The organism is Microbacterium sp. MYb66, from assembly GCF_002979435.1.
In the GTDB taxonomy this organism is placed as follows: Bacteria; Actinomycetota; Actinomycetes; order Actinomycetales; family Microbacteriaceae; genus Microbacterium.
Genome location: NZ_PCOV01000003.1, coordinates 113407 through 339381, shown reverse-complemented (window position 1 = coordinate 339381; position 225975 = coordinate 113407). Strand labels below are relative to the sequence as shown.

The window sequence follows — 225975 nt, the reverse complement described above, 5'->3', positions numbered from 1 at the left end:
TGGTGGCACCCTCTTTCACGCAGAAAGACTTCGAGAGGAACTGCAGACCCAAGCTTGGATCCCCTCCTGAGTACTGCACGCTGATGCGTGTTGACTTGCTGCCGCAGTTTTTGTACGTCCCACCCCAAAGACTGAAGCCGCATGAAGCTGCCGCCGCTGCGGGCTGCACGGACTCTGCATGCGTCTGCGCCGCCGAGGCTGGCGCAGCCGACAAAACCGCAAGCCCTATCGCGCTGGCGATGGCCATTCCCGCAATCCTCGATTTCAGCCTCATTACTGCTCCTCTCGATCTGCGCACTCTGATGTCAGATGCGCTTGTGTCACGAGATCGCAACGATACGTTACATTTTAGACGCGGTCTGTCCTCTTTTTGGGGGACACCCCCTCACCGCAGCCCGAACGGGCCGAGCACCACGCGGCGGCGACTCCGCACCCACACCACGCCATCGGCGCGCTTCTCGGCGCGGGTGGCGAAGCGGTAGCGGTAGGAAACGGCCCGCACCCACCGCGGCCGCTCCCCGTCGAAGGGATCGACCCGGATCAGCGCGAGCGTCGGAGCATCCGCTTCGAGCAGCCGCACCAGGAACGCCGTGAACCAGTCATCGAACGAGTGCCCGAGCGGCAGGAACCACATCAGCCAGTCGAGGCGCAGGTGGTACGGAGCGAACTGCCGCGGCATCCGTCGCCCGTCTCCGGGTTTGCCCTTGAACTCGTACTCGCGCCACTGCACCCCTTCCTCATCGGCTGACCCCTCGACGACGATCTCGACCCGCTCCTTCGTGACCGTGCCGAAGGCCCCGTAGGCGTTGGCGAGCTGCCACCGGTTGAAGCTCGCGTTCATCAGCTGCCGCCGCACGAACAGGTTCCGCAGCGCCGGCACGCTCACCACGACGTAGAGCAGCCCCACGGCCGAGGTGACCACCACCCAGAAGAGCGGGATGCCGGCGAGGATCCAGGGCGCGTCCGTCGGTGGCGCGATCTCGGACGCCCCCACCCCGGGCAGCCCGATCGCGGAGAACGCGATGACCATCGTCGCCCAATTCAGCCACGCGAAGTTGCCCGTCAGCACGAGCCAGGCCTGCGTCAGGATCACGACGGATGCCGCCACCGCGCCGATGATCTGCGGCACCGGGCCATCCACCCACAGCGACAGCAGCGGAGCGAAGAGGAAGAACGGCGCGACGAGCTGAGCGAAGTGGTTGCCCAGCACCTCGCCCCGATGGAACCAGCGCGGCAGCAGATGCGCCTGCCGGCTCAGCGGACCCGGCATCGGCTGCGTCTCGTGGTGGTAGGTCATCGCCGTCAGGTCGCGCCACTCGCGTCCGCCGCGGATCTTGATCATCCCGGCGCCGAACTCCAACCGGAAGACCAGCCACCAGAAGAGCACGATCACGACCGTCGGCGGCGGCTGATCGTTCGAGCCGAGGAAGGCCGCGAGGAACCCCGCCTCGAGCAGCAGCATCTCCCAGCCGAACGAGTAGAAGGTCTGGCCGATGCTCACGATCGACATGTAGCCGAGCCACAGCGCGAGGAAGCACAGCATCGGCACCCACGGCGGTCCCCACTGGGGGACGCCGACGACGAGGAGCGCCGCGACCACCACGCCGACCACGCACAACGCGACGAGCCGGCGGTCGGAGTAGCGGATGCGGGAGAACAGCGTCGGATGCAGCATCCGCCGCCGCTCCGCCTTCTGCCCGACCCACTCGAGGAGGGCCGGCGCCGGGAGTAGCCCGTGCTCGCCCAGGAGCGGGCGGAACTGGTTCAGGCTGGACACGAAAGCGACGAGATAGAGCGCCGCGATGCCCCGCTGCAGGACCTCGCGGGCGAACCCGAAGTCGACCGCCGCGAACCCGTCCACGGCCACAGGCTACGCCCGGGATCGTGGACGGGTCAGGGGGTTGCGCCCGCCCGCCCCAGTCTCGCTCCGAAGCGGGGGACGGGGCGCGGTCACACCGTGCGCAACGCCGAGGTAGGAGACAGACGCGCCGCGCTCACGGCGGGATACAGACCCGCGATCACCCCGACCGCGAGCGCCACGACCGGACCGCCGACGAGCACCGCCGTCGGTATCGTCACCGCCTGCCCCTGGATCGAGGCGTAGGCGACGACGCCGAGCGCCCCGCAGATCACCCCGGCGATGCCCCCCAGGCCGCCGAGCACGATCGCCTCCGCCACGAACTGCCCCGCGATCTGACCTGATCGCGCACCGAGCGCCCTCCGGAGTCCGATCTCGCCGCGACGCTCCAGCACGGCCACCACCATGGTGTTGGCGATGCCGATGCCTCCGACCAGCAGAGCGATCGCTGCGAGGCCGACGGCGAGGCCGGACAGCGAGTCGTCCGCGGTGTCCCTCGCCCCGGCGAGATCGCCGAGGCCCATGACCTGCACGTACGGAGAGGTCGGATTCGCGGCACGCCCGATCGCGTCGCGGACCTTCTCGCCCGTTCTGCCGTCGGCCATGCGCACGTAGATCGAGGCGATGGTGTCATCCCCCTTCGCCGACACGTGCTCGGCCGCCCAGTGATCGCCGAGGAACGCGCTCGCGTCGATGGATTCGGCGAGACCAGCAGAGTCCAGGATGCCGATCACCGTGTACCACTGCTCCCCGATCCACACCCGCACCCCCGGCTCGGTGATGCCCATCCGCGCGGCCGCGGCAGAGCCGAGCACGGTCACCGGCAGCGAGCGGTCGGTCTCGTCGAACCACGCGCCCTTCGCGACCGAGCCCTCGACCGAGGCCAGGAAGTCGGGGCTCGCGGCGAACGCGGTCAGACCGTTGCCCTGACTCTTCGGCATGAGGTCGTTGCGGTACACACCGGTGCCGTCCGGCACCTTCTCGAGCACGCCGACCCGCTCGACGCCGGAGACCCGCTCGATCATCCCGGCCGCCGTCTCGGGCAACGGGACCGGCTTGTTGTCCGGCCCGTATCCGGGTTGCACGACGATCATGTTCGCCCCGAGCGCGTCGAGCTCGTCCAGCAGCGCGGCCTGGTTCGACGCGGCGATGCCGGTGATGGCCGTGAGCGCCGCGATGCCGACGGCGACCCCGAGCGCCGAGAGCGCCGTGCGCATCTTGCGGCTGCGCGGACCGATGAGCGCGGTGCGGATGCTGTCCGCGACACTGAGCCGCGGCATCCGCTCTCCCGTGCGTCTCATGCCGCGACCTCTTCCTGCTCGATCGACCCCGTGTCGCTCACGATCCGCCCGTCGTGGATGCCGATCTGCCGCTGTGTGCGCTCGGCGATGTGCGGATCGTGGGTGATGATCACGACCGCGGTGCCCGAATCGGCGATCGACGTGAGCAGTTCGAGGATGCGCTCGCCCGTGGTCGAGTCGAGAGCCCCGGTCGGCTCATCGGCGAACAGCACCGACGGGTTCCCGACGATCGCCCTCGCGATGGCCACCCGCTGCTGCTCCCCGCCCGAGAGCTGACCGGGCCGGTGCTTCATGCGGGCGCCGAGGCCGACCCGTTCGAGGGCGGCAGCCGCGCGCACGGAGCGCTCCGCCGCCGGCACTCCCGAATAGAGGAGTCCGAGCGCGACGTTCTCGACCGCGCTCAGGGCCGGCAGCAGGAAGAACTGCTGGAACACGAACCCGATCCGGCGAGCGCGGAGGACCGCACGGGCGCGCTCGGGGAGCGCCGCGGCATCCGTCCCGTCGATCAGCACGGTGCCGCTGGTGGGGTCGTCGAGCGTGCCCATGATCGAGAGCATCGTGCTCTTTCCCGATCCGGACGCGCCGACGACCGAGACCAGCTCGCCGCTCCCGATCGCCAGGCTCATGCCGTGCAGCACCCGCAGCGGCGGGCTGCCGGGATACTCCTTGCTCACGTCGACGAGCTCGACGACGGTGTCGGGACTCATTGCGCCACCACCACCGCGTCGCCTGCGGCCAGGTCGCCGCCGGTCACCTGCACCCTGGTGTCGGCGATCAGTCCGACCTCCACGGACACGCGCTCGACCTTGCCGCCCTTGCGCAGCACGTCGACCGCATAGCCGCCGTCGGTCGTGGCCACGAGAGCGGTGACCGGCACGACCAGCGCATCCTTCACCTCCGAGGTGGCGAACACGACCTTGACGGCACGCAATCCGATGCCTTCGGCGACGGCGGGATCGGCGAACTCGATGTTCGCGGTGGCCGGTGTGGTCTCGCCCTCCTTCTCGGTCGGCTGTCCGCCGGGATCGACGGCGGTCACCGTCGCCGGAACCTCGGTGCCGTCCGGCAGGATCACGGTCACCGGCGTCGCCGGCAGGATCTCCCGCGCCTGCGCATCGGTGAGCTTGGCGACCACCCGCAGCGTGGTGCTCGTGTACGTCAGCGGACTGGCCCCGGCGGGGTCGCCCAGCTGCGCCTTGACCGAGTCGATCCGCACGGATCCCGCGGTGATCGCCACGACGTCGCCCAGTTCGACGACACCGTCCTTGGTCACGCCGAGGGCTTTCTGCCATGCCTTGACGTTGGCCTCGGTGACCGCGGTGAACTCGTCGTCCACCGTCATGTCCTTGCCGAAGCCGAGGTCGGCGAGGGCCTGCTCGAGCTGGCGGACGTCGGGACCGTCTTCCACACCGAGGCCGAGGTCGCGCCAGAACGGCCGGTCGCCGCGCACCGCGACCACGGGCCTGCCGTCCACCTCGTAGATGGCCTGACCGACGCCGATCACGTCACCGGCGGTCGGCAGCCGCGTGATGGTCCCCCCACGCCCGGGGAGGGCGATGGATGCTCCGTAGCTCAGGCTGCCGTTGAGCCTCAGGTCGGAGGTGAGGGTGGTGAGCTCTGCCTCTGCCGTGACCGGCTTCTTGCTGTCGTCGGGCGTCTCGGCCACCGAGCTCCAGGGCTGCATCACCGCCAGAGTCACCGCCGCCGCGACCAGCAGCACCCCGACGGGAACGAGCACCTTGGCCACCCGGCGGCTCATTCGTCGCCCCCGGAGGGGAGGACCGTCGCGACCGAGAAGGCCCCGTCGAAGTACTCGCTCATCAGCGCGAACCAGTCGAAGTCAGCGGATTCCGTGCTCTCGGGCGAGAACATGGGCGGCATGTCCCCCGCGGTCTCCGCGCACGCGTCGAGGAGCGTTCGCGCCTCGTCCTCCGTGATGCCGACGGGGAGCTCGAGCATTCCGTCGGCGTCGGGGTCGGCGAAGTCCGTGAATCCGTTCTCCCTGGCACACGAGGCGAAGGCGAGCCCCGCCTCCATGAACTCTTCCGGCGAGAACATCTGCGTCTGCGCACCTTCTCCCGAGATGTCGGGCTCGGGCTGCGTGAACTCGGGAACCTCCTCCTCGCACTTCTCCCAGGCCGCGCGCTGGCCGCCCTCCTCGGGATAGCCGGACGCGGCGGTCGAGGCGAGCCACGTGCCGTCCTCGTCCGAGAACACCATCGTCATCGCCGTCTCCTCGCCCTCGCCGGCGCCGAGCGCTGTGGTGCTGTCGGTCAGCGTGCCCACCGAGCCCTCGGTCGGCGCATCCGGCATCAGCAGGCCGACCTGGCCCCCCTCGACGATCTTCGCCGTCTGCCCCTCCTCGGTCAGACAGGTCACGAACCGGGCTGCGGCCTTGTCGTTCGCGCCGTCCTTCGCCTTGTCGTCGCCCGTGGGGCCGGCACAGGCGGCGAGCGCGAAGAGTGCCACGACAGCGGGCACCACCGCCAACGAGCGGCGTGTTTTCGAGTCGAACATGACATTCCCTTTCTCGGGGTCGCAGCTCGTCCGCGACGTGCAGTCAGTTCTACGGATGCCCTGGTTTGCTTTGGGTATGACGGCGCCTAACCGGAAACTAACCGCGCAGAGCGCACCCTCGGAGACGGGAGGTGCCATGAGACTGCTGCTGGTGGAAGACGAGGTCGACCTGGCCGACACGCTGGCCGACGGCCTGCGTCGCGAGGGCTACCACGTCGACGTCGCGCGCGACGGTGCAAGCGCTCTGACAGCGGCGGCGTCGACCGATGTGGACGTGATCGTGCTCGACCGCGATCTGCCCGTCCTGAGCGGCGACGCAGTGTGCCGCACTCTTGTCGCGCAGGAGTACCCGGCGCGCATCCTCATGCTCACGGCAGCGGGAACCCTGAACGACCGGGTCGAGGGCCTCGACCTCGGCGCCGACGACTACCTCGCCAAGCCGTTCGCGTACGTCGAGCTGCTCGCTCGACTCCGCGCCCTCGGCCGCCGAGCGCAGTCGACGCGCCCCCACGCGGTCCTGGAGTTCGCGGGCGTCCGCCTCGACATCGTGCGGCGCATCGTGGAACGCGACGGCACCCCGGTTCGGCTCACGCTCAAGGAGTTCGGAGTCCTCGAGACGCTGCTGGCCGCGGAAGGCGGCTACGTCAGCGCCGACGACCTGCTCGACGAGGTGTGGGACGAGCCGCACGAACGCACCCGCGGGGTCGTCAAGATCGTGGTGCACACGCTGCGCCGAAAACTCGGGGCTCCCGCGGTCATCCAGTCCGCGGCCGGCCACGGCTATCGAGTGGGGACGACATGAGACGCATGAGCTTCCGCACCCGGCTGGTGATCGTCATCGCCGGAGTGTTCATCGCCGCCGGTGCGGCCCTGCTCACGGTGCAGTATCTGGTCGTGCAGCAGCTGTTCGCCTCGGCCATCAGCACCACGGCGGCGAGCTGCGTGCCGATGACCTCGGTCTCTCCCCTCACGGACGGGACGAGCGTCACCGACGGCGCCGACCTGAGCGGCGCGGCGCCGTTCACCGACAGCAGCGGCCTGCTGTACAGCACCACGAGCACGGGATGCGGCTACTTCGCCGAGACCGCCGACGTCGTCGACTTCCAGCTGGCCGCTCCGATGCAGACGCTCTCGCTGCAGGCGGTGGAGGGCGCCGTGCTGCAGCAGTCCACGTTCCTCGCGGACGAGGTCGGCGGCGGGCTGCTGCTGTGGTCGGTGGTGGTGCTCGTCGGGTTCACCGGGGTCGCGGCCGCCATCGCGTTCTGGCTCGCGCGTCGATCGCTCGGCCGCATCGGAGAGGTCACCGCGACCGCGCGCGACATCTCCGAGCACGACCTCGGGCGACGGCTGGACCTGCCCGGTCCGGACGACGAGATCAAAGAGCTGGGCGACACGATCGACGACATGCTCGACCGGCTGCAGTCGGCCTTCACCGCGCAGGACAGATTCGTCGCGAACGCCTCGCATGAGCTGCGCACCCCGCTCACCACCACTCGCACGGCGCTCGAGATCCCGCTCGAACAGGGGACGGTACCGGCGGAACTGCAGCCGAACATGCAGCGCGCACTGCGGGCCACCGAGCAGAGCGAACGACTCATCACGGCGCTGCTCGCCCTCGCACGATCGCGCGCCGGCCTCGAGCAGGTCGAGCCGGTCGAGGTCAGCACGCTGATCGAGGCCGAGATCGATGATCTGGACTCCGAGGAGATCGTGGTGCACTCGGACCTCCGTGACCTCACGGTCGAGGGGAACACGGTCCTGTTGGCGAGAGCCGTACGGAACCTCCTCGAGAACGGCATCCGCCACAATGCGCCCGGCGGGGAGCTCTGGGTGCGCTGCCGACGCGAGCGCGGTCGCGCCGTCATCGAGGTCGAGAACACCGGGACCCCCCTCACCCCCGCGACCGTGGCGCTGCTCGCCGAGCCCTTCTACCGCGGAGATGCGAGCCGGACGTCCACCGGACCCGACGGCACCGGACTGGGGCTCGCGATCGTGCAGAGCGTCGCGAAGACCCACGAGGGCGAACTGCGCCTGCGGGCGCGCAAGGGCGGTGGGCTCATCGCCTCGCTCGTGCTGCCGCTCTGATCGCGTCCGGTGACACGGCGGAAATGCGGTCCGATCAGTTCTGCATGCGGATCTGCTGCCCCTCGATGAGGGGGTAGGCGGCGAGCTCGGACCCATCGAGGTTCTCCCGGTGCATGTCGACCCCGGTGATCTGGCTGTTCTCGTAGGTCGTGTAGTAGTAGATCCCCTTGTCGGTGTTGCAGCACGACGAGTAGATGGTGATCTCGTACTTCTCCTCATCGCCCACGCGCACGCATCCGCGCTGCTGGGCGACGGATCCGAGGATCTGGAAGAACTGGCTGATCGACTCCGACTCGGAACTGCCCGAGACCGAGTTCATGCGTGTGAACACTGCCTTGACGAATCGTGACGACGACGACAGATCTCCGGGGAGACCCATCCCGCCCATGCCCCGGCTGTAGGTGTCGAGAGGCACGTCAGGGGCGAAGGTGTTCTGCGGTTGCCGGTTCGAGAGATGCATGTAGTCGTTCAACCGGAAGGCCTGGATGTCGAACGTGGGATTGTTGGTGAGAACACCCCAGGGGTTGTCATACACCTTCAGGCCTTCCCGCACGCTCTCCACCGTGATCGACGCCGATCCGTCCGAGATGATCCAGTGCAGCGGCGACAGGGGGAACTCCGCACTGAAGGAGATGTCGACGAGGTTCACGGTCTCCAGCGCCGCTCTCACCTGCGCCACGGACTCGAACTGACCCAGAACCCAGGGGATGAACTCGAACGGCGTGACGTTGGTCGCGGCGGGGTCCTCCGGCGGGTAGTAGGCGTTGTCGGGAAAGTTGAGCCCGGCCATGCCGAGGCCCCTCTCATTGACCGCGTCGTAGTACAACGGGTAACCGTCCGAGATCGTGGCGATGCCGATGATCGCGTGGTGGGTCGTGAATGCGGGAAGCCGTCGGAACGAGAACGAGAAGTTCCTCGGCGTGATGGTGACCGTCTCGTTGTACGAGAACTCCAGATCGAGATTCCTTCCGAAGTAGTGGTCAGCGGTGGTGAAGCTCAGCCCTGTGCACATCGGTTCCCTCTCCATTCCTGGCCCTGTCGGGTCCGCGAGTGGTCATGGTCGCACTTTCGCCGACGGAGCAAAAGGGGGCAGAGACGAAGAAGGAGGGTCTCCCCCTCGGGGGAGACCCTCCTTCTTGGAGGAAGATCAGGTCAGCTGGTGACGACCCAGTCGAACTGGTCGCCGTACTGCTTCAGCCACTCGTCGACGGCATCCGCTTCCTTGCCCTCGCCGTACTCGTTGACCACGAGGTCTTCGAGCGCACCGTACTGCTCGTCGTCGAGCTTGATCTTCTCGATCAGCTCAGCGGCCTCGGGGAACTCCTCGGCGAAGCCCTTGGTGCCCAGGAAGTGCAGGCCCTCGGCCTTGCCCATTGCGCCCTTGGGGTCTTCGAGGTCCTTGACGGGGAAGGCGTCGTTGGCCCAGAACGGACGCCACAGCGTGACGACGATGTCCTCCTGCTTGTCGGTCGCGGTCTTCAGCTCGGTGAGCATCGCGGCGGTCGACGAGGTGACGAGCTCGTACTCGCTGTCGAGTCCGTACTCGGGGAGCATCTTCTGAGCCTGCGCGGTCAGACCGGCGCCCGGCTCGATGCCGTAGATCTTGCCGTCGAAGTCGGCGCCCTTGCCCGCGAGGTCCTCGATCGAGGTCAGTTCGGAGTACTCCGGCACCGCGAGGGTGAGCTTGGCGTTCTCGTAGTACTTGCCGAGGTCTTCGATGTCGTCGCCGTACGTCTCCATGTACTCGGCGTGCGTGAGCTCGGGCCAGGCCGACGGGTACATGTCGACGTCGCCCTGCGCGAGACCGGTGTACAGCGGGCCGGCCTCGGTGAGCGTCTTCATCTCGACCGTGTAGCCGATCTTCTCGAGCTGGTCCTGCAGCAGGTACGCGGTGCTCAGGCCGTCGGTCCACGAGGGCAGGAAGCCGAGGGTGATCGTGCCCTTGTCCTCGGCGTCGCCACCGCCGCTGCTGGTGCCGCCGGCGCCGTCGCCGCTGCATCCGGCGAGGGTGAGGGATGCGGCGATGCCGACTGCGGTGATTGCCAGGATCTTCTTCTTCATGTGATTCTCTCTCTTGCGTTCCGTATGGGTGTTGTTCCGTAGGGGTGAAGACTTCAGTGCACGAGCTCCGCCTCGTCGGCGGCATCCTGCTTCGCGGAGACCTGCGCGGCGGGGACGGATGCTGTTCCGCCACCGTGCGGCGCACGACGACGCTCGATCATCCCGAGCAGCGACGAGCGGTTCTCGCCGGGGGCGCCCAGTGCGGCGGTCACGCGATCGAGGAAGACCGCGATGAGCACGACGCCCAGGCCGGCCTCGACGCCCTTGGGGATGTTGATCGTCGAGATCGCCTCGACCACCATCTTCCCGAGGCCGTCCGCACCCGCCATTCCGGCGATGACCGCCATCGACAGGGCGAGCATGATGACCTGGTTGACGCCGGCCATGATGGTCGGCATCGCGAGCGGGAGCTGGATGCCGCGCAGGATCTGTCCCGGCTTGGCGCCGAACGCGTGTCCTGCCTCGACGGTCTCGGAGTCGACGCCCCGGATGCCGAGCTCGGTCAGTCGCACGCCCGGAGGCAGCGCGAAGATCACGGTGGCGACGAGGCCGGGGACCACGCCGATGCCGAAGAACACGATCGCCGGGATCAGGTAGACGAACGCCGGCATGGTCTGCATGAAGTCGAGCACGGGCTTGAGCACGGCCCGCACGGTGGCGTTGCGCGCCGACCAGATGCCGAGCGGCACCGCGATCAGCACGGCGATCACAGCGGCCACGAGCACGAGTGCGAGGGTCTGCATGGCGGGCACCCAGAGGTTCATCCCGACGATCAGCCCGAACGACACGATCGTGCCGATGGCGAGCTGCCACGAGCGCACGACCCAGGCGATGAGTGCGGCGATCACGATGATGACCGCGAAGTGAGGGGTCAGCAGGATGCTCGTGAGCCCGTCGACGAGGAAGCTCATGACGAACGAGATCACGTCGAGCAGACCGTCGAGGTTGTCCTTGATCCAGTCGACGCCGGATTCGATCCAGGTCCCCACGGGGATGCGGAAGCCGTCCATCAGCGCACCTCCTCCGTGGTCGAGGCCGTCGGAATCGGATCGGCCGTCCATCCGTCGTCCAGCACGGCGTCGATCTCCGCCTGCGGCATCGGCACGAGAGGCAGCGTCAGCTCACCGGTCGCCCCCGGTCCCGGGCCGAGCGCGGCGAGCAGCGTGACGCGGGGGATCACCCCGGCCAGACGCCCCTCGGCATCCGTGACGGCCAGCGGCAGCGGCGATTCGACCGCCGGGACGAAGAGGTTCATGAGGACCTCGTCCTCGTGGACGCTCTGCGGCACCGGCTTGAGCACCGACTCGAGTGTGGCGATGCCCTTGCGGACGAGCTTCACGGCGTCGCGATCGGTCACGATGCCCCGCAGCTTGCGGTCGCGGCCGGTGACGTAGGTGGCCGACATGTAGGCGTCGCGCATCTGGCGCAGCGCCGTCCGCGGGCCGGCGGTGTCGGGGACGACGGGGCGCGGACGCTCCATCACATTCGCGGCCGTGAGCACACGGGCGCGGTCGACGTCCTGCACGAACTGCTCGACGTAGTCGTTGGCCGGGTCCATCAGGATGTCCTCCGGCGTGCCGATCTGCACGATGCGGCCGTCGCGCATGACGGCGATCCGGTCGCCGAGGAACATGGCCTCGTTGAGGTCGTGCGTGATGAACACGATCGTCTTCTTCAGCTTCTGCTGCAGCTCGAGCAGCTGCTCCTGCATCTCGCGCCGGATGAGCGGGTCGAGTGCACTGAAGGCCTCGTCCATGAGCAGGATGTCGCTGTCGGCGGCGAGGGCACGGGCGATGCCCACGCGCTGCTGCATGCCCCCGGAGAGCTCGGAGGGGAGCTTCTCGCCCTGCCCCTCGAGCCCGACCAGCGACAGGATCTCCTCGGCCTTGGCCAGGCGCTCGGCCTTGGCGACGCCCTTGAGCTCGAGCGGGTACGCCACGTTCGCGGCGACTGTGCGGTGCGGCAGCAGGGCGAAGTGCTGGAAGACCATCGAGATGCGGTCGCGGCGGATCTCGCGCAGTCGTGCGGCGGGGATTCCGGTGATCGGGTCGCCGTTCACGGTGACGGTGCCGTCGGTGATCTCATGCAGTCCGTTGAGCATGCGGATGATGGTGGACTTGCCCGATCCGGACAGCCCCATGATGACGAAGATCTCACCGCGGTTCACGGCGAAGCTGGCGTCGATGACCGCTGCGGTACCGGCATCCGCGACGGCGGCACGGCTCTCACCGGCTTTCAATCGACGGACGGCGGTGTTCGGATTCTTACCGAAAACCTTGTAAAGATGGCGCGCTTCGAGAGCGATTTCGGACACGTTTCCCCCGCGGCTCGCCTTCGGGTGGCTGAGCCTGCTTCGGTTACGCCCGGGTGAGGCTCTCGGGGCCGTTCGACATGATCGCTGTGGCGGCACGGACGGCGGATTTCGGATCCGCCGCGATAGAGCATCGACCGTACGTCCACGCCTCTTCGCAGCACAGCTCATCGAAAGAAGGACGTGGTCGCGGACTGGTCTTCGGGCCGTCAGGCCCACGTTCCAACGTAACGAAATGGCCGATCAGGGGCAAATCCTGGGCTTCGGACGCGCGTGGTTTTCCACGGCTGACCGGGGGATTGCACGGGTATTCAACAATCTCTTCGTCGACGCCCCGGAGGGCGGGAATCGCGCGCTCAGAGCTCCCGGATGCTGCGCGTCACGGTGAACTTCGGGGTGCGCTGCAGCTGCTCCGTGACCCCGATCAGGCGGGTGAGTTCGGGGCGGTATCCGAGCGAGGAGTTGTACACCGTGAAGAGCTCGCCACCCGGGCGCAGCACGCGCGCCGCGGCCTCGAAAAGACGGGTCGCCGCACCCGTGTGGACGCTCGCACCGAGGTGGAACGGCGGGTTCAGCAGCACGATGTCGACGCTCGCGTCGGGGATCTCGGAGGCGGCATCGTCGTGGGTCACGGTGACGCGGTCGGCGACCCCGTTCGCGGCGGCCGTCGCCCGGGCGGATGCCACGGCCGCCGCCGAACGATCGGTCGCGGTCACACGGGATTCGGGGTGCGCGAGCGCGTACGAGACGGCGAGCGCGCCGGTGCCGCAGCCGAGGTCGAGAACGTGGGGCGCCGCGGGGCGGTCCCGACCGAGCACGTCCAGCAGCACCCGGGTGCCGATGTCGAGGCGTGCCCCCGCGAACGCACCGCCATGGGCGACCAGGGTCAGACCATCCTGCTGCGCGATCACCGGGAACGGCGGGTCGATGGGAACGGGCCGCGGCTCGGTGGCCACGATCAACCGCGACTTCCGCTCCGCCCGCTGCGCCTGCACGTGCGTGAGACTGCGCCCCAGCACCTCGTTCTGACGGAGGGTCATGTGCTTCACGCGGCCGCCGGCGACGAGCACCACGTCGGGCGCGGCCCAGCGGGCCACGGCATCCGCGATCTCCTCGAGCTCGGCGAGCGACTTCGGCAGCTGCAGCAGCACCAGCCGTGCGCCGGCGAGCAGCGTCTGGTCGAGCTCGTGCGCGGTGAAGCCCGCGAGCCCGAGCCCCTCGGCGTTGCGCTGCAGGGCTCGGCGGCCGGTCGCGAGGTCCTGATGCACACGGATGCCGTGGCGCCCGGCATCCGTCAGAGCCAGGGTGATCGCGCCGTATTCGTCGCCGACCACGACGGTCTCGGAGCCGGGGACGTCGAGCGCGAGCGCCCGTTCGACGAGCAGCAGATCGGTCACGTCATGCGCCTGGAGGTTGTCCGCCTCGACGTCGGGCCAGCGGCGCAGGCTGCTGTAGGGGAACTCCGGCACCAGCCCACTGTACGCGGGGGTCGTAAGGATTTCGCATGCGTCGTTTTCGTCCGATTCACAACATTGTGAATCGGGCGTACGCTCCCGCGCATGACCACCGTCATCGCCACCCAGGACCTCACCAAGCACTACGGGCACGTGCACGCACTCGACGGCCTCGACCTCATCGTCGAGCAGGGCCAGGTGCACGGCTTCCTCGGCCCGAACGGCGCGGGCAAGTCGACCACGATCCGCATCCTCCTCGGCCTCGCGCGCCACACATCGGGGGATGCGACCGTGTTCGGCGAAGACCCGTGGAGTCGTGCGGTCGACCTGCACCGGCGCATCGCATACGTCCCTGGCGACGTCAGCGTCTGGCCGAACCTGTCCGGCGGCGAGGCCGTCGACCTGCTCGCGCGCCTCCGCGGTGCCCGCACCAAAGACCCGGCGTACCAGCACGAGAAGAAGCGACTCATGGAGGCGTTCCAGTTCGACCCGCGCAAGAAGGGGCGCGCCTACTCGAAGGGAAACCGGCAGAAGGTCGCGCTGATCGCGGCGTTCGCCGTACCGGCCGACCTCTACATCCTCGATGAGCCGACCAGCGGTCTCGATCCGCTGATGGCGGTCATCTTCCAGCGCGAGATCGCCCGCGCCCACGCGAACGGCGCCACCGTACTGCTGTCGAGCCACATCATGAGCGAGGTCGAGCAGCTGTGCGACCGGGTGTCGATCATCCGCGCCGGACGCATCGTCGAGACCGGGAGCCTGACGGAACTGCGGCACCTCACCCGCAGCGACGTGTCGTTCACGCCCTCCGGGGCGACCCTCGACCAGGTCGCGCGCATCCCCGATGTGCACGACCCGGAGCTGCAGGGCGACCGCATCCGTCTCGCCGTCGACAGCGAACGCACGGCCACGGTGCTCCCCGCTCTCGCCGCCCTCGGCATCAGCGACCTGCGCGTCGCTCCCCCTTCGCTCGAGGAGCTGTTCCTGCGCCACTACGGCGACGACCTCGCGACGCTCGAGGTCGCCGAGGACGGTGGGACCGATGCTCCGGCCCCCACCACCCGTCGCGAACGCCGTGCGCTGAAGGGCCGTGCGTGATGACTCCCTTCGGCGTGCTGCTGCGGCAGCGACTGCGGCGCGACCGGCTGCAGCTGACGCTGTGGATCGTCGGCACCGCACTCATGGCGTTCGCGGGCTACGCCGGTGTCAGCGAGTCGTACTCGACCCTCGCCGACCGGCAGAACATCCTCGCCGCCGCCCTCGCGAATCCGGTGATCCTGATGTTCCGCGGACTGCCCTCCGGCACGACGGAGGGAGCCTTCCTCGCCTTCGAGGTGCTTCCGTGGCTGGCCCTGCTCGCCGCGCTCATGAGCACCTTCCTCGCCGTCCGGCACACGCGTGGTGATGAGGAGGCCGGGCGGGCCGAGCTGGTCTGGGCGACCCCGGCCGGACGCCGACTGCCGACCGTCGCCACCCTCGTGCACGGCGTGCTGGCGAACGTCGTGCTGGCCGCGCTCACGGCTCTCGCGCTGATCGCCACCGGACTCCCCGCCCCGGGGTCACTCCTCGCGGGCGCGGCGGCCGGCTCCTGCGGCATCGCCTTCCTCGGCATCGGTCTGATCGCCGCGCAGCTCGTGCGCACCTCCCGCGGAGCGAACTCGCTGACGGTGTGGGTGCTCGTCGCGACGTTCCTCCTCCGCGGCATCGGCAACGCCGCGGGCACCCCGAGCGACGACCTGTCGAGCATGACGAGCGCCTGGCCCGCTTGGCTCTCGCCGTTCGGCTGGGCCGAGCAGACGCGTCCCTACGATGTCGACCTCGTGTGGCCGATGCTCCTCGGCCTGGGCTTCGGGCTCGTTCTCGCCGGGGCCGCCCTCGCGCTGCAGTCCCTGCGCGACATCGATGCGAGCTTCGTGGCGGAGCGCCCCGGACGCGTCTCGGCACGCCCCGCCCTCGCCTCACCGCACGCCCTGGTGTGGCGGCTCACCTCGGGGGCGATCATCGGATGGGCGGTCGGCGGCGCGATCACCGGCATCCTCGCCACGACGCTGAGCGGTCTGGTCGATCAGATCTCCGGCGAGAACCCGGCGGTCGCCGAGATCCTGAAGAAGATCGGCGGCGCGACCGGCGGCCTCGACGAGGTCGTCGTGACGGTGTTCTTCACGCTGCTCGGCATCCTCGCCGCGTGCTGCGCCGTGCAGATCGTGGTGCGCGCACGGCAGGAGGAGACCCGCGGCACCGTCGAGGCCGTGCTCGCCACCCCTGTCGGACGCGTGCGCTGGCTCGCGGACTTCGTCATCGTCGGCGTGGTCGCGGTGCTGATCGTCGTCGCCGCGGCTGTGATCGCCGGATGGATCGGCGTCTGGTCGAACGGCGGCGACGAATCGCTCTATCGCATCGTCGCGGTCGCCGGGCTCGGTCAGGCCGTCGCGGCCGCGATCTTCGCGGTGCTCACCGCGTTGGTGTTCGTGCTCCTCCCGCGGGCGACGACCGCCGTGGCCTGGAGCCTCGTGCTGCTGGCGGCCCTGCTCGGCATGTTCGGCCCGCTGTTCGGGCTGCCCGAGTGGACGGCGAACCTCTCGCCGTTCGCGGTCACGCCCGTGGTCGACGGGAGCGGGGTGGACGTGCGCGGTCTGGGGTGGCTCGTGCTCGTACTGGCCGGGGGTGCCGCTGCCGCCCTGACCATGATGCGGCGGCGCGAGCTCGCCCCCGGCGCGTAGGAGGAGTCGATGCCCGACGACAGCCGGCGGAACGGTCCGGACGTGGATGCCGCGACCTCAGGCGAACCCGTCGCCGAAGCATCCGCCTCCGACTCCCATCGCGGGATGGAACCCGCCGAGCAAGCCGCCGCCATGATGACCGCCGCCGGGATGCCGCGGATGCCGGCGCGGGTGATGATGGCGCTGGTCGCGGCCCCCGAGGGCGGGTACACGGCCGCCCAGCTCGGCGAGCGTCTCGGGGTGTCGGCGGCGGCGGTGTCCGGCGCGGTGCGCTACCTGCAGCAGCTGCACTTCATCCAGCGACGCTCGCGCCCCGGCGACCGGCGCGACCGCTACGAGTTCGTGCACGATCCGTTCTACCGCTCGATCGTCGGGAACCTGCCGGTGTACTCCCGCCTCTCGGAGTACATCGACGACATCGCCGCCGAGCACGACGACGATCAGGAAGCCCACGACCGGGCCGTCGAGCTCGCCGAGTTCTTCCGCTTCCTCTCCGCGCGGATGCTGCAGATCGTCGAGGACTGGCGCGAGCACCGCCGCGAGAGCTGACCTCCCGACCTCCTCCGCCCGCACGGTCTGGGTTTCGCACGGACGGGTTGACACACCCGTTGGTTATATGGTTACTTAGTCGAGTAAGTAACCCACCAACCCAGCGGAGGACTCGTGATCGAAGAAGGCAAGCCGCTCTTCCTCCAGATCGCCGAGCAGATCGAGGACTCGATCGTCGACGGCTCACTCGCCGAGGAGGCGCAAGCCCCTTCCACCAACGAGCTCGCCGCGTTCTATCGGATCAACCCCGCCACCGCAGCGAAGGGAGTCGCCATGCTCACCGACAAGGGAGTGCTCTACAAGCGCCGAGGCATCGGCATGTTCGTCGCCGACGGCGCCAGAGATGTCCTCCTCGGCGAGCGCCGCGCCCTGTTCGCCGACCGCTACATCGACCCGCTCCTCGCCGAAGCCCGCACGCTCGGGCTCGGCGCCGACGACCTCGCGGCCCTGCTCCGACAGCGCGCCGCACTGACCACCGACGCAGAAGGGAAGACCCCCGCATGACCGCCGTCATCGAGGTGCAGAACCTCAGCAAGCGCTACAAGGAGAAGCGAGCGCTCGACAACGTGTCGCTCGCCATCGAAGGAGGCGCGATCTACGGCCTCCTCGGCCGCAACGGCGCCGGCAAGACCACACTCATGTCGATCCTCACGGCGCAGAACTTCGAGTCCTCCGGCACCGTCAAGGTGTTCGGCGAGCACCCGTACGAGAACGCGCACGTGCTGAGCCGGATCTGCTTCGTCCGCGAAAGCCAGAAGTACCCGGACGATGCCTACCCCAAGCACGCCTTCAAGGCCGCGAGCCTGTTCTTCCCGAACTGGGATCAGGCCTTCGCCGACGAGCTCGTCGAAGAGTTCCAGCTGCCGATGAAGCAGACGATCAAGAAGCTCTCCCGCGGTCAGCTCTCCGCGGTCGGCGTGATCATCGGACTCGCCTCGCGCGCCGAGATCACCTTCTTCGACGAGCCGTATCTCGGACTCGACGCGGTCGCCCGGCAGATCTTCTACGACCGCCTCATCGAGGACTACGCCGAGCATCCGCGCACGATCATCCTGTCGTCGCACCTGATCGACGAGGTCTCGAACCTGATCGAGAAGGTCATCGTGATCGACAACGGCCAGATCCTCCTGCACGAGGACACGGATGCGGTCCGCGATCGCGCCGTGACCGTGGTGGGCGACGCCGCGAAGGTCGATGCCTGGGCCCAGGGCCGTGAGGTCCTGCACCGCGAGGCACTCGGAAGAGTGTCGTCCGTCACCGTGCTCGGCACGCTCTCCGCCGAGGAACGCGCGGAGGTCGCGGCATCCGGTCTCGATCTCGCTCCGGTGTCGCTGCAGCAGCTGATCGTCCGGCTCACCCAGAAGACGGACTCCCGCTCCGCCAAAGACGCCGTCGCCAACGAGGAGGCCCACTGATGCGACGCACATTCAACGTCGTCCGCCTGCAGCTGATCAACAAGGGCACCTTCGTCTGGTACCCGCTGATCATCCTGGCCGCCGCCGTCGTGATCTCGGTGCTCATCTACGCGCTGATCCCCGTCGACACCCCGAAGTACGGGGGCGGCGGCCAGGCTCCGCTCTGGTACTTCTTCGCCGTCGGGATGTCGGCGATGACCCTGACGTTCCCCTTCTCCCAGGCGATGAGCATCACGCGTCGCGAGTTCTTCTTCGGCACGATGCTCACGGCGATCCTCGCCAGTGCGCTCATGGGCGTGCTGTTCCTGATCGGCGGCGGCATCGAGATCGCCACGAACGGCTACGGCGTGAACGGTTACATGTTCTACCTGCCGTGGTTGTGGGACGCGGGTCCCGGCGGAGCCTTCATCGCCTTCTTCGCCCTCGCGCTCTTCTTCTTCGTGATCGGCTTCACCGGCGCGACGATCTACAAGAGCTGGGGTCAGCTGGTGCTCCTCATCGTGGGCATCGGGCTCACGCTGATCCTCGTCGCACTCGTCTTCCTGGCGACCCGGCTCGAGCTGTGGCCCCATGTCGGGGCGGCGATCAACGACCTCGGCGCACTCGGGCTGGCGCTCTGGATGCTCCTGATCACCGCGGTCTTCACGGGGGTCTCGTTCCTCGCCTTCCGGCGGACCATCCCCTAGCCGCCCGCCGCACGACAGCACCTGCTTCGACGCCGGTCGCCCTCCTCGGGTGGCCGGCGTCGTCGCGTCCGCGCGCTACCGGTACCCGGCCGAGGAAGCAACCCGCTCGTCAGCCGCGGACCGGGCGCATACGCTCACGGAATCACCCCGGCCGCCGAGAGAGAGGATGCCGTGACGCAGAGCCACCCCCGAATCCGCGTGCGCCGCGCCGGCATCGCGCGCGCCCTCTACGAGGCCGTCCGCCCCGCCCGCCTCCTGCTGGTCGTGAAGACGATGCTCGCGGTGGGACTGGCGTGGATGATCGCCCCGCACATGCCGGGCGTCACCGACGAGTATCCCTATTACGCACCGCTCGGTGCACTGGTGAGCATGTACCCCACGCTGATGGGGTCGGCGAAGTCGAGCTTCCAGACGCTGCTCGGGCTCGCCACCGGCATCGGTCTGGCCACGATCATCGTGATCACGGTCGGGCCGACGTGGTGGACCATCCCCCTGGTCGTGGGGGTCGGCGTGCTGCTTTCGGGCACCGGCTGGTTCGGCGCCGGACGCGAGTACATCCCGATGGCCGCCCTGTTCGTCCTGATCATCGGCGGTCAGAACGCCGACGACTACTCGCTCGGCTACCTGACGCAGACCGCGGTCGGTGTCGTCATCGGCCTCCTGGTCAACTTCGTGATCGCACCCGCACCCCTCACCATGGCGGCGGCAGGGCGCGTGGAGGCATTCCGCGAGCAGCTGGCCCAGCACCTGCACGACATCGGGTCGGCGGTGTCGGAATCATGGCCTCCGGAGCACGAGCAGTGGGCGGAGGATGCGACATCCCTCGCCGACACGTCGGCCGAGCTCCGCGCTGCGCTGGCCGAGGCGGACGAGAGCCGACGCGGCAATCCCCGCGCGAAGGGGCACAGATCCCGGATGCAGCAGAGCCATGCCCAGCTCGCAGCGCTCGATCGCATCGCCCACCTCATCCGCGACATCTCCGACGAGATCGCCGACACCATCTGGGAGCGACCGGCGGGCATCGCACTCGACCCCGCGCTCCCGGAGCCGCTGTCCGCCGCCTGCCATGCCGTCGCCGACGTGATCGCCCAGGGTGACGCGTCGTCCGCAGACGACCACCGTGCGCGAGGCGAGGCGGCGCGCGCGATCCGGCTGCTTCTCGAGACCGTCGACGACCGCACCATCGATGTGCGCCGCTCGATGGGCCCCGGCGTGCTCACCGCGATGCATCTGCGTCGCATCCTGATCCTGAGCGGCGCCCCCTCGTCGACGGAGTAGTCCGTCAGATGGTGTCGTCTGCGGCGATCAGATCCATCTGCCAGTAGCGGCCGGCCGGATCGGCGTCGTCGTGCGCTTCATCCGCGGCGTTCAGGACCTCGTTGACCTTCACCATCACGTCGTCGAACTCGGCCTCGGTCAGCCGGATCGTGCGCTGGGTGAAGGCGGCGTGCACCTCGGTCGTGCGGCCGGCGACGTACTCCGGCGTCCAGGCGACCACACGGCGGATCAGCTCCTGGTGGTCTTCGGCGAGCGCGGCGACCACCGCGACGCCGAGTGCTTCGTCGGCGACCGGGTTCTCGGGGCCGCCGACGTTGAGGGCGCCCTTCCGCCCGGTCCACACGCGGTCGCGCCGGTCCCGCGCCTTGTCGGGCGCCTCCTCGATGAGCCCCGCCTCGGCGAGAGCGCGGAGGTGGAAGCTGGCGCTGTTCGCCGGCACGTCGAGTTCTGCGGCGATGTCCGCCGCGCGGAGGAACTCCCGCCGCGAGATCAGGCGCAGGATCTGGCGCCGCAGGGGGTGGGAGTAGGCCTTGAGCATGGCGGATGTCATCCACACCGGGTCATCGCTCGCGGTCTTCGCCCCGTCCTCCGTCATGTGCCGATCCTACCCGCACCCGAAATTGCGCAACCAGACTTGCGCAATTCTTCTTGCGCATTTACTCTCGACGCATGAGCACCGTGACCGAGCCCCATCGTCTCTGGCGCAACACGCGCTACCTCACCTGGCTGGTGAGCGACACGAGCAAAGGCCTCGCGGCTTCCCTGTTCGGTTTCGCGATCCCCCTGCTCACGCTCATCGTGACGAACGACCCCGCCCAGGCGGGCATCATCGGCGGGGCGGGCATGGTCGCTCGACTCCTCACGACCCTCGCCGGCGGCATCCTGGCCGATCGCCACCGCCGCATCGCCCTGATGCTCCTCGGCTCCCTGATCGGCATCGTGCTCGCGGGCGGGTTCACGCTCCTCGCCCTCGGCGACGCCATGACGTTCGCGTCGCTCCTCGTGATCGACGTCCTGCTCGCCGCCCGCAGCGGGCTCTTCGACGTCGCGGGCGAGAGCGCGATCAAAGAGATCGTGCCCGACGACGCGATGGGTCGGGCACAGGCCGCGAACCAGGGGCGCGACGCCGCGCTGCAGCTGGCGGGCGGACCGCTCGGGGGACTCCTGCTGGGCGTCGGCGGCTGGCTGGTCGGCGTGGCCATGACGCTCTGCCACGCGATCGCCGCCGTGACCGCATGGATGCTGGGGCGTCAGATGCGTCGCGCCGCGGGCGCAAACCCGGACGACCTGCACCCGGCTCGGCATGTCGAGCCCGAACACGCCGTCGGTGGGACGGATGACCTGGGTTTCAGCACCTCCCCGACCCCCGTCGTGAAGCCCGATGCGTGGGCGGAGCTGCGGCAGGGGTTCGGCTGGCTGCTCTCCCGCCCCGACCTCGGGGGCGTGCTGCTGATCACCACGGTCATCAACCTGGGCTTCAACGCCGCGATCACGACCGTCATCTACGCGCTGCAGCAGGCCGGACACTCGGAACTCCTGATCGGCACCCTGAGCGCGGCGATCGGAGCCGTGATGCTCGTCGGAGCCGTGTTCGCGCCGCTGCTGGTCCCGCGCATCAGGGCCGGCGTCCTGGCGATCGCCGGACTGTCGGTCGTGTCGGTGGGTGCGATCGCGCTCTCGATGGTCACCGATCCCTGGGTGATCGCGATCGTCCTCGGCGCCTCGGTGCTCCTGCTCCCCGCACTCAACGCCGGGATGATGGGCTACTTCATGGTCGCCACCCCGACGCACCTGCTCGGACGAGCGAACAGTGCCGCCGGGGTGCTCAGCATGGGCGCGATGCCACTCGCACCCCTCATCGCCGGCTTCGGTCTCGCCTGGATCGGGCGGGAGTGGACCATCCTGATCTGCGCCGCGCTCTGCCTCGTCTCGGTCGTCCTCGCCGTCGGCAACCGGGCGCTCCGAGCGCTGCCCGTCGAGTCAGGCTGGGCCGCCCACGCGAAGCAGTTCGAGACGGTCTGAGGATGACGCCGGCCCGGGCCTAGAGCCGGGCCTAGAGCGCGCCGGTCAGCGCCGCGATGCCGGCGAGCACCGAGGCCAGCGCCAGCACGAGTGCGATCGCGATGAGGACGACGTGCACGGTGAGGAACCGGGTGGCCTTGCCGTTCTCGTCGCGGGCCCGCGGATCCTTCGCGACGCGTTTGTAGAACTGCGGCCAGACGAGGGCATTGAAGGCGGCGTTGAGGAAGAGGAGGACGGCGAGGACGATCACCCCTCCACGCTATCGACATCCACCGAGACGTCCGACCACGGGCGGTGCGCAGGATTCTTGGACGCGGACATGTATCAGGATGCTCTTGCCGTGCTCCTGGTAGATGTGATCACAATGGGCTTCATGATCGACGGTGCACCCGGCGCCGCTCTCGATCCTGCCTCGGACGACGGGCGCGCACGCTGGGAGCGGGCCGCGGATCTGTTCGGCGCATGGCGCGAGGGCGACGGTCGCGCGATGGACGAGCTCGTAGGCCTGATGACGCCCGTGCTCTGGCACGTCGTGCGCGCCTACGGCCTGGAACGGACGCTCGCCGAAGACGTGGTGCAGACCACCTGGCTGCAGCTCGTGCGCGGCCACGGCTCGATCAGCGATCCGCGGGCCGTCTCGGCCTGGCTCACCACCACCGCCCGCCGCGAGGCCTGGAAGGTCGCGAAGGCCCACGGCAAGGTCGACACGACCGACACCGACGACCTCGACACACTGCTTCCCGAGCAGGCGTCGGCCGAGGAGCACGCCACGATCGGCGACGAGAACCGTCGCCTCTGGACGGCCGTGCGCCGCCTCAACGAGCGCTGCCAGAAGCTGCTCCGCGTGATCGCCTTCGAGGACCGCCCCGACTACGCGCGCCTCGCCTCGGATCTCGCGATGCCCATCGGGAGCATCGGACCGACGCGCAACCGGTGCCTCGCCAAGCTGCGAGCACTGCTGGACGCACCACCGACAGCGCCGACAGGGGGACTGGCATGACCGAGCAGGAGGATGCCCGGATGTTCGCCCGGCTCCGCACGCTCTGGAGCGAGGTCGACCCGATGCCCGCGGGCCTGATCGACCGCATGGTCGCCGCTGTCGCCGCCGACGGACTCAACCGCGAGTACGCGCTGCTCACCCTGGTCGAAGGCCAGCTCGGTGCGGTTCGGGGAGAGGCGGATGCTCTCACCCTGCAGTTCAGCGACGGCTCCACCAGCATCCTGCTGCACGTGACGACCACCGCATCCGGTCGGCGTCGCGTCGACGGTTGGGCCGACACCGCCGCCGCCGAGATCGTGCTGACGCAGGGGGAGCGGTCCCGGTCGACCGCGCCGGAGGAGACCGGGCGCTTCGTGTTCGACGAGGTGCCGCCGGGTCTCACCCGAGTGCGCCTCACCACCACGATCGGGGACGAGACCCGCACGCTCTCGACCCCGCAGTTCGAGCTGTGACCGCGGGCGCCGCCCGTCGATGACGACGCGGGGCGATCCCGCACGGAGAGGATGACGCATGGACCAGCCCAAGGGATGGACCTGGCAGGACCGCGCGGAAGGATCGATCCGCCGGGGGACGGCGCTCGATCCGAGCACCGAGCCGGTGGACGGCATCCGCGCCTTTCCGACGGCGTACCTGCCGGAGCGCCTGCTGATCACCCGAGCCCTCGGTGACGAGGAGGCCTACGACCGCGAGGTGCGGACGCTCCGCGACGCCGCGGACACCTTCGGATGGCAGCTCGAGATCGAGGACGGTACGCGATCGGCGGCCGACGGCGAGCTGGTCCCGGGCGTCCCCGGATTCCTGCGCGCTCGCCTGCGGACCCCCGACGAGCCGGTCCGCGGCGAATCGCCCGTCGCACCGGATGCCTGGCGGGTGCTCCAGAGGGCGCGGCGCATGTCGCGCTCGACCATGCCTCGCACGAGCCTCGACCATGTGCTGTCCATCGACCCGGTCGGACTCAACCCGTTCACCCGGACGAACCCCTTCACCCGCACCAACCCGTTCACCCGCACCAACCCCGTGCGCGGGGAAGGAGGGGGCGCCGGCGGCAGCGACGACTACCTCGAGCCGGGACGCGGCGCCCGCCAGCCGGTGACCTGGCTGGGTCCGGCTCCTGCACGCGGTCCGGCGCCGAAACGCGGAAGGCGTCCGGTCGTGGCGGTGCTCGACACGGGGTGCGGCGAGCACTCCTGGCTGCCCGCCGACATCGTCACGCGGCAGATCGACCTCGACGGCGTGCCGGTAGGACTCACCGACGACGCCGACCCGGAGCGCTACCCCGACCTCTACGGGCAGCTCGACGGCGAGATCGACGCGGTGGCCGGGCACGGGACCTTCATCGCAGGACTCGTGCGGCAGGCGGCTCCGGATGCCGACATCCTCTCGATCCGGGTGGCCGGAGCCCTCGGCGTGGTCGACGAGAGCACCCTGCTCGAGACCGTCGCGCAGGTGATCACCCTGTTGAGCCGCCACCGCGAGGACCCGAAGAAGGGGTTCCCGATCGACGTGCTGAACCTGTCGCTCAGCTACTACCACGAGACGCCGACCGACGGACTGTTCAGCCTCACGCTGTACCAGCTGCTCGCGAAGGCACGCGGACTCGGCTGCGTGGTCGTGTGCTCGGCGGGCAACGACGCGATCGACAGGCCGTCGTTCCCCGCCTCGCTCTGGCCGTGGCCCGGTGCCGACAACGGCATCCGCCGCGACCGCGACGCCCCGCTCGTGTCGGTCGGGGCGCTCAACCCCTCGGCGCAGTCGGTCGCCCTGTTCTCGAACATCGGCCCGTGGGTGCAGACCTACGCGCCCGGCGCGGGTGTGGTGAGCACCTCGCCCGCTTTCGTGGGCGGGACTCAGGCGGTGACGAGGGCGGATGTCGACGGCCTCCGCCGCGAGACCATCGACCCCGACGACTATCGGGGCGGTTTCGCGATCTGGAGCGGTACCTCGTTCGCCGCGCCGTACGTGGCGGCCCGCATCGCCGCGCAGCTGGGCGCCGTGCCGGTCGGGGGCGTGAGTCCCGCCGTGGCCGCGAAGGCCGTCGCCGCGGTCCTGAAGACCCTGCCTGCCCCGGTCGATTCCGACTGACCCGGGCTGCCTCGCCCCCGGAACGGGCCGTCCGCACCGATGCGGGCGGTCCGTTCTGGGCGCCCCGCGGGTTCCTCACCCCCGGCGACCGACCTCGCGACCGCACCCGCGCTCTTCCGCTGCGGCCCCGACGCAGGGCATTCTGGACGGATGCCCCTGTCCGCGATCGAGCTGCACCGGCGCGGCGTCGAAGCGGCGAACGCGCGACGGTTCACGCAGGCGCGGCGTGCGCTGGATGCGGCATCCGCCCGCACCGACGATCCCGATCTGCGGGCGCGGATCGACGGAACGATCGCCTACGTCCTCGCCCAGACGGGAGAGCCGGCGGCCGCCGAGCAGCTGTGCCGCGAAGCGCTGGGCCGCACCGGACTGCGCGCCGAGACGATCGCGGTGCTCAGCGGGCAGCTCGGCACGCTCCTCATGCACGCCGGCACCCTGACGGAGGCCGAGGTCATGCTCACCCGCGCGATCGACACGCTCACCGCGATCGGAGACGAGACCACCGAGCTCGCGAACTGCCTGATGAACCGGTCGGTGGTGCGGATGCAGCAGCGTGAGCTCGAGACCTGCATCGAGGATCTGCGGCGCGCGGTCGCCGTGTACGAGGCCAACGACGACGAGGAGCCGCTCGCGGAGGCCCGGCACAACCTCGGCTATGCGGCGCTGCTCGGCGGAGACCTCGTCACCGCGCTGTCGCTGATGACGCGCTCTCGTCCGAAGCTCGCCGCGATCAGCGACCTCGCCGCGGCGATCAGCGACCTCGACCGCGCCGAGGTGCTGCGCGACGCGGGGCTCACGACCGAGGCCGAGGCGCTGCTCGGGCAGGTGGCGACGCAGTTCGGTGCACAGCGGATGCGGCAGGCCAGAGGCGAGGCCGAGTTCCACCTGTCGCGCTCGCTGCTGCGCCACGATCCAGCCGCTGCGGAGCGGGCCGCGCGCACGGCCGCACGGCGCTTCGCGACCCTCGCGAACCACGGGTGGGCGGCGCGCGCCGATGCGGTGCGGCTGGAGGCGCAGCAGCTCGCCCGGCCGGATCGCCCGATCGACGCGGCGGAGTTCGACCGCACCGCGAAGACGCTCGACCGCGGAGGTTTCCGCACCGAGGCGACGGGTCTGCGCCTGAGCGCACGACGCGACGGCACCGGACGCCTGCCGAGACTCGACGACACCGCCCCCACGCCGCTTCGGCTCCGCGCCCAGGAGGTGCGGGCTGCGCGCGCCTCGGCCCGGGGCCGCGACCGCGACGCACTGCGCGCCGCCGCCGACGGTCTCGATCTGCTCACCACCTGGCAGCAGTCCTTCGGCGCCCTCGACCTGCAGGCCTCGGTGGCGATGCACGGCACCGGCCTGATGTTCGCCGGGCTCTCGGCCGCCGCGCGGCTGCGCGACCCCGCCACGCTGTTCGAGTGGTCGGAGCGCGCGCGGCATCTCAGTCACCAGGTCGCCCCGGTGCGCCCTCCGCACGACGAATCCCTGGCCGTGGATCTGGCGGAGCTGCGGATGCTGCGCGCGGAGCTCGCCGGCGCCGACTGGACGACGGATGCCCGGGTGCGCGCCCTCCGCGACCGCGTGCGCGAGCGGCAGTGGGCGTCGACGGGGTCGGGCGGCACCCGCGAGCGCCTGGGGCTCGCGGAGGCGACCGCCCTGCTCGACGCCGACACCGCGGTGCTGTCGTACGTGTTCACGGGGTCCGCCCTGCTCGGCATCGTCGTGACCGCGTCGGGGGCGACCGTCGTCGACCTGTCGTGGGCACGCGCGCAGTCCGCGCTCGACGGGCTCCGCGCGGACCTCGACATGGCCGCTCTGACGCGCGGCGGATTGATGGGCGAGGTGACCGCACGGGCGCTCGGCTCGCGGCTGGCTCTCCTCGACGCGGAGCTCCTTGCGCCGATGCGGCTCGCGGCACCGTCGGCGACGCGGCTGGCGATCACGGTGCCCGGTGCCCTCGGCGGCGTCCCGTGGGCGATGCTCCCGGGCATGGCCGGTGTCCCGTTCACCCTCGCCACATCCGTGTCGCGCCTGCTGGGGGGACCCGTGCGCAGCCGCCGCACGCCCGCCACGATCGGCTTCGCCGCCGGTCCCCGCGTCCCGCGAGCGGATGACGAGGTGGAGCGCGCGGCCGCGACCTGGCGTCGCGCCGGCCGCACCCCGCTGACCCTGCAGGCCGGGGAGGCGACGGTCTCGGCGGTCACCGAGCTCGCCGCGGCGACCGACGTGCTGCACATCGCCGCGCACGGCAGGCACGCGGTGGACAACCCGCTGTTCTCCGGCTTCGAGCTCGCCGACGGCATCCTGTTCGGCTACGACGTCGACCTGATCCCACGGGTCCCGGCGACGGTGATCCTCTCGGCCTGCGAGCTCGGACGCTCCTCCGTGCGCTGGGGCGAGGAGGCGCTGGGGATGACGCGGGTCTGGCTGCATGCCGGTGCGGACTGCGTCATCGCCGCGCCGGTCGCGGTGCCCGACGACGTCGCCGGCGAGCTGCTGAGCGCCGTGCACACCGGTCTGTCCCAGGGCGCGAGCCCCGCCGCCGCCCTCGCGGGGGCAGCCGCCGACACCGGTCTGAGTGCGCCGTTCCAATGCCACGGCGACGGGTTCTGAACTTTTTCTCCATTCGGTGTATCAGAACGGATGCCGTGCGCTCCTGTTCTTCGGAAGGTGCCATGCGAAGGGCCTCGAAGGGAGAGGCGCGAGGGAGGCGCAGTCGGATCTGGGGATCATGCGCGCTGGGGAGCGTGGAACACGACACGGACACCATCTACTCGGGGCGTCGCGGCATCACGCCGCGACACCCTCATGGGGCCTCGACGATCTGGGGACGTCGGGGCCCTCGGGGTGTCCGCCCTCAGGCGACCAGCACCGCGTATCCGGCGGCGCGAAGGGCCGCGAGCACGTCGGCGTCCGCTCCGGCATCCGTAATCACGGTGGGGAACAGCTCGAGGCCGCCCACCACCGAGAACGCCTCGACACCGAGCTTGCTGCCGTCGGTGACCACCACCGCGCGCCGGGCGCGTTCGGCCATCATCCGGTTCACGGCGGCTTCGCGCTCGTCCTGCGTGGTGGCTCCGGCGGCGGCATCCATCCCGTTCACGCCGATGAATGCGATGTCGAGCCGCACGCCGCGCAGCAGCTGCTCCACGAACGGACCCACGAGTTCGTAGCTGCGCGAGTGGATGACGCCGCCGGTGACCACGACCTTGATGTCGGGCCGCGTGGCGAGCTGGGCGGCGATGTTCACGGCGTTGGTGACGACGGTGATGCCGCCGTTCTCCGCGAGGTCGTCCCGTGCGGCGAGGGCGGCCGCGATGGCCGTGGTCGTCGTTCCGCCGGACAGCCCCACGACCATCCCGGGCACGACGAGCCCGGCAGCGGTCTGGGCGATGCTGGCCTTCTCGTGCGTGCGCAGATGGCTCTTGTAGCGGATCGGCAGCTCGTAGGCGACGGTCTGGGCCACCGCGCCCCCGTGGGTGCGGGTGAGCAGCCGCTGCTCGGCGAGCGTATCGAGGTCGCGGCGCGTGGTCGCGGACGAGGCGCCGTACCGCTCCACCAGGTCCTCCACCGTGACCTCGCCGTTCGCGGCGAGCAGGTCGAGGATCGCGTTCAGGCGCGCCGCCCGCTTCATCGCGAGGCCGTTCCCGCAGGCTGCAGCGCGAAGAGGCGGAGCATGCGTGCGGCTTCGTCCGCCAGCGCGTCGCGGGCGGGTGCGAGGTACTTGCGTGAGTCGACCAGCCGGGCGTCGGCGTCGAGCCTCTCGCGCACCGCTCGCGTGAAGAAGCCGTTGAGGTGCGTGGAGACGTTGATCTTCGTCATCCCCGCCCGCACGGCATCCGCGATCACCTCATCCGCGACGCCGGAGGACCCGTGCAGCACCAGCGGCACGGGCAGGGCCGCGTGCAGACGCGCGATCAGGTCGAGGTCGAGCGACGCCGTGCGATCGGTCATCGCGTGCGAGGATCCCACGGCGACCGCGAGCGCATCGACACCGGTCGCCGCGACGAACTCCCGCGCCTCGTCCGGGTCGGTGCGCACACCGGGCGCGTGCGCCCCGTCCTTTCCGCCCACCTCGCCGAGCTCGCCCTCGACGTAGACTCCCGCCGCGTGCGCCCGCGCGGCGACCGCGGCCGTGAGCGTCACGTTGTCGTCGTAGGGCAGCGCTCCGCCGTCGAACATGACCGAGCCGAAGCCCAGCGCGATCGCCTCATCGACCAGCTCGGGCCGCTCGGCGTGGTCCAGGTGCACCGCGACCGGGGTCTCGGCGCGCCGCGCCACCGCGAGCGTGGCCAGCGCGATGGGCTCGAGCCCGCCGTGGTAGTCGGCGCAGTTCTGGGAGATCTGCAGGATGACGGGCAGCTCGGCGAGCGCCGCGGCGCGCACCAGCCCCTCGGCCGTCTCGAGGTGGATGACGTTGAACGCGCCGATGCCGGTGCCGGCGGCGGATGCCGCGGAGACGAGGTCGCGAGCGGAGACGAGGGTCACGAAGGGTCCTTCCGGAACGATGCGGGGTCGGGGTGCGAGATGCGGAGCTGCTGCTCGAGCTCGGTCCAGCGCGGGGAGATGTCGCCGGCGAGAGGCATGAGCACGGCCGCCGCCGACCACGCGGTGGCCCGGCGGAGGATCTGCTCGGGGTCGCGCACCCCGGCGGCGTACAGCACGGCGCACGCGGCGACACCCGCGTCACCGGCGCCGGTGGGGTTGCCCGCGAGAGGCTCGTCGAGCCGCGCGTGCACGAGATCGGATGCCGTGACGGCGAGCATCCCGTCGGCTCCGAGCGAGAGCAGGACGAGCTCCGTCCCGCGGGCGATCAGCGACCGGGCGCCTTCGACCGGATCGGCGATGCCGGTGGCCTCGACGAGTTCGGACGCATTGGGTTTCAGCACGGCGGCTCCGGCATCCGCGGCACGCAGCAGAGCGGGTCCGGAGGTGTCGACGACGACCGGGACTCCGGCATCCCTTCCGACGGCGACGAGCATGGGGATCAGCGAGTCCGGTGCTCCGGGAGGCACGCTGCCGGAGACGACGAGCACGCTCGCGCCCGCCAGCCGCTCGACGACCTCGGCGAGCAACGCGGCCCACTCCGCATCGGCGGGGTTCGCTCCGCGCTCGTTGACGATGGTCGTGTCACCGAGCGTCTCGTCGACCACGGCGATGCTGCGTCGGGTGTCTCCGGCGATCGGCACGAGGGCGTGCGGCACGCCGCTGGCCCGGAGCTCGGCCGCGAACTCCTCCCCCACGCGACCGCCGCTCGTGGTGACGGCGAGCACGTCCGCGCCCTCGGCGTGCGCCACGCGTGCGACGTTGAGACCTTTGCCACCGGCTCGCGCGGCTCCGGCATCCGCGCGATGCGTACCGCCCTCGACGAGCCGGTCGACGCGCCAGGTGAGGTCGAGCGCGGGATTGGGGGTGACGGTGAGGATCACGTGCGCTCCCGTGCTCGGAGGGCGGCGCCGAGGAGTCCCGCATTCCCGGACAGCTCCGCCGGCACCAGTGCCGGGATGCGGTGGAAGCTGAGTCGCGCGGCGAGGCGGGTCCGCAGCTCGTCGAACAGGGCGCCACCGGCACGGGAGAGGCCTCCGCCGATGACCACGGCCTCGGGTGCCACGACGGCCGTCAGCTGTGCGAGCGACATGGTGAGGGCGTCGAGCGCCGAGTTCCAGATCTCCGCCGCGACCTCGTCGCCTGCGGCCGCGCGCGCGATCACGTCTTTCGCACCGTCGGGGGCGATGCCGGTCGCCTCCCGGTAGCGCCGGGCGATGGCACCGGCGGAGGCGACCGCCTCCAGGCAGCCGCGCGCCCCGCATGCGCAGATCGGCCCGTCCGCGATGGGAGAGTGTCCGATCTCACCGGCGTATCCGCCCGCGGTGTACGGGATGCCGCCGACGAGCAGCGCGCCCGCGATCCCCGTGCCGATCACGAGCACGACCGAATCGGCGTAGTCGCGGGCGCCGCCGAGACGGCGCTCCGCCCAGCTCGCGGCGCGCACATCGTGATCGAATGCCACCGGCAGCCCGAGCCGAGCGGTGGCGAGGTCGCGCAGCGGAGCATTGCGCCAGCCGAGGTTGCTCGCGAACACCCCGAGACCGGCCTCCGCATCGACGATCCCGGGAACGACGAGCCCCACCGCCTGCGGCACCACGTCCGGGTGCGCGGCGCGAAGCTCGGCGGCGAGCACGTCGAGACGCTCGAGAAGCACCTGCGTGCGGTCGCCGTCGACGACCGGCGTCGGCGTGCGACGCAGACCCAGCGCGGTGCCGTCGGCGTCGAACAGCGCCGACTTGATGTCGGTGCCGCCGACGTCGAAGGCCAGCACGGGCGCGCCGGCACCCAGCGTCCGCACGGCGGCGAGGGTCTCTCCGGCGGCATCCCGCTCGACGTCGGGGACGGCAGCCGTCCCGTCAGCTCCGGTCATGGTCGGCTCCGGCGGCGTCGTGCGTCATGCATCCAGGATGACGGATCGCGTGAGGTTGCGGGGCTGATCGGGGTCGAGTCCCCGTGCGACGGCGCGGTCGAGAGCGGTGCGGTGCAGGCGGGCCAGATCGGCGAGCGGGTCGATCGCGCGCTGCTCGAAGCGAGCGCCGGTGGCCTCCACCTGCGCCGCGAGCCCCTCGGGCGCCGCGCCGAACTGCCAGGTCACGCGACCCGGCGCCGCGATCGCGATCGGACCGTGGCGGTATTCCATCGACGGGTAGGACTCGGTCCACGACTGCGAGGACTCGCGGAGCTTCAGCGCGGCCTCGTGTGCGAGCCCGATCGTCCAGCCGCTGCCGAGGAACGTGTACTGGTCCGCGTCGCGCAGCTCATCGTCGCCGGGCTCGGCCAGGACCGCGGCCGCGTCGGCGATGGCGGCGGTGAGGTCTTCACCGAGCGAGGCGCGGAAGAGCGCGAGGGCCGTGGTCGCGAAGCGCGTCTGCACGACCGACTTCTCATCGGCGAACGGCAGCAGGACCGCGTCGTCGACGAGCGAGACGAGCGGAGACGTCGGGTCGCCGATGACGCCGATCGTCCGCACACGCCCCTTGACGCGGTCGACGAGCTCGAGCACCTCGGTGGTCGTACCGGATCGGGTGAGCGCGACGACCGCGTCGTACCCGCGGTCGATGAACGCCTCGGAGGCGGCGTACGCGTCGGTCTCGCCCTGCCCGGAGCTCTCGCGGAGGGCGGCGTACGACTGCGCCATGAACCACGACGTGCCGCAGCCGACGACGGCCACGCGGGCACCGGCCGCCGGGAGCAGGCTCTGCTCGGCTTTCAGATCTGCGGCCGTGGCCCAGGTCTGCGGCTGGGAGTGGACCTCTTCGCGCATGTGTGCGCCGGGCAGTGATTCCGTCATCATGGTGCCTTTCAAGCGAGAAGTTGCATAGTTGTGATTGTTTATGGCTCTATTCGATCATAGTATGGCGCAAAAGAACGGCAACCTCAGGTTCTGCTTGATTTGTTTGTTGCCTTGACAAATAATCGGACAAGTTCCATCCTCGACTCCGACCCCGGCCGCCGTCGAGAACCCCGAGCCCCGGCTTGAACGATCGCGGCTGCCATCCGGCGAAACGATCACCACGCACCGTCGCGTGATGTGCTTGCGACTGTGCACCACACCCTCTCCCGAAGCGGCCCCGCCGACGAGGGAGCGGACATCACAGTGAGGAATGCAATACACATGAAGAAGTCACTGCGGTTCGGCGCCGCCGCCATTGCGGCCGTCGCCACGCTCTCGCTCGCTTCGTGCGGGTTCGGCGGGTCGTCCGGAGACGGCGACGCCGAGGGTTCGACCACGCTCGACCTCCTCGTCCCCAGCTACTCCGACGGCACCAAGGCCAACTGGGAGACCGTGATCGACGGGTTCGAGAAGGCCAACCCCGACATCAAGGTCAAGCTCGAGGTGCAGTCCTGGGACAACCTCGAGAAGGTCATCTCCACCAAGATCCAGGCGGGCGAAGCACCCGACATCTACAACGGCGGCCCCTTCGCGGGCTTCGTCGGCGACGAGCTGCTCTACCCGACCAAGGATGTCGTCTCGGAAGAGACCTACGCCGACTTCCAGGACTCGTTCATCAAGAACGCCGAGGTCGACGGCACGGCGTACGCCCTGCCGCTGATCGCATCGGCCCGTGCGCTGTTCGTCAACAACGCCCTGCTCGACCAGGCCGGCGTCGAGGCACCGACCAACTGGGACGAGCTGCTGGACGCCGCGACCAAGGTCTCCGCTCTCGGCGGCGGTGTCGCCGGCTACGGCATGCCGCTCGGTTCCGAAGAGGCGCAGGCCGAGGCGGCCGTGTGGCTGTGGGGCGGCGGCGGCTCGTTCGGCGACGCCTCGGAGATCACGATCGACACCCCCGAGAACCTCGTCGGCGCCGAGCAGATCAAGAAGATGATCGACGCCGGTGCGACGCAGGCCGACCCGGGTTCGACGCAGCGCTCTCCGCTGATGGACATCTTCATCCAGGGCAAGATCGGCATGCAGGTCGGCCTCCCGCCGACGGTCGGACAGATCGAGGAGGGCAACCCGGAGCTGGACTACTCCATCGTCCCGATCCCGACCAAGGACGGCTCGCCCTTCACGCTCGGCGTCATGGATCAGCTGATGGCGTTCCAGAACGATGACGACAAGAAGGAAGCGATCACGAAGTTCTTCGACTACTACTACGCGGCCGACGTGTACGTGCCGTGGGTGCAGGCCGAGGGCTTCCTCCCCGTCACCAAGTCCGGTGCCGAGCAGCTCGCCGGCGAGGAGGCTCTCAAGCCGTTCCTCGACGTGCTGCCCGACGCCCAGTTCTACCCGTCGACGAACCCGCAGTGGTCGGCCGCCGACGGTGCGTTCAAGTCGCTGTTCGGACAGCTGCAGTCGAAGCCGGCGCAGGACGTGCTGACCGAGATCCAGGCGCAGGTCGACGCGGGCTGAGCCCGCTGATCGGAGAGGTTCGGGTACCCCATGAGCCAGACGAAAGAGTCCTCGAACCTCGCGGGGGCGGCCACCGGCCGCCCCCGCACCCCCCGCACTCCGGATGCCACGCGTGGCAAGCCGGGTGGAAAGGACCTCCTCCAGGCGCTGCCCTGGATCGCCCCCGCGCTGCTGCTGATCATCGGCGTGGTGCTGTTCCCCGCCGGGGTGATGTTCTTCAACTCGACGCGGGACATCTCGCTGTCGGGCCTCGACAAGGGGTCGGTCGGCTTCGACAACTTCGTCACCGTCTTCACCTTCACCGAGTTCTGGCCGATCTTCTTCCGGACGATCGTCTGGGTCGTCGCGGTCGTGACCCTCACGGTCCTCATCTCCCTCGGCCTCGCGCAGATCCTCAACAAGGCCTTCCCCGGGCGCCAGCTCGTGCGCATGGCCGTGATCGTGCCGTGGGCGGCGTCCGTCGTCATGACGACGATGGTGTTCTACTACAGCCTCGAGCCGTACTTCGGCATCTTCAACAAGTTCCTCTACGACATCGGGCTCTCGGATGACGCCGTCGGGTACGGGTGGACGAAGAACCCCGCGACCGCGTTCACGTGGTCGATCGTGATCGCGATCTTCGTGTCGCTCCCGTTCACGACCTACACGATCCTCGCCGGACTGCAGTCGGTGCCGGCCGACGCGATCGAGGCGGCGAAGATGGACGGCGCGAGCCCCACCCGCACCTACTGGTCGATCGTGCTGCCGCAGCTGCGCAGCGCCCTGGCGGTGGCGATCCTCATCAACATCATCAACGTGTTCAACTCGCTGCCGATCCTCAAGGTGATGACCGGGTCGATACCCGGCTACGGCGCCGACACGATCATGACCCTGATCTTCAAGTACATCGAGCTGCAGAAGAAGGTGGATGTCGCGAGCGCCCTCTCGGTGGTCGCCTTCCTCATCGTCATCGTGATCGTCGCGGCCTACGTGAAGATCGTCAAGCCCATGAAGGAGGTCTGATCATGACCGTGACCGAGACCGCCCTCGTGACCACCGCCGGCCGCGGCGACCGCATGCCGCCGATCCCCGGGCGCAAGCGCCGCTACACCGCGGACCAGGTGACCCTGCCGCGTGTGATCCTGCGCACCGTCGCCGGGTTCCTGGTGCTCGCGATCTTCGTGCTGCCGTACCTGATCATGTTCTTCGGCTCGGTGAAGACCAAGTCGCAGATCCGCTCGGTCGACCCGACGTACTTCCCGATCGAGTGGCACTGGGAGAACTACATCTCGATGTGGTCCACCCCCGAGACGCCGCTGCCCTACAACCTGATCTCGACGATCATCATCGCCGTGTTCGCGACGCTGCTCGTGCTGCTCGTCTCCCTCCCGGCCGCGTACTACACGGCGCGGTTCAAGTTCCCGGGGCGCATGGTGTTCCTGTTCCTCGTGATCGTCACGCAGATGCTGCAGCCGGCGGTTCTCACATCGGGTCTGTTCCGCCAGTTCACGACGCTGGGTCTCGGCGACACCTGGGCGGCGATGATCTTCATCAACGCCGCCTTCAACCTGTCGTTCGCCGTCTGGATCATGCACTCGTTCTTCGCGGGCATCCCCAAGGAGGTCGACGAGGCCGCGCAGATCGACGGCGCCGGACGCTTCACCGTGCTGTTCAAGATCAACCTGCCGCTCGTCTGGCCGGGCATCGTCACCGCTATCGTCTTCACGTTCGTCGCCTGCTGGAACGAGTTCGCCGCCTCCCTCGTGATCCTGTCCACCGACAAGAACCAGCCGCTGTCGGTCGCGCTGACGAAGTTCGTCGGACAGTACGAGACCAGCTGGCAGTACGTGTTCGGCGTCTCGATCGTCGCGATCCTGCCGGTGGTCATCCTGTTCATGCTCATCGAGAAGCGCCTGGTCGGCGGTCTGACCGCGGGCAGCGTCAAGTAGGCTTCTGCGGCATCCGCCCTCCGCACGGGCGGATGCCGCGACGAAGGAGTCCCATGCCCGCTGCACGCTCTGCGATCCTCACGGCATCCGCTTTCGCCGTCCTCGCGACGGCACTGGCCGGCTGCACCGCGGCCGAACCGACGGCCAGCCCGGCGCCGACCCCGACGGTCGAGACCGTCGTCGAGCTGACCACGAACGGTCCCGCGATCACGGGCACCGGGCCGACCGGCACCCTCCCCGGCATCGACTTCCCCATCCCCGACGGCACCCGATCGGTGACGATCGACTTCGAGTGTCAGGGCGGGACGAACTTCCACATCGAGCTCGGCGACGCGATGGCAGTCGGACAGTCGGCGCTCCGTGGCACGTGCGACGGCACCACGTCGCTGGTGTGGCCGGTCACCGAGGAAACCGTGCCGACGCTCTCGGTCTGGACCGTCGACGGTGTCGAATGGGTCGCGAAGCCGCATTTCTCCACCGCCGAGTTCGTCCGCGACGACGCCATCACCACCGAGTGCGCGGCGTTCTCGACGGTCTACAGCGCGCTGTCGAACGCCGACATCGGGTTTACGGCCTACCAGGCGTTCGATGAGACCGAGTGGAAGAACCGCGTCGACGCGGCATCCGCCGAGCTCGAGAGGCTCGCCGACGCCTCGGAGACGACCCTGTCCGAGGCGTTCAGCGCCCTGCTCGCGTGGGTGCGCGGCGACGGGCACACGCCCGGAGCGCTGCTGAACGACACGAGCCTGATCGACCCGATCAGCGACACCTGCAGCACGAACCACAGCGAGCTGATCCTGACCGGCGAGTTCGGCGGCTGAGCTCCCGGAGCGGATGCTCGACCCCGCCCTTCGCAGAGAGCTCCTGCATGCCGAGCCCTGACGGGTCAGAGGCCAGAGGTGGATGCCGCGGCCGACGAGGATGCCGCGCGCAGCTGCTCCGGATTCCAGCGCACGCCGAGCGCAGCGGTGAGTGCGGCCTGCGCGGCACCGGCGGCGAGCGACACCCGAGGGTCGGCGTAGCGGACGGGCACCTGCGCCGTACCGCGGGCCGGATACTCGGTCTCCCGACGCACGCGGTCGAGGAAGCGGGGCCCGAGTTCCGTCGCCGGTCCGCCGATGACGACCTCGGTCGGATCGAGCAGCGCGCTGATGAGCTTCACCGCTCTCGCGAGCGCGCGGGCGCCTTCGTCGAGATGCTCCTCGTCGGCCTGAGCCGCGAGCGCGCGGATCTCGGGAGCGTCCATCGCGTCGGAGAACTCGTCGCCGATCATCGCGCCCAGTGCCGCAGCCGACTCCAGGCATCCGCGCTGTCCGCATCGACATGCCCGCGCGGCCTCTCCGAAGACGACCTGCACGTGACCGATCTCACCGGCGCGATCGCGCGGACCGGGGGCGAGCTCTCCGTTCAGCGTCACGGCCGCTCCGACACCGCCGCCGAGGTGGAGGAAGAGCCGGTACCCGGAGGGGGACTCCTCCATGCCGGCTTCGGCGATCGCCTCGGCATCGACGTCGTTGATGAGCAGCACCGGTGCGCCGAGGATCCGTTCGAACCGCTCGGCGAGAGGGACGTCGTCCCACTTGAGCTGCACGCTCTCGAGGACGATGCGGCCATCGGTGGTTCCGGGGAGCTGGACGCCGGCGGCGAGCAGCCGGTCGCCGAACTCCGCTGCCACGGACGCGACGGCGTCGTCGAGGGTCCGATCGCGGTTCTCCGTCGTGTAGCTCACCCTCCGGACGTCGACCTCCGTGCCGTCGAGGGCCACGAGGGCGATGTGCGCGTGAAGAGGTTGAATCACCAGCACCAGGATCAGATGATGCCCCGCGTCGACGCTGAGGGTGGTCGCTCTCTTGCCGCCGGTGCTCGCGGCCTGCTCCCCCTCGATGATCAGCCGGCTGTCGATGAGCTCGGCGACGAGGGACGAGGCGGTCGCGGCGGTGAGTCCGGTCGACCTCGCGATTCCCGCCCGCGTCTGCGTGCCCGGGTTCCGGAAGACGAGCTGCAGCGCCCGCCGGAGATTCGCACGCCGCACCGAGGCCTGGGTGTCGAGACCCTCATCCGTGATCAGCATGGCGGTTCCGTTCCGGAGCTCGCTCGCGGCCTTCTCCGGCTCGCGGGCTGTTGACAGATCGTGGCGCGATCCGTAGTCTCTCCCTAAGTTTATTCATTGAACTTAGTTGGTCAATCGACCTCAGATAGCTCCGGACGGGCGAGTGCTGCACACACCGTCGCCCGTCCGGCACCTCTCTCAGCGGCCTTCGGCCGCTTCGGTGTGGTGGCGGATGACCTCCGCCACCACGAAGTTGAACCACTTCTCCGCGAACTCCGGGTCGAGATGCGCCTCCTCGGCGAGAGCGCGCAACCGCGCGACCTGCTGCTCCTCCCGATTCGGGTCGGACGCCGGCATCTCGTGCTCCGCCTTGAGGTGTCCGACCTGCTGGGTGGCGCGGAAGCGCTCGGCCAGCATGAAGATCAGGGCGGCGTCGATGTTGTCGATGGTGGCGCGAAGTCGGAGCAGTTCGGCCTTCGGGTCCTCAGCGGCGGTCATGCCCCTACTCTAGAGCCGCGGAACACCACGGATTCGACTCATCGCACCGCTATCGTGAGCACATGAGCAACGAAGACTCTCCGGCATCCGCGCCCCTCGACGACGCCGCACCCGGTTCCGCGGCCGCGCCGGAGAAGGTCGTCGTCGACGACGGCCCGGCATCCGCCATCGCCGCCGCTGCGACCGCAGGCGGAGCGGGCTCCCGCCACGTCGTGATCGAGCCGATGACGCCGAGCCGTTCGTTCTGGACCCGCATCGACCGCCCCTTCGTGTTCGGCTTCCTCGTGACGCTGGGAGCACTCGGCGCGATCCTGATCGGCCTCGCGCTGTCGAACCTGTCGACCGTGCTCATCTACATCGCACTCGCCCTGTTCGGCGCACTCGGTCTCGACCCCTCCGTCCGCTTCCTGGAGCGTCGCGGGGTCTCCCGGGTGCTGTCGGTCGTCATCACGATCCTCGCGCTCATCGTGGTGTTCGCCCTCGTGCTGTGGATGATCATCCCGGTCGTGATCGATCAGATCGTGAGCTTCGTCGGCTCGGTCCCCGGAATGATCCGGGAGTTCACGCAGAGCGATGTGTACGCGACCCTCGATGCCCAGTTCGGCGACCAGTTCCAGGATCTCGTCGCCGAGGTGCAGGCGTTCCTGACCGACTTCGGCAACCTGGCGACGATCGGCGGCGGCGCTCTCGCCGTGGGCGCCTCGATCGCCACCGGCATCTCAGGCGCCATCATCGTCCTGGTCCTCACCCTGTACTTCCTCGCCTCGCTGCCCGCCATGAAGCAGGGGATGCTGCGACTCGCTCCGGCCCGCGACCGCGCTCGCGCCAGCGACATCACCGACCAGATCACCGACTCGGTCGGCGGCTACGTGATGGGGATGGTGGTTCTGGCGTTCTGCAACGCGACGCTGGCGTTCCTGCTCTACTTCTTCCTCGGGCTCCCGTTCCCGCCGCTCATGGCGGCGATCGCGTTCTGCGTCACGCTGATCCCCCTGGTCGGCTCGGTGCTGTTCTGGATCCTCGGCACGTGCCTCGCCCTCTTCAGCAACCCGATCGCCGCACTGATCTTCGCCGCGATCTACCTCGTCTACATGCAGATCGAGGCCTACGTGATTACCCCGCGCGTGATGAACCGGGCCGTCTCGGTCCCCGGCTCACTCGTCGTGATCGGCGCTCTCGCCGGCGGCACGCTGCTCGGCCTCCTCGGCGCACTGGTGGCCGTGCCGGTCACGGCATCCATCCTCATCATCATCAAGCAGGTCCTGGTGCCGCGGCAGGACGCCCGGCTCTGATCTCGCACGAAAGACAGAAGCGCCCGGACCCCTGAGGGGCCCGGGCGCTTCTGTCGTTCCGGCTCAGACGCGGGCTTCTATGCCCTTCGCTCACCCTCGACGATCTCTGTCTGACGGCGCTTGCGCCGGTCGAGGAGATACCCCCCTCCCGCGAAGACGATCCATGAGAGGACCACCGTTATCGCGGTAGGGAGCGCGGGAGCTTCCACTAATGCATCGAAGAGGTAGGGGCTGACAAACGCGACGACGACCGACAGCACGAAACCGATTGCGAAGAACATGCCGGGGAGACTAGCAGTTCGTCTGCTGATGGAGATCGAATCCACCTCCACTGGTCCGGGGGCGACACGGCCCGGCTCTGATCTCGCACGAACGACGAAGCGCCCGGACCCCTGAGGGGCCCGGGCGCTTCTGTCGTTCCGACTCAGACGAGGTCGTTGTCGGTCAGCCACTTCTTGGCGATGTCGGTCGCCGACTTCTGGTCGACCGTGCTCTGCACATTCAGGGAGACCAGCTCTTCTGCAGTCAGCTTGGCGCTGATCGCGTTGATGACGTCGGAGATCTCGTCGGCCACGTCGCTCGAGGCGATCGGCACGACGTTCGAGGCCAGGATGATGTTCTCCGGGTCTTCGAGCGCGACGATCTCCTCGGTCTGGAACGCCGGGTCGGCCGAGTAGATGTCGGCGACCTGGATCTCTCCTGCCAGGAGCGAGTCCAGCGTGGTCGGGCCGGTGGCCGAGAACCCGAGGTCGACGCCGTAGACCTCCTTGGCCTTGGCAGGACCGTACGGACGCTGCTCGAACTCGGGCGCGGCGCCGATCGTCACCGGGGTGGTCACGTCGGCGAGGTCGCCGATCGAGGTGAGATCGTTCGCCTCCGCGAAGCTCTTCAGCACGGTGTACGTGTCCTGGTCGGAGGCCTCGGCGTAGTCCAGGGCGGTCAGGCCGTCGGGCAGTACGTCCTTGAGCGCGGCGTAGACGTCTTCCGAGCTGGTCGCCGTCGCACCCTTGTCGAGATACTCGAGCAGGTTGCCGGTGTACTCCGGGAACAGATCGATCGCGCCGGACTCGACGTCGGGCATGTACGCGTCGCGCTGTCCGATGCTGAACTGGCGGTCGACCTCGAAGTCGGCGGCCTCCAGCGCCTGGGCGTAGATCTCGGCGATGATCTCGTTCGAGTAGTACGCCTGCGAGCCGATGACGATGGTGTCGCCGCCCGAGCCGGAGCCCGAGTCCTCGGTCGGGGCATCGAGCGGGTTGCTGCTCGCGCAGCCGGCGAGGACGAGCGCTGCGGCGAGCGCGGCACCACCGGCGAGGGCGAGTCGTGACTTACGTGCTGTGAACATGGTTCCTCTTCTCTGGGACAACGGGACGGATGCTGTGGGTCGGTGTCAGGCCGGCGCGGGCGACGGCGCCGCGACGGCGTTCCGCGCGCGGCGCCGCGTGCGCTGCGGACGCACGCCTGCGGGCACGGCGGCGTGCTGCGCGATGGCGAGGAGCAGGTCGACGATCAGAGCGAGCACCGCGACGAGGATCGCCCCGCCGAGCACCTGGTCGAACTTGCGCAGCGGGATGCCCTGGATGATCGGCCAGCCGAGACCGCCGAGATTCACGTACGCGGCGATGGTGACCGTGGCGATCACCTGGAGGAGGGCGGCCCTGATGCCGCCCACGAGGAGCGGCAGACCGAGGGGAACCTCGACCTTCCAGAACAGCTGCCACTCGGTCATGCCCATGGCGCGTGCCGAGTCGAGCACGCGCCGATCGATGGCCTCGAGCCCGGTGTAGGCACCGGCGAGGAGTGACGGGATGGCGAGCAGGACGAAGGTGATGATCGCGGCCTCGGGCACACGCAGCACGCCCAGGAGCAGCACCAGCAGCACCATGAGACCGAACGACGGGATCGCGCGGGCGGCACCGGAGACCGCGACCGCGATCTCGCGACCCTTGCCCGTGTGGCCGATCAGCCAGCCCAGCGGCACGGCGATGACGGCGGCGATCAGCACCGAGATCAGGGTGTAGTACATGTGCTGGCCGAACAGGATCGGCAGCGAGTAGGGCCCCTCCCACCGCTCGGGGGAGAAGAGCCAGGCGAAGGCATCCGTGAAGACGTTCATGCGGCGGCCCTCAGGGTGGCGGTCTGCCGCGCGGCCGACGGCGTCTTCGCCGCCCGCGTCCACGGCATCAGCGCGCGGCCGAGCAGCAGGAGCAGCAGATCGATCACGAGCGCGATCACGACGACCGCGACGACCCCCGCGAAGACCTCGGCGAGGATGCGGCGCTGCAGGCCGTTGGTGAACAGGTAGCCCAGGTTGTTCACCCCGACCAGGATGCCGACGGTCGCGAGGGAGATCGTGCTGACGGCCGCCACACGGAGCCCGGCGAGCACGACCGGCCCGGCGAGCGGGAAGTCGACGGTCCAGAATCGGCGGAAGCCGCCGTAGCCCATGGCGGTGGCCGACTGCCGGATGGCCGGATCGACCGAGTCCAGGCCGTCCGACACCGCGCGTACCAGGATCGCGACCGCGTAGATGGTCAGCCCGATGATGAGATTCGCCGGGCTGCGTGCCGGATACCCGGCGACCGACGGAAGCAGGATCAACAGCGCGAGCGACGGGATCGTGTAGAGCAGCCCGGTCAGGAGGATGACGGGCCCCTTCACCAGCTGATAGCGCCAGGCGACCCAGCCCAGCGGCAGCGAGAGGACGAAGCCGAGCACGATCGCGATCGCGCTCTGCTGCAGGTGGATCGCGGTCAGCTCGAGGATGAGGCCGAGATTGTCGACGACCCAGTTCACGGAGCGCCCTTCGTGATGCTCTCCTCGCTCAGGAGCGCGTCGGTGACAGCATCCGGCACGTCGATGATCGAGCCCTGCGTGCGGCCGTCGGCGTCGACCACGACGGTGCCGCGCGGCGTCTGCTTGAGGTGCAGCGCACGGCGGCCCCGATCGGCGCCGATGAAGGCGGCCACGAAGTCGTCTGCGGGGTTCTCGATGATCTCGCTCGGACTGCCGACCTGCACGATGCGCGCGCCCTTGTCGAGGATGACAACCTGATCGCCGAGCAGGAACGCCTCGTCGATGTCGTGCGTGACGAACACGACGGTCTTGTCGAGCTCGCGCTGCAGCCGCAGGGTCTCCTGCTGCAGGTCGGCCCGCACGATGGGGTCGACGGCGCCGAACGGCTCGTCCATGAGCAGGATGTTGGGGTCGGCGGCGAGCCCGCGGGCCACGCCCACGCGCTGCTGCTGGCCACCGGAGAGCTGGCTCGGGTACCGGTCGGCGAGCGCCTGGTCGAGACCGACCGTGTCGAGCAGTTCCCGCGCCCGCTTGTGCGCCGCCGCCTTCTTCACACCGGTCAGCCGCAGCACCGTGGCCACATTGTCGATGACCGTGAAGTGCGGCATGAGCCCGGAGTTCTGCATGACGTAGCCGATGCGCCGACGCAGGGCCACCGGGTCTCCGTCGAGCACGCTCTCGCCGTCGATCTCGACGTCGCCGGAGGTGGGCTCGACCATCCGGTTGATCATGCGGAGCAGGGTGGTCTTGCCGCAGCCGGACGAGCCGACGAACACGGTGGTCTTACGCGACGGCAGCACCAGGCTGAAGTCGTCGACGGCGAGCGTGCCGTCGGGGAACCGCTTCGAGACGTTGCGGAACTCGATCATGGGCTGGTCTCCAGTCGGTCGATCGATGCGAGGGCGGACGAGTCTACGGGCCGACCTCGACGCGCGGATCGAAGGCGACGTATCCCGAGAAGTCCTTGCCGACACGATCGAAAGCGGACGGGTAGGGATGCGGGTACGACCAGGCGTAGTCGGTGTGGAGCTCGCCCTCGGTCTGCACCGAGAAGTACTGGGCTGCACCCTTCCACGGACAGGTGTACGGAGTGGGGCTCTCGACGAGTGCGCCGGGAGCGACGGATGCGGGCGGGAAGTACCAGTTCCCCTCGATGCGGACGAGTTCGCTCTCGTCGGCTTCGGCGATGACGGTTCCTGCGAGTACAGCCTTCATGGTCCTGCCTCCTCGGATGTGTGTTCGAGCGTATAAGACGGCTGTGACATCGGGGGTGAGGGTTGCGTCACCGTCGTCAATGTGAGAAACATTCCTGGCTCTGTTCGGCGCGCTCCCGGGAACGGATTGCCCGCCACATGCGTGGTTCGGCCTCAGGCGGAATCGCGTCCGTAGCCCTCCAGCAGCCGCAGCCAGATCTCGCTCACCGTCGGGTACGACGGCACCGCGTGCCAGAGACGGGCGATGGGCACCTCGCCCACGATCGCCACGGTGGCGGCGTGCACGAGCTCGGCCACCTCGGGGCCGACGAACGTCGCGCCGAGCACGACGTCGCGGTCGGCGTCGACCACGAGCCGCGCCTGGCCCTCGAACCCGTCCTCGTAGAGGCTCGCGCCGGCGACCCAGCCCAGGTCGTAGTCGACGACCTTCACCGTCTTCCCCGCCTCGCGGGCAGCGGCCTCGGTGAGTCCGACCGAGGCGACCTCGGGGATCGAGAAGGTGACCTGCGGCACGGCGGCCTGGTCGGCGGTCGCGACATGGCGACCCCACGGGGCGTCGTCGATCTTCTCGCCCTTCGCGCGGGCCACGATCACGTCTCCGGCGGCGCGGGCCTGATACTTGCCCTGGTGTGTGAGCAGCACGCGGCCGTTGACGTCGCCGACCGCGTACAGCCAATCGGATCCGGGGACCCGCAGCGTGTCATCCGTCTCGATCCAGCGTCCGGCCTCCAGCCCCACGACGTCGAGTCCGATGTCGGTGCTTCGCGGAGAGCGCCCTGTCGCGGCGAGAACCTCGGTGGCCGTGATCTCCTCACCGCCGTCGAGGGTGATGGTCACGCCGTCGGGCCCGCGGCGCACGGACGTCGTACCGGTGCCGGTGCGCACGTCGACGCCGAGCTCCTTGAGCCCCGCGGCCACGCGCTCGCCCGCGAACGGCTCCATGCCGCCGAGCAGCCCGCTCCGGGCGATCACCGTGACCTTCGAGCCGAGCGCGGCGTAGGCGGTCGCCATCTCCACCGCCACCACGCCTCCGCCGATCACGGCCAGGCTCTCCGGCAGCTCCTCGGCACTGGTCGCCTCGCGGCTCGTCCACGGGGTGGCCTCGCGGAGTCCGTCGATGGGCGGGATGACGGCATCCGATCCGGTGCTGATCGCGACCGCATGCCGGGCGCGGAGCACACGCTCCGAGCCGTCGGCATCCGTCACCGTCACCTCCCGCTCGCCGGTGAGGCGACCATACCCACGGGCCAGGTCGATGCCGGCAGAGTCGAGCCACTTCACCTGCCCGTCGTCGGACCAGTTGCTGGTGAACGAGTCGCGACGGTCGAAGACGGCTCGCACGTCGAGCTTCCCGGTCACCGCTTGAGAGGCGCCGGCCACGTGCTGCGCGGCTCGGAGCGCCTGTGCCGAGCGGAGCAGCGCCTTGGAGGGCATGCACGCCCAGTAGGAGCATTCCCCTCCGACGAGCTCGCTCTCCACGATGATCGCGGTGAGTCCGCCCTGCACGGCGCGGTCGGCGACGTTCTCGCCCACCGGCCCTCCGCCCAGGACGATCAGGTCGTATTCGTCGGTCTTCTCCGCAGCAGTCATGCGTCGCACCTCTCCGTCGGCCGGTTCGTCGCCCAGTCTCGCTCAAGACCAACGCCGAGTCACGGGTCAGTTGTTCCCTGCGAGGCGGCGGAGATCGTGTCAGCCGTCGGACCAGGACCCGGGCGCAGCCGTCGGCGACTGCGCCGGGGGACGCGGTCAGGCCGCCGCGGCCAAGGGCTCACGGCGGTCGGCGAAGGCGCGCGGGTAGGCGCGACGGAGGGCGACGGCGATCAGGGTCGCTGCGGCCACCTTGATCAGGTCTCCGGGGAGGAACGCGAGGCTCGACAGCGCGGTGAGGTCGAGCGGGACGCCGGTCACGAGCGCCTGCACCGGGATGCCGAACGCGTAGACGACGAGCACGCCCCCGACCAGGGCGGCGACCGCCGCACGCCACCAGGTGAAGCGGCCGGTGCGCAGCAGGAGGCCGATCACGATGACGCCGGCGATCCAGCCGATCATGTAGCCCACGGTCGGTCCGACGAAGACGCCGAGGCCACCGCGTCCGCCGGCGAGCACCGGGAGTCCGACCGCGGCGAGGGCCAGCACGACGGCGATCGACCACGGTGCGATCCGCGGACCGAGCACCAGCCCCGCCAGCATGACGCCGAGGGTCTGCCCGGTGATCGGCACTCCGCTCGGCAGCGGGACGACGACGGTCCCGAGCACGATGATGAGGGCGGCGAACACGGCCACCCTGCCGAGGTTCGCACTGCTGTCACGAGTTGAGACGGTCATCGGTCATCCTTCCTGAACGGTGTTCACCTGAACACCGTTCATCAGAGTACGGATGCGCCCCGCTCTGCGCAAATCACCGGGGGGCGGGGATCAGCACGACCTTCCCCTGTTGGCGGCGCTGCTCGATGGCATCGTGCGCGGCCGCAGCATCCTCGAGCGGGTACTCGTCGACGGGCGGAGAGGTGCGCCCCTCAGCCAGCGCGGCGAGCGCTCCCGTCTCGAGCGCACGCAGTTCGGCGACAGGACGACCGAGAGGGACGGTGACGGTGAGTGAAGCACGCACGATGTCGTCGGTGTCGAGACGCAGGACCTCCCCGCTCGACCACCCGATGATCACGACGCGCCCACCTCGTCCGAGACTCTCGAGCGCCGCGCGACCGGTCGCCCCTCCGACACCATCGAGGAGCACCGACGGCTGCTGCCCGTCGAGCAGCCGGGCCATGCGCGCCGGCCACGACTCATCGGTCGCATCGAGCGGCAGAAGCCTGCCACGGGCGCGCTTCCCGCCGCGCGCGAGGTTCTCGACCACGTCGCGCTTCGCCGCGCCTCCGTAGAGCGCGACGACCGTGGCCCCTGCGGACAACGCGAGCTGGACGAGCTGACTGCCGAGACCTCCCGATGCCCCGGGGACGACGACGACGTCCGTCGAGCGGATCTGCGCGGCGTCCCACACGAGCTGGGCGGTCCGGCCGGTGCCGATGGTCGCGACCGCCTGTGAGAACGTCACTCCGTCGACGAGGGGATGCAGCGCCGATGCGACCGCCAGCGCGAACTCCGCGTACCCACCGCTGCGGAAGCCCACATGGGCGACGACGCGCTCTCCCACGAGACCCGCATCCACCCCTGGCCCCACGGCATCGACGATGCCGGCGATCTCTCGTCCCGGTGTCATGGGCAGCACCGGTCGCGGCATCGACGGCGGTGCGGCCTCGCGCCGGATGTCGATGTCGACGGCGTGCACACCCGCCGCAGCCACGCGCACGCGCACCTCCCCCTCCGCGGGAACAGGCAGCGCCACCTCCTCGATCCTCAGCACCTCGGATGCGCCGAACTCACGCTGCACGATCGCTCGCATGGTGCCGCTCCCCCCGTCATCGGTGATCACTGCGTCCACGCTCATGCGACCTCCTCCTCTCGCGTTGCGTCCTTGGCGGCCTCCACACTGATCCTCGGCGCGAGAGCCGCTGCGGCGAGCGCGACGACCGCCGCCAGCACGAACACCCCGAGGAACGGGTCGGCGGCCGCGAGCGCGGTGAACAGCGTGCCCGTGATGGCGAGAGCCATGGCGCTGCCGAACGAGTCGGCGACCGTCATCGCGCCGCTGTTGAATCCCTGGTTCTCCGGCGTCGACATCGCGAGCGTGAGCGCGCTGGTGCGCGGACTCATCAGCCCCATCCCCATGCCGGCGACGGCCCACGCGACCGCGACCATCAGGGCGTCCCAGCCGAAGCCGGCGGTGGCCACGGTCAGCGCGATGCCGACCAGCACCAGGATCGTGCCGACCTGCACCGCCGTCACACTCGACAGCCGGACACCCAGCCGTCCCTGGACCGTCGCGGCGAGAGACCAGGCGAGGGCGCCACCGGTGAGCGAGAGTCCGGCGAGTGTCGGCGAGAGCTCGTAGCGGTCGGTCAGCAGATAGGGCAGGTAGACCTGCGCCCCGAAGAACGCGGCCGCCGCCACACCGCGGACGAGGATGACCGAGGGCAGCCCTCGGCGCGCGCGAAGCGTGCCGGGCGGGACCAGCGGCCGCACCGCGACCAGGGCGACGACGACGGCGAGGAGGGCGAGCACCGGACCGACTCCGGGGATGTCGCCGACCAGGTTCAGCGCCAGCACGGCGACCGCCGCCAGCACCGACCAGCCGAGCCGTCCGAACGCCCAGGGCGTCGTCGCGTCGCCCTCGTTCGAGAGTCCGCGAAGGGCGGGGATCACCATCAGCAGCGCCACGAGCACGAGGATGACCACACCGAGGAAGACCCAGTGCCAGCTCCAGAGCTCGGTCACGGCCCCGGCGACCGTCGGACCGATCAGCGAGGGGATGACCCAGGCGGCGGCGAATCCGGCGAAGATCGCGGGATGGAGATCCTGCGGGTAGACCCGCGCGACCACGACGTAGAGCGCGACCATCAGGCCACCACTGCCGAGACCCTGCGCGAACCGCCCGGCGACCAGGACCTCCATGCTCGGCGCGAGGCCCGCGATCAGCAGGCCGACGATGAACAGCGCGACTGCCGTGTAGAGCGGTGCGACCGGACCTCGACGGTCGGCCCAGTTGCCCGCGATGACCATGCCGATGACCCCGGTGGCGAGGGGGCCGGCGAACGCGAGCGCGTACAGCCGCTCGCCGTCGAGGTCGGCGCTCACGGTCGGCATCACGGTCGTCACCGCCAGGGACTCGAACGCCCCGAGGAACACGAGTGCGCACGCGCCGATCGTGATCCACAGATACTCGCTGCCCATGATGCGCGGTGCGGCCGCGCCCGGCGTCGGCACGTGCTCGGTCTCCGTGGTCATGGAGACGACGCTAGAACCTCAAGTGAGGTTGAGGTCAAGCGCGGAGTTTCCGCGCCTCAGCGCACGGGCAGGAAATGCGTCGGCGACGGGACCTGGGCCTCGTGGCGGATGCCGAGCGGCGCGCCCGTCCGCTCGTCGAGGTCGAGCAGGGTGATGGTGTCGGAGCGCTGGCCGGCGACGAGCATCTTGCCCTCGTGCACCAGGTGGTGCCGCGGCCAGTCGACGCCCGAGTCTGCGAGAGCCACGGATTCGAGGGTCTCGCCGCCGCCACGCACCCGCAGGGCCGCGATCGTGTTGCTGCCGCGCAGGGCCGTGTAGAGGAACTGCCCGTCCCGCGTGCGGGCGAGCTCGGCGGGAAAGTCGATGCCGATCTGGGCGATCGGGCTCGACAGCGTCGACGACACGACGCTCCAGGTGCCGTCGGGCGCCGAGGCGAGCGTGAACACCTCGCACGAGTACTCGGTGATCACGTGCAGGTGGCCGCTGGGGTGCAGGACCATGTGTCGCGGCCCGGTGCCGAGCGGGAGCACGATCTCGTGATCGAGGACCAGTCCGCTGCCGCTCAACCGCCAGAACCGCACCAGGTCGAACCCGAGGTCGGTCGTCGCGATGCGTCCGTCCGGAAGGAAGATCGCGGCGTGCGCGTGCGATGCCCGATCGCCGCCGGCGGCGTAGGGGTCCACGGCCGCCACGCCGTCGCCGGGAGGAGTCGGCACCGGAGCACCCGGATCCTCGTCGTCGCCGAACAGCGCCGCTCGGAGAGCAGCCGCGGCATCCGGCTTCGCAGGCACGATGAGTCCGTCGGCATCCAGTCCGAGCCGCACCACGCGCCCGTCGCCGTAGCAGCTGGCGATCAGCGTGGTCCCGCGTGGATCGACGGCCACGTGGCAGACGTTCTCGCCGACCGCCGCGGGCGGGCCCAGCGGGGTGAGCGCCGATTCGCCCGTGCGGGAGAAGGCCTGCACGGCGGAGTCCCCCTCGAGCGACGCGTAGACCACGTCCAGGGACGGATGCTGCGTCAGCCACGACGGCGACGGGGTCTCCGCGACCGCACCCCGGTAGGCGAGCGTCGAGGCCTCGCGGCCCTCATCGCCCGCGAGCAGGCCGATTCCCTCAGCCGAACCGTCCATGCCGGGGCCGTAGCCGCCGAGCCAGAATCGCGTCATCGTGTGCCGGGTCAGTCGAGCAGGTCGTGGCGGACGACGACCTGGTCGCGCTCGGGACCGACCCCGATCACGGAGATGCGCGTGTTGCTCATCTTCTCGAGCGCCAGCACGTAGTCCTGCGCGTTCTTCGGCAGGTCCTCGAAGGTGCGCGCGACCGAGATGTCCTCGCTCCAGCCGGGGAAGTACTCCAGGATCGGCTTCGCGTGGTGGAAGTCGGTCTGGTTGACCGGCACCTCGTCGAAGCGCTCGCCGTCGACGTCGTAGGCCACGCACACCGGGATCTGCTCGAGACCCGTGAGGATGTCGAGCTTGGTGAGGACGAGGTCGGTGATGCCGTTGATGCGCGTCGCGTAGCGGGTGATGGGCGCGTCGTACCAGCCGACGCGGCGCGGACGGCCGGTGGTCGTGCCGAACTCGAAGCCCTGCTTGCGCAGCCACTCGCCCTGCTCGTCGAAGAGCTCGGTCGGGAACGGCCCGGACCCCACACGGGTCGTGTACGCCTTGACGATGCCCACGATGCGGTCGAGAGCACCGGGGCCGACCCCCGCGCCGGTCGAGGCGCCTCCTGCCGTAGCGGACGACGACGTGACGAACGGGTAGGTGCCGTGGTCGATGTCGAGCATCGTCGCCTGGCCGCCCTCGAACACGACGACCTCGCCCCGGTCGAGCGCCTGCGCGATCAGGTATCCGGTGTCGGCGACCATCGGGCGCAGGCGCTCGGCGTACGACAGCAGATCTTCGACGACCTCGTCGGCGGTGATCGCGCGGCGGTTGAAGATCTTCACCAGCAGGTGGTTCTTCTGGTCGAGAGCGCCTTCGACCTTCTGGCGCAGGATGTTCTCGTCGAACAGGTCCTGCACCCGGATGCCGACGCGGTTGATCTTGTCGGCGTACGCCGGGCCGATGCCGCGACCGGTCGTGCCGATCATGCGCTTGCCGAGGAAGCGCTCGGTGACCTTGTCGAGCGTGCGGTGGTACTGCGTGATGATGTGCGCGTTCGCGCTGACCTTGAGGCGCGAGACGTCGATACCGCGGGCGGCGAGCGCCTCGAGCTCGAAGAACAGCACCTCGAGGTCGACCACGACGCCGTTGCCGATCACCGGTGTCACGCCGGGAGACAGGATGCCGGAGGGCAGCAGGTGCAGCGCATACTTCTCGTCACCCACGACGACGGTGTGTCCGGCGTTGTTGCCGCCGTTGAACTTCACCACCCAGTCGGTGCGCTCACCGAGAAGATCGGTGGCCTTGCCCTTTCCTTCGTCGCCCCACTGCACGCCGACGATAACGATTCCTGGCATGGGTATCCCCCTGGCTTTCGCCGGGTTCGCACCGGCCGATGAGCTGGCCCTCTTCGGGCGGTCCCATCCTATCGAAGGGTTCCGGTGCGCCCTCCCGGACGCCTTCCTGCAGACCGGCGGGAAAGCGACGGCGGTTGGCACTCCGACGGCTCGCTCGATGTCGGATGCCCCTGCGAGGATCGGAGGATGTCACGAGCCGCATCCGGCGACCCCGGGATCCGCACCGATACCGGAGCACCGAAGAAGCAGGGCGCGCTCGTGCTCATCGCCGCACTGGTCACCGTGGTGCTCTGGGCGTCCGCGTTCATCGGCATCCGGGGCGCAGGGCCGCACTACGACCCGGGCGCCCTCGCCCTGCTGCGGATGGCGGTGGGCACGCTGGTGCTGACGATCATCGCGCTGCGGCACGGCATCCGTCTTCCGGAGCGCCGCCACTGGCTGCTCATCGCGGTGTGGGGCGTCGGCTGGTTCTGCGTCTACAACCTCGCTCTGAACAGCGCGGAACTCACGCTCGACGCGGGCACCGCCGCGATGGTCGTCAACCTCGCGCCCCTCATGGTCGTGGTCTTCAGCGGCCTGTTCCTGCGCGAAGGGTTCCCGAAGCCGCTCGTGATCGGGGCGCCGATCGCCTTCCTCGGCGTCGTGCTCATCGGCATGAACTCCTCCACGAGCGCGGGCCCCGACATCACGGGCCTCCTGCTCGCCCTCCTCGCCGCGGTCATGTACGCCGGGTGCACGCTCGTGCAGAAGCGCCTGCTCACCTCGGGCGTCGATCCGACGACCCTGACCTGGCTCGGGGCGGGCGTCGGCACCATCGCACTGCTGCCCTGGATCGGGCCCCTCATCGGATCGCTCCAGACCGCCCCGCTGGATGCGACGCTGTGGGTCGTGTACCTCGGCATCTTCCCGACCGCGGTCGCCTTCACGACCTGGGCGTACGTGCTGCAGCGCAGCACCGCGGGGCAGACCTCGGCGACGACCTATGTGGTCCCGGCCATCGCGATCCTGATGTCGTGGGCCATCCTCGGCGAGGTGCCCACGCCGCTCATGTTCCTCGGCGGCGCGCTGTGCCTGCTCGGCGTGCTGATCACGCGGCTGCGGTGGCAGCGGCGAGAGTAAGCGCGCGAGCGCTTCAGCGCCCCGTGATGATCCCGCGGGCGATGCCGAGCTCGGCGAGCCGCGACGCTGCCAGACTCCGCTTGAGCTCGAGCGACTCCCCGATCTCCGCGGCCAGCCGTGGCCGCGTGCGGATCAGAGCGTCGATCGTGTCGAGCGGCAGCACGACCACCGTGAGGATCTCACCGGCGACCGTCACGGCCTGCGTGCGCTCGCGGGTGAGAGCGGTCTGCCCGATGAGGTCGCCCTTCTCGGCCGCGGCGAACTCGACGCGACCGCCCTCGACATCGAGCGCGAGCACCGCTCGGCCCGACAGCACCACGCGCACCTCGTCGGGCACGACCCCGCTGGGCATCACGATCTCGCCGACGCCGTAGCGCTCCAGGCGCGCCTCGGCGAGGACCGCCTCGATGTCGTCGTCGCGCAGATGCAGGGTCGGCGCGATCTGGTGCATCGCCTCGACCAGACGCTGCGGCTCCGCGAGCGGGTCCGTGGAGTCGCCGTCGAGCGCGAATCCGCGACGCCGTGCCGCGTACCAGAGCCACGACAGGTACATGGAGAGCGCGCGGGGGGCGTCGGCGGGACCGGCCACCGGAATCGACACGGAGTACGCGCCGGCACCCGAGTAGTCGACGGTCGCCCGCTCGCGCTGCAGTCGCATCGGAAGCGAGTCGGCCACCTCGACGAGCAGCGCGATCACCTCGTGCGGAGGGTCGTCGGTCGAGAACTTCACAGCCGTCTCGGAGTAGTACGGCCCTTCTGGCTCACTCATGTTCGTGAACGAGGCGCCGGAGAGGGTCGAGTTCGGCACGATCTGGATGCCGGAGCCCGTGTCGATGTGCACGGCGCGCCAGTTCACCTCGACGACCCGGCCCTTGACGCCGGCGGCATCCAGCCAGTCGCCGATCTTGAACGGCTGCTCGAACAGCAGCAGCAGACCGGAGATCACGCCGCCCACCGCGTTCTGCAGGGCGAGACCGATCACGATCGATCCGACGCCGAGAGCGGTGAAGAGGCCGCCCACGTCGGCATCCCATACCCAGGAGAACAGCAGCGCGAGACCGACGCCCACCAGGACGAGCCTGCCGATCTCCACGAAGATCGAGGGGATGCGCTCCCGCCAGGATCCCGGCTTCGCATTCGCGAAGAGCGCGACATTGAACGCCGACAGCACGAGCAGGATGATGAGGAACCCGAACACGGTCGCCACGACCCGCGTCCACACCTGATCGGCGGGCGACTGGATCGCGAAGACGAGCAGTGCGAACAGCGCCCCGACGGGGACGACCCAGTTGCGCAGCATCCGCAGCGGCTTCGCCACCGGGTTGCCGCGACGCGTCAGTGTGCCGATGAGCTCGGTGAGGACCACGAGCAGCACGGGCACGCCGACGGCGAGCCCGATGATCCACCAGCCCCACCCGCCGGTGAAGACGTCGCCCATGATCAGACCACCTTCCACACGGTCTCGGTCCTGCCCTGCGTCTCCACCGTCCCCGCTTCGACGTAGGTGACGATCTCCTGCGTGCGATCGCGCACGGTCTGACTCACGTAGATGCCGGGCTCACCGCTGACCGAGCGCACCCGGTAGGCGAGGTTCACGGCGTCGCCCCAGAGGTCGTAGGCGAGGCTCGTCCGCGCCACGAGACCGCTCGTCACCGTCCCGGTGTGGACGCCTGCGCGCAGCGAGATCTGCGTGCCGTTCTGCGCGTTGAACCGCTCGAGCACCCCGAGCAGACTCCGTGCGAACTCGACCGTGCGCCGGATGTTGTCGACGCGCGGCACGATGAGGCCCGACGACGCGAGGTAGCCGCCACGCAGCGTGCGCACCTTCTCGACGCCCGCCTTCTCGGCCGCCTCGTCGAACCCGCGCATCAGGGTGTTCAGCAGGCCGATCTCCTCCTCGGCGCTCATCTCGCGCGCGAGGTCGTCGAAACCGACGAGCTCGGCGAACACGACGGACACGTTCTCGTGCGCCTCGGTGATCGCTTCCTCACCCTGCTTGTACTTTGTCGCGACGCTCTCGGGCATCAGGGTGTGCAGCAGCTTCTCGTTCTCCTTCTGCTGCTCCTCGATCAGGTCCTGCTTGATCCGCAGGCTCGAAGCCATGTCGTTGAACGCACTGCCGAGATCGCCGAACTCGTCGCGCGAACCCTGTGGCACCTGCACGTCGAGATCCCCCTCGGCGACACGGTGCACGGCGCCGACCAGGCGATGGATCGGGCGTGTGAACACCTGCGCGAGCAGGAGCGAGAGCAGCGAGACGCCGAGCAGGATGCCGAGCAGCGAGAGCAGCACGTTGCGGGTGAAGACGTTCACCGGCTCGAACGCCTCCGCCGTATCGATCCGGGCGATCACGACCCAGTCGAGTCCCTCGATCTCGAGCGGGGCGTAGGCCGTGACGCTCTCGCCGCCGATGAAGTCCCGACCGACGACCGTGCCGCTGCGGCCGGCCTGCGCCTCCTGCACGGCCTTCGTGTCCACGGGCTGCAGCAGGACGGTGCCCTTGATCGCGGCGATGCGGTCGACGATCGTCGGAGCCATCCCTCCGCTGATCAGGCGCTTCACGTAGTCGTCCGGGTCTTCCACGAGCCGGCGCGCGGTGCTGCGCATGAGGTCGTCGCGTCCGACGAGGTAGACCTCGCCGGTATCGCCGAGACCCTGCTCCTTCCACTGCTCGCCGCCGGTCATCACGTCGTTGATCGTGTCGATGGAGATCTGGAACGCCATCGCGCCGGTGATGCCGCTGTCATTCCCGACCGGGGAGACGACCCACATCGCGGGGACGTTCAGAGAAGGGATCCAGCGGTCGAAATCGGTGAGGACGACGGTGTTGACGGAGTTCGTCGCGATCGCCTCGGCGTAGGCCTTCGCCAGGACGGAGTCGCGGTACGGTCCGGTCAGGACGTTCGTGCCGAGCTCGACACCCTTGTAGGCGGAGAACGTGACGTCACCGTCGAGGTTGAGCAGCAGAGCATCCTCGTACCCGGCTTCCTGCACCAGGCGCGTGAAGTAGTCGCCGTAGCGGTCGATCGCAGCCGAGTAGTCGGTGCCGTCTCCGCTGTCGTTGAAGGTCAGCTGCGCGTCGTAGTCGGCGTCGAAGTCCTCGTTCCCCAGCGCGTACTGCAGCTGCACGTACTGTCCGGCTGCGGAGTCGGGGATGAAGGCGGTGTCTCCATACTCCTCGCCGGAGCGGACCTCGAGTTCGGGGATGAAGACGTCCTTGTAATAGGTCTCCAGTTCTTCACTCTGGCTCTCGTCGAGCTCCGCGTCGGCGAGGTCGGCGAAGCCTGCGTTCACGGCCGTCGACATGCTCTGTGCGCTGAGGTTGCGGGAGTGCAGCGAGGCATCGCGCCGAACGCTCTCCATGAAGGTGGTGACCTCCGCCGCACGCATCGAGCGAATGGTGATCAGCTGGTCGACGGCTGAGTCGTGCAGCGACTGCCGCCCGTTCACGAAGCCGATCGCACCGACGATCACCGAGGAGACGAGGCTCACCGCCAGCAACATGATCAGGAGTTTGGACTGGATGCTGAGCCCGGCCCGGCTGAATCGCCGCTTCTTGGCTCCGCTCGCATCGATCGTGCTGTTTCCGCCTTCGCTCATATGCCCCTCCGCCATGCGCGTGCTGCGTGAACGGTCCGACGATATCGATATATCGGTGCCGCAGTCTACGGAAACCTGCCGCTACAGTTGCCGACGGAGGCGAAATGACGACCTGGTGGCCCTATCTGCGCATCGCCGCAGCCGTACTCGCTGCGGCAGCGATCATCGCGCAGCTCATCCGTACCCTCGAGATCGCCGGCGCGGCGACGACCGAGTGGGGCGCGCATCTTCCTACGGTCATCGCGAACTTCTTCAGCTTCTTCACGATCGAGTCGAACGTGCTCGCCGTGGTCGCACTGGCGTGCGGCGGCTTCTGGGCGCTCGCTCACCGCGGCTCGACGGCCGAACCCCGCTGGCTCGCGATCCTGTTGATGTGCGCCAGCACCTACATGATCGTCACCGGCGTGGTCTACAACCTGTTGCTGCGCGGCATCGAGCTGCCCCAGGGCTCGACCGTGGGCTGGTCGAACGAGGTGCTGCACGTCGTGATCCCGATCATCATGCTGGCCGATGTGCTGTTCGCCCCGCGGCGTCGCTCCCTCGGCTGGGGCGCCGTGGGGATCGCCGCCATCTTCCCGATCGTCTGGGTGATCTACACCCTGATCCGGGCGAACCTGGTGATCGCCCCGGCGTCCGGGAAGCCGTCGTGGTACCCCTACCCGTTCCTCGACCCGGCGCAGCCCGGCGGCTACGGAGGCGTCTCCCTCTACGTGCTGCTGATCGCCGCGATCATCATCGGCGCCGCCGCCCTCGTCGTGTGGGTGGGCCGTCGGCGGGCGATCGTGTCGGACTCGACCGCCGACGCCGCGATACCCCCCGCCGACCTCGCGCTCTGACGCCGACCTCGCGTTCTGACGCCGACCCACCCCCTTACGATCGGCCCACCCCTCTGCGTGCGCACGAAAGGGGGCGGGTCGACCACAAAGGGGTGGGTCGGCGTGACAAGCCGTCGGCGATCAGACGGCGGCGAGCGCCTCGCGGTCGTCATCACGGGACCGGCCCGCGATGCTCCGTGTCGGCTCGACGGCATCCGGATCCACGTCGAGGTAGCGCTCGAGGGAGTCGTCGAGCTCCTCGAGCCACGGCGTATGGTGCACGACCGCGAGCGTGCCGGTCATGACCGACTCGTAGATGCGGTCGCGGTAGCCCATGATGTCTTCCTTCTTGTCGTGCTTCCACGCGAGGAAGATCTCGACGACCCGGTCGATGTCGAACTCCGGGTAGTCGGTGAGCTGCAGCAGGTCGCGGATGTAGTCGGCCTGGAAGCGGATCTCCGCCCCGGCCGAGTCGATCTGACCGAAGCGCGTGCGCCACTCGGCGATGGATGCGGCGCGCTCCTGCTCGTCGGGCAGCGCGAGGCGCCCCAGGATGAGGTCGCGCACGTACCAGGCCTGCACGTCGAACATGTTGAACGTGAACCACTGGTCCTGCGCGCCGAGGTAGGTCAGCCGCGGATTGCCCTGCCACACCACCCCGCGATACAGGCCGTCGGGGTAGACGTTGTTCGGCGAGGACAGCGCGAGATCGTCGGGAAGGAACGGGTACTTGTGCAGGTACCCGGTGCACAGGATGACCGCGTCGACGTGCTTCGAGGTGCCGTCGGCGAAGAACGCTGTGCTGCCCTCGAAACGCTCGACCACCGGGCGCTCCTCGATGCCCTCGGGCCAGTCGTATCCCATGGGCGCCGACCGGAAGCTCGCCGTCACCGAGCGGGCTCCCATCTTGAACGCCTGACTGCCGATGTCTTCCGCCGAGTAGCTCGCTCCGATCACGAGCACGTCCTTGTCCGCGAAGGCCTCGGCGCCGCGGAAGTCATGGGCGTGGCTGATGTAGCCGGGGAACGTCTCGATGCCGGGGAAGTCCGGCACGTTCGGGAAGGAGAAGTGCCCGCTGGCGATGATCACGCGGTCGAACTCCTCCACGGTCGACTCACCCGTCGGCAGGTTCTCGCTGGTGAGCGTGAACACCTCGCGCTCGTCGTCGAACTCGATCCAGCGCACCACGGTCTGGAAGCGGATCAGGTCGCGCACGTCGCTCTTCTCCAGGCGCCCGGCGATGTAGTCCCACAGCACGGGACGCGGCGGGTAGGAGGAGATGGGGCGGCCGAAGTGCTCGTCGAAGCTGTAGTCCGCGAACTCCAGCGCCTCCTTCGGGCCGTTCGACCACAGGTTGCGGTACATGCTGGAGTGCACCGGCTCGCCGAACTCGTCCAGTCCCGTGCGCCAGGTGAAGTTCCACTGTCCGCCCCAGTCGGCCTGCTTCTCGAAGCAGACCAGTTCGGGGATCTCCGCCCCGGCGCGGGCCGCGGATTCGAAGGCCCGCAGCTGCGCCATACCCGAGGGGCCGGCGCCGATGATCGCTACTCGTTCTCTACTCGTCACGTATCTGTCCTCATATCTCTTCAGTCATGTATCGGCGCAGCCGCATCCGAGCGAGGAACAGTTCTGTCCCGGCGGGAGCGAAAGGCTCGACCTGCCCGGAAAGCGGCTGCCCTTCGACGGTATCAGTGTCGGTCGCGGGTGCCGGCGGGTGGGGGCGTCGGTGAACTATCCCGCGGGAGGCTGGGTCGCGAGCTTCGATCCATCGAAGACCTACCTCATCAGCAGTGCAACCTCGCTGACGTAGTTGGCGATGAAGGCACCAACGAGGGTGAGCACGACCCCGCTAACAGGGAGCCACCATCTCGATGGCCCCGGAAGCACCACTTGAAGTACGCCGACGAGGACGAACATCAGCACTGCGAACACAGCGAAGATGTTTCCCGTGACATCCAACAGCCCGAAGTCGCACTGCAGGTCGCAGTGGGGGATGTAGATGCGTTTGAAGTAGACGAGAGCGATCAGGATTCCGGCCACCACGAACTGCAGGCCCCAGAGCGCCGTGCTGAGCCCGCCGCCTGGGCTCGTCGTTCTGGGGGGGCTCATGCTGAGACCTTAGAACGCATGTCACCACTTACTCCATCCAGTGCCAGTGATGAAGTGTGCGGGACGCCACGAAGGTCCACCGATGCCGTCCCGGGTGGAAAGGAGAGTCGTCACAGGATGCTGCGACTACCCTGGCTGGGGGGAGAAGCGCCGCGCTCCTCAGGAGGAGAGAGCATGCATGACGTGAACGCCGCATCCCCGTATCCGGCCGCACCTCCACCCCCGCCCGCTCCCACGCGCACACCGGCGCCCGCTGCCACCCCGGCCGCGACGTCGACATCCGCGAACGGCGCACCCACCGACGCCGAGATGGCCAGGGCCACCGAGGTCCTGCGGATCATCTCCGCCTCGTACTCGGCGAAGATGGTCGGCCAGGAGCGGTTGCGCACGAGCCTGCTCGTCTCGCTCATCGCCGGCGGCCACATCCTGCTCGAGAGCGTGCCGGGACTGGCGAAGACCACCGCCGCCAGCACTCTCGCCGACACGGTGAAGGCGCAGTTCAAGCGCATCCAGTGCACGCCCGACCTGCTGCCGAGCGACATCACGGGCAACCAGATCTACGACGCCGCGACGGGCTCGTTCCGCACGGTGCTCGGACCGGTGCACGCGAACTTCGTGCTGCTCGACGAGATCAACCGCTCCAGCGCCAAAACGCAGAGCGCCATGCTCGAGGCGATGCAGGAGCACCAGACCACGATCGGCGGCGAGGTGCACCATCTGCCGAAGCCGTTCCTGGTGATCGCGACGCAGAACCCGATCGAGCAGGAGGGCACGTACGAGCTGCCCGAGGCGCAGATGGACCGCTTCCTGCTCAAGGAGATCGTCGAGTACCCGAGCCCCGCCGAAGAGCTCGAAGTGCTCAGCCGCATCGACTCCGGCGTGCTCGACCCTGACCGGCACGTGACCAGCGCCGTCAGCCTCGACGACGTGCACCTGCTGCAGGACGTCGCGAGCCGCATCTACGTCGACCCCGCGATCCGCAACTACATCGTGTCGATCGCCTACGTCACCCGGAACCCCGCGCCGTACATCGGCGAGGAGCGCGCCCGCTTCATCAAGTACGGGGCGAGCCCCCGCGCGAGCATCGCGTTCCTGCAGGCCTCGCGCGCGCTGGCGCTGCTGAAGGGTCGCTCGCATGTGCTGCCCGAGGACATCCGCGAGCTGCGGCACCTCGTGCTGCGGCACCGTGTGCTCCTGACGTTCGAGGCCGACGCCGAGGGCATCCGCAGCGAGGAGATCATCGACCAGATCTTCGCGTCGGTCCCCACGCCCTGACACCTCCATGGCCAGCCTGATCACGCAGGTGAAGAGCAAGCTCTTCATCCATTCGACGCGCAAGTCGCTGCACGCGCTCGACGGCGCCTACGCGTCGCTGCTGCACGGGCGGAGCCTCGACTTCGAAGACCTGCGCAAGTACGAGTACGGCGATCAGGTGCGTGACATCGACTGGCGGGCGACCGCGCGGCTGGGCACGCCGCTGGTCAAACGGCATCGCGCGATGAGAATGCACACCGTGCTGTTCGTGGTCGACACCGGGCGCTCGATGTCGGCACTCGCGTCGGACGAGCAGCCGAAGAAGGACCTGGCCATCCTCGCCACCGGCGTGCTCGGCGTGCTGACGCTGCGCCACGGCGACGACTTCACCACGGTGTACGGCGACTCGACGAAGGTCCGCCGCCTGGCTCCCGGGCGCAGTGAAGGGGCGCTCGAGCATGCCCTCCGCACCCTGGACAAGGCGATCGACGAGAGCTCCGCGCCGAGCGACCGCGACGCGCTGCTCTCCTTCGCCACCCGCACGATCTCCCGCCGCATGATCGTGGTCGTCGTCACCGACGAAGCCCCCGTCACGAGCGAGACGGAGCGGATGCTGCGCCGCCTGCGCGTGCAGCACGACGTGCTGTGGCTGACACTCCGCGACGCCGAGCCCGTGCTCGACCACTCCACGAGGCGCGCCCGCACCGACGTGGACAGCCGCTGGCAGGTGCCGGACTTCGTGCAGGGCGACCAGGGAATCGTGCAGGAGCTGACGGCGCAGCGCGAAGCGGATGCCGCGCACCTCGCCGAGATCCTCACCCGTCTGGAGATCAGCCACACCGTGCTGGACGGGCAGGACGACGCCGTCACGCAGCTGCTGCAGCTGCTGAATCGGAGGTCGAATGCCCGGCTCTGATGAGCTCTACCCGCCGGCGCAGTACGGCTGGGGATGGATGCTGCTCGCGATCGGCATCCTCGCCCTCCTGGTCCTCGGCGCCTGGCTGCTGATCGTTCTCACGCGACCGCGCCGGACGCTGTCGGTCGCGGACGAGACGGCCGGGCACGCGCCCCTGATCGTCGATGTGCTCTCGCAGCTGCGCACCGAGTACCTCGGTCGCATCCAGCAGATCGAGACCGACTACCGCGAGCGCCGGCTCTCCCCCCGTCAGGCGAATCTCGAGCTGAGCCGGGTCGTCCGCACCTTCGTGAACGAGTACAGCGGCCTGGAAGCGCCGGTGCTCGCTCTCGACGACCTCGTGGCGCGGGGTGTGCACCCCGCCCTGATCGACGCGATGGGACGGCACTACTACCCGAGCATCTTCCGGCAGGGACCGTCGATCGATCCCGTCGCCGGTGCCGAAGCCGCCAGGACGGTGGTGCGCGCATGGCATTAGCGAACGTCTGGATGCTGATCGCCGCGGCCGCCGTCGTGCTGATCGCGCTCGCGATCGGCCTCATCCTGGGGCTGCGCCGCGGAGGTCGCCTCCGCGGCGGCGACTCGGCGCGCATCGCCCGCGCCGAGCGCCTGCGCACGCTGCCGACCTTCCGCAGGGCGCTGGCACGACGCGCGCTCGCGCTGTCCGGCATCCTCGCTCTGGGCGCCACCGCGACGATCGTGGCCGGTGTCGTGGCCGCCCGGCCGATGTCGGCGCAGACCATCCAGCCCGTCAACACGAGCCGCGACATCATGCTGTGCCTCGACGTCTCGGGCTCCATGACCGAGGTCGACGTCGAGGTGCTCAACGTCTTCGACGAGCTGCTGGACGGCTTCGAGGGCGAACGGATCGGTCTGACGATCTTCAACAGCTCGCCGGTGCAGATCTTCCCCCTGACCGACGACTACGACTTCATCCGCGAGCACCTGGCGAGCATGACGAAGAGCTTCGACTACGTCGACCAGATCCCGGAGCACTGGGTCGGCACGCTCAACGGCGACGGCGCCTCGCTGATCGGCGACGGTCTCGCGGCCTGCGCGATGGGCTTCGACCGCCCCGACGACGAGCGGTCGCGATCGGTCATCTTCGCGACCGACAACGAGATCAACGGCGCCTCGATCGTGACGCTCCAGGAGGCGGCCGCCTATGCCGCATCCAAGGACGTGCGCGTCTTCGCGTTGAACCCGGTGCAGGGCAAGGATGCCGCGGTGAGCGCGGAACTGACCGCGGCGGCCGAAGCCACCGGCGGTGCCGCGTTCGGGCTGCGCGACACGACGACCGTCTCGGACATCGTCAGCCAGGTGCAGGAGCAGGAGGCGACCGAGCTCCGCGGCGAGGCGCAGGTCGTCTGGACCGACACGCCGAACCTCTGGATCGCACTGCTCTCGGTCTTCCTCCTCGCCTTCGTCGTGGTGCTGTGGAGGGTGCGACTGTGATCTTCCAACCCGTGCTCAACCCGCTGCTGATCGCGCTGCTGTGCCTGCCCGTCGCCGCCCTCGCCGTCTGGGTGCTGGTGCGACCGGCGAAGTCGGGCACCGCGCCCACCGACCCGCGTGCGCTCGCCGGACATCGCGCACTCTGGGCGATGCGCCTGGTGCTGGTGCTCGCCTGCTTCGCCATGCTGCTGCGTCCCGGCATCCCCGGCGGCGCGACGCAGACTCTCGCGACCGACACCGACATCGTGCTCGTCGTCGACACCACGGCGAGCATCGTGGCCGAGGACTGGGGCGACGACGAGCCGCGGCTCGACGGCATCCGCGACGACGTACGGGCGCTCGTCGAGGAGTATCCGGGTGCGCGCTTCGCCCTGATCACCTCGGATGCGGCGGCCGAGCTGCGGATGCCGCTGACCACCGACACCACGGCGCTCATGGGCTCGCTCGAAGTGCTGCGACCGGAGGTCACCAGTCAGTCCCGCGGAAGCTCGATCGGCATCGCGGCTCCCCTGTTGACGGAGACGCTCGCCTCGGCGGCCGAGTCATCTCCCGATCGCTCGCGGATGGTCTTCTACTTCGGCGACGGCGAGCAGACCGTGGACTCGGAGCCGGAGTCGTTCAGCTCCAGCGAGAAGTACACCGACGCCGGTGGAGTGTTCGGCTACGGCACCACCGAGGGCGGGCCGATGCGCATCACGACGGGCGATGTGTCCGCCACCGGAACCGCGGAGTACATCCAGTACGAGGGCTCCGACGCGCTGTCGGTGATCGATGACGCGAACCTCGAGGCCATCGCCGCACAGCTCGGTGTCGAGTACGAGCATCGGACGGCGGAGGCCGCGCCGACCCTGCCGGCGGCACCGTCCACCACCACGAGCTACGCCGAATCCGGAGAGGTCGGCAACGTCACCGAGCTGTACTGGATCGCCGCTCTCGTCATCCTGCTGATCCTGGGCGTCGAGCTCACCCGCGCCGCGATGCTGATCGCGCGGCTCCGGCAGCTGCGCGCACCGCGGCAGGGCCGCCCGACCGCGGAAGGGGGCTCATCGTGACCACGCAGAACGAAGCCGCCGCCGCGCTCCTCCGATCCAACCGCCGCCGGCGCAGCATCCGTCGGTGGGTGGCGATCGGGACGCTCCCGCTCACCCTCGCCGCGCTCTTCTTCGTGGGCAAGCTGCTGAGCATGTACGCATTCGCCCATCAGGCCATCTCCGCCTACGTCGTCGACGATTTCGCCGGGTCGGAAGGTTCGGCGCGCGGGCAGGAGTTCCTGAACTGGTTCGAGCCGTACAAAGCGCCGTTCAACATCGGCACGGCGCTCGGGGCGGCGGAGCAGCTGCCCGAGGCCAGGGCCGAGCTGGAGAAGGCGCTCGACCTCGCGACCGGGCTGGAGGTGTGCGGCGTGCGGATCAACCTCGCACTCGTCGTCGAGCGGATGGGTGACGCCGCCCGTGCCGACGGCGACGGCGTGACCGCGGCCGAGCTCTACGGCCAGGCGCTGGCCATCACGGTGGAGACGCCCGAGGAATGCCACAGCGAGGAGGCGCAGCAGCAATCCTCCGATCCGCAGCGCGACATGTCGGACACTCTCGACAGCACAGAGGACCGGTTGAAGCAGAAGCAGCAGCAGGAGGACCAGCAACAGGAGCAGCCCCAACCCCAGCCCGGCGAGGACGAGCAGCCCTCCGAGGACAAGCTGAAGGGCCTCCAGGACAAGCTCGAGCAGGGCACGCAGGAGCGCGACCAGCAGCAGGGCGACGACCCTGGCGGTTCGGGAACGGAAAAGCCGTGGTGATGGACCACGAGAAGCAGCGGGCGCGCTACATCGCGGGCACCGAGGGCGCGCCGCCGGTGCCGCCGCCCGGCGGGTATCGCGGTGCGCGGCGTCAGGTCCCCGGTGCGGCGTCCGTCCCTGCCGTCGTGACCGCAGCCGCCGACGCTCCGAAGAAACCGGCGAACGCCCTCGGATGGGTCGCGCTCTCGGCCTCGATCCTGTTCGCACTGATCCTGCTCGGCATGCTGGTCGCCGGTGGCACCGACACCCTCTACGGCGTCACGATGCTCACGCTGCAGCTCGTGGTGGTCGCCACGATCGTCGCCGCCCTGTTCACGACGAGAGGACGGATGCTGGGTGCGATCGCCCTGGTCGTCGCCATCCTCTTCAACGTCGCGACGGTCGGCGGCATGAGCGCCCTGCAGACCTCGGCGTCCGGCAACTACGAGGGCACGAAGACGGCGGCGCAGAGGCACGCGGAGGCGTACCCCGGGATCAAGGGCACCGATCCGCAGCAGACGCTCTCGCAGCAGTCGCTGGAGGAGGTCCGCGCACAGTCGGAGAGCCTGTTCGCCGACATCCGCACGCGACTCACCGAGGAGTTCGGCTACACCTGGACGCAGGTGGGCGACGAAGATCTGCGCCCCGAGCGCAACGGCTACGGGGGCGAGTCGATGCTGGTCGAGCTGACCTCGACGACCTGGGCGACCAACGAACCCATCCAGGACTACGACCGCAAGCTCCAGGTGATGGCCGTGATCAGCGAGGTCGTCGTCGAGCACGGGCTGTGGGACCTGTACGCCTTCAACGACCCGTCGATCTCGGGCATCGACCCCGCGATGATCACGAAGCTCTACGGCAGCGACGACCCGCGCACGCAGACCACCTGGGAGTACTACACCGAGAACTACCCGGATCCGCTGCGGTTCTACGCGAACATCTACGACCTCTCCAACGACCCGGACGGCGGCTTCCTGGCCGCGCGGGAGGCGCAGAACGCCCGCACCGGCGAGCCTCTCGAGGGCCTGCAGCTGGTCGTCATCGCGAGCGGTGTGCTCAGCGATGCCGACCGGGAGGAGTTCGAGCAGAAGCTGCAGGAGTATCCGGGCTTCGACTGAGTCCGGGTGGGTCCGGCGTCGGATCCTCAGAGACGGAGGGTCAGCAGCATCCGGGCCAGCACGTAGCGGGCATGCCCCCGGGATGTACGCGGGTCGTACCCGAGGGCGTCGACGAGAGCGGTCATCCGCTCCTGCACGCTGGAGTGATGACGCCCCAGACGCAGGGCGGCGGCGCGGATGCTGTGCTCCTCGGCGACGGCGTCGAGAAGCTCGCGGCTGCGGTCGTCGAGGGCGGCGAGCGCGGCGGCGTCCGGATGGAGAGGCCCGGCATCGGCGGCCTCCGCGACGAGCAGAAGCGCCCCGAGGTCGGCGGCGTCGACGACGGGTTCACCGGGACTCGTCAGGCGCACGGCCACCAGCGCGGACGACCACGACGCGGGAAGCCGATCCCCCGACCCCGCGATGCCGATACCCAGACGCAGTCCGGCGCTTGCGGGCCAGGCGCGCTCCGCGTGCGTTCCCGCGTCCAGGATCGTCGCACGCGTGAGACCGTGCCGCGTGGCGACCACGGCCGACGGATGCTGCGGCAGCGGTGCCGGGTCGGGCGGAGACGCGATCAGCCGGAGCGCACCGGGACCGAGTCGGAGTCGGGGCAGCGCGGCGGCCCGCTCGTCCGCCCCGGCGTAAGAGCTGATGGCGAGCTCGACGGCGCTCTCCGGGCCCACCGACCGGCGTGCGCGGATGATGCCCAGCGCGAGGGTCAGCCGTTCCAGGATCATCGCGTCGTTGGTGTGGGGGTCTCCCTCGCGCTCGATCCAGGCGACGGCATCCGGTCCGCTCTCTCGCACCGGCCAGGTATGGGACGGCTCGACGGGATCGATGCGCACCCCGTCGGCGCGTACCCGCATGATCTGCCTGCCGTCGCGCTGTCCCACGGTCGCCCCGCTGAGCACCGCGGCTCCGCGCAGCATGCTCTCGACGCCGACCGAGCGGGCGACGAGCGCATCGAAGTAGGTGACGACTTTGAGCGTCTCGCTGGCATCCGGGTCGAGGGCGGTGAGCCGCCCCAGCAGATCTTGCATGTCGGGCTCCATCGCACGCGGGGATTCCACCCTACGGGGTCGTGCACCCGGCCACCGTCGCGCTTTCTGTCCGTCTGCGAGCCGGAAACCGACAGAAAGCGCGACGGGAGGAAGCCGCGCACGCGGTCCTGATTCAGGAGAGCAGGCGGTTCACCCAGTTGTCCCGCGCGGCGAGCATCGCCTGCGCGACGGCCGTGTGCGGTGCGAACATGTCGAAGCCGTGGAAGCCTCCGGCCCAGACGTGCAGCTCGGCCTGGACGCCGGCTTCCCAGAGCTTCGTGGCGTAGGCGACATCCTCGTCGCGGAACACCTCGGCGCTGCCGCAGTCGATGAAGGCAGGCGGCAGCGCGCCGAGGTCGGTCGCCCTGGCCGGAGATGCGTAGATCGAGACGTCGTCCGAGCCACGGCGATCACCGAGGAGGGCGGTCCATCCGGTGATGTTCGAGCCGCGGTCCCAGACTCCGATGCCGTCGATCTGCTGCGTCGACACCGATTCGTCGCGGTCGTCGAGCATCGGATAGATGAGCAGCTGTCCGATCAGGTCCGGGCCCCGGCGATCGCGTGCCAGCAGAGCCGTTCCGGCTGCGAGGCCGCCGCCCGCGCTCGCGCCGCCGATCATCAGGCGCGACAGGTCGATGCCGAGCTCCTGGGCGTGCTCGGCGGTCCAGACGAGTCCGGCGTAGCAGTCCTCGACCGGGTACGGATCGGGGAACTCCGGGGCGAGACGGTACTCGACCGTGACGATGACGCCGTTGAAGCGCTCCGCCCAGTCGAGGAAGCCGACCACGCCGAGCCAGCGGTTGCCGATGATCATTCCGCCGCCGTGCGTGTGGAAGAAGCCGGGCCCGGTGCCCGTCCGCCCCTCCTTCTCGATCACCGAGACGACGATCTCGTCGCGGTCGTGCCCGGGGATCACCACGTCGCGATGGGTGAACCCGCGCTCCGTGAGCGCCGCGAAGATCTCCTCCTCGCCGCCGACCGGCGACTGGCGCAGCAACGGGATCATCTCCGCCGTGAGGGTGGACGGCATCTGGTCGCCGACGAGCGCGAGTGCGGCCTCGAGCTCGGGGTCGAAGGGCGGGCGTGCCAGGGTCGTGTCAGTCATCAGAACTCCTTTGTCCTCGGCCGCCGTCGCGGCGGCGTCCCGCCAGCCTCCTGCACGCCGCACCCGAGGATAACCCGCCGGTCGGGCCCGATCCGATGCCTCCCGACCGCCGGATGGCGGGTGTCCGATTCCGCCGGCCGAGGGTCCCTTGAAGGCGCGCGTCACCCTGGATAGCCTGGCGCCAGAGGGAAGGTGCGCGCGAATGATCCGAGTACTCGAAGAGCAGCAGTCCTACGAGCTGCTGGCCACCACCACGATCGGCCGAATCGGGTTCGTCCACGAGGGGCGGGTGCAGATCCATCCCGTGAACTACGCCGTCTCCGGTCACGACCTGCTTCTGCGCACCGCCCCCGACGGCCTGCTCGCCTCCCTCGTCGACGAACCGGCGGAGATGTCGTTCGAGGTGGATTACCACGATCCGATCGGGACCACGGGATGGAGCGTGCTGATGCACGGCACGCTGTCGAGGGCGTCCGCAGAAGAGGCTGAAGGCATCGCCGCTCGGGTGCACCCGTGGGCGGGTGACGATCGCGATCTCCCGCTGACGTTCCGCATCGACAGCATCGCGGGTCGCAGCGTCCGACGAGACGCCTTCCGCGGCAAGGACTGACGCTCCGGCGTCGCGCCTCGTCGCCGGGTGCCGTCGTTCAGGAGGCGAGGGCGAGGCCCGCGGCGAGCGCGAAGCCCAGCACGGTCGCGAGCCCGGTCGACTCCTTGGCCTTGGACTGCGCCTCCGGGATCATCGAGTCGACGAGCATCACGAGCAGCGCACCCGCCGCGAAGCCGCTCGCCGCGGAACGGAACTCGTCGCCGGTGACGCTCGCGAGGCCGAAGCCGGCGACGGTCGCCGCCGCGCAGATCACCGCGACCCCGGCCCAGAGCAGCAGCACGCGCGATTTCGCCATGCCGCCTTCGAGCAGGTCGGCGGCCGAGCCGATCGACTCCGGCAGGTTCGAGACCAGGATGGCCACGACGAGCGCGATGCTCACCGGCTCCCCGGATGCCAGTCCGATGCCGAGCACGAGCTGCTCCGGGATGCCGTCGAGCAGGGCGCCGACCGCGAGCTGGCCGCCGCCCGCCTGCTCCTTGGTCTTCGCCGCCCTCGCGTCGAGGATGCGGTCGGCGATGTAGTAGCTGATCGCACCGGCTGCGACACCGATCACGAGGGGGATGGGACCCGCGAGATCGAGCCCCTCCTCCCAGAGCTCGAACGCGATCGATGCCATCAGCGCGCCGGCGCCGAAGCCCAGCACGATGCCGAGCCATCGCGGCGGCCACTTCCGGAGCAGCGCGAGCACCGCGCCGATGAACAGCGGCGCCGCCGCGACCGCGCCCCACAGGACTGCCTCTCCCATGTCACACCTCCGTGGGGCCTACTCTCCCACTTCGGTGCGCTCGGGCAGCCGCGCGATCGGCGAAAGCCGAGACGTGTCGCGCGCGCCTCGTCGGGTCGCGCGTCGACACGCCGCCCTGCACCCGTCGCCTCTCGGTTTCGGCGGATCTCCCGCGTCAGCCCCGGCTTCTCTCCGCCCTGAGGCGAGACAGGGCGACACGCCGCCCGCGGATAGACTGGGAGTCATGTCCAAGGTCCTCCAGTCCCTGCCCGTCGGCGAGCGCGTCGGCATCGCCTTCTCCGGAGGACTCGACACCTCCGTCGCCGTCGCGTGGATGCGCGAGAAGGGCGCGGTTCCCTTCACGTACACCGGCGACCTCGGCCAGTACGACGAAGACGACATCGCATCGATCCCGGGCCGCGCGCTGGAGTACGGCGCCGAGGCCTCGCGCCTGATCGACTGCAAGACCGCCCTGGTCGAAGAGGGCTTCGTCGCCCTCTCCTGCGGCGCGTTCCACATCCGCTCCGGCGGCAAGACGTACTTCAACACGACGCCTCTCGGTCGCGCGGTCACCGGCACCATGCTCGTGCGCGCCATGAAGGAGGACGGCGTCGACATCTGGGGCGACGGCTCCACCTACAAGGGCAACGACATCGAGCGGTTCTACCGCTACGGCCTGCTCGCCAACCCCCGCCTGCGCATCTACAAGCCGTGGCTCGACGCCGACTTCGTCACCGAGCTCGGCGGCCGCAAGGAGATGAGCGACTGGCTCGTCGCCCGCGACTTCCCGTACCGCGACTCCGCCGAGAAGGCCTACTCGACCGACGCCAACATCTGGGGTGCGACGCACGAGGCGAAGACCCTCGAGCACCTGAACGTCTCGCTCGAGACCGTCGACCCGATCATGGGCGTGAAGTTCTGGGACCCGTCCGTCGCGATCGAGACCGAAGACGTCACCGTGACGTTCGAGGCCGGTCGCCCCGTCGCGATCAACGGCGTCGAATACTCCGACCCGGTCGCGCTGGTCATGGAGGCGAACACGATCGGCGGACGCCACGGCCTCGGCATGAGCGACCAGATCGAGAACCGCATCATCGAGGCGAAGTCGCGCGGCATCTACGAGGCTCCGGCCATGTCGCTGCTGTTCATCGCCTACGAGCGCCTGGTCAACGGCATCCTGAACGAAGACACCCTCGCGACCTACCACGAGCAGGGTCGCCGCCTCGGCCGCCTGATGTACGAGGGCCGCTGGCTCGAGCCGCAGTCGCTCATGCTGCGCGAGTCGATCCAGCGTTGGGTCGGCCTCACGATCTCGGGCACCGTCACGATCCGTCTGCGTCGCGGCGACGACTGGACGATCCTCGACACCGTCTCACCGAACCTCTCGTACGGCCCGGAGAAGCTGTCGATGGAGCGCGTCGGCGACGCGGCCTTCGGCCCGGTCGACCGCATCGGCCAGCTCACCATGCGCAACCTCGACATCGCCGACTCCCGCGCCCGCCTCGAGCAGTACGCGGGCCTCGGCCTGGTCGGCGGCGCGACCGGCGAGCTCGTCGGCCGCGTGACTGCCGGCGAGTCCGGTGAGATCACGGAATCGGTCCACGGCTCGATCTCCGAAGCGGACGAGACCCTGGCGGATGCCGTCGACACGGCATCCGAGGGCGCGGCCTTCGACTCCGGCACCGACTGACGGTTCACCGCACGGACGAACCTCTGAGGGGGTGGATGCTTCGGCATCCACCCCCTCAGCGTGTCGCGACCCGTCGCCATCGGAGCGGATGCTGTGAATCGGCTCGAGTATCTTGCACAAATATGTGCATGATAAGTATTCTTGCTCCATGACCACTCGTGCACCCCGCCGCGACGCCGTCGAGAACCGTGCCGGCATCCTGTCCGCCGCCCGCTCGACCCTCGCGCTCGATCCGCACGCCTCCATCGATGTCATCGCCCGCAGCGCCGGCCTCTCGCGCCGCACCCTGTACGGACACTTCGACGACCGCGACGCGCTCATCCGCGAGCTCATCTCGAGCGGGACACCGCGCTTCAACGCCATCGCCGCCTCGGTCGACGACACCGACGCCCGCCTCGCGCTGGCTCGTCTGGCCGCCCTCCTCTGGCGCGACGCCGCGCATGTGCAGGTCGCGGCCGCGCTCGCCCTCGACGAGACGCACGTCGAGCACACCGCGGCGGCGCTCGCCCCGCTGCGGCGCACCGTGGCGGCACTCGTGCGCCGCGGTCAGGACGACGGCAGCTTCCGCACCGACCTCGCCGCCCCCACGCTCGCTCGACTGATCGAGGAGATGGCCCGCACCGTCATCTCCCGGACGGATGCCGCGAGCACGGGTGCGGCGGACCTCGCGGTGCGTGCGGTGCTGAGCATCGCCGGCCTGTCCTGGCGCGAAGCCGATGAGCTCCTCACCCAGCATCCCGACATCGGCGCGTCCGCCGTCGCCGACGTGAACTCCGACGCCTCCACCACCGACCGCGAGGGCCGCGCATGAAGATCGCACTGCAGGACGTGAGCAAGGGCCGCAACGGCCAGGCTCTTCCACCGATGTCGCTGGAGTTCCACACCGGGTCCGTGCGCTTCGCCCTCGCCGAGACCGAACAGCGTCCGACCGTGCTCGGCCTGATCGCGAGCGGTCGCATGCGTCCCGACACCGGGCGGGTGAGCATCGACGGCGCAGACGACGCGAAGACGCTGCGTCGCCGAGTGGCGCTGGTCGACGCGCCCGACGTCAGCGACCCGCATCCCGACATCGCCCTCGCGGGCGTGGTCGGGGAGGAACTGATGTTCGCCGGCGTCGGCGCGACGCCGCTGCACGCCCGACGGTGGCTCGCACGGCTGGGCTTCGCCGATCTCGCCTCCGTGCCGATCGGCACCATCGATCCCGCCGCCCGCGTCCGCATCCTCTGCGAGCTCGCCGTGCTGAGGTCGGGAGTGGAAGGCATCGTCCTCGTCTCCCCCGACCGCCACGGGGGGAGCCCGGACGGCTGGTGGCGCATCGCCGGCGAGTTCGCCGACCGCGGCTACGCGATGCTCGTGATCATCGGCGGCTCCGCGGCCGTCGCCCTGGAGCGGATGCACGAGTTCGAGGCGATCGACGCCTCCGGCCCGGTCGAGCCGCTCGTGCTCGATGAAGCCGATGCCCGGGACCAGGACGCGCCGGAGATCGAGGAATCCTCCCCCGAGCCCCCCGACACCTCCACCCCCGAAGAGAACGGAGACGCGCGATGAAGGTTCCCGCCATGATCGCCGCCGAACTCCGGCGACTCACCGCGAGCAGGATGGGCATCGTCGCCCTCGTCGCGCTGATCTGCGTGCCGATCCTCTACGGCGGCCTCTACCTCTGGGCGAACCAGGACCCGTACGCCAAGTTCCCCGAGGTGCCCGTGGCGCTCGTGGTCGACGACGAGGGCGCTCCCGCCCCCACCACCGGCACGGAGCCGGCTTCCGGTGAGACCGTGAACTACGGCGACGATGTGGCCGAGAACCTCATCGAGGGCAATGCCTTCGACTGGCAGCGGATGCCGGCGGATGAGGCTGCCGAGGCACTGCGGCACGGCACCGTCGACTTCACCGTGACGATCCCGGCCGACTTCTCGGCGGCGCTCACCTCGGCGGCCGGCGACGACCCGCATCAGGCCCGGATCGAGCTCGAGACCAACGACGCGAACAACTATCTCGCCTCGTCGATGGGCACGCAGGCCGTGGAGAAGATCCGCAGCTCGGTCGCCGAGATGGTCGGCAGCGAGGCGGCCGAGCGGCTGCTCACCGGGCTGAGCGACGTGCGCGACAGCCTCGTCACCGCGACCGACGGCGCGACGCAGCTCGCGGACGGGGCGAGCACCGCGGCATCCGGCAGCTCGACGCTCGCCGACGGGACCGCGCAGCTCGCGGCAGGCACGGCACAGCTCGCCGCAGGCGCGCAGACGCTCGCGAACGGAGCGCAGCAGGTGAGTGCGGGAAACCGGCAGCTCGCCGACGTCGCCGACCGTGCCGGAACCGCCGTCCAGCAGGCCGCGAACGCGCTGCCCCAGGTGCGCGCCGACATCGCCGCTGCTCTGGCGCAGCAGGGCCTGACTCCCGAGGAGATCGACCAGGTCCTGGCGAAGCTCGACCCGCTCGGCGCGCGCCTGCAGGAGGGCAACACGCAGGTGCAGAGCGCGGTCGGCAAGGTCGACCAGCTCGCGTCCGGCGCGGCGTCTCTCGCGTCCGGCGCCGCCGACCTCGCGACCGGGGCGGGGACGGTCGCGACCGGCGCCTCCGCGGCCGACGAGGGTGCCGTGCAGTTGCGCGACGGACTCGCGACCCTCGCCTCCGGAACCGCCGAACTGCGTGACGGCCTGTCCGACGGCGTCGACGCGATCCCGGCATCCACCCCGGAGCTGCGCTCCCTGCAGGCGGACACGATCGCCGACCCGGTGAAGGTGTCCAGCGACAAGGTCGCCTCCGCCGAGGACTACGGCGCGGGCCTCGCCCCGTTCTTCGCCGCGCTCTCTGCCTGGATCGGCATCTACGCCCTGTTCCTGATCGTGAAGCCGATCTCCCGGCGCGCGATCACGGCCCTGCACTCCCCTCTCCGCATCACGCTCGCCGGGTGGCTGACGCCGGCGATGCTCGGGGCCGTGCAGATGCTCGGACTCATGGGCATCCTCGCCGTCACGCTCGGCTTCACCTTCGATCACCCGCTCGGGACTCTCGGCGTCATGGTGTTCGCGTCGGCCACGTTCGCGGCGATCATCCTCGCGCTCAACGTCTGGCTCGGGTCGGTGGGGCAGTTCCTCGGCCTGGTCCTGATGGTGCTGCAACTGGTCACCGCCGGAGGCACGTTCCCCTGGCAGACGCTGCCCGCCCCTCTCGCGGCCCTCCATCACGTCCTCCCCCTGGGCTACGTCGTCGATGCGATGAGACAGCTCATGTACGGCGGCGACTATGCGCGCGCCGGCTGGGATCTGGCGGTCCTCGGGATGTGGCTGGTCGGCGCGCTGCTCTTCGCGATGATCGGCGTGACGCGGATGACGCACCGCCGTACCCTGCGCGATCTGCAGCCGAGCCTGATCGGATGATCCGAGCCCTCATCGCGGAACGCTCCGCGGCGAGCGCTCGGGCGGATATGATGCGAAGGCGCGACCCTGATACGCGCACTGGGGCTCGGTGGGACTGAGTTCCACCTGTCTACCCGAAAGAGTTCTCGACGATGACGACCGATTCGCAGGTATCCGCCGTACCCACGCGCCCTTCTCGGGGCGTCCGCATCGGACGCATCGCGTTCCTCGTGGTGGCCGGCATCGTCGTGATCGCCGTGGCCGCGGCGTTCTTCGTGACGTGGACGATCCAGCGTTCCTTCCCGCAGACCTCGGGCTCGATCGAGCTCGACGGCCTGCAGGCCGAGGTCACGGTGCAGCGCGACGACCGCGGCATCCCGACGATCACGGCCGACTCGACCGATGACCTGTTCTACGCCGAGGGCTTCGTGCATGCGCAGGATCGGTTCTTCGAGATGGACTTCCGCCGGCACGTCACCGCGGGGCGCGTGGCCGAGATGTTCGGGGAGTCGCAGGCGGGCACCGACGCGTTCCTGCGCACGCTCGGCTGGCGCACGGTGGCAGAGGCCGAAGTCGAGGCCATGGACGACACCACCCGCGGCTACTACGAAGCCTACGCCGACGGCGTCAACGCCTACCTGGCATCGCGCTCCGGCGCCGAGCTGTCGCTCGAGTACGCCGTGCTCGGCGTGCAGAACCCCGACTACGCGCCCGAGCCGTGGGAGCCCGCGGACTCGGTGGCCTGGCTCAAGGCCATGGCCTGGGACCTCCGCGGCAACATCGAGGACGAGACCGAGCGGTCGCTCCTCGCCGCCGAGCTGGGCTCCGGTTCGGATGACGAGGAGACCGGCGAGATCCTCGACAAGCTCTACCCCGCCTACCCGTTCGCCGAGAACCCGGTGATCGTCCCCAAGATCTCCACGGTGCCGGCGATCGACACCGACGCCGAGCCGGCCGCCTACACGCCCGCGGAGCCGGACGGCGAGATCCAGCAGGCGTCCACGACCATCGAATGGCAGGAGACGTCGAGCGTGATCGAGGCCGCGAGCGTGCTCGTCGGCGACGTCGGCGAGGGGGTCGGCTCCAACTCCTGGGTCGTCTCGGGATCCCTCACCGAATCCGGCATGCCTCTGCTCGCGAACGACCCGCACCTCGGAGCATCCCTCCCCTCGGTCTGGTACCAGGTGCAGCTGAAGTGCTCGACCGTGAACGAGGCGTGCCCGTTCGACGTCGGAGGCTTCTCGTTCTCAGGCCTGCCCGGCATCGTGATCGGACACAACCAGCACGTCGCCTGGGGCTTCACGAACCTCACCACCGACGTCACCGATCTCTACATCGAGCGGATCGAAGGCGACGAGTACTGGCGCGACGGCGTGCTGGTCCCGCTCGAGGAGAGCAGCGAGACGATCAAGGTCGCGGGCGGCGACGACATCGAGCTGACCATCCGCTCGACCGTGCACGGCCCCATCATCTCCGGACTCACCGACGACTTCACCGCGATCGCCGAAGACCCGGCGCCCGCGCTCGATGCAGACGTCGGCACCCCGCCCGCCCCGCTCCCCGCCGCAGAGGACGACGCCGAGTACGCGGTCAGCCTCCGGTGGACGGCGCTCGACCCGGGCACCGCGGCGACGGCGATCTTCGCCCTCTCCACCGCGCAGAACTTCGACGATTTCCGTCACGCCGCCTCGCTCTTCGACGTGCCGGCGCAGAACCTCGTCTACGCCGACGTCGAGGGCAACATCGGCTATCAGACGCCGGGACGCCTGCCGATCCGCGGCGCAGGCGACGGGTGGATGCCGCAGCCGGGGTGGGACAGCAGCTACGACTGGACGGGCTTCATCCCCTTCGAGGAGCTGCCCGTGGCGTACAACCCCGACTCCGGATACATCGTCACCGCGAACAACGCGATCGTGACCGACGACTACGAGTACTTCCTCTCCCGGGACTGGGACTACGGGTACCGGGCCGCCCGCATCGCGCACCTGATCGAGCGCCGGTCGGCGGCGGCCCCTCTGGTCGCGCAGGACATGCGCGACATCCAGATGGACAGCGAGATGTGGATCGGCAAGCAGCTCGCGACGGCGATGAGCGACGTCGAGGTCTCCGGCGCGGGACCGGCCGAGGCCGTCGACCTGCTCCGGTCGTGGGATGCGCAGAACACGGCATCCTCGCCCGCGGCGGCGTACGCCAACGTGCTGTGGTCGAATCTCGTGCAGAACATCTTCGCGGAACGAGAGCAGCCGCTGCCCATCGACGGACAGGGCCGACTCTTCACGGTCGTCGGCGACATGCTGGAGGAGCCGTCCGATCCGCTCTGGACCAACGAGCAGATCGACGTCGACGGGATGGAGCAGATGCTCGCACTGTCGGCGGAGGAGGCGTACGACGAGCTCTCGGCCCTTCAGGGCACGACGACCGCCCGCTGGAACTGGGGCGACCTGCACGCGATCACCCTCACCAGCGACACGCTCGGCTCGTCGGGCATCGCCCCCATCGAGGCGCTGTTCAACCGCGGACCGTACCCGGTGGGCGGGGGAGCGTCGGTGGTGAACGCGACCGGCTGGGAGCTCGGCGTCTCGTACACCACGACCACGGTGCCCTCGATGCGCATGGTCGTCGACCTGGCCGACTTCGACGCCTCGACCTGGAACCACCTCACCGGCGCCTCCGGTCACGCCTTCGACGCGCACTACACCGATCAGACGGCGGATTGGGCCGCCGGCATCCAGAAGCCGTGGGCGTATTCCGCCGAGGCGGTGAAGGCTGCCGCCGTCGACACCCTGGTGCTGACACCGGCCGGCTGAGAGCGCCATCATCCGGGTGCCGTGACGAGAGGCACAGGATGCTCGGCTAGCGTTGACGGGTGCCATCCAGCTATCTCGCCCCCAAGGGGACCCCCGTCACGCTCCTGGAGTTCGAGCACGGCGGTGCGACCCTCATCGCGGAGACCTTCGGCGATGGACCGCACACCTACCTCCTGCTCCACGGCATCGGCATGGGTCGCAGCGTCTACCTCGACATCGTGCAGCGCCTCGAAGGGCGTGTGATCGCGCTCGACCTGCCCGGTTTCGGCGAGGCGCCAGAGCCCACGCGCACCCTCACGATGGAGCGGCACGCCGACCTCGTCGCGGCCTACCTGAAGCACGTGAACGCCGAACCCGTCGTCGTCATCGGCCACTCGATGGGGAGTCAGATCGCGGCGGAGCTCGCGGCGCGGCATCCGTCGCTCGTCGAGGGCGTGATCCTCGCCGGGCCCACGGTCAACAAGGCGGCGCGCAACATCGGCGCGCAGGCCCGGTACCTGCTGACCGACCTCGTCGGCGAGCGGCCGCTGGTGATCTGGCGCGGCGCGCGCGAGTACCTCCGCGGCGGACCCCACCTGATCCGCAAGATCCGTGCCACCGTCGTGCACGAGCCGGAAGACGCGTTCGTGCGCATCGACTGCCCCGTGCTCGTGCTGCGGGGCGAGGACGACCCCCTCGCCCCGATGAGCTGGTGTCAGGAGATCCTCGACGCGATCCCGGGCGCCGACCTCGAAGTCATCCCCGACCACGGCCACGGCACGCTGATCAGCGACTCCGAGCCCGCGGCGCGCCTGATCCACGAGTTCGCCGCCCGCCTCTGAGCGGCGCTGCGCCGGGTTACTCCCGCGGGCCGCGTGAACAACTCCGCACGGACGGCGCCCACCGGCGTCTTCACCGGCGCCGTGACGAAGACGGACTCAGCCGGCGCCGGGCGGGGTCTGCTTCGACTCGGCCAGCTCGTCCACCACGAGGCCGCGCTGTTCGATGGTGCCGTTGCGGTACGCCTGTCGCCCGACCATGTGCGCCGACAGCGGCGCGGTCGCGAACTGCATCAGCACGACCGGGGCCACCAGCACGAAGCCGAGCAGGATGCCGCCGATCGAGCGCTGCGACAGGGCGATGGCGATGCAGATGAGCAGCAGCCCGAGCACCTGCGGCTTCGTGGCCGCGTGCAGTCGAGTGGGCACGTCACGGAAGTGCAGCAGCCCGACCGCGGCGGACAGGCACAGCACCGCCCCGAGCAGTATGAGGACCAGGACCGCCACGTCGATGACGGCATCCGGGATCATGAGACCGAACACGTTCATGGTGTCGTGTTGTCCCTTCTCGCGACGAACCGGGCGACGGAGATCGACCCGAACACTCCGATGGCCGCGATGATCAGGAGCACGGGGATGCTTCGGGTGTGACCGTTGATGGCCATCTCGGCACCGATCACGCACATCACCTCGGTGAGGAGCACGTCGGACGCGACGGCGCGGTCGAGGATCGACGGCCCGCGCACGATGCGGATCAGGGTGAGGATGGCGGCGATGCCGAACACCACCATGATCAGCAGGAGCAGGATGTTCATCGGGCACCGCCCTTCGTCGATCCGAGGCCGGCGCGCTGATCGGCCTTGAGCGCACGATACTGCGCGGGGTCGCCGAGCGCACGCACGACCCGACGCTCCCAGCGGAGCACGCCGGCGCGCTGCTTCTCCACGTCGGCCAGGTTCCGCACGCCGATCACGTGCAGATACAGGATGCGGCGGTCGCGGTCGGTCTCCACGACCAGGGAGCCGGGGATCAGCGAGGACACCACGGCGACGTGCGTCATCACCAGGTCGTCGGCGTAGCGCAGCGGCACCCCGATGATCGCCGTGCCGGGCTGACGGCGGAAGTCGAACACCTGCGCTGTGACCGAGAGCGCGCCGCTCAGCACCGCGAACAGGAACTGCACGACGAACAGTGCGGCGTACCAGAGGTTGATCCTGCCGGACAGCTCGACGGTCGGCAGCCGGAACACGCGCGTCACGAAGATCGCGACGACGAGCCCGGTGAGGAACGACAGCACGGTGAACTGCGCCCACAGCAGCATCCAGAGCACGACGAGCCAGGCCAGGAAGGGCAGCTGCACCCGGATGTCGCGCCAGAGGTGGCGTCGGGTCTGACGTCTCATCCGCCCACCTCCTCCTGCAGCTGAACGAGGCTCACGGGCTGGAGCAGCCCGGCGCCGATACGGTCGCAGAGGGCGTAGAGGGGTCCGGCGAAGATCGTCAGAGCGAGCGTGACGGCGACCATCCCCCCGGTCGCGACGGTCATGATCTTCGGGATGCGACGGCGCTCCTGCTGCTCGTCGGCCGCCGGCGCGTTTCCGAGGTAGGAGATGCGTCCCTCGGTCTCGGTGGAGTCCTCCTCCTCACGCCAGAACGCGAGGTTCCAGGCGCGCATCAGAGCGTAGAGGGTCAGCAGCGAGGTCACGATGCCGCCGAAGATCAACACGATCATGAGCGGGGTGCCGACGGATGCCGCCGCCTCGAACAGCGCGAACTTGCCGATGAAGCCGGAGAAGGGCGGCAGGCCACCGAGGTTGATGGCCGGCACGAAGTACAGCACCGCGATGACCGGCGCGACCTTCAGCAGCCCCTTGACTCGCAGGATCGAGGTGCTGCCCGCTCTTCGTTCCACCAGTCCCACCGCGAGGAACAGGGTCGTCTGCACGACGATGTGGTGGACGATGTAATACACCGTCGCCCCGATCGCGGCCGGCGTCGCGATCGCGAGACCGAAGATCATGTACCCGACATGGCTGACTAGCGTGAACGACAGGATCCGTTTGAGCTCTGCCTGGGCCACGGCGCCGAGCACGCCGACGATCATGGTCGCGAGCGCGATGATCAGCAGCAGCGTGTCGATGCTGTTCGAGGCGAACAGCTGCGTCTCGGTGCGGATCAGCGCGTAGACGCCGACCTTCGTCAGCAGGCCGGCGAACACCGCGGTGACCGGTGCCGGCGCCGTCGGATACGAGTCCGGCAGCCAGAAAGACACCGGGAAGATGGCCGCCTTGATGCCGAACGCGACCACCAGCATCAGGTGCAGCACGAGCTGCGTCTCCTGCGGGAGCTCGGACATGCGCTCGGCGATCTGGGCCATGTTGACCGTGCCGAGAGCGCCGTAGATCATCGCGATCGACGCGAGGAACAGGATCGACGAGACCAGGGAGACGACGATGTAGACGGCACCGGTGCGGATTCGGGACTCGGTGCTGCCGAGCGTGATCAGCACGTACGACGCGACGAGCAGGATCTCGAATCCGACGTAGAGGTTGAACAGGTCGCCCGCGATGAAGGCGTTGAAGATGCCCGCCGCGAGGATCAGGTACGAGGGGTTGAAGATCGAGATCGGAGTCTCTTCGGTGCCGTCGGCGACGCCCTGCCCGATGGAGAAGAGGAGGACCGCGAGCAGCACGATGCTCGAGATGAGCACGAGCAGCGCGGCGAGGCGGTCCACGTACAGGACGATCCCGAACGGCACCGGCCAGCCGCCGACCGAGACGGCGAGTGGGGACCCGGCGTCCACCACGACCAGGAGCACCGCGGCGATGACGGAGACGGCAGCGAGGGTGGCCACGGTGACGACGACCTGAAGCCGGGCGTTCCGACCGAACACGAGGGTGATGGCCGCGCCGAGGAGCGGGAGGGCGACGAGGAGCGGGACGAGGGCGGTCATGGCCTGTCCTCCTCGTTCTCTCCGCGGTCGTGGGATTCGTCTGGGCGTGTTTCGCCGCCTCCGTCTGACGGAGAGGAGGGTTCGTCACCCCAGCCCGTCGGGGCGTCGAACGGAGCGTCGTCGTGGATGGCGGGGTGGTCGCGCATGTGCAGCACCGTGATCGGCGCCGTCTGCACCCCGACGAAGTCGGTGGTCGCCTCGTCGTCGTCGGTCTCGGACTCGTCGTCCATGAGGTCTTCGTCGGCGTCGGTGCGCTCACGCAGGGCGATGTCGGCCTCGTCGTCCTCGACGGTGTCGGCCTGACCGAGCTGCCAGGAGCGATAGATCAGTGCGAGGAGGAAGGCCGAGACGGCGAAGGTGATGACGATCGCGGTGAGGGTGAGCGCCTGTGGGAGCGGGTCGCTCATCTCGCCCTCCGTGCCGAAGAACGGCGCGTTACCGGGAACGCCCATCACGATCAGCAGCAGCAGATTGGTCGCGTTGCCGAGCAGCAGGAAGCCGATCAGCACACGGGTCAGGCTGCGCTCCAGCATCGCGTACACGCCGCAGGCGAAGAGCACGGCCATGATCACGATCAGCGTGAGCGAGACGTCCATCAGCTGTTCCCCCCGCTCCGCGAGAGGAAGCCCTCAGGCCCCGGCGTCGTGCGCAGGGCCGCCTGGCGATCGACCTCGGCGCCCAGGCTGCGCAGCACGTCGAGGACCAGCCCGATCACGACGAGGTACACGCCGACGTCGAAGATGGTCGAGGTGACGAACTCCATGTGCCCGATGCCGGGGATCTCCCATTCCCAGAAGGAGCTGGTCAGCGGCGCGAGGCCGAAGAACAGGGGCACGACGGCGGTGCCGACCGCGAGGATCAGACCGGTGCCCAGGAGCCGCCCGGCATCCGTGGGAGCCGCCGCGCCCAGCTCCCAGCGTCCGCCGGCGATGTACCGCATCACCAGCGCCATACCCGCCACGAGACCGCCGGCGAAACCGCCGCCCGGGAGGTTGTGGCCGGAGAACAGCAGGAAGATCGACACCACGATGATCGTGTGGAAGAGGATGCGGACGATCACCTCGAGCAGGATCGACCTGTTCTCGGGCTTCATCTTCTGACCGCCGACGAGCCACGCCCGTGGGCTGCTCTCGTTCTCGGAGGTCTGGAAGCGGATGCCCTCGGTGGTCTCCACGAGCGGGCGGCTGCGCGCGGCCTTGCGTGTCGCCCGCGGCAGGTTCTTGGTGGCGGCGAGCAGGTCGGCGCGGTGAGTCACGAACACGAGGGAGGCCACGCCGGTCGCGGCGAGCACGAGCACCGAGAGCTCGCCCATCGTGTCCCAGCCACGCAGGTCGACCAGCGCGACGTTGACGACGTTCTTGCCGTGGCCGATCTCGTACGCCAGTTGCGGGAACGCCTCCGAGATCGGATCGGCGACCCGGGACTGCGTGGCGACGACGGCCACGAAGGCCATCGTCACGCCGACGCCGATCGCGAGGAGTGCGCGGGGGATCCGACCGACCGAGGCGTTGTGCTCCCCCATGCGGGCGGGCAGCCGGCGGAGCACGAGGGCGAACGTGACCATGGTGACGGTCTCGACCAGGATCTGCGTCAGGGCGAGGTCGGGAGCGCCGCTCGTCGCGAACAGCACGACCATGCCGAGCCCGGTGACCGAGACCAGGACCACGCCCGTGTAGCGCTTCTGCGCGCGGACGGCGAACACACCGGCCACCGCCATGATCGGCGCGACGACGATCTGCGCCGGCGTGTGCCAGGCCGACAGGTTGTAGCGGTCGATGTCGCTCGCGATCAGTGCCGTGACCTCGGCCGCGACGAACACCACGAAGATGGTCCCGACGTAGACGGGCAGCGAACCGCGCTGCGTGAGCGTCGTGCTGAGCACGGAGAGCCGGTCGACACCGCGCATGACGAAGTAGTACACGTCGGCGGCGGTGAAACGCAGCATCCGCGCCTTGCGGTCCCACCCGGTCCGGCGGGTGAGGAGGAAGAGGCCGATTCCGAGCAGGATCGACAGGATCGAGATGCCCAGCGCGGGTTCGAACCCGTGCCAGAGCGCGAGGTGGCCCGGGCCCTCGACGGCTTCGCCCGCGTGGTCGAGGCCCGGAGTCGCGGTGACGGCGTACCCGTGCAGAGCCACGTCGAGCGCGGGGGCTCCGATGCCCGCGGCGAGGGTGACACCGGCGAGGATGATCGGCGCGGAGAGGAAGCCGACGGGCGGGTCGGGCCAGGCGGTGTCCGGCAGCTGCCGTCCCTGCTCGTCGCGCTTCTTCCAGAAGGCGCCCCAGAGGAAGCGCACCCCGTATGCCGCGGTGAGCATGGACCCGAGGATGACGCCGATCAGTGCGATGAGTCCCCACGGGGAACCGCCCTGGGCGTCGTCGAGGAGGGCCGTGAGCGTGGACTCCTTGGCGACGAATCCGAGGGTCGGTGCGATGCCGGCCATCGATGCCACGGAGATGAATGCCGCCGTCGCCATGACCGGCGCCTGCCTGCCGACGCCGGACAGCTCGTTGATGTCACGAGTGGACAGCTGACGGTCGATGACTCCGACGATCAGGAACAGCGCCGATTTGAAGAGTGCATGTCCGATGACCAGGGCGAGCCCGGCGAGAGCGGTCGCCTGGGTGCCGTAGCCGACGACCACGGCGAAGAAGCCGAGCTGGCTCACGGTGCCGAAGGCGAGGATGCGCTTGAGGTCGGTCTCGCGCAGCGCCTGGATGCCGCCGAGCAGCATCGTGAGGATGCCGAGAGTGATCACGATGGGGCGCCAGGTGGCGCTGAACGCGAAGATCGGCGCGAAGCGGGCGATGAGGTAGATGCCGGCCTTCACCATCGCGGCCGCATGCAGATACGCGCTCACCGGCGTGGGCGCTGCCATCGCACCGGGGAGCCAGAAGTGGAACGGGAACAGCGCCGACTTGCTGATGGCGCCGACCAGGAGCATGACGATCGCGGCTTCCACGATCGGCCCGGTGGGTGCGATCTCGAGGATCTCCTGGATGCTCGACGTGCCGGTGTCCACCACGAGGAGCACCACGCCGACGAACATCACGAGACCGCCGAGGGTCGTCACGAGCAGTGCCTGGAGCGCGGCACGACGGCTGGCCGCACGCCGGCGGTAGTGGCCGATGAGGAGGTACGAGAGGATGCTCGTGACTTCCCAGAACATGACGAGGATGACGAGGTCGTCGGTCAGGACGAGGCCGTACATCGCGCCGGCGAAGCCCAGCAGCACGCCGGCGAACTGGCCGACTCCCGCGGAATCCTCGTAGAAGTACCAGCGGCAGTAGAGGAGCACCAGAGCCCCGACGCCGGTGACGATCAGCGTGAGCACCCAGCCGAGGACATCCATGTTCATGGACAGGTCGAGTCCCAGCTGCGGGATCCACTCGACCGATTCGAAGGGCACGGGACCCTCGAGGACCTGCGGCGTCATGACGAGCGCGTGCACGAAGGCGGCTGCCGGGACGAGGGCGGCGATCGCGAAGGCCTGAGCTCCGAGCCAGCGCACCAGAACGGGCATCAACAGCGACCCGAGAAGGAACACAGCGAGGAGCGTCAGCATATACGCGGCTCCCTCGGGGGTCGTCGGCCTCACGGCTCAGGCGGGGGGTGTCCCTGCCAGTTTACCGGGACGCGAAGGTCGCTCGGTCCCCGGCTTCCGTGATCGTGCGAGAGTGGTCGCATGCGGCGGGCCTGGATGCGAGAGCTCGCGGGGTGGACGGGTGCGCTGTGCGTCGCTCTGCTCACCGCCGCACAGGTCGCGTCGTCCGCGCGTGGCGAGCTGCTGTTCCGGGACGGGGATTCGCTGATCGTCGCGCTGATCGCGCGGTCGGTCCTCTCCGGTCAGCCGAGCGACTGGGCCCTGTCGAGCGTCCTCTTCCTCCCCGAGACGGCGGTGTTCACGGGGCTCGACGCGGCTCTCGGGCTCGGGGTGAACGGTCTGCTCGCCGTCAACGCGGTGCTGAACATCGTCGGTCTCTACGGCGCGCTGCGGCTCGTCGCGGGGCGCCGCCGCGCCGACACGGCACCGGTGGCATGGGCGCTGGTGGGGCTCGTGGCGTTCTCGCTTCTCGCCATGACGGAGACCTCCTCGTCGCGAGACGCGCTCGAGCTCGCCTCGCTGCAGCTGACCACCACCTACTACGCGGCGACGGTGGTCGCGGTCACCCTGTCGGTCGGGCTGGTGCGTCGCGTGATCGATCGTGCGACGGGCGGCGTCGGACTCCTGATCGGGCTCGGGGCGACGGCGACCGTGTCGACGCTCTCGAATCCGCTCTACGCCGCGTGGGCGACGGTTCCGCTCTCGCTCCTCCTCGGGGCGCTCGCCCTCCGCTCGCCGCGGCGACTCCGGATGACGACGACACTGGCCGTGCTCCTCGGGGCCACCGCGCTGGGGTTCGTCGCACGTATTCCTTTCGCGGCATGGATCGCGAACACCGGCGCCGGATACGTCCAGCCCGGGCAGTGGATGCAGTCGTCGGAGTACTACGCCGGCCTTCTCGCCGACCGCGTGGCGACACCCATCGGCATCCTCGGCGGCCTGACGGTGCTCGCCCTCCTCGCTCTCGCCGTCTTCCGTACGGTTCAGGCCGAGGAGCCGGGCGCCCGCTTCGTCGCCGCGGCCGCCTGGGTCATGCCCGTGCTCGTGGCGATCGGCGCGGTCGCCCTCGGCACACACGCCGCCCGATACCTGCAGCCTCTCGCCTTCGCGCCCGTGCTCGCGCTGGTCGCGATGCCGCGCGCCTGGCGGATGCCGCGGCGCATCCGTGCTCTCGTCGCCGCCGCGGCCGCCGTGCTGCTCGTCGCCGCGGGCGCCGTGGGCATCCCTCGGCTCGCCGCAGCCACCGGGTCCGCCGATCCCGACCTCTCCTGCGTGACGGACTGGGTGAACGCCTCGGGACGCACCGGAGCGGGCCAGTTCTGGACCGTCCGGCTGCCCAAGCTCCATCTCGACGATCCGGCGCAGCTCGTCCAGGTCGACCACGAGCTCAACGGCTATGCGTGGCTCGTGAACCGTCGGGACTTCGATGTCGGCCAGGTCTCTTTCCTCGTGGAGGATGCGCAGACGGTCGCCTGGAGCCTGCCCTCACCGGCCATCCCCGACGAGGTGATCGACTGCGGCCGCTACCGCGTCCTCGACTTCGGAGAGACAACACTGCCGATCGGCCCGCAACGGAGCTGATCGTCGGGCGGTCCGCTGTCAGCGGGGCACCCGACCGGTCGTCGTGCCGGCGCGGAACACGCAGGTGAGATCCTGCGTGACGCCGGGCTCGCCGCGCAGCATGCGTGCGACCTGCTCCCCCGCCGCGCGCCCCTTCTCGACGGCCGGCTGCACGCTGGTCGTGAGCGTGAGGTCTCCGAGCCCGTCGACCTCGATGCCGTCGAATCCGGCGACCGAGAGATCCTCGGGGACGCGCAGCCCCAGCTCTTCGGCCGCTCGGATCACCCCGACCGCGAGCAGATCGCTCTGAGCGAGCACGGCGGTCGGCCGGGTGGCGGGGTCTGCCAGCAGCATCCGCCCCACCAGCACCCCTTCGTCGATGAGACTGCCGGATGCCGAGATCGCCGGAGCATCGGGGAACACCTGGCGCATCCCCTCGAGGCGATGCACGGTGACGTCGACGGTCGCGGTCGCGATGCGCTCCGGCGTGACCGGAGCCCGCTCCCGGTCGCTGTCGAGCGCGAGCGTGACCAGAGCGACATCGCGGTGACCGAGTTCGCGGACGTGTCGCGCGACGTCGGCGGCGGCCTGGGTGTTGTCGAGTGTGATGCGCGGGATCGCCTGTCCCGCGTCGCCCTCGATCACGACCACCGGAAGGCCGCGGCCGACGACCACTTCCAGTGATGCCTTGGTGCGCCCCGAGCATCCGATGAGCACGAACGCGTCGACGGGCGCGTTGGCGATCGCCGCGCCCTCCTCCCCCGGTTCATCACGCATGAGGAGGATGCCGGCGCTGAGGTCTGCGAGCCCGTCGGTGAGACCGTCCATCATCGCCGTCGTCACGGGATCGAGGAACGCCGCGCGCAGGTGTCCTTCGAGCACGACCGCGACGATGCCGCTGCGTCCACGACGAAGGGATGCCGCGCGCGGATCCGGACCGGCATAGCCGAGTTCGGCGGCAGCGGCGAGCACGCGCTCCCGCGTCGCCTCGGCGACATTCGCTTTACCGCTGAAGACGACCGAGGCGGTGGATGTCGCCACGCCCGCCTCGCGTGCGACGTCGGCGATGGTGGGCCGACGCGGCGTCTCCTGACTGGTCATACTTCGAGGATAGCTCCCTCCGGTTCCCTCGGATCGAAACGATTCGATAGGCTGGCCGGCATGGAAGCCGCCCTCACCCGTTCGCAGTTCGTGCGCTGGCGCGCGGCGATCTTCGCCATCTTCCTCGCCAGCGGCCTCTCGATCGCGACGTGGGCGTCTCGGGTGCCGGGGATCAAGGAGGCCCTGAGCCTCGACAATGCACAGGTGGGCCTCATCCTGCTCGGCATGGGCCTGTCGTCGATCATCGGCATCTCGAGCGGGCCCGCCCTGATGGCGCGGCTCGGTGCGCGCCGCGGCATGCTGCTGTCGATGCTGATCTTCGCCACGGGCATCGTCGTCGTCGGCCTGGGCGCGAACGTCTTCTCCTCGGTGCCGGTCGTGCTCTTCGGCATGGCCCTCTTCGGCCTCGGCAACGGATCGGTCGACGTCATGATGAACGTCGAGGCGACCGCGATCGAGCAGCAGATGGGCCGCACGATCCTGCCCGTCTTCCACGCGTTCTTCAGCTTCGGGACGGTCATCGGCGCGGGGATCGGGGCGCTCGCAGCGCAGCTCGCGATCGATGTCGCCGCGCACGCCGCGATCATGGGCAGCCTCGTCGCGGTCATCGCGCTCGTGTGCTTCTTCCAGGTGCCCGTCCGCGAGGCGGCCCTCGATCCCGCGTCGCACGAGAAGCCGGCGTTCCGCGCACGCATGCACACCGCGCTCGAGGCGTGGCGCGAACCGCGCACCTATCTGATCGGCGTCGTCATGCTCGGGATGTCGTTCGCCGAAGGCGGCGCCAACGACTGGATCGCTCTCGGCACGGAGCAGGGCCACGGATTCGCCGAGGGCACCGGTGCCGTGTCGCTCGCCGTGTTCTCGGTCGGGATGACCGTCGTGCGGCTGTTCGGCGGCCCGCTCGTCGACCGCTTCGGCCGCGTCGCGGTGCTGCGCATCCTCGCTGTGGCGGCCGCATCGGGCATCCTGCTCTTCGTCCTCGCGCCGACCTTCCCCCTCGTGCTCGTCGGAGCGGCGCTGTGGGGCATCGGCGCCTCGCTCGGCTTCCCCCTGGGCATGTCCGCGGCCGCCGACGACCCCGCCAAAGCGGCGGCGCGGGTGAGCGCGGCGGCGACGATCGGCTACGTGGCCTTCCTCGGCGGGCCTCCGACGCTCGGCATCATCAGCGAGCACATCGGCCTGCTGAACACGCTGTTCATCCTGGTCGGGCTGGTCGTCATGTCCGGACTGTTCTCGGGTGCCGCCCGTCCGCTGCGCGCAGACGAGAAGACTCCGGTCGCCGGCGCGACGAAGGACTGAGCCCTCACTCCTCTCGGCTGCGCACCAGGGCTGCCGCATGAGACCGGCTGCGTGCACCGAGCTTGGTGAGCACGTTCGAGACATGCGTCTTGACGGTGGGCAGCGAGATGCGAAGCCGCGCTGCGAGCTGCGCGTTCGACCACCCCTGCAGGATGCCGTCGAGCACCTCCTGCTCGCGGGCGGTCAGCTCCGGCTGCTCCGGCCCGGCGGGCGCCGGAGCCGCTGTCCCCTGAGCCGCCGCGGCGAGCGCACGCCGGGTCACCCGCGGATCCAGTGCCCCCTCGCCTGCGGCCACCGACCGGACCGCCTGCACGAGGGTGGGCGCGTCGACGGTCTTGAGGAGGAACCCGACCGCACCGGCGCGGATCGCCCCGAAGACGAGCTCGTCCTCGTCGAAGCTCGTCAGGACCAGCACGTCCCCGAGCCCGCGGTCGACGATCTCCCTGGTGGCCGAGACCCCGTCCCGTCCAGGCATCCGCAGGTCCATGAGCACCACGTCGGGACGCAGCGCCGCCGCGTTGCGCACCGCGACGTCTCCGTCCGCGGCCTCGCCGACCACGGTGATGCCTTGTGCCTCCAGCATGATGCGCAGGCCCGCTCTGATCGCTCCGTGGTCGTCGGCGAGCAGCACCGTCGGAGCGGTCACACCCGCACCTCGATCGGGATCCTGCCCTCGACCGCCCACCCGTCGGCAGTCGGCCCTGCGGAGAAGGTGCCGCCCAGGGTGTCGACGCGTTCGCGGAGCATCTGCAGGCCCCAGCCGTCGTCGCCGTGTGCGGCCGCAGCGCTGGCCACTCCCCCGCGGGACCGCACCCGCACGCGCACCTCGGCGTCGACCTGTTCGATCACGACGTCGACGTCGGCTCCGCCCGCATGCCGGATGCAGTTCGTCAGGGCTTCGCGCACGATCCGGACCACGGCCTGCTCGGCCGCGGTGGCGAGGCCTCCGAAGTCGTCGGCGGAGAGACGGACGACGAGACCCGCCCGCTCCGCCTCCTGGACGATGCCGCCGAGATCGGCCCAGCGCGGCGTCGGCGCGAGACTCCCGTCGCCGCGACGCAGGACGGAGATCATCGATCGCAGTGCGCCGTGGGCGTCGAGACCCGCATCGCGCACGGCCTGCAGCGCCTCACGGTCCTTCGTGCGGTCGGGTGCCGTGGAGAGGGCCGCCTCCGCGCGGATCGCCATGGCCATCACGTGCCCGGCCACCACATCATGCAGTTCCCGGGCCATGGTCTCGCGCTCGCGCTGCACGGCCTCGGCACGGTCTCGATCGGCGACGGCCGCAGCGTCCTCGGCGCGCTGGCGATGCAGTTCGGCGAGTTCGTGCGCCTGGGAGACGGCGACCGCCCACCAGTAGTCGGTGCCGAAGATCGCGCCGAACTGCACCCCGATGAGGAACGCGACCGCGAACGGCACATCCGCGAAGAGCAGCGCGGCGAGGAACAGCGCGACCGTCGCCGCCCCCAGGAGCACGAGCAGCACTCGGCGGCCCTGCTCGCCGGCGAGGAAAGCCGCCGTCCACAGCACATCCAGCAGGACGAGGACCGTGCCGATGCCGCCGACCGTGAGGAGATCGATCACGAAGAGCAGCGTGACGAGAGCGAGCACGGTCCACGGCATCCGTCTCTTGGCGAGAGCGAGGGCGCATGCCGGAAGCGTGAGAACCAGCGCCCACCACGGCGACACGTCGGTCGGAAGGATCGAGAACGGCCCCCAGATGCCGCGGAAGCCGAGCGCCGCCATCACGACGGCGAGGAGCGCCATCCCGATCGGATCCGCCCACCAGCGGTGCCGGCGGTACCAGGCGCCGAATCCGCCATCGACCTGCTCGTGCATGACCTCATGCAACCACGGCGCGCGTCGCGGCGCATCAGCCGAAGGGATGAGGAGCGGCGCGGGAACGGTACTTTCGCCCGATCCGCCGCGGCCCCGACCCGACGAGCGTGGAGGTATGGAACTCTTCGGCGGCCTGCCGCTCCCCCTCTCCCTCGCGCTTCTGGCGCTGATCGACGGGCTGAGCGTCGGCACTCTCCTCATCCCGGTCTTCCTGCTGCTGCACCCGGGGCGGGTGCGCGCCGGGCGCATCCTCCTGTACCTCGTGACGATCGCCGGCTTCTACCTCCTCGTCGGCCTGCTGTTCCTCTGGGGACTCGTGAACCTCGTCGACGTCGCCTCCGACTTCCTCTCGTCCCCGCGCGGGCTGATCACGAGGCTCGTGGTGGGAGGCGCGCTCCTGATCACCGCGTTCGCGATGCCGACGGGCGACAAGGCGTCCCGAGGCACGACTCCGCCCGAGGCCGCATCCCCGGTGGCCTCCGCGCCGCAGGTCTCTCCGTGGACGAGCATGTCGACGGCCGATGACACGCATGCCTCCGGCGGCATGCGACCTCCTCCCGCGGCGGCCCCGGGGTCGACGGCCGGAGCCGAGGCGGATGCCGCTCCTCGCCCCGGCCGCATCACGCGATGGCGGGAGCGCCTGCTCGACCCGCGCACCAGAGGAACCGCCGTGATGGCGGTCGCGATCGCGGCGGGTCTCGTCGAGGTCGCGACCATGCTCCCGTACATCGTCGCGATGACCATGCTCGCGGATGCCGGGATCGACGCGCCGCTTCGTGTGCTGTCCCTCGTCGGCTACTGCGCGCTGATGATCCTCCCGGCGATCGTCCTCCTCATCCTTCGGATCGTCGCTGCTCCCCTGGTCCGACGGCCACTCGAGCGTTTCGCTGCCTGGATGGAGCGCACCGGCGCCGAGAACACCGCCTGGATCATCGGGATCATCGGATTCCTCATCGCGCGGTCGGCGGCGACCGAGCTCGGGCTGTTCGAGGCGCTGGGCTCGTTCCTCGATCGCTGAGCGGTGCGCGTCCGGGCGGGTGGGACGCGGCGGTGCCGTGACGAAGTAGGCTCGACGGGTGCGTCTCGTCATCGCCCGCTGCTCGGTCGACTACACCGGTCGGCTCAATGCCCATCTCCCGCTCGCCACGCGTCTGCTCGTGCACAAGGGAGACGGGAGTCTGCTCGTGCACTCCGACGGCGGCAGCTACAAGCCGCTGAACTGGATGAGCCCGCCGTGCTCGCTGTCGAGCGAGGAGCCCGGGGAGGAAGAGGCCAGCGCCGGCGTCGTCGAGGTGTGGCGCGTGACCCACAAGAAGACCGGCGACGCTTTGCGTGTGCAGATCTACGAGATCATCCACGACACCTCCCACGAGCTGGGCATCGACCCCGGTCTGCAGAAGGACGGTGTCGAAGCCGACCTGCAGCGCCTGCTCGCCGAGCAGGTGGACCGCATCTCCGAGGGCGCGACCCTCGTGCGCCGCGAGTATCCGACGGCCATCGGCCCGGTCGACCTGCTGGTGCGGGATGCCGACGGCGCAGCGATCGCGGTCGAGATCAAGCGCCGCGGCGACATCGACGGCGTCGAGCAGCTCACCCGCTACCTCGAACTGCTCGGCCGCGACCCCCACCTGTCCCCCGTGCAGGGCGTGTTCGCCGCCCAGGAGATCAAGCCCCAGGCGCGCGTTCTCGCCGAGGACCGCGGCATCCGCTGCCTCGTGCTCGACTACGACGACATGAAGGGCATCGAGTCGGGCATCCCCCGCCTGTTCTGAAGCCACCGCGTTGCCCCGAATGCTTCGTGGAGCCGCCGTTGGCAGACTGTGCGTATGACGCTCGAATCCGAGATAAGCCGCACCGAAGCCGAGATGCACGCCGCTGGCTGGGCCGCTCACACCAGCCTGCAGCGGGAGCTGCAGACGTGGCGAGACCTTGCTGCCGAAGTCGCCGCGTACACGCCGACGATCGACGACTACACGAACGATCTGTGCTCGCGCGACTACATCGCGAAGTTCTCGGCGGCGGCGTCGGAGGGCGTGCAGGAGTACATCGCGAGTGCGGTTGCGGAAGCCGATGACCGATTCAGAGCCTCAACGGAGCCCGACGTCGAGGGCCTCGTCGGCCACTACTTCCGGATCGACGACAAGGATGGCTGGTGGTGGCGACGGCGCCCGGCCGGCGGTCCCCTTGCGGACTATCTCGCAGGGCGACGGGGTGACGGCGGGTAGCGGCGAGCCGGCGCCCCACTCGTCAACGAACGGTCATCAGGCGCGGAGTCGGTCCTTCGAGCCGCGCGACCGCGATCTTCACCTCCGTGATCTCGACCTCGACCTTCTGCAGACGATCGTCGATCCGGTCGAACCGATCATCGATCCGATCGAACCGATCATCGATCCGATCGAAGCGTGCTTCGTACTTCGCGTCCTGCGCCTCGAATCGCGCGTCCATCCGATTGATCATCCAGCCGAATCCGCTGACGATCGCCACGAGCATCGTCACCGCTGTCGCCAGCATCGTGATGACTTCCACCGACACGTACATGCCCCCATTCTGACCCGCAGATCCACTCTTGTCACGACCTTATATGTGGACAGAGGGCGTTCACATGAGGTGTGCAGAACCTTCTCCGACGCACACCTGTGCAGAAGGAGCAGGCACCCCCGCGCGTGCCCATAGGCTGGAGGCATGCCCCATTCCCCTTACTCCTGCGTGCTGTGGGACGTCGACGGCACGATCATCGACGCGTCCGTCGGCATCCTCCGCCGGCTGAACGTCGCGCTGACCCACTTCGGCCACCCGGCGCCGACGCGCGAGGAGCTGGTGCACTGGATCGGGCCTCCCATGTTCCAGTCCTTCCAGGACCAGGCGGGAATGACCCCGGAGCAGTCCGCCGAGGCGGTCGCCTTCTACCGCACGCTCGGCAAGGCCGACGGATACACGACCGACGTCGCGACCTATCCCGGCGTGACCGACCTCATCCACGCGCTGCATGCCGCGGGCGTCCCGCAGGCGACGGCCAGTTCGAAGCCGGAGAACCAGGTCGACGCGCTGGTCGACCACTTCGGCCTCCGCCCCGCGTTCCTGACGACGGTCGGTGCCACCCCCGACGAGTCGACGCTCGCATCGAAGACCGACATCGTCGCCGAAGCGCTGCGGCGTCTGCGCGAGCTCGGCGCCGACACCTCGCGACCGGTGCTCGTCGGCGACCGGCATCACGACGTCGAGGGCGGCAACGCCAACGGCGTCCCGGTGATCTTCGTCGAGTGGGGCTTCAGCGACTCCCATGAGGGGGACGACGCCGCGTTCCGCGTCGCATCCGTCGACGAGCTGCGCGCGCTGTTGCTGAGCTGACCTCGGCAACACACATGCGCCACGACTTCGCCCGCCCGGGCGACCGTCACCAGCGCCTTCGCGTGTCCTCACCCGCCGCCGGAAGCACAGAACTCCCCGCCGGATGACGCGTCGGTGACGCGATCCGGTCAGGGAGTCCTGTGTATCGCCCGCTCAGAGGGGGCGAATGTTCTCTGCCTGCAGGCCCTTGGGCCCCTGCGCCACGTCGAACTCGACTCGCTGGTTCTCGTCGAGAGACCGGTAGCCGGAAGATTCGATGGCGGAGTAATGTGCGAAGACGTCAGCGCCTCCGTCGTCGGGGGAGATGAAGCCGAAGCCCTTCTCCGAGTTGAACCACTTAACCGTGCCCTGGGTGCTCATGTACTGCCTGTTCTGCTGGTGAAGAAGCCGACGCAGGGATGCCCCGACATCGCTAACGCTAGTGGAGGAGACCCCGAGGGGAATAGCCGCGGGCAGAAGGTAATCCAAATGTTGCACGAGCGGCATCCGCCCGTCACACGACGGATCCACGGGCGCGGGCCGCAGGCGGCGCCCGGAAAATGGTGTGGCCCTCACCGCGGGGGGAGCGATGAGGGCCGAAGACGACCGGAGGGTGCGTCAGAAACAGCCTAGCTTCTTTTCGAGGCTCTTGTCCCCCTTTTGGGGGACAAATCTGAACTTCGGTGCGAGAATGAACGATAGCGGCCCCCTCGAGTAGCCCATTGGGGACTGAACTACTCGAGAGGGCCCAATCGCATGCACGGATCGTCTTTGCCCCTGGGGTGGGCCGCCGTCTCGTGGGGAGAGACGGAGACGATCAAGCCCCTTGTGCATGCACCTTCACCATAGGGGAGGATGAACGATCCCGCCACGGACTTCGGTCCAGCGGGATCGGCGAAGGTCGGGGAACTGATCCCGCAGGGATCGCAGGTTTCGGGAGGAGACAGGACGCACAGCACGGAGGCACCTCCGTCGTCCTTCTCCCCCGAATCCGCGGGCGCGCGAGTACCCTGATGCGGTGACGCTGCTCAACAAGGACATGACGCTCTGCATCTCGCTTTCGGCGCGGCCGAGCAACAACGGGACCCGCTTCCACAACCATCTCTACGAGGCGCTCGGGCTGAACTGGATCTACAAGGCGTTCGCGCCGACCGACCTCGCGCAGGCCATCGCGGGGGTCCGCGGACTCGGCATCCGGGGCTGCGCGATATCCATGCCCTATAAAGAGGACGTCATCGCCCTCGTCGATCGGATGGATCCCTCGGCGAGCGCGATCGACTCGGTCAACACGATCGTGAACGACGACGGCGTTCTCACGGCCCACAACACCGACTACTCCGCCATCGCAGAGCTGATCGAGCGCAACGGACTCGACCCCGCCGGCACCGTGCTGCTGCGCGGCTCCGGAGGGATGGCGAAGGCGACCGCCGCAGCCTTCCGCGACGCGGGGTTCTCGAGGGTGACGATCATCGCGCGCAACGAGGCGAACGGCCGGGCCCTCGCCGACCTCTACGGCTTCGACTGGACGGACGACCCGGGCGAGGTGAATGCGGACATCCTGGTCAACGTCACGCCGATCGGCATGGCCGGCGGAACGGACGAGCACGCCCTGTCGTTCTCGTCGGAGGCGATCGACGCCGCATCGGTCGTGTTCGACGTCGTCGCCCTTCCCGCCGAGACCCCTCTGATCGCCGCGGGCCGCGCAGCCGGGAAGGCCGTGATCACGGGCGCCGAGGTCGCAACGCTGCAGGCGCTGGAGCAGTTCGTGCTGTACACCGGCATCCGTCCGTCTGCGGAGCAGGTGCGGGCCGCCGAGGAGTTCATGCGCGCAGGAAGCGCGTGATCCCGAGCCCGATACCTGGGTAGCCTAGGCGCATGAGCGCGCCTCGCATCGCACGACGGACCATCTTCCGGCGAACACCCGCCGCGCTGGCGACGGCTGCCATCGCGGCGCTGGTGCTCGCGGCCTGCACCGGCGGGGGAGAGGACCCGACGACCGAGGGCAGCCAGGGGTTCCCGGACGACGGGTGCACACACATCGCCGTCGCTACCTCGTCGGAGAAGGTCAACATGCTCGACGAGCTGGCGACCGCCTTCAAGGATTCCCCGGAGCACGAGAAGCTCGACACCTGCGCCACGGTCCGCCCGACGAACGTCTCGTCCGGCAACGCGGCCCGCTACCTCACGTCGGGTGACGACTGGCCGAGCGACGACCGCGCGCTGTGGCCGACCCTGTGGTCGCCGGCCTCCACGGTGTGGACGGATCGCGTCGCCGCGGCCGCGTCGCCTGCCCTCGTCGGCGAGCCCGCATCGTTCACCCGCACGCCCGTGGTGTTCGGGATGCCGGAGCCCATGGCCAAGGCGCTCGGCTGGCCGGACAAGCCCATCAGCATCACCGACCTCGAGGGCCTGTGCCAGGACCCGAGCGGCTGGGGCAGTGTGGGCAAGGACATCTGGGGGGCGTTCAAGATCTCGAAGACGAACCCGAACACCTCGACCACCGGCCTGTCGACCATCCTGATGCAGTCGTACGAGGCATCCGGAAAGGCCGAAGGGCTCACCTCCGAAGACGTGGATGCCGCCGCCGACTTCTCCCGCGTGTTCGAGGAGTGCGTGATCCACTACGGCGACACCACCGGCAACGTGCTGTCGACGCTGTACGACGAGACGCAGAACGGTGCCGACGGATCCGCCTACGTCTCCGCCGTCGCGCTCGAGGAGACCTCGCTGCTCAACTACAACAAGGGCAACCCCGACTCGCACACCGTGCAGCCGGGGGAGACCCTGACCCCGCCGAAGACGAAGCTCGTCGCGGTCTATCCTGCGGGCGGCTCGATGTGGTCGGACAACCCGGTCACCGTCCTCGGCGCGGACTGGGTCACCCCTGAGCAGCGCACGGCCGGCGAGGCCTTCGCGGAGTTCCTGCAGAGCACTCCGGCGCAGGAGATCCTCCCCGAGTACGGCTTCCGCCCGCTGGACGAGTCCGTGCCGTTGGGCGACCTGTTCACCGCGAACTTCGGCGTCGACCCGGCGCAGCCGACGGTCACACTGCCCAAGCCCGAGGTCGATGTCATCTCCACGGCGATCGACCAGTGGACCCAGGTGCGCAAACCCTCGTCCGTGCTCGAACTGATCGACATCTCAGGCTCGATGGACGATCCGATCGGAGACGGCCGTTCGCGGCTCGACGGCGCGATCGAAGGTGCGCAGACGACGCTCGACCACTTCCGCTCGACCGACGAGGTCGGCGTCTGGGCGTTCACCACCGGCGTCTCGTCGCAGGAGGGCGAGGGTATCCAGGTGCTGCGCGACGTCACGGCGCTGGGCGCGGACGGCGAGAAACTCGACTCCTCGCTGGATGACCTCCGCTACGCCCAGCGGAACGGGACGCCGCTGTACGACGCGATCCTCACCGCCTACGAGGCCATGAGCGAGCGCGCGGAGCCGGGACGCATCAACGCGATCGTCGTCCTCTCGGATGGCGAGGACACCGATTCGACCACGTCGCTCGATTCCCTGATCGCGAAGATCGGCAAGAGCACGGCCGAGGGCGGCTCCGACGCCCCGGTGCGCATCTTCCCCATCGCCTACGGGTCGGGAGCCGACACCTCGGCGCTGCAGCGCATCGCCGACGCGACCGGCGGGCAGATGTTCGACGCCTCGGACGCCGAACGCATCGACCTCGTCTTCGCGTCCGTGATCAACAACTTCTGAGGTGGGCATGGTCATCTCCGCGGCATCCGGCTCGGGGTGGATCGACGACGCGATCGCCGGTCTCGACGCCGGAAACGTATATGTCGCTCCCGGCATGCAGGGAGAGTCGGCCTTGACGGAGGCCCTGACGGGCGCCGTGCCGACCGACGGCTCGATCGCGGTCGTGGTGCTGCCGAAGGACGCCGGCCTCGACAGCCCCTACAGCACGTACATCCTCGAGAAGCTCACCGATGCCGCCGATCAGCAGACCGTGGTGCTCGCGATCGGGAACGACCTGATGGCCGGCTCGGTCTCGATCGACGGGGCCGAGGCGATGCGCATCGCCAACGAGAACGAGACCGCGGCCGGTGGCGACACGCAGACCGCGCTGGTCGAGACCGTGCAGCAGATCGCCGAGGAGACGCCGACCTCGCCGGGCGGAGGGTCCGAAGGCGGGGGTGCGGACTGGCTGCTTCCCGTCGTGATCGGCGGAGTGGTCGTCCTCGCCGCGGCCGGCACCGCGATCGGCGTTCTCGCCCGCCGACGCCGAGCACCGAAGGCGGTGACCTCCGCCGACCCGGTCCCCGCCGGCATCCGCCAGCGGGTGAGCCGTCTGCGTGAACTGCGCGTCGACTATGCGAACGTGCCGAACAACCCCGTCGCCGCGGAGACGGCTGCGGGCATCGACGCGCTCGCCTCCCACGTCGAGCAGCTCTTCGTGCGCCTGGACGCGAAAGCGGGCGAAGATCAGAGCGTGCTCGCCGAGGCGGAGTACTCCGACAAGCTCGCACGCCTCGTCGCCGCCCTGGAACCCGACTACCTGCTCGACCTCCTCACCCGCCCCGACCTCTGGGACGCCCCGGACGAGCGCGTCGGCGAGGTCCGTGAGGCGCTGGCGGCCGTGACCACTCAGATCGTCGACAACATCAAGCAGGTCAACGCCCGCCGGGGACTGCTGTTCCAGGTGTCGCTCGATTCGCTCATCGGGCGGTCCGAGCTCCGGGACTGGGAACGTCAGTTCAAAGAGGGTGCGGGGGAGTGATCCCTCCGCGGTCCATCGATCCTCAGCTCGCCTGACCCTCCGCGAGATAGGCGAGCCGGTGCAGCGTCTCGGCGTTGCGCCATCGGAGCATCGGGGTCGTGAGCAGCCGGGGGATCAGCACCGCCGGGCCCTTCACGGGCTCCTCGTCGATGCGCACCTGGCAACCGGACGGGATCGTCCGCGCCCGCAACGTGACCTCGGCCTCACCCATCGGCCAGCCGCGCGCCCGGAGCACGACCCGACGGGGCGGATCCCATGCGAGCACCTCGGTGGTGTCGTCGAGCAGAGCGGGCCACACGCCGAAGGAATGATGCAGTTGCGCCCCGACGGCGGGCCAGTCCGCATCGACGTCCCGCATCCGGGAGGCACCGACCACCCATGCGGGATAAAGCCAGCCGTTGCCGAGCACACGGAACACGTCTTCGGTGGTGCAGGCCAGATCTCGAGTGTTGGTCGCCATGATTCCTCCGTTCGTGATGATCCTGCGCGGCGCCGCTCGTCCAGGCGAGGTGCTTGACAAAGGGACCGGTCGGAGCGGATAGCACAATCACCACGGGAACGCTCCCCCCTGGAGTGTTCCCTTCGTGCCTGCCACGGTCGGAGGATGTTCCAGAGACTGACCTCACGGGTTTCGAACGCGGTCGACGCGGTCGTGCATGACGATTCCCCCTCCCTTCTCACCCGCGGCTATGACTTCGGCGAGCGCATCTGGCGGCGAGCCCGGCAGGGCGCCCGCTCCGCGCCGTTGCGTCTGCTCGGCGACGAGGCGGTGCTGGTGCGGGGTGCGGAGGGCATCGATCTCTTCTACGACGAGTCCCGTATCGCCCGTTCCGGGGCCATGCCGGGGATCGTGCAGGAGACGCTGTTCGGCCACGGTTCGGTCCACAGCCTCGACGGCGCGGCGCACCGCCACCGCAAGGCGACCTTCGTGGAGGTCGCCTACGAAGACGAACAGGTCGCCCGATTGACACCGTGGCTGGAACGCGAGTGGCGTTCCGAACGCGATGCCTGGCTCGCCGGCGGCACGCGCAGCGCCTACGACGCGGCGGTCGGCGCTCTCGGCCGCGCGATCATGGGCTGGGCCGGCCTCCCCGGCACCCCGGCGGCGAAGACCCGATGGTCGGCACGGCTGGCTCAGATCGTCGACGGCTTCGGCGTCCCCTATTCGCCCGAGTACCTCGCCGCGGTCATGAATCGGCTCTGGTCCGATCGGCATGCCAAGCGCCTCATCGAGGCCGTGCGCGACGGCACGCTGTCTGCCGAAGACGGCACGGCACTGGCCCTGTGGGGTGCGCACCGCACGCCGGACGGGAGGCTTCTCCCCTCGAGCGTGGCGGGTGTCGAGTTGCAGAACAGCATCCGCCCGATGATCGCCGCGGCGCGCTTCGTCGCCTTCGCCGCCAAGGAGCTGCACGACCGGCCGGAGTGGCGAGCACGCATCGCCGCCGAAGCCGAGGAGCGCGGCGACGTGGTCGGTGGGACCCTGGCGACGATGTTCGCGCAGGAGGTGCGCCGGACGGCGCTGTTCGTGCCGATGCTGCCCGGGTGCGCGCTCGTCGACATCGAGATCGGCGAGGTGCGCGTGCCGGCGGGCGGTCGCGTGGTGCTCGACATCCTGGGCACGAACACCGACGAGCACTCCTGGGCCCACCCGCATCGCTTCGCTCCGGAGCGGTTCGCCGATGTCACCGATCACGAGTCGGTGCGCACCTTCATCCCGCAGGGCGGCGCGGAGGTCGCGACCGGACATCGCTGCCCGGGGGAGAAGCTCGTGATCGCGGGACTCTCCGCCGCGATCACCGTGCTGAGCGATCCTCGACTCGACATCCTCGACGCCGGTCTCGACGTGAACCGCCGTCGCCTGCCGACCAAGCCGTCATCCGGTGGGAAGGTGCGAGCCGCGGGCTCGGGGCGGGGCTGCCCGTTCCACTGAACCCGGGGCCGCGCGGCTGTCAACCGGGTTGGCGTCGGAACGTCGAGCGGCCAGCCTGGGCCGAGACGGACCGACGAGCGGAGAGCATCATGAAGGCACTGACCTGGCAGGGCAAGCGCACGGTGACGGTCGAGAACGTCCCGGATCCCGTCATCCAGCAGCCGGAGGACGCGATCATCCGCGTCACGTCTTCGGCCATCTGCGGATCCGACCTGCACCTGTACGAGCTGCTCGGACCGTTCCTCGACCGCGGCGACATCCTCGGTCACGAGCCGATGGGCGTCGTCGTCGAGGTCGGCGCGGGAGTGACGAAGCTCTCGATCGGCGACCGCGTGGTCATCCCGTTCAACATCGCGTGCGGCGAGTGCTTCCTCTGCCGACGCGGGCTGCAGTCGCAGTGCGAGACCACGCAGGTACGGGAGTACGGCAGCGGTGCCGCACTGTTCGGATACACGAAGCTCTACGGCCAGGTCCCCGGCGGGCAGGCCGAGTACCTGCGGGTGCCACTCGCCGACCACAACCACATCCCCGTCGGGCCGGACCTGCCCGATGAGCGGTACCTCTTCCTCAGCGACATCCTCCCCACAGCCTGGCAGGGCGTCGAGTACGCGCAGGTGCCGGAGGGCGGGACGCTCGCCGTGATGGGGCTCGGACCCGTCGGGCAGTTCGTGTCACGTGTCGGGCGGCACCGCGGCTACCGGGTGCTCGCGGTCGACCCCGTGCCCGAACGGCGCGCGATGGCGGAGCGCCACGGCATCGAGACGTTCGACCTGACGGACACCATCGTGGACGAGCTGCGCGAGCTGACCGAGGGACGCGGCGCGGATTCGGTGGTGGATGCCGTCGGCCTCGAGGCGCACGGGAACGCCGGAGTGGAGTTCGTCCACAAGGCCGTGGGGCTGCTGCCGGATGCGGCGGCGCGCCAGCTGCTCGACAAGGCGGGTATCGATCGGCTGGCCGCCGTCTACGCCTCGATCGATGCCGTCCGCCGCGGCGGGACCGTCTCCTTGAGCGGCGTGTACGCGGGGGATGCCGACATCATGCCGATGAAGACCCTGTTCGACAAGCAGATCACCCTGCGCATGGGACAGTGCAACGTGAAGAACTGGGTCGATGACCTGGTCCCTCTGGTGGAAGACCCCGCCGACCCGCTCGGCGTCATGGACCTCACCACCCACCACGCGCCGCTCGATGACGCTCCCGACCTCTACCGCACGTTCCAGCAGAAGGAGGACGGCTGCATCAAGGTCGTGCTGCATCCGTCGACGGTGTGAGCGGATGGCGGGAGGCCTCAGGCTCGACGGCCGGGGTCTCCCTCATCGCGATCGGCGTCGTCGACCTCGGCACGACGCGTGCCGACACCGGGCTCGTCGTTGTGCGTGGACTCGTCCGGCACCGACGCCCGCGACGCCGGGTCGACGCGGACCGTCTCAGCGGCACCGGAGTCGGCTCCCGCTCCGCCGGCCGGTACATCCCCGGTGGCAGGGGACTCCGCGGCCCCGCGCTCGGCGAGATGCTCGGCGATCCTCGCTGCCGCATCCGCGTCTGCAGGGGACGGGCCGTCCTGGGGTCGCGACCCCTGATCCTCGACACCGCTCATTCGGTGCCGTCCCTCAGGTCGGCCGGGGCATCGCCGCTGTGGCCGTCACCCTCGTCCTCGGGCGCGAGGTCGCCTTGACCGTCTTCACCGAGCTCTGCCTCGACGGGCTCCTCGCCCTGCGTCTCGGGCTGCTCGGCGTCGGTCGGGAAAACGTCGGGGTTCGACATCGTGGACTCCTCTCGTCGGAGAGACCAGAGTCGCGCGATGACGGTGGCAGCACAGGTCCGTTGACAGCGGAACGGCACCGCGGTAGTCCGCTGCGGCGACCGCAGCCCTGAGCAACCCAGGTTGACAGCTGATCGATAAGCAACGTAGGTTGACGGCATGGAATCCCTCGACGTCGCACAGGTCGCCGCCGACACGACAGACCCCCGAGCCGGGCTCCGCGCGGTGGCCTCGCTCCGCACCCTCGCCGACGCCCTCGAACTGAAGCAGGTCGAGGCCGGGCTGCGGTCGGGCATGAGCTGGCAGGCGATCGCCGACGCCCTGGGCGTGACCAGACAGGCCGTGCACAAGAAGCACGCGAAGCGGATAGATCCCACCATCGTCGTCCCCCGGAGAAGCTCATGAGCCGGTTCACGCAAGCCGCCGCCACCATGCACACCCTCTCGCTGGCGGCGATGGAGGAGGCCTCGCGCCTGGGGCTCAGAGATGCCGACATCGATCACCTCCTCCTCGCCCTGACGATCGACCCCGACACCGGCGGACAGGTCCTGCGCAGCATGGGCGTCAGCCTGCATGCGGCACGGGCGGCCGTGGGCGAGCAGCACGCGGCGCAGCTGAACCTCGTCGGCCTCGCACCCGACGCGTCCGAAGCCGGACGCATCGTGTTCCACGAGACCTCCGGCTACGAATGGACCGACCGCGCGGTCGCGGTGCTCAAGGCGGCATCCGGCGGGGATCGTCGCGGGGACTCGGCGGCGGTGCTGGGGGCGCTCATCGACGAACCGAGCGGACTCATCGCCGCGGTCCTGCAGCGGCTCGACGTGGACCCGGATGCCGTACAAGCGCACCTGAACGACCTCCGGAGGATCCACCCCGCTCCGTCGACCTCACACCGGGGTCATGCGCTGTCGGCCTCTCGCTCGATCTTCGCGCCCGCTCCGCTCGAGGAGGTGTGGATGCTCGTGTCCTCGGCCGACCGCATCCCCGAATGGGACCAGGGCGTCGCTGAAGTCGATGCGGACGACGGGGAATCCGGCGTCTGGGAGGCACGGACGAGGACGACCGCACACGACGGGCGACGGATAGCCGTCAAGGATGCCTTCCTGCGGCAGCGCATCCAACTCGTGGAGCGCGCGGAGCAGATGAACATCGTCTGGCGCTTCACCCATCCGGATGCGGCGCGTGCGAATCCACGGCGGATCGCGTTCGCGCTCGAGCATGCCGCGGGCGGGACGCAGCTCCGCGTCACGCTCACCTGGGAGACAGGCCCCCGTCGCAGAGGCCGCCGCATCCTCCGAGCCCTGGTGAAACCCCTCCACCGCCTGGCCCTCTTCATCCAGCTGGCTCAGATCGAGAGCGGCATCACCCGCGTCTTCCGCTGAGATCCCGGCGGGTGCATCTCGCCGCGAGCGAATGCACCCGCCGGACCGAATCCACTCAGCCCTTCGCGCCCTTGCGGGGCTTCAGGAACTCGTCTGGTGCGTTCTTCTCGCGCTTCGCTGCTCGCTTCTCCTTGAGCGAGAGCTGCGGCGCCTTCTTGCTGTCGCGACCCTGGATGGACTTTCCGGACATGGTTACTCGCTTCCCCTTCGGTGGCTGGCGTAACCCATGACCATAGCCCGGAACCAGGGGAAGTCAAATTTCCGTGTGACCGGGAAATTTTTGCTAAGATTGATGGCGCGATGCAGTGCGCTGACACAGCACTGCGGCCGGGACGACCCGGTCGCGGTCATCAGTCGGGGACGGCCCCACCTCGAAGGAGTCCGGCGATGTCACGCACGGAACTGAAGCAGTTGATCGGCGTCACGGACATCGTCCGCGTCGTCCTCGGATGGGGCGCGTTCGCCGCTCTCCTCGTCCTCCACCCGATGCTGGCGGCGCCCGTTGCCGGCCCGGTCCTGATCGTCGCGCTCGGGGCGATCATCGCCGTGATCCTGGTGTGCGCGTTCGGCGTCGTGAAACAGGCCGAGGCCCTCGCGCACCGCCTCGGCGACCCCTACGGCTCGCTCGTCCTGACCCTGTCGATCGTCCTCATCGAGGTCATCCTGATCTCCGCGGTCATGCTCGGTCCGGGTGAGCACGCGACCATCGCCCGTGACTCGGTCATGGCCGTCGCGATGATCATCCTGAACCTCGTCATCGGGCTCGCGCTCCTCCTCGGCGGACTCCGCCATCGCGGCATGGCGCACAACCGCACGGGCACCTCGGCGTACCTGTCGATGCTGGTCGTGCTGGTCGCGCTCGCGTTCGGACTCCCCGCCCTCATCGGCAAGGACGGCGCGTACACGACCGCGCAGGAGATCCCGATCATCATCCTCACGCTCGTGCTCTACGCCTTCTTCCTGTACCGACAGATGGGCGCGCAGGCGAGCGACTTCACCGAGGTCGATCCGCGCCTGCTGCAGAGCGCTCGGCGCCAGGAGAAGGCCGAGGCCACCGGAGGCATCCGTCAGGTCATCGCCGAGCACCGCACCGAGGTCATCGTCCGGCTCGCGCTGCTGGTGGTCACGGTGGTCCCGATCGTGCTCCTGTCGCACGACATGGCGGCCCTCCTCGACGACGGACTGGGTCGCCTCGGTGCTCCGATCGCCCTCGCCGGGGTGCTCATCGCAGGCATCGTCTTCCTGCCCGAGTCGATCACCGCCGTGCGAGCCGCTCTCGGCGGGGAGGCCCAGCGCGTCGTCAACCTCTGCCACGGGGCCCTGGTGTCGACCGTCGGACTCACGATCCCCGCTGTGCTGATCATCGGAATGCTCACCGGGCAGAGCGTGATGCTCGCCGAGTCGCCGGCGAACCTGCTGATGCTCGGCGTCACGCTGCTGCTCTCGGTGACGACGTTCGCCGCGAAGCGGGTGACCGCCATGCACGGCGCCGCGCACCTGGTGACGTTCGCGGTCTACGTGGTGGTGCTGTTCCGCTGAGCTCGACCCTCGCGACAACAGTTGCCTGAGGCAACTGTTCGGGTAGACTGCAGTCATGTCGAGCACCGGAGACATCGCGGCCATCCACGTCGCGCTCGTACGGGTGGTGTCCGAGTGGAGCGAGAGCGAACTGCAGCGCCAGGTCGCCGACGCCGTCGATGTCGCGCTCGACCCCACCGCGATCCGCGCCCTGTACCTGCTGGGCATGAACGAGGGCGCGCTGGGATTCGGCGAGCTCGCCGAGCACGCGGCGATGTCGCGGCCGACCACGTCGAAGCTCGTGTCGCGCATGGCCGCACAGGGCGTCGTCGACCCCGTCCGATCCGGGCGCACCGTGCAGGTGCAGCTGACGGACGCCGGCACGCAGGCCTATACGCGCCTGGTCTCCGCGGGTCACCGCATGGTCGACGACGCCCTGCACGGCTGGGCGCCGGAGGAGATCGCGCAGTTCCGCCGGCAGCTCACCCGCTTCGTCTTCGCCCTGTCCGGCACCGCGCCGGCACCGCCCACCCAGGAGGAATCACCATGACCCGCACCTACGTCATCACCGGCTCGGCGTCCGGAATCGGCGCCGCCACCGCCGACCTGCTCCGCTCTCAGGGGCACACCGTGATCGGTGTCGATCTCGCCGGCGTCGAGGTGGACGGAGACCTCTCCACGCCGACCGGCCGCGCCGCCGCCGCCCGCGACGCCGTGCAGGCGGGGGACGGCGGAATCGACGCGGTCATCGCGTGCGCGGGCATCGCGGCGCCGATCGCGAAGACCATGGCGATCAACTACTTCGGCGTCACGGAGTTCCTGACCGCGCTCCTGCCGACGCTGAGCCTGGCGGACCAGCCGCGCGCCGCCGTCGTGTCGTCGATGGCGTCGCTGCAGCCGGTGTCCGCCGAGCTCGTGGATGCCGCACTGAACGGCGACGAGGCACTGGCCCTGCAGATCGGCGACCAACTCGCAACCAGCCCGGAGGCGGGCTTCCTCAACTACTCGTCCAGCAAGCGCGCACTGTCGCGCTGGGTGCGTCGGGAGTCCGTGTCCTCGGCATGGGCCGGCGCGGGCATCCCGCTCAACGCCGTGGCCCCGGGCACGGTGACCACCGCGATGACCGCGGGTCTCCTCGGATCGCCCGAAGGCCTGGCCCAGGTGGATGCGGCGGTGCCGATGCCGCTCAACTACCACCAGCCGGCATCCTCGATCGCCGAGCTGCTGGCATGGCTGACGAGCCCCGCCAACACGCACATGGCAGGCCAGACCATCTACTGCGACGGCGGTGCAGACGCTGTGCTCCGTGGCGACGACATCTGGTCCTGGAACGACGCCCCCCGCAGTTGACGGCCGGAGGCGACACGCGTCTGGACCGGACGACCACCCGGATCGATCTCCATCCACGACGTCATCCGCGCCTACCTCGACGCCCAGGGGATGCGCGACACGGCGGAGCTGGCGGCGCGACGCGGCGGCGAGGTGTGAGGAGGACGGAGGTCCCCCGACGCGGCTCTCAGGACTGTCCGCCGAACACGATCACCGACCCGGTACGCGATCGCGCCGCCCGAAGGGCGAAGGCGCCGAGCGCCCCGGTCGCGAGGATCCGCGTCAGCACCAGGACGTTGAAGACGAGGACCAGCGCGTTCTGGTCGGACACGCTCCCCGACAGCATCGCGAACTCCATCAGCGAACCCAGCACGACCACCCCGAGCGCGATCGCGGGGACGAACCTCCACGGGGCCGGCATCGGAGCTCGGAGGATGCCGGCGACCGCGACTCCGCTCAGCCCCAGTTTCACGAGCGCATTCACGTAGAACGGCGCCGCGGAGGTGAGATCGAACACCGCGCCCAAGACGGGCGGGGCCACGAGGATCCAGACCGCGAGGACGAACAGCGACACGATCACGGCCTTCGACAGCCGCAGCGTGTCATCCCGGCGCGCTGCCGCGACGCCGGCCGCGACCAGCGCGAGGCTGAACGCCGCCGTCGTCGCGGTCGAGAGGGCTCCGAGCGCCCCGCCGTCGAGAGCACCGGGAAGGCTGCGGAAGGCGGCGAGAAGGGCCGCGGCGATGAACAGCGTCCCTGATGCCAGCCACCACGGAGACCACCGGGATGCTGCTTCTTCCACCGCGATCACCGGCGACTCGGGTCCACTCATCATCCACCGCTTCATCGATCACGGACGGGTTCCGTGATCCACCCTCCCAGATGGCACGGGGGCTGCGCCAGAACCGCCCGGAGCGTCCGCGCCGTCGTCGGAGCCCGGTGTCAGTGGCCGAGGTTGGTCCACACGGTGCGGGTCTCGAGATACGACTCCAGGTTGGCGTGGCCCATGTCACGGCCGTATCCCGACATCTTGAATCCTCCGAACGGAGCCGCGGCATCCGTCGCGCCGTACATGTTGATGTAGACCGTGCCCGCCTGCAGAAGCCCGGCCAGCCTGTTCGCCTTCGTGATGTCCCGCGTCCAGATGCCGGCCGCGAGCCCGTAGGGCGAGTCATTCGCGCGCCGGGCGATCTCGTCGATGTCGTCGAACGGCTGCGCGACGACGACCGGGCCGAAGATCTCCTCGCGCACGGCGGTGAACGTGTCGTCGACATCCGTCAGGACCGTGGGGCGGATGTAGTAGCCGCCGGGGATGGCGGCATCCGGGAAGGCCGATCCGCCGGCGGCGATCGCCGCCCCCTGCTCCTGTGCGCCGTCGATGTAGCCGAGAACCCGCTCGTGCTGGCGGGTGGAGATGACCGGGCCGATCTGCGCGGACGGGTCGAAGCCGTGTCCGACGGTCATCGACGAGGCGATGTCGGCGAGACGCCCCACGACGTCGTCGTACGAGCGCTTCTGCACGTAGAGGCGGGAGCCCGCCGCGCACGCCTGCCCGGCGTTGAAGAAGATCGCACTGGCCGCCGCGGCCGCCGCCTCTTCGACGGGGCTGTCGTCGAAGATGATGTTGGGGCTCTTCCCGCCGAGCTCGAGCGTCACCCGCTTCACCATCGGAGCCGCGCGCTGCGCGATGCGCGTGCCGACCGCGGTCGAGCCGGTGAAGGCCACCTTGTCGACGTCGGGGTGGTCGACGAGGGCCTCGCCGGCCTCTGCGCCGTAGCCGGTGAGGATGTTCAGGACGCCCTTCGGCATCCCCGCCTCGAGCGCGAGCTGACCGAGCCGCAGGAGGGAAAGCGGAGTGTTCTCGGCGGGCTTCATGACGATGGTGCATCCCGCGGCCAGAGCGGGCGCGATCTTCCACACGCCCATGAGCAGCGGGTAGTTCCAGGGCACGATCTGGGCGACGACACCGACCGGGACGCGTTCGGTGCGCACCATCGCATCCGTGATCGACACCGGGATCGTGTTGCCCTCGATCTTCGACGGCCATCCGCCGAAGTACTCGAAGTGGTTGATCGCGAGCGGCAGGTCGACGGAGGCGGCTGCACTCTTCAGCTTTCCGCCGTCGAGGACCTCGAGCTCGACGAACTCGTCGGCGCGCTCCTCCAGCAGGCGGGCGAGACGCAGGATGATCCGTCCGCGGTCGAGCGCGCTCATGCGCCGCCACGGAGCGTCGGGGGCGAAGGCGCGGCGAGCGGCCTGGACCGCGCGATCGGCGTCCACCGCATCCGCCGCCGCCGAACGGGCGATGACGGCGCCCGTGCCGGGGTCGACGATGTCGATCGTGCGGCCGGAATGCGCTTCGACGAGTTCGCCGTCGATGAGCAGGCGGGGCGGCTGGGCGAGGAAGCGCTTCGTCGCCTCGCTGATGTCGGGATCGATGGTGATGTGCGTGGGGACGGTCGTCATCGCGGTTCCTGTTCAGGCGTGGTGCAGGGCGGCGAGCGCCTCGGCGGGGAAGGCGGTCTCGGTGTCTCCGAGGAGGAGCGCGCGGTAGGTCGCCGTGGCCGCCTCCTCGAGGTTGAGTGCGCGGCGGAATGCCATGCTCACCGAGTCGCCGAGGGCGGAGCAGCCGTGGTGGCCCATGATGATGCAGTCATGGTGCGCCGCCTGCTCGGCCGCGGAGTCGGCGAGCTCGTCCGATCCGTTCGGGTAGTACGGAGTGGTCCCGACCGAGCGCACGTAGTAGGCGTGGTCGAGGGTGATCAGGCGCACGTCGTGTCCGAGCGCGTTGAGGAGCACGGCGTGCTGCGGATGCACGTGGACCACCGCGTTCACGTCCTGACGGGTCTGGTAGCTCCGCTGGTGCAGCTTCCATTCGCTCGACGGACTCGGCGAACCGCTGATCACCTCGCCCGACAGGCTCATGACCGAGAAGTCCTCGGGGGTGAGCCTGTCGAGCCAGGTGCCGGAGGCGGTGACCACGAACGTCTCGTCATCGATGCGCGCGGAGAGATTGCCTCCGGATGCGAGCGCGAGTCCGCGGGCGACGATGTCGACGCCGACGGCGGACAGTTCTGCGATGAGTGATTCCGTGCGGGTGGTCATGGCGACTCCTTCTCAGGGGTGGGTGCGGGTCAGGCGGTGACGGCGGTCGGAGCGGCGCTCGTCTCGACGACGTCGTCCGCATCCTTCGGCGCCTTCAACAGGAAGGTCAGGGCGAAGCCGACCAGGTAGAGCGACGCGATGATCCAGACGGTGCCCTCGACGCCGACGGGCGCGGCGAGGCCGGCGATGACCGGGCCGATGAACTGGCTGAGGCCGGCACCGAGGTTGAGGATGGCGACCGCGGCAGCCTTGTTCTTCGGTGCGAGCAGCGGGACGATCGCCGACAGCGGCACGAACATGCCCAGCGCGAGGCCGTAGACGATGGCGATCGCGATCGTGATCCAGAAGTTCGGCCCGATGAGGGTGGGGATGTAGAACAGGGCGAGAACGGTGACGAAGCATCCGACGCCGCCGGCCCAGGCGACCACGTTGACGCGGCCGATCCAGTCGGCGAGGTAGCCCGAGAGCAGGTTCGCGGCCACGTTCGCGGCGAGCATCGTGCCCCAGATGATCTGCCACTGGGCGAGGTCGAAGCCGACATCGCGGACCATGTACGTGGTCAGGAAGACGACGAACGCGTAGAAGGAGAGCGTGTTGATGATGCGGATCACGCCGCCGACGCCGACCTTCGGGTTGGTCGCGACGATGGTGAGGGAGCTGACGACACCCTTGACGCTGCTGGCGACGGTGACCTTCTTGGTCACGGGATTGCGCAGCAGCACGAGCACCATCACCCCGCCGACGACCACGAAGGCGAGTGCCATCCACAGCGTCGCCAGCTCGCCGATGATCGGGATGACGGCCCCGGCGAAGTAGGAGCTGAGCACGCCGAGTCCGAGCGTGGAGAAGAACCAGTACCAGCCGACGGCGCGACCCATGACGTGCTCGTCGGTGTCGATCGTGACCCAGACCAGGAACCCGTAGGCGAACATCGGGTAGCCGAGCCCGCGGATTCCGAAGGCGAGGAGCATGATCTCGAAGTTGCCGGCCATCACGCCGAACACGAGGAAGAGCACTTCGAAGACGACCCAGATGCCGAAGCCGAGCATCATCACGCGCTTGGGTCCCCAGGCTTCCGCCAGGGCGCCGCTCAGCCAGGCGGCCACGGCGACGACGATGCCGTACACCGACCAGAGCAGGGCGATCTGGCTGCCGTCGAAGCCGCGCTCGTCGAGGTACGGGGAGAGGAAGCCGGCCTCGATGCCGTCGCCGATCATGAAGATCGTCAGGGCGACGAATCCCCAGGCGATGGGCCGCGAGATGCCTTGCGAGCTGAGCAGGCGCGCGAAGCGGCCTTCGGCGGGAGGTGATGCGGGGGTGACCATGGGTGTCTCCTCGTTGAGCGCGTAGAGATTTCGGGGTTGTGGTGTACATTTGTTCAGTCACGTGAACGAATGCCCATGGACATCTTGGGCAGGAGTCGTGGAATTGTCAAGCAGCGCGACGACGGCCGGCGGAACCGGCATGGGAGGATGTTCAGCATGCTGATGGGTCGCGTGGCGCGCATGTACTACGAACTGGGGCTCACGCACCAGGAGATCGCCGACGCCCTCGGGCTGTCCCGCGTCCGGGTGACGAGGCTGCTGGCCGAGGCCCGCGACTCCGGCATGGTGGAGATCATCGTGCACGTGGAGGAGTCGCTCTTCGCGGCCGAGGAGCAGGCCCTGCTGAGCCGCTTCGGGTTGCGTCAGGCGTGGATCGCACCGAGCGTCGACGATCCGCTGAAGGCTTCCCGGGCCATGGCCACCGTCGGAGCCGAAGCGCTCGCGAGCGTCATCGAGAAAGACACCACGGTCGCCATGGGCCTCTCCACGGCCGTCGCCGCCGTCGTCGACGCCTTCCCGGCCCGCTCGCTGGGCGCCCGTTTCGTGCCCCTCACCGGGTCCAGCAGCGGCCTCGCCCACGGCGCGAATCCTCACGAGCTGACGCTCGCCCTGGCCCGGCGCACGGACGGCTCCGCCTTCCACCTCCCCGCGCCGATCGTCGCCGCCTCATCCCAGGCGGCGGAGAGCGCCTACGCCGACCCCGGGGTCCGCGACGTCCTCGCCAGGGCCGCAGAGGCCACCACGCTGGTCGCCGGCATCGGAAGCACCCAGGACAGCCAGGGATTGCTGTTCGGCTCGCTGAGCGCACCGGAGCGCACCGCACTCCTCGAAGCCGGCGCGATCGGCGACATCGGCGGTCGCTTCTTCGACGCGTCAGGGGCCCCGATACGCGGTGACCTCGATGCCCGGGTCGTCGGACTCGACCTCGACCAGCTGCGCGCGATCCCGCACCGCCTCGCGATCGCGGCGGGCACGGCGAAGCTCGACGCCGTGCGGACCGCACTCTCCAGCGGCATGGTCAACATGCTCGTCACCGACTCGAACACGGTCACCGCGCTGCTCGACTGACGTCACCGAGGTGCGGATCGCGCTCAGCGCACGATCCGCACCTCCCAGGTCACGCCGTGCCGACGGCGGCGAGCGCCTTCTCGTTCGCCGTACCCGGAACGCGCTGACCGGCGACCCAGGCGCGCAGCGCGGCGGCCGCGATGCGCGAGTGCTCGACGATGACGTCGTCGGATGCGCCGGCGATGTGCGGCGTCATCGTGACGTTGTCGAGCGTGAAGAGCTCGTGATCCTGGGGGAGCGGTTCCTGGTAGAAGACATCGAAGCCGGCACCGGCGATGCGTCCCTCACGCAGCACCGCCATGAGTGCCTGCTCGTCGATGATGGCCGCGCGACCGGCGTTGATCAGATAGGCATCGGGGCGCAGCAGCGCGAGCTCCCGTGCACCGAGCAGCCCTTCGGTCTCCGGCATCAGCGGCACGTGCATCGTGACGATGTCCGAGGTCGACAGCACCTCGTCGAGGGGGACCACGCTCGCTTCCTCGCCGAAGGCATCCGGGGCGAGGAACGGGTCGTAGACCTTGACGGTCATGCCGAAGCCGCGGGCACGGGTGATCATCCGGCGGCCGACCGCTCCTCCGCCGAGAACGCCGAGCGTGCGTCCGTTGAGCGCGATGGAGCGGAAGATCTCGTACGGCTCGAAGACGTCGCTCTCGGACCAGTTGCCCTCGCGCAGCCAGCGCTCGGACCGGCTCACCTTGCGCACGGTGGCCAGGAGCAGGGCGAAGCTCAGGTCGGCCGTGACCTCGGCGTTGCGTCCGGGAGTGGTGAAGACCGGGATGCCGCGGGCCGTGCAGGCGTCGAGGTCGACGTTCGCCGGCTTGGCGCGGCACGAGACGACGGCCTTGAGCTCGGGGGCCTTCGCGAGGGCGGCTTCGTCGACGACATCGAGCTCGGCGATCACGACGTCGGCGGCCGCGAGCGCCTCGTCGACGCCACGGTCGGCGAGGGATCCTCCGTCCATCGTCGGGTCGATCAACGTGACGTCGAACCCATCGGCGAGGGACTCGGCGATCGCGGAGTCGAAGGGAGCGGTGATGAGCACCTTCGGGCGGGGCTGTTCAGTCATGTGTCTTCTTTCAGGAGGTGGTGGTCAGAGAGCCGGAGACTCGGATAATTCCGTCGAAGCGGCGTTCTCCCGCAGGCGACGGAGTCCCGGCCAGTGCGGTCGCAGCGCGTCGCGCGTGGCGACGAACAGGGCGAAGGCGTCGTCGTACAGCGCGACGCGAGCCGGATCGGGTGAGAACGTCGTGGTCGAGGGCCTCAGCCGACGCGAGGCGTCGTGGAGGTCGTCGGCGAGGCCGACCGCGGCCATCGCGAGCGTGGCGACACCCCGGGCTCCGACCTCGGGTTCGTCCTGGCGCACGATGTCGCGCGCCAGGACGTCGGCGAGGATCGCGCAGAGCAGGTCGGAATCCGACCCTCCGCCGCAGACGAGGAGCGGGCCCTCCAGCCCCAGGGCTTCGGTGCATTCGCGCAGACCGAACGCGAGGCCTTCGTACACGCTGCGCAGCAGCTGGCCCGCAGTCGTGGTGACGCTCATCCCGAGCCACGATGCCGACGCATCCGGCGCGAAGAACGGAGCGCGTTCGCCACTCGGAGCGCCGTAGGGGAGGTAGAGCACCCCACCGCTGCCGGGTGCGACCGCGACGGCCTGCTTCTCGACGACGACCCAGTCCTCGTCGCCGAGTCCGAGCGTCGCCCGCACCCAGTCGAGGTTCGGCGTTCCCGTCATCGGAGCCATCGACTCCAGCACCTGGGTGCCGCGTCCGGTGGCGAGGATGATGCTCGATTCGCTGCGCACCCCGGCGCGCGAGGCGTGGTTGATGCCCACGAGGCTCGTCGTCCCGAGGATCGCATAGCCGCGGCCGTCGTCGAGCACGCCGAGTCCGACGCCGGCGGCCGCGGTGTCGACCACCCCGACCACGACCGGCAGGTCTGCGGGCAGTCCCAGAGCCGCGGCGACCCGAGGCTCGACCGTGCCGGCGATGCGCTGCGGGTCGAGCACCTCGGGCAGGCGGTCGCGGACGCGCTCCTGACCGAGAGCCGCGAACAGCCCTTCGGAGTATGCGCCCGTCGCGGTGTCGAGATAGGTGCGGGATGCTTCGCTGGGGTCGGTCGCGCGCCGGCCGGTGAGCTTGAAGCGCAGCCAGTCCTTGCAGTTCAACTGGGTGGCGGCGCGTTCGCGGAGGCTCGGATCCGCTTCCATCAGCTCGTCGACGAGGATCGGCAGCGCGCCGGAGAAGAGGGGCGATCCGGTGGCTTCGTGGACGGCCGCGGCCCGACCGTCAGCGAGCCAGTCGTCCAGCCTCGCGTGTGCGCGTCCGTCCAACCAGAGGGCCGCCGGACCGGCGGGGCGCCCGTCGGCGTCGACGAGCCACGCGCCGTCGCCCTGCCCGGTCACGCCCAGGGCCACGATCTCCGCATCGCCGATCTCGTCGACGACGGCGGCGATGGTGGATGCCGCGGCATCCCAGATGTGATCCATGTCGGCTTCCGCTCGTCCGTCCGCAGAACGCTGGACGCGGACGCTCGAGCGCGAGACGCTCGCGATGCGGCCGTCGAGGTCGAACGCGACGGTCTTCACCGACGTGGTTCCGGCGTCGACGCCGAGGATGATGCGAGTGCGGCTCTGCACACTGAACTCCGAACAATGGTGCGGGCTGGTGATCTATTGTTCAGTATAGCTCGCCGGCCCCGGAGCGCAACGGCGAGGCCTCCCCGGTGCTCGACCGCCCTCGGGCAGAACGATCGAGCACCGGTGAAGACCTCCGGGAAGAAAGCCGGAGCTATGCCTTCAGCTCGGCGTTCACCGGCTTCGGGATGAACAGCGAGAAGACGAAGGCGCCGACGAGCACCACGGCACCCGTGATCAGCGCGGCGACGTAACCCGCGGCCGCGGCGTCCGACTGCGCGGCGAACGAGGTCTGCGCCGCGTAGATGACGACGAAGCTCAGTCCCGCGCCGAGGTTGATGGCACCCGTGTTCAGCCCGGGGAGCGAACCGGGCCGCTCCTTCGGCGAGAGCACGACGCCCAGCCCGTTGAGCATGATGTTGCCGATGCCGGCGTAGGTGATGCCGACCGCGACGGAGAGGAGGAGCAGGACGAGACGCGACGACGTCTCGACGTTCGCGACCATCAGCCCGAGCACGACCACGGTGCCGCCCAGACCGATGCGCAGCATCGTGCGGTAGCCGACCGTGGCGGCGAGCCTGCCGCTGAGTGGCCCCATCAGCAGACCGGCGAGCGCGTACGGCATCAGGATCCACAGAGACACCTCCGCGGCACTCATCGCGAGGTTCATCGACGAGTCCTGCGCGAGCGCCGGGACCACGCCGTTCATGATCGCGAAGATCCCGGACAGAGTGAGGAGCGAAGTGGCGCTCAACGCCCAGGTGGCGCGCTGCTTGAGCTGGGGGATCGAGACGAGCGGGTGATCGACCGTGCCCTCGAGCTTCCAGAAGGAGACGAACGAGACGACGGCGACCACAGCGAGGACGATCACGAGGATCATGTCCGCATCCGCGAGCGTGCCCAGCTCGTTCAGAGCGACCAGCATCGAGCCGACCGAGACGACCAGCAGCAGCGATCCCCACCAGTCCATCCGCGGGCGGTCCTCGGCCATCGTCTCAGGCGCGAGGAAGCGCACGACCAGTGCGGCGCCGACGGCCACACCGGCCATCGTCCAGAAGATCGAGGCGAAGCCGTGGTTGGTCGCCAGGTACCCGCCGAGCAGTGCGTCGCCGCCCGCGATCCCTCCGTTGACCGCGGTCACGACACCGAGCAGGGTGCCGTAGATCTTCGGATCCTTGACCGCTGCGCGCAGCATGATCAGGCAGAGCGGGACGACCGGCCCCGAGACACCCTGGATGAGGCGGCCGATGAACAGCATCGGAACGTTGGTCGCCAGTGCTGCGACGACGCAGCCCACGGCCATGACCACGAGCATGCCGACGAGGACGCGACGGCGCCCGATCAGGTCACCGAGCCGCGGGAGGAAGAGGGTGAAGAGGGCGGCGGCGGTGAAGAACACCGTCTGCGTCGCCGCGATCTCGGAGGCCGTCGCATCGAGTTCGCGCTCCATCGTCACCAGGGCGGGGCTCAGCATGCTGGCGTTGAGCTGGAAGGCGAGGCACGCGGCGAGGAGCGCGATCATCAGCGACACCACGCCGGTCCGGGTGCGAACCGCATCTACTTGATTGGTCATTACTCACTTCTTCGTGTCGAATCGTTGGCTGTTCGCGTGCGTAATCCTTTACGCACGCCCTATCTTTGAGTCGTGGTGCCGACAACGGCACCGTGGGGAGATCGAGGTGTGATGAAGAAGGCGTCGGTCACGCTGCACGAGGTCGCCGCCGCGGCGGGCGTCTCGATCGCGACGGTCTCCCGGGCCCTGAACGGCAAGGACCGCGTCTCGGAACGCACCGCGGAACATGTCGCGCAGGTGGCCGAGCAGCTGGGCTATCGAGTCAACCTCATCGGTCGCGGCCTGCGCGCCGGTACAGGTGCCACGATCGGTGTCGTCGTCCCCGTCATCAGCAACCCCTTCTACGGTGAGCTCATCCACCGCCTCGAGGACCATCTGCAGCGTGGCGGGTTCGATCTCGTGATCGCCGACTCGCACGGCGACGTCGACCGCGAACGCGACCGCCTCCGCATGCTCGTCGAGCGCCGGGTCGAAGGCGTCTTCGTCGTCCCCTCGGATGCCGAGCTCTCCTTCGACGCGGTCGCGGACACCGCTCGGCGAGTTCCGCTCGTGCAACTCGACCGCCACGTGATCGACCTTCCAGCCGACTTCGTGGGAGTCGACAACGGGCGTGGCATCGAACTCGCGGTCGACCACGTCCTCTCCCGCGGTGCCCGCCGGGTCGTCCTCGTCTCGGGGAACGACGTCACGTCGGTCGGGCGCGAGCGACGTGCCGCCTTCGAAGCGACGGTGCGCGGCCGATCGCTGCCGCAGGAGGAGAACGTCTTCGGCGAGTACCTGCTCGAGTTCGGTGAGGAAGCCGCACGGATGCTGCTGGAGCGCGGCCCCCTCCCCGATGCCATCGTGGCCGGCGACGACCTGGTCGCCGCCGGTGTCATCGCCGCACTGAAGCGCGCGGGCAAGCGGGTCCCGGTCGACGTGCAGGTGACCGGCTTCGACGGCACGATGCTCGCCGACGTCTGCGAGCCGCGGTTGACGACGGTGGTCCAGCCGTTCGACGACCTCGCGCGCGAGGCGACGGAGGCACTCGTCCGACGGATGGACGAGCCGGATGCTCCGTATGTTCTCAGCCGTCTCGCGCCGACCCTGCGGGTGGCCGAATCCACGACCCCGGCTCCGCCGCGCTGAGCGTCAGGCCAGTTCGCCGACAGCATCCGTCACCAGGTCCCAGAATTTCGCCACGTCGAGGGTGATCGCGACGTCGGTGTTCGGCTCCTTGCCCAGCATGTCGTGCAGATCGACGCAGGTCGCGCCGGCGGTGAACTCGCCCGTCGTCTCGATGTCGACGTGGCACCGCTGGATCGTGGCGACGGCCCGGTCGATCGCGATGGCCACCGTGATCGGGTCGTGCAGCGGCCCCTCCGGCATCCCCTCCACCTTCTCGTAGGTGCTGCAGAAGAAGCGCAGCAGTTCGACGCCGAATGCCGACGTCGCGTTGCCGACCGCCCCGATCCGCTGGATCACGTCCTCGGTGATCAGCGCCTGGTGGGAGATGTTGAGCCCCACCATCGTGAGCGGGAGGCCGGACGCGAACACCACGGCAGCGGCCTCGGGGTCGGCCCAGGCGTTGAACTCCGGGTACGCACCCACGTTTCCGCGCCCGGTGGAGCCGCCCATCCAGATGATCTCCTTGATGTTGCGCGCGGCTTCCGGATGCTGCTGCAGGAGCAGCGCGATGTTGGTCAGCGGCCCCGTGGGGATGACCGTGATCGGCTCCGGGGACGCCTCGAGGGTGTCGGCCAGGAACTGCACGGCGTGGCGGGTGTCCAGCGGAACCGTGGGCTCGGGGAGGACCGGTCCGCCCAGCGCGTTCTCGCCGTGGATCCACGCGCCCGGGGTCAGCTCCCGCGTGAGGGGTTTGTCGGCACCGGCGGCGACGGGCACGTCCGTCACGCCGGCGACCGTGAGCGCGATCTGCGCATTCCGGGTGGTGTGCTCGAGGTAGCCGTTGCCGCCGACGGTCGTCACACCGCGCAGGTCGATGGCGTCGTTTCCGGCCGCGAGCCAGATGGCGAAGACGTCATCGTGGCCGGGATCGCAGTCGAGAAGGACGGGAATGGTCATGGTGCTCCTTTGCAGATGTGCGTGCGTAAACGTTTACACTTTCTATCATGAACGTCAAGTCGGCTGCGCCGTCCGCGTTCCGACCCCGCCCGCTTCGACCCCGAAAGCTGCTTCCATGACCACTCCTGCTCTCCCGTCCCTCGTCGTCGTCGGCAGTGCGAACGTGGACATCACCGCGTTCGTCGACCGCCTCCCCACCGCGGGCGAGACCGTGGCCGGCGGGCGGCTCTCGCGCGACCTCGGCGGCAAGGGCGCGAACCAGGCCGTCGCCGCCGCGAAACTCGGCGGACGGGTGCGGATGGTGGGGGCGGTCGGCGACGACGCGGATGGCTCGTGGACCCGCGAGGAGATGGATCGCGCCGGCGTCGACGCCACCGATCTGCGCACCGTCGACGGCCCCACCGGCACGGCCCTGATCGTCGTCGACGCCGATGCCGAGAACCAGATCGCGGTCTGCCAGGGCGCCAACGACCTCGTCTCGCTCGACGATGTGACGTTCGGCGAGGACGAGGCGGTGCTGATGCAGCTGGAGATCGCCCTGTCCGTCGTCGAGGAGGTCGCCGCCACCGCGAAGGGCTTCATCGCGGTCAACGCGGCCCCCGCCCGACCGCTGTCCGAGGCGCTGTTGCGCCGAGTCGACCTGTTCATCGTGAACGAGACCGAACGGGAGCTCATGCCCGAGCTCGCCGATGCGGCACTCGTCGCGGTCACGTACGGGGCGGCGGGTGCCGCGCTCTATCGCGGCGACGAGGAGATCGCGCGAGCGGACGGGGTTCCCGCGGAGGCCGTGAACACCGTCGGTGCCGGGGATGCATTCTGCGCGGCTCTGGTGCTCGCCCTCCGCGCCGGTCATTCGCCGGCCGATGCGCTTGCGGCGGCCTGCGCGGTCGGGTCGGCAGCCGTGTCGCACCTGTCGTCACAGCCGCCGTTCGAGCACCTGAACCACTACCTCCCGGCGTGAGCCCGGGGTCGGGTGCGCCCGGATCGCCCCCGGAACTAGCGCGATTCCCGCTTCCCCGGCCGTGACAGCATCTCGTCGAGTGCGTTCGCGACGACCGTGGAGATGTTGTTGCGATAGCCGTCGTGCGAGAGCGACCCGAGGAAGCAGATCGACCCGACGCTGAAGACTGCTCCGCCGCCGGACTTCTCGAGCCAGGTCATGTCGGAGCGGACCTCGGGGCTCTGCGTGCCGCCGAGACCGGCGCGCGAAGCCATCACGTCCTCTCCGGCAAGGAGGTAGAAATCGCTGTGCCCGGTCGACGTCGCGAGCACGACCGTCTCGGTCGGGCTCCCCCTGCCGACGTCGAACCGATCGATCTCGTCACCCGACGAGCCGTCCATGATGAGGCCGAAGGTGCCGATCACCTCTTCCTCGACACCATCGAAGATGAAGGCGCAGTCCTCCGGAAGATCCGGGTTGCGCCGGTACCCCGGCGCCTTCGAGTCCCACCCCTGTGCGGTCATCCCGATGCCGGTGAGCTCATTGGGCCAGCGCCCGCGCTGACGCCACATGCCGCCGGGCTCTCCTGTCGTGCTGTGGAATCCCTCGCCCGGGGCGCCCTCGGACGGTCGCGTGCCGACGGGACCACGTCGTACCTCGATCAGGTGCGGGCGTTCGCGATCCTGACTCGTCACCCAGTAGAAGCCGTTGCCGCCCAGGTACATGAGCGAGCCGCCACTGTCGAGATGCGCGTCCAGCGCGTCCAGCATCCGTCCGCTGACGTACTCGGGATGGCTGCCGGTGAGCACGATGTCGTAGTCGGCGAGCAACGCCGCACCGTCGCGGTTGAGGTCATGGTCCGTGATCACATCGAAGGGGTATCCCTTCTCGGTGAGCCAGTCGATCAGGTAGAGGTCGGCGCTCAGGTGGCGCGGCGCGTTCTGCAGCCATGCGCGGTAGTCCGGCCGGAGATTCGGGATGGGCCGAAGGTGCGTGGAGTAGGCGCAGGTGCTGCCATCGGAGTGCACGTCGTAGAGACTGAGTCCCCACTCGGGGTGCTCGGCGAGCTCGAGGTCGCGGTGGCCGGGGTGGATCGCGTGATCGCTCATCTGGTCGCCCTCGAAGTCGAGGCGCGTGACCATCCGCTCGTTGGCGTACGCGATGTAGGTGAAGGTGGGCAGGAGCACCGCCGTCCGTGCCCGGGAGCCCCCCTCGCGCGGACGTATCGCGAACGGCACATGATCGACTGCCCCGCCGGCGCGCAGCTCGATCGCGTACACGCCGGACGCGAGCCCCTCGGGAACCGTGAACGTCAGGCTCGGTTCCCACCCGGCGTCATCGAGGTCGTCGTCATGGAAGTGCATCGCGGCGTACTGCTCCGGCACCTGGGTGAAATCGACCTGCTCATGGCGCCAGGAGTGCCCTGTCGACGCGCGCGCCGGTGTCCCGACGACGATGCCGTGGCGCTCGTGCCCGCTGACGTCGACCGCCACGGCGGTGCCCTGGTCGAGCTCGAAGCGCCACTCGGCGACCGGCACCCGGGCGCCGTCCTCAAACCTCCGATGGATCTGCGGATGCTCGAGCTTGCCGTTGAAGACGCGGTCGGGGATCCACTGCCGGCCCTCCCGACGACAGCGGACGGCCCCGATCACGGCCGACGACACGATAGCGTCCGGGGCCGCCGATCCCTCGGCCTCCACGCTCGCGCCCTCTCCGCGGCGGCCCGTCGGCGTGCAGCGGAGCACGACCGGCCGCCCCCTCGGCGCCTCGACGTGCACGCGGTACCAGCCGTCCCTCCGCCAGTTCACGGCGAGCTCGGCGAGGTTCGCGTCGTCGGGACCGCGCAGGATCAGGCGTCCCTGCGCGTCGATCACGACGCCCAGGACGCACGACCCGTCGGCGGCGAGCGCGGTGACGACCCCTTGCTCGCGCCCGGAGGAGGGCATCGTGGGCTGCATGAGGACGGACACCTCGAGACCGTCGAGGGACTGGGCCCCGAGGGAGGGGACGACCACGCAGGACCCGAGATGCACGTCCCGCAGGCCGCCCGGTACCGACCGGCCGGCGAACTCCGGCACCGGGAGGATCTTCCGTCCCGGCCCCGCCGGATTATCGTCTCCGTGCTGCAGGCGCACCAGGTCGACGTCGACGTGATCGGCGGTCGCGCTGATCATCAGATCGACGACCTCACCGGGCGCTGCCGACAGGGTGTTGAGGTATCCGGTGAGGGTCATGCGCGTTCCTTCCGTGGCTCAGCGGGGGTCAGCTGCACTCGGTCTTGTACCAGAGCGCCTCACCCTCGGGGCTGTCGACGTTCTCGCTCGTGAGAATCTCGACGGGCGCATCAACGGTCTTGGAGACCTCCTCGCCGCGCAGCTGAGCGGCGATCTGCTCGATGGCCAGCTCGCCCATCGCGAACGGCTGCTGCGCGACCGTGGCCTGCAGCACACCTTCCTGCAGAAGCTCGACGTTCGCCGCTCCGGCATCCCAGCTCACCATCTTCACGTCGCCGACGGCGTCCGCATTGCGGAGAGCGACGGCGGCTCCCGTGGAGTTGAGGTAGTTGGTGGTGTAGATCGCCTTCAGATCGGGGTACTTCACCAGCGTCGAGGCGGCGTTGGCCTGGATGATGTCGGCGGAGATCTCCGGGTACGAGATCGAGACGATCTCGATGTCCGGGTATTCCTCGAGTGCGTCTTCGAAGCCCTTGATGCGAGCCTGCGTGATCGGGTTCGTGGCGAGAGAGCCGATCGCGGCGATCTTCCCCTCTCCGCCGATGAGCTCGGCGAGGTAGGTCGTGATCTCCTTGGCGCCCTCGTAGTGGTTCGAGGCGATGAACGAGTCGTACAGCTCTTCGTCCTCGAGCTGGGCGTCGACGTCGATCACGGTGACCCCGTCGGCGCGGGCGGACTGCACCGGGATGCCGCCGGCGACCGGATCCGCCGGCGTGTAGATGAGCGCGTCGGGAGCACTCGTGAGCACGTTCTGGACGATCGTGGTCAGTTGCGCCTGGTTCTGGTTCTGCGGAGCCTGCAGCTCGCCGACGTCCATGCCGAGCTCGGCACCGGCTGCCTGCGCGCCACAGGCGACCTGCACGTAATACGGGTCTCCGGACTGCGGACCGGCGATGGCGATGGTCGCACCGGCGACGGGGTCATCGCCGTCGCCTCCCGCCTCGGGAGCGGCACCGGAGCACGCGACGAGCGGGCCCAGCAGAAGGGCGGTGGCAGCGGTCGCGACGATGAGACGCCGCGATGAGGGCTTGGTGAAGGCAGAGCTGTTCATTCGGACTCCTGTGTCGGGTGAAGGGATGGTGCGGGTGAAGGGATGGTGCGGGTGAAGGGGGTGCGCTCAGCTGGGCGCCGAGCTCGATCTCTTGAGGCTCCGGATGCGACGCAGCCGGTCGAGATACAGGGCGCCGACGAGCACGGCGCCGGTGACGACCTGCTGCCAGAAGCTCTGCAGTCCGGCGATCACGAGTCCGCTGGCGAGCACGACCGGGATCGCGTTGCCGATCGCGGTGCCGGCGATCGTGCCGACTCCGCCGAACAGGCTCGCGCCGCCGAGGATCGCGGCGGTCGCCGCGGTCAGCGCATCGAGCGAGTGACCCGAGATGTTGGTCGTGCCGTAGATCGACAGCGACAGCCAGCCGGCGAGACCGGCGAGCAATCCGGAGAGGCCGTAGATGACCGCGAGGTGCCGACGCACCGGGATGCCGGCGCGGACGGCGGCCTCTTTGTTCGAGCCGATCGCGTAGGTGTGCCGGCCGAAGACCGTGGAGTGCAGGGCGATCGCGGCGATGACGGCCACCGCGGCGGCGATCACCACCACCCACGGCACACCGAGGATGCGTCCGACCCCGAATTGCGACATCGCGAGCGGCATCCCGCTGAGGTCCTGTCCTCCGGTGGCCACCTGCGCCAGGCCGAGGGCCGCCCCGAACATGCCGAGCGTCACGATGATCGGATTGAGTTCGGCGTACGCGACGAGCAACCCGTTGATCCACCCGAGACCGAGGCCGCAGACGACGGCCACGGCAAGACCGATGAGAGCCGTCGTCCAGCCGTCTCCGCCCACCTGGCGCATCACGATCATGCTGATGACCCCCGAGAACACCAACACGGATCCGACCGACAGGTCGAACCCGGCGGTGATGATCACATAGGTGACGCCGACGGCGAGAATCAGCATGATCGAGCCGGCGAGGAACATGTTCCGCACGTTCGCCTGCGACAGGAACGGCCCGCCGTTGACGATCGCGAACACGACGACCAGCAGGATCAGTGCGCAGGTGACGACGAACAGCGGATGCTGCCATGCGCGCTCCAAGCGCTGCCGCCAGGTGGGAGGCTCAGGGGCGAGGACGGGCGCGCCCAGAGTGTCGAGAGAGGTCATCGGGTTCCTCCGGTTTCGGTCGAGTCGGATTCCGGTCGGGTCGTGCCGCCGGTCATGGTGGAGACGAGCAGCTCGAGCGAGGCCTGTGCTCGCGTGTAGCTGGCGACCCGCTGCCCCAGGCGCAGCACTTCGACCCGGTCGGCCACGGCCAGCACGTCCGACATGTTGTGGCTGATGAGGACGACGGCGAGGCCGCGACCCGCGACGCGCTTGACCATGTCGAGCACACCCTTGGTCTGCACGACCCCCAGCGCCGCGGTCGGCTCGTCGAGCAGCACCACGGTGCGCGCCCAGCTGACCGCTCGCGCGACGGCCACCCCCTGGCGCTGACCGCCGGACATGTCGCTCACCGACCCTCGGCGAGGATCGGCCGTCACCCCGAGCTGCGCGAACTCACGCTGCGCGACGGCCGCCATCGACTTGTTGTCGAGGAACCCCAAGGCACCCAGCGGTCCCTTCCGGCGCGTCTCCCGTCCGAGGAACATGTTGGCGACCGGTCCCAGGTCGGGGGCGAGCGCGAGGTCCTGCCAGACGGTTTCGATGCCCGCGGCCTGCGCATCGGTCGGCTGGTGGGCGCGGAACGGCTCGCCTCCGACGAAGACCTCGCCGTCGTCGGGGGCGAGCGCGCCCGACAGCACCTTCACGAGCGTCGACTTGCCGGCGCCGTTGTCACCGATCAGCGCGGTCACCTCCCCGGCGCGGCAGTCGAAGTCGGCACCGCGCAATGCCTGCACGTGGCCGTACGAGACGCGGATGCCGCGGGTGCTGAGGGCGGTGTCCGTCGGCCGGGACGTGGTCGTCGGGCCTGCGGTGGTGCGGGAGATCTCGGGATCCATCGGGATGCCTTTCTTCGTGATCGCGGCAGCGGGAGTCAGACGGCCGTGTATCCGCCGTCGATGGTGACCTGCTGCGCCGTCATGTAGCTCGACACGTCGGACGCCAGGAACACCACGAGGCCCGCGACGTCCTCCGGCGTGGCCATCCGTCCCTGCGGGATGAGCGAGACCCATTCGGCCTCGAGCGAGGGCTCCCGGGCGATGATCTGCCGGGTCAGGTCGGTGAGCACGTAACCCGGGGCGATCGAGTTCACGCGGATACCCGACGAGGCCCACTCGACGGCGAGCGACTTGGCGAGATGGGCGACCGCGGCCTTCGACGAGTTGTACGACGCGGCCCACTGCGGCACGTTGACGATCGAGCCCGACATCGAGGAGATGAGCACGGCGCTGCCGGTCTGCCCGGCCTCGAGCAGCGTGCGGCCGAAGGCCTGGGCCGAGAAGAACGTGCCGGTGAGGTTGACGTCGATGACCTTGCGCCAGTTGCCTGCCGTGACGTCGATCGAGTCCTCGTTGATCTCGATGCCGGCGGCGGTGAGCAGCACCCGAGGGACGCCGAGGCGCTCGGTGACGAGCGCGAAGGCCTCCGCGGTGGCGTCCTGATCCGTGACGTCGAGACGATGGCCGAGCGCCCGCACCCCGAATTCCTCCGCGAGGGATGCCGCGGTCTCCTCGACCGTGTCCAAGAGGTCGAAGAGCGCGATGTCGACGCCTTCCTCGGCGAGCGCGCGAGCGACGGCGAGGCCGATGCCGCGTCCGCCTCCGGTGACGACGGCGATGCGTCCGGCGAGATCGATCTTCATGAGTTCTCCTTGTGGTGTTCGAGCTTCAGGTGTTCCGAGTCGGGGCCCGGGGGTCGGGGGGTCGGGTGCGGTCAGGCGTCGATGAGTTCCCGGAGACGCGCGGCGGTCTGCGGCAGCGTGACCGCCGGGTCACCCGTGGTCGAGCATTCGAGGTTGATCGCGCCCCGGTAGTCGATGTCGCGGAGCGCGCGGAAGATGCCGTCCCATTCGAGCGAGCCGTGTCCGGGCAGCAGTCGGTTGTTGTCGCCGAGGTGCACATGACGCACCTGGCCCGCGGCGGAGCGGAGTGCGTCGGGGATGCTCGCCTCTTCGATCGACATGTGGAACGTGTCGGGCAGCAGACCCGCGTTCGGGTGCGCCACACGCGTCACGATGGCGAGGTTGTCGGCGACGGAGTTCAGGTAGCGGCTCTCGTAGCGATTGAGCGGTTCGAGCAGGATGGCGGCGGAGGAGCCGGCGACCCGGTCGAGGAGCTCCGTGTAGAACGCCGTGAACTCCTCGTCCTGCTCGGGCGTGAGCTGCTGATACGGATCGAACAGCGGCATCGGATCCTGGGGTCCGTACTCGAACTCGATCTCGGTCACGAGTCCCAGTTCGGCGCACACGTCGGCGGCCTCGCGATACATGTCGCGGCACTGCGCCCGCAGTTCGGCGCTCTCCGACATGGCGTGACCGTAGATGTCACCCGTGAGGACGAACTCGACGGGGCGGACCCCGGTGCGTGACTCGAGCGCGGCGAGCTCGGCGTGCACGTCACGATTCCACTCTTCGCGCGGCTGGAACACGGCGATGGCGTCATAGCCCCATTCGCGCAACTGCTCCGCCTGAGCGGTCAGCGAGTTCCCGGGGATCATCGGGGTGGAACAGCAGAGGATCATCTTCCTTCTCCTTCTGGGCGGGTCTGCACGCCGTCCGCGCCGTACAGGCGTGCGAGGGCGGCGTCGAAGCGGTCGTAGCGGGCACGTGTCATGGGGCCGGTGCGGGGGTGGTAGACGTGCGAATCCGGCGCGGGCAGTCGTGAGTCGTCGATCGACTGCAATTCGCCGGCGGCCACCAGGGCGAGGATCGCGGCGCCGCGGCACGCGGCCTCCTGCTCGTGGGGAACGCGCACATCGACGCCGCAGACGTCGGCCTTCAGCTGGTTCCAGAATCGGGATGCCGTGCCGCCGCCCGCACTCACGATCTCGCGGACCGGCTCACCGGCATCCCGGATCGCGTCGATGTTGCGACGCAGCAGATGCGCGACGCCCTCCATGACCGCGTACGCGAGATCGATGCGATCATGGCGCAGCTGCAGATCGACGAAAGCACCGCGTGCCTCGGAATTGAAGTCGGGCGGGTTGACGCCGGTCAGGTACGGAAGGAAGATCGGTGCATCCCGATGGTCCCGTTCCGCCAGTGCGCGCTCGAGCTGGTCGTAGGGCAGACCGCCGGCGATGCCGTCCCGAAACCACTCGAGCGCGACGCCGCCGCTGTCGGCGCAGCTGAAGAGCACGGTCTCGCCGGGCTGCAGCCCGGCGTGGAACGACAGCGCCGACGAGGGGTCGAAGGCCCAGTCCGAAGCGAGGAGCGATACCGCGAGAACCGTCCCTGCCGAAGCACTGACAGCGCCGGCACCGTAGGACGATGTGCCGAGCATGGCGCAGAAGTGATCGAGGGCACCCGCGTTCACGACGTAGGAACGGGCTGTCGGGAGCGACACGACGACCTCGTCGAGCACGGGTCCGATGATCGTGCCGGCCGGGATCAGCTCGGGAAGCATCTCCGGGCGCACGCCGCAGAACTCGAGCATCTCCGGCCAGTACCGGCGGCCGGGGACGTCGTACAGGTACGTGAATCCGCGGGTGGTCTCCTCGCCGACCGCACGACCGGTGAGTCGGAGCAGGACGTAGTCCTTGATCATCAGCACGTGGTGAGCAGCGGCGAGGATGTCGGGACGATGGGCGCGGAGCCAACGCAGCTTCGTCGCCGGCCACGTCGGCACCGCCTCGGTCTCGCCGGTGACGGCGAAGGCCGCTGTCGCACCGAACCACTCGTCGATCTCTGCGGCCTCGGCCACGGATCGCTCGTCCATCCAGGAGATGCCGGGCGCGAGCGGGCGCCCGGCGGCGTCGGCGAGCACGAGCGACTCCGCCTGACCGGTGATCACGATGTGCGCCACCGCGTCGGACGACGTCTCGGCATCCGACGCGACGGCGTGGATCAGGTCGAGGACGGACGCGAGGACGGTGTCCGGATCGAACTCGACGATCGCCCCCTCGCGGCGGTACTGCATCGGTGCACTCGCCGCGGCGAGCTGACGAGCGTGCTCGTCGAAGAGCACCACCTTCAGGTTCGTCGTGCCGAGGTCCACCGCGTAGACGAGCATCGTCAGCGGCCCACCACGGTGATCAGGACGGTGCGCTCACGCGCACGCACGGCGTCGAGGTCGCCGAAGTACACGCGGCCGAACTCCCCGAGGACGGGCGAGCCGTCGACGAGCGGGATGGACTCCGAGCGCCCGACGATCGACGAGATGATGTGGCCGTCGGTGTTCAGGCCCCACGAGGGGTGCTCGCCGCGGAGCTCGGCGGCGTTCTTGATGTGGATCGGTCCCGGATGCAGGTACTGCCCCTCGTGACGGGCCGGCGGCACGATCTTCGCGAAGATGTTCAAGGTGTCCTGCAGCAGGAGCTGCGTGCCGTAGTACGTGATGTCCTCGGATTCCTCCTGGATGAGCACGCAGCAGCTGGTGTGCGGCGTGAACGCCTGCACGATGCCCTCGGTGACGCCCGAATCGGCGACGAAGCTGATCACCTGGTCGGTGATGTCGAAGAACTCCTGCCGCGCGGGAGTGCTGACGGTGAACGAGTGCGTCTGGACGGACATCTGGCTGTTCCTTGCTGACGAGACGGACGGGGATGAGATCGAGGAGCTGGTCATTCTGCCGACACCGCCCCGCCGGTCATGCCGGCCACGATGTGCTTCTGGACGATGAAGGCGATGATGAGCACCGGAAGGATCGTGACGGTCCCCACGGCGGCCACCTGGCCCCACGAGGTTCCGATCGGCGTGATGAGGCTCGGGATCGCGACGGGGAGGGTCTGCGTATGCCGCCCGGTCAGCACCAGTGCGAACAGGAACTCGTTCCACGAGTTGATGAGACAGAAGATTCCGGTGGAGGCGAGTCCTGGCTTCACGATGGGCAGGATCACCCGGAGGAATGTGCCCCATTCGCCGCAGCCGTCGAGGCGAGCGGCCTCATCGAGCGAGATCGGGACGGCGAGGAAGAACCCGCGCATCATCCAGACCGTGAACGGGAGCGCGAAGGTGAGATGCGCGGCGATGAGCGCGAAGTAGGAGTCGCGCACCCCCAGAGAGGACGCGAGGACGAACAGCGGGACGGCGAGGACCATCGCCGGCAGGAGTCGCGCGGCCAGCAGCGCCATCATGAACGTCTCGCCCTTGCGCGCCCGGCTGAGGCTGTAGGCGGCAGGGACCCCGACGAGCAGGGCGATCCCGGTCGAGACGACCCCGACGATCGTGGAGTTCAGAAGGTTGTCCGTGAACCCCTTCTCGAGGAACGCCTGGCGGTAGTTCTCGAGCGTCGGCGTGAAGAACAGGCTCGGAGCCGACGAGAAGATGTCGACCCGGTCCTTGAACGAGGTGACGACGAGCCAGATGATCGGCGACAGGTAGAGGAGGATCAATGCGGCCACGAGGATGCCGAGCACGACCTGGATGATGCCGGCGCGGGAGCGCCCCGGTGACGGTGCCACGGGTCGGCCGCGGCCCGCGTTGCGGGTCACGATCGCTCGTGTGTTCACGACGGTCGAAGTGCTCATGCGTCGACGCCCTTGCGGTTGAGGTAGCGGAACAGGATGGCGGCGAGTGTGGCGACCACCGCGAACGTGGCGACACCGAGGGCCGCGCCGTAACTCATGTCGAAGGCGGCGAAGCTGACGCGGTACTGGAAGATGTCGTTGACCGTGGTCGCCGATCCCGGTCCTCCCCCGGTGAGGATGTAGACCTGATCGAACTGCCGGATGGCCTCGGTCGCTCGGAACAGGATCGCGACGATCAGGACGGGACGGACCATCGGGAGCATGACGTGCCAGTAGAGCTGGAACGTGTTGCACCCGTCGAGCTCGGCCGCCTGGATCTGCGCCTGCGGAGCAGCCGAGAGACCGGCGAGCACCATGAGTGCGATGAACGGCGTCCATTCCCAGACGTCCATCACCACGAGTGCGGCGAACGCGCCGCCCGCGCTGTCGAGGACGCCGCCCTCGCCGACGAGGCCGAGGGCACGGAGGAAGTCGGTCATGAAGCCGAACTGCGGGTTGAGACCGAAGCTGAACATGAGTCCGACGACGAGCGGAGTCGCGATCATCGGCAGCAGCAGCGCCGAGGTGACGATGCGACGGCTGCGGATCAGTCGGGAGAGGACGACGCCGAGGATCGTGCCGATCACCGTCTCGATGCCCACGGCCAGCACGACATACGCGATGGTGACGAGGACCGCACGACCGAACTGCGCGTCGCCCAGCATCCGGATGTAGTTGTCGAGGCCGATGAAACGACCGTCGGCCTCGGCATCGACCGGACTGTACGACTGGAAGCTCAGGACCACGCTGTAGACCAGAGGGAAGGCCAGCACGATCGCCAGGATGATGAGGCTCGGCGCCTGCATGCCGAACCGCGTCCAGAACACGCGGTTCCGAGCCCGCGATCGGAGGGCGGTGCGAGCGCCGCCCTCCGATCGCGGCGGTCTCACGGGCGGTCGTTCCGTCGTGGTCGACATGATCAGAACGCCTTCAGCGGGAGCTTGTCGCCGAGGACGCCCTCGATCTCGGACTGCGCGTCGTCGAGTGCCTTCTGCGGTGTCGAGTCGCCGACGAGCGCGGTCGACACCTGCAGAGCGAGCTGGTCGAGCATCTGCGGCCACTCGGCGTTCCGCGGGCGGGCGAGGGCGTTCTCGAGACTCGCGAGCTGCTGCGGCCAGGAGGGCAGTGCGGCGACGAGTTCGGGGTCTTCGAACGCCGACCGCGTCGCGGGCACTCCGCCCATCTCACCGATCTTCTTCTGCACCGGCGCGGACAGCGCCCAGGCGACGAAGAGGTATGCAGCATCCTTGTCGACGGCCTGCGTGCTGACCGTGTAGGTCCACGCGCCGTGCAGAGCGTGGTGCTCGTCCCCCTCGGTCGCGACCGGCACGTCGCCGTAGCCGATCTTGCCGACCACGGCCGACTGAGACTCGTCTTCCATCGCTCCTGCGGTGTCACCCCAGGAGATCGCCTGCGCCGCGATGCCCTGCTGCAGGTTGGCGGTGACCTCGTCCCAGGTGGCGGAGGTGAATCCCGGAGGGGCGAACTCGCCGAGCGACTTCATGTACTCCAGGCTCTCGACCGATGCGTCGCTGTCGACGATGAGCTCGCCCTCGTCGTCCACCACACCGCCCCCGAAGCCTCCGGCGTAGTTCATCCACTCGAAGACGGCGGCCTCGTGCCGCTTGCCGGCCATCGTCACGCCGTACATGGGCTCGCTCAGGACCTCGCCGGCGAGGGTCTCGCCGGCATCACGGGTGAAGAACTCCGCGATGTCGCTGTACTGCTCCCACGTCTGGGCCGGCGCGAGCTCGTAGCCGTACTCGGCGGCGAACGCGGCCTTCTCCTCGGCGTTCTCGAACAGGTCGGCGCGGTACAGCATCATCGTCACCGCGCTGTTGGACGGCATGCCGTAGGACTTGCCGTCCCACGTCGCCGCGGTCTCCCAGAGTCCGGAGACGATGTCGGTCTCGTCGAACTCCTCCCCCACCCGGTCGGCGTTGGCCTCGATGAGCGGGGTGATCTCCTCGACGTAGCCGCTGCCCGCGTATGCGCCGAGATAGTCGTAGGGGATCGAGACGACGTCGTAGTCGCCCTGCGCGGTGGAGAAGTCGAGCGTGACGCTCTGGACGAGCTGGGCGAAGGGTGCGGTCTCGATGTTGACCTCGATCCCCGTCTTCGCGGTGAACTCGGGCGCGAGCTCGGCGAGGACCTCGGAGTTCAGCGTCGCCTCGGCCAGGACGTTGAGCTCGGTGCCGGCGAACTCCTGGGACCAGCCGTCGGCGGCTTCAGGATCGACGTCGGTGCTGGACGACCCCCCGCAGCCACTGACGGTGAGGGCGACGACGGTGACCACGCCGGCGGTGAGCCCTGCGCGAGCAGCGGTCTTCCGGCGGCCGGGTGCAATGCGATTGGAGTGGTACATCGGCGTCCTTCGTATCGGCGGTGATCGGGATCCACGACCGGAAAGCTGTGATCGCGTTTCACGTCAATGTAATTGCTTCACACTCAGCCCGCAAGAGTTTCGGGAAATTATGTGAATCGTTTACACATTGGTAACACGGTGTGATAGATTTTCGATTCGCGGATCCCTCGGGATCACACCGGTGGGAGTCGGAGGGATCGGGATGAGCGGAATCACTCCGCAGCGCAGACGCGTGGAGATCGAATCGCTGATGAGCGAGACGGCGGAGGTGGACATCCAGAGTCTGGCCGTCCACTTCGGCGTCTCGGAGATGACGATCCGTCGCGACCTCGGCACGCTCGAAGAGGAGGGGATCGTCCGCCGTCTCGTCGGAGGGCGCGCCCTGCTGCTGGATGCGAAGAGCCGTGAGCCCGCGCTGTCCACCCGCGCGCAGGCCGCCCACGAGACCAAGGCCCATATCGGCCGCGCCGTGGCCGATCTGCTCGTCGACGACGAGGTCGTCTTCATCGACGGCGGCAGCACCGCCCTCGCCGTCGCCCACGCACTGCGCGGCACGGGAAAGCGGCTCACCGTCCTCACCCGCAGCATCCTGGTGGTCTCGGAACTGGCGCAGGAGCCGAGCATCGAGATCTTCATGCTCGGTGGTCGGGTGAAGTCATCGGAGATGCTCACGACGAGCTCCACGATGTCCGACGATCTGCGCCACTACAACGTCGACTCCTACGTCATGGGCATCAGCGGCGTGCACCCCACCCGCGGACTGACGGACTACGACCCGGACGAGAGCGCCGGCAAGCGCCTGGCCCTGGACCGATCCGATCGTGTCATCCTCGTCGCCGACCACTCCAAGCTCGGCCGGGTTCTGATGTCGCGCGTCGCCGCGGTCGACGACATCGACGTGCTCGTCACCGATTCCGACCACGAGGCACTGGCCGGCATGCCCGCCGCCGTGAATGTGGTGATCGTGGAGCCGCCTCAGTGAACGGTCGCACATTGCGTTCCCCCTTCTTCGAGATCGGGCCGAAGAACCTGCTCCGGCTACCGGAGATCGTCTCGGTGGCCGAGGCCGCCGCATCCGCCGGTGAGCGTCACGGCGTCTCGGTCATCCTGACCGTCCCCACCGCGCTGATCGCCCCGGTGCGCACTGCCGTCCCCGGCGTCTTCGTCTTCGCGCAGGGTGTCGACGACGAAGAGCCCGGCAAGAGCGTCGCTCGAGTGCTGCCCGAGGCGCTCGCGGATGCGGGCGCTCATGGCGTGATGCTGAACCACGACGCCAGTCCGCTCGCACCCGATGCGCTGGCACGCGCGATCCGTCGCGCTCACGAGAACGGTCTGATGACCATGGTGTGCGCCGGCGACGACGAGTCCGTGATGGGTCTGGTCGATCTCGCGCCGACGATCGTGCTCTACGAACCCCCGAATCTGATCGGCAGCACCGAGAGCACGGAACGTCCGTGGATCCCCGAGATCGACCGGAAGGTGGCCGAGCACGCACCCGGCATTCTGATGATGCACGCCGGCGGCGTGTCCAGCCCGGACGACGCCTTCGCGATCATGCGAGCCGGCGCTCAGGGAACCGGATCCACCTCCGGCGTCCTGCAGGCGAAGTCTCCGCCGGCTGCCGCCGAGGAGTTCATCGCCGCGACGCGACGAGGATTCGACGCGCAGCGCCGTTCGTCGGCGAGAGCGGAACGCTCTGACCGGTCGACCGCCCGCCCCCTCGTCTGACCGGTCCGTGATTCAGCGTCCGAGCAGACGGGCGGCGTCCTCGAGACGCGTGAGACTGTGCAGGACGGCGGCTCGACCGGTGTCATCGATGTCGGATGTCAGCGCCTCGATCGCTTCGTCTCCCCCTCGTCGCAGGCTCTCGAAGAGGGCTCTGTGCTTCATCGCCATCGATGCCGCGTCGAAATCGGGACGTACGAAGGTGAGGAGCAGACGAACCTCGTCTTCGCAGCGTCGGTAGCTGTCGACGAGGAGGGAGTTCCCCGACAGCGCGACGATCGCTTCGTGGATGGCGCTGTGAACAAGAGTGAGCTCATGCCACGCGGCAGGAGTGGACCGGCCGGCCAAGGCTTCCAGCTGCTCCACGCGATCCTCCACCGAGGACAGGTCGACGGAGTTGTCGAGGGCGATCCGCAGCGCGCCGAGCTCGAGCACCTTGCGGTAGTCGAACACCTCGTCGATGCGTTGCCGGTCCAGCGGTGCGACGACCACGCCTCGGTTGCGCTCATGGCTGACGAGCCGCGCGTCGACGAGGCTGCGCAGTGCAGAACGGACGGTGTGGCGGGCGACGTCGAAGCGCGCAGCCAACTCTTCCTCGCGGAGTCGCGTGCCCACCGGATGGATGCCGTCGAGGAGCTCCTCGCGCAGCTGTGCAGCGACACGACCCGGCGCGGAGTCGGCGGCGTCCGATCCTCGATCGACCATTGCGCTCATCAACCATCCCCTTTATTGTTCAACAAAACCAAGTATGGATTGCTCCTCAATATGACGCAACCCGTGCTCCCGGGTGAATCCGGCTCGACTCGACGAAGGAGTGCAGCATGCACGAAGGTGTTCAGATTCACGGATCCAGCGGGCAGCCGGTGCTGCTGCTCCCCGGCGGCCACGTCAGCGCGACAGGCTTCTACCCGGGATTCATCGAGGGTCTCATCGACGATCCGGGAGCGCGAGTGATCGTGCACGACCGGCCCGGCACCGGCACCTCGACCCAGAAAGGCACCCTCGCCGAAGCCTCCGCGCACCTGCACTCCCTGGTGCAGGAACTGGGCATGGGTCCGGTCGTCATCGTCGGCCAGAGCCTCGGCGGCGCGGTGGCGCTGCTGCTCGCCCGCGACTTCCCCGACGATGTCGCCGGCCTCGTGCTCCTCGACGTCACCCCGATCAACGACGCGACCGCGGCAGGCCGAACGGAGGAGGCCGTCCGCGCCCTGGCCGCCGTGGAGACGGATCCGGAGGCGCGGCGGGCGGGGATGGAGGCGCGGGCGACCCAGGCGGAGCAGCTGATCCAGGCGCTGGGGCTGGGAGACGAGCAGGCCGCGGCGCTGCGCAGCATCGTGGCGGTCGACATGGGCGAGCTCGCGGAGGCGGCACGGGGGCTGGGCGACCTCGCGGCGGCGTTCGACGCAAGCGACCTGCCCCATGGCATCCCGGCGGCCGTCGTGAGCGCCGACTACCCCGAGGAAGACGAGTCCTTGGCCGCGGTCATGCGGGCGCACGAACGCCTCGCCGACGCGCTGGGCGCTCCTCTGCTGCGGTGGCCCGGATCGACGCACGCCGTGCACCTCGATCACGCCGCCGAGTCCCTCGACGTCATCCGTCAGGTGACGAGGCAGGCGGCCGCGACATCCGGGACCACGCGGTAGATGGCCGTGGGCGCGGCGCGATGAGTGCCCCGGTGTTCATGTCGGCGGAGCACATCGCGATCATGCGGTGGAGACTCGACGCGTCCGTGTCGGTCGCCCTCGCCTGTCGTGACCTCGATCGCCCCTACGCCCTGTCGTTCGTCCTGACCGACGGGCCGGACGACGGCGACGACGTGCGCTGGCAGATGATCTTCGATCCGCACCGCGGTGTGTGCATCGACGTCGGAGATCCTCCGCACGCCGACGTGACCTTCGTCGGGGAGTGGCCCGAGGTGCTCGACGCCCTGCATGCGCGGCGTCGCGGCGAGGACGTGATCCTGCCCCTGCGCCCCGATGGTGATCTCGACGTGCTCGAGCGCATCGCTCCTGCCCGTTCCACCGCCCAGCGGATCGGCGCGGTGGAGACCACCCTTCCCGAACCACGACCCACCCGAATCAAGGAGAACCGATGAGGAACGACCTGCGCGGAACCCCGGAGTACGCCGCCGTCGAAGAGCATCTGCGGCGCGCGCACGAACCCGCCTTCGGACGCCCCAGCGCCCTGCGCGAACTGACCGCCTCAGCGGACGGAGAGCGGGTGGCCGCGTGCGGCGTCGTCCTCGAGTCGCTGGATGCACCCCCGCGCACCGGCATCTTCGTTGTCGAGGACGGCTCCCTCGTCGAGCGTCACCCCGGGGAGGGGTCGTCGCTCTCGCCCGCATACTCGCCGAACGGAGAGACCCTCGCATTCCTCTCGGATCGCGACGGCCGCGGCCTGTTCCAGGCCTACCTCGACGACGGGGCTGGCGAGCCGACTGCTGTGCCGCCGGTGCCGGGCAGCGTCGAGTACCTGCGGTGGTCTCCCGATTCGCGTCGTCTGCTGATGGGCGTGGCCGACCCGGGGGCCGACCGCGGTGTCATGCAGGGATCCGGGACGACGGCTTCGCCGGCGGATGCCGCTCCGGCCGCGTGGCTGCCCCGGGTCGTCTCCTCCGACGAGCGCGCTCCCGGGCGGAGCGTCTGGGTGCACTCGCTCGACACCGGCGCGACGCACCGGGTGCCCACGGAGCAGAACGTGTGGGAGGCGGACTGGTGCAGCCCCGATCGCCTCGTGGCGATCGCATCACCGGGCCCCGAGGAGGACGAGTGGTACCACGCGCCGATGCAGCTCATCCAGGTCGAGACCGGAGCGACGACGGAGGTGTACCGCAGCGACGTGCAGCTCGCACTCCCCACCGGCTCTCCCGACGGGACGCGGGTCGCTGTGATCGAGGGCATCAGCAGCGATCGCGGCCTCCTCGCGGGGGCGCTCGTGGTGATCGATGCGCAGAACGCAGAGGTCGTCGAGGTCCCGGCGCTCGACGGCGACATCTCGCACATCGCCTGGATCGACGACGACCGCATCGGCTGCTTCGGCGTGCGGCGGGTGGAGTCGATCGCCGGGGTCGTCGATGTCACTCGCGCGCAGTGCACCGAGCTGGTGACGACGACGGGAAGCCTCGGAGGCTCCGTGCTCTACCCCGCGGGTGTCGTGCTGTCGGACGACTCGGTGCTCAGCATCCAGGAGGCCTACGACGTCCCGCAGCGGATCGTTCGCACGTTCCGCGAAGAGAGCGTGACTCTCGTCGCCATCGATCACGACGGGACCACCTACCTCCGCTCGAAGATCGGATCCGCGCAGGTCGTGCACTGGGATGCACCGGACGGCCTGGAGATCGACGGCATCCTGTGCCTTCCCGAGGGCGAAGGACCGTTCCCGCTCGTGATGCACATCCACGGCGGGCCCGTCTGGGCGTTCCGCCCGACGTGGGCCATGTCGTATCCCTATGTCTCTCTGCTCGTCTCGCGCGGCTACGCCGTCCTCAGCCCCAACCCCCGAGGAAGCAGTGGGCGAGGGCGCGAGTTCGCCGCGATGGTCGTGGGCGACATGGGCGGAGGCGACGCCGAAGACCTCCTCGCCGGCGTCGCAGCGATGGTCGAGCGCGGCATCGCCGACGAGAATCGCATCGGCCTCATCGGAGGAAGCTACGGCGGTTTCATGTCGTCCTGGCTCGTCACCAGGGACAGCATCTTCGCGGCTGCCGTGCCGATGTCCCCGGTGACCGACTGGTACAGCCAGACGCTCACGAGCAACATCGGGGTCCTGCGGGACATCTTCCTCCTGGCGGATCTCGAGAGCCCCGGCTCGCACGCCCACACGCGCAGCCCGGCGCTCAACGCGGCCGGCGTGCGCACTCCGTGTCTCAACGTCGCCGGTGCACTCGACCTCTGCACACCACCCGCGCAGGCGGAGGAGTTCCACCGAGCCCTGACGTACCACGGCGTCCCTTCGACGCTGGTGATCTATCCGCAGGAGGGACACGGGGTGCGCCTGTACCCCGCGGTCACCGACTTCCTCACCAGAGCCGGCATGTGGTTCGAGAAGTACATGCCGGCGGACCCGGTGCGAGCAGTCCCCGGGACATGAAGAAGCCTCGCGAACACGTCTACCGCTTCGTTCGGTAGGTGAACTCCCGCGAGATCTCGTTCAGCCGTCGGAGGCGCTCCTTGATGACGAATGGAACGACGTCATCCTTGAAGGCCTTCGGGGCGGGCGCTGGGCAGGACAGACGGAAAGAGCCGGTCAGACCAACTCTGACCGGCTCTTTTCCTGCGAACACATCCGGGCTGTGAAGACCAACACACCCTTTACTGTGCGCGAGGGGGGACTTGAACCCCCACGTCCTTACGGACACTGGCACCTGAAGCCAGCGCGTCTACCATTCCGCCACTCGCGCGTGTGTCTCGCTCCGAAGAACTCAACTTCCCCACAATATCACGCGATTTCACCGCCTGTTGCACGCCCCCGAACGGTCATCGGCGGCGTTCCCCCAGGACACCTGGCTACGATGTCCCTACCGGTCGGCATGCCAGAGGAGCCCAGTGGGACTACTTGACAGCTTTGAGAAGGGTCTCGAGCGCGCAGTGAACAGCGCGTTCGCGAAGACCTTCCGCAGCGGCATTCAGCCGGTGGAGATCGCCTCGGCGCTTCGGCGTGAGGCCGATACGAAGGCGGGGGTCGTGAGCCGTGATCGCATCATCGCGCCCAACAGCTTCGTCGTGCGTCTCAGCCCCGACGATGCGGAGCGGATGCGCGGCCTCGGCGGCGCCCTCACCGACGAGCTGCACGCGCTCCTCGCCAAGCATGCCAAGGCGCAGGGCTACAGCTTCGCAGGCCCCCTGTCGGTCAACCTGGAGGCCGACGAGAAGGTCGCCACCGGCACCGTGCACGTGAACTCCGGCACCGTCGAGGGTCGCGTCAGCTGGCAGGCCGTCGTCGACGTCGACGGCCGCCGCCACTCGATCACCCGCGCACGGACGGTCATCGGCCGCGGATCGGATGCCGACATCACGATCGCGGATGCCGGTTCGAGCCGCAAGCACGTCGAGATCCTGTGGGACGGCGAGCGCGCCATGATGCGCGACCTCGGCTCGACCAACGGCACGAAGGTCAACGGGCAGAAGCTCCGCGAGGCCGCCCTCCCCACCGACACCACGATCACGATCGGCCGCACCGACCTGGTGTTCCGCATCGTCCCGGTCGCCACTCCCTCGCGCCCCGCGGCGCCTCGGGGTGACGACGCCACCCGAGCGTTCGGAGCCCTCGGATGAGTGAACTGATCCTCCTCCTGCTCCGCATCGGGTTCCTCGTCCTGATGTGGTTCTTCGTGTTCGGGGTCGTGTACTCCCTGCGCGCCGACCTCTTCGGCGTGCGGGTGCGCAAGCTCCCGGCCGAGGCGACCGCGGGTGCGCCCGCCCCCGCGCCGGCTGCGGCACCCGCCGCGAAGCCGGCATCCTCGCGCTCCTCGACCGGACCGGCCACGGTCGCCACGGCGAAGCGTCTCGTGATCACCTCGGGCCCCAAGGCGGGCCTCGAGCTGCCGCTCAGCGCCGACTCGCTCACCATCGGCCGCTCCAGCGAGTCCGCTCTCGTGATCCGCGACGACTACACCTCCAGCCATCACGCCCGACTGATGCTCCGCGGCGACAGCTGGGCGATCCAGGACCTCGACTCCACCAACGGCACCTTCGTCGCGGGCCGGCGCGTGTCCGGCTCGCCCGTCGCCCTCTCGCTCGGCACCCCCATCAAGGTGGGCGCCACGACCTTCGAGCTGCGAGCCTGACGCCGGCATGGTCTTCGAAGGCTCGAGCGTCGCGATCTCCCACACCGGGAAGGTCCGCTCCAACAACCAGGACTCCGGTTACTCCGGAGCGAACCTGTTCGTCGTCGCCGACGGCATGGGCGGGCACGCCGGCGGAGATGTCGCCTCCAGCATCGCGATCCAGCGCCTCGAGCCGCTCGACCAGCCGTACGCGTCGACCGAAGACGCGCAGGCCTCCCTGCAGGCGGCGGTCACCACGGCGGCCGGCGATCTCATCCGCGCCGCCAAGGACCGCCCGGAGCTGGCCGGACTCGGCACGACCGTCAGCGCGATCATCATGGTCGACGAGTACGCGGTCATCGGCCACATCGGCGACTCGCGCATCTACCTGTACCGCGACGAGGCGCTGACCCAGATCACCGCGGACCACACCTTCGTGCAGCGGCTCGTCGACTCGGGCCGCATCACCCCGGAGGAGGCGCGCTACCACCCCCGCCGCTCCGTGCTCATGCGCGTGCTCAGCGACATGGACTCCGACCCCGAGCTCGACATGTTCGTCATGCACACTCAGCCGGGCGACCGCTGGCTGCTGTGCTCCGACGGACTCTCCGGCGTGGTCGACGAGCCCCACATCCTCAAGGCCATGCAGCTCGGCCTCGCTCCGGGCCGCACCGCCGACAACCTCCTGAAGCAGGCCCTCGACGGCGGCGCTCCCGACAACGTCACGATCGTCCTGGTCGATGTCGGCGGACAGCATCCGATCCACTCCGGCACCCCCACGGTCGTCGGCGCGGCCTCGAACCCGTCCGGCATGTATGTGCCGCCCGTGCGCCCGCCGCGCGGCAACTGGCTGCACCCGGTGCGTCAGGCTGCGAACGAGCCCAGCCACTTCGAGCCGGCCCCCGAGTACCTCGAAGAGCTCATCGAGGAGGATCGCCGTCGCGCCAAACGCCGTCGCCTCGGCTGGATCGCCGGAGCGCTCGTGGTGATCGTGATGCTCGGCGTCGCCGCCTTCGCGGCCTACAGCTGGACCCAGACGCGCTACTTCATCGGCGCCGACGAGGACAGCGTCGTGATCTTCCAGGGCGTGCAGCAGAACATCGGCCCGATCACGCTGTCGACTCCGATCGAAGACACCGACATCCTCCTCGCGAACCTCCCGCCGTATCAGCGGGCCTCGGTGGAGCGCACCATCACCGCGCGCTCCCTCTCCGACGCCATGGCGATCGTCGACCGGCTCCGTGCGGGCGCCGACGCGAACGCGATCGAGCAGACTCCGCTGCCCACGCCGATGCCGACCCCGACCGAGACCCCGGCCGGAGGTGACGGATGAGCACCGACGTCCAGGCCGACACCACCGTCATCAAGGCACTGAAACGCCTGCGGATGCCGCAGACGCAGCGCAACCGCGAGTTCTGGCTGCTGCTGTTCGCGTGTGCGATCAGCGGCGCCGCCCTCACCCTCGTGCAGCTGGGCGCGCTCGGGGTGATCGACCCGATGATCCTCGCGATCGGCGGCGGGCTCGCGGCCCTCGCGTTCGCCCTGCACATCGTGCTGCGCTTCGTCGCCTCCGACGCCGACCCGTTCGTGGTGCCGATCGCGACGCTGCTCACGGGCCTCGGCATCGCGATGATCTACCGCATCGACATCGCGTTCAAGAACACCGGCTGGGACGCCTACTCGACCAAGCAGCTCGCGTGGACGGCGATCTCGCTCGCCGGTGCGATCGCCGTCGTGATCCTGCTGCGCAACTACCGGGTCCTGTTCCGGTACACCTACATCTTCGGCCTCGCCGGAATCCTGCTGCTGCTTCTGCCGTTCGTCCCGGGCCTGCGCATCGCCGATGCGAACGCGGCGGTCTGGGTGTCGCTCGGCGGCGTCTTCGCGTTCCAGCCGGGCGAGCTCGCCAAGATCTGCCTGGCCATCTTCTTCGCCGGCTACCTGGTGCGCACCCGCGAGAGCCTGACGTCGGTCGGCAAGAAGGTCCTCGGCATCACCTGGCCCCGGATGCGAGAACTCGGACCCGTGCTCGTCGTCTGGATCATCTCGCTGGGCATCATCGTCTTCCAGCGCGACCTCGGTACCGGAACCCTGATCTTCGGGATGTTCGTCGCGATGCTCTACGTGGCGACCGGCAAGACGAGCTGGGTGCTCATCGGCCTGACCCTGGTGGTCGCCGGTGTCGCCCTCGCGACCCAGATCCTCAGCTACGTGCAGGGCCGATTCATCAACTGGCTGTTCCTGTTCGACGCGAACCAGGTCGACCCCGACGGCGCCGGCTACCAGCCGATGCAGGGGCTGTTCGGTCTCGCGCGCGGCGGACTCATCGGCACGGGCTGGGGTCAAGGTCGCCCCGAGGTGACCCCGCTCGCGCACAGCGACTACATCATCACCAGCCTCGGCGAGGAGCTCGGCCTGATCGGGCTGTTCGCGATCCTCTGCCTCTACATGGTGTTCGTCAGCCGCGGCATGCGCATCGGCCTGGCGGGTCAGGACGACTTCGGCAAGCTGCTCGCCACGGGGCTGTCGTTCACGATCGCCCTGCAGGTGTTCATCATGGTCGGCGGTGTCACGCGTCTCATCCCGCTGACCGGTCTGACCACCCCGTTCCTCGCCGCCGGCGGATCCTCGCTCGTGGCCAACTGGCTCATCGTGGCCCTGCTGCTGCGCATCTCCGACGGCGTGCGCCGCCAGCCCCGGGTGGTGATCGGCTGACATGACCAGAGAACTCCGTCGCCTCAGCATCGTGATGCTGTTCATGTTCATCGCACTGTTCGCCGCGTCCAGCTGGATCCAGGTCGTCGAGGCCGACAGCCTCGCCCAGAACAGCCACAACAAGCGCACCCGGCTCGACAGTTACGAGATCCAGCGCGGGTCGATCATCGTCGACGGCGTCGCCATCGCCAACTCGGTGCCGAGCGACGACCAGTACCAGTTCCAGCGCGTCTATGCGGATGCTCCGATGTGGGCGCCGGTCACCGGGTACTTCAATGCGGCACTCGACTCGCGGACCGGCATCGAGAAGGCGATGAACGCCGACCTGTCCGGCACCGGGGCCAACGCGTTCCTCGGCGAGGTCGAGCGCATCCTGTCCGGTCAGCCGCAGCGCGGCTACAGCGTCGAGCTGTCGCTGAACACGGCGGCGCAGCGGGCCGCGTACGAGGCACTCGGCGGGCTCAAGGGGGCGGTCGTCGCGATCGACCCGAAGACCGGACGCATCCTGGCCATGGTGTCGACCCCCGGGTTCGACACCAACCTGATGGCGACCCACGATGCGGATGCCGCGAACTCCACGTACGACCAGCTGGTCGCCGACCCGAACAAGCCGCTGTCCAACCGGGCCATCGCGGGCGACCTCAATCCCCCCGGCTCGACGTTCAAGGTCGTCGTCGCCGCGGCGGCCTACGCCAGCGGCAACTGGACGCCGCAGTCGACCCTGCCGAACCCGATCACCTACACGCTGCCCGGCTCGTCCAGTCGCGTGTCGAACGCCTGGGGCGGGAAGTGCGGCCCCGGAGACACGGTCACGATCGCGGAGGCGATCCGGCTCAGCTGCAACATCCCGATGGCCGAGCTCGCGGTCGAGCTCGGCGACGACACGATCCGCGAGATGGCCGACAAGCTCGGGTTCAACCAGTCCTTCGAGACGCCGCTGAAGTCGACGCCGTCGAGCTACCCTCGGGCCCTCGACGACGCGCAGACCGCGCTGACCGGATTCGGCCAGGGCCAGGTGACCGCGACACCGCTGCAGATGGCCATGGTCTCCGCCGGACTCGCGAACGACGGCGTGGTCATGAACCCGAGGATGGTGGACGCCGTGATCGGCAACGACCTGTCGGTCATCAAGGCGTTCGAGGACACCGAGTTCGGCCGTGCGATGGACGCCGACGTGGCGAACGACGTGACCGCAGCGATGGTGGCGAGCGTCGCAACGGGCGCGGCCCAGGGTGCAAGAATAGACGGGATCGACGTGGCCGGTAAGACGGGAACCGCAGAGAACGGAAACAGGCCGCACACGTTGTGGTTCACCGGTTTTGCGCCGGCGGACGACCCCGCGGTCGCAGTAGCGGTCGTCGTCGAAGACGGCGGCGGACAGGGACAATCAGGTAGCGGCGACACCATCGCCGCTCCGATTGCGAAGAAGGTCATAGAGGCGGTGCTGGGCAGATGAGGCCGACGCAGGGTGTGTCGTTCGGTGGTCGTTACGAGCTGCAGTCGCGGATCGCGATCGGTGGCATGGGCGAGGTGTGGGAAGCGACGGATCACGTCATCGGACGTACCGTCGCCATCAAGATCCTCAAGGACGAGTACATGGGGGACCCCGGGTTCCTCGAGCGGTTCCGTGCGGAAGCGCGGCACGCTGCTCTCGTCAACCATGAGGGCATCGCCAGCGTGTTCGACTACGGCGAGGAGAACGGCAGCGCGTATCTCGTCATGGAGCTGGTGCCCGGCGAGGCGCTCTCGACCGTGCTCGAACGCGACGGTGCGCTGAGCGCCGACAAGACGCTCGACATCGTCGCCCAGACGGCATCCGCTCTGCAGGCCGCCCACGCCGCCGGCCTCGTGCACCGCGACATCAAGCCGGGCAACCTGCTGATCACACCTGACGGCCGCGTGAAGATCACCGACTTCGGCATCGCCCGCATCGCCGACCAGGTGCCGCTGACCGCGACCGGCCAGGTCATGGGCACGGTGCAGTACCTGTCGCCGGAGCAGGCGTCCGGACACCCGGCATCGCCCGCCACCGACACCTATTCGCTCGGCATCGTCGCGTACGAGTGCCTGGCGGGCAAGCGTCCGTTCACGGGCGAGTCGCAGGTGGCCATCGCGATGGCGCAGATCAACGAGCAGCCGCCGCCCCTGCCGCCGACCGTGCCGATCCCGGTGCAGAACCTCGTCATGGCGATGATCGCGAAGAAGCCGGCCGATCGGCCGTCCTCGTCCGCGACCGTCGCACGCGCGGCCCAGGCCCTGCGCCGCGGCGACCTGAACTCCGCGGCGATCGCCGTTCCTGCGATCGCGACCGGCGGCATCGCCGGCAACGACGACGCGACCCGGATGCTGAACGCCTCCGGTGATGACGGCGCCACGCGCATCCTCCCCACCACCGCCCAGCTCCCCACCGAGGAAGCCGCGGAGGAGGAGAAGAAGAAGAAGCGCAGCCCGTGGACCTGGCCGCTGATCGCACTGATCGCCCTGCTGGTGATCGTGCTCGGCGGGACGGTGTGGGCGATGCTGGCGAACCAGGGCGGCGACGCCGATCCGACGGGCACGCCGACGAACACCCAGACGCAGTCGCAGACCCCGTCCGAGACGCCGACCCCCGAGGTCACGCGCGTCGACGTCACGGCGCTGAACCTGGGCGGCATGGACTGCGGCACCGCCACGTCCACGCTCACCGGTGCCGGTTTCTCGAGCGACATCACCTGCGTCGACGGCGATCCCGCACCCACCGACGCCGAGGTCGGCAAGGTCTACCGCGTCGACCCCTCGGGGAACGTCGAGACGACCCAGTCGATCACCCTCACGATCTACGCCGCGCGCGCCGGCCTGCCGACGCCGACCGACGCGCCCACCATCACGGGCGACCCGGTGGCGGGCAGCACCGTGACGATCTCCTGGGGCACCGGCTTCACATGCCCCAGCGGCACGACGCTCTCGGGCTACGTCGTCTCGCTCCAGAACGGCACCTTCGTGTCGGGCGGACCGAACTTCCAGCCGACGCAGCGCAACACCCAGGTGAAGGTCGCGGATGCCGAGGGCCAGCAGCTCATTGTCACCTACCAGGGCATGTGCTCCGGTGGCGACCAGCGCACCTCCGCCGCCTCCCCGCCGCTCTCGGTCCCGATCGTGGCGGCCCCCGCCCCCGGAGACGGTGACGACGGCGCCGACGGGTAATCTTTAGTCCAGTTCAGTCACACACAGCAGTTCCCAGGGGGGTCATCCGTGTCCACAGAGCCACGAGTCATCGCGGGTCGATACCGCGTCGACGAGCTCATCGGGCACGGCGGAATGGCGAAGGTCTATCGCGGGTACGACGTGACGCTCGGGCGCGAGGTCGCGATCAAGATCCTCGACCCCGACCTGGCGCGTGACACGGCTTTCCGCACCCGGTTCCGGCTGGAGGCGCAGGCCGCTTCGCGGATGTCGCACCCGTCGATCGTCCGGGTCTTCGACGCCGGAGATCCCTCGGCGAACGACAGCTCGTCCGACGAGCCGCCGTACATCGTGATGGAGCTCGTCAAGGGCACGCTGCTGAAGAACATCATCTCCGCGGGCCCCGTGCCCGTGGCCGACGCGGTGCGCTACGTCGACGGCATCCTCGAGGCCCTCGACTACTCGCACCGCGCCGGCGTCGTGCACCGCGACATCAAGCCCGGCAACGTGATGGTGACCGACAAGGGCCAGGTCAAGGTGATGGACTTCGGTATCGCCCGAGCCGTCTCCGACTCCTCGTCGACCGTGGCCGAGACGACGCAGATCATCGGCACCGCCGCCTACTTCTCGCCGGAGCAGGCGAAGGGCGAGCCGGTCGACGCGCGCGCCGACCTCTATTCCACCGGTGTCGTCCTCTACGAGCTGCTCACCGGCCGCCAGCCGTTCCGCGGCGAGTCTCCGGTGGCCGTCGCGTACCAGCACGTCAGCGAGACCCCGGTCCCGCCGACCGAGGTGAACGAAGACGCCCCCGGCGCGCTCGACCCGATCGTCCTTCGCGCGCTCGCGAAGGACCCGTATCAGCGATACCCGGATGCCGCGCACTTCCGTGCGGCGCTGGATGCCGCCGTGGCCGGGAACGCACCGAGCCGCAAGGAACTCGGCGCGCTGACCAGCGAGCTGTACGGCCCGAGCCCGCGGGCGGCGCAGGAGACGGCGCGATCGCTGCGTCAGCTCAGCACCGACACCACCATGGCCCGGACCCAGTCCGGCCCCCCGGTGGCCTGGATCTGGGCGGGAGTCGCCCTGCTCGCCGTGCTGCTGGCATCCGTGCTGTTCTGGGTGGTCACTATCAGCATGCGTCCGACCGAGGTGCCGAGCTCTTCCCGAGTGATCCCGAACCTCGTGAACGTCTCCTCGGAGCGCGCACAGGACGACCTCGCCAAGCTCGACCTGACGTCGAAGATCGTGATCGAGTCCAGCTCCGAGATCGCCGAGGGCAACGTCATCCGCACCGACCCCGAGGCGGGAGTCTCGGTCGAGGAGGGCTCGACGATCACCCTGCACGTCTCGTCGGGTGAAGAGACGGTGGTCATGCCGAAGATCGAGGGCATGGCTCTCGCCGATGCCACGAACGCCTTGAAGGCGGCAGGCCTCGAACTCGGCACGGTCATCCAGCGGAACGACAAGGCCCTGGCTGCGGACACCGTCATCTCCGCGAGCGAGAAGGCCGAAGCCGAGTTGGATCCCGGCACGGTCATCAACCTCGTCGTGGCGAGCGGGAAGGTGACTCTGACCGACCTCGTCGGCTGGACCGTCGACGCCGCCACGGCCAATCTGACCGACCTCGGGTTGACCGCTGTGCCCGTCGCAGAGGCGGACTGCCAGCCGACCGAGCCGCCCACCGTGCACTCCATGTCGGTGGCGCCGGGCGACGTGCCGATCGGCTCGCCCGTCGAGCTCCGGCACTGCACCGGCTAGCCGCCGCGCACCGGGCCGACGCCCCCACGATCACCGCGACAGCGGGTGCAGACCCTCCGACCGCGCCACGGCATCCGCATCGCCGCACAGGTCGAGCCAGTTCGCGAGGAGCCGATACCCGCCCTCCGTGAGCACGCTCTCCGGGTGGAACTGCACCCCGAGCAGCGGCAGTTCGCGATGCGCCAGAGCCATCACCGTTCCGTTCTCGGTCCAGGCGGTGACCACGAACTCGGGCGGGAGATCGGATGCTGCGAGCGCCAGGGAGTGGTACCGCCCCACGTCGAACGGCGACGGGATGCCGGTGAACAGCGCCGACCCGTCGTGGGTGACGGCGGAGACCATGCCGTGCATGAGTTCCGGTGCGGCGGTGACGGGCGCCCCGAACGCCTCGCCGATCGTCTGATGCCCGAGGCACACTCCGAGGGTCGGCATGCGGAGCCGTGCGGCGATCCGCACCGCGTCGAGCGAGGCCCCGGCATCCGCGGGCGTACCCGGCCCGGGGGAGAGCATCAACGCGTCGTACGCCGGAAGCATCCGCTCGATCTCCGCGGCGTCCGTGGCGTCGGACTCGACGATCGTGGTCTCGGCGCCGAGCTCGCGGAGGTACCCGACGAGCGTGTGCACGAAGCTGTCGTGGTTGTCCACCACGAGGACTCGCGTCATTCGACGTCGACCTCGCCCGGGGCGATGATCGGGCTCACCCACGGGAACACGTACCAGAACAGCCCGTAGAGCACGGCGGCGATCACGATCACGAGGATGAGCACACGCAGCCACCACGGACCGGGCAGCAGGCGCCAGAGTGCGGCGTACATCAGTCTTCTCCCTTGGGGGCGTCCATGATCACACGGATGGCGCGGCCGGCGGTGGCGGCGGATCGGTCAGGGCGGTCGGGGGGCCCTCGGCGCGGGGCTGGAAGCTCTCGAACACCCCGTAGGCGACGATGCGCTCGGCCAGGGAGTAGAGCGGGGAGCATGCGGTGAGGGTGATGTACTGCTCGCCCGTCTGCTGCTCGGGCATCTGCGGAACGTCGGCGAGCACGTCGGTCTGAGTGGGCGTGACGTACTCGAGCGTCCGGAAGCGGTACGTGTACCAGCCGTCGGGCGTCTCGACGACGATGGCGTCGTCGAGCTGCAGTTTGTCGAGCTGGTTGAACGGCTTGCCCCAGGTGGTGCGGTGTCCGGCCATCGAGAAGTTGCCGACCTCTCCGGGCATCTTCGAGTTCGTGTAGACGCCGATCCCCTTCTGGTCGAGGGTGCGAGCGCGGCTGGTGCCCCCGTAGATCCCGTAGTTGTAGTCGGCGCCGAAACGGGGGATGTGCATCTGCGCGAACCACGCGCCGTCGGCCGGCGCCGCGGGCACCGGCGGCACGTACACGGTGGTGCCGTCGGGCGCCTCGGTGGTCGGCGGAAGCTCGGGGGCCTCGCCCTGAGCGAGCTCCTGCGAGATGGCCGCGCCCTCGTCGTTCTTCTGGGCGCTGATGATGATGTCGCCGATCCACATCTGCCACGCGACGAACAGCAGGACGAGGACTCCGGCGGTGAGGAACAGCTCTCCGAGAACGCTCGCGAACGTCGCGCGAGATCGTGGTCGTTCTCGCCGCGGGCGTCGCCCCCCAGGCACGACGGAAGCAGTCATGCCGCGATCATATCCGGGAACACTGAACGGATGCCCGCGTATCGGCGCGGTCACTGCGATCGCGGCCTCGTCGGAAGAGAGGTGTCATGGGTACAATGGCCGCATGGCACGTGACCGCAAGAGTGAAGAACCCGTCGTCGAGCGCGCCGAAGGCGAGGCAGCTCCCAACGCCGTCTGGTTCAAGCCGGTGATGATCGGCTTCATGCTCCTCGGCCTCGCGTGGATCCTGGTGTTCTACATCTCCGGCATGCAGTTCCCGATCCCGGGTCTCGACAACTGGAACCTCGCGATCGGCCTCGGCATCGCGCTCATCGGCTTCCTGATGACCACTCGCTGGCGCTGACGACCTCTCACTTCCCGAAAGAGCCCCTCGCATCGCGAGGGGCCCTTTCGTCTGCTCAGGAACATCCCTCACGTGGCCGCCGAGTCCTGCTGCTCGGCGGGTGAGTGCTCCTCTCGACCGATGCCGAGCATGCGAGCCGCCGCTGCCGCCCCTGCACGGTCGGAGACGCCGAGCTTGCGATAGATGTTCCGCACATGCGTCTTGACGGTGTTCCGGGAGAGGAACTCCTGCACGGCGATCTGCCGGATGGTCGCGTCCTCGCTCAATGAGGACAGGATCCCGCGCTCGCGCTTCGTCAGATGCCTGCCTCTGGGAGGTGAGAGCGAAGTCGAGGCGCAGCTGTCAGCATCCATGCGAGCCCGGCTTCCTCCTCCGAGGTGTGTGCGCGCTGCTGCGAGGGCGGAGAATGCGGCGCGCGCGGTCAGGATCCACGGTTCTCGTCGCTGCGGGGGCATCTGCGCCCAGTCAGCGCCTCCTTGTTCGGGGACCAGGCCCACCCGCGACTGCTCGACATAGATCACCTTCGCGATCTCCTCGATGAGATCCTCGGCACGCGGAGCCTCCTCATCCACCGGATCCTCTGTGTCGATGCGTGTCGTTTCGCGATTGCCGTGCACGATCCCGATCTCCCCTCCCGCCGACCGACTGGGCGTCAGTATAAGGTTACGTGTCGCCAGACGACTCGCGCGCCTTCCGACTCGGGATGCCTGCGACAACCTCGCGCTCATGGACACGACCCCGCAGTGATGGGGTCATGCGGTCACTCCCGGGCCCCGAGGCCACGACCGCGTTCGAAGACGTGACGATGTGCTCTTCGGGCCCCGACACCGGGTATGGGGAGCACCGTGGGGTGAGACGCCCCATACCCGACTCTGCGCGCGGCCCGTTCTGGGGATGGGAGCCGGATGTCGCGCATTGATCTCAGGATCTCAATCCGGAGCAGGGGACTCCTGGTCTCTACGTGCCGATCGAGAGCAGGACGGTGTCCGGTTCCGTACCGAGGAGAACATACCGGTCGGAAGCGAGCAGGACGCGGACTCACTTACGCACGCACCCGGCGACGGTCCGACGGAGTTATCCACAGGTCTCTCCACAGCCTGGGGAGAATTACACCGGTGTTATTCACAGGGGTTAACAACCCTGTTAACAACTCAGGATCAGGACAAAAGGACCAGCGCTGGAACGAAAGCGACCACGACGATCAACAGGACGACGAGCGCGGCAAGCAGCACGATCTGCCAGGTGCGCTGATCGCGGCGCTTCGTGCGGGTGTAGATGAGGGCGACCAGGGCGCCGACGATGGCGCCGCCGAGGTGGGCCTGCCAGGCGATGTTGCCGACGAAGAATCCGAAGGCGAAGTTGATGCCGAGGATCACGAGGAGCCCGGTGACGTTCGCACCGATGTGGCGGCCGATGATCAGCAGGGCGGCCATGAGTCCGAAGATCGCTCCGGAGGCACCGACCGTGGAGGTGCCGGGTGCGAGGCAGGCGACCATCACGGATCCGCCGAATCCACTGATCAGGTAGATGGCGAGGAAGCGGGCGCGGCCGAGCATGGGTTCGAGGCTCTGCCCGAGCATCCACAGCGCGAGCATGTTCAGCGCCAGGTGGATGAAGCTGCCGTGCACGAACATCGCGGTGAGCAGGCGCCACGGCTCGAACGGGAGCGGGAAGAGGTTCGGGTAGAGATACGGTGCCGCGAAGAGCAGCTGGCGGGTGATCTCGGTGCCGATGCCCGGGATCAGCTGCACCAGGCCGATGAACGAGGTCACCGCGAGCAGCGCATAGGTGACGACGGGTTTGCCGCTGCGCGCCATCGCCATGGTCGCGCCGTTGCCATTGCCCCACCGCCGCGCCGCCTTCTTCTGCGCAGGCGTGCGGCTCTTCCGATCGGCGTTCATGCACTCGGGGCAGATGACGCCGACAGGCGCCTGGGTCTGGCACTCGGGGCAGATGGTGCGCATGCACCGCTGACAGAGCACGAAGCTCTGCCGATCCGGATGCCGGTAGCAGAAGTTGTCGCGATTGCTCGTGAACTCAGGCGTCGTCATCCGGATCGGCCGCAGCTGTCGTCAGGCCGCGACGATGTCGATCGACTGCAGCACGACCGGCTCCACCGGGCGGTCGCCGGGACCGGTCTGCACGGCACCGATCGCGTCGACGACGGCACGGGACGCGTCGTCGGCGACCTCACCGAAGATGGTGTGCTTGCCCTGCAGCCACGGCGTCGGGTCGGTGGTGATGAAGAACTGCGAGCCGTTGGTGCCCTCGGGCTTGCCCGTGATCGCGTTGCGACGCAGGCCGGCGTTGGCCATCGCGAGGATGTAGGGAGCCTCGAAGTTGAGCTCCATGTTGATCTCGTCGTCGAAGTTGTAGCCGGGGCCGCCGACGCCCTGACCGAGCGGGTCGCCGCCCTGGATCATGAAGTTCGGGATGATGCGGTGGAAGATGACGTCCTTGTAGAGGGGACCCTCGCCCGGCTTGCCGGTGGCGGGATCGGTCCACTCCTGGGTGCCGTCGGCGAGGCCGACGAAGTTCTTGACCGTCTTCGGTGCATGATCCCCGAAGAGGTTGATGACGATGTCACCGTGGTTGGTGTGCAGAGTTGCGACGTGGGAAGCGTGAGCCATGCCTTCATTCTCTCAGAGCTTCCGGTGAGTTCGCCCGGTGTACCCCGGATCGGTCGATGGCGCAAGGGCCGGGCGATTCCCGCCCGCCTTCCAGGCTCTCGTGGCAAGATGGGGAACCCGTACTCCAATGGACAGGAGAGCATCGTGAGCCTCAGCCGCAAGCGGAAGAAGGAACTGCGTCGTCTTCAGAACGACGCGAACCAGCTCTGGGAGAACCAGCAGGTGCTCGTCGGTCACGCCGCCGATGTCGCCCGAGAGGCCGGACGTCAGCTCGGCAACCTCAATCGTGAGCAGGTCGTCCCGGTCATCCAGGACACGTACAACCGCCGTGTCGCCCCGGTCGTCGACCGCGGCGTGAAGATCGGCAAGCACGTCGTCGACGACAAGTTCGTTCCCATCGTGGGCGGCGTCGTCGGTTCGGCCCTCACCGCGTGGGATGTCGCCAACGCCAAGCGCCACGGCGTGGCCGCACCGGCGCGTCGGGGCGATTTCGGCAAGAAGCAGAAGTCCGGACCGGGTCTCGGTTCCGTCATCGCGATCATCCTCGGGGCAGCCGCAGCCGTCGGCGTGCTCTACGCCGCATGGCAGACGCTGCGTGCCGACGATGAGCTCTGGGTCGCGGACGACCCGCTCGCAGCTCCTGACGCGTGAACCACTCTGATCTCGCCTCCGTCGCCCCTGGTGACGGAGGCGATCAGCATGCACGGGTGCGCGAGGCCGCCCGTGCGCGGGGTCTCGACATCGAGATCCGTGAACGCCCCGCGGCCGGAAGCCTGTTCGAGGCCGCCGAGCTCCTCGGCATCCCGCCCTCCGGCATCGTGAAGACCCTCGTCGTGAAGCGCTCGGACGACACCTTCCTGTTCGCCCTCGTCCCCGGCGGTCGCTCGATCTCCTGGCCGAAGCTCCGCGCGCTGGTCGGCGTGAACAAGCTGCGCCTGCCCGAGCCCGAGCTGGCACTCGCGGCCACCGGCTACGAACGGGGCACCATCGTGCCGATCGGCAGCATCACCGACTGGCCGATCTACGCCGACGAGTCGATCGTCGGACAGCGCATCGCCATGGGTGCCGGGGCGCACGGATACAGCCTCTTCGTGGAGGCGGACGACTTGATCTCCGCCTACGGAGCCACCGTCGCCGACATCTCGGTGCCCGAGGATCGCTGAGCCTTCGACGAGTTCGGGATCGCGGATCCGATCAGAGGATGCCGGCCATCCTCAGGGCGATGTCGACGAGCTTCACGCGCTGCAACTCCGCGACGGCCTTCAGCGGGAACCACTCGGCCATGTCGGTCGAACCGTCCGTCTCGAAGCGGAGCTTCCCTCCGGTGACCTCGGCGCGGTACACGATGCGCAGGGTGTGCAGCGGCTGTGCGGCCTTCTGCACGCGACGTCCGGCGGGGATCACCCGGGAGTGGATGCCGAGGAGCTCGCCGACCTTCACGGTGTAGCCGGTCTCCTCCCGGAGCTCGCGGCGCACCGCATCCTCCGGTGACTCACCGGGCTCGATACCACCGCCGGGCATCGTCCACGCCACGCGACGTCCCTCGGTCCAGCGCGCCAACAACAACCGTCCGTCGTCATCGGTGACGACCGCGTACGCCGCGACACGCAGGTCCATGGCTCACACACTATCCGTCGGCGGAGGCCGCCGATGACCGCGTGTCAGACGACCCGGTTGCCACCCACGTAGGTCGCCGTCACCTGCGTCGTCGCGAGATCCTCGGCCGAGACGGTGACGGGATCGCGGTCGACGACGATGAAGTCTGCGAGGAGGCCGGGGGAGAGGGCTCCCACCTCATGCTCGCTGAACAGCTGCCAGGCCGCGTTCGCGGTGTGCGCGTGAAGTGCCTGCTCGCGGGTGACCGGAGTGCCGCCCGGCATCCGGTATCCGTTGCGCGTGGTGCGGGTCTCGGCGACGGCCATGTTGCGGAACGGCTCGTTCGGAGTGACCCAGCCGTCGTTGTGGAACGTGGCCCGGTGGCCGGCGGCGAACGCGGCTCCGGCATCCGCCCACGCTCCGCCGTGCTCAGGACCGAAGAGGTCGTCGACGAGCACCTCGCCCCAGTAGGTGATGTGGTCGACGAACAGGCTGACGGTGACGCCGAGGGAGGCCGCGCGTTCGAACTGCACGGGCGTCATGGCCCCGCAATGCTCGAGGCGGAACCGGTGGTCGGTGAGCTCGTGCTGGGCGACGATCTGCGCGTAGACGTCGAGCGTCGCGTCGATCGCGCGGTCGCCGTGCACATGACAGGCGAGCTGCCACCCCGCGGCGGCATAGGGCTCGGCGATCGTGCGCAGCTGTTCGGCCGTGTAGTTCGCGTGCCCGATGTGATGCGGTTCGAGCCCGAGGGAACGGGTCGCCGGGGTGTCGAGGTAGGGGAAGGAGGTCGCGATGTTGCCCACCCATGGCGAACCGTCCGACCAGGTCTTCACCCCCGTCTGCCGGAACACGGGATCGTCGCCGCCGCGCGGGGCCGCGACTCCGCCCGGGCGGGACATCTCGTACCACCGCAGCCGCACGGGCATCGCGCCCTGCGTGCGGAGGGCATCGATGAGCGGGTTGAGGTCGGGGTTCCACGACAGGTCCGACACCGTGGTGATGCCGCGGGATGCCAGGTCGCGCAGATGCGCGGGAAGGATCCGGGGGAGATGCTGCTGCGCCTTGGCGAGCATCGGCGCCACGACCTGCTCGACCGCGGCGGCCTCGAGCGCGACGCCGGTCAGCTCCCCCACGGCATCGCGGCCGAAGGAGGCGCCGACCGGGTCGGGAGTGTTCCGATCGAGGCCCGCGGCGAGCGCGGCCGCCGTGTTGAAGTACACGGAGTGGCCGGAGTTGTGGATGACGACGAGGGGCACGCTGCCTGCGAGCTCGTCGAGGAAGCGGATGTCGGGGTCGGGCAGTCCGCGCTGCAGCAGAGCATCCCACCCGTTCGCGAAGACCGCTTCGCCACCGGCATCCGCCACCGCCGTGCGGAGAGCCGCGAGGACTCCTTCCGCGTCGGGGATCACGACGGGGCGGAGATCGACGACGAGGTCGGACAGCAGGATCGCGGAGAATCCCGGATGTCCGTGCGGCTCGATCAGTCCGGGCATGACCAAGCCGTCGAGGGCTGTGGTCTCGGCATCCGGGAAGCGGAGGCGGATCTCGTCCGCCGCTCCGACGGCCACGATCCTGCCTCCGTCGACGGCCATCGCCTCCGCGTGAGCGTCGGCGCTCGGGGAGAGCGGACGGATGCGGCCGGTGAAGACTGTCGTCATGGCGCCAGTCTGGCAGGCAGGCGATCGATCACGAATCAAGAAGCACACGGACCGTCGACCTCCGTAGTGTGATTCCCACACCGGCAGCACTTCGAGAGGACCGATCATGGCCGAGAAAGAGAAGAACTTCAGCGCCGAGGAACGCGAGGCCATGCAGGCCGCCGCGAAGGAAGCCCGTACCCGACGTTCCCGGGCCAAGAAGTCGCCCGAAGAACTGCGCGCCGCGGGGGAGGCCGACATCAAGGAGGCGATCGAGAAGCTGACGCCCGAAGACCAGGCCCTCTCGAACAAGCTGCACGCCCTCGTCTCCGAGGTCGCGCCTGAGCTCGTGCCCCGCACCTACTACGGGATGCCGGCCTGGGGACGCGACGGGAAGGTGCTCTGCTTCTTCCAACCCGCCAGCAAGTTCAAGGTGCGCTACGGCACGTTCGGCTTCGAGCCCATCTCCAACCTCGACGACGGCACCGTCTGGCCGACCGCGTACGCGGTCACCGATCTCACCAAGGCCGACCTGGAGTTCCTCGCCGTGCGCATCCGCGTCGCGATCAGCTGACACCCGCCGGAAGGGTGCGCGGCGACGGGCCGCGCACCCGCACGATCGGGGTGCCGCGCGAACGGCTCCCGAGTAGCGTGGAGCCCGTGAGCACACTGCCCTTCCCCGCTTCCGTGTACGCCGCCCGTCTCGCCCGCGCCGCAGCCCTCGCCGCTGAGGCGGGGCTCGATGCGATCATCGTCGGCCCCGGTCCCGACCTGCAGTATCTGGTGGGCGTCGAGGGCGACACGATCGAACGGCTCACCGCTCTGGTGATCGGTCCCTCCGTCGCAGCCACGGTCGTCGTCCCGCGGATGGAGCTCGCGAAGGTGCGCACCACCGCGGTCGGCGAGCTCGGGCTCACGGTCGCCGACTGGGTCGACGGGGAAGACCCGTACGCTCTGGTCACCGATGCCGTGGGCACCGTGTCCCGGGTCGGTGTCTCCGATGCCCTGCCCGCGCTGCACGTCATCCCGATCGGCGATCGGCTCGGCGTGCACCTCGAACTCGCGACCCCCGTGCTCCGCGAAGGCCGCATGATCAAGGATGCCGAGGAGATCACCGAGCTGCGCAGAGCCGGCGACGCGATCGACGCGGTGCACCGCCGCGTGCCGGAGTGGCTTCGGGCCGGACGCACCGAGCGCGAGGTCGCGGCCGACATCGCCGAGGCCATCGTCGCCGAAGGCCACCGCACGGTCGAGTTCGTGATCGTCGGATCCGGCCCGAACGGTGCCGACCCGCACCACGAGGTCTCGGACCGGGTGATCCACGAGGGCGACATCGTCGTGGTCGACATCGGGGGCGCCGTGCCGAGCGGGTACAACTCCGACAGCACCAGGACCTATGTCGTCGGCACGCCCGACCCCGCTGCGGCTGAGCGCATCGCGGTTCTCGTGCGTGCGCAGCAGGCGGCGGTGGATGCCGTTCGTCCCGGCGCGACGGCGTCCGAGGTGGATGCTGCGGCTCGCACCGTGCTCGCCGAGGCAGGTCTGGGTGAGGCGTTCCTGCACCGCACGGGACACGGCATCGGCGTCTCGGTGCACGAGGAGCCCTACATCGCGCCCGGCAACGACCTCGTGCTGCGTGAGGGCATGGCGTTCAGCATCGAGCCCGGCATCTACTTCGCCGGCGCATGGGGTGCGCGCATCGAGGACATCGTGGTCGTCACGGCCGACGGCGGGGAGCGGTTGAACGTCGCCCCGCACGAGCTGGTGGCCGTCGGTGCTGGCGTAGGGGGTGCCTGATGTCCGACGCGCCGGCGAGGCCGCAGAGTCCTCAGAAGGTCTCGGCGAGTCACGGCGGTCTCATCCACGAGGTGAGGATCAGCTGGTGGCAGACCGACGACTGGCAATGGGTGGTCGTCGTGAACTCCCCCGATCTCGGTGCTGTCGAGCGGCGGGCGAATGACGCCTTCGAGGCGTTGTGCCTGGTGCGGGAGGAGCTCGAGCCCCGGGGTTGGCGACTGGGGGTCGCGGGTGCCCAGGCCGACGTCTGGCCCAGTGGCATGGCACGTGATCAGGGCGGCGGTCTGAGTGCGTACCGGTTCGGCGGGGTGAGCGTGCAGGAGGTCGTCTTCACATTCAGCCCGGTGGACCCGGGGACGGTGACATCTCTCGCGGAACAGCGCGCGGAAGCGGACCGCTACTTCTCGCAGCTCGGCGGCTCCGGGCGTTGAGGTCCTTGTCCGCGCGGTAGCATCAGCGCATGCGCCGCCGCCGCAAGGTCTCCTCCGCCACCGCGTCGCCGGCGACCCGTGCGCGCTATGCGAAGCGACGGACGAACCGCCTCGCCAAGGTCGACAACGACCTCACCGATGCGCAGTGGCACGACCTCATGGACGCGTGGGGCGGATGCGCCTACTGCGGCGGTGACGGGGCCGCCCTGCAGCGCGACTGCATCCAGCCCATCTCGCGCGGCGGCCGCTACACGCTCGAGAACGTCGTCCCTGCCTGCACCTCCTGCAACGCCAGCAAGCACAACGACGAGGTCACCGGCTGGCTCCGCCGCAAGAAGCTCGACGAGCGCACGTTCCTCGTCCGCCACGCGACGATCCTGCGGGACCTGCGGCCGGCAGGCTGACGGCGCCGTCGGCGGCCGACACGCTCACGCCGTGAGCCGGGATCTCAGTTGCTGTGCTCTCGCGGAGCCAGCGGTTCTCCGGCGCGAAGACGAAGTCAGTGACCGACCTTCGTGTCGAGACGAGCGAATACTGGCTCATCGGGGTCGACTCCGATGCATACACCCCAGCGTCGTGAGAGTTCATGCAGGAGAGCAGTGCCGATGATCGCATCCGCTGCGAGATGACCACTGTCGACTTCGATGCTCCCGGTCGTGCGCTCGCGCACCGCCGAAGCCGCCGTCCCGACCACCAGCGTCGCGCGAGATTTCACCTCCAGCTGCCCGTGGAGGACATGCTCGCGGGCGCCGCCGAGCAGGATCTGGGCCGAGTCCTCCGACACGCTGTCCATCTGCCCGTGCAGGTATGTGCGCGTCTCGAAAGCGGCGGCGGGAATGTGCAGCGCCTCACGCAGCACGAGGGCGATCGCCTCCGCCGCCCCCTGCCAGGGTCCGCCTCCGACCACGTCGATGGAGGCGCACCCGCTGAATCGCGATGCCCAGGAATCGAGAAGGTGGTCATGTTCATCGAGGAGTCGCTCGAGGTCGGCTCCGACCCGATCCCATCGGGTGCCCGGCTCACCCGTCGTCCACCGTTCGACGAGCATCGCCAACGCCGCAGCGGTCGCGCTGTAGGCGATCGTCGATACGCCGCTGTCGGGGAGCCCCCCGAGGTCGAGACTCGCCTCCGCCGCAGCAGCGAGAGGCGAAGACGCCTCGTTGGTCACTGCGATCCGCCGGACTCCTTCGACCCGCTGAAGGGCCCGCAGCGGTTCCGGCGAACGGCCGCTCTGCGAGATCCCGATGTAGACGTCCGCGACCCGAGTCCCGTCCGGGGGCAGCTCGGCACCGGTGTATCGATGCGCGAGCCGCCCCCGGCGGAGAAGATCCCAGGCCGCGCTCTGACCCGCCGCATGACTCGCCCCGATCCCCACGAAAGCGACCGTCGCGTCGCGGGGCACGGCGAAGTCGGGCCCGCGAACGATCTCGCGGATCGTCGGCAGGGCTTCCGACAGTACTGCGGGCTGTCGGAGCACTGCCTCGCCGAAGGGCCGCCCCGGAGCTTGGTCGAATTGCTGTTCGGCCTGAAGATCCATCATCACTCGTCCTAGTCGACGTTGTAGTACTTGTCGGCGAAGCGGAGGCTGTCGTTCACCGTGATGGTCTCGACCTTGTTCGCCTCCAGGCCCCACTTCTCGTAGAGCTCCGCGTAAGCGCCCTCCTCGACCAGTGCAGTCAGCGCTGCGTGCACCGCGTCACGCAGCTTCGCCGATTCGTCGTCCTTCGGGAAGGCGATGGCCTGATAGCCCTGCGCATACAACTCGGTGGTGAGCGCTTCGAGGTCGCCGCCGTGTTCCTCGGACTGCTGGTAGTAGATGGCCGATCCGAGCGTCTCCATGCTCGCGTCGGCGCGGCCCGAACGCACAGCGAGGAACCCTTCGCTCGACGAGGGCAGCGGCAGCAGGGTGATGGGCTCGGCGCACTTCTCGTTCTTGCGCGTGAGCAGCTCGAGCGGCACGGATCCTTGCACCGCCGCGACGTTCAGGCCGCAGAGGTCATCGATGGTCTTGATGCCGCCGGGGTTGCCCTTCGGGACGATGATGGCCGTACCCTCGGTCTGGTAGTCGACGAGATCCATCACCTCCGATCTTTCCGGGGTGTCACTGATGCCCGCGATCGCGAAATCGTAGCGGCCGGCCTGCACGGCCGTGAGAAGCCCGGCGAAGTCGATCGCCGAGTACTCGACCTCGACGCCGAGTTTGCAGCCGATGAGCTGACCGAGTTCGATGTCGAGACCCGCGAGTTCGTCGTTCTCGTCCGTGAACTCATACGGTGGCAGCGTCGGATCGGTACCGACCTGGACCACGCCGGACTCGGCGACCGACGTCGGCAGCAGTGCCGCAAGGTCGGCCGAGGCCTTCGCGTCGATGCCGGTTCCGGCACATCCGTCCGCGGTCGGAGGGCTCGTGTCGCCGGCATCCGGCTCGGAAGTGCAGCCGGCGAGGACGAGCGCCATGACGACGGCGCCGACGGGCAGGAGGTTTCGAGTGCGCATTGCGGGTTCCTCTCGGTGGTGCATGGGGTTGCCAGTGGTGGGGTGGTGCGGTGATGCAGTCTCAGTGGGTGGCGGTGCGTCCCAGGAAGTCCCTGGCGCGTTCGGTGCGCGGGGACGAGAAGAACTCGTCGGGGGCTCCGTGTTCGTGCACGACCCCGTCTGCCATGAAGACGACCTGGTCGGCGACATTCCTCGCGAACCCCATCTCATGGGTGACGACGATCATCGTCATGCCCGACGCGGCGAGGTCCTTCATGACCTCGAGAACTTCGCCGACCAGTTCAGGATCGAGCGCCGAGGTGGGCTCGTCGAAGAGCATGAGCTCCGGCTGCATCGCGAGGGCGCGAGCGATGGCGACCCGCTGCTGCTGCCCGCCGGAGAGCTGTTGCGGGTAACTGGACTCCTTTCCGGCCAGACCCACGCGCTTCAACAGCGCCCGAGCGCGCTCGCCCGCCTCGATCTTCGAGAGGCCGAGCACCCGCACCGGCGCATCCATCACGTTGCGCAGCGCAGTCATGTGCGGGAACAGGTTGAAGCTCTGGAAGACCATCCCGATCTTCGCCCGCCGCGCGGCGATCTGCCGCTCGCGCAACTCGTGCAGTGCACCGCCGCGACGCTCGTACCCGACGAGATCGTCTCCGACCTGCAGCGTCCCGCCGTCGATGCGCTCAAGATGATTGATGCAGCGCAGGAAGGTGGATTTCCCGCTGCCCGAGGGTCCGATGATGCAGGTGACCTCCCCGCGACGAGCGATCAGCTCGACGCCCTTCAGCACCTCGGTCGGACCGTACGACTTGCGGACGTTGCGGGCGATGACGGCATCGACGGTCATGAGGTGCTCCTTGCAGTGGAACGGAGCGGCAACATGCCGCGGAGCACACTCCGGAAGGTCAGTTTGTCCGGGGTGCGTGCATAGCCCCGCGAAAGTCGTCGCTCGAGGTAGTACTGGCCGACGCTGGCCACGGTCGTCATCGCGATGTACCAGATGCTCGCGACGATGAGCAGCTCTATCACGAGGTAGTTGCGGGCTGAGATCTCCTGCACGCGGGTCAGCAGGTCTTGCGCGGCGACGACCGAGACGAGCGATGTCGTCTTGAGCATGTTGATCGTCTCGTTGCCCGTCGGCGGCACGATCACGCGCAGCGCCTGCGGGAGGATGATGCGTGTCATCGTCTGCAGCGGCGTGTATCCCAGCGCCGCGGCCGCCTCACCCTGCCCGCGATCGATCGAGGTGATGCCGGCGCGGATGATCTCGGCCATATACGCCGCCTCGTTCAGAGACAGGGCCAGCAGCGCGGCGACGAATCCGGTCACGAGCTGATTCGTCGAAACCTGGAACTCACCGACGCCGATCATCGGCACGAACAAGGCGATGTTGAACCAGAAGACGATCTGCACCAGCACGGGTGTTCCCCGGAAGAACCAGATGTAGAGTCCCGCGATCCAGCGAAGCACCCCATTCGCGGACTGCCGCATGACGGCGAGGACCACACCGAGGACGACACCGATGACCATCGACAGGACGGTGAGTTGGATCGTGACCCAGACGCCCTGCAGGACGGTGGGTCCGAACAGATACCTGCCGACGGCGTCCCAGCGGATCTGCTCGTTGGTCGCGAAGAAGTACAGCAGCCCGCCGAGGAGGATGATCGCGACGGTTCCAGCGACGAAACGGCCTCTGTGCCGGACCGGGATCACACGCTCCGCGGTGGATGAGTCGTCAGACATCGACGTGCTCCTTTCGAGCGAGGGAGGCGCCGGCCGGCGTGTCTTCCCTGGTCTTGGTCGGGATAAGGGTTGCCGGAGCATCTGCTGCCGCGAGACCGGCGGCACCGATCCAACACGACTCCGCTCCGAATCGGGCCGGAACGGCGGGAACGAGCGAGGTGTGCCAGTCGTGGAGCAGGACTTCGAGCACACCGTCGATGAGATCCACATACTCGGAGAATCCCGCGGCCAGGCCACCGCCCAGCACGATCACATCCGGATCGGTCGAGGTCGCAAGCCCCGCGATGAGAGAGCCGACTTGCCAGGAGGCGTGCTCGACCACACGTCGAGCCCACCACTCACCCCCGCGGAATCGATCGGCGAGAGCGTGGGCGTCGGCGGCGGCGACCGATCCGGCGAATGCTGCGGCCAGACCGGGGCCGGAGGCGATGTCCTCGACGCTCCGCCATGACGGTCGCGTGCGCCACCCACTGCGGAAGGGGGGAGTGCTGCCGCTCAGGATGCCGGCGCCGTAGGAGCCCGTATCCGGTACGCCGTCCGTGACCACGCAATGCGCGATCCCGGTGCCGAGAGTGACATAGAGAACGCGTCGCGCTCCTTCGCCTGCACCCCACCGGGCCTCGGCGACAGCTCCGCATGCGGCGTCCGGCATGATCTCGACAGCGTTCGGCACATCGAGCGCGTGCGCGAGGTCGACGCCCGTCCACCCGAACCACCCGCGAGGGTCACGCACCCGGCCGTCCGCGTCCATCGTCGTCGCGAGGGAGATCCCGATGCGCGCGCCCGGCCCCGCGAAGCGAGCGATGGCGTCGGTGACGGCGAGGAGATTGGCGTGTCCGTCGCGCTGCACGGTCGGGATCACCGCGAGTTCGCGATGCTCGCCGCCTGCAGAGAGTTCTCCGACGGCGATCTTCGTGCCACCGACATCGATGCCGAGTGCGACCTGCGTGCTCATCACGCCTCGGCCGTGATCGTGACCCGGGTGTAGCGGAAGACCCCCGGCTCGACGCCCGCGTGCTCGCCCCACTGATAGATGAGAGGGATGAGAGCCGCGAGCTCGGACACTCCGGCGAGGCTCGGAGAGGGCGGAACGGTGAGGTCGTCCGGAGTCTCGCCACCCGTCACCGCCTCGTTCCCGAGGATGAGCGAGCGCTGAGGGATGGTCCGCAGATCACGGGCGAGTGCTTTGTCTGCGGCCCGCGAGACATCGCCCGGCCCGCGGAGGAGGATCGTGAGCTGGTCGGGTTGGATCGACTCCATCGGACCGTGTCGGAAGTTGTTCGGATCCCAGCTCGTGGAGGGAACGCGAGAGATCTCGCGGAGCAGGAGGGTGACCTGCTGAGCGACGCCGAGAAGATGCCCTCGGCCGAGAACGTCGACGCTCGATGCGGGGACGCCTGCGATGAGACGCCGTCCGCTCGCGACAGCGCGTTCCACGGCATCGGCATCGGCTGCGATGTCCGGCAGCGGGGCACCGCGCGTGGCGGCTCCCATTCGCACGAGCGCCATCACTGTCGCGATGTAGCTGTCGATCGGGCTGGGGTGCTCCAGGCCGAGGAGAATCTCGTGCGACGTGAGCGCCGCGAGCGGGGTTGCGCTCTCTCCGACCACCGCGATCGTGCGGTGCAGTCCCGCGGCTCGCATCCGCTCGGCGAGTTCGATGAGTTCGACGCTCTCGCCGCTCGTGGATATCAGGACGGCGGTGTCCGCCGGGCCGATCCGGTCGAGCGACGCACGGTGGTACTCGGAGGCCAGCTCCGCTCGGGCATCGACTCCCTCTCGTCGGAGACGGCTCGTGGCCGCGACGGCGGCGTTGTGCGAGCCGCCCATCCCGAAGACGCGCAGGGCGCCGCCGGAGTAGAGCCACCCTGGGTAGGTCGTTCCTGCCTGCCCCTGCCAGGTGGTGCGCACCGCTTCTCCGGTGAGGTTGGCCACGTCGTATCGACTCACGAAACACCCTTCATTGATTTGAAAAGTAATTTAGTTAGTTAATCCACCACTGTCAACAGTCGGTGCTCGATAGAGTGATTCGCAACGAAAGGACGAAGATGTGGCGACCTGATGCCGAGCCGACGAGCACGCATCCCTCCCTGACCTCGACTCAGGCGACGATCCTTCGAATCCTCCTCGACGAAGGCCCACTGACCAGACCCGAGCTCACCGAGCGCAGCGAACTGTCGTCGCCGACGGTGATCCACGTCATTGCCGAGCTCGAGGGGGCACGGCTGGTCGACCACGTCGACTCCCGACAAGGTGCGCGTGGACGCGCGGCTCAGGTGTACGGGCTCGGGCAACGCTCCGGCTGGGTGCTCGGCGTCGACTACGGAACCAGCCACGTGGAGTTCGTCGCGATCGACCTGACCGGGGCCGTCGTCTCGAGTCAGCGTGTGGCGATCGAGATCGACCGAAACCGCCCGACAGCTGTGGACGACCGGGTGCGCGGAGAACTCGCGCGATTCCGCACCTCCTCGAACCGCCGCTTCGGCACCCTCCGTCGCGTCGGCCTCGCCGTGCCCACCATCGTGCCTCCCGCGCATCGTCACTATCGGAAGAGCGCAGCCCCGGACACCGGGTCCCCGCTTTCCGCCGAGAACTCGACCACCGGCCCGTCCTTCGACCTCGCCGGCCTCATCGAGACTCTCGCTCTCCCACGAGAGGTCGAGGTGACGCTCGAGAACAACATCAACTGCTCCGCGTTCGCGGAGTCTCGGCGTCCGGAACGCGGCAGTGTCGACCTGTTGTACCTGCACCTCGGACAGGGCGGCGTCGGGATAGGCGTCGTCAGCGATGGGCACCTGCTCCGTGGCTCCACAGGCTCCGCAGGAGAGATGCGCTGGTTCCCCTACCCCTTCGGCCCGGACGCGGCGCCCACCTTCACGCTCGAGGAGTACTTCGGGGCGCGGGGCTTCCTGGACCGCGCCCGACAGCACTATGAAGCGAACGGGAGGACGGCGCCTGCTTCGCACACAGAAGTCTTCACCCGGGCCGCATCCGGAGACCCCCTCGCCGACGAGGTCATCGACGTCTATGCAGGCAACGTCGCGCTCGCGCTTGCAGCTTTCATCTCCGTCACGGACCCCGAAGCGGGTGTCCTCGGTGGCGGACTGGGAAACAATGCGATCCTCGTCGAACGCGTCAGCAAGCATCTCGCTGCAATCGGACGCCCCCTCGCTCTCACCGGCGACCTCGGCGAGACGAGCAGCGCCCAAGGCGCCGCCGTTCTCGCACTCGATCTCGTTCGGCGTTCGCTGGGCGTTTCGACCTGACGGAAGACCCAAAGAAAAACCCCGGAATCCGCTGATCTGACGGGCTTCCGGGGTTCTGTGTTCCTGTGGAGCCTAGGAGATTCGAACTCCTGACATCCTGCTTGCAAAGCAGGCGCTCTACCAACTGAGCTAAGGCCCCGTGAGGGATTTTCTTGAGTTAAGGAGTGGGGCTACCAGGACTTGAACCTGGGACCTCTTCATTATCAGTGAAGCGCTCTAACCGCCTGAGCTATAGCCCCGTCAACCTCCAAGACTTTACCGGAGAAAGACGGAAAATCCGAATCGAGGGCGAGGACCCCGCCGGGTCCTCGCCCTCGACGATGTTCAGCGCCCGGGACGGATGGTCGCGGTCCCGGCCGACAACGAGACGTCGATGGTCCGGCGCGCGCTCGGAGCCTCCTGCACCTTGGCGTTCAAGGTGCCTGCGCTGATGTCCTGGGTGATCGCGTACTCCACGTCGGGGACGGTCAGATCGAGCGTCCCCGCGCTCACGTCGATCAGGGTCTGCGTCGGCGCCGTACCGGTCAGCTCGATGGTGAGATCGCCCGCCGAGACACCGAGGTCGGCCTCCGTCACCCCGTCGAGCAGGACGTCGGCGCGGCCGGCGCTCATCTGCACGTCGAGTTCCCTGGCTGCACCTTCGACGTCGAGCGCGCCGGCGCTGACGGTGATGTCGAGCGTGCCGAAGTCTCCGACGACGTCGAGGCTCCCCGCGTCCAGCGTGAGGTCGGCGTCGAGCTCCGCGCCGCGAAGACTCTCCGGCAGCGTCAGCACCGCGATCTCCTCGTCACCGAACCAGTTGCCGAACCACCAGCCGAACACACCCTGCGGACTCCGGACGATCAGTTCGTCACCGTCCCGCTCGAAGGTCCAGGCGGTGCCCCGACCGTTGGTGATCGCCAGTTCGGCCTCGTCGACGTCGCCGAACTCCACTCGCATGCTGCTGGCATCCGCATCCAGGTCGATCCCCTCGATGCCTTCGATGCCCACCGTCTGCACGGAGTCGGGGCTGCTCGACGACGCGATGGTCCCGACCGCGGCCGCCGCGGCCGTGCCGCCGGCGCCGAGCAGGGCGATCCCGCCGACCACGGCTGTCACGACCATGATGGCCGTCGCGCCGGACGAACGTCCACCGGACGGTCCGGTCGGCGGCGGCGTCGGGGATGCCGGCGGAGGCCCCTGCGGAACCGACATCTGCGGCGGGGAAGGGGGCGGCGGGGTGAGCGGGGTGTGCTCGCCGGGTGCGCCGTTGTTCTCGGTGGTCATCGTGCCACTCCTGTCTGGCCGGTCGGCGGCGTCGTGCCACCGGTGTTCTCGATGTGGGCGAGGGCGGCGAGCACGCGGCGATTGCCCGACTCGTCCTGCTCGAAGCCCAGCTTCTGGAAGATGGAGGTGATGTGCTTCTCGACGCTCGCCTCCGAGAGGAACAGGAGACCTGCGATCGCCTGGTTCGATTTGCCTTCGGCGATCAGCGCGAGCACGGTCCGCTCGCGCTCGGTGAGCCGCATCATCCGGTCGTCTCTGTTCCGCCGTGTGAGCAGCTGTGCGACGACCTCGGGGTCGAGTACGGTCGCACCCTCCGAGATGCGCTGCACGGAGACGAGGAACTCGGCGACATCGGCGACCCGATCCTTGAGCAGATACCCGAGAGGGCCTCCCTGTGCCGCGATCAGATCCGATGCGTATCGCTCCTCGACGTACTGCGAGAGCACGAGGATCGCGAGCGACGGATGCGACGACCGCAGCCGGAGTGCCGCGCGGATGCCCTCATCGGTGAAGGTCGGAGGAAGACGCACATCCAGGATGCACAGATTCGGTGCGGTGCTCGCGACGGCCTCGTCGAGCCCCTCGGTGTCGGGAAGAGCGGCGACCACTTCATGGCCGGCGTCCTCGAGCAGTCGCACGAGGCCCTCGCGCAGCAGGACGGAGTCCTCGCAGATCAGGATGCGCACGGTACGTTCACCTCCAGGCTGGTCGGTCCGCCCTGCGGACTGTCGAGGCGGAAGGTCCCTCCCGCGGCGAGGATGCGGTTCGCGATGCCGTCGAGCCCGCCTCCGGGCTGCACCTGCGCGCCCCCGATGCCGTTGTCCTCCACCCGGGCCCACAGAGCGTTGCCCTCCCGCAGCCGCACGATCACGCGGGCCTCGCTCGCTCGTGAGTGCTTGGCGGCGTTGGTCAGGGATTCGGCGATGGAGAAGTACACGGCGGCCTCGGCCTCGCGACTGCACCGGCCGTCCATCCGCACGTCGAGGTGCACAGGGATGTGCGAACGCCCCGCCAGTGCCGACAGCGCGGCATCGAGGCCGCGGTCATCGAGCACGGACGCGTGGATACCGCGGGCGAGCTGCCGCAGCTCCGTGATGGCCGCCTTGGTCGAGGTGTGAGCCTCGTTGATCAGCTCCTTCGCGGCCTCCGGATCGTTGTCGATCTTCTGCTGTGCCAGGCCGAGCGTCATGCCGACCGAGACCAGGCGCGGCTGGACTCCGTCGTGCAGGTCACGTTCGATGCGCGTGCGCTCCACGTCGGCGGCGCGCACGGCTCCCTCCCGCTGCGCGGTCGAGGTGCGGACTCGCTCGGTGAGATCGGCCTCCTTCGGGCGGATCACGATCGCGAGCGTCAGTGTGCGGTGCAACAGGGCCAGACCGATCATGCCCACGACACAGGCGGCGATGCCGAGGAGTCCGACGAGCGGCGCCCAGGCGACGGGGATGCCGCCACCGCCGAACGGCCCCATCACGGAGTCCGCCGCGGTCAGCGGGGCGAACGAGATGATGATCGACCACACCAGGCCCCAGAAGAGGCGGAGCACGATGGCACCGAGGACGGCGGCGATCGCGAAGTTCGCGATGGCGCGCCACATGCGCCCGTCGATCGCCTGACGCCCGAGGGAACGGAGCCAGCCCGCGAATCCGGGGCGGTCGCGCGGCTGCGCGCGCAGCGGGGCTATCGGCGCGCGATAGAGTGCGCTCACGCGGGCCACCTCGAACCAGCCCAGCCCGTACAGCGCGTAGACCAGGCCCACGAGCAGGACGAGGCCGATGCCCGCGGCCAGGAGGAGGCCGAGGCCGGTGCCGAGAAGGCCGCCGAGCATTGCGAGGATGGCACCGCCGAGGGCGCCGACACCTGCCAGATGCAGGATAGTGAGGAAGAGGCGCAACGGCGGCTTCACCGCCGTTGCGGGAGCCGGAGTCACAGTCTGAGTGGTCATGGTTCCAAGGTACGGCCGGGCTGGACGGCACGACACCGAGTCATCCGGACACTCCGCTTCGGGTTTTCCGTAACGGGAGACGGGTGCTTTCCGTCCACGTGCATCGCGCTGGCGACGACCTCGGCTGATCGACGCCCTCCTCGGCGCCACCGGAGACTTCTCACGCATGCGCAGCGAGACACGACGAAGGGCGGATGCCGCAGCATCCGCCCTTCGTCGTGTCGGTCCGGAGACCGTCGGAAGATCAGTTCGACATGAAGCCGACGAGCAGTCCGCCGGTCACCTTCACAGCGAGGTTGTAGATACCGGCGACCACGGCACCGAGCACCGTGAAGACGATGAGGTTCAGGATCGCGACGACTGCCGCGAACGCCATCACCTGCGGGAGTCCGACGACCTCGGACAGCACGAACGTGTTGTCGGTGATCCCGAGCAGGAACCCCTCGGCCGTCGTCATGATCCCCGTCGCCTGGAGCACCAGGAAGATGAGGAAGAACGACACCATGGTGACCACGGCGAGGGCGACCGCTCCGAGGAACGACAGCTTCACGGCCGACCAGAAGTCCACGTAGACCAATCGGAGGCGGACCTGCTTGCCACCGGTCTTGCGGGTCGACTTCTTCGCCAGCTTGTCGGCCACTGTGCTCATGCGTCTGTTTCCTCGGGGGTCTCTGTCGTCTCGGGGGCCTCAGTTTCGGCATCCGTCTCGGCCTCGTCTTCAGTGAGGCCACGCTCACCGTTACGGGCGATGGCGAGGATGCGATCGGCCTCCGTCGTACGGGCGAACACCACTCCCATGGTGTCTCGACCCTTGGCGGGGACCTCGGCCACGGCAGAGCGTACCACCTTGCCGCTGGACAGAACCACCAAGACCTCGTCGTCCTCGGCGACGATCAGACCGCCCGCAAGAGTGCCCCGATCGTCGTTCAGCTTGGCGACCTTGATGCCTGTTCCGCCGCGTCCCTGGACCCGGTATTCCTCGACCGCGGTGCGCTTCGCATAGCCGCCGTCGGTGACGATGAACACGAACTTCCCGGGAGCGGCGACGGATGCCGAGAGCAGGCAGTCCTCGTCGATCTTGAACTTCATTCCGCGAACACCGGCCGTCGCGCGGCCCATCGGACGCAGCGCCTCATCGGTCGCCTCGAAGCGCACCGACATGCCCCGTCGGCTGATCAGGAGGATGTCGTCCTCGGCGTTCACGAGGAGCGCACTGACCAGCTCGTCCTCGTCGTTCAGACGAATGGCGATGACGCCGCCCTGACGGTTGGTGTCGTACGTGTCGAGTCGGGTCTTCTTGACCAGGCCCTCGCGCGTGGCCAGCACCAGGTAGTCCGCGACCTGGTAGTCGCGGATGTCGAGCACCTGGGCGATGCTCTCGTCGGGCTGCAGCGCGAGCAGGTTCGCGACGTGCGTTCCCTTCGCGTCCCGTCCGGCCTCCGGCACCTCGTAGGTCTTCGCACGGTAGACGCGACCCTTGTCGGTGAAGAACAGCAGCCAGTGGTGCGTCGTCGTGACGAAGAAGTGCTCGACGATGTCATCCGCCCGCAGCTGCGCGCCCTTGATTCCCTTGCCGCCGCGGTGCTGGGAGCGGTAGTTGTCGCTGCGCGTGCGCTTGATGTAGCCCTCGCGCGTGACGGTGACGACCATCTCCTCTTCGGCGATCAGGTCTTCCATCGACACGTCGCCGTCGAAGCCGTGCAGGATGTGCGTGCGGCGCTCGTCGCCGAAGCGGTCGACGATACCCGTCAGCTCTTCACGGATGATGGTGCGCTGGCGGCCCTCGTCCGCGAGGATCGACTTGTAGTCGGTGATCTGCGCTTCGAGCTCGTTCGCCTGGTCGATGATCTTCTGACGCTCGAGCGCCGCCAGACGACGCAGCTGCATCTGCAGGATCGCGTCGGCCTGGATCTCATCGATGTCGAGGAGCTTCTGGAGTCCCTCGTTCGCATCCGCCGTCGTCTGCGACCGACGGATGAGCGCGATGACCTCGTCCAGCGCATCGAGCGCCTTCAGGTATCCGCGCAGGATGTGCATGCGCTTCTCGGCTTCACGCAGCCGGAACTCCGTGCGCCGGACGATCACGTTGATCTGGTGGGCGATCCAGTTGGTGATGAAGCCGTCGATCGCGAGGGTTCGCGGCACACCATCGACGATCGCGAGCATGTTCGCGCCGAAGTTCTCCTGCAGCTGGGTGTGCTTGTACAGGTTGTTCAGTACGACCTTCGCGACCGCGTCGCGCTTGAGCACGACGACGAGGCGCTGACCCGTGCGGTCGGAGGACTCGTCGCGGATGTCGGCGATGCCGGTGATCTTGCCGTCACGGGCGAGGTCGCCGATCTTCACCGCCACGTTGTCGGGGTTCACCTGGTACGGCAGCTCCGTGACGACGAGGCAGGTGCGGCCCTGGATCTCCTCGACGTTCACGACCGCCCGCATCGTGATCGAGCCTCGCCCGGTGCGGTAGGCCTCGTGGATGCCCTTGGTTCCGAGCACCTGCGCACCGGTCGGGAAGTCCGGTCCCGGAATGCGCTGGATCAACCCGTCCAGCAGCTCTTCGCGGCTGATGTCCGGGTTGTCGAGAGCCCAGAGCGCGGCATCCGATACCTCGCGCAAGTTGTGCGGCGGGATGTTCGTCGCCATACCCACCGCGATGCCGACCGAACCGTTGACGAGCAGGTTGGGGAACCGGGCCGGGAGGACCGTCGGCTCCTGGGTCTGACCGTCGTAGTTGTCGGTGAAGTCGACGGTGTCTTCTTCGATGTCGCGCACCATCTCGAGCGCGAGCGGAGCCATCTTCGTCTCGGTGTATCGCGGCGCAGCGGCACCCATGTTCCCGGGGGAACCGAAGTTCCCCTGACCGAGAGCGAGCGGGTAACGCAGCGACCACGGCTGCACCAGACGCACCAGGGCGTCGTAGATCGCCGAGTCACCGTGGGGGTGGTACTGACCCATGACCTCGCCGACCACACGGGCGCACTTCGAGAACGACTTGTCGGGACGGAAGCCGCCGTCGTACATGCCGTAGATCACACGGCGGTGCACCGGCTTGAGTCCGTCGCGGACGTCGGGGAGGGCGCGCCCCACGATGACGGCCATCGCGTAGTCCAGGTAGCTGCGCTGCATCTCCGACTGCAGATCGACCTGATCGATCTTGCCGTGGTCGTGTTCCGGTTCGGTGCGTTCTTCGTCAGTCATGTGTCTGTTTCGATTCTGTCTTGGCTACCGGGCTACGGAATCTCGTCTTCGTTCGCAGAGCGGGGACCCTCCCGCTTCGCGGGACCCTCCCGATGCTCACGCCGACGAGATCCCTCCGCCTTCTGCAGTCCGCAGCTCAGTGTGTGTATTTGTCGGTCAGATGTCGAGGAAGCGGACGTCCTTGGCGTTGCGCTGGATGAAGCTGCGTCGGGATTCGACGTCCTCACCCATCAGCACGCTGAAGATCTCGTCGGCAGCTGCGGCGTCCTCGATGGTGATCTGCTGCAGGGTGCGCGTGGTGTGATCCATCGTCGTCTCCCACAGCTCCTTGGGGTTCATCTCGCCGAGACCCTTGTAGCGCTGGATGCCGGCATCCTTCGGGATGCGCTTGCCGTTCTCGATGCCGTGCTTGAGCAGGGCATCGCGCTCGGCGTCGCTGAACACGTACTCGTGGGCGGAGTTCGACCACTTCAGTCGGTACAGCGGCGGCATCGCGAGGTAGACGAAACCGGCCTCGATGAGACCGCGCATGTAGCGGAAGAGCAACGTGAGCAGCAGCGTGGTGATGTGCTGACCGTCGACGTCGGCATCCGCCATCAGCACGATCTTGTGATACCGCGCCTTCTCGATGTCGAACTCCTCGCCGATGCCCGTGCCGAAGGCCTGGATCATCGCCTGGACTTCCTTGTTGCCCAGGGCCTTGTCGAGACGCGCGCGCTCGACGTTGAGGATCTTGCCGCGGAGCGCGAGGATCGCCTGCGTGTGCGGGTCGCGACCCTGCACGGCGGAACCGCCTGCCGAGTCACCCTCGACGAGGAAGATCTCGCTGATCGACGGGTCCTTGCTCGTGCAGTCCTTGAGCTTGTCGGGCATCGCGGCCGACTCGAACACGCTCTTCCGGCGGGCGGTCTCACGTGCCTTGCGCGCGGCCAGACGGGCGGTCGCGGCATCGAGAGCCTTGCGGATGATGTTCTTGGCCTGGACCGGGTTGCGGTCGAACCAGTCTCCGAGCTGATCGCCCACGACCTTCTGGACGAAGGCCTTCGCCTCCGTGTTGCCGAGCTTGGTCTTGGTCTGACCCTCGAACTGCGGTTCGCCGAGCTTGATCGAGATGACCGCCGTGAGCCCCTCGCGCACATCGTCTCCGGAGAGGTTGTCGTCCTTCTCCTTGAGGATGTTGTTCGCACGGGCGTACTTGTTCACCAGGGTGGTGAGCGCCGCACGGAATCCTTCCTCGTGCGTTCCTCCCTCGTGCGTGTTGATGGTGTTGGCGTAGGTGAAGACGTTCTCGGTGTACGACGTCGTCCACTGCATCGCGACCTCGAGCGAGATCTTGCGATGGGTGTCCTCCGACTCGAAGGCGATGATCTCGTCGTTGACGACCTCTGCGTGACGCACCTTGTTGAGGTACTCGACGTAGTCGACGAGGCCGCGCTCGTAGAAGAAGACGTCGCCGGGCTGCTTCGTGATCGTCGCGCCGTCTTCCTCCACCTCATAGGCCGAGGACTCGCGCTCGTCGCGCAGCTCGATGCGCAGTCCCTTGTTGAGGAACGCCATCTGCTGGAAGCGCGTGCGCAGTGTGTCGTAGTCGAAGTCGATCGTCTCCGTGAAGATGGACGCGTCCGGCCAGAACGTGATGCTGGTTCCGGTCTCGTCGGTCGCCTCGCCCTTCTCGAGCTTCTGCTGCGGGATGCCGCCCTCCGCGAAGGAGTGACGCCAGACGAAGCCCTTCTGCTTGACCTCGACATCGAAACGGGTCGACAGTGCGTTCACGACCGAGGAGCCGACGCCGTGCAGACCACCGGAGACGGCATACGCGCCGCCGCCGAACTTTCCGCCGGCGTGCAGGATGGTCAGGACCACCTCGACCGTCGACTTGTTCGGGTCGGAGGAGTGCGGGTCGACCGGGATTCCGCGGCCGTTGTCGACGACGCGGACGCCGCCGTCGGCGAGCATCGTCACGAGGATCGTGTCGGCATAGCCGGCCAGAGCCTCGTCGACCGAGTTGTCGACGATCTCGTACACGAGGTGGTGGAGGCCGCGCGGGCCCGTGGACCCGATGTACATTCCGGGTCGCTTGCGGACGGCTTCGAGGCCTTCGAGGATCTGGATCGAGTCGGCGCCGTACTCGCCGGGCTGCTTGATCTTGGGGGAGATCGAGTTGCTCGTGGTCTCGGACCCGTCGATGGGGTCGGAGGTTCCCCCGGTTGTCGATTCCGTCTCGTCAGCAGGGGATTCAGGCGTCATCAGAGGGCATTCTCCACATCGATATCACGAACTCCCATTCTAGCGGGATTTCATGGGGAAATGCCGCTCAACGGCCGCGTGTGGCCCTCTGAGCGTTTCAGACCCCTTGGATGGTGCCCTACCCGTAGGTATCGCGTGGACCCCGTCCTGGAACGGCTCTGGGACCCCATTTCCACGAGGGAACGTCCGGTCCGATGAAGCGCAGGTTCTCGACACCGGCGTCCGGATACCGCCGACCGATCTCGGTGAGAATGGTCGCTCGCATGAACTGCAGGTTCTTCGCCCAGGCCGTCGAGTCGCACTTGACCGTGAGCAGTCCGCGCTCGAGGGAGACCGGTTCGGAGTGCTTCGCCGTGTCGGCACCGGCGAGATCCGCCCACTGGCGGACGAGGTCTTCCCGCGCGAGCGTGATCTGCCAGCCGGAGTCCCGACTGAGCTTGTCGAGCACTGCGCCGAGCGCGCCGGGATCGCGACCGGGCGTGAACGGGGCGTTGTCGTCGTCGGTGGCGATCCGGCGCTTGCGCTTCCAACTCTTCGAGCTCGGCTGCAGACCACGCAGCCGGAGATAGGTGGCGACCGTCTCCGGAACGTCGGGGACGGGGGCCGATGCGGCGTCAGTCATCTTCACCCGGTTCCTGATCCTGCCCGAGGGTCCGCTCATCGCTGATCGTTCCGGCACTGATCCGCACCACATGGGCATGCAGCACCTCGGGGATATCTTCCTCCACCGCCGCGGTCACCACCACCTGCTCGTACCCGGCTGTGAGCGCCGCCAATCGCTGTCGGCGGTCGGCGTCGAGTTCGGCGAAGACATCGTCGAGGATGAGGACGGGGTCGCCGGCGGGGGATTCGCTGCGCAGCAGCTCGGCCGACGCGAGTCGGAGCGCGAGCGCCACCGACCAGGATTCGCCGTGCGAGGCATACCCCTTCACCGGCAGATCACGCACACGGAGAATCAGATCGTCACGATGCGGACCCGTGAGCGTGAGTCCTCTGTCGAGCTCCTTCGACCGCTTCGCCGCGAGGGACGCGCGGAACAGGTCGGCGATGCGATTCGGATCGTCGACCCTCTCGACGGCAGTGACCGCAGCATCGTCGTCGGTGGTGCCATCGTCGTCCTCGGGGTCTCCGCCGCCGACCGACAGCGCCCACTCCAGCTGCGGCCGATGGTCAGCCCCCGCGATCGCCTCATATGCGGCGGCGACCGGCTGCTGCAGATCCGATGCCAGCCGCTGACGAGCGGCGATGATCTCCGACCCCAGCGAGACGAGCTTGTCGTCCCACACGTCGAGGGTGCTCAGCCCTTCACCCCGGATGCCGCGCGCCCGCGCCGATTTCAACAGGGCATTGCGCTGTTTGAGCACACGGTCGTAGTCGGCGAGGACCGCAGCCAGCCGCGGAGTGCGCTGGATGAGCAGCTGATCGATGAAGCGGCGTCGGGCCGAAGGATCACCGCGGACGATCTGCAGATCTTCGGGGGCGAACAGCACGACGTGCGCGTAGCGGGGGAGCTCGTTCGGCTTCGACGGGGAGCCGTTGATCCGGGCCTTGTTCGAACCCTGCCTGTTCACCTGGACCTCGGCGAGCACCCGACGTTCGCCGTGCGAGAGGCGAGCCCGGATGACCGCGAATTCCTGGCCGTCGCGAACCATCGGCGCATCCGAGGAGACCCGGTGCGAACCGAGAGTGGCGAGGAAGACGACCGCCTCCGCGAGATTCGTCTTGCCCTGTCCGTTGCGCCCGACCAAGACGTTCGGGCCCGGGTGGAGGGCGAGTTCAGCGGTCGCGTAATTGCGGAAATCGACCAGACTCAGGTGCTCCACAATCACGGAGTCAGCCTATCTTCGGGGTCTGACACTTGTTCTTCTCTGGTTTTCGCGTGTGGCTCGTGGGTGACGACGCACCCTTCGCTCGCAGAGCGGGTTCCCTCCCACTTCGTGGGTACCTCCCGATGCTCGCTCCGGGAGCATCCGCACCCGCGGCGGTTCGTAGATCAGCTGACGGCTGATCCGGGAACGTTTCGGGTAGGGGGAGGAAGGGATCAGCGGAGGAGGAGGTTCGGCTGCAGGAGGTACTTGAACGAGTCCAGACCCGCCTGGTCGACCGAGGTCTGGCTCGTGATCAGCACCGGGCTGAGCTTGTTGGCGTTGTCGCTCGAGGTGAACGTCACGCGGACGAACTCGCTCTTGACCGCGCCGAGAGCTTCGATCAGATACTGCGGGTTCAGTCCGAGAGTGACCTCGTCGCCTCCGGAGAGGATCGCGTCGACCGACTCGGATGCGCGTGCGTGGTCTCCGCCCGAGGCGTCCATCGTCACGCTGTCGTTCGAGAACGTGAACCGCAGCGGCGCGGCGCGGTCGAGCACCAGAGACACTCGGCGGACGGCCTCGACGAGGTCGGCGGTGTTCACGACCGCGTAGTGGTCGGTCTGCTCGGGGAAAAGTCGGCGGACCGGCGGGAAGTTGCCCTTGATCAGGAGCGAGGTCACGGTCTTGTTCCCGGCGGTGAAGGCGATGATCTCGCGATCGCCCGCTCCGGAGAAAGCCACTTGGATGGTGCCGGCGTGCCCGAAGGTCTTGCCGACCTCGAGCAGGGTGCGGGCGGGCACCAGCGCGGTGGCCTCGACGGCTTCGCCGTCCCACGGCACGTCACGGAGCGAGACGCGGTAGCGGTCGGTGGCGACCAGGCTCAGGCTGTGGCCGGAGACCTCGAGCTGGACACCCGTCAGCACGGGCGTCACGTCGTCGCGTGATGCAGCGAACCCGACCTGTGCGATCGCGGTGCCGAAGTCGTCGGCGGGAACCACGCCCGATGACCCCGTGACCTCGGGGATCGAGGGATATTCCTCGACCGGCATGGCGGCGAGTGTGAATCGGGCAGAGCCGCAGGTGACCGCGATGCCGCCGTCTTCCTCGACGGCGATCTCGATCGGGGCATTCGGAAGCCGGCTGGCGATGTCGGAGAGAAGGCGTCCGTGGACCAGGATCGTGCCCGGGGTGTCGACGGTCGCCTCGATGGTCGTGCGCGCGGAGGCCTCGTAGTCGAAGGCCGAGAGCGTGAGCCCGGATCCGTCCGCCTCGATCAGGACTCCGGCGAGGATCGGCTGCGGGTTCCGTTGCGGAAGGAGCTTGACGACGAAGGACACAGCCTCGCTGAAGACATCGCGGTTGACCTGAAACCTCACGGGTGCTCCCTTGTCGTCGAACTATGACGCGTTGTCGTCGGCCCTGCCGGTGCAGGGCTTCCCATGCTAGCCCCACACTCCGGGGTATCCCTACGCCGGAGTTCCTGTCGTTCGGTTGACGGTTCTCCCCACCGTCTGGTGATGGGATCGCGCCTTGAAAGACTTAACTCCTTAACAGTGTTAACAGCTGTGGATTCTGTGGATAAGTCGGTGGATAGCAAGAGCGAGTAAGGAACTACACGCTTGTCAGTTGTGGAAACCCTGAGGAATCCGCGGGATACCGGCATCCGACGCGATCCTGCGCCTCCCCTAGTTATCCACAGGTTTGGTCGATCGGCTCACATTCGTCCCGATCCGATCGGCGGTCATCCACAAGTTATCCACATGTGCATAGAGGCATTTACCGGAGAGCGCAGAGGCGTGTCAAGCACGAGAAAAGGGGCACGGCACCCGTTCGGATGCCGTGTCCCTCGAGGACGGAGACGGTTCGATCTCAGCGTCGACCGAGCTGCGTGGTGATCTCGGTCACCTGGTTGTAGATCGAGCGACGTTCCTTCATGAGCTCGCTGATCTTCTTGTACGCGTACATGACTGTGGTGTGATCGCGGTTGCCGAACAGCTGCCCGATCTTGGGCAGGGAGAGACTTGTCCGCTCTCGGCACAGGTACATGGCGATCTGTCGTGCGGTCGCGATCTGCTGCGAGCGGCTCGATCCGTACAGGTCGTCGACGGTGAGCTTGAAGTACTGTGCGGTCGCCGTGATGATGTCGGTCGGCGAGATGATGTTGTCCTCGGCCGTGTCGATGATGTCGCGGAGCACCGTCTGCGCCAGGGAGATGTCGAGCGCCGAGCGATTCAGGCTTGCGAACGCCGATACCCGGATGAGAGCGCCCTCCAGCTCACGGATGTTGGACGAGACGACGGTCGCGATGTACTCGAGGACCTCGTCCGGGATGTGAAGGGCCTCGCTCTGCGCCTTCTTCCGAAGGATCGCGATGCGGGTCTCGAGGTCGGGTGCCTGCACGTCGGTGATCAGGCCCCACTCGAACCGGCTTCGCATCCGATCCTCGAAACCGGTGAGGTGCTTCGGGGCGACATCGCTGGTGATCACGACCTGCTTGTTGTGGTCGTGCAGGGTGTTGAAGGTGTGGAAGAACGCTTCCTGCGTCTCCGCGCGGCCCTGCAGGAACTGGATGTCGTCGATCAGGAGGATGTCGACGTCGCGGTATCGGGCTTGGAAGGCGGCGCCGCGGTTGTTGGCGATCGAGTTGATGAAGTCGTTCGTGAACTCCTCGCTCGAGACGTACCGGACCTTCACTCCGGCGTAGAGCGACTGGGCGTAGTCGCCGATCGCGTGGAGGAGGTGCGTCTTGCCGAGTCCGGAGTCCCCGTAGATGAAGAGCGGGTTGTAGGCCTTGGCCGGTGCTTCGGCGACGGCAACCGCGGCAGCGTGTGCGAAGCGATTCGACTGACCGATGACGAAGTTGTCGAAGGTGTACTTCGGATTGAGTCGGGATTCGTGGCGAAGCTGGGTCGGCTGCTCCATCGGAGACTCGACGCGGACCTGCTCATGCCGTCCGAAGTCCCCGACTGCGATGGGCGCGGTCTGCTGCTCGGCGAGTTCGTGGTTGACCACCACGCGGTAGGAGGTGACCTCGTCGCCGATGTGGGAGAGGGCTTCCATGATGGGGAGGCGCAGACGCTTGTTGATCTGTGCGGCCGTCAGGTCGTTGGGGACCTCGAGGTACAGCGTCGCCGACATGACACCGGCGGGGACGGCCAGGCTGAGGAAGCCCTGCAGCTGTGGAGTGACACGATCATCATCGACCAGAAGCTCCTGCACCGTGGTCCAGATGGGGACGTCGGGCTGGGCAGGTGATGACATGACGCTCCGGACGAGTGATCGAGGCGGGGTCGACGTGCCTTGCCCCTGTGGATAACTTAGGATGCCACGGTAGTCACCCCGGCTGTGAACGGCAACCTGCCCTTGAAAACACGCGCGCGTGTTGCGCGGGCCGGGCGCGCCACGGTTGTGGATAATGGCTGTGCGGTTCGTGCCGGCAGAGCACCCCTGGAGCGCGCAGATTTGCTCTGTGCGCCAGTAAGACGTACCCTAAGTCGGTTGACTTATGCCTTTTTCGGCAGTTCCCCATGTCTCCGGTCGAAGTGAATCCGGTGGCAGCATTCCCGGAGTGATTCCATGAGCAAGCGCACCTTCCAGCCCAACAACCGTCGTCGCGCCAAGAAGCACGGCTTCCGTGCCCGCATGCGTACGCGTGCCGGCCGCGGCATCCTCGCTGCCCGCCGCGCGAAGGGCCGCACCGAGCTCTCTGCGTAGTCCGCTGTGCTCGCCCGCCCGTATCGGCTGACCCGCGGGAGCGACTATCGTCTGGTCGTTCGACGCGGTTCCCGTTGTGGCGGGGCGCGCGTCATCACCTCCATGATGTCGACGGGCGAGAGCAGATCCGCACGGTTCGGATTCATCATCAGCAAGCAGGTAGGCACCGCAGTGGTGCGCAACACCGTCCGTCGGCGACTCAAAGCCGTCTGTGCGGAGGCGCTCCCGCGCGTTCCCGAGGGCACGGATGTCGTCATCCGTGCCCTTCCTGCGTCTGCCACCGCGTCTTTCGCGGAACTCCGGGACGACGTCGATCGCTGCCTGCGCAGACTCACGGTGCCTGCCACGGTGTCGGCATGACCGCCCTGCCGGCTTCGTCGGTCGGGAATGCGCACCTCCACACACGGGACCTCGTTCGCAGCATCCCCGTGATCCCCCGCAATCTCGTGCTGGGTTTCCTCACGGCGTATCGCAAGGTCATCTCCCCGATGTATGGAGATGTCTGTGCGTACTACCCCAGCTGTTCCGCCTACGCTGTAGGTGCGGTGCAGCAGCACGGCGCAGTGAAGGGAGCGGTGCTCTCGGCATGGCGCATCCTCCGCTGCAATCCCTGGACCAGCGGTGGCGTCGATGACGTCCGACCGCATGACCACTTCCGTTACGACCTGACTGCACACGGTTTCGTCGTCCCTTCCCGAAAGGACTGATCGGTGGGTCTTGACCTTCTGCTAGCCAGCTCCACTCCCAGCGACGCCCCCGCTGCGGGTGGCTTCGATCTGATCGGCACCATCCTGTGGCCGCTCAAGTGGGTCGTGGAGCTCATCCTCGTCGCCTGGCACTGGCTGCTCACCGCCGTCGGTCTGCCCGCCGCATCCGGCATCACCTGGGTGCTGTCGATCGTCGGACTCGTCATCGTCGTCCGCGCTGCTCTGATCCCTCTCTTCGTGAAGCAGATCAAGAGCCAGCGAAAAATGATGGAAATCGCTCCTGAACTGCGAAAAGTTCAGGAGAAGTACCGCGGTAAGAAAGATCAGCTCTCTCGCGAGGCCATGAGCCGCGAGACCATGGCGCTGTACAAGAAGCACGGTACGACGCCGATGTCGAGCTGTCTGCCGCTGCTCGTGCAGATGCCGATCTTCTTCTCGCTGTACAGCGTGCTGAGCGACGTCAGCAAGCATGCGAAGGATCAGGTCGGCGGTGTCGGGCTGCTGAGCCCCGAGCTGACCAAGGAGTTCTACGACGCCAAGCTCTTCGGAGTCGCCTCCCTGCACGAGACCCTGGGCAACGCGGTCGACGCCAAGAACACCACGGCGATCATCATCCTGGTCACGCTCGTCGTGCTCATGATCGCGTCGCAGTTCTTCACGCAGCTTCAGATCATCTCGAAGAACCTGTCGCCCGAGGCCAAGACCGGCCAGGCGTACCAGATGCAGAAGATCATGCTCTACGTGCTCCCGTTGGGCTTCATCTTCTCGGGTGTCTTCTTCCCGCTCGGCGTCGTCGTGTACTGGTTCATCTCGAACCTCTGGACGATGGGACAGCAGTTCCTCGTCATCCGGGAGATGCCGACCCCGGGCTCGGAGGCCGCCAAGGCTCGTGAGGAGCGACTCGCTCGCAAGGGCAAGGCGATCGACTCGTCCGGCAAGGTCGTCCCGATGGCCGTCTACGAGGCCGAGCAGCAGCGTCTGCTCGACGAAGCGGAGAAGGCGAAGGCCGAGGCGCCGAAGCGTCAGCAGCCGGTGGGCAAGAAGCGCGCCAAGAAGAAGGGGAGCGGTTCATGAGCGAGACCATGACCGAGAACACCGAGCCGACAGTGGCTCAGCTCGAGAACGAAGGCGACGTCGCCGCGGACTACCTCGAGGAACTCCTCGACATCGCGGACATCGATGGTGACTTGAACCTCGACGTCCGTCAGGGGCGGGCCTACGTCTCCATCGAAGCCGAGGGAGACGGACTCTCGCTTCTCTCCGCGCCTGACACCGTGCAGGCGTTGCAGGAGCTGACCCGCCTCGCGGTACAGAGCAAGACAGGCTCCTTCTCGCGATTGATCCTCGACATCGCCGGTTCGCGCGACACACGCCGCCGGCAGCTCGAGACGCTGGTCGAAGCGGCTGCGGCGAAGCTCGATGAAGGCTCTTCCCAGGCTTCCCTCCCGTCGATGTCCAGCTACGAGCGGAAGCTCGTGCATGACATCGCCGCGGAGCGTGGATTGGTGTCCGAGTCCTATGGCGAGGGTGCCGACCGCCACACGGTCCTCCGTCGTCGTTGATGTTTCACGTGAAACATCGTCTTCTCGGACGTCTGTATGAGTGATCTGGAGATCGAACCCGCGATCGCGGCCGAGCTCTTCGGTGAGCGAATTGATGTGGCGCGCGCATTCACGTCCGCGCTGGCACGCGAGGGCGAGGAGCGTGGTCTGATCGGCCCGCTCGAACTCCCGCGGCTCTGGACACGCCACATCCTGAACAGCGTGATCGCCGCACCCCTCTTCCAGGGATCGGTCGCGGACATCGGTTCGGGGGCCGGCCTTCCAGGTCTGGTGCTTGCCATCGCCCGCCCCGACGTGGAGTGGACCCTCGTCGAGCCGATGGAGCGTCGGATCACCTGGCTGAACGAGCAGGTGGAGACCCTGGGGCTCACCAACGTCACCGTGCTTCGTTCTCGTGCTGAGGACGTGCGCCCTGCCGAAGGATTCGATGTGGTGACGGCGCGCGCGGTCAGCGCCCTGCGCACCCTGATCCCGATCACCGCGCCACTGGTTCGCGATGGGGGAGAGTTGACTCTCCTCAAGGGGATGAATGTCTCGAACGAGATCGAAGCAGCGCAGAAGCAGATCAAGAGGTTCCGTCTTTCGGACGTGCGGGTCGAAGTACTGGGCGAAGGGATCCTCTCCGAAACGACTCGGGTGCTGCGGGCTCGCGTTCGGTAGTTCGTTTGCGACGGATAAGCGGGATGTTTCACGTGAAACATCCCGCTTCCTGCGTTTCGGCGGCGGTGCGTGACAGCGTGATCATCTCGTGGGGAAGGGTGCCTCCTTCCAGCGCTGGCTTACCCCCGGCGATGGAAGAGTGAGGGATGCCACGGTGAGTGGCACTGCGGGGGCGGCACTCACGACACGAATGTTTCACGTGAAACAGCAGCGGGACGCGCACGCTGGCGCATCCCGCTTGGCTGCCGCGCAATGAGAGCGATGCCGGTGCCGGTGCCGGTGGCGGTGCAGGGTACAGGCGTATCTGCTTCCCATGAAGGCGACGCGTCGTCGGGGATAGGGCCAGTGAGCCCGCTTGCGCGGATCACCCTGCGGAGGGAGCCGAGTGGATGGCGTCGGCGATGTGTCGATGTCGATGTGTCGGTGTCGATGTGTCGATGGTCTGTCGAAGGCGGGAAGAAGAGGCAAGGCCCGCCGGCCGTTCGTCGCAGGCCCAGACAGGGCAGCATGCTTCACGCAGGTGACTTACGAGATTGTTTCACGTGAAACGGACATGTCTCGAGAAGGCCGAACCAGGCGGTGCGGGCGCTCAGAACCGTCAGGAGTGAGACAGATCAGGAGTGAGACAGGGTCGCAGCGCGGCGGACCTGGTCGATGCCGAGGTTTCACGTGAAACAGTGAGGGAGGGTCGCGTCGTTTCACGTGAAACATACGGAGGCAGGACCCTCTCTCCCTGACGGAATGCTCGAGTTTCCCTAGATTGACCACTGGATCGACCACTCTCCATGGCCACCACGGATGGCCGCCGTAATCCAACGTCGCTGCTTGCGATTAGAGTGGAACGCGGCCCCGAAAGGAGTGGATGTTTCACGTGAAACAATCCGAAAAGGCATCAACGAACGCATCGTTCGGGATGGATACACCGCTCGCGCGGGAACTTGCCGACCTCTCCGCCCGCAGACGCGCTCTCGAAGCCGCGAAGGTGGAGTTCACCGGGGACACGCGCATCCTGACGGTGTCGAACCAGAAGGGCGGCGTGGGGAAGACCACGACCGCGGTGAACGTCGCATCGGCCCTCGCCGGCCTGGGTGCGAAGGTACTGGTGATCGATCTTGACCCGCAGGGCAACGCTTCGACCGCGTTGGGAGTACCCCACAGTGCGGACATCCCCAGTGTCTACGACGTACTGATCGAGGAGTTCCCGCTCGCAGACATCGTGCAGCCGAGTCCAGAGGACCCCAATCTCTTCTGCGCACCGAGCACCATCCACCTCGCGGGTGCGGAGATCGAGCTGGTCGCACAGGTGGCGCGCGAGCATCGACTGCGTCGGGCGCTCGAGGTCTACCTGGTCGACAACCCGATGGACTTCGTCATCATCGACTGCCCGCCATCACTCGGGCTCCTCACGATCAACGCCTTCACGGCCGCATCGGAGGTTTTCATCCCCATCCAGTGCGAGTACTACGCACTCGAAGGCCTGAGCCAGCTGCTCGGCAGCATCCAGATGATCCAGAAGCACCTGAATCCCGTGCTGCACCTCTCCACGATCCTGCTCACCATGTTCGACGGGCGCACGCGTCTCGCGCAGCAGGTGGCGGAAGAGGTGCGCTCGCACTTCCCGGAGCAGGTGCTGGATACGGTGATTCCCCGATCGGTCCGCGTGTCCGAAGCCCCGAGCTTCGGACAGACCGTGATCGCCTACGACGGACAATCCGCCGGCGCGATCGCGTATCGCGAGGCCGCCGTCGAGATCGCGTCGCGTACCGCGGCGCAGAGCAAGGAGAAATGATGGCGAAGCGCACTGGGCTGGGCCGCGGAATCGGTGCCCTCATCCCGACAGCCGATCAGACGGAGCGTCCTGTCGACGTCTTCTTCCCCGGGGCGAGCCTGCGTCCTGCGACGACCGAGGCGACGGTCGGGCCGGATGCTGCCACGCCGGAGCTCGAAGAGGTGCCGGGTATTCACCTGATCCAGGTCGACCCGAACACGATCGTGGCCAACCCTCGCCAGCCGCGAACGCACTTCAACCCCGAGGATCTCGCGGAGCTGGTGCACAGCGTCCGGGAGTTCGGGGTGCTGCAGCCGGTCGTCGTCCGCAAGAACGCGGAGGGCGAGTACGAGTTGATCATGGGGGAGCGGCGTACCCGGGCCGCACGCGAGGCCGGCCTCGACGTGATCCCCGCGATCGTTCGCGACACCGCCGATGAGGACCTTCTCCGCGACGCCCTGCTCGAGAACCTCCACCGCTCCGAACTGAACCCCTTGGAAGAGGCCTCGGCGTACCAGCAGCTTCTCGAGGATTTCGGCATCACCCAGGAGGAGCTGGCCACACGGATCGGACGGTCCCGTCCGCAGATCAGCAACACGATCCGTCTGTTGAAGCTGCCGGTTCCGGTGCAGCAGCGGGTGGCGGCCGGAGTGCTGACCGCCGGACACGCACGCGCCATCCTCAGTCTCGAGACGCCGGAATCGATGCAGCGTCTCGCCGACAAGGTCGTGAACGAAGACCTCTCGGTGCGCGCCACGGAAGAGGCTGCCAAGTCGCAGCCCAGCGCCGGCAAGACCGCGAAGCCGACCCCGGGCGCCCGCCGCGCCTACCTCGATGAGGTCGCAGGAAAGCTCGGTGACCGGTTGAACACGCGGGTGAAGATCGCGCTCGGTGCGAGAAAAGGCCAGGTCACTATCGATTTCGCCTCGATCCAGGATCTCAATCGCATTCTCGAGGAGCTCGGCGAAGGCGGCTACGGCTCCACGAAGTGACACCCCCGCCGATCACGTGGGGGCCTAGAATCACGACATCTCGACGTTGAGGGGGAGTCATGTCCAGACCCGCGAATCCAGCCACCATCAAGCGCCGCGTCATCGCGGTGAGCATCGCCGCAGCACTGGGCGGCTTCCTCTTCGGCTTCGACACCGCCGTGATCAACGGCGCCGTCGATGCCCTGGCCGGTGATGTGTCCGGATTCGACCTCGGCACGGGCCTCAAGGGCTTCGCCGTCTCGTCCGCACTGATCGGCTGCGCGGTGGGAGCGTGGTTCGCCGGCCCGGTCTCCAACAAATACGGGCGCATACCCGTCATGGTCGTCGCCGCGACGATGTTCTTCGTCTCCGCCATCGGCTCCGGTCTCGCATTCAGCGTGGTCGACCTCATCATCTGGCGCGTGATCGGAGGCCTCGGCGTCGGCGCCGCATCGGTCATCGCCCCTGCGTACATCGCGGAGGTGTCTCCGGCAGCCGTCCGCGGGCGATTGGGTTCGCTGCAGCAGCTCGCCATCGTCACCGGTATCTTCGCGGCACTCCTGTCGGACGCACTGCTCGCAGGTCTCGCGGGAGCCGCTGATCAGCCGCTCTGGGGACTCACGGCCTGGCGCTGGATGTTCATGGTCGCCGCGATCCCGGCCCTGGTCTACGGCATCATGTCTCTCCGACTGCCGGAGTCTCCTCGCTATCTGGTGCGCAAGGGTGAACTGAAGCGGGCTGCGGAGGTTCTGGAGACCGTCACCGGCACGATCGACGTCGAAGGCAAGATCAAGGAGATCACGGGAACCATCGACACGGAGCGCACCGAGTCGCTGCGCGATCTGCGCGGCAACCGCTTCGGACTCAAGCCGATCGTCTGGATCGGCATCCTGCTGTCGGTGTTCCAGCAATTCGTCGGCATCAACGTGATCTTCTACTACTCGACCACCCTGTGGCAGTCCGTCGGCTTCGATGAGTCCAGCGCGCTGCTCACCTCGGTGATCACCTCGGTCACGAACATCGTGGTGACGATCGTCGCGATCCTGCTCGTCGACAAGATCGGCCGCCGCATCATGCTGCTCGTCGGCTCGGTCGGGATGACGGTGACGCTGGGGCTCATGGCCCTCGCCTTCTCCTTCGGCACGCTCGACGCCCAGGGAACAGCGACGCTTCCCGACCCCTGGGCGACCATCGCGCTGATCTGCGCGAACGGTTTCGTGGTCTTCTTCGGTGCGAGCTGGGGGCCGCTGGTGTGGGTGCTGCTGGGGGAGATCTTCCCGAACTCGATCCGCGCGGGTGCCCTGGCGGTCGCCGCCGCGGCACAGTGGGTCGCGAACTTCTTCATCTCGACCACCTTCCCGGCATTCGCCGAGATCGGCCTCACCTTCGCCTACGGCTTCTACGCGTTCTTCGCGTTGCTGTCGTTCTTCTTCGTCTTCTTCAAGGTGCCGGAGACCAAGGGCAAAGAGCTCGAGGACATGACCGAGAACATGAAGGTCGTGCGACGAGGGGGCCCTCAGCCGACGTAGGCTTAAGGCATGACCGAGTCCGTCCAGCGTCGCGCCAGCCTGGAAGTGCTGCGCGCCGAGGCCGCAGACGAACTCGCGGTGCTCATCCAGGAGCGCCTTCTCGGAGGAGAAGACCCCTGGGAGTTCATGGAGGAGCTGCCGAGCGTCGACGAGCTCGTGGTGTACCTCCTGCGCGCCGACAACATCAATGCGAACGACGGCGTGCGCCCCAATGCAGCCAGGCACTATCGGGTGCTGCGGCAGATCGCCCTCGAGTACCCGGAGCTCACCTCCGCCGTCTGGGGGCTCCTGGATGAGAAACAGCGCCACCGTCGCTGGGATCCGAGCGTCGCCGACGCGTCCTGACGCGCGAACGACGACGGCGACCCGGCTGAAGACGCAGAAAGGGCCGCACCTCCCCGGGAGGTGCGGCCCTTCTCGCGTCAGAGGATCAGCCGATGAATGCGGCCAGATCCTTCTCGAGCGCGAACTTCGGCTTGGCGCCGATGATGGTCGTCTTGACCTCGCCGCCGTGGAAGACCTTCATCGCCGGGATCGACGTGATCTGGTACTTCATGGCGAGCTCGGGGTTCTCGTCGACGTTCAGCTTGAGGATGGTGATCTTGTCGGGGTTGTCAGCCTGGATCTCGTCCAGCACCGGCGCGACCATACGACACGGACCACACCACTCGGCCCAGAAGTCCACCAGCACGGGACCGTCGGCCTGCAGAACGTCCTGTTCCCAGGTCGCCTGGCTCGTAGCCTTTGCACTCATCAGAGTTCTCCTTGATTCGAGGTTCGTCTGCTACAACAGCCGACGAGGTGAAAGTGTTCCCGGGCTATGCCGTGGCGGTGAGGATCTCGGCGGCTTCTGCGGCCGGGACCTCGACGGAGGCGTCTTCCAGATCGGCGAGGAAGTGCTCCGCGTCGAGAGCGGCGACCGTGCCGGTGCCGGCAGCCGTGATGGCCTGACGATAGGTGGGGTCGATCACGTCGCCCGCAGCGAAGACTCCGGGAACCGAGGTCTTCGACGAACGGCCGTCGACCCAGATGGTGCCCTCCGGCGTCAGCTCGAGCTTGTCGTGCACGAGGTGGGTGCGCGGGTCGTTGCCGATCGCGATGAACAGCCCATCCAGGGGAAGGTCGCTCAGGGTGCCGTCGACCGTGTTGCGCAGCTGCACGCCGGACACGGAATCGCCACCGAGAACCTCGGCGACCTCGCTGTTCCAGATGAACTCGATCTTCTCGTTCGCGAACGCCCGCTCCTGCATGATCTTCGAGGCCCGCAGGGTGTCCTTGCGGTGGATGACGTAGACCTTGTCAGCGAACCGGGTGAGGAAGGTCGCCTCCTCCATCGCCGAGTCGCCGCCGCCGACGACTGCGATCGTCTTCTCGCGGAAGAAGAAGCCGTCGCACGTGGCGCACCACGAGACTCCGTAGCCGGAGAGACGCTCTTCGCCCGCGATGTCGAGCTTGCGGTATGCCGAGCCGGTCGCGTAGATGAGCGACTGAGCCTCGTGCACCGCACCGGAGCCGAGCGTGACCTTCTTGACGGGTCCCGCCAGATCGAGCTCGGTGACGTCGTCGTAGAGCACCTCGGTGCCGAACTTCTCCGCCTGCTCCTGGAACTTCGCCATCAGCTCGGGGCCCTGGATGCCCTCGGGGAAGCCCGGGTAGTTCTCGACCTCGGTGGTGTTCATGAGCTCGCCGCCGACCTCGACGGAGCTCGCGATGAGCAGCGGCTTGAGGTTCGCGCGGGCCGCGTAGATGGCAGCCGTGAATCCGGCGGGGCCGGAGCCGATGATGATGACCTGACGCATGTGCTCTCCGTCTTAGAAACTGCGGTCGAATGACCTTCGACTGCTTCAACCCATGGTAACCGCGGGGCATTCCCTGAGCAGTGTGCGCCACCGGCCTGGGAGACGGCTCCGTGCGTGATCAGCGGCCGGGAAGGAAACGGCGGACGAGGGCACCGGCGGATGTGAGCTCCGGGGCGCGCATCAGGGCGAGGATGGCCACATAGACGACCACGACGGCGAGCCCGATGATCGCGGTCGCGATGGCACCGAGGATCTTGCTGCTGGTCGTCCACCCCTCGGCGCCTCCGAGAAGCAGGAAGACGCCCCAGCCCGCGAACCCGGCCGGGATCGCTGCGATCGCGAAGCGCAGGAGAGCGGTCAGCCAGGTGCTGATCCGGAGCCCTCCGATCTTCCGATGCAGCAGCCAGCCGGCGACCACGGTCTGGATCGTGCTCGCGAGCGACTGCCCGAGCGCGATCGCCGCGGCGAGGGCGGTCACCGGGATGACGTCGGAGACGTAGAGCCACTGGGCGACGAGTGCCGTGACGACGATGAGCGCGCTCTGGAACAGGGTGAACCAGAAGGGCGTGCGCGTGTCGCCGTACGCGTAGAAGGTGCGCTGGACGATGAAGAGCACGGTGAGGGGGAGCAGGCTCACCAGATAGCAGAGCAGGACGAGGGCGGCGGCCTCGGCGTCGGAGGCGTTCTCGGTGAACACCCGGGAGGCCGGGATGACCGCGGCGATGATCGCTGCCATGGCCGCGGCGATGAAGAAGAACAGCGTGCGGATGCTGCGGGTGATGTCGGCCCGGACCTCGTCGTCGCGCCCGGCTGCCGCGTGCTCGCTGATCTGCGTGAAGTACGGGGTTCCGATGGACAGCACGATGATCGAGTACGGGAGCATGAAGATGAGCCACGCGTACTGCATCGTCGCGACCGATGCTCCGTCACCGGCGGCCGCGAAGGCGATGCGTCCCTGGATCGTGCCCGCGGTGAGGCTCGCGATGGCCATCAGGAGGGTCCAGCCCGCGAGGCGCCCCGTCGCGCCCAGACCGACGCCGCGCCACCGGAAGTCGGGCCGGAGCGAGAGCCCGGTGCGCCGCCAGAACAGCAGCAGGACGCCGGCCTGGACGACGATGCCGAGCGTCGCCGTCCCCCCGAGCGCGGCGACCATCTCCGGCGTCCAATCGGGGACATCCGTCAGAGGCCCTCCGAAGAACGCGGCGATGAGGAGGAAGCCGACGATCGAGATCAGGTTGTTCACGACCGGCGCCCAGGTGAAGGGTCCGAAGATGCGGCGCGCGTTCAACGCCTCTCCCAGAAGGGCGTAGAGCCCGTAGAAGAGGATCTGCGGCATGCACCAGTAGGCGAACGCCGTCGCCAGTGCCAGCTGGGCAGGATCGCCGTCGGCCGAGACCCACACCAGCCAGGGTGAGGCGACGGTCGCGAGTCCCGCGATCACGACGAGGACGACGGTGCCGAGGGTGAACAGCTTGGAGATGAAGGCGTTGCCGCCGTCGGCGTCTGCCGAGGCCTTGACGATCTGCGGGACGATCACGGCGGTGAGGATTCCGACCGAGATCAGCGAGAAGACGCTGTTGGGAAGCTGGTTGGCGATCGCGAACGCGTCGGCCGCCTCGGAGTTCACCGAGCCGATGACTCCGACGAGGACGATGCTGCGCAGCAGCCCGGTGACGCGCGAGACCATGGTGCCGGCGCCGATGACGGCGCTCGCGCGACCGAGGCTACTCATGCGGCTCTTCGGTCGTGGCGGCATCCGGTCGGGCTCCCACGGCATCCTCTTCCAGTGATTCGATCTGCGCCACGACGGCCGCCTCCTCGGCTCCCTCACGGCGCTTGCGGCGGACCGTGCGGATCACACCGAGCGCGATCAGCACGACCGTGAGACCACCGAAGATGATCAGGCCGATGGTCTCCCATTCCGCGCGAACCGCGACCCGGACGGACTGCTCGGCCTGGATCTGCACTCCGGTGGGACTGTAGAGGCTGAGCCGGAGATCGACCTCACCGCTGCCCACCCGCGCGGAGACGGGAACCTTGACGCGGGTCGTGGAGTTCGCCTGCACGACCGTCTCGATCATCGGCTTGACCTCGAGCCGCGGGTCGCTGGGCGAGGCGAAGAGCTGCACGGTCACCGGCCAGGGCAGGTCGTTGCGCACCGCGATCGGGAGATCCGCGTTCGCGGTGAGCAGCTGGATCGTGCTCGACGGAGGGATGCTCACCGCGCCCAGCGTCGCCGTGGTCTGTGCCTGGTGAGCGGCGACCTTCTCGGTGAACGTGGTCGCCGAGGTGCCGACCGACAGGGTGCGAAGGATCCTGATGCGCTCGGGGCTGAGCAGCACCTGCGGGTCGGCCAGGACGGAGGAGAAGGCGGTGAGCGACGTCTCGTCGGCGAGGAGATTCGCCACGGCGGCCGCGCGGGCGGCATCCGCCTCCGAGGTGACGGATGCGGTCACCGGCGGGGTCGCGCGGAGTGCCGCGAACTCGAACCCGATCGAGTCGGCCGCCGAGATCGCGTCGCGGAGGGCGTCGGAGGTGCGATCCTCGTCGCGGTCCAGCCCGATCAGCAGCGGAGCGCCGGGGGCACGCCCCTGCGCCAGCTGGAGGAGAGCGACAGACTCGGCCAGCAGCCGCTGGCGAGCCACTTCATCCGGTTCGGCGGCCGCGTCGGACAGGGACTCCGAGGCCGCGGCATCCGTGACCAGCAGGTCCTGCCCGCCGGCCGTCGCGTGCGCCGCGCTCAGTCCCCCGACGGTCGACGACGAGAGGATGGTGGTCGTGCCCTCGCCGAGGTAGCCCGCGAACGCGGCCAGATCGTCCTGGGTGAGACCGTCGTCGGGCCACAGGATCCGGGGAATCGCGCCCTCCACCGCGGAGAGCTCTTCGTCGCTCGGCAACGCGGGGGAGCCGGTCGGACCGGGAGTCGGACTCGGCGTCGCGTCCGCGCCATCGCTCGGCGAGACGGTGGCCGGCGCCTGCGGGAAGTTCGCGGGGTCGAGGAACGGGGCCAGAGTCGTCGGCTGGAGCAGCTCCGGCAGACCCGCCTGCGCCTGGGCTGCGGCATCCGCATCGCCGAACTGCAGAGCGAACCGCGCGTTGGGCAGGTCGTCGAGTCGCGTCAGCCATTCCCGTGCGGATTGCGGGGCCGCCGAGCCGAGCACGCGGATCGCGGCAGGGATGGCCGGATCGATGGCGAGGACCGCCGTGGTGCCGGCGACACCGTCGAGCTGAGCGGTCAGAGCGCCCTCAGGAGCGGTGAGGGCCGAGAGCTCGTCCGCCGTGAGCAGCCCGCCTCCTGCCGGAGTCGCCGTGAGGGGGACGAGCACCCCGATCTGCGTGGTCTGCGAATCCGCCACGACCAGCACGCTCGTGGCGGTCGTGGCCACGGCGGCCACGCGGTCGTCGGAGGGATTCCCTGTCGTCGCGCCGGTCAGCTCTGCGCGGAGGGGGTAGACGCCCGGAGTGAGAGCGCCCAGCGTGGTCTCCGGCACGTAGATCGTGGTCGTGTCCGCCGCGCCGGCATCGACGGCCTGTGTCTCATCGACGCCGATCGTGTCGAAGTCGCCCGGGGCCTCGCCGTCGTCCAGCCAGTCGGAGACCGCGGCGTCGTCGGTCAACGGGGTCCGGCTGATCTCGACCTGGACCTGGCCGCCGGACAGCTCGGACTCGGTGTCGTTCTCCACCGTGAGGATCGCCGTGGTCGAGGAACCGGGCGCGACGACGCCACGAAGACCGGCAGAAACGTGCAGCGCCACACGCTGGTCGTCTTCCGACGCCGCCTGATCCGCGGCGACGGCCGTGCTCGGTGCGGCGAGGGCGCAGCCGCCCAGTGCGATCGCGAGAACAGCGGTCCTGCCTGCGAGCCGTCGCAGGCGCGCACGGAGGCCGTGCTCAGGGGTGATCGCGGTCATGAAGGTCTTCCTCGAACGCCCGGAAAGAGGCTGCTCGTGAGTACTGACCTAGTGATTCTAGGAGGCTCGGGGAAGGAGAACCCTGAAGACGCGTAGAGTGACGGCCGTGTCCGACGCCCCCGCACCCCTCCCAGACCCGCTCCGCAGCGCTGCGCTCGCCGCTGATCTCGACGCCGCGGACCTCCGCTCCGAGCCCCTTCGACGTCTGTGGGGTGCAGAGGCGGACGACGCTCTCGCCCGCGGGATGCGCGAGCCCATCCTGCGCGCCATCGCAGAGGATCGCGGCGTGCTCGCAACCCTCGGACGCCTGCTCGTGCTCGGGATGCCGCAACCGCGAGAGGCCGTCGAGGACGCGCTCCCGCGGCTCGGAGTCGACGGACTCGTCGCGCTCGGACTCGCGACCGCCGATGCCGACAGCGTGACACCGAGAGCCCTGGTGCGGCCGCAGTCGTTCGTCGACGCGGACGGGGTCGGCGAATGGTGGATCGCCAGCGACCTCGACGAGGTGGCACTCGACGGCCCGCTGCCCGCCGACCACGTGCTCGGCGTCGGCGGAGCATCCCGCACGCTCGCCGAGACCATCGTCCCGATCGAAGTGGAGCGCGCCCTCGACCTCGGCACCGGATGCGGAATCCAGGCGCTGCTCGTCGCACGGCGTGCAGGCGCCGTGGTCGCGACCGACATCTCGGCGCGCGCGCTGGCGTTCGCCGAGCTCAACGCCCGGCTGAACGGCGTGACGAACATCGAGTTCCGGCACGGCAGCATGTTCGAACCGGTGGCGGGGGAGGCGTTCGACCTGATCGTCTCCAACCCGCCGTTCGTGATCACACCGCGCGTGGACGGCGTGCCCGCCTACGAGTACCGCGACGGGGGACTGGTGGGGGATGCCCTCGTGGAGCAGTTCGTGCGCAGCGCTCCCGGGTTCCTGACGCAGAACGGCATCGCGCAGCTGCTCGGCAACTGGGAGACCAGAGCCGGAGTGGCAGGACTCGCACGTCTCGAGGCCTGGGTGCCCGCCGAGCTCGACCTGTGGGTGGTCGAACGCGAGGAGCTGTCGCCGCTCGGCTATGCGGAGCTGTGGATCCGTGACGGCGGCACCACGCCGCGCGATCCCGCCTTCACCCCGCTGCTCACCGCGTGGCTCGACGACTTCGCCGCCCGCGGGGTGACCTCCATCGGGTTCGGCTACGTGCTGATGCGCCGGGTCGCGGCGGGGCCGCCGCTGCGACGCACGGAGCGGATCGCCCAGCAGGTCTCGAACGTCGGGGCGGCCCTGGGTACGGGTCTGGCGGCGCACGACGCGCTCAGCGAGGGGATTCCCGCGTCGTTGGTCGTCGCATCCGACGTCACCGAGGCCCGGCACCTGCTCCCCGGAAACGACGACCCGAGCGTGATCGAGCTTCGACAGGGGGGCGGCTTCGCCCGCACCGTGAACGTGGATCCCGCGCTCGCCGGGTTCGTCGGGGCGTGCGACGGAGAGCTCACGGTCGTGCAGATCGTCGCAGCGCTGGCAGACCTCTTCGAGGTCCCGCTCGCGGAGCTGTGGGCCGACCTCGAGCCCCGCATCCGCTCACTCATGCTCGACGGCATCCTGGTGCCGGGGGAATAGACGCCGGATCCATGCGTTGGAATAGATCATGAAGGCTTTCGGATTCCTCTCCTTCGGGCACTACGCAGACGTGCCCGGCTCGGCGACCCGCACCGCGGGCGACATGCTGAAGCAGACCATCGCGATCGCCGAGGGCGCGGACGAGATCGGCGTCAACGGCGCCTACGTGCGCGTGCACCACTGGGCGCGTCAGGCCGCCTCGCCGATGCCGTTGCTGACGGCCATGGCCGCGCGGACGAAGCGGATCGAGGTCGGCACCGGCGTGATCGACATGCGCTACGAGAACCCCTTCCAGTTCGCGGAGGAGGCGGCCGCCCTCGACCTGATCGCCGACGGCCGCATCGCCCTCGGCGTGAGCCGTGGTTCACCCGAGACGGCGCTGCGCGGCTACGAGACCTTCGGGTACGTCGACGAGGAGGACACCGAGCGCGGCAGCGTCATCGCGCGTGAGAAGTTCGACCTCTTCCTGCGTGCGATCGACGGCGAGGGCATCGCTCCCGGCGACCCGCGCATGGTGGGCGCAGGGCGCTACCTCGCGATCGAGCCGCAGTCGCCCACGCTCCGGGATCACATCTGGTGGGGTTCCGGCTCGCGTCCGACCGCGATCGAGACGGGCCGCAAGGGCCTCAACATGATGAGCTCGACCCTCGTCACCGAGGCGACCGGCCAGCCGTTCCACGAACTGCAGCGCGAGCAGATCGACCTGTTCCGCTCCGCATACAAGGAGGCCGGGCACACCGGCACTCCACGGGTCTCGGTCAGTCGCAGCGTGTTCCCCCTCGTCTCCGACATGGACCGGGCGTACTTCGGCCTGCGCAGCGAGGAGAACGCCGACCAGATCGGCATCATCGACGGTTTCCGTTCCACGTTCGGCAAGACCTACGCCGCGGAGCCCGATGTGCTCATCGAGCAGCTCAGGCAGGATGAGGCCGTGATGGCCGCAGACACCCTGATGCTGACGATCCCGAACCAGCTCGGGCCGGACTACAACCTCCACGTGCTGGAGTCGTTCGCGAAGCACGTCGCCCCGGCTCTCGGCTGGAAGCCGAACACGGAAGGTCCTGTCCAGGGCGACCCGGTCTGAGCACGATCGCCCTCCTTGACAACGGGGGAAGGAACGCTGACGCTGGGTGACGGCACGTCGTCCGACGCGTCGTCACCCCATCCCCGGAGGCATCGATGACCCGCGTTCGCGTCGATCTCAACATCTCGCTCGACGGCTTCGCCACGACGACGGATCAGACTCCGGAGAACCCCTTCGGTGAGGACTGGGGACGACTGACCGCCGCGTACACGGCGACGCGCACGTTCCACGAACGCGTCTTCCACGACACGAGCGGGGCCGGCACCACAGGAATCGACGAGAAGTACGCCTCGCAGTACTTCGAGAACATCGGCGCCGAGATCATGGGGGCCGGGATGTTCGGGCTCCACGCGAACCGCGACGACCCCGAGTGGCGCGGCTGGTGGGGCGAAGAGCCTCCGTTCCGCGCGCCGGTCTTCGTCCTGACGCACACCCCGCGCCCTTCGATCGATTTCGCCAACGGGACGAGCTTCCACTTCCTCTCGGCCGCGCCGGAGGAAGCCCTGCGCACGGCGGCCGCCGCGGCGGAGGGGCGCGATGTCCGGGTCGGAGGCGGGGCGACGACCGTGCGCGAGTATCTTCGCGCCGGGCTCGTCGACGACCTGCACGTGGGCATCACCCCGATCTTGATCGGCAGCGGGATCCGCCTGTGGGATGACCTGCGCGGACTGGAGTCCGGGTACCGGGTGACCTCGGAGGTCGCCGAGTCCGGCGTGACCCACATCACGTTCACGCGCGAGAGCTGAGACCCGCATCGTGCGGAGAACGCACTCTTCACGATCGTCCGGTATACCAGTACGCTGACCGCATGCATTCGCGCAGGAGCGGAATCCTCGCCGGGGCCATCGTTCTCGTGGCCGTCCTCGTCGGTGCCCTCCCCGCCGCGGCAGCGACGACCTCCTGGGCCACCTGGCAGCCGCTCGCCGGAGTGGGCGGCGCGTTCACGACCACCGTCCAGGTGGCGGCGCAGCCCGCGCTGACCGCGACGATGACGAGCGACTCGCGCGCCGGACAGGTCGGGGTCATCTCCGGTGCCTCGACCTGGCTGTCCGAGGGGACGCCCATCGGCGCCAAGTACGGGTCGAGTCTGAACCAGCCGTACCTGAACCTGCGCCCGAAGGCCGACAACGCCACGAGCCCGTCGACGACGACCTACTCGTTCGCGGAGCCCACACCGACGTCGGGCTGGGCGTTCGCCCTCGGCGACATCGATGCGGATGCCGTGCGCATCCAGGCCGTGGCCGCGGACGGGCACGTCCTCACGGCGGGAGAGCTCGGCTTCCGCGGCGGGTTCAACTACTGCGCTCCCGGTATCGTCGGCAAGCCGTCCTGCACCGGCGTCGCCACCGACGTGCCGACCTGGGACACCGCGACGCTCACCCTCACCGGGAACGCCGCGGCCGCGGACACGAACGGCGCCGCGGCGTGGTTCGAGCCGTCGACACCGATCAGCTCGCTCAGCCTCATCTTCACCCGACGGTCCGGCCTGCCCGTCTATCAGACGTGGTTCGTCTCGCAGGCGAACGGCATCACCGGCAGCGTCACCGACACGGGCGTCGCGGCGCCCGGGGTCGCACTCACGCTGACCGACGCGAACGGCACGGTCGTCGGAAACACGACCACCGCCGCGGACGGCACATACTCCTTCCCCGGCTACGTGGCCGCCGACGGCTACACGGTGCGGGTCACTCCGCCCGCGGGCAAGATCCCGACCGGACCGACCACCGTGCCGGCGAACCTGAGCGCAGGGGACGCGGTCGCGAACTTCACGCTGCGCGACATCGTGCCCGTCGCCGTGTCGGGCCGTGTGACCGACACCACCGGCGCACCGATCGCCGGGGTGACCGTGACGATCGCCGGCCAGACCACGACCACCGACTCGGACGGACGGTACCTTTTCGACCAGATCCCCGTCGGGACCCACCCAGCGATCATCACCACCCCCGCGGGCTACACGCTCGACCTCGTACCGCCCCCGGTCGTCGTGCCGGCGGGCAGCGAAGACCCGATCGGCGACGTCGACTTCCGGCTCGCCGAGAGCCCCGATCTGAGCGGCGCTGTGCGGTCGAACGGAGCCGGCGTGGCGGGCGTCACCGTGACCGCGGTCGGTCCGGGCGGGGTGACCCTCACCCGCGTGACGGATGCCTCCGGGGCGTACAGCTTCCCCCGACTCGCCGCCGGCGACTACGAGATCACGATGACGCCCCCGAGCGGTTTCGTCGCGGCGTCACCGGTGACCAGAAGCGAGCAGGTGGCGGCGACCGACATCGCGAACGTGGACTTCGAGCTCGCGCGGCTCGGCGCGATCGACGGCACGGTGCGCGACGCCGGCGGCGCACCCGTCGCAGACGTGGTCGTGACGGTGACCGGAGCGGGGGCACCGCAACAGCTCACCTCCGACGCGGACGGCACGTTCGGACTCGGCGCTCTGCCCCCCGGCACCTACACGCTCACGGTGGTGCCCCCGACGGGCAGCTCCGTCGTCGGCGCGGCCACCCGTACGGTCGTGATCACCGCCGCCGGCGAAGTCGTCGGCGAGCAGGACTTCACGGTCGTCGTCGATGTCGTCGTGGTGCCGCCGGATCCGACGGACCCGCCGGCGAACGGCGGAGGAAACGGCGCGCTCCCCGCGACCGGCCTCGGACCCGAGACGCTCGCCTGGGCGGCCGGTGGCGCCGCCATCCTGATCCTGGGTGTGGCGCTCCTGATCGTCGCACGCCGACGTTCGCGTCGACAGTAGTTCCCGGGTTCAGCTGCCCTTCAGCTGCCCTTCGGCGGGCCGAACAGCTCCTCGCCGTGCTCGTGCAGGAGCTTGTAGGCGTCGGCGAAGGTCTCCGGCTGAGGTTCGCCCTTCTTGCCGTACCGAGCGATGAGCAGTCCGAGCAGACCGCGCGCCGGGGGAGTGAGCGGCTTGAGGTGCTCCTTCAGGTCGGGCTGAGGGATCACCTGCTCCGGGTTGGGCGGCGTGTAGGCGGGTCTCGTGGTCGGCCAGTCGGCCGGATGCCGCGGCTGATCCAGGTTCACCACGTTGAACAGGGTGTTGGCCGAGGCGTCGCGGTCGTTGAGCGGCTTCAGCCCGTGCAGACGCGAGAGCGTCGCGGTGACCGAGCCGTGGTGCATCTCGTCATGCACGATCGTGCCGCGTTTCGTGTAGGCCGAGACGGCGATGGCCGGGACGCGGCATCCGAGTCGATCGAACGTGAAGCCCATCTCGCCGGCCTCGGTGTCCTTCGTCGGCTTCGTGGCGGCGGGCGGCGGCACGTGGTCGTAGCATCCGCCGTGCTCGTCGAACGTGATGAGCAGCAGGGTGTTGACGGCGTTCGAGCCCTTCGGTGACGCACTCGTGCGCACCGCCTCGTAGATCTCATGGATCAGCAGGTCACCGGCGCGCACATCGGAGATCGCGCTGTCGAACACCTCCTCGCCTTCGACGTCGCTCTCACGGGGCGACCCGAACGGCGGGTGGAAGTCGTTGTGGTCGTAGACCATCCGCGGCTCGATAAACGCGTAGGCGGGGAGCGTGCCGGCCTTGGTGTCGGCGTAGAAGTCCTCCATGGTGCCGAAATGATCCGTGCGCCAGTACTTCTCGAGCACCGGCGCGTGCAGCATGCCCGTGAACGACACGAGCTGGAGCTTGTCGATGTAGATCTTCCAGCTCAGCTTCTTCTCTTCGAGCCGGTTGAACACCGTCGGAGCCGCGGGCGCCTCGATCCACTTGTCGTAGCCGCCGCCGGCCTGGTTGGTCACGAAGCCGTGCGAGGTGGAGGCGTGGAAGAACGACCGGTTGCAGAAAGTCTGCGAGGGCACCGCCGCGTACCAGTGGTCGAAGACCGCGAACTCGGCGGCGAGCGTCGACAGCACGGGGAGCATCGTCGGCGAGAACGAGCCCATGATGTGCTTGGCCTCGTCGACGCTCGGCTCCTTGCCCTTGCGCAGACGACGGAAGTTGATGATGTAGTCCTGGAGGAACCCCGACATCGTCGCCTTCTCGCCCTTGGTGGGGGCGTTGAAGGGGGCCTCCATCTGATCGACGAAGAGGTCGGCATTCGACTTCGGATCCACCGTTCCGAAGATCTGCGTGTTGACGTGCGGGTACTCCTCGCCCGGGTCCGGGTCGGGGTGGCTCATGATGCGATCGGTCTCGCCGAGGTACACGTGCGCCTCGACCACGGTGCCGTCGGACGCCGTGTTGCTGTGCTTCTCGAACGCCAGGCCCTCGAACTCCTCGCCCTCGGGCAGGTTCTCCTTCGAGTACAGGTAGCCGAGCAGGTTGTCGAACGAGCGGTTCTCTCCCATCACCACGACGATGTGATCGAAGCCCGGTTCGCTGCGCGGAGTGAGCGCGGCGAACGGGTCGGGGTCGTCGGCGAAGCCGTCACGCGCGCCGGCCGCGACCGAGGCCCCGATCGCCGCACCGCCCGCGCCACCCACGACCGCGCCCGCGAGTGCCGCACCGCCGATCTTGAAGAATCCGCGACGGGACGTGTCTGGTACGGACGGGGAGGAGGAGTCGTCATCGGCCACGAGGCGATCCTATGGCCGTGACCCGCGCCGTGTCCCGCGCCGCTAGATTTGCCTTCGTACCTGGCACAACACGGAGGCCCGCGGATGTCCGAGATGCAGAACCCCCTAACCGACGAGCATCCGTCCGCCTGGCGACGCTTCTGGGAACGGGGCGACTGGTGGCGGGCGGTCGTCCTCGTCGCGGTCTACTACGGCGTCTACCAGCTCCTGTCCTTGCTGGTCGGGGCGGTCTTCGGCGAGGAAGGCGGCATCGCTGAGAAGGGCAGCGGATTGGACGTGCTGATCTACACGGCACTGCCGATCGTCCTCGGCTGCGTCGTCCTCCTCGCGTTCGCGGCCTCCCTCGGATGGCTGCGCGAACTGTTCGGACCGCAGCCCGTGAGAGGCCGACGATGGATGTGGATCGGCATCGTCGTCGTGCTGGTGATCAACGTCTCGGCGCTGCTGTCGGTCGACGCCGGGGCAGCGGGCGCCACCCTGATCGGCTGCTGGCTGCTCACGGGGCTGTTCGTCGGGCTCGCGGAGGAGCTGCTCACGCGTGGTTTCGTGGTGAACCTGATGCGCAAGGCCGGACGCGGAGAGATCGCGGTGGCCCTGGTGTCGTCAGCGCTCTTCGGTGCGCTGCACGCGGGCAACTTCTTCACGACCGACCAGGGGCTGTCCACGACAGCGCTCCAGGTCGTCTACACGTTCTTCTTCGGCTTCCTCATGTATCTGGCGCTGCGCGTGACCGGTCGTCTCATCTGGCCGATCCTGCTCCACGCGTCGACCGACCCGTCGATCTTCCTCTTCGGCGCGCACCCCGTCTCGGGGAACCCCCTCATCCTCGTGCCGACCTTCAGCACCTACCTCGTGATCCTCACGGGAGCGGTGCTGCTCATCGTGTTCATCGTGAGCGAGCGACGACAGGCCCGTCGCGCCGCCACCGCCTGACGAGGTCGGTCCGCGGCCGGGCCGCCGCGATCAGGCCGCCGCGATCCAGAGCACCGCGCCCTCGCGCCAGCCGAGACCGGCGGTGCCCTCGGGGATCGGCTCCTCGTGCCGCGGACGGACCACCCGCATCCGCTTGCCGGCGAGCTCGACGATGTAGACGATGTCGGCTCCGCGGTAGACGTGCGTGACGACCTCGACGCTCACGGGAGCCTCGCCGCCGACGACGGGGGAGAGCCGCAGGTCCTCCTGACGGAGCACCACCTCTCCGGCGCCGTCGGGACCCGCGCCGGTCATCGGCACCTGGATCGCCGTGCCGTCGAGGGTGGCGACGGCCCCGGACCGGGTCGCCGGGAGCAGGTTGGCCGCGCCGATGAAGTCTGCGGCGAACGGGGTGCGCGGTGCGCCGTAGAGTTCGGCCGGCGCGCCTTCCTGCTCGATCACACCGGCGTTCATGAGCACGATGCGGTCGGAGAGGCTCATCGCCTCCTCCTGGTCGTGGGTCACGAAGACGGTGGTGAGGCCGAGCGTGCGATGCAGCTCCTTCAGCTCGACCTGCATGTCCTCACGCAGGCGGGCGTCGAGGTTCGACAGCGGCTCGTCGAGCAGCAGCACACGCGGCTCGAAGGCGATGGCGCGGGCCAGGGCGACACGCTGCTGCTGACCGCCCGACAGCTGCGCCGGCATCCGGTCGGCGAGGTGCCCCATCTGCACGCGCTCGAGAGCGCGCACGGCGAGCTCCTTCTGCTCGGCCTTGGACTTCTCGCCCGACATGCGCAGACCGAAGCGGACGTTCTCGACCACGCTCATGTGCGGGAAGAGCGCGTAGCTCTGGAACATCATGCCGAGATGCCGCTTCTCGGGCGGGAGCTTGGTCACATCCTGACCCGCGATCTCGATCGTGCCGCCGCTGGGCGACTCGAGACCCGCGATGCAGCGCAGGAGCGTCGTCTTGCCGCAGCCCGAGGGCCCGAGCAGGGAGACGAACTCGCCGGACTGCATCGAGAGGTCGATGCCCTTGAGCACCTTCGTCCCCTTGAAGTCCTTGGTGAGTGAGGTGATGGTGAGTGTTGTCATCAGACGAACAACCTTCCCAGGCCGATGATGCGTTCGAGCACGATCATGAGGACGACGGTGAGCAGGACCATGAGGGTCGAGACCGCCGCCACGGTGGGCGACGTGCTGAACTCCAGCTGGCCGTAGATGGCGATGGGCAGCGTCTCGAGCTGCGGGGTGCGCAGGAAGAGGGCGATGACCGCATCGTCGAACGAGATGTTGAAGGCGAAGAAGGCGCCGGCCGCGATGCCGGGGCGGGCGATCGGGAGCACCACGAGGCGGTAGCGGTTCCAGGTGCTCGCGCCGAGGGTGCGCGCGGCCTCCTCCGTGAAGTGGTCGGCTCTGGTCATCACTCCGGTGACGGTGCGCATCACGTAGGGGATGGCGATCACGACGTGGATCGCGATCAGGACACCGACGTTGGGGGCGCCGATCGTGAGCGACGCGATGGACAGCGCGCCGATCGCGAGGATGATCGTGGGGATCGTCAGCGGCGACATCAGCAGCGCCTGGAGGGCCGCGCCCCCGGGAACCTTGAAGCGGGTGAGCGCGAGCGCCGCGGCGGTGCCGATCGACGCGGCGACGATCGCCACGGTGATGCCGACCAGCAGGCTCAGACGGAACGGCTCGAGGTAGGTGTCGGAGGTGAGCGCTTCGACGTACCAGTCGAGCGTGAATCCCTGGCCGGGGAAGGTCAGGAAGCGGTTCTCGCCCACCGAGGCGCCGGCGACGACCAGGAGCGGCACGAGCATGTACAGCGTCACGATGACGCCGAGGACGATGGCGAGGACCCTGCCGAGGATCGGAACGGAACGGACCATGGTCACACCTTCTGCTTCCCGAGTCGGGACGTCGCTGCCAGCACGAGCATGACCCCGGCGAACAGCAGCACGGCCTGCGCGGCCGCGAACGACCAGTCGAGGTTGGTGGTCGCGTCGACGTAGATCGTCTGTGCGAACACCGGGATCTGCGCTCCGCCGATGAAACGGGGAGTGATGAACGAGCTCACCGACAGGACGAAGACGAGTGAGGCACCGGCGACGATGCCGGGGATCGCGAGCGGGAGGACGACGTGCCACAGCGTGCGCCAGAATCCGGCGCCGAGGGTGCGGGACGCCTCTTCGAGCTGCGGCCTGATGCCGGAGATCACGCCGAGGATGCTGAGCACCGCGAACGGGAGGAGCACCTGCACCATCGCGATCACGACACCGGTCTCGGTGCCGAGGAAGCCCTGGGTTCCGCCGACGAGGAACTCGGCTCCGGGGATCTTCATCAACAGCCCGGACGGCCCCATCAGGACCACCCAGCCGAAGGTGCGGACCACGACGCTCGTCATGAGCGGGAGGATCACGACGATGAGGAGGAAGGAGCGCACCTTGGAGCCGGCGCGAGCCATCACGTAGGAGAGCGGGATGGCGATGATCAGCGTGATCACCGTCTGGATCACCCCCAGGCGGAGCGAACGCAGCGCCGCCTGGAGGTGATATTCACTCGTGAACAACCGGGTGAAGTTGTCGAGGGTGAACCCGCCTGCCGACGATTGCACGCTCATGAGGAGCATGCCAGCCACCGGGGTGATGAAGGCGAGCGCGAGCAGCACGATCGCCGGCAGGAGCAGGAGCCAGGGCTCCCTACGGGTTCGAACACTCATTTGGTGATCAGCGCATTCCACTCATCGGTCCAGGACTGGCGCGAGGCCGCGACGTCGCCCGGGGCGTAGACGACGACCGTCTCCAGCTCGTCGCCCGTCAGCACGGCATCCGCGGCGTCGCCGGAGAGCTCGGTCTTGGTGTTCACCGGCGAGTAGCGCATGTTCTCCGCGAAGACGGCCTGCGCTTCGGGGCGCAGTTCGAAATCGATGAAGAGCTTCGCGAGGTCCGGGTTGTCCCGGCCCTCGACCACGTTCGCGGTGATGAGGGACGCCGTGACGCCCTCCTCGGGAACGATGAACTCTACCGGAAGACCGGCATCCTGCAGCGTGCCGGCGTAGTCCATCGCGTAGGGAGCGATCCAGGTGTCACGCTGCGCGAAGGCGGTCTGCAGGTCCGGCGAGGTCGGGACGACGATCGCGTCGCCCGACGAGGCCAGCGCGCCGAGGTCGGCGATCGCCTGCGACGGGTCGTCGATGCCGCCGCCGAGGGCGTCCGCGACTCGGAGCATCGAGAGCACGCCGTACGTGTTCGAGAAGTCCGTCAGCGCGACGTGACCCGCGTAGGCCTCGTCGAACAGGTCGAGCCAGGAGGTGGGGGCCGGAGCATCCGCCTCGGTGTTGTAGACGAGCCCGATCGGCGCGAGCTGGATGACCGGGCCTTCGCCCCGCTCGAGTCCCGCGGTGGCGAGATCGATGAGGTCACCGGACTCGGACAGATCGTCGGCCGCGATGGGCGCGATGAGTCCGTCGTTCGCCGCGGTGAACTCCTGCCCTCCGGAGAAGTGCACGACATCGATCTGCGGGCTCGCCTTCTGGGCGGTGACCTGCGCGAGGGCGTCGGCGCTGTACAGCGTGATCAGCTCGACCTTCGCGCCGGTCTCCTCCTCGAAGGGATCGACGACGGCCTCGATGAAGGCCTTCTCCCAGTCGCCGCCGAACGAGGTGACGACGATGGTCTCGCCGGCGAACTCCTTGTCGCCGGACGATGCGCTGTCGTCACCCGCTGCGCAGCCTGCGAGGACGAGGGCGCCGGTGGCGACGAGCGCTCCGGTGGTGAGGATTCTTCGGGTATTCATGCACTGCTCCTTCGGGATGGGTCCAGCACTGAGTGAACGCCTAGACCAGGCGTCCGATGGTGAGCTGCTTCGCTCCGTCGATGCGGATCGCCGCGCTCTCCTTGGCGAACTCCGCGAGTCCTTCGGTGATGCCGCCCCAGATGTTGACGGGTGTCCATCCGAGCGGTCCGAGAGTACGGGCACCACGATCGTAGAAGACGCCGATCTCGTACCACTCGAACGGCAGTCCGCCCATCTGCATCGGACGCTGCCAGTACCACTGCAGGTCACCCGGTGCGGGCACGACCTGCTGGTTCTCGAACGGGACCTTCTCGGGGTCGAAGTTCTGCGCCTCCTCGGGGAGGCCGACCATGACCTCGGGTCCCGCGTACATCGCGTGCATCGCCTGCATGGTGACCGGCTTCTCCAGCGCACCCCACATGGCTTCGCAGGTGCGAGGGGCGAGGTCCTCGAACAGGGTGGCGACGGCGCGGACGCCGTTCTCGTACTCGAGGAAGACCTGCTTGGTCATCGTGTTCCTTTCTCCGCAGCGGGGTGTTCCGCTGCTCGTTCACGGGCGGCCGCGACGAATGCCGCGAACAGCGGCATCTCCTCCGCGGCCTCATCGGGGTCGATCATCTTCTCGGGGTGCCACTGCACCGCCCAGAAGGGCCAGTCGTCGTCGGTCTCGACGGCCTCGACGATGCCGTCGGGGGCCCAGGCGACCGGGTGCAGACCCGGGGCGGGGACGTCGATCGACTGGTGGTGGATGGTGTTCACCGTGCGCTGCTGCGTGCCGTAAAGGGCGGCGAGGCGGCTGTCTTCGGCGAGGGTGATCGGATGCCGGGCGGCGAGCTGCTGGTCGGCGCCGCGCACCGGCTGGTGGTGCTCGGTGGTGGGGATATCGACGATGAGCGATCCGCCGAACGCGATGTTGCTCACCTGCAGCCCCCGGCAGATCGCCAGCACCGGGAGTCCCCGTCGGCGGGCGCCGAGAGCGAGCGCGATCTCGAAGCCGTCGCGGGAGGGGTCGTAGCTCTTGCCCACCTGGGGCTCGGCACCGTAGCGCGAGGGGTGCACGTCCTCCCCGCCGGAGAGCACGAGCCCGTCCAGGCGGTCGAGCACCTCGTCGACGCCGGCGGTCGGCGGCAGCAGCACCACGGCACCACCTGCTGCCTCGATGGGCGCCGCGTACTCGGTGCCCAGGCTGTGGGCCGGGCGACCGCTGCCGAGGTCGGTGTCGATGAAACGGCGCCAGGTGGTGATGCCGATGAACGGGCGGGTCACGAGAGCTCGATCCAGGTGGTCTTGAGGTCGGTGAACTTGTCCATCGCGTGCAGGCTCTTGTCGCGACCGAATCCGGATCCCTTGACGCCGCCGAACGGGATCGTCATGTCGCCCTCTTCGAAGCAGTTGACCCAGACCACACCGGCGCGCAGTCGCCGCGACAGGGTGTGCACGGCGTTGAGGTCGGTGCTCCACAGCGCGGCGGCCAGACCGAACTCGGTGCCGTTGGCGATCTCGAGCGCATCCTCCACATCGTCGTAGGCGATGACCGAGAGCACCGGACCGAAGACTTCGCGCTGCGCCACCTCGTGCTGGGGCGTGACACCCAGGACGACCGGGGCGAAGTAGCTGCCGCCGTCGACCGCGTGGAACCGCTCGGCGCTGCCGGCTGCGAGCTCGCCGCCTTCGGCCTGGGCGCGCTCGACGAAGCCGGCGATCCCCGCGAGCTGTTTCTCGCTGACGATCGCGCCCATCGAGGTGGCGACGTCGAACGGGTCGGCGGGAAGGCTCGTCCGGGCGACCTCGGCGGCGATCTCGAGCGCGCGGTCGAGCTGGGAGCGCGGCACCAGCAGGCGCGAGGATGCCGTACACATCTGTCCCTGGTTGTAGAAGCAGCCGTCGGCGGTGGCACGCACGGCGCGCTCCAGGTCGGCATCCGGCAGCACCAGGCTCGCGGTCTTGCCGCCCAGCTCGGGCCAGACGCGCTTGCCGTTGGAGGCGGCCGAGTAGCCGAGGAACTTCCGTCCGACCTCGGGCGAGCCGGTGAAGGTGACCACGTCGACGTCGGGGTGTTCGCCGAGTGCGCGGCCGGCGACCTGGCCGGTGCCGGGCGTGACGTTGAGGACGCCGGCGGGGATGCCGGCCTCGACCGCGAGCTGGGCGAGGCGCAGGGCGGAGAACGTGGTGTGCTCGGCGGGCTTGAGCACGACGCTGTTGCCGACCGCGAGTGCGGGGGCGAGCTTCCACGCGGTCATGGTCAGCGGGAAGTTCCACGGCACGACGGCCGCGACGACGCCGGCGGGCTCGCGCGTGACGAGAGCGAGGCTGTTCGGCGCGGTGACCGGCATCTCGTCGAGGATCTTGTCGGCGGCCTCGCCGTACCAGCGGAAGCAGTTCACGACCGCTCGGAGTTCGGTCTGCAGGGCCTCGCGGACGGGCTTGCCCATCTCGAGCGAGATCGTGAGGGCGAGCTCCTCGGCGTTGTCGTGGATCTTCTGCGCGAAGGCGATGAGGAGCTGTCCGCGCTCCCGGGGCGCGATGCGCGACCAGATCCCGGAGTCGAACGCGGCGCGGGCCGAGCGGACGGCGCGGTCGACGTCGGCGGCCGAGGCGGCGGTGATCGCCGGGAGGGAACGCCCGTCGCGGGGGCTCACGGGAGCGAGGGGCTCGGCGGAGCCCTCCTCCCACGCGCCGTCGATGAACATGCGCGTGTGCAGGGGCAGCGCCGCAGCGCGATCCGCCCAGTCGTCTCCAGTAGCCGTGAACACGGTCGTCCTCTCCAGGGGTGATGGCCCTGGAGAGGATACTCGCCCTATTTCGCCACTAGGTCAAGCTGTTAAGAACGATCTCGCCATTTCGTTACATGCCAGTAACAGAATCGGCCTATAGGCGAATGGCTCCCGTCGGCATGTCGTCGGACAGTGCGGCGGGCGCCTCGTCGACGATGAGCGATCCGCGCAGCACCGGGGTGATCACCACGAGCGACTCGACGACCTCCAGGCCGTCGTGGCCCGCCACCGCCGGTCCGGTGAGGAAGCGGTAGAACTCGTCGGCGTCTTTCACGAGCACATTGGCGAGCAGCTGCGAGGTACCCGTGGTGGCCGCGATGAACTTCACCTCCGGAGCGGCGGCGAGGGCCGCGCCCACCTTCTCGAGTCGGGCCATCGGAACGCGCAGCCACACGAGCGCCTCGAGTCCCAGGCCGAAGAGGCTCGGCACGACCTCGGTGCGCGGGTGCATCAGCCCGCGGCGACTCAGCGACTCCATCCGCCGGCGGGTCGTCGTGACGTTCAGGCCCAGGGATCGCGCGAGCTGGGCCACCGGCATCCTTCCGTCCTTCAGCAGCAGCCGGATCAGCGCCTCCTCGTCATCGCTCAGCGAATCGGCGGGATCGACCTCGGAGCCCGAGGACTCGTCGAGCATCCGCGCCTGCTCGTCGGTCAGCACACCGGCGCGCCAGTCGTGCCCGGAGCGGAAGAACTTCAGCACGGTCGTGACGTTGATCGAGTCGATGCCCTCGAGCTCGGGGAAGTCGGTGAAGAGCAGCTCGCGGATGGATGCGTCGTCGTGGGGGAGCAGCATGCCGGCGATGTCGCTGCTGCCTTCGAGCACCGAGACCGACGAGGCATCCGCGCGGCGGGCGAGGGTGCGGGCCACGTGCCACAGGGCGTGCGGGTCGGTCGTGATGCGGAACAGCACCGCGCGGGCGTGGAGCACGCGGGCGGGATCGACGTACGTGGAGACGCGAACCAGTCCGCGGTCGAGCAGCCGCTGGCCGCGACGGGCGACCGTGCGCTCGGGCAGATCGACCACGCGGGCGATCTCTCCCCACGACGCGCGGCCGTTCACCTGCAGGGCCGCGGCGACGATCCGATCGGTCTCGTCGGCCATCACATCGTTCGCGGGCACGGGCTCTCCTTCAGCGGGACGGACTCGGTGGAAGGTTATCCCAGTCGGAGGAGCGGGCGCGGCGGCCGTGGGTGCGAAAACGGAGACGGTCCGCGCGCCTGGCGGCGTGTCGGGGCGCGGCGCGCGGGGGCGGCGCGGCGCGTCCGGGTCTTCGAGGGCGGGGCGCGGCAGACGGCGCCGCCGAGGTCGAAACCCCGACGGCGCCGCTGGATGCCGCGGGCTACTCCGCCTCGGTCGCCTCCACCGGGGCGTGCTGGCGACGACGGCGCATCGCGAACAGGCCGAGGCCGGCCGCGAGGAGCACGACCGCCGCGACGATGTACGGCACGCTGTCGGCACCCGTGGTGGCGAGGTCGCCACCGGTCGAGCCGCCGTCGCCGGGCGTCACCGCTCCGCCGCCGGCTGCGGCCGCGACGGTGAGGGAGGCGGTGACCTCGGTGCCGTCCGGCAGGATCACGGCGAGCGTGTGGACACCCGCCGGAGTGTTCGCCGGGATCGTGACGGTGCGCTGGAAGCTGCCGTCCGCCGCGGCGGTGGCCGTGCCCAGCTGCACCGGGTCGGAGCGGAGCTCGAGTCGCAGCTCCGCGCCCTCCGTGAAGCCGCTGCCCGACACCGTGACGGTGCCGCCGGCCTTCACGGATGCCGCACCGAGCTCGACCTTCGCCGGAACCTCGGGCTCGGGGGTGACCGGAGGCGTGACGCCGGCCTCGGTGACCCACTTCTCCCCGGCATCCGACTTCGTCACCGTGAAGGTGTCGTAGACGGCGCCGACGGGGAGGTCGGTCGTGGCGCCCGGCTGCTTCTCCGCGAGGTACGAGCGGTAGACCAGCTGGTTCTTCGAGACGTCGATGACCTGATAGGTCGTGACACCCTGGCCGCGCAGCACCTGGGTGGCGCCGTTGTTGGTCCAGACGTTCTTCTCCGGGGTCTCCAGGTCGTAGTGCTTCGCGCCCGAGTTCGACACGACGTAGACCGGGCCGGTGGTGAGGCCGGGGGTCTCGGTCGCGTCGGTGTTCACGTAGCCGCGGGCGTAGGTGTGGTCGTGGCCCATGAGCACCAGGTCGATGTCGTTGCGCTGGAAGACCGGAAGCCATTCAGCGCGCAGCACCGGCTCGTCGCGACCCTCGGACGCCGAGAACACCGGCTGATGGAACGTGACGACATTCCACTTCGACGGGCTGTTCTGCAGCAGCAGATCGAGCCAGGCGCCCTGGAACCGGGTCCAGAGCAGACCGATCTGCGCGGACGGGCACTCCGCACCCGTGCAGGACGGGAGTCCGGCCGGGGTGAGGAAGGTCGTGTCGCGCGTCGCGTTCAGCGTGATGAAGCGCACGCCCTGGTAGTCGGTGTAGTACGCGGTCTCGGCGGCGAACGAGCTCCAGTGGTCGAAGAACGCGCGATACTGCTGCGCGACGGCGGAGTCGCCCTTGGCCAGGTCGGCCAGTTCGCCGATCGAGCTCGTCGACGGGTTGTTGTGCGGGTACTCGAACGCGGCCTTCCACGCCGTGAGCAGCTTGTCACCGGAGTACTCGTGGTTGCCGGGAGCGGCCATGACGTTGGTGCGGACGGCCGAATCCTGCATGCCCTTGAACCAGTTGAGCCACTCGTTCTCGTTGCTCGACGTGTTGATCAGGTCGCCGGCGTGCACCGAACCGATCGAGCGAGGAGCCTTCGCCTCGGCCTGCTTCACGACGCTCGGCCAGGTGGTGTCGAGACCGATCTGCGCGTCGCCGTAGTAGATGAACTGGAAGTCGGTCGCAGAGGGGTCGGCGGTGCGGAACTCGTACCAGTCGCTCCAGCTGCCGGGCAGTCCGACGCGGTACCGGTACTCGGTCGCCGCGGTGAGCCCGGTGACCGTGGCCGAGAAGTGCTTGTTCGGGTTGCCGTTCACGACACCCGCGTCATACGCGTCGACGGTGCGGACGTCGCCGCCTGCGGCTGCGCCGATCTCGACCTGTCCGACCGTGTGCGAGGCGTCGCCGGCGAGCCACGAGAACGACTGCGAGACGGCGGGCTGCTCGGTGGGCGTCAGGATGACGCGGGTCGGCGGTGCCACGACGGGAGTGCCGGGGTCGGATGCCTTGACGAGGGTCAGCGACGACATGTCGAAGAAGATGTCGGAGCTGGTCTCGCGGTCCTGGAAGAGCGACACGGCGATGGTGTTCGTACCGTCGTGCAGCAGGTCGCCCTCGGCGCTGAACGTGCTGGTGAGCGGGTGGCCGCCGCTGTCGCCGGCGTACTCGACGTTCGTGGTGTCGGTGATGCGGCCGTCGACGTAACGCGCGACCTCTTCGCCGTTGATCCAGACGATGATCGCGTCGTCGTAGGTGATGGTGCTCTGCAAGGCGGCCACCTGCTCGGCCACGCCCGCCTCGAGCTCGAACGTCGTGCGGAAGAAGTAGGTCGGCACGGTGGGTGCCTTGGTGCCGTCGAGGTAGTGGTTCAGGAGCGTCTTCGGCGTCTGCGGGCCGACCGGTGCGAGCTTCCCGTTCTTCGCGCCGAACGAGCCGGTCGCCGTCTTCCAGGCGCTGTCGTCGTACGCGGGCAGCGTCCAGTCGCGGAGCGCCGCGGGCGCGGGAGACGGATCGGAGCCGTCGTCGAGGTAGTGCCAGGCGGTGTCGCCGGTGATCAGCGAGCCCGAGGGCATCTCGGGGTCGGGAGCGGCGAGTGCCGCGGGGGCGACGACGGCGCCGCCGAGCAGGGCGAGGAGCGCGACGGACGTCAGTCCGCGACGCCGCCACCGCACCGCAGGGGTGGGGGAGGTCATGTCAGTCCTTCAGGGGTGGGGGTCCGTGCTCAGCCGCACGGGGCTCCTCCACCCCATCGGTGCGGGATGACCGGGGGCTGACGTTCGGGCGACCGGCAGGTGAACGGCTGGCGCGGCATGCGGCGGACCCGTCCCGGTACGCTGGAACCCATGCTCAACATGGCTGACGGCCTCGCTCGTCTCGGTGCGCTCGCCGAGAATCCGGTCGTCCGCACCCTCGCTACGGCGTTCGATCACGCCGGCTTCGACCTGGCCGTCGTCGGTGGTCCGGTGCGCGATGCCCTGCTCGGCCGGGCGACGCACGACCTCGACTTCACGACGAACGCCTCACCCGACGACATCCTGAAGATCGTGACGCCGATCTCGACCGCGCAGTGGGACATCGGCCGTTCATTCGGCACGATCGGCGCGCGCGTGCAGGGCGAGCAGGTCGAGATCACGACCTACCGCGCCGACAGCTACGACGGCGTGACGCGCAAGCCCACGGTCGAGTTCGGCGACACGATCGACGGCGACCTCGTGCGCCGTGACTTCACCGTCAACTCCATGGCGCTGCAGGTGCCGTCCGTGAAGCTCGTCGACCCGACGGGCGGCGTGGAAGACCTCCTCGCCGGCGTTCTGCGCACCCCCGCCGATCCGCGGATCTCGTTCGGCGACGACCCGCTGCGGATGCTGCGGGCGGCCCGCTTCAGCGCCCAGCTCGGATTCCGCGTCGAGGAGGCCACGGCCGAGGCGATCGCCGAGCTCCGCGAGACCCTCAAGATCGTGAGCCCCGAGCGCATCCAGTCCGAGATGGTGCGCCTCATGCAGACCGACGACCCGGTGCGCGGCATCCGCGTACTGGTCGACACCGGCCTGATCGACGAGTTCCTTCCGGAGGTCACCGACCTGCGCCTCGAGGTCGACGAGCACCACCACCACAAAGACGTCTACGAGCACTCGCTCACCGTGCTCAGCCAGGCGATCGAGCTCGAGCACTCCCGGAATCCCGGTGCCGCCCCCGACGTGCCGCTGCGCATCGCCGCGCTGCTGCACGACATCGGCAAGCCGCGCACGCGCAAGCTCGAACCCGGAGGAGTGGTCACCTTCCACCACCACGACGTGGTCGGATCGCGCATGGCGCGCAAGCGCCTGCAGGCGTTGCGGTTCGACACCGCCACGACGGATGCCGTGGCCACCCTCATCGAGCTGCACCTGCGCTTCTTCGGCTACGCCGAGGGAGCGTGGACGGATGCGGCGGTGCGGCGCTACGTGCGCGATGCCGGGGACCTGCTGGAGCGCCTGCACATCCTCACCCGCGCCGACGTGACCACGCGCAACAAGCGCAAGGCCGGCCGCCTCGCGAGTGCGTACGACGACATCGAGTCGCGCATCGCCGCGCTGCGCGAGCAGGAGGAGCTCGACTCCATCCGTCCGGAGATCGACGGCAACCGCATCCAGGAGGTCCTCGGCATCGCACCGGGACGCGAGGTGGGCGAGGCGTACAAGTTCCTGCTCGAGCTGCGCCTGGACGAGGGCGTGCTCGGCCCCGATGTCGTGGAACAGCGGCTGCGCGAGTGGTGGGCCGCGCGCGGTTGATTCCTCAGCGCCGTTCGGGGATGAGGATCTCGACTTCGCCGGACACGAGCTCGAAGTCTTTCGGGTTGAAGGTGAGGAGGGCGGCGCCGAGTGCGTAGGCGTGCCCGGCCAGCATGAGGTCCTTGCTCCGAGCATGTGCGGGACGGGTCAGGATCACCTCCGACGCAAGGCGGGCGTATCCCTCCGCGGCTGCCCGATCCGGACACCTCCACCGACGACGTGATCCACGACCTGGTGGCAGGACTCATCCGCTGACGCGTCGAGGTGTTCCCTCGGGCGCGCGCTGCTCGTACACTGAGGCAACGCACGCTCTCGACGATCGGAGACCGCTGTGTCTGCGCCGTGGCAGGTATCCCGCGAGTCGCTCCCCCCGACATCGCGACTGCTCATCGAGCGTGCGCACGAGGAGATGCTCGCCGGAAACCTCGACGACCGCCGGCTGCAGGAGGTCCGTCCCCTCGTCCGCGAGTCGTGGGAGAGGTCATGGCACCGTCGCGTCGGACCCGAGGCGGTTCCGGCCCTCGAACTGGTCAGCGACGAGCTCGAGGAGTACCGGCTCGCCCACCCGCTCGCTTCGGCGATGGACATGATCCGCGCGCTCCTGCTGCCCGGCACCTCCGAGGACTCCGGCGTGGTCATCGCGGTCGGCGACCAGGCGGGCCGCCTGCTCTGGATCGAGGGCGACGACCAGCTCCGCTCGCTCACCGATGGCATGGGCTTCGTCGCCGGCGCGAACTGGTCGGAGGACGCCGTCGGCACGAGCGCACCGGGAACCGCGCTCGCTCTCGGTCAGTCGGTGCAGATCCGCGGCGCGGAGCATTACAACCGCCTCGTGCATCCGTGGTCCTGCACCGCGGCCCCCGTCCGCGACCCGGAGACGCAGCGGGTGCTCGGCGTCATCGACATCACGGGAGGCCCTGAAGTCGTCTCCCCTCAGGCGCGGCTGCTGGTCGATGCGACGGCCCGCGCGGTCGAGTCGGAGCTGATGGTGGCCCGCCTTCGCAAACGGAGCGAGCAGCACCGGCCCAGATCCACCGCGATGAAGAGCCGCGTACCGGCCACCGCCCGCGCGACCCTGCACGTGCTGGGCCGCGACCGGGCGAGACTGGAGACCGAGTCGGCGCACGACGAGTCGATGATCGAGCTCAGCGCGCGCCACGCGGCGATCCTGCTGATGCTCGCGGTGCACCGCCAGGGTCTCTCCGCGGAGCGGCTCTGCGAACTGGTCTACGGCCCCGGCGTCTCGCCCGACACGCTGCGCCCCGAGATGGTGCGCCTGCGCAAGGTGCTCGAACGCACGGCACCCGACCTCGTGCCCGAGTCCCGCCCGTACCGCCTGCCCGTCGCGCTCGACACGGATGCGCAGGATGTGCTCTCGCTGCTCGATCGCGGAGCGCACCGGGTCGCGCTCACGGCCTATCGCGGCCCCGTGATGCCGGAGTCGACGTCGCCCGGCGTCGAGGAGTTCCGCGAGTCCGTGCGGGCCGCGTTGCGGGAGGCGATGCTCTCGGAAGCGAGTCTCGACGTGCTTCTCGCCTACGCCGAGATCCCCGAGGGGCAGGGCGACGCGGAGGCCCTGCGCCTCGCGCTGGAGATGCTCCCCGCGCGATCGCCGAAGCGCGCGGGACTGGTGGCGCGCATCGAGCGCCTCGCCGCCGAGTGACCGTTCGGCCCTTCTCCTCCTGGGCATCGAGGTCGGAATCGTACGGTGTCGGTGGGTCGGCGTACCGTGCTGCGCATGTCCGAGATCCGGCCGTTCCGACTCCACGTCCCCGACGAAGTGCTCGACGACCTGCGAGCTCGACTTCGACGGACCAGGCTCCTCGAAGACTCCCCGAGGCGGATGCCGTCGGGGATGAGCGCCCGGTGGCTGCGCGAGCTCGTCGAGACCTGGACCGACTGGGACTGGAGGGCCCGTGAGGAGTGGCTGGCCGGGTTCCCCCAGTTCCTGACGGAGATCGACGGCACCGACATCCACTTCGCCCATCTGAGATCGGAGCAGCCCGACGCGCCGGTGCTGCTGATCATGCACGGGTGGCCGCACACCTTCGCCCTGCAGCTGGACATCACGACGCTGCTGCCCGATTTCGATGTCGTCGTCGCGAGCCTGCCGGGATTCGCCTTCTCGGAGCCCTACGCCGACGGTCCGATGAGCGAACGGCGGCTCGCGGAGACCATGCACCGGCTCATGACCGATGTGCTCGGCTACGAGACCTACATCACCTACGGCGAAGACGTCACGGCCAATGTCAGCGACCTCATCGCGGGCGCACACCCCGGACAGGTCGCCGGCATCGTCGCGACGCACGCCCATTTCGGGACGCCCGCCGAGCGCGAGGCCTCGGACGACCCGGAGGTCCGCGCGTTCTTCGCGCGGCTCGATGCCGAGCACGGTCCGAACGGCTCCTACGGGCATGTGCAGTGGGCGCGCCCGGACACGCTCGCCGCAGCCCTCAACGACTCCCCGGCGGGACTGCTCGCGTGGATCGCCGAGAAGCTCGCCGAGTGGTCGGATACGCCGGGCGACGAGCCTGCGTCCGTCGAAGCGGTGATCTCACGCGATCGCATCCTCACCGAGGCGATGATCTACTGGGTCACCCAGAGCATCGCGACCTCCTTCCGTCCCTACTACGAAGGGGCGGACACCCCGGAGGCGATGCCGCCGGTCGACATTCCCGCTGCCGTCCACGTGCAGCGTCACGAGCACGACTTCCCGGAGGCTCTCGCCCGGAAGTTCTACACCGACCTGCGCGTCTTCGAGCGGCTCGACCGCGGCGGACACTTCACGGTCGCCGAGGCGCCGGAGGCCATGGCAGAGCGTTTCCGGGCGTTCGCGACCGGCCTCCGTGACTGATGCAACCTCTTGCAACGTTGCGCACCCGGGTGCAACGTCGCACGACCTACCTTCGGAGGACAGCCGCCGCACCGACGCGCGGCCCGTCGAAGGAGACCCCCATGAGCATCGTCGAAGAAGACGTGTCCCTCGCCTATGCGGCCCCGGGCCAGCCGGGCGCCGTCGCCGAATACCGGCCGCGGTACGGCCACTACATCGGCGGTGAGTTCGTCGAACCCGTCAAGGGCCAGTACTTCGAGAACGTGAGCCCGGTCAACGGCAAGCCCTTCACCGAGGTGGGTCGTGGCACGAGCGAAGACATCGACCGCGCGGTCGACGTCGCCTGGAAGGCGTTCGCGAGCTGGGGCAAGACGAGCCCGGCCGAGCGCTCCGTGATCCTCAACAGGATCGCCGACCGGATCGAGCAGCACCTCGAGGAGATCGCGGTCGCCGAGACCTGGGAGAACGGCAAGCCCGTGCGCGAGACCCTCGCCGCCGACATCCCGCTCGCCATCGATCACTTCCGATACTTCGCCGGCGTGCTCCGCGCACAGGAAGGCGGGATCAGCCAGCTCGACGAGAACACCGTCGCCTATCACTTCCACGAGCCGCTCGGAGTGGTCGGTCAGATCATCCCGTGGAACTTCCCGATCCTGATGGCCGTGTGGAAGCTGGCGCCGGCGCTCGCCGCGGGCAACTGCGTCGTCATCAAGCCGGCCGAGCAGACCCCGGCATCCCTCCTGTTCCTGTTCGACATCATCGGCGACCTGCTCCCGGCCGGTGTCGTGAACATCGTCAACGGCTTCGGCATCGAGGCAGGTGCACCGCTCGCGCAGCACAAGCGCATCCGCAAGGTCGCCTTCACCGGCGAGACCACGACCGGCCGTCTGATCATGCAGTACGCGTCGCAGAACCTCATCCCGGTCACGCTGGAGCTCGGAGGGAAGAGCCCGAACGTGTTCTTCGAAGACGTCGCGCGGTCCACCAGCGACCCGTTCTACGACAAGGCGCTCGAGGGCTTCACGATGTTCGCGCTGAACCAGGGCGAAGTCTGCACGTGCCCCTCGCGGGCGCTGATCCAGAGGTCGATCTACGACGGCTTCCTCGCCGACGGACTCGAGCGGGTCAAGAAGGTCGTGCAGGGCAATCCGCTCGACCCCGCGACGATGATCGGCGCTCAGGCGTCGAACGACCAGCTGGAGAAGATCCTCAGCTACATCGACATCGGAAAGCAGGGCGGTGCGCGGCTGCTCACGGGCGGCGAGCGGGTCGACCTGGGCGGCGACCTCGCAGAGGGGTTCTACGTCGCGCCGACCGTTTTCGAGGGCACGAACGACATGCGCATCTTCCAGGAGGAGATCTTCGGGCCGGTGCTCTCGGTCACCTCGTTCGACGGTTTCGACGATGCGATCTCGATCGCCAACGACACCCTCTACGGACTGGGAGCCGGAGTCTGGAGCCGCAGCGGCGACACCGCGTACCGCGCGGGCCGGGCGATCGAGGCCGGTCGCGTCTGGACGAACACGTATCACCAGTACCCGGCGCACGCGGCCTTCGGCGGATACAAGCAGTCGGGCGTCGGACGCGAGAACCACAAGATGATGCTCGACCACTACCAGCAGACGAAGAACCTCCTCGTCTCGTACGCCGAGGGGCCGATGGGCTTCTTCTGATCTCGACCCCGGGCGGGCGCTGCTCCCTCAGCGTCCGCCCGGACCATCCCCGAAGGGCGGAACCATGGTCAGCATCGGCACCCACCAGCGCGTGGACGTGACGGATGCCGCGGCATCCCTCGTGCGCGACCTGAGCGCGCAGCACGGCCCGCTCATGTTCCACCAGTCGGGCGGATGCTGCGACGGCTCCGCCCCCATGTGCTATCCGGTCGGAATGTTCATCACCGGGCCGAGCGACGTGCTGCTCGGCACGCTCGATGTGGGGCTCGACGCTCCCGTCGAGGTGTTCATGTCGGAGTCGCAGTTCGAGTACTGGAAGTACACGCACCTCACGATCGACGTCGTTCCCGGGCGCGGCGCCGGCTTCAGCGTCGAGGGCCCGACGGGGATGCGGTTCCTGATCCGCTCACGGATGCTGAACGAGGCGGAGCTGGCGTACTTCGGGCTCGGCCGCTGATTCCGCGAGCCGTGCGATCCGCCCTCGCTGAAGGGGCACCTCTGCCGGGTCAGCCCGCAGCGGTGACCTCCGCGATCACCGCGGCCCGCAGCCACGCCGCGTATCGGTCGCCGGTCCAGCCGGACTGGGCGACCAGCTGCTGGTAGCTCTCGGGGGAGAGCAGGAACGACAGCGCGTCGGCCGTCGCGCCCTCGTCGGCGCGTGGCGGGGCGATTCCGCGTCGCACCAGCTCCGACACCAGGCGACGGTAGTCGGCGCTGCGGTTGTCCAGGATCCGGCGGAGCGCCTCGTCGACGACGGGGTCGGACAAAGCCGCGCCGAGCAGCACCGTCCACAGGCCGTGTCCCCGGGCGTTCGCCGTGGTGATCTGCGTCAGCACGGCATCCAGGAAGACCTCGTCCGGCACCTCGAGGATCCCGGCGGCGACCTCGGTGTCGGTGAGTGATTCCGCCGCTTCCGACCCGGAGAACGTGACCTCGAACGCGGCGATCAGGAGCTCGGCCTTCGCAGCCGTGGTCTTCACGGTCTCGGCCGAGACGCCGGCCTCGCGGGCGATCGCGGCGATGGTGGTCGCCTGATAGCCCTGCGTCGCGAACAGCTGGGCGGATGCGGCGACGATTCGCGCGCGCGTCTCCTTCGCCTGGCGGGCGCGCAATTCGGATCGGTAGGCGCGAGGAGCTGCCTCAACCATTGACTTTCCTATCAGGGTGATGAATACTACAGCGGTACATTCAATCTTAGGGAAAGAAACCGCCATGTCCAGCTACCTCCTCACCTGCACGCCCGCGCACGGCCATGTCGTGCCGCTGCTGCAGATCGCTCGCCACCTGATCGCCGGCGGTCATGACGTGAGCTTCCTCACGAGCAGCCGCTACGCCGACCGGGTGACCGCGGCCGGCGCGCGCTTCCTTCCGCTTCCCGCCGCCGCCGATGTCGACCTCGACGACGCCGACGGCGCCTTTCCCGAGCGCATCGGGCTCACCGGCCCCGCCGCCCTGCGCTTCGACATGAGCAACCTCTTCGTGCGGCCCGGTGCCGCGCAGCTCGCTGCGGTGCGGGCGGAGCTGGAGGCCCATCCCGTCGATGCCATCCTCACCGAGCCGCTCTTCATCGGCGGCGCGCTCCTGCAGCTGCTGCCGCAGAACGAGCGGCCCCCCGTGGTCGTGCTCGGCATCTTCCCGCTCGGCGCGCGCAGCACGGACACCGCCCCGTTCGGGCTCGGCGTGACCCCGCTGCGGGGACCGATCGGAAGGCTGCGCAACGCCGCCCTCCGCACGGTCGCGGAGCGGGTGATCTTCGGCGGCATCCAGAAGGAGGCAGACGCGATGGCCCGGCATGAGGTCGGTCGCGACCTCGGCGGCTTCGTGCTGGATTGGGCCGGCCGCGCCGACGCCTATGTGCAGTTCACGGTGCCGGAGTTCGAGTATCCGCGCGCCGACCTGCCGGCGTCCGTGCACTTCGCCGGCCCCCTGCCGTCGACGCCGTCGGACGCCCCGCTGCCGTCGTGGTGGTCCGATCTCGACGGCTCCCGACCCGTCGTGCACGTCACCCAGGGCACCATCGCCAACTCCGATTTCGGTCAGCTCGTCCTGCCGACGATCACGGCGCTCGCGGCATCCGACGTCCTGGTCGTCGTCACGACCGGCGGGCGGCCCGCCGATGCGCTGGTCGGAAGGCTCCCGGCCAACGTGCGCGTCGGCGAGTACCTCCCCTACGATCGGCTGCTTCCTCTCGTCGATGTGCTGGTGACCAACGGCGGCTACGGGGGCGTTCAGCAGGCGCTCGCGCACGGGATCCCGCTCGTCGTCGCGGGGCAGACCGAGGACAAGGTCGAGGTCTCGGCGCGAGTCGGGTGGTCGGGTGCGGGCGTGAACCTGCGCACGAGCACCGCGACACCGACGCAGGTGGCGAAGGCGGTCGACCTCGTGCTGTCGAACCCGTCCTACCGCGCGAATGCCGAGCGGATCGGCGGGGCCATGCGCGAAGCCGACGCCTGGCGATCGCTCGACACCGCCCTCGACGAGGTCGTGGCGCGACGGCTCGGCTCTCCGGGTGGCGCCCTCCGCTGACGAGCCGCGCATGTAAGCGCATTCCGGTGCATGGATGCAACGCGTTGCAACCTCATCCGGTATACCATTCCCCTATACGCCCAGCAGTGTCAGTCCCCAGCTGACCGCGGGCGGGACGGCGAAAGCCGTCATGCGGAGGGAGAGTCGATCTTCTTTCGATCCCGAGGGGGGATGGGGTGGGAGTTCGGTCCCCAGCCGACACCCACCCCCACACTCGGGCTCCGCCTCAGGCGAACCGGCTCAGTTGAACCGGCTCATCAGCCAGAACGCGACGAACGCGATCACGACGATGATCGGCAGCCACGTTCCGCCCCGCTTCAGACGCCGCCCCTGCGGCGCGACCCCGGGCGGGGGAGTGAGCAGTCCAGCGGGGGGCGCGAAGGGGAGCGCCTGGTTCGGAGACGGGATCGAGAAGGGTGCCGCGGCACCCGCGTTCTCGGCGACCAGCCGCTCATCCCGCCAGCGTGCCCACTGATCGAACTTCGTCAGGAGCGCGCCGACCGTGCCGAACAACCACGCCCACGTCGCCGGATCCAGGGTCGACACTTTGCGCTGCGTGTACAGGAACAGCCAGTCGTCGACGATCTCGACGTCGAGCTGGGCGGCGTTGTCGATGAACCGCGCCATGATGTCGGGCGTGAACAGGTAGAGCGCATCCCGTTCGTACCCCGCCGGGCAGTACAGGGTGAAATGCTGATCGAAGTCGCCCTCGAGAGACAGGCGCTGCGCCTTCTGGAACGACGCCGGGAGGTTCGAGCCGAAGCCGTTGTTCCCCTTCGCGTCGAGCACGATGTTCGGCAGCGGCACGTCGAGCTTCACCGCCACATAGCCCCAACGGTAGGTCGTCGAGTTCTTCCCCGACTGCACCGTGTACTGGTAGTTGCCGAACTCCACGAAGCGGGGCCTGGTGCCGCGGATCAGGTCGGTCGACTGGCGGGAGCGACCGAGACTGAAGATCATGCCGGGAAGCGGAGGGTCGGCGACCTTCGCCTCGTACGACATCCCGTTCGCCTGGGCGAAGCGATGGAGCCGATAGCGCGTGGCCCGCGCGTTGCGCACACCCAGCCAGATCATGACCCCCACCGCCGCGAGGAGCAGGACGATCAGGGCCACGGGGATGGCCGCGGCGGCCGGGGAGTCGCCGAACGAGGAGAGCGCCAGGACCACGCTCACGAGGGCCGGGACCATCACGACCGCCACGATCACCGCCGCCACGATGCCGACGATGGTGGCCGCCGAGGCGCCGGTCGACTGCCGCGATCGAAGTTCCGCCGCGAACGCGCGCACCGCAGCGGGGTCGACCGGCTCGGTGAGGGGGCGGGGGTCGAACGTCATCTGCGGCGCTGTCACCGGTTCACCGTGTCGGCGAGCGCGGCGCCCTCCGGGATCGGGAACGCCTCCAGACGCTCATCCGCGCAGATCGCCTCGATCAGAGCGGGAGAGCCCGCCACGATCGTCGAATCGAAGTCGACCTCGCTCACCATCACCCAGGCGCGATCCTCCGGCCACAGGATGCTCGGGCCCTGGGCCGATGGCGGGAAGCCGTGCTCCTCAGCCACGCGGTCGCGCCAGGGAGCGTGCAGAACCCAGTCCGGGTCGGCGAAGGCGCTCGGAGGCGCGGAGAAGAGGACGTGGTTCCGGTCGGTCAGCGGGAGCCGGGGCCCTTCCGAGATCTCGCGCGAGAGGATGCCCTCCTGCCAGGTGGGCTTGCGGAAGACGTTGTTGAAGGGGTCGCGTGTGCTGCGGTCGAGCATCGCCTGATGGTTCGGGTCGTCCGAGATGGTCGCGAAGCCGCGGGACGGGGTGATGCCGAAGAAGCCGAGCAGGCCGCCGCGTCCTTCCCAGAGCGCGGCGAAACCGGCGTCCGGGGTCTGCGTGTGGTCGACGAGATGAGCGGCGAGAGCGGCCAGGAGGTCCTGTTCGAGCTCCCCCTCCATCGGGGCGATGAACTCACGGCCGTCGGGCGCGATGAGTGCCTGCCCGTCGGCGTCCGCAGGGGTGCGCGCGATGCGCAGCCACTGTGCGAGCGGGTGCAGGACTGTTCCGAACGCTGTGGCGGTCTGCGCCCACGTCGCCGGCTCGTCGACGAAGCGGTCCATGAGGTCACGCTGCTCCGGCTCCGGCATCCGCACCAGTTCTTCGGCAGTCGGGACCGCACGGCCCGGCAGGGAGCGCACGATCGCGGGATGGAAGACGCGCACGTAGGCGGGAAAGCCACGGGGAACCACCCCGTGCATCGTCTCGTGACCGGCGTCGAGCCGCTCGCGCAGCCATGCCCCCGCCGAGGGATCAGACATCCACTCCATACGCCCACGCTACCCGGGACGTCGCCCGCCGTGCCGGGTGCGCGGGGTTAGGGTGAGAGCCGTGTCGCCGACAGCCGAGTCCTCGCCCGCCGGGAGCGCGCCCGAGTATCCGATCCGCACCGAACGTCTGATCCTGCGTCCGATCACGGCCGACGACGCCGCCGCGATGCACGCGTACAAGTCGGATCCGGATGCCGTGCGCTACGTGCCGTACGCCCCGCTCGAGCTCGCGGATGTCGAGCGGCGCATCGCCACGACCTGGTCGAACACCCGATTCGCGCAGGAGGGCGACGCCGTCTGCCTCGCCGTCGAGGACCGGGCGACGGGTGCGCTCCTCGGGGACGTCGTGCTGTTCTGGCGCAGCGAGACCAGTCGCTCCGGCGAGGTCGGGTACATCCTCGACCCCCGGTTCGGCGGGCACGGCTATGCGACGGAAGCGGTCGGTGCGCTCCTGGCACTCGGCTTCGACGGACTCGGCCTGCACCGGATCGTCGCGCGGATCGACGAGCGCAACACGGCCTCCGCTCGGGTCGTCGAACGGCTCGGATTCCGGCAGGAGGCGCGGCTGGTCGAGAGCGAGTGGTTCAAGGACGAGTGGACCACCCTGCTGGTGTACGCCCAGCTCGACGACGAGTGGCGGGACCGGGTCCACGCGGAATGATGAAAGGCGGCGTGCGACCACTGATCGCACGCCGCCCGATGTCGGGTTCGGTCACTGCTTGAGCATCGCGACCGCGAACTTGTGCTCGTCGTCGATCAGGTGGGAGTGATCGTCATCCCCGAGGTCGATGCGCACCCATTCGATCGTGCCCGTGAAGCCGTTTCCGGTCGCGCCGTAGTCGGGCGACACCGGAGAGGCCAGGTCGCTGCCGACATCGACCGTCTCGTCGAACGTGAACTGGAACGGGATCGTCTTCTTCACGCGGCCCTCGCCGATCTTCTGCTCTCCGGCGTAGAGGGTGACGGTGCCGCCCTTGGCGAGACCACCGCCGTCATAGGCGAAGTGGGCGCGCAGCTCCTGATCGCCGGTCGGGACGGGCGTGTCGGAGCGGACGATGTCGACATCGATGCCGAGCAGGTTGTACGCGAACGCGAGGGATCCGTCCTTCGCGTAGAACGACCAGCCGCCGTATGCGCCGCCCTGGGCGATGAGCACGCCTTCGGCACCCGCATCCGGCACCGAGACCTGCGCTGTGACGGTCCACGACTTGTTCTTGATGTTGATCGTGGTGTTCTCGCTCATGCGCTTCATGCCGGGGTAGAACTTCTGCGAGTCGCTGAGCGAGAGGACGGGCCGACCGGCGAGATCGGGATTGAAGCGCTCAGCGGTGCGGATGTCGAGCGGCAGCACATTGAAACGCGCAGCCTGGATGAGGAAGAGCTGTTGCAGGTGGGCGAGCTTCTCGGGCTCCTGGGCGGCGAGATCGTTCGACTGCGTCCAGTCCTCTTCGACGTTGTAGAGCTCCCAGACATCGTCGTCGAGACCATGGTCGGATCCGAGCCAGGGGTCTTTGTGCTTCGCCACCGCGGTCCAGCCCTTGTGATAGATCGCGCGGTTGCCGACCATCTCGAAGTACTGGGTGACGTGTCGCTCCTCGGCGCCGGCATCCGCGAACGTGTAGTTCATCGGCGTGCCCTCATACGGACGCTGGGTCACTCCGTTGACGGTGGTCGGCTCCGGGATCCCCGCAGCCTCGAGCACGGTCGGAGCGACGTCGATCACATGACTGAACTGGTTGCGGATGCCGCCCTTCTCGACGCCGCCGTTCGGCCAGCTGACGATCGTTCCGTTGCGGGTGCCGCCCCAGTGGCTGGCGACCTGCTTGGTCCACTGGTACGGGGTGTCCATGGCGTGCGCCCAGCCGACCGCGTAGTGGTTGTACGAGCGGGGAGTGCCGATGTCGTCGATGTGATCCGCTACGTACTGCTCCGTCTCGATCTCGTTCATGTGGTTGATCGTGAAGCCCTCGTTCGTCGTGCCGTGCATCGACCCCTCGGCGCTCGCGCCGTTGTCGCCGATGATCACGTAGACGAGGGTGTCATCGAGGATGCCGAGCTCCTCGTACGCGTCGAGCAGGCGACCGACGTGGTGGTCGGCGTACGCGAGGAATCCGGCGTACACCTCCATCTGCCGGGCGAGAGCCGGCTTGATCACATCGCTCATCTCGTCCCAGGCGGGGATGCCGGGGCTGCGCTCGGTGAGCACGGCGTCGGCGGGGATGACGCCGAGCTCGAGCTGGCGGGCGAAGGTCTCCTTCCGCACCTCGTCCCAGCCCTGATCGAACTTCCCCTTGTAGCTGTCCGCCCACTCGGCGGGAACGTGGTGCGGGGCGTGGGTGGCGCCGGGGGCGAAGTAGGTGAACGAGGGCACGTCGGGGGCCAGCATCTTCTGCTCGCGCGTCCACGCGATCGCCCTGTCGGTCATGTCGCCCATGAAGTGATAGCCCTCTTCGGGCGTCCCCCAGGGTTCCACCGGGGTGGTGTTCTCGTAGAGCGCGGGGTACCACTGGTTGGTCTCGCCGCCGATGAAGCCGTAGAAGTACTCGAAGCCGTTGCCCGGAGAGGGCCAGCCGTCGAACGGTCCGATCGCGCTCGCCTGCCACACCGGGACCTCGTGGCACTTGCCGAACTGGGCGGTGTTGTAGCCGTTGAGCTTGAGGGTCTCCGCGAGCGGGGCGCAGCTGTTGGGTCGCAGCGAGCTGTAACCGGGCGCCGAGGTCGCGATCTCGGTGATGCCGCCCATGCCCACGGTGTGGTGGTTGCGGCCGCTGAGGAGCGCCGCTCTGGTCGGAGAGCACAGGGCGGTCGTGTGGAAGCGCGTGTACTTCAGGCCCGCCGCAGCGACGCGTTCGAAGTTGGGGGTCTGCACGGGGCCGCCGAACGCGCTCGACGCGCCGAACCCGGTGTCGTCGATGAGCACGACGAGGACGTTGGGGGCTCCCGTCGGCGGACGCACGGGAGTGATCGGCGGGAACGCGGTGTCCGGGTCGGTCGCGTCGTAGGTCACCGTGCCGGAGTAGGCCAGGTCGGGGATCGGAAGGCTGGAACGCTGCAGATCAGGCATGACACTCCTACGGATCTCGAGGACGGGGCGCACGTCCCCACTTGCCGCACAGCCTAAGGACGGCGGGGAGGAGCCCGGCGGCCCGATCACCCGTCGCGGGTGAGGGCCTCCGACGCATCCCGCATAATCGAGGGTGTGACTGCGACTGCAACCCTCCCCTCCCTCGACGGCCGCCGCTTCCGGATGGTCTCGTCCACGACCTCGGCGGTCGACCCCGAATCCCCGAGCATCTTCGAGTACTTCGAGCGCGACGGTGCGATCTGGGGTGGGTATGAGGGCGACACCGTCACTTTCGGCAAGTTCGTCGGCACCCGGGCCGGCGACACCATCCGGGTCTCGTTCGTGCACGTCCTCAAGGCCGACGGCACGGTCGTGACCGGTGACGGCGAGAGCGAGCTGGAGCTCACCGACGACGGTGGCATCCGTCTCGTGGAGCACTACGAGATGCACGGCCTCCCGCAGCTCAGCGTGTGCGAGGAGATCTCGGCCTGAGCCGCGTCCCCGTGCGCCGAGCAGTCGGTCTCGTGTGCTGAGGGGTCAGGAAACGCCCGATCACGGCGTGGGGATACGGCGTTTCCTGACCCCTCGGCGAGGAGCGGGGGCGTCAGCGCGGCGGAAGCGTGTCGCGGCCCGGCGAGGCCGGCGTCCAGCGCGTCATCCCGAGCGGGGCGGTGTCGGTCCTGCGCTCCGGGAGGTCGGCCGGCAGCAGGTAGGGGCGGCGGATCACCTCGTCGAGCACGACGACGCTGACGACCGTGCGCACCTCGGGGAGCTGGGCGATCACACCGGTGGAGAACTCATGCACGCCGCTGACGTCGACCGCCCGGATCAGCAGCATCGCGTCGTGCTCGCCGGTCGTGATCGCGCACCACTCGACGTCGGGCATCTCGAGCACGCGCTCGCGGAAGGACGCCCACGCCTGCGGCATCACGGTGACGAACACGAGCGCACCGATCGACAGGCCCGCCTTCGCCTGATCGACGCGTGCGCTGAAGCCCGTGATGACCCCGTCGTGCACGAGCGACTCGACCCGCGTGTAGGCACTCGCCCGGGAGATCCCGACCTTGTCGGCGAGGGCCGCGATCGAGACGCGACCGTTATCACGCAGCACGTCGAGGATTCTGTACGCGGTCTCGTCCAAAGGGGCGGCACTTCGTCCAGAATGCTTCGACCGATCCGCATCCTTGCTGGACATATTGCTCCCCACGTTCGACGTTCTGGACAGAGCGTGTCGATGCGACCCGCACTCGCTGGACACATCGTCGCATATGATGCGAATCTGATCCCCGGTCGTCCACATCGGTGGCGACTCACCCGAATGTACTCCTCGCCCTTGGAGGCCCTCATGTCGTCACGCCGCATCACGCCGGTCATCGCGTTCGGAGCCGTCGCGCTCCTCGCGCTCGCAGGTTGCTCGGGAGGGAACTCGGCGAACAACGGCGAGCAGTCCTCCGGCGCCGACTCCCTCGTCATCGACACCGCGTTCTCGATCGAGACCACCGACCCGGGTCACACCTACGACCCGACCGGCAACATGATCGCGAAGGCGCTGTACGAGACCCTCGTCGACTTCGAGGGCTCCGACGTCTCGACCCCCGTCGCCGGTCTGGCCTCCTGGGAGCAGAACGACGAGGCGACCGAGTTCACGTTCACGCTCGAGGGCGACCGCGTGTTCTCCGACGGCTCGCCGATCGAGGCGAAGGACGTCGTGTTCTCGCTCCAGCGCATCCAGGGCATGACCGACGCCAAGCCGAACTTCCTGCTCGGCGGCCTCACCATCACCGAGGTCGACGACAAGACGATCCGTTTCACCTCCGAGACTCCGCTGCTGCAGCTGCCCGCGATCCTCGCGAACCCGGCGCTCGGCATCGTGAACTCCGACGTGGTGATCGAGAACGGCGGCACGATCGACGGCACCGACGTCGCCCAGAAGTTCCTCGACGGCGAGTCCGCCGGCTCCGGCCCCTTCGTGCTCGACACCCTCGACCTCAGCTCGCAGGTCGTGCTCACGAAGAACGACGAGTACAACGGCGACGAGGAGGCGGCGTACAAGCGCGTCGTCGTGCGCAACGTCTCGGAGAGCGCCACCCAGCTCGCCAACCTCAAGGGCGGCGACTCGATGGTCGCGATGGACCTGAACGGCGACCAGGTCGCCGGTCTCGGCGACGGGATCACGGTCGACTCGGTCCCGTCCGGCCAGACCATCTTCCTGCTCCTGAACCAGTCCGAGCCGATCGCGGGTGAGCTGGCGAACGTGAAGATCGCCGAGGCGATCCGCTACTCCCTCGACTACGACGCACTGCTCGAGCTGGCCGGTGCCGGAGCCGTGCAGGCGACCGGTGTCATCCCGCCCGGATTCGAAGGCGCCCTCGACGGCGGCGTGGAGCAGGACCTCGACAAGGCCGAGGCTGCGCTCGCCGAGGCAGGCTACACGGGTCAGACCCTGAAGCTGCAGTTCCCGAACGACTACCCCGTCGGCGGCGTGGAGTTCACGCCGCTCGCCGAGCGCATCCAGGCGCAGCTCGAGGATGCCGGCATCACGGTCGAGCTCGCCCCCGCGCCGTTCGCGACCGAGCTCGACGCCTACGTCAACGGCACCGAGGGCTTCGGCCTCTGGTTCTGGGGTCCGGACTACGCGGACTCCGCGAACTTCCTGCCGTTCGCCCCGGGCCTGAAGGTCGGCCTCCGCGCCGGGTGGGCCGCCGAGGCGAACCCGGAGATCGCCGGAATCGCCGCCGGCGCCGCCGCCGCGACCGACCCCGAGCAGCG

214 protein-coding genes and 3 tRNA genes (1 of these 217 only partly in view) are annotated in these 225975 nt (G+C 68.8%); 98 read left to right on the top strand and 119 right to left on the bottom strand.

All coding sequences use genetic code 11. The features are described 5' to 3' along the window. Positions 1-385: 385 nt before the first annotated feature. From CQ045_RS08865 to CQ045_RS08845, 5 genes are all read right to left on the bottom strand, one after another. Entirely contained in the window at positions 386-1861 is a 1476-nt protein-coding gene (locus CQ045_RS08865) for a lipase maturation factor family protein (RefSeq protein ID WP_105723225.1), read from the bottom strand. An 89-nt stretch (positions 1862-1950) separates the two neighbouring features. Continuing rightward, positions 1951-3159, bottom strand: a complete 1209-nt coding sequence (locus CQ045_RS08860) for an ABC transporter permease (RefSeq protein WP_105722786.1) — start codon at positions 3157-3159, stop codon at positions 1951-1953. Then, complete coding sequence (locus tag CQ045_RS08855) at positions 3156-3866, bottom strand: ABC transporter ATP-binding protein (protein WP_105722784.1); 711 nt, start codon at positions 3864-3866, stop codon at positions 3156-3158. Before CQ045_RS08855 ends, CQ045_RS08860 begins: the two co-directional genes overlap by 4 nt. Further along, a complete protein-coding gene (locus tag CQ045_RS08850) occupies positions 3863-4918 on the bottom strand; it encodes a peptidoglycan-binding protein (protein WP_146115214.1) in 1056 nt (351 codons plus the stop codon). Before CQ045_RS08850 ends, CQ045_RS08855 begins: the two co-directional genes overlap by 4 nt. Then, the gene (locus CQ045_RS08845) at positions 4915-5676 is read right to left on the bottom strand and encodes a hypothetical protein (RefSeq protein WP_105722780.1); all 762 of its coding nucleotides are present in this window, start codon (positions 5674-5676) and stop codon (positions 4915-4917) included. Before CQ045_RS08845 ends, CQ045_RS08850 begins: the two co-directional genes overlap by 4 nt. A 136-nt stretch (positions 5677-5812) precedes the next feature. On the opposite strand from CQ045_RS08845, the gene CQ045_RS08840 reads away from it, so the two are divergent. Together CQ045_RS08840 and CQ045_RS08835 are read left to right on the top strand one after the other, a co-directional pair. Next, positions 5813-6478 (top strand): response regulator transcription factor, encoded by a 666-nt coding sequence (locus CQ045_RS08840; RefSeq protein ID WP_105722778.1) that lies wholly within the window; start codon positions 5813-5815, stop codon positions 6476-6478. 5 nt (positions 6479-6483) lie between these two features. Further along, positions 6484-7761, top strand: coding sequence for a HAMP domain-containing sensor histidine kinase (locus CQ045_RS08835; RefSeq protein WP_181156506.1), 1278 nt, complete (start codon positions 6484-6486; stop codon positions 7759-7761). Between the two features lie 34 nt (positions 7762-7795). Here the strand turns inward: CQ045_RS08835 and bsh are convergent, their stop codons facing one another. From bsh to CQ045_RS08810, 5 genes are all read right to left on the bottom strand, one after another. After that, entirely contained in the window at positions 7796-8773 is a 978-nt protein-coding gene (bsh, locus tag CQ045_RS08830) for a choloylglycine hydrolase (protein ID WP_105722774.1), read from the bottom strand. Positions 8774-8913: 140 nt separating this feature from the next. Further along, the gene (locus CQ045_RS08825) at positions 8914-9822 is read right to left on the bottom strand and encodes a glycine betaine ABC transporter substrate-binding protein (RefSeq protein WP_105722772.1); all 909 of its coding nucleotides are present in this window, start codon (positions 9820-9822) and stop codon (positions 8914-8916) included. Between the two features lie 53 nt (positions 9823-9875). Beyond that, on the bottom strand, positions 9876-10832 hold the full coding sequence (locus CQ045_RS08820) for a proline/glycine betaine ABC transporter permease (protein ID WP_105723223.1): 957 nt from the start codon (positions 10830-10832) through the stop codon (positions 9876-9878). After that, on the bottom strand, positions 10832-12136 hold the full coding sequence (locus tag CQ045_RS08815; RefSeq protein WP_105722770.1) for a glycine betaine/L-proline ABC transporter ATP-binding protein: 1305 nt from the start codon (positions 12134-12136) through the stop codon (positions 10832-10834). Before CQ045_RS08815 ends, CQ045_RS08820 begins: the two co-directional genes overlap by 1 nt. 353 nt (positions 12137-12489) lie before the next feature. Beyond that, a complete protein-coding gene (locus tag CQ045_RS08810; protein WP_105722768.1) occupies positions 12490-13602 on the bottom strand; it encodes a class I SAM-dependent methyltransferase in 1113 nt (370 codons plus the stop codon). Positions 13603-13692: 90 nt separating this feature from the next. Here CQ045_RS08810 and CQ045_RS08805 point away from each other — a divergent pair, with 90 nt between their 5' ends. The 7 genes from CQ045_RS08805 to CQ045_RS08775 all read left to right on the top strand — a co-directional run bounded on the left by CQ045_RS08805 (position 13693) and on the right by CQ045_RS08775 (position 20235). Beyond that, positions 13693-14685: an ABC transporter ATP-binding protein gene (locus CQ045_RS08805; RefSeq protein ID WP_105722766.1), complete on the top strand. Its 993-nt coding sequence runs from the start codon at positions 13693-13695 to the stop codon at positions 14683-14685. Continuing rightward, positions 14685-16307, top strand: coding sequence for an ABC transporter permease (locus tag CQ045_RS08800; protein ID WP_105722764.1), 1623 nt, complete (start codon positions 14685-14687; stop codon positions 16305-16307). The genes CQ045_RS08805 and CQ045_RS08800 overlap by 1 nt, the downstream gene beginning before the upstream one ends. A 9-nt stretch (positions 16308-16316) precedes the next feature. Next, positions 16317-16856, top strand: a complete 540-nt coding sequence (locus tag CQ045_RS08795) for a GbsR/MarR family transcriptional regulator (RefSeq protein ID WP_258131008.1) — start codon at positions 16317-16319, stop codon at positions 16854-16856. Positions 16857-16970: 114 nt separating this feature from the next. Further along, complete coding sequence (locus tag CQ045_RS08790; RefSeq protein ID WP_105722762.1) at positions 16971-17360, top strand: GntR family transcriptional regulator; 390 nt, start codon at positions 16971-16973, stop codon at positions 17358-17360. Beyond that, positions 17357-18271, top strand: a complete 915-nt coding sequence (locus tag CQ045_RS08785) for an ABC transporter ATP-binding protein (protein WP_105722760.1) — start codon at positions 17357-17359, stop codon at positions 18269-18271. Before CQ045_RS08790 ends, CQ045_RS08785 begins: the two co-directional genes overlap by 4 nt. Continuing rightward, positions 18271-18957 carry a hypothetical protein gene (locus CQ045_RS08780; protein WP_105722758.1) on the top strand — a complete coding sequence of 229 codons (687 nt, stop codon included), beginning with the start codon at positions 18271-18273 and terminating at the stop codon, positions 18955-18957. Before CQ045_RS08785 ends, CQ045_RS08780 begins: the two co-directional genes overlap by 1 nt. Before the next feature lie 171 nt (positions 18958-19128). Beyond that, positions 19129-20235 (top strand): aromatic acid exporter family protein, encoded by a 1107-nt coding sequence (locus tag CQ045_RS08775; RefSeq protein WP_105722756.1) that lies wholly within the window; start codon positions 19129-19131, stop codon positions 20233-20235. A 4-nt stretch (positions 20236-20239) separates the two neighbouring features. Here the strand turns inward: CQ045_RS08775 and CQ045_RS08770 are convergent, their stop codons facing one another. Then, positions 20240-20830 (bottom strand): helix-turn-helix transcriptional regulator, encoded by a 591-nt coding sequence (locus tag CQ045_RS08770; protein ID WP_105722754.1) that lies wholly within the window; start codon positions 20828-20830, stop codon positions 20240-20242. A 74-nt stretch (positions 20831-20904) separates the two neighbouring features. Here CQ045_RS08770 and CQ045_RS08765 point away from each other — a divergent pair, with 74 nt between their 5' ends. Then, positions 20905-22257, top strand: coding sequence for an MFS transporter (locus CQ045_RS08765; protein ID WP_105722752.1), 1353 nt, complete (start codon positions 20905-20907; stop codon positions 22255-22257). A 31-nt stretch (positions 22258-22288) separates the two neighbouring features. On the opposite strand, the gene CQ045_RS08760 is transcribed toward CQ045_RS08765, so the two are convergent. Next, positions 22289-22507: an SCO4848 family membrane protein gene (locus tag CQ045_RS08760; protein WP_105722750.1), complete on the bottom strand. Its 219-nt coding sequence runs from the start codon at positions 22505-22507 to the stop codon at positions 22289-22291. Positions 22508-22630: 123 nt separating this feature from the next. On the opposite strand from CQ045_RS08760, the gene CQ045_RS08755 reads away from it, so the two are divergent. The 4 genes from CQ045_RS08755 to CQ045_RS08740 all read left to right on the top strand — a co-directional run bounded on the left by CQ045_RS08755 (position 22631) and on the right by CQ045_RS08740 (position 27940). After that, on the top strand, positions 22631-23257 hold the full coding sequence (locus CQ045_RS08755; protein WP_258131007.1) for an RNA polymerase sigma factor: 627 nt from the start codon (positions 22631-22633) through the stop codon (positions 23255-23257). After that, positions 23254-23709 carry a hypothetical protein gene (locus tag CQ045_RS08750; RefSeq protein WP_105722746.1) on the top strand — a complete coding sequence of 152 codons (456 nt, stop codon included), beginning with the start codon at positions 23254-23256 and terminating at the stop codon, positions 23707-23709. Before CQ045_RS08755 ends, CQ045_RS08750 begins: the two co-directional genes overlap by 4 nt. Before the next feature lie 58 nt (positions 23710-23767). Beyond that, the gene (locus CQ045_RS08745) at positions 23768-25339 is read left to right on the top strand and encodes a S8/S53 family peptidase (protein WP_105722744.1); all 1572 of its coding nucleotides are present in this window, start codon (positions 23768-23770) and stop codon (positions 25337-25339) included. A 150-nt stretch (positions 25340-25489) separates the two neighbouring features. After that, a complete protein-coding gene (locus CQ045_RS08740; RefSeq protein WP_105722742.1) occupies positions 25490-27940 on the top strand; it encodes a CHAT domain-containing protein in 2451 nt (816 codons plus the stop codon). Positions 27941-28184: 244 nt separating this feature from the next. Here the strand turns inward: CQ045_RS08740 and CQ045_RS08735 are convergent, their stop codons facing one another. The 5 genes from CQ045_RS08735 to CQ045_RS08715 are packed head-to-tail and all read right to left on the bottom strand — an operon-like array spanning position 28185 to position 32666. Then, the gene (locus CQ045_RS08735; RefSeq protein WP_105722740.1) at positions 28185-28961 is read right to left on the bottom strand and encodes a DeoR/GlpR family DNA-binding transcription regulator; all 777 of its coding nucleotides are present in this window, start codon (positions 28959-28961) and stop codon (positions 28185-28187) included. Next, positions 28958-29815, bottom strand: a complete 858-nt coding sequence (locus tag CQ045_RS08730; protein WP_105722738.1) for a class II fructose-bisphosphate aldolase — start codon at positions 29813-29815, stop codon at positions 28958-28960. Before CQ045_RS08730 ends, CQ045_RS08735 begins: the two co-directional genes overlap by 4 nt. Further along, positions 29812-30756 (bottom strand): 1-phosphofructokinase family hexose kinase, encoded by a 945-nt coding sequence (locus CQ045_RS08725; protein ID WP_105722736.1) that lies wholly within the window; start codon positions 30754-30756, stop codon positions 29812-29814. The genes CQ045_RS08730 and CQ045_RS08725 overlap by 4 nt, the downstream gene beginning before the upstream one ends. Continuing rightward, positions 30753-31745, bottom strand: coding sequence for an ROK family protein (locus CQ045_RS08720; protein WP_105722734.1), 993 nt, complete (start codon positions 31743-31745; stop codon positions 30753-30755). Before CQ045_RS08720 ends, CQ045_RS08725 begins: the two co-directional genes overlap by 4 nt. Before the next feature lie 24 nt (positions 31746-31769). Continuing rightward, positions 31770-32666, bottom strand: coding sequence for an SIS domain-containing protein (locus tag CQ045_RS08715; RefSeq protein WP_105723219.1), 897 nt, complete (start codon positions 32664-32666; stop codon positions 31770-31772). A gap of 324 nt (positions 32667-32990) precedes the next feature. Here CQ045_RS08715 and CQ045_RS08710 point away from each other — a divergent pair, with 324 nt between their 5' ends. Genes CQ045_RS08710 through CQ045_RS08695 form a run of 4 tightly spaced genes read left to right on the top strand, consistent with a single transcriptional unit; the run spans position 32991 to position 36981 of the window. After that, positions 32991-34232, top strand: coding sequence for an extracellular solute-binding protein (locus CQ045_RS08710; protein WP_105722732.1), 1242 nt, complete (start codon positions 32991-32993; stop codon positions 34230-34232). 30 nt (positions 34233-34262) lie between these two features. Beyond that, a complete protein-coding gene (locus CQ045_RS08705; RefSeq protein ID WP_105722730.1) occupies positions 34263-35234 on the top strand; it encodes a carbohydrate ABC transporter permease in 972 nt (323 codons plus the stop codon). Between the two features lie 2 nt (positions 35235-35236). Then, positions 35237-36160 (top strand): carbohydrate ABC transporter permease, encoded by a 924-nt coding sequence (locus CQ045_RS08700; protein ID WP_181156505.1) that lies wholly within the window; start codon positions 35237-35239, stop codon positions 36158-36160. Between the two features lie 53 nt (positions 36161-36213). Further along, positions 36214-36981, top strand: a complete 768-nt coding sequence (locus CQ045_RS08695) for a hypothetical protein (protein ID WP_105722728.1) — start codon at positions 36214-36216, stop codon at positions 36979-36981. A 65-nt stretch (positions 36982-37046) separates the two neighbouring features. On the opposite strand, the gene CQ045_RS08690 is transcribed toward CQ045_RS08695, so the two are convergent. After that, complete coding sequence (locus CQ045_RS08690; protein WP_105722726.1) at positions 37047-38231, bottom strand: ROK family protein; 1185 nt, start codon at positions 38229-38231, stop codon at positions 37047-37049. 177 nt (positions 38232-38408) lie between these two features. Further along, a complete protein-coding gene (locus tag CQ045_RS08685) occupies positions 38409-38708 on the bottom strand; it encodes a chorismate mutase (RefSeq protein ID WP_105668682.1) in 300 nt (99 codons plus the stop codon). A gap of 62 nt (positions 38709-38770) precedes the next feature. Here CQ045_RS08685 and CQ045_RS08680 point away from each other — a divergent pair, with 62 nt between their 5' ends. Next, positions 38771-40000: an AI-2E family transporter gene (locus CQ045_RS08680; protein ID WP_105722724.1), complete on the top strand. Its 1230-nt coding sequence runs from the start codon at positions 38771-38773 to the stop codon at positions 39998-40000. A gap of 77 nt (positions 40001-40077) precedes the next feature. Here CQ045_RS08680 and CQ045_RS08675 read toward each other — a convergent pair whose 3' ends face one another. From CQ045_RS08675 to CQ045_RS08620, 12 genes are all read right to left on the bottom strand, one after another. Next, entirely contained in the window at positions 40078-40281 is a 204-nt protein-coding gene (locus CQ045_RS08675; protein WP_105722723.1) for a hypothetical protein, read from the bottom strand. A 143-nt stretch (positions 40282-40424) separates the two neighbouring features. Further along, entirely contained in the window at positions 40425-41345 is a 921-nt protein-coding gene (locus CQ045_RS08670; RefSeq protein WP_105722721.1) for an ABC transporter substrate-binding protein, read from the bottom strand. A gap of 45 nt (positions 41346-41390) precedes the next feature. After that, positions 41391-42116, bottom strand: coding sequence for an ABC transporter permease (locus CQ045_RS08665; protein WP_105723215.1), 726 nt, complete (start codon positions 42114-42116; stop codon positions 41391-41393). After that, positions 42113-42796, bottom strand: coding sequence for an ABC transporter permease (locus CQ045_RS08660; RefSeq protein WP_105722719.1), 684 nt, complete (start codon positions 42794-42796; stop codon positions 42113-42115). The genes CQ045_RS08665 and CQ045_RS08660 overlap by 4 nt, the downstream gene beginning before the upstream one ends. Continuing rightward, entirely contained in the window at positions 42793-43665 is an 873-nt protein-coding gene (locus CQ045_RS08655; RefSeq protein ID WP_105722717.1) for an ABC transporter ATP-binding protein, read from the bottom strand. Before CQ045_RS08655 ends, CQ045_RS08660 begins: the two co-directional genes overlap by 4 nt. 43 nt (positions 43666-43708) lie before the next feature. Beyond that, positions 43709-44011, bottom strand: a complete 303-nt coding sequence (locus CQ045_RS08650) for a DUF427 domain-containing protein (protein WP_105722715.1) — start codon at positions 44009-44011, stop codon at positions 43709-43711. Positions 44012-44163: 152 nt separating this feature from the next. After that, complete coding sequence (locus CQ045_RS08645; protein ID WP_105722713.1) at positions 44164-45600, bottom strand: NAD(P)/FAD-dependent oxidoreductase; 1437 nt, start codon at positions 45598-45600, stop codon at positions 44164-44166. 156 nt (positions 45601-45756) lie between these two features. Further along, positions 45757-46335 (bottom strand): biotin transporter BioY, encoded by a 579-nt coding sequence (locus CQ045_RS08640; protein WP_105722711.1) that lies wholly within the window; start codon positions 46333-46335, stop codon positions 45757-45759. Positions 46336-46408: 73 nt separating this feature from the next. Further along, a complete protein-coding gene (locus CQ045_RS08635) occupies positions 46409-47455 on the bottom strand; it encodes a zinc-binding dehydrogenase (RefSeq protein WP_219844401.1) in 1047 nt (348 codons plus the stop codon). Beyond that, positions 47452-48852 carry an MFS transporter gene (locus CQ045_RS08630; protein ID WP_105722709.1) on the bottom strand — a complete coding sequence of 467 codons (1401 nt, stop codon included), beginning with the start codon at positions 48850-48852 and terminating at the stop codon, positions 47452-47454. The genes CQ045_RS08635 and CQ045_RS08630 overlap by 4 nt, the downstream gene beginning before the upstream one ends. 56 nt (positions 48853-48908) lie before the next feature. Next, positions 48909-50018, bottom strand: a complete 1110-nt coding sequence (locus CQ045_RS08625; protein WP_105722707.1) for a beta-propeller fold lactonase family protein — start codon at positions 50016-50018, stop codon at positions 48909-48911. A gap of 11 nt (positions 50019-50029) precedes the next feature. Continuing rightward, positions 50030-51316: an adenylosuccinate synthase gene (locus tag CQ045_RS08620; RefSeq protein WP_105722705.1), complete on the bottom strand. Its 1287-nt coding sequence runs from the start codon at positions 51314-51316 to the stop codon at positions 50030-50032. Between the two features lie 186 nt (positions 51317-51502). Between CQ045_RS08620 and CQ045_RS08615 the strand changes: the two genes are divergently transcribed. Further along, positions 51503-52435 carry a DMT family transporter gene (locus CQ045_RS08615; RefSeq protein WP_105722703.1) on the top strand — a complete coding sequence of 311 codons (933 nt, stop codon included), beginning with the start codon at positions 51503-51505 and terminating at the stop codon, positions 52433-52435. 13 nt (positions 52436-52448) lie between these two features. On the opposite strand, the gene CQ045_RS08610 is transcribed toward CQ045_RS08615, so the two are convergent. Continuing rightward, a complete protein-coding gene (locus tag CQ045_RS08610; RefSeq protein WP_105722701.1) occupies positions 52449-53873 on the bottom strand; it encodes a mechanosensitive ion channel domain-containing protein in 1425 nt (474 codons plus the stop codon). A 2-nt stretch (positions 53874-53875) separates the two neighbouring features. Continuing rightward, positions 53876-56035, bottom strand: a complete 2160-nt coding sequence (locus CQ045_RS08605) for an adenylate/guanylate cyclase domain-containing protein (RefSeq protein ID WP_181156504.1) — start codon at positions 56033-56035, stop codon at positions 53876-53878. Between the two features lie 104 nt (positions 56036-56139). On the opposite strand from CQ045_RS08605, the gene CQ045_RS08600 reads away from it, so the two are divergent. Continuing rightward, positions 56140-56871 (top strand): Pr6Pr family membrane protein, encoded by a 732-nt coding sequence (locus CQ045_RS08600; protein WP_105722697.1) that lies wholly within the window; start codon positions 56140-56142, stop codon positions 56869-56871. Positions 56872-56991: 120 nt separating this feature from the next. Here CQ045_RS08600 and CQ045_RS08595 read toward each other — a convergent pair whose 3' ends face one another. Both CQ045_RS08595 and CQ045_RS08590 read right to left on the bottom strand, forming a co-directional pair. Continuing rightward, positions 56992-58416 (bottom strand): NAD(P)-binding domain-containing protein, encoded by a 1425-nt coding sequence (locus tag CQ045_RS08595; protein WP_258131006.1) that lies wholly within the window; start codon positions 58414-58416, stop codon positions 56992-56994. A 210-nt stretch (positions 58417-58626) separates the two neighbouring features. Next, positions 58627-58959 (bottom strand): hypothetical protein, encoded by a 333-nt coding sequence (locus tag CQ045_RS08590; protein ID WP_105722693.1) that lies wholly within the window; start codon positions 58957-58959, stop codon positions 58627-58629. A gap of 174 nt (positions 58960-59133) precedes the next feature. On the opposite strand from CQ045_RS08590, the gene CQ045_RS08585 reads away from it, so the two are divergent. The 7 genes from CQ045_RS08585 to CQ045_RS08555 are packed head-to-tail and all read left to right on the top strand — an operon-like array spanning position 59134 to position 65476. Beyond that, entirely contained in the window at positions 59134-60234 is a 1101-nt protein-coding gene (locus tag CQ045_RS08585; RefSeq protein ID WP_374955018.1) for an AAA family ATPase, read from the top strand. Between the two features lie 7 nt (positions 60235-60241). Next, positions 60242-61129, top strand: a complete 888-nt coding sequence (locus CQ045_RS08580) for a DUF58 domain-containing protein (protein ID WP_105722691.1) — start codon at positions 60242-60244, stop codon at positions 61127-61129. Beyond that, a complete protein-coding gene (locus CQ045_RS08575; RefSeq protein ID WP_105722689.1) occupies positions 61116-61607 on the top strand; it encodes a hypothetical protein in 492 nt (163 codons plus the stop codon). Before CQ045_RS08580 ends, CQ045_RS08575 begins: the two co-directional genes overlap by 14 nt. Beyond that, complete coding sequence (locus tag CQ045_RS08570; protein WP_258131005.1) at positions 61598-62584, top strand: VWA domain-containing protein; 987 nt, start codon at positions 61598-61600, stop codon at positions 62582-62584. Before CQ045_RS08575 ends, CQ045_RS08570 begins: the two co-directional genes overlap by 10 nt. Then, complete coding sequence (locus CQ045_RS08565; RefSeq protein WP_105722685.1) at positions 62581-63636, top strand: VWA domain-containing protein; 1056 nt, start codon at positions 62581-62583, stop codon at positions 63634-63636. Before CQ045_RS08570 ends, CQ045_RS08565 begins: the two co-directional genes overlap by 4 nt. Next, the gene (locus tag CQ045_RS08560; RefSeq protein WP_105722683.1) at positions 63633-64379 is read left to right on the top strand and encodes a tetratricopeptide repeat protein; all 747 of its coding nucleotides are present in this window, start codon (positions 63633-63635) and stop codon (positions 64377-64379) included. The genes CQ045_RS08565 and CQ045_RS08560 overlap by 4 nt, the downstream gene beginning before the upstream one ends. Next, positions 64379-65476, top strand: coding sequence for a DUF4064 domain-containing protein (locus tag CQ045_RS08555; protein WP_105722681.1), 1098 nt, complete (start codon positions 64379-64381; stop codon positions 65474-65476). Before CQ045_RS08560 ends, CQ045_RS08555 begins: the two co-directional genes overlap by 1 nt. 26 nt (positions 65477-65502) lie before the next feature. On the opposite strand, the gene CQ045_RS08550 is transcribed toward CQ045_RS08555, so the two are convergent. Together CQ045_RS08550 and CQ045_RS08545 are read right to left on the bottom strand one after the other, a co-directional pair. Then, positions 65503-66498, bottom strand: a complete 996-nt coding sequence (locus tag CQ045_RS08550; protein WP_258131004.1) for a hypothetical protein — start codon at positions 66496-66498, stop codon at positions 65503-65505. A gap of 133 nt (positions 66499-66631) precedes the next feature. After that, positions 66632-67603, bottom strand: coding sequence for an alpha/beta hydrolase (locus tag CQ045_RS08545; RefSeq protein WP_105722677.1), 972 nt, complete (start codon positions 67601-67603; stop codon positions 66632-66634). 202 nt (positions 67604-67805) lie between these two features. Here CQ045_RS08545 and CQ045_RS08540 point away from each other — a divergent pair, with 202 nt between their 5' ends. Beyond that, positions 67806-68213, top strand: a complete 408-nt coding sequence (locus CQ045_RS08540) for a pyridoxamine 5'-phosphate oxidase family protein (RefSeq protein WP_105722675.1) — start codon at positions 67806-67808, stop codon at positions 68211-68213. A 37-nt stretch (positions 68214-68250) separates the two neighbouring features. Here CQ045_RS08540 and CQ045_RS08535 read toward each other — a convergent pair whose 3' ends face one another. Beyond that, complete coding sequence (locus CQ045_RS08535) at positions 68251-68958, bottom strand: ZIP family metal transporter (protein WP_105722673.1); 708 nt, start codon at positions 68956-68958, stop codon at positions 68251-68253. Positions 68959-69181: 223 nt separating this feature from the next. Here CQ045_RS08535 and argG point away from each other — a divergent pair, with 223 nt between their 5' ends. The 6 genes from argG to CQ045_RS08505 all read left to right on the top strand — a co-directional run bounded on the left by argG (position 69182) and on the right by CQ045_RS08505 (position 77614). Next, the gene (gene argG / locus CQ045_RS08530) at positions 69182-70627 is read left to right on the top strand and encodes an argininosuccinate synthase (RefSeq protein ID WP_105722671.1); all 1446 of its coding nucleotides are present in this window, start codon (positions 69182-69184) and stop codon (positions 70625-70627) included. 148 nt (positions 70628-70775) lie between these two features. Continuing rightward, positions 70776-71438 carry a TetR/AcrR family transcriptional regulator gene (locus CQ045_RS08525; RefSeq protein WP_105722670.1) on the top strand — a complete coding sequence of 221 codons (663 nt, stop codon included), beginning with the start codon at positions 70776-70778 and terminating at the stop codon, positions 71436-71438. After that, positions 71435-72175 (top strand): hypothetical protein, encoded by a 741-nt coding sequence (locus CQ045_RS08520; protein WP_181156503.1) that lies wholly within the window; start codon positions 71435-71437, stop codon positions 72173-72175. The genes CQ045_RS08525 and CQ045_RS08520 overlap by 4 nt, the downstream gene beginning before the upstream one ends. After that, entirely contained in the window at positions 72172-74007 is a 1836-nt protein-coding gene (locus CQ045_RS08515) for a YhgE/Pip family protein (RefSeq protein WP_105722668.1), read from the top strand. Before CQ045_RS08520 ends, CQ045_RS08515 begins: the two co-directional genes overlap by 4 nt. Before the next feature lie 131 nt (positions 74008-74138). After that, complete coding sequence (locus tag CQ045_RS08510; RefSeq protein WP_105722666.1) at positions 74139-76793, top strand: penicillin acylase family protein; 2655 nt, start codon at positions 74139-74141, stop codon at positions 76791-76793. Between the two features lie 59 nt (positions 76794-76852). After that, on the top strand, positions 76853-77614 hold the full coding sequence (locus tag CQ045_RS08505) for an alpha/beta fold hydrolase (protein ID WP_105722664.1): 762 nt from the start codon (positions 76853-76855) through the stop codon (positions 77612-77614). A 96-nt stretch (positions 77615-77710) separates the two neighbouring features. On the opposite strand, the gene mnhG is transcribed toward CQ045_RS08505, so the two are convergent. Genes mnhG through CQ045_RS08475 form a run of 6 tightly spaced genes read right to left on the bottom strand, consistent with a single transcriptional unit; the run spans position 77711 to position 84068 of the window. Next, complete coding sequence (mnhG, locus tag CQ045_RS08500) at positions 77711-78100, bottom strand: monovalent cation/H(+) antiporter subunit G (protein ID WP_105722662.1); 390 nt, start codon at positions 78098-78100, stop codon at positions 77711-77713. Next, positions 78097-78366: a monovalent cation/H+ antiporter complex subunit F gene (locus CQ045_RS08495; RefSeq protein WP_105722660.1), complete on the bottom strand. Its 270-nt coding sequence runs from the start codon at positions 78364-78366 to the stop codon at positions 78097-78099. Before CQ045_RS08495 ends, mnhG begins: the two co-directional genes overlap by 4 nt. Then, positions 78363-78953 (bottom strand): Na+/H+ antiporter subunit E, encoded by a 591-nt coding sequence (locus CQ045_RS08490; protein WP_105722658.1) that lies wholly within the window; start codon positions 78951-78953, stop codon positions 78363-78365. The genes CQ045_RS08495 and CQ045_RS08490 overlap by 4 nt, the downstream gene beginning before the upstream one ends. Then, positions 78950-80503, bottom strand: coding sequence for a Na+/H+ antiporter subunit D (locus tag CQ045_RS08485; protein WP_105722656.1), 1554 nt, complete (start codon positions 80501-80503; stop codon positions 78950-78952). Before CQ045_RS08485 ends, CQ045_RS08490 begins: the two co-directional genes overlap by 4 nt. Further along, a complete protein-coding gene (locus CQ045_RS08480) occupies positions 80500-81099 on the bottom strand; it encodes a Na(+)/H(+) antiporter subunit C (protein ID WP_105722654.1) in 600 nt (199 codons plus the stop codon). Before CQ045_RS08480 ends, CQ045_RS08485 begins: the two co-directional genes overlap by 4 nt. After that, positions 81099-84068, bottom strand: a complete 2970-nt coding sequence (locus tag CQ045_RS08475; RefSeq protein ID WP_105722652.1) for a Na+/H+ antiporter subunit A — start codon at positions 84066-84068, stop codon at positions 81099-81101. The genes CQ045_RS08480 and CQ045_RS08475 overlap by 1 nt, the downstream gene beginning before the upstream one ends. A gap of 120 nt (positions 84069-84188) precedes the next feature. Between CQ045_RS08475 and CQ045_RS08470 the strand changes: the two genes are divergently transcribed. Further along, positions 84189-85688 (top strand): hypothetical protein, encoded by a 1500-nt coding sequence (locus CQ045_RS08470; protein ID WP_105722650.1) that lies wholly within the window; start codon positions 84189-84191, stop codon positions 85686-85688. Between the two features lie 18 nt (positions 85689-85706). Here the strand turns inward: CQ045_RS08470 and CQ045_RS08465 are convergent, their stop codons facing one another. After that, positions 85707-86768 (bottom strand): LacI family DNA-binding transcriptional regulator, encoded by a 1062-nt coding sequence (locus CQ045_RS08465; RefSeq protein WP_105722648.1) that lies wholly within the window; start codon positions 86766-86768, stop codon positions 85707-85709. Between the two features lie 60 nt (positions 86769-86828). On the opposite strand from CQ045_RS08465, the gene CQ045_RS08460 reads away from it, so the two are divergent. Further along, entirely contained in the window at positions 86829-88067 is a 1239-nt protein-coding gene (locus CQ045_RS08460; RefSeq protein ID WP_105722646.1) for an MFS transporter, read from the top strand. 4 nt (positions 88068-88071) lie between these two features. Here the strand turns inward: CQ045_RS08460 and CQ045_RS08455 are convergent, their stop codons facing one another. Beyond that, the gene (locus tag CQ045_RS08455) at positions 88072-88713 is read right to left on the bottom strand and encodes a response regulator transcription factor (protein WP_181156502.1); all 642 of its coding nucleotides are present in this window, start codon (positions 88711-88713) and stop codon (positions 88072-88074) included. Continuing rightward, positions 88710-89906 (bottom strand): sensor histidine kinase, encoded by a 1197-nt coding sequence (locus CQ045_RS08450; RefSeq protein ID WP_105722644.1) that lies wholly within the window; start codon positions 89904-89906, stop codon positions 88710-88712. Before CQ045_RS08450 ends, CQ045_RS08455 begins: the two co-directional genes overlap by 4 nt. A 115-nt stretch (positions 89907-90021) precedes the next feature. On the opposite strand from CQ045_RS08450, the gene CQ045_RS08445 reads away from it, so the two are divergent. From CQ045_RS08445 to CQ045_RS08435, 3 genes are read left to right on the top strand one after another with little or no spacing between them, the layout of a single operon-like run. Further along, positions 90022-90924, top strand: a complete 903-nt coding sequence (locus tag CQ045_RS08445; RefSeq protein ID WP_105722642.1) for a GAP family protein — start codon at positions 90022-90024, stop codon at positions 90922-90924. Positions 90925-90982: 58 nt separating this feature from the next. Continuing rightward, positions 90983-91678 (top strand): endonuclease NucS, encoded by a 696-nt coding sequence (nucS, locus tag CQ045_RS08440; protein WP_105722640.1) that lies wholly within the window; start codon positions 90983-90985, stop codon positions 91676-91678. Between the two features lie 54 nt (positions 91679-91732). Next, positions 91733-92131, top strand: a complete 399-nt coding sequence (locus CQ045_RS08435) for a hypothetical protein (RefSeq protein WP_105722638.1) — start codon at positions 91733-91735, stop codon at positions 92129-92131. 22 nt (positions 92132-92153) lie between these two features. Here the strand turns inward: CQ045_RS08435 and CQ045_RS08430 are convergent, their stop codons facing one another. After that, a complete protein-coding gene (locus CQ045_RS08430; protein WP_105722636.1) occupies positions 92154-92444 on the bottom strand; it encodes a response regulator in 291 nt (96 codons plus the stop codon). A 144-nt stretch (positions 92445-92588) separates the two neighbouring features. On the opposite strand from CQ045_RS08430, the gene CQ045_RS08425 reads away from it, so the two are divergent. Further along, entirely contained in the window at positions 92589-93254 is a 666-nt protein-coding gene (locus CQ045_RS08425) for an HAD hydrolase-like protein (RefSeq protein ID WP_105722634.1), read from the top strand. A gap of 153 nt (positions 93255-93407) precedes the next feature. Here CQ045_RS08425 and CQ045_RS08420 read toward each other — a convergent pair whose 3' ends face one another. Continuing rightward, positions 93408-93614, bottom strand: a complete 207-nt coding sequence (locus CQ045_RS08420) for a cold-shock protein (protein WP_046014597.1) — start codon at positions 93612-93614, stop codon at positions 93408-93410. Positions 93615-94251: 637 nt separating this feature from the next. Between CQ045_RS08420 and CQ045_RS08415 the strand changes: the two genes are divergently transcribed. From CQ045_RS08415 to CQ045_RS08405, 3 genes are read left to right on the top strand one after another with little or no spacing between them, the layout of a single operon-like run. Further along, entirely contained in the window at positions 94252-95076 is an 825-nt protein-coding gene (locus CQ045_RS08415; RefSeq protein WP_258131003.1) for a shikimate 5-dehydrogenase, read from the top strand. 32 nt (positions 95077-95108) lie between these two features. Continuing rightward, positions 95109-96947: a substrate-binding and VWA domain-containing protein gene (locus tag CQ045_RS08410; RefSeq protein WP_105722632.1), complete on the top strand. Its 1839-nt coding sequence runs from the start codon at positions 95109-95111 to the stop codon at positions 96945-96947. 7 nt (positions 96948-96954) lie between these two features. Then, the gene (locus CQ045_RS08405) at positions 96955-97968 is read left to right on the top strand and encodes a hypothetical protein (RefSeq protein WP_105722630.1); all 1014 of its coding nucleotides are present in this window, start codon (positions 96955-96957) and stop codon (positions 97966-97968) included. A 22-nt stretch (positions 97969-97990) separates the two neighbouring features. Here the strand turns inward: CQ045_RS08405 and CQ045_RS08400 are convergent, their stop codons facing one another. Further along, positions 97991-98428: an SRPBCC family protein gene (locus CQ045_RS08400; RefSeq protein ID WP_105722628.1), complete on the bottom strand. Its 438-nt coding sequence runs from the start codon at positions 98426-98428 to the stop codon at positions 97991-97993. A 144-nt stretch (positions 98429-98572) separates the two neighbouring features. On the opposite strand from CQ045_RS08400, the gene CQ045_RS08395 reads away from it, so the two are divergent. Continuing rightward, a complete protein-coding gene (locus tag CQ045_RS08395; protein WP_105722626.1) occupies positions 98573-99901 on the top strand; it encodes a cytochrome P450 in 1329 nt (442 codons plus the stop codon). Between the two features lie 89 nt (positions 99902-99990). Further along, complete coding sequence (locus tag CQ045_RS08390) at positions 99991-101175, top strand: alcohol dehydrogenase catalytic domain-containing protein (protein ID WP_105722624.1); 1185 nt, start codon at positions 99991-99993, stop codon at positions 101173-101175. Between the two features lie 17 nt (positions 101176-101192). On the opposite strand, the gene CQ045_RS08385 is transcribed toward CQ045_RS08390, so the two are convergent. Together CQ045_RS08385 and CQ045_RS18815 are read right to left on the bottom strand one after the other, a co-directional pair. Further along, positions 101193-101501: a hypothetical protein gene (locus tag CQ045_RS08385; RefSeq protein WP_105722622.1), complete on the bottom strand. Its 309-nt coding sequence runs from the start codon at positions 101499-101501 to the stop codon at positions 101193-101195. Further along, positions 101498-101668 carry a hypothetical protein gene (locus CQ045_RS18815; RefSeq protein WP_181156501.1) on the bottom strand — a complete coding sequence of 57 codons (171 nt, stop codon included), beginning with the start codon at positions 101666-101668 and terminating at the stop codon, positions 101498-101500. Before CQ045_RS18815 ends, CQ045_RS08385 begins: the two co-directional genes overlap by 4 nt. Positions 101669-101825: 157 nt before the next feature. Here CQ045_RS18815 and CQ045_RS08380 point away from each other — a divergent pair, with 157 nt between their 5' ends. Both CQ045_RS08380 and CQ045_RS08375 read left to right on the top strand, forming a co-directional pair. Then, positions 101826-102071: a hypothetical protein gene (locus tag CQ045_RS08380; RefSeq protein ID WP_105722620.1), complete on the top strand. Its 246-nt coding sequence runs from the start codon at positions 101826-101828 to the stop codon at positions 102069-102071. Continuing rightward, on the top strand, positions 102068-103048 hold the full coding sequence (locus tag CQ045_RS08375; RefSeq protein WP_105722617.1) for an SRPBCC family protein: 981 nt from the start codon (positions 102068-102070) through the stop codon (positions 103046-103048). Before CQ045_RS08380 ends, CQ045_RS08375 begins: the two co-directional genes overlap by 4 nt. Positions 103049-103103: 55 nt before the next feature. Here the strand turns inward: CQ045_RS08375 and CQ045_RS19045 are convergent, their stop codons facing one another. Continuing rightward, a complete protein-coding gene (locus CQ045_RS19045; RefSeq protein WP_258131002.1) occupies positions 103104-103238 on the bottom strand; it encodes a hypothetical protein in 135 nt (44 codons plus the stop codon). Between the two features lie 197 nt (positions 103239-103435). Here CQ045_RS19045 and CQ045_RS08370 point away from each other — a divergent pair, with 197 nt between their 5' ends. The 3 genes from CQ045_RS08370 to CQ045_RS08360 are packed head-to-tail and all read left to right on the top strand — an operon-like array spanning position 103436 to position 105916. Continuing rightward, entirely contained in the window at positions 103436-104587 is a 1152-nt protein-coding gene (locus CQ045_RS08370; RefSeq protein WP_105722615.1) for a calcium:proton antiporter, read from the top strand. Between the two features lie 55 nt (positions 104588-104642). Beyond that, positions 104643-105116, top strand: coding sequence for a MarR family winged helix-turn-helix transcriptional regulator (locus tag CQ045_RS08365; RefSeq protein ID WP_105722613.1), 474 nt, complete (start codon positions 104643-104645; stop codon positions 105114-105116). Further along, positions 105113-105916 carry an SDR family oxidoreductase gene (locus CQ045_RS08360; protein ID WP_105722611.1) on the top strand — a complete coding sequence of 268 codons (804 nt, stop codon included), beginning with the start codon at positions 105113-105115 and terminating at the stop codon, positions 105914-105916. The genes CQ045_RS08365 and CQ045_RS08360 overlap by 4 nt, the downstream gene beginning before the upstream one ends. Before the next feature lie 166 nt (positions 105917-106082). Here the strand turns inward: CQ045_RS08360 and CQ045_RS08355 are convergent, their stop codons facing one another. From CQ045_RS08355 to CQ045_RS08340, 4 genes are all read right to left on the bottom strand, one after another. Beyond that, the gene (locus CQ045_RS08355) at positions 106083-106730 is read right to left on the bottom strand and encodes a hypothetical protein (RefSeq protein WP_146115213.1); all 648 of its coding nucleotides are present in this window, start codon (positions 106728-106730) and stop codon (positions 106083-106085) included. Positions 106731-106837: 107 nt separating this feature from the next. Beyond that, on the bottom strand, positions 106838-108361 hold the full coding sequence (locus CQ045_RS08350; protein ID WP_105722607.1) for an aldehyde dehydrogenase family protein: 1524 nt from the start codon (positions 108359-108361) through the stop codon (positions 106838-106840). Positions 108362-108373: 12 nt separating this feature from the next. Further along, on the bottom strand, positions 108374-109000 hold the full coding sequence (locus CQ045_RS08345) for a class II aldolase/adducin family protein (protein ID WP_105722605.1): 627 nt from the start codon (positions 108998-109000) through the stop codon (positions 108374-108376). 29 nt (positions 109001-109029) lie between these two features. Then, positions 109030-110325 carry an MFS transporter gene (locus tag CQ045_RS08340; protein ID WP_105722603.1) on the bottom strand — a complete coding sequence of 432 codons (1296 nt, stop codon included), beginning with the start codon at positions 110323-110325 and terminating at the stop codon, positions 109030-109032. Positions 110326-110481: 156 nt separating this feature from the next. Between CQ045_RS08340 and CQ045_RS08335 the strand changes: the two genes are divergently transcribed. Next, positions 110482-111393, top strand: a complete 912-nt coding sequence (locus tag CQ045_RS08335; protein WP_181156500.1) for a sugar-binding transcriptional regulator — start codon at positions 110482-110484, stop codon at positions 111391-111393. A gap of 49 nt (positions 111394-111442) precedes the next feature. On the opposite strand, the gene CQ045_RS08330 is transcribed toward CQ045_RS08335, so the two are convergent. The 3 genes from CQ045_RS08330 to CQ045_RS08320 form a co-directional block, all read right to left on the bottom strand. Continuing rightward, positions 111443-112459 carry an NAD(P)-dependent oxidoreductase gene (locus CQ045_RS08330; RefSeq protein WP_105722599.1) on the bottom strand — a complete coding sequence of 339 codons (1017 nt, stop codon included), beginning with the start codon at positions 112457-112459 and terminating at the stop codon, positions 111443-111445. Positions 112460-112483: 24 nt separating this feature from the next. Beyond that, entirely contained in the window at positions 112484-114028 is a 1545-nt protein-coding gene (locus CQ045_RS08325) for an FGGY family carbohydrate kinase (RefSeq protein ID WP_105722597.1), read from the bottom strand. 151 nt (positions 114029-114179) lie between these two features. Further along, positions 114180-115598 (bottom strand): MFS transporter, encoded by a 1419-nt coding sequence (locus tag CQ045_RS08320; RefSeq protein WP_105722595.1) that lies wholly within the window; start codon positions 115596-115598, stop codon positions 114180-114182. A 111-nt stretch (positions 115599-115709) separates the two neighbouring features. Here CQ045_RS08320 and CQ045_RS08315 point away from each other — a divergent pair, with 111 nt between their 5' ends. After that, positions 115710-116726, top strand: coding sequence for a LacI family DNA-binding transcriptional regulator (locus tag CQ045_RS08315; protein WP_105722593.1), 1017 nt, complete (start codon positions 115710-115712; stop codon positions 116724-116726). A 3-nt stretch (positions 116727-116729) separates the two neighbouring features. Here the strand turns inward: CQ045_RS08315 and CQ045_RS08310 are convergent, their stop codons facing one another. After that, positions 116730-117662 carry a nucleoside hydrolase gene (locus tag CQ045_RS08310; RefSeq protein WP_105722591.1) on the bottom strand — a complete coding sequence of 311 codons (933 nt, stop codon included), beginning with the start codon at positions 117660-117662 and terminating at the stop codon, positions 116730-116732. A gap of 115 nt (positions 117663-117777) precedes the next feature. On the opposite strand from CQ045_RS08310, the gene CQ045_RS08305 reads away from it, so the two are divergent. Further along, positions 117778-118623 carry a ribokinase gene (locus CQ045_RS08305; protein WP_105722589.1) on the top strand — a complete coding sequence of 282 codons (846 nt, stop codon included), beginning with the start codon at positions 117778-117780 and terminating at the stop codon, positions 118621-118623. Between the two features lie 35 nt (positions 118624-118658). Here the strand turns inward: CQ045_RS08305 and CQ045_RS08300 are convergent, their stop codons facing one another. The 11 genes from CQ045_RS08300 to CQ045_RS08250 form a co-directional block, all read right to left on the bottom strand. After that, positions 118659-120836 (bottom strand): N,N-dimethylformamidase beta subunit family domain-containing protein, encoded by a 2178-nt coding sequence (locus CQ045_RS08300; protein WP_105722587.1) that lies wholly within the window; start codon positions 120834-120836, stop codon positions 118659-118661. A gap of 28 nt (positions 120837-120864) precedes the next feature. After that, positions 120865-121887 (bottom strand): substrate-binding domain-containing protein, encoded by a 1023-nt coding sequence (locus CQ045_RS08295; protein WP_105722585.1) that lies wholly within the window; start codon positions 121885-121887, stop codon positions 120865-120867. A 66-nt stretch (positions 121888-121953) separates the two neighbouring features. Next, positions 121954-122997: an ABC transporter permease gene (locus CQ045_RS08290; RefSeq protein WP_105722583.1), complete on the bottom strand. Its 1044-nt coding sequence runs from the start codon at positions 122995-122997 to the stop codon at positions 121954-121956. Beyond that, complete coding sequence (locus tag CQ045_RS08285; RefSeq protein ID WP_105722581.1) at positions 122994-123833, bottom strand: ATP-binding cassette domain-containing protein; 840 nt, start codon at positions 123831-123833, stop codon at positions 122994-122996. The genes CQ045_RS08290 and CQ045_RS08285 overlap by 4 nt, the downstream gene beginning before the upstream one ends. Positions 123834-123868: 35 nt before the next feature. Further along, complete coding sequence (locus tag CQ045_RS08280; protein WP_105722579.1) at positions 123869-124636, bottom strand: SDR family oxidoreductase; 768 nt, start codon at positions 124634-124636, stop codon at positions 123869-123871. 71 nt (positions 124637-124707) lie between these two features. After that, on the bottom strand, positions 124708-125514 hold the full coding sequence (locus tag CQ045_RS08275) for a sugar phosphate isomerase/epimerase (RefSeq protein ID WP_105722577.1): 807 nt from the start codon (positions 125512-125514) through the stop codon (positions 124708-124710). Continuing rightward, positions 125511-127004 carry an L-fuculokinase gene (locus CQ045_RS08270; RefSeq protein WP_105722575.1) on the bottom strand — a complete coding sequence of 498 codons (1494 nt, stop codon included), beginning with the start codon at positions 127002-127004 and terminating at the stop codon, positions 125511-125513. The genes CQ045_RS08275 and CQ045_RS08270 overlap by 4 nt, the downstream gene beginning before the upstream one ends. A gap of 2 nt (positions 127005-127006) precedes the next feature. Next, positions 127007-127504, bottom strand: a complete 498-nt coding sequence (locus CQ045_RS08265) for a secondary thiamine-phosphate synthase enzyme YjbQ (protein ID WP_181156499.1) — start codon at positions 127502-127504, stop codon at positions 127007-127009. A gap of 50 nt (positions 127505-127554) precedes the next feature. After that, a complete protein-coding gene (locus CQ045_RS08260) occupies positions 127555-128460 on the bottom strand; it encodes a carbohydrate ABC transporter permease (RefSeq protein WP_105722571.1) in 906 nt (301 codons plus the stop codon). Further along, entirely contained in the window at positions 128457-129326 is an 870-nt protein-coding gene (locus CQ045_RS08255) for a carbohydrate ABC transporter permease (RefSeq protein WP_181156498.1), read from the bottom strand. Before CQ045_RS08255 ends, CQ045_RS08260 begins: the two co-directional genes overlap by 4 nt. Before the next feature lie 92 nt (positions 129327-129418). Beyond that, complete coding sequence (locus tag CQ045_RS08250; protein ID WP_105722567.1) at positions 129419-130864, bottom strand: extracellular solute-binding protein; 1446 nt, start codon at positions 130862-130864, stop codon at positions 129419-129421. A gap of 202 nt (positions 130865-131066) precedes the next feature. On the opposite strand from CQ045_RS08250, the gene CQ045_RS08245 reads away from it, so the two are divergent. Together CQ045_RS08245 and CQ045_RS08240 are read left to right on the top strand one after the other, a co-directional pair. Next, positions 131067-131846 carry a DeoR/GlpR family DNA-binding transcription regulator gene (locus CQ045_RS08245; RefSeq protein WP_105722565.1) on the top strand — a complete coding sequence of 260 codons (780 nt, stop codon included), beginning with the start codon at positions 131067-131069 and terminating at the stop codon, positions 131844-131846. Then, on the top strand, positions 131843-132592 hold the full coding sequence (locus CQ045_RS08240) for a triose-phosphate isomerase (protein ID WP_105722563.1): 750 nt from the start codon (positions 131843-131845) through the stop codon (positions 132590-132592). The genes CQ045_RS08245 and CQ045_RS08240 overlap by 4 nt, the downstream gene beginning before the upstream one ends. A 12-nt stretch (positions 132593-132604) precedes the next feature. On the opposite strand, the gene CQ045_RS08235 is transcribed toward CQ045_RS08240, so the two are convergent. Then, the gene (locus CQ045_RS08235) at positions 132605-133303 is read right to left on the bottom strand and encodes a GntR family transcriptional regulator (RefSeq protein WP_105722561.1); all 699 of its coding nucleotides are present in this window, start codon (positions 133301-133303) and stop codon (positions 132605-132607) included. Positions 133304-133410: 107 nt separating this feature from the next. On the opposite strand from CQ045_RS08235, the gene CQ045_RS08230 reads away from it, so the two are divergent. From CQ045_RS08230 to CQ045_RS08220, 3 genes are read left to right on the top strand one after another with little or no spacing between them, the layout of a single operon-like run. Beyond that, a complete protein-coding gene (locus CQ045_RS08230) occupies positions 133411-134232 on the top strand; it encodes an alpha/beta fold hydrolase (protein ID WP_105722559.1) in 822 nt (273 codons plus the stop codon). Positions 134233-134252: 20 nt separating this feature from the next. Continuing rightward, positions 134253-134684, top strand: a complete 432-nt coding sequence (locus CQ045_RS08225; protein ID WP_146115211.1) for a hypothetical protein — start codon at positions 134253-134255, stop codon at positions 134682-134684. Further along, the gene (locus CQ045_RS08220) at positions 134681-136678 is read left to right on the top strand and encodes a S9 family peptidase (protein WP_105722555.1); all 1998 of its coding nucleotides are present in this window, start codon (positions 134681-134683) and stop codon (positions 136676-136678) included. The genes CQ045_RS08225 and CQ045_RS08220 overlap by 4 nt, the downstream gene beginning before the upstream one ends. Positions 136679-136905: 227 nt before the next feature. Here CQ045_RS08220 and CQ045_RS08215 read toward each other — a convergent pair. Then, positions 136906-136988, bottom strand: a tRNA-Leu gene (locus tag CQ045_RS08215). A 145-nt stretch (positions 136989-137133) separates the two neighbouring features. Between CQ045_RS08215 and CQ045_RS08210 the strand changes: the two genes are divergently transcribed. Genes CQ045_RS08210 through pknB form a run of 7 tightly spaced genes read left to right on the top strand, consistent with a single transcriptional unit; the run spans position 137134 to position 145988 of the window. Further along, complete coding sequence (locus CQ045_RS08210; RefSeq protein WP_105722553.1) at positions 137134-137862, top strand: DUF3662 and FHA domain-containing protein; 729 nt, start codon at positions 137134-137136, stop codon at positions 137860-137862. Continuing rightward, positions 137859-138374: an FHA domain-containing protein gene (locus CQ045_RS08205; protein ID WP_105722550.1), complete on the top strand. Its 516-nt coding sequence runs from the start codon at positions 137859-137861 to the stop codon at positions 138372-138374. Before CQ045_RS08210 ends, CQ045_RS08205 begins: the two co-directional genes overlap by 4 nt. Before the next feature lie 7 nt (positions 138375-138381). Next, a complete protein-coding gene (locus CQ045_RS08200; protein WP_105722548.1) occupies positions 138382-139686 on the top strand; it encodes a PP2C family serine/threonine-protein phosphatase in 1305 nt (434 codons plus the stop codon). Next, a complete protein-coding gene (locus CQ045_RS08195; RefSeq protein WP_105722546.1) occupies positions 139683-141068 on the top strand; it encodes an FtsW/RodA/SpoVE family cell cycle protein in 1386 nt (461 codons plus the stop codon). Before CQ045_RS08200 ends, CQ045_RS08195 begins: the two co-directional genes overlap by 4 nt. A gap of 1 nt (position 141069) precedes the next feature. Further along, a complete protein-coding gene (locus CQ045_RS08190) occupies positions 141070-142524 on the top strand; it encodes a penicillin-binding transpeptidase domain-containing protein (RefSeq protein ID WP_105722544.1) in 1455 nt (484 codons plus the stop codon). Continuing rightward, positions 142521-144251: a protein kinase gene (locus CQ045_RS08185; RefSeq protein ID WP_258131001.1), complete on the top strand. Its 1731-nt coding sequence runs from the start codon at positions 142521-142523 to the stop codon at positions 144249-144251. The genes CQ045_RS08190 and CQ045_RS08185 overlap by 4 nt, the downstream gene beginning before the upstream one ends. 48 nt (positions 144252-144299) lie before the next feature. After that, positions 144300-145988: a Stk1 family PASTA domain-containing Ser/Thr kinase gene (pknB, locus tag CQ045_RS08180; protein WP_105722539.1), complete on the top strand. Its 1689-nt coding sequence runs from the start codon at positions 144300-144302 to the stop codon at positions 145986-145988. Positions 145989-146018: 30 nt separating this feature from the next. On the opposite strand, the gene CQ045_RS08175 is transcribed toward pknB, so the two are convergent. The 3 genes from CQ045_RS08175 to CQ045_RS08170 are packed head-to-tail and all read right to left on the bottom strand — an operon-like array spanning position 146019 to position 147626. After that, on the bottom strand, positions 146019-146651 hold the full coding sequence (locus tag CQ045_RS08175) for an aminodeoxychorismate/anthranilate synthase component II (RefSeq protein WP_105722537.1): 633 nt from the start codon (positions 146649-146651) through the stop codon (positions 146019-146021). Then, positions 146648-146803 (bottom strand): membrane protein, encoded by a 156-nt coding sequence (locus tag CQ045_RS18810; protein ID WP_046747986.1) that lies wholly within the window; start codon positions 146801-146803, stop codon positions 146648-146650. Before CQ045_RS18810 ends, CQ045_RS08175 begins: the two co-directional genes overlap by 4 nt. A gap of 28 nt (positions 146804-146831) precedes the next feature. After that, positions 146832-147626 carry a class E sortase gene (locus CQ045_RS08170; protein ID WP_105722535.1) on the bottom strand — a complete coding sequence of 265 codons (795 nt, stop codon included), beginning with the start codon at positions 147624-147626 and terminating at the stop codon, positions 146832-146834. Positions 147627-147729: 103 nt separating this feature from the next. On the opposite strand from CQ045_RS08170, the gene CQ045_RS08165 reads away from it, so the two are divergent. Next, positions 147730-147969 (top strand): cell division protein CrgA, encoded by a 240-nt coding sequence (locus CQ045_RS08165; protein ID WP_091028134.1) that lies wholly within the window; start codon positions 147730-147732, stop codon positions 147967-147969. A gap of 68 nt (positions 147970-148037) precedes the next feature. Here CQ045_RS08165 and CQ045_RS19110 read toward each other — a convergent pair whose 3' ends face one another. The 3 genes from CQ045_RS19110 to CQ045_RS08150 all read right to left on the bottom strand — a co-directional run bounded on the left by CQ045_RS19110 (position 148038) and on the right by CQ045_RS08150 (position 150599). Continuing rightward, positions 148038-148541: a helix-turn-helix transcriptional regulator gene (locus CQ045_RS19110; RefSeq protein ID WP_308737013.1), complete on the bottom strand. Its 504-nt coding sequence runs from the start codon at positions 148539-148541 to the stop codon at positions 148038-148040. Positions 148542-149126: 585 nt separating this feature from the next. After that, positions 149127-150020 (bottom strand): rhomboid family intramembrane serine protease, encoded by an 894-nt coding sequence (locus CQ045_RS08155; RefSeq protein ID WP_105722533.1) that lies wholly within the window; start codon positions 150018-150020, stop codon positions 149127-149129. 21 nt (positions 150021-150041) lie between these two features. After that, entirely contained in the window at positions 150042-150599 is a 558-nt protein-coding gene (locus CQ045_RS08150; RefSeq protein ID WP_105722531.1) for a peptidylprolyl isomerase, read from the bottom strand. Positions 150600-150743: 144 nt separating this feature from the next. Here CQ045_RS08150 and CQ045_RS08145 point away from each other — a divergent pair, with 144 nt between their 5' ends. Together CQ045_RS08145 and CQ045_RS08140 are read left to right on the top strand one after the other, a co-directional pair. Then, positions 150744-151250, top strand: coding sequence for a DNA helicase (locus CQ045_RS08145; protein ID WP_105723202.1), 507 nt, complete (start codon positions 150744-150746; stop codon positions 151248-151250). Between the two features lie 56 nt (positions 151251-151306). Beyond that, positions 151307-151762, top strand: a complete 456-nt coding sequence (locus CQ045_RS08140) for an aminoacyl-tRNA deacylase (RefSeq protein ID WP_181156497.1) — start codon at positions 151307-151309, stop codon at positions 151760-151762. 31 nt (positions 151763-151793) lie between these two features. Here the strand turns inward: CQ045_RS08140 and CQ045_RS08135 are convergent, their stop codons facing one another. Together CQ045_RS08135 and CQ045_RS08130 are read right to left on the bottom strand one after the other, a co-directional pair. Then, positions 151794-152216 carry an NUDIX hydrolase gene (locus CQ045_RS08135; protein ID WP_105722529.1) on the bottom strand — a complete coding sequence of 141 codons (423 nt, stop codon included), beginning with the start codon at positions 152214-152216 and terminating at the stop codon, positions 151794-151796. A 44-nt stretch (positions 152217-152260) separates the two neighbouring features. After that, entirely contained in the window at positions 152261-153856 is a 1596-nt protein-coding gene (locus CQ045_RS08130) for an amidohydrolase (RefSeq protein WP_105722527.1), read from the bottom strand. Positions 153857-153962: 106 nt separating this feature from the next. On the opposite strand from CQ045_RS08130, the gene CQ045_RS08125 reads away from it, so the two are divergent. The 4 genes from CQ045_RS08125 to CQ045_RS08110 all read left to right on the top strand — a co-directional run bounded on the left by CQ045_RS08125 (position 153963) and on the right by CQ045_RS08110 (position 156467). Beyond that, positions 153963-154409 (top strand): DUF1801 domain-containing protein, encoded by a 447-nt coding sequence (locus CQ045_RS08125; RefSeq protein ID WP_105722525.1) that lies wholly within the window; start codon positions 153963-153965, stop codon positions 154407-154409. Between the two features lie 86 nt (positions 154410-154495). Continuing rightward, positions 154496-155632 (top strand): Xaa-Pro peptidase family protein, encoded by a 1137-nt coding sequence (locus CQ045_RS08120; RefSeq protein ID WP_105723198.1) that lies wholly within the window; start codon positions 154496-154498, stop codon positions 155630-155632. After that, on the top strand, positions 155632-156063 hold the full coding sequence (locus CQ045_RS08115) for a hypothetical protein (RefSeq protein ID WP_105722523.1): 432 nt from the start codon (positions 155632-155634) through the stop codon (positions 156061-156063). Before CQ045_RS08120 ends, CQ045_RS08115 begins: the two co-directional genes overlap by 1 nt. Before the next feature lie 29 nt (positions 156064-156092). After that, complete coding sequence (locus tag CQ045_RS08110) at positions 156093-156467, top strand: HNH endonuclease (RefSeq protein WP_105722521.1); 375 nt, start codon at positions 156093-156095, stop codon at positions 156465-156467. A gap of 95 nt (positions 156468-156562) precedes the next feature. Here CQ045_RS08110 and CQ045_RS08105 read toward each other — a convergent pair whose 3' ends face one another. From CQ045_RS08105 to CQ045_RS08080, 6 genes are all read right to left on the bottom strand, one after another. Continuing rightward, positions 156563-157603: an SIS domain-containing protein gene (locus tag CQ045_RS08105; protein WP_105722519.1), complete on the bottom strand. Its 1041-nt coding sequence runs from the start codon at positions 157601-157603 to the stop codon at positions 156563-156565. Between the two features lie 8 nt (positions 157604-157611). Further along, positions 157612-158559 (bottom strand): ABC transporter substrate-binding protein, encoded by a 948-nt coding sequence (locus CQ045_RS08100; RefSeq protein ID WP_181156496.1) that lies wholly within the window; start codon positions 158557-158559, stop codon positions 157612-157614. A gap of 61 nt (positions 158560-158620) precedes the next feature. Then, positions 158621-159391 carry an amino acid ABC transporter ATP-binding protein gene (locus tag CQ045_RS08095; RefSeq protein ID WP_105722515.1) on the bottom strand — a complete coding sequence of 257 codons (771 nt, stop codon included), beginning with the start codon at positions 159389-159391 and terminating at the stop codon, positions 158621-158623. Next, positions 159388-160287 carry an amino acid ABC transporter permease gene (locus tag CQ045_RS08090; RefSeq protein WP_105722513.1) on the bottom strand — a complete coding sequence of 300 codons (900 nt, stop codon included), beginning with the start codon at positions 160285-160287 and terminating at the stop codon, positions 159388-159390. The genes CQ045_RS08095 and CQ045_RS08090 overlap by 4 nt, the downstream gene beginning before the upstream one ends. Further along, a complete protein-coding gene (locus CQ045_RS08085) occupies positions 160280-161242 on the bottom strand; it encodes an ROK family protein (protein WP_105722511.1) in 963 nt (320 codons plus the stop codon). Before CQ045_RS08085 ends, CQ045_RS08090 begins: the two co-directional genes overlap by 8 nt. Continuing rightward, a complete protein-coding gene (locus CQ045_RS08080; RefSeq protein WP_146115210.1) occupies positions 161242-162237 on the bottom strand; it encodes an SIS domain-containing protein in 996 nt (331 codons plus the stop codon). The genes CQ045_RS08085 and CQ045_RS08080 overlap by 1 nt, the downstream gene beginning before the upstream one ends. A 98-nt stretch (positions 162238-162335) precedes the next feature. On the opposite strand from CQ045_RS08080, the gene CQ045_RS08075 reads away from it, so the two are divergent. Continuing rightward, a complete protein-coding gene (locus tag CQ045_RS08075) occupies positions 162336-163553 on the top strand; it encodes an ROK family transcriptional regulator (protein WP_105722507.1) in 1218 nt (405 codons plus the stop codon). A gap of 66 nt (positions 163554-163619) precedes the next feature. Here CQ045_RS08075 and CQ045_RS08070 read toward each other — a convergent pair. The 12 genes from CQ045_RS08070 to dnaA form a co-directional block, all read right to left on the bottom strand. Further along, positions 163620-163692 (bottom strand) — tRNA-Ala (locus CQ045_RS08070). Positions 163693-163718: 26 nt separating this feature from the next. After that, positions 163719-163792, bottom strand: a tRNA-Ile gene (locus tag CQ045_RS08065). Between the two features lie 85 nt (positions 163793-163877). Beyond that, positions 163878-164819, bottom strand: a complete 942-nt coding sequence (locus tag CQ045_RS08060) for a hypothetical protein (protein ID WP_105722505.1) — start codon at positions 164817-164819, stop codon at positions 163878-163880. Next, the gene (locus CQ045_RS08055) at positions 164816-165505 is read right to left on the bottom strand and encodes a response regulator transcription factor (protein WP_105722503.1); all 690 of its coding nucleotides are present in this window, start codon (positions 165503-165505) and stop codon (positions 164816-164818) included. The genes CQ045_RS08060 and CQ045_RS08055 overlap by 4 nt, the downstream gene beginning before the upstream one ends. Next, positions 165493-166761, bottom strand: coding sequence for a histidine kinase (locus tag CQ045_RS08050; protein WP_105722501.1), 1269 nt, complete (start codon positions 166759-166761; stop codon positions 165493-165495). The genes CQ045_RS08055 and CQ045_RS08050 overlap by 13 nt, the downstream gene beginning before the upstream one ends. 244 nt (positions 166762-167005) lie before the next feature. Then, positions 167006-167410: a DUF3566 domain-containing protein gene (locus CQ045_RS08045; RefSeq protein ID WP_105722499.1), complete on the bottom strand. Its 405-nt coding sequence runs from the start codon at positions 167408-167410 to the stop codon at positions 167006-167008. Next, on the bottom strand, positions 167407-169959 hold the full coding sequence (gyrA, locus tag CQ045_RS08040) for a DNA gyrase subunit A (protein ID WP_105722497.1): 2553 nt from the start codon (positions 169957-169959) through the stop codon (positions 167407-167409). The genes CQ045_RS08045 and gyrA overlap by 4 nt, the downstream gene beginning before the upstream one ends. A 156-nt stretch (positions 169960-170115) precedes the next feature. After that, positions 170116-172206, bottom strand: a complete 2091-nt coding sequence (gene gyrB, locus CQ045_RS08035; RefSeq protein WP_181156495.1) for a DNA topoisomerase (ATP-hydrolyzing) subunit B — start codon at positions 172204-172206, stop codon at positions 170116-170118. 118 nt (positions 172207-172324) lie between these two features. After that, entirely contained in the window at positions 172325-172828 is a 504-nt protein-coding gene (locus tag CQ045_RS08030; protein ID WP_105722495.1) for a DUF721 domain-containing protein, read from the bottom strand. Further along, complete coding sequence (recF, locus tag CQ045_RS08025; RefSeq protein WP_105722493.1) at positions 172821-174035, bottom strand: DNA replication/repair protein RecF; 1215 nt, start codon at positions 174033-174035, stop codon at positions 172821-172823. Before recF ends, CQ045_RS08030 begins: the two co-directional genes overlap by 8 nt. A gap of 212 nt (positions 174036-174247) precedes the next feature. Next, entirely contained in the window at positions 174248-175390 is a 1143-nt protein-coding gene (gene dnaN, locus CQ045_RS08020) for a DNA polymerase III subunit beta (protein ID WP_105722491.1), read from the bottom strand. 493 nt (positions 175391-175883) lie between these two features. Then, on the bottom strand, positions 175884-177152 hold the full coding sequence (gene dnaA, locus CQ045_RS08015; protein ID WP_374955020.1) for a chromosomal replication initiator protein DnaA: 1269 nt from the start codon (positions 177150-177152) through the stop codon (positions 175884-175886). A 438-nt stretch (positions 177153-177590) separates the two neighbouring features. Here dnaA and rpmH point away from each other — a divergent pair, with 438 nt between their 5' ends. The 10 genes from rpmH (at position 177591) to CQ045_RS07965 (ending at position 185270) form a co-directional block, all read left to right on the top strand. Then, on the top strand, positions 177591-177728 hold the full coding sequence (gene rpmH / locus CQ045_RS08010; RefSeq protein ID WP_013584598.1) for a 50S ribosomal protein L34: 138 nt from the start codon (positions 177591-177593) through the stop codon (positions 177726-177728). 6 nt (positions 177729-177734) lie between these two features. Continuing rightward, positions 177735-178088 carry a ribonuclease P protein component gene (rnpA, locus tag CQ045_RS08005; RefSeq protein WP_105722486.1) on the top strand — a complete coding sequence of 118 codons (354 nt, stop codon included), beginning with the start codon at positions 177735-177737 and terminating at the stop codon, positions 178086-178088. Then, entirely contained in the window at positions 178085-178435 is a 351-nt protein-coding gene (yidD, locus tag CQ045_RS08000; protein WP_105722484.1) for a membrane protein insertion efficiency factor YidD, read from the top strand. The genes rnpA and yidD overlap by 4 nt, the downstream gene beginning before the upstream one ends. 3 nt (positions 178436-178438) lie before the next feature. Beyond that, on the top strand, positions 178439-179509 hold the full coding sequence (yidC, locus tag CQ045_RS07995; protein WP_105722482.1) for a membrane protein insertase YidC: 1071 nt from the start codon (positions 178439-178441) through the stop codon (positions 179507-179509). Next, complete coding sequence (locus CQ045_RS07990; protein WP_105722480.1) at positions 179506-179997, top strand: R3H domain-containing nucleic acid-binding protein; 492 nt, start codon at positions 179506-179508, stop codon at positions 179995-179997. Before yidC ends, CQ045_RS07990 begins: the two co-directional genes overlap by 4 nt. A gap of 36 nt (positions 179998-180033) precedes the next feature. Next, the gene (gene rsmG, locus CQ045_RS07985; protein ID WP_105722478.1) at positions 180034-180657 is read left to right on the top strand and encodes a 16S rRNA (guanine(527)-N(7))-methyltransferase RsmG; all 624 of its coding nucleotides are present in this window, start codon (positions 180034-180036) and stop codon (positions 180655-180657) included. 913 nt (positions 180658-181570) lie between these two features. Continuing rightward, complete coding sequence (locus tag CQ045_RS07980) at positions 181571-182446, top strand: ParA family protein (RefSeq protein WP_258131000.1); 876 nt, start codon at positions 181571-181573, stop codon at positions 182444-182446. Beyond that, the gene (locus CQ045_RS07975) at positions 182446-183417 is read left to right on the top strand and encodes a ParB/RepB/Spo0J family partition protein (protein ID WP_105722474.1); all 972 of its coding nucleotides are present in this window, start codon (positions 182446-182448) and stop codon (positions 183415-183417) included. The genes CQ045_RS07980 and CQ045_RS07975 overlap by 1 nt, the downstream gene beginning before the upstream one ends. A 59-nt stretch (positions 183418-183476) precedes the next feature. Continuing rightward, positions 183477-184925, top strand: a complete 1449-nt coding sequence (locus tag CQ045_RS07970; protein ID WP_105722472.1) for a sugar porter family MFS transporter — start codon at positions 183477-183479, stop codon at positions 184923-184925. Between the two features lie 9 nt (positions 184926-184934). Continuing rightward, a complete protein-coding gene (locus tag CQ045_RS07965; RefSeq protein ID WP_017829903.1) occupies positions 184935-185270 on the top strand; it encodes a hypothetical protein in 336 nt (111 codons plus the stop codon). Positions 185271-185355: 85 nt separating this feature from the next. Here the strand turns inward: CQ045_RS07965 and trxA are convergent, their stop codons facing one another. The 4 genes from trxA to CQ045_RS07945 form a co-directional block, all read right to left on the bottom strand. Continuing rightward, positions 185356-185679 carry a thioredoxin gene (gene trxA, locus CQ045_RS07960; RefSeq protein ID WP_021201395.1) on the bottom strand — a complete coding sequence of 108 codons (324 nt, stop codon included), beginning with the start codon at positions 185677-185679 and terminating at the stop codon, positions 185356-185358. A gap of 64 nt (positions 185680-185743) precedes the next feature. After that, positions 185744-186724, bottom strand: a complete 981-nt coding sequence (gene trxB, locus CQ045_RS07955; RefSeq protein ID WP_105722470.1) for a thioredoxin-disulfide reductase — start codon at positions 186722-186724, stop codon at positions 185744-185746. 118 nt (positions 186725-186842) lie between these two features. Next, entirely contained in the window at positions 186843-188456 is a 1614-nt protein-coding gene (murJ, locus tag CQ045_RS07950) for a murein biosynthesis integral membrane protein MurJ (RefSeq protein ID WP_105723194.1), read from the bottom strand. Further along, on the bottom strand, positions 188449-190635 hold the full coding sequence (locus CQ045_RS07945) for a DUF6049 family protein (protein WP_105722468.1): 2187 nt from the start codon (positions 190633-190635) through the stop codon (positions 188449-188451). The genes murJ and CQ045_RS07945 overlap by 8 nt, the downstream gene beginning before the upstream one ends. Before the next feature lie 97 nt (positions 190636-190732). On the opposite strand from CQ045_RS07945, the gene CQ045_RS07940 reads away from it, so the two are divergent. From CQ045_RS07940 to CQ045_RS07925, 4 genes are all read left to right on the top strand, one after another. After that, positions 190733-192244 carry a methyltransferase gene (locus CQ045_RS07940; RefSeq protein ID WP_105722466.1) on the top strand — a complete coding sequence of 504 codons (1512 nt, stop codon included), beginning with the start codon at positions 190733-190735 and terminating at the stop codon, positions 192242-192244. Positions 192245-192272: 28 nt separating this feature from the next. Continuing rightward, positions 192273-193328, top strand: coding sequence for an LLM class flavin-dependent oxidoreductase (locus CQ045_RS07935; protein WP_105722464.1), 1056 nt, complete (start codon positions 192273-192275; stop codon positions 193326-193328). 95 nt (positions 193329-193423) lie between these two features. Then, entirely contained in the window at positions 193424-194074 is a 651-nt protein-coding gene (locus CQ045_RS07930; RefSeq protein ID WP_105722462.1) for a dihydrofolate reductase family protein, read from the top strand. Between the two features lie 62 nt (positions 194075-194136). Further along, complete coding sequence (locus CQ045_RS07925; RefSeq protein ID WP_105722460.1) at positions 194137-196068, top strand: collagen binding domain-containing protein; 1932 nt, start codon at positions 194137-194139, stop codon at positions 196066-196068. A gap of 20 nt (positions 196069-196088) precedes the next feature. Here the strand turns inward: CQ045_RS07925 and CQ045_RS07920 are convergent, their stop codons facing one another. After that, positions 196089-197852: an alkaline phosphatase family protein gene (locus CQ045_RS07920; RefSeq protein ID WP_105722458.1), complete on the bottom strand. Its 1764-nt coding sequence runs from the start codon at positions 197850-197852 to the stop codon at positions 196089-196091. 93 nt (positions 197853-197945) lie between these two features. Here CQ045_RS07920 and CQ045_RS07915 point away from each other — a divergent pair, with 93 nt between their 5' ends. Then, positions 197946-198785, top strand: coding sequence for a CPBP family intramembrane glutamic endopeptidase (locus CQ045_RS07915; protein WP_105723192.1), 840 nt, complete (start codon positions 197946-197948; stop codon positions 198783-198785). A 30-nt stretch (positions 198786-198815) separates the two neighbouring features. On the opposite strand, the gene CQ045_RS07910 is transcribed toward CQ045_RS07915, so the two are convergent. The 9 genes from CQ045_RS07910 to CQ045_RS07870 all read right to left on the bottom strand — a co-directional run bounded on the left by CQ045_RS07910 (position 198816) and on the right by CQ045_RS07870 (position 209226). Continuing rightward, positions 198816-199859, bottom strand: a complete 1044-nt coding sequence (locus CQ045_RS07910) for an ABC transporter ATP-binding protein (RefSeq protein ID WP_105722456.1) — start codon at positions 199857-199859, stop codon at positions 198816-198818. Beyond that, entirely contained in the window at positions 199859-200659 is an 801-nt protein-coding gene (locus CQ045_RS07905; protein ID WP_258130999.1) for an ABC transporter permease, read from the bottom strand. The genes CQ045_RS07910 and CQ045_RS07905 overlap by 1 nt, the downstream gene beginning before the upstream one ends. A 2-nt stretch (positions 200660-200661) precedes the next feature. Continuing rightward, positions 200662-201489, bottom strand: coding sequence for an ABC transporter permease (locus tag CQ045_RS07900; RefSeq protein ID WP_105722452.1), 828 nt, complete (start codon positions 201487-201489; stop codon positions 200662-200664). After that, a complete protein-coding gene (locus tag CQ045_RS07895) occupies positions 201486-202565 on the bottom strand; it encodes an ABC transporter substrate-binding protein (protein WP_105722450.1) in 1080 nt (359 codons plus the stop codon). Before CQ045_RS07895 ends, CQ045_RS07900 begins: the two co-directional genes overlap by 4 nt. 40 nt (positions 202566-202605) lie before the next feature. After that, positions 202606-203076: a DUF3830 family protein gene (locus CQ045_RS07890; RefSeq protein ID WP_017829890.1), complete on the bottom strand. Its 471-nt coding sequence runs from the start codon at positions 203074-203076 to the stop codon at positions 202606-202608. After that, a complete protein-coding gene (locus CQ045_RS07885; protein ID WP_181156494.1) occupies positions 203073-203831 on the bottom strand; it encodes a gamma-glutamyl-gamma-aminobutyrate hydrolase family protein in 759 nt (252 codons plus the stop codon). The genes CQ045_RS07890 and CQ045_RS07885 overlap by 4 nt, the downstream gene beginning before the upstream one ends. Next, entirely contained in the window at positions 203828-205318 is a 1491-nt protein-coding gene (locus tag CQ045_RS07880) for an aldehyde dehydrogenase family protein (RefSeq protein ID WP_105722448.1), read from the bottom strand. Before CQ045_RS07880 ends, CQ045_RS07885 begins: the two co-directional genes overlap by 4 nt. 115 nt (positions 205319-205433) lie before the next feature. Then, positions 205434-206459 (bottom strand): Lrp/AsnC family transcriptional regulator, encoded by a 1026-nt coding sequence (locus tag CQ045_RS07875; protein ID WP_105722446.1) that lies wholly within the window; start codon positions 206457-206459, stop codon positions 205434-205436. Positions 206460-206679: 220 nt separating this feature from the next. Further along, complete coding sequence (locus CQ045_RS07870; RefSeq protein ID WP_105722444.1) at positions 206680-209226, bottom strand: metallophosphoesterase family protein; 2547 nt, start codon at positions 209224-209226, stop codon at positions 206680-206682. Between the two features lie 150 nt (positions 209227-209376). Between CQ045_RS07870 and CQ045_RS07865 the strand changes: the two genes are divergently transcribed. The 5 genes from CQ045_RS07865 (at position 209377) to CQ045_RS07845 (ending at position 215767) form a co-directional block, all read left to right on the top strand. Then, a complete protein-coding gene (locus tag CQ045_RS07865) occupies positions 209377-210804 on the top strand; it encodes a CCA tRNA nucleotidyltransferase (protein ID WP_105722442.1) in 1428 nt (475 codons plus the stop codon). Positions 210805-211135: 331 nt separating this feature from the next. Further along, positions 211136-212467: a GAF domain-containing protein gene (locus tag CQ045_RS07860; RefSeq protein ID WP_105722439.1), complete on the top strand. Its 1332-nt coding sequence runs from the start codon at positions 211136-211138 to the stop codon at positions 212465-212467. Positions 212468-212542: 75 nt separating this feature from the next. Next, positions 212543-213658 (top strand): epoxide hydrolase family protein, encoded by a 1116-nt coding sequence (locus tag CQ045_RS07855; protein ID WP_105723188.1) that lies wholly within the window; start codon positions 212543-212545, stop codon positions 213656-213658. A gap of 101 nt (positions 213659-213759) precedes the next feature. Continuing rightward, positions 213760-215310, top strand: coding sequence for an aldehyde dehydrogenase family protein (locus CQ045_RS07850; RefSeq protein WP_105722437.1), 1551 nt, complete (start codon positions 213760-213762; stop codon positions 215308-215310). A 64-nt stretch (positions 215311-215374) separates the two neighbouring features. Continuing rightward, entirely contained in the window at positions 215375-215767 is a 393-nt protein-coding gene (locus tag CQ045_RS07845) for a DUF779 domain-containing protein (RefSeq protein ID WP_105722435.1), read from the top strand. A 49-nt stretch (positions 215768-215816) separates the two neighbouring features. Here the strand turns inward: CQ045_RS07845 and CQ045_RS07840 are convergent, their stop codons facing one another. Beyond that, the gene (locus CQ045_RS07840; RefSeq protein WP_105722433.1) at positions 215817-216458 is read right to left on the bottom strand and encodes a TetR/AcrR family transcriptional regulator; all 642 of its coding nucleotides are present in this window, start codon (positions 216456-216458) and stop codon (positions 215817-215819) included. Between the two features lie 64 nt (positions 216459-216522). Between CQ045_RS07840 and CQ045_RS07835 the strand changes: the two genes are divergently transcribed. Further along, a complete protein-coding gene (locus tag CQ045_RS07835; protein WP_105722431.1) occupies positions 216523-217836 on the top strand; it encodes a glycosyltransferase in 1314 nt (437 codons plus the stop codon). A gap of 240 nt (positions 217837-218076) precedes the next feature. Here the strand turns inward: CQ045_RS07835 and CQ045_RS07830 are convergent, their stop codons facing one another. Then, positions 218077-219186, bottom strand: coding sequence for a hypothetical protein (locus tag CQ045_RS07830; protein ID WP_105722429.1), 1110 nt, complete (start codon positions 219184-219186; stop codon positions 218077-218079). Continuing rightward, positions 219183-220142 carry a hypothetical protein gene (locus tag CQ045_RS07825; RefSeq protein ID WP_105722427.1) on the bottom strand — a complete coding sequence of 320 codons (960 nt, stop codon included), beginning with the start codon at positions 220140-220142 and terminating at the stop codon, positions 219183-219185. The genes CQ045_RS07830 and CQ045_RS07825 overlap by 4 nt, the downstream gene beginning before the upstream one ends. A gap of 61 nt (positions 220143-220203) precedes the next feature. Between CQ045_RS07825 and CQ045_RS07820 the strand changes: the two genes are divergently transcribed. Further along, on the top strand, positions 220204-220803 hold the full coding sequence (locus CQ045_RS07820; RefSeq protein WP_219844400.1) for a GNAT family N-acetyltransferase: 600 nt from the start codon (positions 220204-220206) through the stop codon (positions 220801-220803). Positions 220804-220854: 51 nt separating this feature from the next. Here CQ045_RS07820 and CQ045_RS07815 read toward each other — a convergent pair whose 3' ends face one another. After that, on the bottom strand, positions 220855-223206 hold the full coding sequence (locus tag CQ045_RS07815; protein WP_105722425.1) for an arylsulfatase: 2352 nt from the start codon (positions 223204-223206) through the stop codon (positions 220855-220857). Positions 223207-223341: 135 nt separating this feature from the next. On the opposite strand from CQ045_RS07815, the gene CQ045_RS07810 reads away from it, so the two are divergent. After that, a complete protein-coding gene (locus CQ045_RS07810) occupies positions 223342-223698 on the top strand; it encodes a hypothetical protein (protein ID WP_258130996.1) in 357 nt (118 codons plus the stop codon). A gap of 112 nt (positions 223699-223810) precedes the next feature. Here CQ045_RS07810 and CQ045_RS07805 read toward each other — a convergent pair whose 3' ends face one another. Further along, positions 223811-224401, bottom strand: coding sequence for an Lrp/AsnC family transcriptional regulator (locus CQ045_RS07805; RefSeq protein WP_258130995.1), 591 nt, complete (start codon positions 224399-224401; stop codon positions 223811-223813). A gap of 150 nt (positions 224402-224551) precedes the next feature. Between CQ045_RS07805 and CQ045_RS07800 the strand changes: the two genes are divergently transcribed. Continuing rightward, positions 224552-225975, top strand: the 5' portion of a protein-coding gene (locus CQ045_RS07800; RefSeq protein WP_105722419.1) for an ABC transporter substrate-binding protein. 163 nt of this gene lie beyond the right edge of the window; only the first 1424 of its 1587 coding nucleotides appear in the window; it begins with the start codon at positions 224552-224554; the stop codon falls past the right edge of the window.

Coding starts and splice junctions, on each gene's coding strand:
- CQ045_RS07945 (WP_105722468.1), bottom strand. CDS start 190,635: ATGACCGCGATCACCCCTGAGCACGGCCTCCGTGCGCGCCTGCGACGG.
- rpmH (WP_013584598.1), top strand. CDS start 177,591: ATGAGCAAGCGCACCTTCCAGCCCAACAACCGTCGTCGCGCCAAGAAG.
- CQ045_RS08630 (WP_105722709.1), bottom strand. CDS start 48,852: ATGACCACGGAGACCGAGCACGTGCCGACGCCGGGCGCGGCCGCACCG.
- CQ045_RS07980 (WP_258131000.1), top strand. CDS start 181,571: ATGGATACACCGCTCGCGCGGGAACTTGCCGACCTCTCCGCCCGCAGA.
- CQ045_RS08095 (WP_105722515.1), bottom strand. CDS start 159,391: ATGACCGTCGATGCCGTCATCGCCCGCAACGTCCGCAAGTCGTACGGT.
- CQ045_RS08045 (WP_105722499.1), bottom strand. CDS start 167,410: ATGAGCACAGTGGCCGACAAGCTGGCGAAGAAGTCGACCCGCAAGACC.
- CQ045_RS08280 (WP_105722579.1), bottom strand. CDS start 124,636: ATGAAGATCGATCTCGCCGGACGCATCGCCGTCGTCACCGGAGGCGGA.
- CQ045_RS08250 (WP_105722567.1), bottom strand. CDS start 130,864: ATGTACCACTCCAATCGCATTGCACCCGGCCGCCGGAAGACCGCTGCT.
- CQ045_RS08230 (WP_105722559.1), top strand. CDS start 133,411: ATGCACGAAGGTGTTCAGATTCACGGATCCAGCGGGCAGCCGGTGCTG.
- CQ045_RS08185 (WP_258131001.1), top strand. CDS start 142,521: ATGAGGCCGACGCAGGGTGTGTCGTTCGGTGGTCGTTACGAGCTGCAG.
- CQ045_RS08825 (WP_105722772.1), bottom strand. CDS start 9,822: ATGAAGAAGAAGATCCTGGCAATCACCGCAGTCGGCATCGCCGCATCC.
- CQ045_RS07975 (WP_105722474.1), top strand. CDS start 182,446: ATGGCGAAGCGCACTGGGCTGGGCCGCGGAATCGGTGCCCTCATCCCG.
- CQ045_RS08340 (WP_105722603.1), bottom strand. CDS start 110,325: ATGGTCACCCCCGCATCACCTCCCGCCGAAGGCCGCTTCGCGCGCCTG.
- CQ045_RS08175 (WP_105722537.1), bottom strand. CDS start 146,651: ATGACGCGAGTCCTCGTGGTGGACAACCACGACAGCTTCGTGCACACG.
- CQ045_RS07935 (WP_105722464.1), top strand. CDS start 192,273: ATGAAGGCTTTCGGATTCCTCTCCTTCGGGCACTACGCAGACGTGCCC.
- CQ045_RS08620 (WP_105722705.1), bottom strand. CDS start 51,316: ATGCCAGGAATCGTTATCGTCGGCGTGCAGTGGGGCGACGAAGGAAAG.
- CQ045_RS08310 (WP_105722591.1), bottom strand. CDS start 117,662: ATGACCATTCCCGTCCTTCTCGACTGCGATCCCGGCCACGATGACGTC.
- CQ045_RS08320 (WP_105722595.1), bottom strand. CDS start 115,598: ATGACCAATCAAGTAGATGCGGTTCGCACCCGGACCGGCGTGGTGTCG.
- CQ045_RS08030 (WP_105722495.1), bottom strand. CDS start 172,828: ATGACTGACGCCGCATCGGCCCCCGTCCCCGACGTTCCGGAGACGGTC.
- CQ045_RS08155 (WP_105722533.1), bottom strand. CDS start 150,020: ATGACGACGCCTGAGTTCACGAGCAATCGCGACAACTTCTGCTACCGG.
- CQ045_RS07990 (WP_105722480.1), top strand. CDS start 179,506: ATGAGCGAGACCATGACCGAGAACACCGAGCCGACAGTGGCTCAGCTC.
- CQ045_RS08365 (WP_105722613.1), top strand. CDS start 104,643: ATGTCGAGCACCGGAGACATCGCGGCCATCCACGTCGCGCTCGTACGG.
- CQ045_RS07870 (WP_105722444.1), bottom strand. CDS start 209,226: ATGACCTCCCCCACCCCTGCGGTGCGGTGGCGGCGTCGCGGACTGACG.
- CQ045_RS08470 (WP_105722650.1), top strand. CDS start 84,189: ATGCGGCGGGCCTGGATGCGAGAGCTCGCGGGGTGGACGGGTGCGCTG.
- CQ045_RS08795 (WP_258131008.1), top strand. CDS start 16,317: ATGCCCGACGACAGCCGGCGGAACGGTCCGGACGTGGATGCCGCGACC.
- CQ045_RS07895 (WP_105722450.1), bottom strand. CDS start 202,565: ATGAATACCCGAAGAATCCTCACCACCGGAGCGCTCGTCGCCACCGGC.
- CQ045_RS08075 (WP_105722507.1), top strand. CDS start 162,336: ATGTGGCGACCTGATGCCGAGCCGACGAGCACGCATCCCTCCCTGACC.
- CQ045_RS08460 (WP_105722646.1), top strand. CDS start 86,829: ATGGAAGCCGCCCTCACCCGTTCGCAGTTCGTGCGCTGGCGCGCGGCG.
- CQ045_RS08090 (WP_105722513.1), bottom strand. CDS start 160,287: ATGTCTGACGACTCATCCACCGCGGAGCGTGTGATCCCGGTCCGGCAC.
- CQ045_RS08765 (WP_105722752.1), top strand. CDS start 20,905: ATGAGCACCGTGACCGAGCCCCATCGTCTCTGGCGCAACACGCGCTAC.
- CQ045_RS08665 (WP_105723215.1), bottom strand. CDS start 42,116: ATGAACGTCTTCACGGATGCCTTCGCCTGGCTCTTCTCCCCCGAGCGG.
- CQ045_RS08425 (WP_105722634.1), top strand. CDS start 92,589: ATGCCCCATTCCCCTTACTCCTGCGTGCTGTGGGACGTCGACGGCACG.
- CQ045_RS08845 (WP_105722780.1), bottom strand. CDS start 5,676: ATGTTCGACTCGAAAACACGCCGCTCGTTGGCGGTGGTGCCCGCTGTC.
- CQ045_RS08435 (WP_105722638.1), top strand. CDS start 91,733: ATGACGCTCGAATCCGAGATAAGCCGCACCGAAGCCGAGATGCACGCC.
- CQ045_RS08545 (WP_105722677.1), bottom strand. CDS start 67,603: ATGACTGACACGACCCTGGCACGCCCGCCCTTCGACCCCGAGCTCGAG.
- dnaA (WP_374955020.1), bottom strand. CDS start 177,152: ATGTCGGCGACGCTGTACCTCGAGGTCCCCAACGACCTGACGGCCGCA.
- CQ045_RS08490 (WP_105722658.1), bottom strand. CDS start 78,953: ATGAGACGTCAGACCCGACGCCACCTCTGGCGCGACATCCGGGTGCAG.
- CQ045_RS08115 (WP_105722523.1), top strand. CDS start 155,632: ATGTCCGACGCGCCGGCGAGGCCGCAGAGTCCTCAGAAGGTCTCGGCG.
- CQ045_RS08735 (WP_105722740.1), bottom strand. CDS start 28,961: ATGAAGCGGGCGGCGCGCCTGAACGCGATCCTCGACCTGCTCGCCGCG.
- CQ045_RS08575 (WP_105722689.1), top strand. CDS start 61,116: ATGCCCGGCTCTGATGAGCTCTACCCGCCGGCGCAGTACGGCTGGGGA.
- CQ045_RS08170 (WP_105722535.1), bottom strand. CDS start 147,626: ATGACTGCTTCCGTCGTGCCTGGGGGGCGACGCCCGCGGCGAGAACGA.
- CQ045_RS08625 (WP_105722707.1), bottom strand. CDS start 50,018: ATGACGCGATTCTGGCTCGGCGGCTACGGCCCCGGCATGGACGGTTCG.
- CQ045_RS08050 (WP_105722501.1), bottom strand. CDS start 166,761: ATGACCACTCAGACTGTGACTCCGGCTCCCGCAACGGCGGTGAAGCCG.
- CQ045_RS08495 (WP_105722660.1), bottom strand. CDS start 78,366: ATGAACATCCTGCTCCTGCTGATCATGGTGGTGTTCGGCATCGCCGCC.
- CQ045_RS08745 (WP_105722744.1), top strand. CDS start 23,768: ATGGACCAGCCCAAGGGATGGACCTGGCAGGACCGCGCGGAAGGATCG.
- CQ045_RS08755 (WP_258131007.1), top strand. CDS start 22,631: ATGATCGACGGTGCACCCGGCGCCGCTCTCGATCCTGCCTCGGACGAC.
- CQ045_RS08375 (WP_105722617.1), top strand. CDS start 102,068: ATGAGCCGGTTCACGCAAGCCGCCGCCACCATGCACACCCTCTCGCTG.
- CQ045_RS08580 (WP_105722691.1), top strand. CDS start 60,242: ATGGCCAGCCTGATCACGCAGGTGAAGAGCAAGCTCTTCATCCATTCG.
- CQ045_RS08675 (WP_105722723.1), bottom strand. CDS start 40,281: ATGTTCTTCGCAATCGGTTTCGTGCTGTCGGTCGTCGTCGCGTTTGTC.
- CQ045_RS07865 (WP_105722442.1), top strand. CDS start 209,377: ATGCTCAACATGGCTGACGGCCTCGCTCGTCTCGGTGCGCTCGCCGAG.
- CQ045_RS08315 (WP_105722593.1), top strand. CDS start 115,710: ATGAAGAAGGCGTCGGTCACGCTGCACGAGGTCGCCGCCGCGGCGGGC.
- CQ045_RS08420 (WP_046014597.1), bottom strand. CDS start 93,614: ATGAGCACCCAGGGCACGGTTAAGTGGTTCAACTCGGAGAAGGGCTTC.
- CQ045_RS08330 (WP_105722599.1), bottom strand. CDS start 112,459: ATGACTGAACAGCCCCGCCCGAAGGTGCTCATCACCGCTCCCTTCGAC.
- argG (WP_105722671.1), top strand. CDS start 69,182: ATGTCCAAGGTCCTCCAGTCCCTGCCCGTCGGCGAGCGCGTCGGCATC.
- CQ045_RS08290 (WP_105722583.1), bottom strand. CDS start 122,997: ATGACCTCTCTCGACACTCTGGGCGCGCCCGTCCTCGCCCCTGAGCCT.
- CQ045_RS08615 (WP_105722703.1), top strand. CDS start 51,503: ATGTCACGAGCCGCATCCGGCGACCCCGGGATCCGCACCGATACCGGA.
- CQ045_RS08780 (WP_105722758.1), top strand. CDS start 18,271: ATGCGACGCACATTCAACGTCGTCCGCCTGCAGCTGATCAACAAGGGC.
- yidD (WP_105722484.1), top strand. CDS start 178,085: ATGACCGCCCTGCCGGCTTCGTCGGTCGGGAATGCGCACCTCCACACA.
- CQ045_RS08740 (WP_105722742.1), top strand. CDS start 25,490: ATGCCCCTGTCCGCGATCGAGCTGCACCGGCGCGGCGTCGAAGCGGCG.
- CQ045_RS08710 (WP_105722732.1), top strand. CDS start 32,991: ATGAAGAAGTCACTGCGGTTCGGCGCCGCCGCCATTGCGGCCGTCGCC.
- CQ045_RS08430 (WP_105722636.1), bottom strand. CDS start 92,444: ATGTACGTGTCGGTGGAAGTCATCACGATGCTGGCGACAGCGGTGACG.
- CQ045_RS07815 (WP_105722425.1), bottom strand. CDS start 223,206: ATGCCTGATCTGCAGCGTTCCAGCCTTCCGATCCCCGACCTGGCCTAC.
- CQ045_RS08085 (WP_105722511.1), bottom strand. CDS start 161,242: ATGAGCACGCAGGTCGCACTCGGCATCGATGTCGGTGGCACGAAGATC.
- CQ045_RS08835 (WP_181156506.1), top strand. CDS start 6,484: ATGAGCTTCCGCACCCGGCTGGTGATCGTCATCGCCGGAGTGTTCATC.
- CQ045_RS08260 (WP_105722571.1), bottom strand. CDS start 128,460: ATGAGCACTTCGACCGTCGTGAACACACGAGCGATCGTGACCCGCAAC.
- CQ045_RS08800 (WP_105722764.1), top strand. CDS start 14,685: ATGACTCCCTTCGGCGTGCTGCTGCGGCAGCGACTGCGGCGCGACCGG.
- CQ045_RS08570 (WP_258131005.1), top strand. CDS start 61,598: ATGGCATTAGCGAACGTCTGGATGCTGATCGCCGCGGCCGCCGTCGTG.
- CQ045_RS07890 (WP_017829890.1), bottom strand. CDS start 203,076: ATGACCAAGCAGGTCTTCCTCGAGTACGAGAACGGCGTCCGCGCCGTC.
- bsh (WP_105722774.1), bottom strand. CDS start 8,773: ATGTGCACAGGGCTGAGCTTCACCACCGCTGACCACTACTTCGGAAGG.
- CQ045_RS07855 (WP_105723188.1), top strand. CDS start 212,543: ATGTCCGAGATCCGGCCGTTCCGACTCCACGTCCCCGACGAAGTGCTC.
- trxB (WP_105722470.1), bottom strand. CDS start 186,724: ATGCGTCAGGTCATCATCATCGGCTCCGGCCCCGCCGGATTCACGGCT.
- CQ045_RS08840 (WP_105722778.1), top strand. CDS start 5,813: ATGAGACTGCTGCTGGTGGAAGACGAGGTCGACCTGGCCGACACGCTG.
- CQ045_RS08370 (WP_105722615.1), top strand. CDS start 103,436: ATGTCACGCACGGAACTGAAGCAGTTGATCGGCGTCACGGACATCGTC.
- CQ045_RS08200 (WP_105722548.1), top strand. CDS start 138,382: ATGGTCTTCGAAGGCTCGAGCGTCGCGATCTCCCACACCGGGAAGGTC.
- CQ045_RS08225 (WP_146115211.1), top strand. CDS start 134,253: ATGAGTGCCCCGGTGTTCATGTCGGCGGAGCACATCGCGATCATGCGG.
- CQ045_RS08705 (WP_105722730.1), top strand. CDS start 34,263: ATGAGCCAGACGAAAGAGTCCTCGAACCTCGCGGGGGCGGCCACCGGC.
- CQ045_RS08855 (WP_105722784.1), bottom strand. CDS start 3,866: ATGAGTCCCGACACCGTCGTCGAGCTCGTCGACGTGAGCAAGGAGTAT.
- CQ045_RS07850 (WP_105722437.1), top strand. CDS start 213,760: ATGAGCATCGTCGAAGAAGACGTGTCCCTCGCCTATGCGGCCCCGGGC.
- CQ045_RS08785 (WP_105722760.1), top strand. CDS start 17,357: ATGACCGCCGTCATCGAGGTGCAGAACCTCAGCAAGCGCTACAAGGAG.
- CQ045_RS07915 (WP_105723192.1), top strand. CDS start 197,946: ATGCAGAACCCCCTAACCGACGAGCATCCGTCCGCCTGGCGACGCTTC.
- CQ045_RS08475 (WP_105722652.1), bottom strand. CDS start 84,068: ATGCTGACGCTCCTCGCTGTGTTCCTTCTCGGGTCGCTGTTGATGCCC.
- CQ045_RS08590 (WP_105722693.1), bottom strand. CDS start 58,959: ATGAGCCCCCCCAGAACGACGAGCCCAGGCGGCGGGCTCAGCACGGCG.
- CQ045_RS08550 (WP_258131004.1), bottom strand. CDS start 66,498: ATGCAAGATCTGCTGGGGCGGCTCACCGCCCTCGACCCGGATGCCAGC.
- CQ045_RS18810 (WP_046747986.1), bottom strand. CDS start 146,803: ATGTACGCCGCACTCTGGCGCCTGCTGCCCGGTCCGTGGTGGCTGCGT.
- CQ045_RS08610 (WP_105722701.1), bottom strand. CDS start 53,873: ATGGGCGACGTCTTCACCGGCGGGTGGGGCTGGTGGATCATCGGGCTC.
- CQ045_RS08715 (WP_105723219.1), bottom strand. CDS start 32,666: ATGACGGAATCACTGCCCGGCGCACACATGCGCGAAGAGGTCCACTCC.
- CQ045_RS08390 (WP_105722624.1), top strand. CDS start 99,991: ATGAAGGCACTGACCTGGCAGGGCAAGCGCACGGTGACGGTCGAGAAC.
- CQ045_RS08275 (WP_105722577.1), bottom strand. CDS start 125,514: ATGATCCTCTGCTGTTCCACCCCGATGATCCCCGGGAACTCGCTGACC.
- CQ045_RS08395 (WP_105722626.1), top strand. CDS start 98,573: ATGTTCCAGAGACTGACCTCACGGGTTTCGAACGCGGTCGACGCGGTC.
- CQ045_RS08480 (WP_105722654.1), bottom strand. CDS start 81,099: ATGGACGTCTCGCTCACGCTGATCGTGATCATGGCCGTGCTCTTCGCC.
- CQ045_RS08540 (WP_105722675.1), top strand. CDS start 67,806: ATGATCCGAGTACTCGAAGAGCAGCAGTCCTACGAGCTGCTGGCCACC.
- CQ045_RS08485 (WP_105722656.1), bottom strand. CDS start 80,503: ATGACCGCCCTCGTCCCGCTCCTCGTCGCCCTCCCGCTCCTCGGCGCG.
- CQ045_RS08720 (WP_105722734.1), bottom strand. CDS start 31,745: ATGACCGGAGCTGACGGGACGGCTGCCGTCCCCGACGTCGAGCGGGAT.
- CQ045_RS08750 (WP_105722746.1), top strand. CDS start 23,254: ATGACCGAGCAGGAGGATGCCCGGATGTTCGCCCGGCTCCGCACGCTC.
- CQ045_RS07930 (WP_105722462.1), top strand. CDS start 193,424: ATGACCCGCGTTCGCGTCGATCTCAACATCTCGCTCGACGGCTTCGCC.
- CQ045_RS08345 (WP_105722605.1), bottom strand. CDS start 109,000: ATGACCACCCGCACGGAATCACTCATCGCAGAACTGTCCGCCGTCGGC.
- CQ045_RS08335 (WP_181156500.1), top strand. CDS start 110,482: ATGCTGATGGGTCGCGTGGCGCGCATGTACTACGAACTGGGGCTCACG.
- CQ045_RS07840 (WP_105722433.1), bottom strand. CDS start 216,458: ATGGTTGAGGCAGCTCCTCGCGCCTACCGATCCGAATTGCGCGCCCGC.
- CQ045_RS07925 (WP_105722460.1), top strand. CDS start 194,137: ATGCATTCGCGCAGGAGCGGAATCCTCGCCGGGGCCATCGTTCTCGTG.
- CQ045_RS08655 (WP_105722717.1), bottom strand. CDS start 43,665: ATGATCGAGTTCCGCAACGTCTCGAAGCGGTTCCCCGACGGCACGCTC.
- CQ045_RS08285 (WP_105722581.1), bottom strand. CDS start 123,833: ATGGATCCCGAGATCTCCCGCACCACCGCAGGCCCGACGACCACGTCC.
- CQ045_RS08850 (WP_146115214.1), bottom strand. CDS start 4,918: ATGAGCCGCCGGGTGGCCAAGGTGCTCGTTCCCGTCGGGGTGCTGCTG.
- CQ045_RS19045 (WP_258131002.1), bottom strand. CDS start 103,238: ATGTCCGGAAAGTCCATCCAGGGTCGCGACAGCAAGAAGGCGCCGCAG.
- murJ (WP_105723194.1), bottom strand. CDS start 188,456: ATGAGTAGCCTCGGTCGCGCGAGCGCCGTCATCGGCGCCGGCACCATG.
- CQ045_RS08060 (WP_105722505.1), bottom strand. CDS start 164,819: ATGACCACCGAGAACAACGGCGCACCCGGCGAGCACACCCCGCTCACC.
- CQ045_RS08685 (WP_105668682.1), bottom strand. CDS start 38,708: ATGACCGCCGCTGAGGACCCGAAGGCCGAACTGCTCCGACTTCGCGCC.
- CQ045_RS08820 (WP_105723223.1), bottom strand. CDS start 10,832: ATGGACGGCTTCCGCATCCCCGTGGGGACCTGGATCGAATCCGGCGTC.
- CQ045_RS08645 (WP_105722713.1), bottom strand. CDS start 45,600: ATGACTGCTGCGGAGAAGACCGACGAATACGACCTGATCGTCCTGGGC.
- CQ045_RS08445 (WP_105722642.1), top strand. CDS start 90,022: ATGGAACTCTTCGGCGGCCTGCCGCTCCCCCTCTCCCTCGCGCTTCTG.
- CQ045_RS08525 (WP_105722670.1), top strand. CDS start 70,776: ATGACCACTCGTGCACCCCGCCGCGACGCCGTCGAGAACCGTGCCGGC.
- CQ045_RS08135 (WP_105722529.1), bottom strand. CDS start 152,216: ATGGACCTGCGTGTCGCGGCGTACGCGGTCGTCACCGATGACGACGGA.
- CQ045_RS08695 (WP_105722728.1), top strand. CDS start 36,214: ATGCCCGCTGCACGCTCTGCGATCCTCACGGCATCCGCTTTCGCCGTC.
- CQ045_RS08680 (WP_105722724.1), top strand. CDS start 38,771: ATGAGCAACGAAGACTCTCCGGCATCCGCGCCCCTCGACGACGCCGCA.
- CQ045_RS08300 (WP_105722587.1), bottom strand. CDS start 120,836: ATGACCCTCACCGGATACCTCAACACCCTGTCGGCAGCGCCCGGTGAG.
- CQ045_RS08555 (WP_105722681.1), top strand. CDS start 64,379: ATGGACCACGAGAAGCAGCGGGCGCGCTACATCGCGGGCACCGAGGGC.
- CQ045_RS18815 (WP_181156501.1), bottom strand. CDS start 101,668: ATGTCGAACCCCGACGTTTTCCCGACCGACGCCGAGCAGCCCGAGACG.
- CQ045_RS08585 (WP_374955018.1), top strand. CDS start 59,134: ATGCATGACGTGAACGCCGCATCCCCGTATCCGGCCGCACCTCCACCC.
- trxA (WP_021201395.1), bottom strand. CDS start 185,679: ATGAGTGCAAAGGCTACGAGCCAGGCGACCTGGGAACAGGACGTTCTG.
- CQ045_RS07825 (WP_105722427.1), bottom strand. CDS start 220,142: ATGGAGTGGATGTCTGATCCCTCGGCGGGGGCATGGCTGCGCGAGCGG.
- CQ045_RS08105 (WP_105722519.1), bottom strand. CDS start 157,603: ATGATGGATCTTCAGGCCGAACAGCAATTCGACCAAGCTCCGGGGCGG.
- CQ045_RS08670 (WP_105722721.1), bottom strand. CDS start 41,345: ATGTTCACAGCACGTAAGTCACGACTCGCCCTCGCCGGTGGTGCCGCG.
- CQ045_RS07805 (WP_258130995.1), bottom strand. CDS start 224,401: ATGTCCAGCAAGGATGCGGATCGGTCGAAGCATTCTGGACGAAGTGCC.
- CQ045_RS08195 (WP_105722546.1), top strand. CDS start 139,683: ATGAGCACCGACGTCCAGGCCGACACCACCGTCATCAAGGCACTGAAA.
- CQ045_RS08515 (WP_105722668.1), top strand. CDS start 72,172: ATGAAGGTTCCCGCCATGATCGCCGCCGAACTCCGGCGACTCACCGCG.
- CQ045_RS08125 (WP_105722525.1), top strand. CDS start 153,963: ATGGCCGAGAAAGAGAAGAACTTCAGCGCCGAGGAACGCGAGGCCATG.
- CQ045_RS08150 (WP_105722531.1), bottom strand. CDS start 150,599: ATGGCTCACGCTTCCCACGTCGCAACTCTGCACACCAACCACGGTGAC.
- CQ045_RS08400 (WP_105722628.1), bottom strand. CDS start 98,428: ATGGCGACCAACACTCGAGATCTGGCCTGCACCACCGAAGACGTGTTC.
- rsmG (WP_105722478.1), top strand. CDS start 180,034: ATGAGTGATCTGGAGATCGAACCCGCGATCGCGGCCGAGCTCTTCGGT.
- CQ045_RS08270 (WP_105722575.1), bottom strand. CDS start 127,004: ATGCTCGTCTACGCGGTGGACCTCGGCACGACGAACCTGAAGGTGGTG.
- CQ045_RS08305 (WP_105722589.1), top strand. CDS start 117,778: ATGACCACTCCTGCTCTCCCGTCCCTCGTCGTCGTCGGCAGTGCGAAC.
- CQ045_RS07910 (WP_105722456.1), bottom strand. CDS start 199,859: ATGACAACACTCACCATCACCTCACTCACCAAGGACTTCAAGGGGACG.
- CQ045_RS08235 (WP_105722561.1), bottom strand. CDS start 133,303: ATGAGCGCAATGGTCGATCGAGGATCGGACGCCGCCGACTCCGCGCCG.
- CQ045_RS08600 (WP_105722697.1), top strand. CDS start 56,140: ATGACGACCTGGTGGCCCTATCTGCGCATCGCCGCAGCCGTACTCGCT.
- CQ045_RS08770 (WP_105722754.1), bottom strand. CDS start 20,830: ATGACGGAGGACGGGGCGAAGACCGCGAGCGATGACCCGGTGTGGATG.
- CQ045_RS08380 (WP_105722620.1), top strand. CDS start 101,826: ATGGAATCCCTCGACGTCGCACAGGTCGCCGCCGACACGACAGACCCC.
- CQ045_RS08690 (WP_105722726.1), bottom strand. CDS start 38,231: ATGCTGATCACGGATGAGGGTCTCGACACCCAGGCCTCGGTGCGGCGT.
- CQ045_RS08535 (WP_105722673.1), bottom strand. CDS start 68,958: ATGGGAGAGGCAGTCCTGTGGGGCGCGGTCGCGGCGGCGCCGCTGTTC.
- CQ045_RS07970 (WP_105722472.1), top strand. CDS start 183,477: ATGTCCAGACCCGCGAATCCAGCCACCATCAAGCGCCGCGTCATCGCG.
- CQ045_RS08510 (WP_105722666.1), top strand. CDS start 74,139: ATGACGACCGATTCGCAGGTATCCGCCGTACCCACGCGCCCTTCTCGG.
- CQ045_RS08265 (WP_181156499.1), bottom strand. CDS start 127,504: ATGTCCGTCCAGACGCACTCGTTCACCGTCAGCACTCCCGCGCGGCAG.
- CQ045_RS07905 (WP_258130999.1), bottom strand. CDS start 200,659: ATGGTCCGTTCCGTTCCGATCCTCGGCAGGGTCCTCGCCATCGTCCTC.
- CQ045_RS08190 (WP_105722544.1), top strand. CDS start 141,070: ATGACCAGAGAACTCCGTCGCCTCAGCATCGTGATGCTGTTCATGTTC.
- CQ045_RS08860 (WP_105722786.1), bottom strand. CDS start 3,159: ATGAGACGCACGGGAGAGCGGATGCCGCGGCTCAGTGTCGCGGACAGC.
- CQ045_RS08465 (WP_105722648.1), bottom strand. CDS start 86,768: ATGACCAGTCAGGAGACGCCGCGTCGGCCCACCATCGCCGACGTCGCA.
- CQ045_RS08405 (WP_105722630.1), top strand. CDS start 96,955: ATGGTCATCTCCGCGGCATCCGGCTCGGGGTGGATCGACGACGCGATC.
- CQ045_RS07900 (WP_105722452.1), bottom strand. CDS start 201,489: ATGAGTGTTCGAACCCGTAGGGAGCCCTGGCTCCTGCTCCTGCCGGCG.
- CQ045_RS07845 (WP_105722435.1), top strand. CDS start 215,375: ATGGTCAGCATCGGCACCCACCAGCGCGTGGACGTGACGGATGCCGCG.
- CQ045_RS08805 (WP_105722766.1), top strand. CDS start 13,693: ATGACCACCGTCATCGCCACCCAGGACCTCACCAAGCACTACGGGCAC.
- CQ045_RS08520 (WP_181156503.1), top strand. CDS start 71,435: ATGAAGATCGCACTGCAGGACGTGAGCAAGGGCCGCAACGGCCAGGCT.
- CQ045_RS08635 (WP_219844401.1), bottom strand. CDS start 47,455: ATGAGCGTGGACGCAGTGATCACCGATGACGGGGGGAGCGGCACCATG.
- CQ045_RS08450 (WP_105722644.1), bottom strand. CDS start 89,906: ATGCACGAGCAGGTCGATGGCGGATTCGGCGCCTGGTACCGCCGGCAC.
- CQ045_RS08295 (WP_105722585.1), bottom strand. CDS start 121,887: ATGAACAGCTCTGCCTTCACCAAGCCCTCATCGCGGCGTCTCATCGTC.
- CQ045_RS08650 (WP_105722715.1), bottom strand. CDS start 44,011: ATGAAGGCTGTACTCGCAGGAACCGTCATCGCCGAAGCCGACGAGAGC.
- CQ045_RS08110 (WP_105722521.1), top strand. CDS start 156,093: ATGCGCCGCCGCCGCAAGGTCTCCTCCGCCACCGCGTCGCCGGCGACC.
- CQ045_RS08220 (WP_105722555.1), top strand. CDS start 134,681: ATGAGGAACGACCTGCGCGGAACCCCGGAGTACGCCGCCGTCGAAGAG.
- CQ045_RS08350 (WP_105722607.1), bottom strand. CDS start 108,361: ATGACGACCGTCCCCACGCACATCACCATCGATCCCGACATCAGCGAG.
- CQ045_RS08360 (WP_105722611.1), top strand. CDS start 105,113: ATGACCCGCACCTACGTCATCACCGGCTCGGCGTCCGGAATCGGCGCC.
- CQ045_RS08700 (WP_181156505.1), top strand. CDS start 35,237: ATGACCGTGACCGAGACCGCCCTCGTGACCACCGCCGGCCGCGGCGAC.
- CQ045_RS08205 (WP_105722550.1), top strand. CDS start 137,859: ATGAGTGAACTGATCCTCCTCCTGCTCCGCATCGGGTTCCTCGTCCTG.
- CQ045_RS07835 (WP_105722431.1), top strand. CDS start 216,523: ATGTCCAGCTACCTCCTCACCTGCACGCCCGCGCACGGCCATGTCGTG.
- gyrA (WP_105722497.1), bottom strand. CDS start 169,959: ATGACTGACGAAGAACGCACCGAACCGGAACACGACCACGGCAAGATC.
- CQ045_RS08385 (WP_105722622.1), bottom strand. CDS start 101,501: ATGAGCGGTGTCGAGGATCAGGGGTCGCGACCCCAGGACGGCCCGTCC.
- CQ045_RS08245 (WP_105722565.1), top strand. CDS start 131,067: ATGAGCGGAATCACTCCGCAGCGCAGACGCGTGGAGATCGAATCGCTG.
- mnhG (WP_105722662.1), bottom strand. CDS start 78,100: ATGAACGTGTTCGGTCTCATGATCCCGGATGCCGTCATCGACGTGGCG.
- CQ045_RS07965 (WP_017829903.1), top strand. CDS start 184,935: ATGACCGAGTCCGTCCAGCGTCGCGCCAGCCTGGAAGTGCTGCGCGCC.
- CQ045_RS08410 (WP_105722632.1), top strand. CDS start 95,109: ATGAGCGCGCCTCGCATCGCACGACGGACCATCTTCCGGCGAACACCC.
- CQ045_RS08605 (WP_181156504.1), bottom strand. CDS start 56,035: ATGAGCGAAGGCGGAAACAGCACGATCGATGCGAGCGGAGCCAAGAAG.
- CQ045_RS08355 (WP_146115213.1), bottom strand. CDS start 106,730: ATGATGAGTGGACCCGAGTCGCCGGTGATCGCGGTGGAAGAAGCAGCA.
- CQ045_RS08130 (WP_105722527.1), bottom strand. CDS start 153,856: ATGACGACAGTCTTCACCGGCCGCATCCGTCCGCTCTCCCCGAGCGCC.
- gyrB (WP_181156495.1), bottom strand. CDS start 172,206: ATGACGCCTGAATCCCCTGCTGACGAGACGGAATCGACAACCGGGGGA.
- CQ045_RS08165 (WP_091028134.1), top strand. CDS start 147,730: ATGGCACGTGACCGCAAGAGTGAAGAACCCGTCGTCGAGCGCGCCGAA.
- CQ045_RS08640 (WP_105722711.1), bottom strand. CDS start 46,335: ATGACCGTCTCAACTCGTGACAGCAGTGCGAACCTCGGCAGGGTGGCC.
- CQ045_RS08100 (WP_181156496.1), bottom strand. CDS start 158,559: ATGCGCACTCGAAACCTCCTGCCCGTCGGCGCCGTCGTCATGGCGCTC.